Origin of the sequence: Agrobacterium sp. S7/73 (assembly GCF_019355535.1) — a bacterium.
GTDB classification, from domain to species: domain Bacteria; phylum Pseudomonadota; class Alphaproteobacteria; order Rhizobiales; family Rhizobiaceae; genus Agrobacterium; species Agrobacterium tumefaciens.
The window spans coordinates 1120001-1347151 of record NZ_CP072137.1; the positions used below are offsets into that span (position 1 = coordinate 1120001).

The following is a 227151-nucleotide window of genomic DNA, read 5'->3' on the forward strand; positions in this document are numbered from 1 at the left end:
CGCTTGTCCGAGGCATTTTTGTTGTTGGAGCTTTTGCTCCTCTGATGGGAATGCTGGATTGATGTTGCCTGACCGCGCATCACCGGATGATATCTCGAGAAGCTGGTCTTAATGATACGACCTCGAAGTGCACCGGCGTGCCTTCAAAGAGGATTGTATCGAACACGTCGATGTCATCAGGAGATAATCTGGTTGTAAAAGGTAACCGGATTGCCGTTCCTTTGGAACGGCTATGGATGAGCATAGACAATGAGAACGAAGAAGTGAATTAAGGGCATTTGGTGGATGCCTTGGCATGCACAGGCGAAGAAGGACGTGATACGCTGCGAAAAGCCGTGGGGAGCTGCGAATAAGCTTTGATCCATGGATCTCCGAATGGGGCAACCCACCTTAAATGCTTGGAAAATCCAGTCTGTTTTATGAACGGCCTGGGTTTCCAAGCATTGTGATAAGGTATCTTACTTTCGAATACATAGGGGTAAGAAGCGAACGCAGGGAACTGAAACATCTAAGTACCTGCAGGAAAGGACATCAACCGAGACTCCGTAAGTAGTGGCGAGCGAACGCGGACCAGGCCAGTGGCAATGATGAATAAAGCGGAACGATTTGGAAAAGTCGGCCATAGAGGGTGATAGCCCCTTACGCGTAGAACAGTCATTGTCCTTGAGTAGGGCGGGGCACGTGAAATCCTGTCTGAACATGGGGAGACCACTCTCCAAGCCTAAGTACTCGTGCATGACCGATAGCGAACAAGTACCGTGAGGGAAAGGTGAAAAGCACCCCGACGAGGGGAGTGAAATAGAACCTGAAACCGGATGCCTACAAACAGTCGGAGCCCGCAAGGGTGACGGCGTACCTTTTGTATAATGGGTCAACGACTTAGTGTAACTAGCAAGCTTAAGCCGGTAGGTGTAGGCGCAGCGAAAGCGAGTCTGAATAGGGCGATTGAGTTAGTTGCATTAGACCCGAAACCGAGTGATCTAGCCATGAGCAGGCTGAAGGTTGGGTAACACCAACTGGAGGGCCGAACCCGTATCTGTTGCAATAGATTGGGATGACTTGTGGCTAGGGGTGAAAGGCCAATCAAACTCGGAAATAGCTGGTTCTCCGCGAAATCTATTTAGGTAGAGCGTCGACCGAATACCCTCGGGGGTAGAGCACTGGATGGGCTATGGGGACTCACCGTCTTACTGATCCTAACCAAACTCCGAATACCGAGGAGTACTAGTCGGCAGACACACGGCGGGTGCTAACGTCCGTCGTGAAAAGGGCAACAACCCTGACCTCCAGCTAAGGTCCCCAAGTCATGGCTAAGTGGGAAAGGATGTGAGGATCCCAAAACAACCAGGATGTTGGCTTAGAAGCAGCCATCATTTAAAGAAAGCGTAACAGCTCACTGGTCTAAATAAGGGTCTTTGCGCCGAAAATGTAACGGGGCTAAAGCCATGCACCGAAGCTGAGGATGTGACAGTTGTAGTGACTGTTGCGTGGTAGCGGAGCGTTCCGTAAGTCTGTGAAGGCGGACCCGTGAGGGCTGCTGGAGATATCGGAAGTGCGAATGTTGACATGAGTAACGATAAAGGGAGTGAGAGACTCCCTCGCCGAAAGACCAAGGGTTCCTGCTTAAAGTTAATCTGAGCAGGGTTAGCCGGCCCCTAAGACGAGGCGGACACGCGTAGTCGATGGGAACCACGTTAATATTCGTGGGCCTGGTGGTAGTGACGGATCTCGTGTGTTGTACATTCTTACTGGATTGAATGTGCGGCGAAGAGGTTCCAGGAAATAGCTCCACCGTATAGACCGTACCCGAAACCGACACAGGTGGTCAGGTAGAGTATACCAAGGCGCTTGAGAGAACTATGTTGAAGGAACTCGGCAAATTGCACGCGTAACTTCGGAAGAAGCGTGACCCCATTTTACGCAAGTATGATGGGGTGGCACAGACCAGGGGGTAGCGACTGTTTATCAAAAACACAGGGCTCTGCGAAGTAGCAATACGACGTATAGGGTCTGACGCCTGCCCGGTGCTGGAAGGTTAAAGGGAGGGGTGCAAGCTCTGAACTGAAGCCCCAGTAAACGGCGGCCGTAACTATAACGGTCCTAAGGTAGCGAAATTCCTTGTCGGGTAAGTTCCGACCTGCACGAATGGCGTAACGACTTCCCCGCTGTCTCCAACATAGACTCAGTGAAATTGAATTCCCCGTGAAGATGCGGGGTTCCTGCGGTCAGACGGAAAGACCCCGTGCACCTTTACTATAGCTTTACACTGGCATTCGCCAAGGCATGTGTAGGATAGGTGGTAGGCTTTGAAGCAGGGACGCCAGTTCTTGTGGAGCCATCCTTGAAATACCACCCTTATCTTCGTGGATGTCTAACCGCGGTCCGTTATCCGGATCCGGGACAGTGTATGGTGGGTAGTTTGACTGGGGCGGTCGCCTCCGAAAGAGTAACGGAGGCGCGCGATGGTGGGCTCAGACCGGTCGGAAATCGGTCGTCGAGTGCAATGGCATAAGCCCGCCTGACTGCGAGACTGACAAGTCGAGCAGAGACGAAAGTCGGTCATAGTGATCCGGTGGTCCCGTGTGGAAGGGCCATCGCTCAACGGATAAAAGGTACGCCGGGGATAACAGGCTGATGACCCCCAAGAGTCCATATCGACGGGGTTGTTTGGCACCTCGATGTCGACTCATCGCATCCTGGGGCTGGAGCAGGTCCCAAGGGTATGGCTGTTCGCCATTTAAAGCGGTACGTGAGTTGGGTTCAGAACGTCGTGAGACAGTTCGGTCCCTATCTGCCGTGGGTGTAGGAATATTGACAGGATCTGTCCCTAGTACGAGAGGACCGGGATGGACGTATCTCTGGTGGATCTGTTGTCCTGCCAAGGGCATAGCAGAGTAGCTATATACGGAATGGATAACCGCTGAAGGCATCTAAGCGGGAAACCAACCTGAAAACGAGTGTTCCCTATCAGAGCCGTGGAAGACGACCACGTTGATAGGACGGGTGTGGAAGCATGGCAACATGTGAAGCTTACCGTTACTAATAGCTCGATCGACTTCTTCGTTCCCATTGTTCATGCTCATCAAAGATGAGCATCATCTGTTCTGTCCTGACGCGCATAGCGCTCCGGACGGGCCGCGCCACAGGGCGCGACGACCTCTGGTCTGTATGGCAAACATACGGGAAGGGTCGCAGAAAGACGTGTTAAATTAAATGAAGCGCAAGCTTCCCAGCTTCTCGAAACAACACTCATGTGAAAACATGAACTGTGTTGCGTTTTGCCGACCTGGTGGTTATCGCGGGGCGGCTGCACCCGTTCCCATTCCGAACACGGCCGTGAAACGCCCCAGCGCCAATGGTACTCCGTCTCAAGACGCGGGAGAGTAGGTCGCTGCCAGGTCTGCAAAACGCAACAAATATCTTCTCAAGCAAACTCTTCGGCCCAGCCGATACAAAGGGCCGCTCAAAGCGGCCTTTTTGCATTGCGTAACATGAAAACATAAGGAAAACGCAACGTGCGTCCCTTAAAGGAGACAAATCGCCTTCGGCAATTTGCTCCGGAACTATACATCACAGCGTCCCTGTGATGCAGTCGCGATAAATCCAATACGGATTTACGCTGGTCGCGATAAATCCCATAGGGATTTACGCTGGTAACGCGGGGTGGAGCAGCCCGGTAGCTCGTCAGGCTCATAACCTGAAGGCCGCAGGTTCAAATCCTGCCCCCGCAACCATCTTCAAGACTATCAACAACAAAGCCCTCCCATCCCGGAGGGCGCCTTGCGTTTAGGGCCTTGGATACCGCAAATGAATTGCTGGCGGTATAGCCACGTGGGGCTCTGATGGCGTGCAGCGGTCGATCCATTACGCACACTCGAGCTTCGCGAACTCAACGGGCTCACGGCCCCTATTCATTGAACACCTCCATCAAAAGTTCTTCTGACCCCATCAAACAGCCTATCGTGCTAGGTCTAAGGCAGCCGAAAGTGACCCCGATCGTGCGGGATTACCGGGTGGCTTTGGACAATGCCGAGTACGCTTATGGACCTGCCAAAGATAAAGACGCTGATTGATTTTGTCGGACGAACGAACGTCACCGAACTCATGGTGACAGAGAAAAGCGTAACTGTGCGGATATTCAAAACCGCACCTCGAACAGAGACTGGCAGCAATGTCCCGGTCAAAGCCGAGGATGACGCCCTGATCGATCGGTCGGAGTCGATCCTTCCTGCCGCCACATCGGCCACTTCCGTTCATGCCCCGATTTTTGGGGTTTTGCATCGCGCTTCCGCGCCGGGACAACCTTCATTTGTCGAGGCTGGAGATGTGGTCGAGGAGGGGCAGGCCCTCTTCATCATCGAAGCCATGAAAGTCTTCAATAAAATTGTTGCGCCACGCGCTGGCCGGATCACCTATCTGACGGAGGTTGATGGTGGCGAGGTTGAGGCCAATGATTTGCTGGCGGAGATCGCGTAGTGGCGGCAGGTCTCAACACCACATCGGATATACCGGGTTTCGACACGGTCCTGATTGCCAACCGGGGTGAAATTGCTGCACGCATTCAGCGCGCCTGCCGCGAATTGGGCTTGAAGACCGTGGCCATCTGCTCTGAGGCGGACAGGCAGGCTCCATATGGCCAAACGGCTGATACCTTCCTTTGTGTTGGCCCGGCGAATGCTGCCAAGAGCTACCTCAATCAGAATGCTATCTTAATCGCTGCCCGTCTGACGGGTGCGGGTGCGATCCATCCCGGTTATGGATTTCTGTCCGAAAATGCCGCCTTTTCTCAGGCTGTCGAAGATGCCGGTCTCGTATTCATCGGTCCGGACGCAAGGTCGATCTCCACGATGGGCGACAAGATCGCTGCCAAACGGGCAATGATTGCGGCCGGTGTGCCATGTGTACCGGGACCGGATACAGCGCTTCCCGAGGATGCTGAAACGGTTGAGCGTATCGCGAATGAGATCGGCTATCCAATCATCATCAAGGCTGCGGGCGGTGGTGGCGGGCGTGGCATGCGGGTGGTGCAGGAAGCTGCCTTGCTTCATGAAGCCATTACCTTGACGAGGGAGGAGGCGAGGCAGGCTTTTGGCTCTGCTGTCCTCTATATGGAGAAGTTTCTCCAGCATCCCCGTCATATCGAGATACAGGTCTTGTGCGACACGCACGGCAATGCCGTCTGGCTTGGTCACCGCGACTGTTCGATGCAACGTCGTCATCAAAAAGTGGTCGAAGAAGCGCCAGCGCCTGGAATTTCGGTCGATGTGATCCAGCCGGTTGGTATGGCTTGCGTCGAGGCTTGCCGACAGATTGGCTATCGCGGGGTGGGAACTTTCGAATTCCTGTTTGAAGACGGCAAGTTCTATTTCATCGAGATGAATACGCGCTTGCAGGTCGAACATCCCGTCACGGAAATGACGAGCGGCATCGACATCGTTCAGGCCCAGATCAAGGCGGCGCAGGGTAAGCCTCTGGACTTGCGGCAGGCAGATGTTATCTGCGACGGACATTCTTTCGAATGCCGGATCAATGCCGAAGATCCTGATAAGTTTCTCCCCTCGGCAGGCATCGTGACCAATCTTGTGCTGCCGGAAGGAGAGGGGATTCGCGTCGATACCCATATCCATGTCGGCTACCGGGTGTCACCCTATTATGATTCCTTGATCGCCAAGTTGATCGTACATGCGCCGACCCGTGCTGAAGCCATGGTTAGGATGCGCCAAGCGCTTGCGGGTACACGGGTGGAGGGTATTTCGACCAATCTTCCGCTCCTGCGCGCCCTGTTTGAGGACGAGGCTTTTGCGCAGGGCCAAACAGACATTCACTATCTTGAACAATGGCTAAAAGAACGGAACGCGGCATGAGCAGGCCCGACTTTAGCGACCCTGTCTTACTCACAGCTTTGACCGATATGCTGACGGATGCAGGCGTGGATGGCGTGGAAATCACGACGCCTGAGGGTCAGGTACGCATTATTGTTTCTGCTTCGGCAAGATCTGCAATTTCCGTCGCCGGCACTGTTTGCTCACCAAAGGGCGCTGTTTCGAAAGTGGTGGTAAAAGCGCCGATTGCCGGTCTCTTCTGCTCTTCTAAGCCTGCTCTGCCTGCAAAAATGCAAAATCTTCCGCGTTTGGTTGCTGCAGATGACGTGATTGGATTTATCCGGATCGACCACATTCTCATCCCCGTTGTCGCGGGTCGTAACGGTTCGCTCGTCAATCAGCTTGCCGTGCAGGATGCTCTGGTTGGTTTTGGTGATCCGCTGTTCGAAATCGAGCTTCAATCATGATTGCGACATCGAACACTCTAGCACCTCGTCACGAAATCCAGCCCGTCATCAAAGGCCAGGCGCGCGTTTCGTTCATAGGCTCCCGGTCATTCTTGCTCGAAGCATCCGGCGAATTTGATCTGCCAGCACAACGCTGGATCTGGGCGCTTTCGCAAACGGTAAAAGTCTGGGCAGGTGTTGCGGAAGTCATTCCCGGCATGACGAACCTTTTGGCGATTTTTAAGGAAACGCCTGAAGATCCAGAGTTCATCGTGTCCCAGTTGCTCGATGCCTGGGATAAAGCAGCCAGTCTGGATATTGTCGGGAAGACAGTTGAAATACCGGTACATTATGGGGGCGAATACGCTGCCGACCTTCCAGCCATCTGTGATTTTTCAGGGCTGAGCGACCGCGAAGTCGTGCGGATTCACCATGAGGCGACCTACCGCGTCTTCGCGCTTGGGAGCGCGCCGGGCTTTGGCTATCTGCATGGTCTTGATGCGCGCATCTATATGCCCCGAAAAACCGTGCCATCGATCAAGATGGAAAAGGGTTGCGTGACGATCGGTGGAATGCAGACGGGTGTGGCGATGTTGACCGGACCGAATGGGTGGAATTCCATCGGTTACGCCGATTTGCAGATGTTCGATCCCGCCTCTTCTGCGCCAGCTCTTTTGGCACCCGGAGATACGGTACGCTTCATACCTACAGGGATCGAGCTATGATCGAGATTATCGAAACCGGCCCCTTCAACACCGTGCAAGACCTCGGTCGCCCCGGTTACCGTGACATCGGAGTTTCTGCTGGCGGTGCCATGGATCCTCTGTCGCTTAAGATCGGCAATATTCTGACCGGTAATGCCGCAGATGCTGCCGTCATCGAGGTCCAGACTTTTCCATTCAGATTGCGTTTTACGAAAACAGCAACATTTGCCGTTACCGGGACGGATGGGCGCCCGTTGCTTGACGGGAAAGAGCTGCTTTCCTGGTGCGCTCATATCGGCAAGGAAGGTCAGATACTGGAACTGAGGCAGCCGCCGAAACTCGCCCGCGCCTATGTCGCAGTTACGGGCGGGTTGGACGTTCCGGTTTTGATGGGATCTCGAAGCACGGCACTGCGCGGCAGTTTCGGCGGTCACGATGGGCGACCGCTTGCAAAAGGTGACAGGCTCGAAATAGGGGCTTCCGCCGATCTGTTACCACTGCCATCAAACGGGCTTGGTGTAGTTGAGCCTTCCGTGGCTTTAAGCGATATTTTCCCGCCTGTAGTGGACGGCGTTTTGCCGATACGTGCTATTCCGGCCGGTGAACAAAAGCTGTTTGCCAATGATGGCGAGGAATTCTGGAGCCAGATCTGGCGCATATCCTCCCGCAGCGACCGGACCGGTTACCGGCTGTCGGGTGATCCTATAAAACCGACCGAAGCCATCGAAATGCGTTCCCACGGTGTGATGCCGGGCGTTGTACAGGTGCCGCCAGGTGGCGAGCCGATCATCCAGATGAGCGATGCAAATACGGCGGGCGGTTATCCAAAGATTGCCGGCGTGATCGAAGCCGACCTGTGGCGGTTAGGACAGGCACGCGCGGGTGGGAAGATCAAATTCGTGAGGTCCAATCACGAGGAAGCGCGTGTGGCCGAGCGGGCAGTTGCGAAATACGTCGATGATGTTCGCCAGACCTCACAAATGGTCAAGCGAGCGCTGAATGCGATGGGTTGACGGACAACCAGGGAGCAAAGGGAGGAAACGATGAAGATCGATCTGAACTCCGACATGGGCGAAGGCTTCGGTCCTTACCGGCTCTGTGACGACGAAGCGATGATGAAGATCGTATCGTCGGCTAATATTGCCTGTGGTTTTCATGGCGGCGAGCCAGATACGATGGCGCGAATGGTTCGCCTTGCCAAAGAAAATGGCGTCGGCATCGGCGCACATCCGGGATTGCCTGATAGGGCAGGCTTCGGCCGACGCGAAATGCCCTTCCAGCCGGATGAGTTGAGACAGCAGATGCTCTATCAGCTCGGGGCCTTGATCGCGATTGCCAAAAGCGAAGGCGTCGAAGTCGGGCACTTCAGTTTTCATGCGGCCATGGGCAATATGGTCAATCGCGACCCGGCGCTTGCTGATATGATGATGAATGCCATTTCTGCAGTTGATCCGAAGCTTGTGGTGTTCGTAACGCCGGACAGCGAAATCGAGAGAGCGGCAAAACGCGCTGGATTGAAGACCCTGGCATTGTTTTTGGCCGATCGCGCCTATGACGCCAGGGGAAGCCTTGTAGCGCGGGGTCTTCCCGGCGCGCTGGTCAAGGATGAACCATCGGTGCGCGCCCGTGTCCGCCGGTTCCTGACCGATGGCACGGTCGAAGCCATTGATGGCACGGTCATCACAATGCCGGCTCGCTCCATTCTCGTCCACAGTGATACGCCCGGTTCACTGGAGCTGGCGCGTATCGTGCGTAGTGAAATCAGCGCCTCCGGCGCAACGCTCGCGCCTGCCGCAGAACTCGCGTCTTAATGGGCCTCTGGTTGGCCCGTTCTCTAAATCTTACTGAAAGATCATGCAGATGCCCTCTACATCAGACCGCCTGAAAAACGTCTCCATCTCCGCTTCCGCCGCCATGACCCAACGCGCCAGAGAGCTGGCCGCGCAGGGTGTCAAGGTGGTCAGCCTCTCCTCAGGTGAACCGGACTTCCCGACGCCTGCTCACGCAATCGAGGCCGCGCACGAAGCAGCCCTTGGCGGGCAGACGAAATATCCACCGATGGATGGCACGCCTGCGCTGAAAGCCGCGATCGCCAGAAAGTTCAAGCGGGACAATAATCTGACCTACGATGCCAGCCAGATCATCGTTTCCGCAGGCGGCAAACAGGTAATTTTCAACGCCATGCTTGCAACCTGCAATCCGGGCGACGAGGTCGTTATTCCCACCCCGTCATGGGTCAGCTATGCGGATATCGTCAAATTCGCAGGGGGTGTTCCCGTCGCTGTGCCGTGCGTCGAACAAACCGGTTTCAAACTGCGTGCCGAAGATTTGGAAGCTGCGATTACGCCACGTACGAAGTGGCTCATTCTCAATTTTCCCAACAACCCCACCGGCGCCGCCTGTTCCCGCGCGGAGATGAAAGCAATCGCAGAGGTTATGCTGCGTCATCCCCATGTCTGGATCCTGACTGACGATATTTACGAGCATCTTGTCTATGATGGCTTCGAATTCGGCACAATTGCCGATGTGGAGCCGCGGCTTTATGACCGCGTTCTGACAATGAACGGCGTGTCGAAGGCTTACGCCATGACGGGATGGCGTCTGGGCTATTGCGCCAGCGGCTCGAAGGAACTTATCGCCGCAATAAGCAATGTAAACGGTCAGAACGGCGGCGGCATTGCCACTGTTTCGCAGGCGGCAGCGATTGCAGCGCTGGACGGTCCCCAGGATCTTCTTAAAGAACGCGCCGCTATCTATCGCGACCGTCGCGATTTTGTTCTGAGCAAACTCGGCGAGATTGACGGTTTGCGCTGCCATAAGCCGGAAGGCGCCTTTTACCTCTATCCCAATATGTCTGGGCTTATCGGCAAGACCACCAAGGGCGGACGCAAAATCGAAGGCGATGTGGATTTTGTGATGGCGCTGGTTGATGAGCATCACGTGGCAACGGTACAGGGCGCCGCCTATGGTATGAGCCCATACTTCCGGATCTCCTATGCAACGAGCATGGAGATGTTGAGCGAAGGTTGCGCCCGCATTGCGCAGTTCTGCCAGGATATGCGTTGATCCTGAAAACGATCCTTTGGCTCGGCTGCCGGGCCAAAGGATACTCTAAAGTTTCAATTTTTCCGTCAGTTCCACCAGAATATCCTTGACGGCAAAAGCCGGCTCAGACAGCGAATTCTGGTCGGACATGCAGAGCGACAGTGTTTCTTCTATCCGTGGCGACAGCAGCCGGCAAATAAGTGGTTCGCTCGTTTCCGAGACGATCCGGTTGGCAATGGCTTTTGGCATGATGGTTGCGCCGAGACCACTTGCAACGGCGCGGGCAAGCGTCCTGACGATTTCCACTTCCGCGACGACCTTCAGATTGATCCGGCTGCGGGTGAATGCCGTGTCTACAGCGCGCCGGACAAAATTATACGCGGGTGGCATCAGCATGGGCATGCCATCAAGCGCGGCGATCGGCACCGGTTTTGAATCCGCTTCGATTGCGAAATCGCGATGTGCGACAAGATAAAATTCTTCGCTGAGCATGGGCTCGAATTTTACGCCCTTGATTGGTCCGACGCCGTGGATCAATGCCAGTTCCAGACGTCCATTCATGATCATCTGGCTATAGGTTTGTCCCACACTTTCCGTCAGGTGGATCAATATCCCCGGATGTCGCTTGCGCGTTTCCGCCAACAGCTCCACGGAAAGCGTTGCAGCGCTGCTGAATGGGACCAGACCGACAGAGACGCGTCCCGCAATTGAGTTACCAGCCGCCGATACGTCAACCTGCGCCTGTTCCATCTGGCGCAATATGATCTGTGCATGGCGGTAAACGGCATGTCCCGCATCCGTCATCGTCACGCCCTGCTGGCTGCGGATGAGCAATTTCTGGCCGAAATGATCTTCAAGCGCGGCTAGTTGCTGGCTGAGTGCCGGTTGCGCCAGATGCAGAATATCTGCGGCGCGCGTGATGCTGCCACTGTCTACGATGACGATGAATGATTTGAGACGTCTTATATCCATGCTTGGCGCAGCTTACAGGCTCGCACGCGTTTTGCAATCTGGGCGCCAGAGCGGAAAGCTCCTGCCTGGAACAAGAACATCCCGGAATCCCGTCTCTAATTGCCTGTTTGCGGGTCTCCATAAAACTTACTTATTACTCCAAAAATAATCGGTCTTAGGCAAGCAGGGAAAGCTTCGCTAGTGTTGATGGTAACAAAAAAGGGGATCAGAATGCCATTCTCCGATTACAAGACCGCTTTGGTCACCGGTGCTTCATCCGGTATCGGTGCCGCTGTCGTAGAGCGGTTTTGCCGCGAAAACATTGAAGTCCACGCGGTTGCCCGCAGCGCCGGCGCCCTGAATGAACTCGCCGAACGCACCGGATGCATACCGCACGCGATCGACGTTACCGATCGCGCTGCAATTGCCGATCTTGCAAACAAGGTGCAGTTCGACATTCTCGTGAACAATGCCGGCGTCGACAGGCCGAAGAAGTTCCTTCAGGCTGATGCGGAGGATATCGACCTTTTGATCGATGTGAATCTCCGTGCCGTTCTCCACATCTGCCGGCTGATTGTTCCGGGCATGGTGGAGCGTGATCGCGGGCATGTCGTCAATATCTCGTCCATCGCCGGAAACTATAATTTCGGCGGCAACTCGACCTATCATGCCGTTAAAGCTGGTGTCGCCATGCTTTCGAACCAGTTGAGGCTGGATGCATTCGGCAGACGCGTCCGCGTAACGGAGATTTGCCCCGGCCGCGTGGCGACGGATATCTTCACTCACGTTCACGGCAACGATCCGAGCGTGCGCGAGCGCTTCATCGATGGTTTCGAGCTGCCGAAAGCGGAAGATATTGCCGACGCGATTGCCTTTGCCGTTGCCGCGCCAGTTTCAATGAATATCGGCCATATGGAAATTACCCCGACATTGCAGGTTATGGGCGGACTTCAGACGGCCAAACCGCAGACTGTGGCGCAAGCTGACGCAGCGAAGGAACAAAAGCCGTGAGCGGTTTCGACCTGTCGGCAATCCTGAGCGACCCGCAATATATTGCAATGCTCTGGCACGGATTGCAGATGACCTTCGTCATCTTTATCGGGTCCTGGTCTCTCGCCATGACGCTTGCGCTGGTCCTGTTATGCGTGCGATTTTCATCGTCGCGTTTTGCTGATCGCGCCGTGGCGGCCTATGTTTCCTACCACCGCAATGTGCCCACACTCGTGCAATTGATGCTGTGGTACTTCGGGATATTCACGCTCCTGCCTTCAGGTTTGACGGACTGGCTGATCGGTCACAATGCCGAAGCGATCTTTGCCGTGGTGGGTCTTGGTCTCTGTCAGGCAGCCTATTTCAGTGAGGATCTGCGTTCAGGCCTGCGCTCCGTCAGCCCGGGACAGATGGAGGCGGCCAAGGCATTGGGCCACGGTTATCTCTCCGCGATGCGCTTCATCATCATGCCGCAAGGCGTGCGCAATGCCCTGCCGCCGCTCATCAATCACAGTGTCTCCCTGTTCAAGAACAGCAGCCTCGCCCTCATTATCGGCGCTTCCGAATTGACCCATGCCATCAAGGAAATTGAAAATCTCAGCTTCCAGACCTTCGAGATCTATCTTGTCGGAACTGTTCTGTACCTCTTCTTCTCGCTGTTGATCATGGGTGCCGGTGCGTATCTTTCGATGCGCCTTGATCCGGCGTGGAGGGCACGCGGATGATCGGCGATATGATTACCATCGTTCATGACAACTGGTTGCTGCTGCTGATCGGGCAATATCCGAACGGCCCGCTTGGAGGGCTTGCGAACACGATCATCCTGTCTGCCCTTGCCATCGCACTGGCCTTTCCTGTCAGCATCCTTATGGCGATGGCGCGCCTGTCCAAGTGGCGGCTCCTGCGGTGGCCGGTAACGGGGCTGGTCTATGTCACGCGCGGCGTGCCTTTGCTCATGCTCATCCTTTGGAGTTATTTCCTCGTTCCGCTCTGGACCGGCGCAGACGTGCCGAGCTTCGTCATCATGTTGACGACGCTTGTCATCTATCAGGGCGCATTTCTCAGCGAAGTCGTAAGAGCGGGTATTGTCGCTCTTGGTGCCGGGCAGATGGATGCGGCGAGAGCGCTTGGCCACAGCTATCTCGGTGCAATGCGCTTCATCATCTTGCCGCAGGCGCTTTACAACATGATCCCCAGCATGATCTCGACATTCGTCGCCACGATCAAGGATACGACGCTCGGTTACGTCATCAACGTACCCGACCTCACCTTTGCGGCAAGTCAGGTCAATAATCAGCTTCTGACACAACCATTCCAGGTCTTCCTCATCCTCGCGGTTGTCTACTACGCCATTTGCTGGAGCTTGACGTATCTCGCAAATGCCGTCGAGCGGCGTATCGCCAAACGCCGTGCCGGTGTGGTCGGTCGCCGGCAACAGGCATTGCAGGCGCAGGCGAAAATCATAACGGAGCAGCCATGACAAACACGGCATCATCAACACAGCAGACCATCCGCATTTCCAATGTCTGCAAGAGTTATGGCGACTACGAAGTTTTGAAGAATGTCGACGCCGAAGTTGCGCGGGGCGAGGTTATCGTCATCTGCGGCCCTTCCGGCTCCGGCAAATCCACATTGATCCGTACCGTCAATCGTCTCGAAGAGATCAACAGCGGATCCATCACGCTCGATGGGCAGGATATTCACGCGGCAACCAAGACAAAGGAACTCAATCTTCTGCGCAGCAGAGTTGGTTTTGTGTTCCAGAATTTCAATCTCTTTCCGCACCTGTCTGTTGTCGAAAATGTCACGATTTCCCCGATCCGGGTGAAAGGCGTCGCACCTGATGTTGCCCGCCAGAAAGCTTTGAAGCTTCTGGATCGGGTAGGCCTCTCCGACAAGGCTGGCGCCTATCCGGGGCAATTGTCCGGCGGTCAGCAGCAGCGCGTGGCAATTGCGCGTGCGCTGGCCATGGAGCCGCCCGTCATGTTGTTCGATGAACCGACAAGCGCTCTCGACCCGGAAATGGTTGGAGAGGTGCTGGCCGTCATGAAGGGGCTCGCGGCAGAGGGCATGACCATGCTTTGCGTGACCCACGAAATGGGCTTTGCCCGTGAAGTTGCCGACCGCATCTGGTTCATCGACGCCGGCGAAATTCTCGAAAAAGCGACGCCGGAAGAGTTTTTCACAGCACCACGCCATCCGCGCGCGCAGCGGTTCCTTTCCGATCTGCGCCACTGATACCAATCAATCATAAGAGGAGAACTGACCATGAACTGGAAATGCCTGACACTTACCGTTGCACTGGCTGGAACCGCTCTCGCGTCACCAGCGGCGGCTGATCAACTCGATACGATCATGGCGAACAAGGTGCTTCGTTGCGCAACCTTTGCTGATGTCGTGCCATTCGCGGCACCCGATCCGAAGACCCGTGAAATGGCCGGTTTTGACGTTGATCTTTGCAACGCGATCGCCAAGGAACTGGGCGTTAAGGCCGAAGTCAAACCGGTGTCGGTGGAAGCCCGTGTGCCGGAAGTCAAGCTTGGCCGCGTCGATATCACCGTCGCCAATCTCGCCTACACACAAAGCCGCGCCGAGCAGATTCAGTTCAGCGATCCCTATTATCTCGCCAAGGAAATGCTGATCGTGCCGGTTGATGATGCCGGCAAGAAGAAGTCGGATTACGAAGGCCAGCGTGTCGCCTCCACCAAGGGCTCGACCTCTGAAATGTCTATCAAGCTCAACAAGTCCGAGCCGCTGACCTTCCAGGATACTGCCTCTGCCTATCTTGCCGTTCAGCAGGGCAAGGCGCGGGGTATGGTGGCCAACACCATGACCACCACCAAGTTCGTCAATGAATCGAAGACCAAGGGCAAACCGATGCGCATGATCGAGGAGCCGATGCTCTATCAGCCGATCGGTGTCGGCATGGCAAAGGACAATCCTGCCCTCACAGCGAAGATCAATGAAGTGCTGCGCACACTCGACGCCTCCGGCGAGATAAACAAAATCTGGGACAAGTGGCTTGGCCCGAATACCGAATACAAAATGACCCGTACGGACAAGGTCGTCCCGCTCTCCGAGCTGAAATTCGACCCGATCCCCTGATCCCGCCTGGCTTCAAGCCACGGCAACGATTGACACATGACAATTAAACTCAATGCGAGTGGCGGGACGTTCCCGCCGCCAGCCTTACCGTGGGAGGTTTTATGATCCACATTAAAGATATAGCAGAACGGCCAAGCAAGGCAGACATCGAAGCCCTTTCGAAGTTTTCGCCGGCAACCATCCACGAGGCACAGGGTCGCAGGGGCGCACTTTCCTCCCGCATCAAGCCTGTCGATTACCGCATGAAACTGTGTGGTCCCGCCTTTACCGTCAAATGCGCGCCGCGTGACAACATCATGTTGCAGCTGGCCATTAATTACGCCAAGCCCGGCGACATCATCGTGGTTTCAGCTGGTGAGTACGAAGAGGCTGGTTCCTTTGGCGACGTGCTGGCAAATGCCTGCCTTGCAAAGGGGATCGGTGGTCTGGTGACGGATACCGGTGTGCGTGACACCTTGCAGCTTCGAGACCTTGGCTTCCCTGTGTTCTCGTTCAGCGTCTGCATCAAGGGTACCGTCAAGGAAACGATTGCCGCAGTAAACGATACGATCATCATTGGCGATGAGATCGTCAATCCCGGCGACATCATTGTTGGCGATGCGGACGGTTTGGTGGTTGTGCGTCGTGCTGACGCTCAGGAATCGGCACGTCTTTCGCAAATTCGCGAAGATGCTGAAGCGGGCTTCATTGAAGCTTACAAGCAGGGCAAATCCGTTATCGAGGTTAGCAATCTGGAGCCCGTCCTGAAGGCAAAGGGGCTTGTTGTTGATATCTGATTTTTGCGTGGTGCAGCGAGGCGCGTTTGGCGTTTTTGGACTTTTAAAACCGTCGCAACCATAGCTACAATCAATGCAAACAAAAGCCCTCCCCCCGTGGAGGGCTTTTGGCTTCACGTCTGACGAGACCATCGAACTCCAGGAAGCCCCAAGGGCGGCCCTTCTTGCGCGCTGCGTGTCCAAGGATCCAGTACCGGCGGATCGCGGTTTTTTATGCGTTCCGAGCTATGAAGATACGTCCGATCGTGTTGAGCAGAATCTGCGCAGCCAGAATGGCGGTGGAGCCGGTGTGATCGTAATCAGGCGCGACCTCGACCAGATCAATGCCGACGATCTCGCCACGCTTTGCAAGACCTGCAATCAGTTCCAGTACCTCGTAATAGATGAAGCCGCCATGGCTCGGGGTCCCGGTTCCTGGCGCGATGGACGGGTCGAAGCCATCGATATCGATCGAAAGATAATAGCGCTTGCCCGCGGGGATGCGCTCCACTACGGCGTCCACGCCGAGTTTGCGGATCTGGCGCACGGAGAGAATATCCGAGCCCTGGGAGCGGGCATAGTCGTATCCTTCCTTTGCGGTGGAGGAGACGTTGCGGATACCGAGCTGGGTCATTCCGGTGACCCACGGTTTTTCCGAGGCGCGGCGCATGGGGCTGCCATGTCCGAAGCGGACGCCGTGACGCTCATCGACGAAATCCAGATGCGCGTCGATCTGCACCAGATGGATCGGCTCCTGATCGCTGAAGGCATTGATGCAGGGGATGTTGATGGAGTGGTCTCCGCCAAGCACCACAGGCAGTGCGCCGGCTTTAAGGATTTTGCGGACGCCGAACTCGATATTCGCGTGGCTGTTCACCGTATCGGTATGAACAATGTCGGCGTCGCCTATATCGACGATCTTCACGCCTTCCAGATATGTGACGTCGTCCTCGTGATCGTAGGCGCCCGCGTGGCCGAAGGAAAACAGGGTGGAGGCCTCACGGATGCTGCGCGGCCCGAAGCGGGCGCCGGGGCGCCATTGCGTCCCAAAATCGAACGGGGCACCGAGAACCGCCACATCCGCGTCGATCGCGTCCCAGTTTTCGACGTAGGGACTTTTGGCAAAGGTGGAAATACCGACGAATGGCAGGTTCAATCGTCCGCCGTCATAGCCGTGGGCAGTCATGGAGATGTCCTTTCAGATATCAAAGTGCGCGCTCGCGCCAGGTTTGCAGAAATTGTGAAAGGCGTTCGCTCTTCGGATTACTGAAAAGCGTCTGCGGCGCGCCTTCCTCAACGATCTTGCCGTCATCCATGAAGACAACACGGTTGGCCGCATGTGCGGCAAAACCCATTTCGTGCGTGACGATGACCATGGTCATTCCTTCCGCCGCGAGCGTCTTCATGACGGAAAGCACTTCACCGACAAGTTCGGGATCGAGTGCCGAGGTCGGCTCGTCGAACAGCATGGCGCGAGGGTTCACCGCCAGTGCGCGGGCGATGGCGACGCGTTGCTTCTGCCCACCGGACAGGCCGTCGGGTCGGCGGTCAGCGAAAGCGGCAAGCCCGACTTTATCCAGCATGGCGCGGCCGCGCTTTATCGCTTCGGCCTGGGGAAGACCATGGACGAGCCTGAGCGCCAATGTCACGTTTTTGATGACGCTCATATGCGGCCACAGATGAAAGTGCTGAAAGACCATTCCAAGCGGGCGGCGCGTCTCTGCCAGTTCTTTCGGACCGGCGCGTTCGCGGCCAAGCGGGGTTTCACGCCAGCCGATCAGGCGGCCGAAGACATCGACATCACCCGCGTCATAGGGATCGAGAAATGCAAGCGAGCGCAGAAGCGTGCTCTTGCCCGATCCCGAAGGTCCGATGATGCACAGGACATCACCCATATGAATGTCGAGATCGATGCCTTTCAGAACGGTCTTGTCACCGAACCGTTTCTCCAGGCCGCGCGCGGAAATAACAACTGTTCGTTCGCTCATGTCAGGAGCCTTCGGTGGAAAGGCGGCGTTCGAGATAGAGGCCGAGCCGCGACAGGATTTCGACGATTGCCCAGTAGAGCAGGGCAATGGTGAGATAAGGGGTTACGACCGCGAAGGTGATCGAGCTGATCGTACCGGCGACCTTGGTCAGCTCGCTGAGCGTGATGACGGACAGAACGGCGGATTCCTTGACGAGATTAATGGCCTGGCCGACGGAAGCCGGCAGCGTCAGTGCCAGCGCCTGCGGCATCTGGATGTGGAGAAAGGTGTCGCCGGAGGTAATGCCCAGCATTCCCGCCGCTTCGATCTCGCCTCTTGGAACGGCATTGAAACCGGCGCGGAAAATCTCCGCAAAGGGGCCAGCGCCATAGAGGCCGAGACCGACGATGCCGGCGGCATAGGGGCTGAGGATCAGCCCCAATTGCGGGCCGCCATAATAGAAAAGAAACAGGATCAGCGCGAGCGGCGCGCCGCGGGCAAACTCCACATAAAGCCTTACCGGCAGGGAGATGGCCATGTACCGCGACCGTAGCGCCGCAGCCAGCACGATACCAATGATGACGGCCAGTGCGATACCCGCAATGGAAACTGTCAGTGTTGTGAACAACCCGGCCGCATAGAGAGGAATATCGTTCAGGAAGCCGGAAATCATCGCGTCGCTCCCTTTGTGAGGTGCCGTTCGACAAGGAGGCCTATTCCCGCAAGCAGCGCTCCAACCGCGACATAAAGCAGGAGAGCCGAGAGATAGGCGTCGAGTGGCCGGAAGGTGGTGGCCGCATATTGCTGGGCACGGCGCGTCAAGTCGGTGACGGCGATGACCGAAACGAGTGAGGAGTTCTTCACGAGAGCCTGTATCTCGCCGACAAGTGCCGGCAACATGGTTCTGAAGGCCTGAGGCACTTCAATGTGCAGGAATGTACGACCTGCGGAAAGGCCGAGCATGGCGGCGGCTTCCCGCTCTCCCTTTGGAATGGATTGCAGGCCTGCCCTGTATATCTCCGACTGGAAGGCGGCTGTGTTTAGCGCCAGCGCCAAAGTTGCGGCAGCAACCGGCGTCAGATCCAGCCCCAGAAGTGGCAGGACGTAGAAGACGATGAGCAGCTGGACTAGAATGGGCGTGCCTCGCCAGAAGGAGATGTAGAGACCGGATGCCAGGCGGGGCAGGCGGCCGCTGCGACCGCAGGCCGCGAGGAGAAGGGCCAGCGGCGCTCCCAGAAGAAGCGCCGAAAGGCTGACGGTCAGCGTGGTGAAGAGGCCGTCCACAAGAACCGGCCAGATGGCAAAAGATATCTTGTCCATGACCGGTTCGACCTGCCGGTCACTCAGTCGCCGGCAGAGTGTCGGGCAGCTCCATCTGCGCGCCGAACCATTTCTTCTGGAATTCGGCCAGTTTGCCGGATGCATTGAGCTTTGCCAATTCACTGTCCATGAAGGCATTTAGCGTCGCACTGTCAGTATCGTTGCGGCCCGCCCATGAGAAATAGGTCTTCGGTCCGAAGGTCGGCAGAACGACTTCAAAAGCATCCGGCCGCTGGCGTGCAGCTTCCAGAAGGTTTGGAAGCGAGTTGACGACGGCGCGCAGGCGCCCGGCACCGAGGTCGGCATAAGCTTCCGAGAAATCCGTGTAGCTGGAGACCGTCGTGGCATCCTTGCCGGCGGCCTTCAGTTCGGCGGAAAACGTCTCAAGCGCCTTGAGCTGCGCGGAGCCCGCCTGCGAGCCGACGGGCTTACCCGCGATATCTTCCGGCTTGGAGATCTCGGCATCGCCCTTGCGTTTCAGGATTGCCATCGTCGCATCGGCGACGGGGGCTGAGAGCTTGTAGGCCTTCATGCGTTCCGGCGTCACGGTGACCGAGGTCACGACATAATCGAAGCGGCTGGCGGCAAGGCCTGGCAGGATGCCCTGCCAGGGCAGATCGAGACGCTTCAGCTCAACGCCCGGCAAGGCTTTCATGACTTCTTGCATGATGTCAGCGGAATAACCGACGATCTTGCCGTCTTCGACAAATTCGAACGGCGCAAACCGGGCCTCGGTTGCGACAGTGAAAACCTTATCGGCCTTGATCTTTTCCAGAAGATCGGCGGCATGGGCGGATGCGCCGAGGCTGACGGCGAAGGCTGCGCAGAGCGTGAGAGATTTCAGAGTGAGCAGGTTTTGCATGGTTTCGTTCCCTTATTGGTTTGTCATTGGGGAGGAGGAAACCATGGACATTATTCCAGAAAAATAGGAAACTGATGAAGTTTATATTTGTAAAATTGATGTAACGGTTCCCATGCAGCTCGCGCAATCCGACCTTCGTTCTCTCGCCGTCTTCCGCGCCGTCGTGGAGCACAAGAGTTTTCTCGGCGCGCAAATCACGCTCGGGCTGAGCCAGTCCGCTGTCAGTTTCCATATCAAGGCGCTGGAAGACAGGCTCGGTTTCAAGCTGTGTCGGCGAGGGCGATCCGGTTTTGAATTGACGGATCGCGGCGCGCTCGTGCATGAGCGTTCGAAAGTGCTGTTCCTGGCGCTGAACGCCTTCGAAAGCGATATCGGTACGCTCAAGAACCGTATTACCGGTACGTTGCGACTGGGACTTGTGGACAACACGATTACCGATCACGACCTGCCCATTCACCGCATCATCGCCCGCATCAGCGAAAAGGCGCCGGAAGCACGTATCGAGCTGGTGATCGACACGCCGGACGCCCTGTTGTCGGAAATTGCCAATGGCGGCCTGGACATCGCACTTTTACCGGAAACGCTGCCGTATCAGGGCCTGAAGCTTTCGCGCTTCAGGGAAGAGGCGCATTCACTGTATTGCGCGAAGGGACACCAGCTCTTTCATCTTCCCGATGCCGAACTTTCCGTCGAGCGCATCGAATCCTTCGATTTTGTCGTGCGGCCCTATGCCAATATGCGTGAGCTGCAATATTTTCCGCAGGCACGGGCGCGCGCTTCGGCCTCCAACATGGAGGCGCAGGCGATGTTCGTGATGTCCGGCCACTATGTTGGGTATCTGCCTGATCATTATGCAGATGATTGGGTCCAGAAAGGAATTTTCCGGCCGTTGATGGCAGCAAAGACCCGTATCCAGTCCACCTTCGTTATTGCCACGCGGTCCGCTGAAAAGCCTTCGACGGTGCTCGATTTCTTCATTCGCGAACTCGCCGGTTTCGCATCAGAGGCGTTTCACAAGAACGCGCGCAAGGCGTAGAGCATACGCCGCTCATAGCCCCGTCGCCGCGAACGCCTACGTATGTTCCAGAGGGGCAAGTGTGATCTCGGGAAGAAATTGCCTTGCCGATGGCATCGCCGTTCGCTATCCATACTTCAATAATTCAAGGATTATTGAAGTATGGATCAGCATCAGGCTCTTTCGGCATTTGCTGCCCTCTCTCAGGAGACGCGCCTCGCGATCGTTCGAGCACTTGTCGTTGCCGGTCCTGACGGACTGGCCGCCGGTGCAATCGCCGAGCGCATGGGCGTCTCGGCGACGAACGTGTCGTTTCATCTCAAGGAACTGGAGCGGTCTGGCCTGGTCTCGCAACGACGAATATCGAGGTCTATCCTTTACAGCGCCAGCTACGACACTTTGGCCGAGCTTGTGAAATTCCTGGTAGAAGACTGTTGTGCCGAACATCCGGCGATTCTGGAGAATGTCGAGCGAAGCGATGGATGCGCCAGTCCGGCCGGCACTTCCTCCGATGGGGGCAATGTCGTTGCATAATTCGAAAGTACCTGCTGGCATCGTCTCAGCGCTTGGCCTCACGCAGATCATCGGTTACGGCACTCTCTATTACAGTTTCAGTATTCTTGCCCCCGGCATGGCGGAAGACCTCGACCTGACATTGGCGGAGGTATTTGGCGTCTTCTCGGTGTCGCTTTTCATCGGAGGTCTGTCGGCAACCTATATCGGCAGGCAGATGGATAGGATCGGAGCCGCCACGGTGATGACGGTCGGCTCAGGCCTTGCGGCCTTGATGCTGTCGCTCTGTGCCTGGTCACCGTCAGTCGCAATCTTCGCCGTTGCCATCATCCTGCTCGAGGTATCGTCCGGAATGGTGCAGTATCAGGCCGCATTCGCGACGCTGGTCGAAAGCGATCCCAGAACCGCATCCAGGAGCATCACCTACCTCACGCTGATCGGTGGGTTCGCATCGACGATCTTCTGGCCGATCTCGGCCGCGCTTTCCGAATGGATGTCGTGGCGTGAGATCTATCTGGTCTTTGCAGCGCTGAATCTGTTCCTTTGCATGCCTCTACACGTCTGGATCATGCGCGTCGGCAAGACCGGACCGAATGCGGATGCGGCCGTCCCTCGCGAAGCCATAATCGGAGCAATCCCCCACGATGCGCGCCGCCGAAGCATGATCATGGTGTCGTTCGCCTTCGCGCTTCTCGGATTTTCGCTTGCCGCGATCCTCGCGCACATGGTGCCGATGCTCGGTTCCATCGGGCTAGGTGGCGCGGCAGTAGTTATAGGATCTCTGTTCGGTCCGGCACAGGTCGCAAGCCGCCTGATCAACATGGTCTTCGGAAAGAACCTGTCGCCGCCAGCGCTCGCCGTCCTGTCGGCGGTGCTGATCGTGTTCGGCATCCTGATCTTGCTGGCAACGCGAGACTGGCTACCGGGGGCAGTCGCGTTCGCAATCTGCCTCGGGCTTGGGTCAGGCATCAACAGCATCGCGCAGGGCAGCCTGCCACTCTATCTGTTCGGATCGGAAGGGTATGGCGCGATCACGGGCAAGATGGCGGCAGCTCGACTGGCGCTCGGAGCCGGGGCACCCTTCGCGTTCGCGGCGTCCATGGAAAACTTTGGCCTGAGCCTGTCACTCATTGGAAACGCATGTCTCGGCGCGGTCAGCATCACGGCATTCGTTGCGGTGGCAGCATCCTGTCGGCGGCCAGCCACCGCAACAACCTAGGTCGTCAGATCGATTTCAGGGAGACCCGCTTCTCCAACTCGACCGCTTCTTCCTTCCGCTCGCTGTAGCGGTCGGTCAAATAGGCCGAGGCATCGCGGGTCATGATGGTGAACTTCACCAGCTCCTCGCAGACATCTACCACCCGGTCGTAATAGGGAGACGGCTTCATCCGTCCGCTAGCATCGAACTCCTGATACGCCCTTGCGACCGACGATTGGTTGGGGATGGTGATCATCCGCATCCATCGCCCGAGGATACGCATCTGGTTCACGGCATTGAAGGACTGGCTGCCGCCGGAAACCTCCATGACGGCGAGCGTCTTGCCCTGTGTCGGGCGAACAGATCCGAGTGAGAGAGGAATCCAGTCGATCTGCGACTTCATGATGCCGGTCATCGCGCCGTGGCGCTCGGGGCTTACCCAAACCTGCCCTTCCGACCATTGCGAGAGCTCACGCAATTCCTGCACCTTCGGGTGGCTCACCGGTGCTTCGTCGGGCAAAGGCAGGCCCTTCGGATCGAATATCCGAACTTCGCATCCAAGCCGTTCGAGCAGCCGCCCTGCTTCGAAGGCAAGCAAACGACTGTAGGATACCTCGCGTAGCGAACCGTAGAGGATCAGAATGCGGGGCTTATGTGTCGAAAAGGCCGGACGCAGAGCATCGAGATCAATCGCGTGCAGGTGCTGGCCCTCAAGTGCGGGGAATGTGTCAGGCAATGCGCTTTCCTTCATCATCGAGGACCTGTTCGCCGTCTTCTTTGGTAAACGGCCCCTTGAATGCGTCTGCCGGAAGTATATCCAGAACCACTTCCGAGGGGCGCGACAACCGCGTACCCATCGGGGTGATGACGAATGGTCGGTTGATCAGGATTGGCGTCTCGAGCATGGCATCGATCAACTGGTCATCGGTCAGTTCAGGATATCCAAGCCCAAGCACCGTATAGGGCGTGCCCTTCTCGCGGATCGCCTCGCGGACGGTCAGCCCGGCGTCGGCGATCATCTTGACGAGTTGCTCGCGGCTCGGCGGGGTTTTCAGATACTCGATCACAGTGGGTTGAATACCGGCGTGCTCAATGAGTGCGAGGGTGTTGCGCGAAGTGCCGCAATCCGGGTTGTGATAGATGGTGACGTCCATGCTCATTGCCTTTCGGTAATTGTGTTTCGGGAAACGGCTGGGGCCGCCTCGTACCAATCCTTCGAGCGGTTCACGATCCAGACGACCGAGAGCATGACCGGAACCTCGATGAGGACACCGACAACGGTTGCCAGTGCTGCGCCTGATTGAAAACCGAACAGGCTGATAGCGGCCGCAACTGCGAGTTCGAAGAAATTGCTTGCACCGATCAGTGCCGACGGACCGGCAATGCAGTGCCGTTCGCCGCTCATCCGGTTCAGAAGATAGGCGAGCCCGGAGTTCAGATAGACCTGGATAAGGATGGGGATTGCAAGCAAGCCAATAACGGCCGGTTGGGCGATAATCTGCTCGCCCTGGAAGGCGAAGAGAAGAACCAGTGTTGCAAGCAGCGCTAGCAGCGAAATCGGCTGCAGCCTTGCGAGAATGCGATCGAGCATCCGTGACGTTCCGTCCGCCATGAGCCGGTGCCGGATGAACTGCGCGAGGAAGACGGGCACGACGATATAGAGGGCAACGGAGAGGACGAGCGTGTCCCATGGAACGGTGATTGCGGACAGGCCAAGCAAAAGGCCGACAATGGGAGCAAAGGCGATGACCATGATCGCATCGTTGAGTGCGACCTGCGAGAGCGTGAATAGTGGTTCGCCGCGTGTCAGGTTAGACCACACAAAGACCATGGCAGTGCAGGGCGCTGCGGCAAGAATGATCAGTCCCGCAATATAGGAGTCGATCTGGTCAGCGGGAAGATAGGGGCGGAACAGCCAGCCGATGAAGAGCCAGCCCAGCAACGCCATCGAGAACGGCTTGACGGCCCAGTTGATGAACAGCGTGACGCCGATACCCCGCCAGTAGGTGCCGACCTGCGTGAGAGAGCGGAAATCGATCTTCAGAAGCATCGGAATGATCATCAGCCAGATCAGGATTGCGACCGGGATATTCACCTTGGCAATCTCGGCCGCGCCAATGAGCTGGAAGACGCCGGGCAGCAAATGGCCGAGGGCGACACCGACGATGATGCACAGAAACACCCAGACGGTTAGGTAACGTTCAAATGTGGACATCAGGCGGACTTTCCCGCGTGTGGAGTGCAGCAGGGCGTCAACTCGGCGATCAGCGGAGCGCAAAGCTCTGCCGATCCACCACAACAATCTTTCAGGAGAAACAGCGTCATGTCGCGAAGCTGTTCTATCTGCGTGCGATACATGATGATTCTGCTCTGGCGTTGCGATGATACGAGGCCCGCGCGTGACAGAACATTCAGATGCGCGGACATGGTGTTTTGGGGCACCACCAGCGCGCGCGCGATGTCACCCGCCGGCAAGCCTTCCGGTGCGTGCCGCACAAGAAGCCGAAAAGTTTCGAGACGGGTTGGCTGCGCAAGCGCCGCCAAAGCGAGAATAGCCTGTTCTTGTTCCATATATCCAGATTAATGGAAATATAGGCATAGTCAATGTGTTTTTGCGGGTGTTACCAAACACCACAAACTCCAGGGAATCATTTTACGACTATCGACAGAAACCCATTTCGGGCCGGTTTTTAGTGCGGGAAAATCGTCGGCCCAGTCGCTTCGGCGACTTGGTATTATTGTACATGCGAGTCCGCCTGCATGAGTGGGACGCCACCCATGCAGGCTTGCTTCAAGGCATTGCGGACGAAACCGGCAAGCGTTCTGTTCGGCTCACGCGCCCGAACGGTCTCTCTGTTCGCGCCATACGGCGAAAGCCTTCTGGTGTTCGTCCTTCGTGCAGGGATAAAGACCGATGATGGTTGCGCCGCCCTTCACCTGTTCGACCACGAAATCCTCGTAAGCGGTCATTTCCACCGCTTCTGTCGCGATTTCGTCGGCAATTCCGGCGGGGATGACGATGACGCAATCCGCATCGCCGACAATGATATCCCCGGGGAAAATCGGGGCATCGCCGCAGCCAATCGGGCCGTTGATTTCAATTGCTTCGTGTTTCGTGAGGTTTGTAGGGCTGGATGGTCGGGTGTGGTAGGCTGGAATATCAAGCTCCGCAATCGTCGCAGCATCGCGGAAACCGCCATCCGTAACGACGCCGGCAGCACCGCGCACCATCAGGCGGGTGATAAGAATATCACCAGCAGATGCGGCGCTCGGGTCTTTGCGGCTGTCCATGACCAGTACGTGGCCGGGCGGGCAGGTCTCAATGGCGACGCGCTGGGGATGTGCTGGGTTGCGGAATTCCACCAGCTGGTTGCGGTCTTCGCGGGCGGGCATGTAACGCAGCGTGAATGCAGGCCCGACCATGTTCGCGCCCTTGTGGCCAAGCGGGTGGACGCCCTGAATGACCTGGTTGCGCAGGCCGCGCTTGTAGAGTGCGGTTGCGAGGGTGGCGACGGAAACCGTCATCAATTTTTCCCTGGTTTCTGTATTCATCTTATTCTCCTCGAATAGCGTGAGTGTCTGCACATCAGTTTTTGTGGATCGGTTCGTCTATGAAAACGCCGCCCTGGTATTTCGCGATTGCGGCATCCGGATCAGGGCGAGGGACATCCCGTTCGATATCGGCCCGGAAGCGTGCGGCATTATCCCGCCGCTGCCAGCCGAGAAAATCGACGTGGGAATTATCCCACCAGCTGTCGTCATTGGCAGAGACGCCCCAGATGACCAGGCAACCGAGTTTTGGCGCGTGAAATACGGCCTCTACCAGGGAGACCAGATCGTCATGGCTGAGCCAGGTGGATAACATGCGCCAGTTGGTGGGCTTCTCTTCGCAGGAGCCAATGCGGACGATGGCCGTTTCCTGTCCGAATTTGGAATGGTAGAGGCTCGCCATTGCCTCGCCGAAAATCTTCGAGACGCCGTAAAGGCCATCCGGCAAAAACGGCGTCTGCGGCGATAGCTGCTCACCCTGCGGATAATATCCGATGGTGTGGTTGCTGGAGGCAAACAGGATGCGTGGCATGCCAGCAAGCCTTGCTGCCTCGTAAAGATTATAGACACCGCGCAGATTGGCGGCCTCGATGGGATCGTAAGCCTTTTCGACGGAGATGCCGCCGAGATGGACGATGCCGTCGCAATCCTTCACCAGCGCATGGACGGCGCCACCGTCCTCCAGAGAGCAGCGGATGATCTCTTCATTCGCTGCCGCCGCACCCATATCAACCACATCCGAAAGGCGGATGATCTCCGCGAGGTGGCCGAGCCTGCCGCGCAACATGCTGCCCAGCTTGCCGCCGGCGCCCGTAATCAGCAAACGTTTCATCATTTTGCGCGCTCCCGTCTCAGAATATGTCGGGTTCGCCAGCGGTGCGGCCGAAATCCGTCTGCAGGAAATCGAAATCGCATCCGGCATCCGCCTGGGTAACGTGTTTCGAGAAGATGTAGCCATAACCACGCTCGTAACGCGGCGGCGGCGCCTGCCATGCGGCCCGACGCTGGGCGATCTCCTCTTCGCTGACCAGCATGTCGAGACGGCGCTGGGGCAGATCGAGCCGCACGATATCGCCGGTCTTCAGCAGGGCAAGCGGCCCGCCGACGAAGCTTTCCGGCGCGACATGAAGAACGCAGGCGCCATAGGAGGTGCCGGACATGCGGGCATCGGAGATGCGCACCATATCGCGGTGACCCTTCTTGATCAGCGCCTTGGGGATGGGCAACATGCCCCATTCGGGAAAGCCTGGGCCGCCAAGCGGGCCCGCATTACGCAGAACCAGAACGTGATCGGGCGTCACATCCAGATTTTCATCGTCGATTGCCGCCTTCATCTCGGGGTAGCTATCGAAGACCAGCGCCGGACCTTCATGGAAATGGAGTTTCGGATCGCAGGCGGCGGGCTTGATCACAGCACCATCCGGGCAGAGATTGCCGCGTAGAACGGCAAGCGATCCTTCAGCGTAAACAGGGTTATCCAGCGAGCGGATGACGTCGTCATTATAGACCCGCGCGCCTTCGAGGTTTTCGCCCATGCTGCGGCCGGTAACGGTGAGCACGGAACAGTCCAGACGGCTTTCGATCTGCTTCATCAGGGCTCGCAGACCGCCCGCATAATAAAAATCCTCCATCAGGTAATCTTTGCCGGAGGGGCGGACATTGGCGATAAGCGGCGTCACGCGGCCGAGTTCGTCCAGCTCGTCCAGCGTCATCGGTACACCGGCGCGGCGCGCCATGGCAATCAGATGCACGACGGCATTGGTGGAACAACCGGTCGCCATGGCAACGATGGCCGCATTCCGAAACGCGGCCGCAGTAAGAATACGATCCGGGGTCAGCTCCTCGGCCACCATTTCCACAATGCGACGGCCACAGCCTGCCGACATGCGCTGGTGTTCGGCGTCCACCGCCGGGATGGAGGAAGCGCCGGGCAAAGTGAGACCGAGCGCATCGGTGATTGCCGTCATGGTCGATGCCGTACCCATGGTCATGCAGACGCCGGCGGAGCGGGCAATGCCGCCCTGCACGCCGCGCCATTCTTCATCGGTCACGTTACCGGCCCGGCGCTCGTCCCAGTATTTCCAGGCATCGGAGCCGGAGCCCAGCACCTTGCCGGCATAGTTGCCGCGCAGCATCGGCCCGGCCGGAAGATAGATCATCGGCACGCCGGCCGAGATCGCTCCCATGACGAGGCCGGGGGTGGTCTTGTCGCAACCACCCATCAGCACCACGCCATCCAGCGGATGCGAACGGATCATTTCCTCCGTCTCCATGGCGAGCATGTTGCGATAGAGCATGGAGGTCGGCTTGGTGAAACTCTCATCGACCGAAAGCGAGGGCATCTCGACCGGGAAGCCACCTGCCTGTAGAACGCCGCGCTTCACATCCTTCACACGTTCGGGAAAATGCGAGTGACAGGTATTCAGCTCCGACCAGGTGTTGAGAATGCCGATGACGGGCTTGCCGGCAAAATCCTCCTCCGAATAGCCAAGCTGCATCATGCGTGAGCGGTGGCCGAAACTGCGCAGATCGTCAGGCGCGAACCAGCGGGAGGAACGGAGTTTTTTGTCGGTCATGTCAAAGGTCCTGCTTTACGGGGCGTGGCGACGGAGGCTTAGTCCTGCTTCAGCGTCAGCCCGCTTTTCGTATCGAAGAGGTGGATATGTTGGAGGGGCGCCGACATGCGGATGACTTCGCCAGCCGATGTCGATGTCTGCCCCGCAAGATGCAGGGTGACGTGGCTGCCGTCACCGAGGTTGCCATAGAGATAGGATTCCCCGCCGAGCTGCTCTGCCGTTCGCACGGACATGGTCACCGCACCGTCCGGTGTGGGCTGCACATGGTTGGGGCGAATGCCGAGCGTGACCTTCTGGCCGGATGCGTAGGAAAAGCCGCTCTGCGGCAACGGGATCAATTCGCCGGTCGCGATTTTAAGGGACGGCTGACCTTCTGCTACTACTTCGCCGGCGAAGAAGTTCATCTTCGGCGAACCGATGAAGCCTGCTACGAAAAGGTTTGCGGGGCGATTATAAAGATCGAGGGGAACGCCGAACTGCTCGAGCTTTCCGGCGCGCAGCACGGCAATCTTGTCGGCCATCGTCATGGCCTCCACCTGATCGTGGGTCACATAGATCATGGTATTGCCAAGACGCCGATGCAGGCTGGAAATCTCGCCGCGCATATCCACGCGCAGTTCCGCATCGAGGTTCGACAGCGGCTCGTCAAACAGGAAAACCCGCGGTTCGCGCACGACAGCGCGACCGATCGCGACGCGCTGTCGCTGGCCGCCCGACAGATCCTTCGGCCGCCGCTCAAGCAGCTGGTCGATCTGCAGCATCTTGGACACCTGTGAGACCTTCTCGACGATGTCTTTTTTCGGCGTGCCGATATTTTCCAGGCCGAAGGACAGGTTTTCCCGAACCGTCATATGCGGGTAGAGCGCATAGGACTGGAACACCATGGCAAGCCCGCGATCGGCAGCCGGAACCGCGTTCACCACGTCGCCGCCGATGACGATATCGCCGCCGCTCAGCTCTTCAAGACCGGAGATCATGCGCAGCAGCGTCGATTTTCCGCAACCGGACGGGCCGACGAAAACACAGAACTCGCCGTGCTTGATATCGAGATCGATACCCTTGATGACGTCGAGGGCGCCATATGTTTTTTTGACCTGACGAAGCTCTATACTTGCCATTGTGTCATTCCCTCCCTTGAGGATCATTTTCCGCCGGTCGATGCGATGCCGGTGGCGATATATTTTTGCAGGAACATGAAGACCAGCGCGATTGGCGCCAATGTCAGCACCGTCATGGCCAGCAGATTGCTCCACTCTGTCGTCATTTCTCCCTGGAAGGAGTTGAGCGCCAGTTGCAGGGTGAAATTGTCGTTGCGCGTCAGCACGATAAGCGGCCACAGGAAGTCGTTCCAACGCCACATGATGGCGAGGATGGCCAGCACCGCGAGCGCCGGTGCAGACAGCGGCAGGATGATGCGCCAGTAGATTTTCCATTCGCTGGCCTTGTCCATGCGTGCCGCATCTAGGATTTCATCCGGGATGGTCAGCATGTATTGGCGCAGCAAAAATACCCCTGTCGGTGTGGCCGCTCCTGGAATGATCACACCCCACAGGCTGTTGATCATGCCGAGCTGGCTGGTGATGAGAAAAAGCGGAACGAGCACGACGGTCTGCGGGATCATCAACGTTCCGACGACGAGTGCCAGAACCACGCCTCTGCCCTTGAAGCTGTATTTCGACAGTGCAAAGGCCGCCATGGAGTTCACGATCAGCATGATGACGGTCGACGTCACGGTGATGAAGGTCGAGTTCCAGAAATAAAGCGGAAAGTTGAAGCGCTGGAAAAGCTCGGTGTAGTTCTCCGTCGCCAGTGCAACCTTCTCGGCCGGGCGCAGCTCGTTGAACGGCATCTTCATGACTTCGCCGGGCTTTGCCGGATCCACCACCTGGGCGACGAGCCCGACGCGCCTGATCATGCCGAGCTTGCGGCCTTCCTTGTCGACAAAGGCCGGCAAAGGTGCGGCCTGACCGTCAACGACCACGGTTTCCTGCGCATAGGGAAGCAGGCGCGGCGGAAAACGCTGGAGGTCGGCTTCCGTCTTGAAGGAGGAGAGAACGAGCCAGAGAACGGGTCCGAACATCATCAGAACGGCAACGCCGAGATAGGCGTAGGACAGCCAGTCGGTCCAGTGCAATTTGCCGTTTCTGCCGCGTGTGCGGGTTAGAAATGCGCCAATCCTAGCCATCGACTTTGCTCCTGTTGGCCCGGAATTGCAGGGCAGTCAGCACCACGAGAACCACAGCAAGCAGCAGCGAAGCCGCCGCGGCCAGTCCGAAGTTGCGGGGTGTTCCGGCAAAACCAGTCTGATAGATGAATTGAATGATGAAGGTCGTCGCCGAACCCGGCCCACCGCCGGTAAATGCGAAGACTTCATCGAAGGTCTGTACGCCCTTGATGAGGGACAATACGAGAACCACCAGCATGGTCGGGGCGAGAAGCGGCATTGTGATCCGGCGGAAAATCCGCCACGGGCTTGCCTTGTCCAGCTGTGCCGCCTCATAGACGTCACGCGGAATGGCCTGAAGGCCGGCAAGCAGGATGAGCGTGTAGAAGCCCATATGCGCCCAGACGGACAGGAATACCGACCATCCAAAGGCAAGGTTGGCCTCCAGCAGCCAGTCCACCGAACCGATACCGAGGGAATCGAGCGCAGCGTTCAGGACGCCGAAACGCTGCAATATCCACTTCCATATCAGCGCCACGACCACCGGTGAAAGCAGCACGGGAAAGAAGAAGACGGCGCGGAAGAAACCGCGTGCCCTGATGTCACGGTTGAGCACGACCGCCGTAATCAGCGAGAAGCCCACCATGAACCCGACCTGCAGCACCACGAAGAAAAGCGTGTTCCAGACGGAGCGCCAGAAAAGATCGCGCTGACAGGAATTGGGATCGAAATAGTTCTGGCACGAGAGAAGGGCCGAGAAGTTTTCGCCGCCCACGGAGGGGCGTTCCGACAGCAGGATATGCTCGCTGCCGGTCACTGAATAAGCCATGTTGAGAACGATCGGCAAAAACGCGAAGACCGCAAACAACAGGAGATTGGGTGTCAGAAACACCCATGCGATGCGCCGATGCCCGAGCATTTTCTGCAAGAGGGCGAAAGGCAGCTCTATGATGCCCATGACGGGCGCAAGAAGTCTGTACATTGATGGTCCTCCTTCGATCCGGCGCGGCGCGGCAAGGCCGCGCCGGAAGGCGATGGATCACTTCGCCTGTTTCAACGCTTCCTCAAGATCGGCCTTCGCACGTGTCATGGCGTCGTCAACCGAGCTTTCGCCAACAATCGCCTGCGTGACGCGCTGGACGGAAATGTTGAACATCGCGCGGTTGTTCTTGTAGCCCTGATAGGCGTAGGCGACGGGGCTGATACCGGGGACCTGATCCAGCCACGCGTTCATGGCCTTCTGGGTCGCCGGGGTTGCGCCGGTGTAGTCGATAGGCTTTGCGCCGACGGCCTTGTGAGCCGGGACGTTGCGGGTACGGACGGTGAAATCGAGGTAATTTTCGTCCTGCGCGAGGAAGTTCAGAATATCCGCGACGATCTTGGGGTTCTTGGTCTGCTTGAAGCCCACGATACCCGTTCCGCCTGGCATGCCGGTGCATGCGGCCGGTCCGCATGGCTGCGACACGACTTCCCAGTCGAAAGCATCGCCGACCTGACTGTCGAAGCGCGCTGTCTGCCAGCTGCCGGAATAATAATAGACGAGCTGACCGTTGATGAATTCCTGCGCCGCATCGCGGTAGGTGTTGCCACCCTGACCGGCCCAGACGTCACGCGCCATGGTGCCGTCCTTGTTCCACTCGACGAATTTCTTCACGAAAGTGGTGAAGCCCTCGTCGACCAGGATCGGCTTGCCGTCGGCGTCGAAAAGTTTCGCACCGTAGGAAATAGCCGGACCTGCGATACGGTGACCGGAGCGGTCGATCGCCATGGGGTATGGCGAGCCGGTGGCCTTGGCCACTTCATTTGCGGCCTTCGCCCAGTCGTCAAAAGTCGCATCCTTGCCGGGAACGGCGACTTTCGCCTGATCGAACAAGGTGCGGTTGATGAAGGCGCCGGTAATGGTAAGCTGCGTCTGCATACCATAGATGCCCTTGTCGTCCGGGCCGCTACGATACCATTTCAGCACATCGCCGAAATTATCCTGCCAGTACTTCGCATCCACATAGGGCGTCAGGTCGAGATAATAGCGATTGAGGCCGCCAAGATCGGTGACGGTTGCGAAATCCGGGCCGCTGCCGCCGGCGAGCTGCACCGGCAGGCCTTCGAGAAGCGCCTTGTAGGGCACGATATCCGTAACGATCTTGACGTCAGGATGCTGTTTTTCGTAACGCGACAGGATGTCCTTCAGGACTTCGCAGCCGTTGCCGTCATAGGCGCAGGTGAAGCGAACTTCCTGTGCCTCAGCGGCACCGGCAAAAGATGCCGTCCCGAGGGCCAAGGCAAACGCCAGGCTGTATTTTCTGCTCATCTGGTTTCCTCCCTTTAGATGATTATGCCGTGGCGGACGCGCGCGGAGCCCAACCCTTGAGCCGCTCATTGTCAGCGGTCAGCGGCAGGCGAACGGCCGTGCCTTCCTGTACCGATGTGTAGATTGCGGTTACGAGTTCGATGGACTGCAAGCCGTCCGTAATCGTCACTTCCTTGCCCGCGCGACCCTCCATCGCATTGGCAATCGCCTCGACAAAACCGGTAAAGCCGTTTTCGCCATCTTCCACCGTTGCGAGGACGGCGTCGATCTGGTTCTGCGTGGTCGGCGCCCGCGCCGTAAAGTGCCATTTATCTTCCGCCGGACGATAGGGCAGCGTTCCGCTTTCGGCCGTGAAGCCTTCGAAGCAGAACCGCAGACGGGACGTGTCGTCGGCTGCACCAAGCGTGACCGAGCTGGTGGCGAGCGCGCCGCTCTTCATGCGGAAGCTGATGGCGGCGCAGTCTTCCGTCTCGATCCTGTTCACCCGGGTGTCGGCCATGGCGAAGACCTGTTCCACCGGACCTAGGACATGGCACAGAAGGTCGTGGGCATGGATGGCGTGACCGAGGATCGCGCCGCCGCATTCACCCTTCCAGGTGCCGCGCCAGGGAATGTCGTAGTAGCTCGCGCCACGGTTCCAGTGAACTTCCGAGCTTGCCACATAGGCTTTGCCAGCAAGTCCGGCGTCGATGAGGGCGCGCAGCTGCCGTAGGGCGGGACCAAAACGATACTGGAAAACCGGAAAGACGCGCCGTCCGGTCTTCTTGACAGATTCCATCAGCGCATTTGCTTCCTCCAGCGAACGCACCAGCGGCTTTTCGCAGACCACGTCCTTGCCGGCCGCGTGGGCCTTCAGCATTACGGGGAAATGCAGATGCGGCGGCAGGCAGACGTCTATGAGCGAAATGCTTTCATCGGCGAGGACTTCTTCGAGATCCGCCGTGATGCGGATGGAAGAATTTTCGCCAGCCACCGCCCGTGCCCGCTCCACATCAAGATCGCAGATCGCCTTGACGGTGAAACGTTCCGGCAGCGCCAGATAACCGGTGAGATGCTGTGCGCCAATACCGGCGCCGATAATGGCGACGCCGATCATGCTGCGGTTCCTTCAGCCTTGGCCTGCGCCTGAAGCGAGAGGTCACAAACCTTGAAGACGTGTTCCTGCGTCATGGCAGTTTCCGTGCGGTTGCGGATATCGTCGCATACACGGGCGAAGTAGGGCAGGCCCGCACCGGATGCGTCGATATATTCGCAACGGTCGCCATTGACGAGGATCAGACGGTCTGTGCCCTCGGTGTTGCCGACATCGACGTATTTGCGCAGTTCGATGTAACCTTCGGTACCGAGGATCGTCAGGCGGCCATCACCCCATGTCGGCAGTGCATCGGGTGTGTACCAGTCGACGCGGATATACCCATGGCCCTTGTCGCCGCGCAGCACGACTTCGCCGAAATCCTGCAGGCCCGGATCGCCCGGGTTGGCGTAATTGGCAACGGTGGCAGATACGATCTCAACCTCGGTCGAGCCGGTAAAGAACATGAACTGGTCGATCTGGTGGCTGGCAATATCGGTGAGAATGCCGCCATAGGCCTCGCGTTCGAAGAACCATGTCGGGCGAATTTGTCGGTTCAGGCGGTGCGGACCAAGGCCAACCGTCTGGATGACGCGGCCGATGGCACCCTGTGCAACCAGCTCGGCGGCTTTCGTGACGCTCGGGACTTCGAAGCGCTCGGAAAAATCGACGGTCCAGATTCTTTTGGTCTTGGCAACGGTCTGGCGCAGGCGCTCAAGCTGGTCGAAGGTGGTGCAGCCCGGCTTGTCGGACATGACGTCCTTGCCTGCTTCCATGGCAGCGATGGCAAGATCGGCACGCTTGGACGGAATGTCGGCAATGATGACGAGATCGATGGTTTGGTCAGCCAGCAAATCCTCCTTGGAGGCAGCACGCGGCACGTCCGGGAAGCGCTTTACGAAACCTTCGACCACGTCCGGCTCGCCTTGCGTCCACCAGCCCGCAAATTGCGCACCGGCATCCAGCATGTTCTGCGCCATGCCGAAAATGTGCCTGTGCTCTATGCCGAGAGCCACGAACTTGATTGGTTTACTCATCCTGCAGTTCCACTTCCTTGCCGGTTTCGGCTGAGTTGATGATCGCGTCGATCAGTCTGTGAGACAAAAGAGCTGCTTCACCGGTGACGACCGGCGGGCGCCCTGAAGAAATGGCGTCGACGAAATCGTCGAAAACGCCCTGATGCCATTCATGCGTGAAAGCCATGGGATCGGCGCCGCCGCCGGTGCCGGAAGCGGCACCACCGAAGGTTTCCTGGCGGCCGTCGCGCCAGTCGACATGCAGCAGGCCGGATGCGAGCCGCAGGCTTGCCTTGTCGAAATGGAGAAGAATGGATTCAGGCGCACCGGGAAAGCTTGCGGTGCTCGCGACGAGCGAGCCGACGGCGCCGTTTTTGAAACGAAGGCCGGCCGATACGTAATCCTCGGTTTCCATCTTGTGAAAACGCGTCGTTGCCGCCATGGCCTGCACGCGGGCCACAGGGCCTGCAAGGCTCAGGGCCAGATCGATCGTGTGGATTGCCTGCGATATCAGAACGCCGCCGCCGTCACGCGCAAGCGTGCCGCGTCCCGGCTCATCATAATAGGCCTGGGTACGCCACCACGGCACCGAAATCTCGCAAAGGCCTAGTTCGCCGAGCGTGCCGGATGCGACCAGTTCGCGTGCCTTTTGCGATGCGGCGCGCATGCGGTGCTGGAAAATGATACCGAGCGTTACACCCGCATCGCGGCAGAGCGCTACCAGATCGGCCGCTTCCCGCGTGTTGCGGGCGACAGGCTTTTCGAGAAGAATGTGTTTGCCGGCTTTTGCAAGCGGACCGACGATATCGGCGCGGGCATTGGGCGGCGTTGCGATGATGGCGAAATCGACATCCTCGTCACGCGCGGCTTCCTCGATTGACGCGTATACGGCAACGTGGTGACCGGTGTGTTTTGCCGCTTCGGCAGCCAGCGCTTTCGCGCGGCCGGAGCCACCGTCGACAATCGCTTTCAGGCGGATTTTTTCAGGGCTTGCCGCACAGGCAAGCACATGCGTCTTCGCTACCATTCCGGCACCAACGATGACGCAGGTCTTGATATTTTGCATTCGGGAGCCTCCTTCCCATGGCCATTCAATTGCATACCGGTATGCCGGTTGTCAACACACCAGTGTTCCGGTATACCGGTTACAGAGAAAGACATTTGGAGAGCGTATGCCAAAGATCCCGATGACAGGCGGCACGGTGCCGATGATGGAACGACTGGATTTCAACCGACCGGTTGTGGACCAGATCTATTCGGCGCTGAAATCTGCCATCCTTTCGCGGGAGCTGTTTCCGGGCCAGGCCGTGTCGGAAAACGAGATTGGCCAGTCCTTCAACTCCAGCCGCACCCCGGTGCGCGAGGCGTTGAGCCGGCTGCGAGATGACGGTTTGATCGTCACCCTGCCGAGCCGCGGGACCTATGTCTCCAGACTGTCGGACAAAAATATCCGCAGCGCGCAGTTCATTCGTGAGGCGCTGGAGGTTGCCGCTGCCCGCAGGCTCTGCCAGACCGGCATCCCGGCCGAAGCGGACCAGGAAATCCTGCATGCGCTGGAAGGCCAGCGTTTGGCGATGGAGCTTGGCGACAAAAAGGCCTTCCGTATCCATGACGACCAGTTCCACAGCGCCCTTGCCGCCGCAACCGGCCTCGAAAGGCTGGAGACCCTGTTGATCCGGGAAAAGGCTGGGCTAGACCGCCTGCGAGCGCTGGCGATTACCGACGAAGCACACATGGCCAGACTGCTGACGGAGCATGAGGCCGTCTACAATGCAATAAAGGCGCGTGAGGAGGAGAGCGCGGTGGATTATCTGCGCCAGCATCTCCGCCGCGTCCTCGGCATTCTGTCGCAGATCTTCGAAGCACATCAGGAATATTTCGAATAACGCCACGCTGCGCAATTCAACGGTTCAGATAGAAAATGACAACAGCAAATTTGGACAACGCGCCTGCGATCGATCAGGCAGGACTCCTGTGCGACGAAATCAGCATTCTTGCGGAAAGCCCGGTGTGGGACGAAAGACGTCAGGTCCTGTTCTGGTGCGACATTCTTGGCAAGAAGCTACGTTCAGCTGGGCTGGGCGGCGTCCAGTATCGTGAATGGACGTTCCCGGAAACCGTCTCCAGTCTTGGGCTCTGTCAGAGCGGTGATCTGATTGCCGCTTGCGGGATGGATATACTCATCCTCAATCCGGAAAGCGGCGCGCGGCGCACACTTCATTCCATTCCCGCACCTGAAGGCATCGCCTGCCGGCTGAATGACGGACGTGTCGGTCCGGATGGAGCTTTCTGGGTTGGTACCATGCACAATGTCCCGCTCTCGCAGATGCAGCCCTATGGAGAGCTCTGGCGTATTACGAATAATGGGGCCGAACGTATCCAGACCGGACTGACATGTCCCAACGGCCTCGCTTTTTCGCAGGACGGTTCCGTCATGTGGCAAAGCGATTCCGTGCAGAAATGGATACGCAGGCGGAATTTCGACAAAACCAACGGTGTATTTGATGAAGGTGTGCTAGTCGCACAAATGCAGGAAGAGACCGGAAGGCCCGATGGTGGATGTCTTGACATAAGCGGCCGATATTGGAGCGCGGGTGTCTCTGCCGGCGTTTTGAACATTTTCTCGGAAGACGGCAGTCAACAGATCGCGACGGTAAGGATGCCTGTTCCGCATCCAACGATGCCCTGCTTTGGCGGGCCGGATTTCGGCTCGCTTTTCGTGACATCGCACCGCCATAACATGACGCAAGACAGGCTGAGCGAGGTACCTCTTTCCGGTGGCGTTTGGGTCATTCCGTCCGACATCAAGGGCTTTCCCGCATTCCGTTTTGAGGATGGCAGGTGAAGCCCAAATCGTAAGTCTTTGATCTTTGTTGCCCAACGCAAGTGATGGGTTTCGGCCAGTCTACGTCAGGCAAATTCGTCCTGTTGATCCTGTAGTCTGGCCGTAATCAGCATCGCTTCCGCATTGGTAGATATTGCGGTCGAGATCAGCGTGTTCCGTGCTTTTCCTGCAAAAGCCGGATGGTGAGGTGCTGCAGCAGAATGATGGTCTTGGCGTCGCGAATATCGCCGCGGCCGATCATCTGCATAGCGTCTGGCAGAGCGATTTCCAGCACGTCTATGTCTTCTCCCTCGTCCGCGGAGCCGCCGCCTGTGCCCACTTTATGGTTCTCGGCATATTCGCCGTAGAAAAAGGCGAGGTATTCGGTGACCGATCCGGGGCTCATATAGATATCGAACAGATGGGTGAGTTCGGAAACCTCATAACCGGTCTCCTCCATCAGTTCCGCACGCATGCGCGCTGCCGGTTCAGCGCCTTCCAGCAGCCCCGCCGGAGTCTCGATCAGCGACTCGAGGCCGCCGTTCAAGAGAACCGGCAAACGGAACTGGCGGGTGAGCAAAACATGGTCGTTTGCGGGGTTGTACAACAGGCATGTCGCTCCGTTGCCGCGATCATACGCCTCCCGGGTCTGCCGTTGCCAGCTTCCGTCCCTTAGCTGAAGTTCATACTCATATTTGGTCAGCCGTCCCCAATCATCCGCCAATACGCGTTGCGAAATCGGGCGGTAAACGCTGCTATTCATCAAGTCACCTCGTCATTATCTGTCTTTTCAAAGGCCGTGCAGCCGGCCTTCGACTTGCGTGCGTGTCTCGCCGCCGACCCATATCTGGCCGGTATCATCGCGGGTCAGGTAAATGCGGCCTTGACGGCCAAGACGTGTGCCCTGGGCGGCGACATAGTCTTCCGCGACCACGCCTGTCGCAAACAGCCATTGCGCCAGCGAGGCGTTGAGGCTTCCGGTGACCGGATCCTCGGCGATGGCGCCCAGATGATCGCTGAAGAAGGCGCGAACCTCGAAGGCGGCTTCGCCGCCATTTGCGTGCGGACCAACGACGCCAATGTCAATGCGGCCGGGCCAGCTGCGGACCGGCTCAAGGGCAAGCACCTTCTCAGCCGATGCCAGCCTGATCCCCAACCAGCCGGGGCCATTGTCGATCCATGCGGCATCAACGATGTCGCGTGTCTCTATTCCCAGCAGCAGCCGGGCCTCTTCCAGCTCTGCGGGTGTCGGCGCGCCTGAACGGATAAGGGGCGGAGCGGCAAAGGAAAGTCGACCATGCGCGTGCCGGATCGTCACCAGACCGGCACCGCATTCCTGAACGATGCCCGTTTCGCTTTTGGGCAGGCCGTTTTCGGAAAGCCAGGCATGGCAAGTGCCGAGCGTAGGGTGTCCGGCAAAAGGCATCTCCCGGTCCAGTGAGAATATCCGGACACGGTAATCAGCCTGGGGGTGGGTGGGCGGCAGCAGAAACGTGGTTTCGGACAGATTGAACCACCGCGTCAATCGCTGCATGTCATCCGTGGTCAAGGTGTCTGCACCCGTGACGACCGCCAGCGGATTGCCAGAAAGCGGGCCGGAGCCGAATACATCGATCATATGGATAGTAAAGGTCATTGCATCGTTCTTTCAGTTCGGATCGATTGTCGGCGCGCACTGTCTACTGCGTAATCCGTTCCAGCACGCGGCTCAATGCCCGCTTCAATGCGCTCGAACCGCCATTGCCGTCAAAGTCCTGAAGAACCTGCTCGTTCAGGCCACCCTTGGTGGCGAATTCGCGGCTGAGATCGGTAAAGTCCGTGTCCTTGCCGGCAAGCAGCGCCACTTCGGAGAGGCCGGCGAAGAGGGGTGCAAGATAGGCGCGGCCCTTTTCTTCCGGCAGGCCGTTTTCCGCCAACCACTCCGTCGTCTGTTGCAGAATGCCGAAATAGGTTGCCATCAGGGCGCTTGCGGCGGCGAGAAGGTCGTATTCCGCCTTTGTTTCACATTCCACCGCATTTCCGAGCACGTTGAAGATCGCGGCGGTATCCGCATCGGAGGGGTAAACGGCCGTGACGCCTTTGCGGCGGGCGACAAAAGGCAGCGGGATCGCCTGGGTCAGGCGCACATCCGCGCCGATCCAGTCAAGCAGTGCATGTCGACCGGTTGCGGCAACGACGCTTATGACTTTCTGCCCCTCGCGAAACCGCAGCGGCCGGATGACGTCCTCGGCGATCTGCGGGCGGATGGCCAGAACGACGGTATCGCAGCCGTCGACAATCGCCTGATTGTCGCTGGAGACGATCACCTGCGGGAAATCGGCGGCAAGCCTGGCCGAGATATCCGCGCTGCGTTGGGACACCATGATATGCGGCACGGCGGCAGGCGTGCTGAGGAGCCCCCGCACCATCGCATCGGTGATAGCGCCGGTTCCGATAAAGCCGATTTTCTGGGGAAGGGACATGATGACTCCATTGCATTGATAGGAAGGAACGATACATCGGTACGGCTGACGCAGGAAGGCAATGAAACAATCTCTAGATTGCCGGGGGCTGGCATATCTGCCGAAGAAATGGCGTGGCAACCGGATCGGCCACCTCACATACCCGTTAAATCTCTCCGAACCAACGGGCTGCTGCCCTTGCGAATTTCTCCTTGTCCGGAGCAGACTCCGTGGCCCAGGCGACGATACCATCGGGGCGCACCAGGACTGTGCTCAAGCCCAATTGATCGATGGCATTGCCGGCGACATAGGAAATCCGGCCGTTCCAGCGGCCTGCCAGCGCTTCAAGCGATGCGTCCACGCTAAAATTCAAAAGCAGACCTTTGCCCTCTCTCAGAAGTTCGCCGGTGCTCCTCCCGTCCGCCAGTGCGAAGTCCGGAACGCTTCAGCCCACCAGCGGATCGTTGCCGCCTAGCTCGTAGCGGAGGGAAATGCCCCATACGCGCTCGGCGAAATATGTCGCGCCGTCGCGGGTCTCGATGAGATCGCGGATGATGGCTTCCAGCGCCCGTGTACTCCGGCTTGGGCGCATCAGTGCGACCTGGGCGCGCGACCAGTCAAGGACCTGTGCACCCACTGGGTGTCGCTCACAGTCACGGCCGATGCTCCCGGAAAGCGGCGGCCAGTGTGCGCAGCGCCTCACGGGATCTGCTGTCGGTAAGGGTCGAGAACATCACGATCTCGGTGGAAGGCAGCGGCGGGAGGCTGAAACGCTGGCTGACCTCGATTGTACCGGGTGGCGCCAGGCGGCAGGAGAATGCCGAAATGGCGAGACCTGCCGAAACGGCCGCGGTCACCATCGATGAGGTGCCGCCAAGAAAGACTTCCGTCCACGCGATGGCGGCGGAATCAAGAGCACGAGTGGCGATGTCACGTACACCGCAGGCGGGCGAAAGCGCTGCCAGTCGCAGCGGCTCGCCCTGACGATGCTCGAATTGCGGGGCTGCGAACCAGCCGAAATGCTCTTGCCCGAGCACTTCGCCATCACGCCTGTCATCCTCGCGCCGGATGATTGCAGCATCGATCTCGCCGCGGTCGAAGGCATCCAGCAACGTGCGGGAATTGTCCATCCGCACTTCTATCGTCAGTCCCGGATCGTGCGCGTTGAGCCGCGCCAGCAGCGTTGGCACTTCCGGCCCTGCAACATGGGCGGCTATGCCAAGGCCAAAGCGTCGGCGCGTGGAAAAAAGCCCTGCCATGGCGCGATCGTGCGCGGCAAGGAATTCGCGGGCTGGTGTTAGAAACACTGCGCCTTGCGCGGAAAGGCGCACCGAGCGCGGCGTCCGTTCAAGAAGCCGCTGGCCGAGCCGGTCTTCCAGCCGCTTGAGCTTGACGCTGATGGCACCCTGCGTGGTTCCGAGCGTTTCGGCAGCGCGGGTGAAGCTCTGCAGATCGGCAATGGTGACGAAAGCCTGAACGGCATCCACATCCAGAGTGGTCACTTTAATAATCCAAATTTGTTGTCTCTGAAATATCCAAGCATCCAATTCAGTTATGGTCAAGCTTTCACTAATTTGCCTTGGACTCTGCAAAACACGGATCGAAGCGTGCATGTCTTCTGATGCTTCAGTCCGAACCACGAAAGGCTGAAGAATGACCCTTGCCGTTACCGCCCCAACCCGGAGTAGAAGTGCCATTGCGCTCGCCGCCGTCTGTCTCTCCGCTCTGATGTTCGGGCTGGAAATCTCCAGCGTGCCGGCGATCCTGCCGACGCTCGAGCAGGTGCTGCACGCGGATTTCCGGCAGCTGCAGTGGATCATGAACGCCTATACGATCGGCGTGACGATGGTGCTGATGGCAACCGGCGCGTTGGCCGACCGCTTCGGTCGCAAACGCGTCTTCATCGCGACCATCGTCGCTTTCGCCATTTCCTCCCTCGCCTGCGGCATGACTGAAAGCGTGGCGGTGCTGATCGGCGCACGCTTCCTTCAGGGACTAAGCGGTGGAGCGATGCTGGTATGCCAGATCGCTATTCTGTCACATCAGTTCCGCACGGCCCGCGAGCGTGGAATGGCTTTCGGCTGGTGGGGTATTGTCTCCGGCGTCGGGCTGGGTTTCGGGCCGATCATCGGCGGAGCCATCGTTGCGCTGTGGAGCTGGGAGTGGGTATTCCTCGTTCACGTGGCGCTCGGCATCGTGACACTGTTCCTTGCCGCAAGCGGTGTGGAAGAATCGTGTGATCCGGATGCGACCCGTCTTGATCTTGCCGGTATCGCCACACTCTCGGTTGCCGTGTTCTGCCTTGCGTTTTTCATCACCCAGGGACCGGAACTCGGCTTTGCCAGTTCAAAGGGACTTCTGATCCTTGGTCTATCAGTCGCGAGTTTTATCGCCTTCGTGATCGTCGAAAAGCTCACGCCAAGGCCGATGTTTGATTTCTCCGTATTCCGCATCCGGCCATTTTCCGGCGCGATTATCGGCTCGGCGGCGATGAACATCAGCTTCTGGCCGTTCATGATCTATCTGCCGATCTGGTTTCAGGCGGGCCTTGGTTATGACAGCGTCACCGCCGGTCTCGGTCTGCTTGCCTATACGCTGCCAGCGCTGATCGTACCGCCGTTGGCCGAGCGTCTGTCGCTGCGTTATCAACCCCGTCTTGTCGTCCCGGCCGGGCTGTTCACCATCGGTCTCGGTTTCATGCTGATGAAACTTGGCAGCAGTGTCGCAGATGCGAGCTGGCTCACCATGCTGCCCGGCTGCATCCTGTCCGGTGTCGGGCTTGGCCTCACCAACACGCCGGTCACCAATACGACTACCGGTGCCGTTCCCGCTGCCCGTTCCGGCATGGCCTCCGGCATCGACATGAGCGCGCGAATGATCTCGCTTGCCATCAACATCCCGATCATGGGCTTCATTCTGGTTGAGGGCGTCTGGTCGTCGCTTAGGGTCAACCTGCCGTCCGGCGCGGATTTGCCCGCCCTGCGTTCGCTCGCGGAGAAGATCGCGGCGGGAACCGCGGGATCGTCGGTTGAGCGTGTTTCGGATGCACTCGTCCATCAGGCACTCGCAGACGGTTTCGGTCTGGTCATGCTTTATGCCGGCATCAGTGTCTGGTTGCTCGCCGCTCTGAGCTTTGTGGTTTTCGGCCCGGCGCGAAAGCTTGCCCACGGTTAGTGGTGCCCTGGCGCTGGGACGATAGTCAGGCGGATTTCAGGATTTGCAGTCCTGCCGAAGGTTGGGCGGCCGCAGTCTCCTCGCGGCTCCAGCGGCCAAAGGCGGAGCGGCCCAAAATCGCAATCGACGTATCCTCCTGCGGCGCATGGACGAGCACCGTCTGGATGTCGCGGAAATGTCGTTCGAGGCCCAGTTCGCTACCAAGACCTGGATTGCCGATGCCGCGCACTGCGATCTCGACGGCATCACGCAGCTGCCGGCCGGCAAGCAGCCTTGCCCTGATGAATCCTTCCGCATCGCCATTGTTGTTTTCGAGCGTGCCGAAAATGATCTGGCGGGCGCCTGAGACCAGAAGATCGATTTCGCCTGAAAGCGTTATGAAACGTTCCGTGCGGGCGATGGGATGGCCGAGATTGGCCGGCACACGCTCATGCGCGAAGCGGATGAACTTGGCCTGAGCGGCTTCTGCCACGCCGAGGTAAAGCGCTGTCAAAGCCAGCGTGAGTGCCGCATGCGCCCGGTTGTCCTGCTGGGCGACCGATGGATCGACGAGGTCGATGACGTTTTCTGCCGGGATTTCGACATTGGCATATTCGACATCGTGCGATCCCGTAGCGCGCATGCCGAGGCTCTGCCAGTTCTCGATGACCTTGATGCCCGGCAACCCATTCGGCACCACGAATGTTCCCACCCGCGCCGGCGTTTCGTCAGTATGCGCCCAGACAAGGAAATGCGTGAGACCATATGCGCCCGTCACGAAGCGTTTTCGGCCCGTGATAGACCAGCCATTGTTTGTCCGGCGGGCGAGCGTCGCGGGCAGGCCACCGCGCGCCGGCGACCCCAGCTCCGGCTCGACACGCGCGGCATTGAGCAGCAACGGCCGTTGTTTGGCGTCCGTCAGAAGCCGCCGGTAGAGATCTTCGGGCCAGTGGTTTTTCGCGGCCTGGGCGAGATGGGTAAAGATCGTCATGGCGCTGATCAGCGCCACGGAAGGATCGCCCCGGCCAAGTGCCGCCAGAATGTGGGCGGTATCGGCAAGCGTCGCCCCCTGGCCGCCATAACGTGTCGCAACCGTGCTTTCGAGGAGGCCGCTTTCATGAACGGCACGGATACCCGTCCAGGGAAACTGGCCAGTCTGGTCCGCATCCGGTGCGGCCTGTTCAAGGATGCGAGCGGTTGCGTCTAGGACAGTTGGGTCATGAGACATGCGTGGTCGAGGCTCTCTGGCTGTGGGGAATACCATTTCCCCATCAGGGGCGATTGGCTCCGTCTGCACTTCAAAAAAATGCCCGGTCAGGCGACCGGGCTGGATCGCGGCATTATGCAGCGGTCTTTTTCTTCGCATCTTCCCGTTCGCGAATGCCTTCGCGGACAAGAGGCAGGATGTAGCGGCCATAATCCACCGCGTCGTTGTAATTGTCGTAGCCGCGGATCGAGATCAGGTCAGCGCCAAGATCGATGTAGTCGAGGATGGAATCCGCAATGGTGCGTGGCGAACCGACCAGCGCAGTGGTGGCGCCGCTGGCATTGGTGGCGGTGACCGTCGGATACCAGAGGGCGCGATCATGCACATCGCCGCGTGCGGCGATTTCCAGAAGCCGTTGCGAACCGACATTGGCCGGGCGCGGCGCGTTGAGCGGTGCGCGTGTTACACCTTTCTGGCGGTTCTCGTTCAACCGATCCAGAGTTCTGTGAGCCTTTTCCCAGGCAAGCTCATCCGTCTCGGCGACGATTGGCCGGAATGTGACCCAGATCCGGGGGCGATCCGTGCGGCCCGCCTTTGCGGCTTCCGCATAGACCCGCTCGATCTGCTGCTTGGTTTCGGCAAGCGGCTCTCCCCACAGGCCGAAGATATCGCAGAGCGAACCGCCGATGCGATAGGCGGCGTCCGAGGAGCCACCGAGCGAAATCGGAATAAGCCCGTTTGTGGGCCGCACCGCGCTGCGGAATTGCTTGAACTGGTAATATTTTCCGTCGAAGTCGAAGGGCTCTTTCGAGGTCCAGGCCAGGCGCAGGATGCGGATATATTCCTCCTGGCGCTCATAGCGTTCTTCCTTGTTGAGGAAGTCGCCTTCACGCGCCTGTTCTTCATCGCTGCCGCCGGCAATGAAGTGCACCACGACACGTCCACCACTCAACTGATCGAGCGTCGCGAGCGACTTGGCCGCAACTGTGGGATAAACCGTGTTCGGCCGCAGGGCGACGATGATCTTGATGTTTTTCGTGTGCGCGAGCACCGTGGCGCCCAGCGTGAAAGGATCGAAAGACGATGAGGAGTAGGGGATCAGCGTATAGTTGAAACCGTAATCATCAAGGGCGCGGGCATAGCGCTCCAGAAAAACAGGATCCACAGGTGCGTCTGGAACGGGGTTTAGATCGTTCGATGCATTGGGAAAGCTTACGCTGATAAATTCCGCGGACATGGGCGCTCCTTCAGGTTCAATGCAAGCATGTTAGGGCGCGGCGCAGGAACGAGGAAGATAGGTCTTTCTTTTTCTATCGAATATGTAGAAAATATTCCCTGCGACGGCCTTCGATATAGGACCAGCAACCGCCGCCGCGTTTCCGTCTTCAAGTCGCTGCCACGAAGTGGCAATCGCTCGGTGCCCTAACGGTTACAAGGTGGGCGCCCAGCCCAGGCTCGGAGCCACCGTGTCCGCCAGATCGGTCAGCAGTTGTATGTTTTCGGCGAGACCGAAGGCAGGCGGCAAAAACAGCACGACCTCATCGGCTGCTGCAAGGCCAGGATCGTTGAATACCGATTCCAGCACCTGATCGGGCGTGCCCTGGAAAACGGGCGAAATTTGAAACCCCGCTGGCTGGGCTGCCTGTTCGAGAGCGCCTTTGGGGCGAGACGCGGCAATACCCTTGGTACGCCGCTCCAGATCATAGGCGGCGTATTTTTCGCGAAGCTCGGCCGTGGTGCCAACCAGGATGGAGGCGGCGACGGCGACCGGCGGCGGTTCCGTTGTCCATGTCTTGCGCCATGTGGAACGGAAGGCCTCGATGATGCGGGCCTGATATTCCCCGAAGCTCTCGCCTTCTGCCTGGTCGTGCTGGACGGTTCCCGAGATAAGGCCGATGCCGAGTTCCGCCGCCTGCACAGCCGAAGCAATGCTTGCTGCACCCTGCCGGATGCGCGAACGCAGTGTAGGGCTATGCGGCGTGACACGCAGTGCCGTGCCTTCCGGGTTGGATTGGCCGCCTTCGACACGGTGCAGGACATCGCCAGCGATTGCCGAGAGGAAGCGGGCCTGACGACGTCTGGCCTCTGTGCGGGCATCGGTGTCGACCGTGCCGAATACCGCGTCAAAGGCGGCGTTTGCGCCGGTCGAAATGGCAAGTTCCAGTCGCCCATCAATCAAAAGATCGGTCGTGCCGGCCGCCTCGGCAAGCAGAATCGGATCCTGATAGCGCATGGGGATGACCGCAGAACCGAGCGTAATATGCCGGGTATGCTGGCCGGCAGCGGCGAAGAACGGAAGTGGCGAGGACAGATAGTGATCGAAATGCCGCTGATAGGCCCAGCCGGACTGGTAGCCCAGTTGTTCGGCAGCCTTGAACAGCTCGATACCCTCACGCAGCCCCTGCGCCGGCCCGGCATCGTCGCTGAAAGATACGCGGGTATTGAAGCCGAGCCGCTGTTTGGGGCGGAAGGACGTGGACGCAGTATCGATGGGTGCAGCGATGGTCATGCGATCTTTTCCTTATCGTGAACCCGCCGGGGCAGCGGCTGTGGCGCACGGGCGATGGTTGCGGCACCGGATGGGATCGATTCCAGCAGCGACGCGGTATAGGGGTGCTGCGGATTGTCGAAGATATCGACGACCGTTCCATGTTCGACAATACGCCCGCGCTGCATCACCGAAACGGTGTGGGCGAGCTGGCGTACCAGTGCCAGATCATGGGAGACGAAAACATAGGTCAGGCCGAGCTTCGCCTGCAGCGAGAGCAGCACATCGACGATGTCTGCCTGGACGCTGACATCAAGTGCGGAGGTCGGCTCGTCGAGCACGATCACATCCGGTCGGAGAACCAGCGCCCTTGCAATGGCAACGCGCTGGCGCTGGCCACCCGAAAGGGCCGTCGGCTTGCGGTTGAGAAGGTGTTCGCTCAAGCCCACATTGGCCAAAGCCTCACGAACAGTTTCGAGCCGTTCCGCACGGGTTCCGATCTTGAAACGATCAAGCGGCTCGCGCACCAGCTGTTCGACACTCCAGGTGGGATCAAGCGAGGTAAACGGGTTCTGGTAAACGAACTGAAGATGGCGCCAGGTTGCACGCAGCGACGTGCGGGAGCGGCCGGTCAATTCTTCGCCGGCTACCGATATTGTGCCGGTGTCGGGTTCCTCCAGGCCAAGCAGCAGCCGAATGGTTGTCGTCTTGCCAGAGCCGGACTCGCCAACCAGCGCATGGGTGGTACCTGCAGGCACGTTGAAGGAGACGTTGTTGACCGCCGTCAACACCCTGTCGCCGACCCTGAAATTCTTGGTGACGGCATTGACCGCGATCTTTGGCGTCGCTGTGGACTCTGCCTTCAGCAGACGGAAACCCGGATCGCGCAGCCGGGCGTAGCGATCCGGATTGAGTGCCGGCACGTCCGCATGCAGCTTCCTTGCATAGGCAGAGGCCGGTGCGGAAAACACCGATGCGGTGCTTCCGGCTTCCTGAACCTTGCCACCCTTCAGGACTACCAGCGAATCCGCCCGTTCGGCGGCGATCGCCAGATCGTGTGTGATGAGGAGCAGGCTGATATCCAGCTCGTGCTGCAACCGCGAGAGCAGATCGAGGATCCGCTTCTGGATCGTCACATCGAGCGCAGACGTTGGCTCGTCTGCGACCAGAAGTGACGGGCGCGGCAGAACCGCAAGGCCTATGAGCACTCGCTGCAACATGCCGCCGGATAATTGGTGCGGGTAGGACTCGTAGACGACACCCGGGTTGTCCAATCCCACCTGCGCGAAGGTCTCGAGAATGAGGGCCTTGCGGATCGCCTTGTCAGGTTCGTCGAGAAGTGCGGCCGCCTCCATGGCCTGCGCGCCGATTGTCCGCACCGGATTGAGCGAATTTCCTGGATCCTGCGGGACAAAGCCGATGGCGCGTCCCCGCAGCGGTCGGAAGTTGCGCTCTGGCAGTCCCAATATCTCCTGATCACCAAAGGTGACGTGGCCGGTGGCATGTCCCCCGCTTGGCAAAAGCCGCAGGACCGCACGGGCGATCGTCGATTTGCCGGAGCCGGACTCGCCAATGAGGGCAAGGCTCTTGCCACGGCCGAGTTCGAAACCGACATTGCTGACGACCTCCTGGCCTCCATAGGCAACCGAAAGATCGTTGACCCGGAGAAGCGGGACAGGAGCCTGCTGCGGCTGCGGTCTGGCCGCAAAGGTAACGGGGCGGGCGATAGTGGTGGTCAGTCTGTCTTGCGTAGCCATCGGCTGATCCTGTTTACAGAGAGGACGGTCGCGATTGTGACGAAGGCGGGGGCGTATACGAGCCACGGCCATTTGAGGTAATCCTTGCCGATCGAGATCAGCAGGCCCCAGTCGGAGGCGGGCGGCGGGTCGCCGTATCCGAGAAAGGCAAGGCTTGCGATCACGAGGATCGACTCGCCGAACTGCAACACGGCAAGCGGCAGCACCGAGCGTGACGCGTTAGGCAGAACGTGGCGCAGAAGGATGAACCAGCGCGAGCCGCCGAGCAGGTACGAAGCCTCCACGAATGTCGCCTGTCTGGTCTTGATGACCTCCGCACGCGTGACGCGGGCAAAGACCGCTACGGCGGAGACGCCGGTGGCGATGGCGGCATTGATGGTCTCGAAACCTATGGCGGTGACCACGATCACCGCCAGCAAAAACTTTGGAATTGCCAAGAGCACATCGACCAGCCGGGCAAGTGTGATATCGACCCAGCCGCCGAGAAAGCCCGCAAGAAGCCCGATGAGACCGCCGGCGAAGACGCCGATCACGACCGCGACGAGTGCGCTGGAGACGGAAGAGGACGTGCCATAAACGACGCGTGCGTAGACATCGCGGCCAAGGTGGTCGGTGCCGAACCAATGCGCAAGACTTGGGCCGAGCAATTTGTTCGTCGGCACCCCGACGACCGGGCTGTGACTGGTAAACAGGCCGGGCGCCAGTGACCAGGCGACGACGAGCGCGATAATGGCGAAGGACAAGGCGACGGTCAGCGGTATCCGCAGGCCTGTCAGCCTGTTTGCAGGGGTCGCACCCGGCAGGGAAGCGTTCGAGGCGAAAGTCATGGTGTCACCGCCTTGGTGGTGGTGGAGGAATCCTCTGTAATGGCCAAGCGAGGCTTTCGCGCGCCGAGAATTTGCACGCGTGGATCGAGCAGGGGATAAAGAAGATCGGCAATCAGGTTGACGAGCACGAACACCACGGCTCCCAGCGAAACGATCGCTTGCAGGACAGGCAGGTCCTGCGTGCTCACGGAGCGCTGCACCAGGCTGCCGAGACCGGTTCGCCCAAAGACAGACTCGGTGATCAGTGAATTGCCAAGCAGTTCACCGACGGTGATGGCGATCACGGTGACGACGGGCAACGAGGCAGGCTTGAGCAGATGCAGTGCAAACAGCCGCGCCTGTCCGATGCCGCGGCTGCGGGCGACGGCCGCGTATTCCTGTTCTGCCTCCCTGTCGAGGTTCGCTATAAGCACCTCGGCGATTTGCGCAGAGAAAGGAATTCCGATTGTGATTGCGGCAAACACCGTTGCCCAGAAGCTATCTGGTTCGATAACGCGGAAGAGGCGCAGCTGAAAGCCGAAGAGATGGATCAGTATCAGGCCAATCACAAAATTCGGTGTCGAGAGAAACAGCGATGGGAAAGCTCTTAGCAATCCCTGGCCGTAGCGCTTTGGTACCACCTGGGTTCCGTAAGCAACGGCCATTGCCAGAATCAAGGCGACGGCGAGTCCCGTGGATGCAAGGATCAGTGTCGATGGCAGCACTTCAGCGATGAGGGTCGCCACCGGCCGGTTGGAGCGCATCGACATGCCTAGATCGCCGGTCAGAAACCCCGACAGGGATGACCACAGCTGCACGAGAACCGGTCTGTCGAGGCCCTGCGCGGCGATGATTTCCGCGATCTCCTGCTCGGTGAACCCGTTTTGCGGGTTCCGGAGCACGCTGGTGATCGGGTCGCCAGGCAGGATGCTGACGACCACGAAGGTGAAGACATAGGCCAGCAGTATGACGACGACCGCCTGGCCAAGCCGCTTTGCGGCGTAGGTTAGGTAGGCATTGCTCATGCCGGTGACCTCCTTCAACGTTGCCTTGTTGTGCGCGTCAGTCGCTGATGGAGGCGGTGTAGTAGCTGGCATAAGCCACGCCGTTATACACTTCGCCCTTCAGCTTCGGGGACTGCACGTAGATCCGCTGCACGATCTGCGTTCGCGGAATGAAATAGCCCTGCTCAAGGACATATTTCTGCAGCTCATCGAGAAGCGGGCTGCGCTCGTCGACAGAGCCGGCGCCGGCGATCTTGTCGCGCAATCCGTTGAGCGTCGCGTCGCGGTCGTCAAGGGCGAACCAGTTCTCGCCATTGTTGGCGTTGGTGAGAATGCTGGCGACGGTGCCTGCATCGATGAAGCTGCGCGTCACCTCATAGGTCGGGATGGCCGCACCGCCGAATTTGACCTTTTCACCAAAGGTCACGACGTCGTAAGCGCGAATAGCGACTTTCCAGCCGAGCTTGCCGAGTTGCTGGGCGATGAGTTCATCGACCGACTTGGATGTCGCGAGATAGGGATTGGAGTGGATCGTCAGCGACAGCGGTTTGCCGTCTTTGGTCCTGATACCATCGGCACCCTTGACCCAGCCCGCCTCGTCGAGCAGCTTTTCGGCCTTGGCGGGATCGTAAGCGAGAAGTGCGCTGTGGTCGGTCGCGCCCGGCACGTTGCTTTGGATGAAGGACGTGGCGAGCTTCCAGTCTGGCGTATAGACGGTGTCGATGATTTCCTGACGGTTCACGCCGGCCTGCAGCGCCTGGCGAACCTTCACATCATCATAGGGCGGAAGCTTGGTGTTGACCGCCCAGCCGTTGACGAAGCCGAGATAACGCGGCGTTGCGACGGTAAAGCCCTCTTCGTGCAGTGACTTCAGCTCCTGCGGCGAAGCATTATAGGCGACATCGGCCTGGCCGGACTGGACCGAGGCGACACGCAACGACGGTTCCGACACCAGCTTATAGGTGATGGAATCGAGGAAGGCCGGGCCGGTGTGGCCAACGGCGGCAGGACCCCAATTGTAATCCTTGCGCTTGACCAGCTTGACGTAATCTCCCTCCTTCCAGGATTCGACCACATAGGGGCCGCTGCCGGAAGTCTTGCTGAGATCGGCCTGCTGGGTGGCGGGCTGGGCGATGGTCTTCGGCGAGATCAGGATCGAGCCGTGGTAACCGAGCGTCGGAATAAAGCCGAGCGTCGGCTTCTTGAAGAAGACCTTCACCGTGGATGCGTCCACCGCTTCAGCATGGTCGTAGGTCTTGGGGAAAAGACCGATCGGGTTGATGCCTTCGCTCTTGCGTCCGGCATACCAGATGTCGAGATTGGCGACGACCGCCGCTGCATCCAGCGGTGTGCCATCGGAGAAGGTCACGCCGTTTTTGAGGTGAAGCGTGAATTCGGTGGCATTGTCGTTCTGCTCCCAGCGCTCGGCAAGCCAGGGGCTGACCTTACCGTCGGCATCGACATAAAGCAGCTTGTCGGCGACATGGCCCCAGATATGGCCCTGAAAGCTGGAAATGGCGCTGTTGTTCGGGATCCAGGTGTCGCCGAGAGAATCGATGAGGAAGGTAATGTCGCCGCCATTGCGTGGGGTATCGGCTGCCTCAACCGGAGCAGGCCCCATCGTCGTCAGAAGCGCGATTGCCCCTGCGAGAGTGGTGGTCAGCAGACCCCGACGGGAGAAGGAAAAAAGCGAAGAACGTATCGTCATTAAGAAATCCTGATTGGTCGCGTTGTTTCTTGTCTTTGTGATTTCAGGAACTATCGCCGCTCTGCGCCGGTCTTTTGCGGCCACACGAAAGGCTTCACACGACAGCGTTGCCGGTGGTTTCAATGTCCTGAAATCGGGAAAAATGTGCCTGCTTTACCTCTTGGAGGGTCCGACCGATGTTACGGCTTAGCCGTTACTTTCAGCCATTGACGGCTCGTTCGATCGCAGGCCGTGCTTGCTGATACATCGTGCGGTCATGACGCGGTCCCTTGTTTCGAAATTCGGTTCTTGATGTCTAACGTAGCAGGGTGGCCAGAAGGAGAAAGACCAGTTGTTCTTTTTCTATCGAATTAATGGATTATTTTGCCGCGGTTTCCGAAGGTGGTAGGATCAGCTTTTCCGACGCCCGAAATACGTTGGCGGTGCGATTTTTCAGGCAGTGCCGGAACACCCGTCCCCCACTTATTTTGCAAATGCCATCTTTTCGAAAATCCGCACCGGAGGCGCCTCACCGGCAAAACGTTCCACCTCCACTCTGGTAATCTGACCGGTCGATCCCTGCGCCAGTTTCGAGGTGCCGATGTCGCGCGTCAGGATGTTCGGATTGCCGTGAATGCACGTCGCTTGCTCTGCATGCCGGTCATGCGGTTCGAACCACGCACCCGTTGCCAGCTGCATCACGCCGTTGCGCACATCCGTGCTCAGGACGGCTGCGGCGAGGCAGCTGCCACGACTGTTGAACAGCCTGATGATATCGCCATCGGCAATGCCCCGGTGGGCTGCATCTTCGGGGTTGATGCGCACGGGTTCCCGGCCCTTAATCTTGGTGGAGCGGCTGAAAGCGCCATAGTCGAGCTGGCTGTGCAGACGCTGATGCGGCTGATTGCACACCAGATGCAGCGGATAGAGCGCTTCGTCTTCCGGTTTCGTCCTGCCGGGATACCATTGCGGATGGCCGCCGCAATCGTCATAGCCGAAACCCTCGATCGTCTCGGAGAAGATTTCGATTTTACCGGATGGTGTCTTCAGAGGGAAGGCTATGGGATCATCACGGAAGGCACGCGCAGGCCCTCCGTCATCCGGCTTGAGCGGCAGACCTATCTCTCCACGTTCCCAGAACGTTTCGAAATCGGGAGCCTCGTACCCACCGGCGGCAAGCGCCCCACGCGTTGTTTCATAGAGGAAGGCAAGCCATTCCCGGCTGCTGCGACCTTCGGTGAAGGTTTCGAATTTGCCGAGCCGGCGCGCGATCTCGGAGAAGATTTCGTAGTCGTCGCGCGCCTCACCAACCGGTTCGATCAGCTTTTTCATCGCGATCATCAGAGGATCGCGGTCGGCGGCGCCAATGTCGTCGCGCTCCAGAGTTGTCGTCGCCGGCAGCACGACATCGGCATGCCGCGCAGATGATGTCCATGCGGTTTCATGCACGATGATGGTCTCGGGCCGTCTGAACGCTGCCCGTAGCCGGTTGATATCCTGATGGTGGTGGAAAGGGTTACCACCCGCCCAGTAAACCAAGCGGATATCGGGATAGTGCATCCTCTGGCCGTTATAGTGAAATTCCCCACCCGGATTGAGCAGCATGTCGGCGATGCGCGCGACCGGAATGAAATCCGCGACCGGGTTTTTGAACTGGCTAAGTGTCGGCAGGGGAACGGCCAGCAGGTTCTTGCCGACATTGCCCAAAGCGCCGAGGGAATAGGAATATCCGCCGCCGTCGAGGCCAATCTGACCGAGCATGGCGGCAAGAACGATCCCCAGCCAGACGGGTTGCTCACCATAATCGGCGCGCTGAAGCGAATGGCTGACAGTGATCAATGTTCTCGCGCGCGCCATGGTGCGGGCGAGTTCCCTAATAGTTTCCGTGCCGATGCCGCAGAGCCCGGAAGCCCATTCGGGGCTTTTCGCCACACCATCGGTCCGGCCGAGCAGGTAGTCTTCGAAACGCTGATAGCCGACGGCATAGCGGTCAAGAAACGCACGATCGTGCAGGCCCTCGGTGACGAGAACATGCGCAAGTCCGAGCATCAGCGCGACATCGGTACCGGGTATGACCGGCAGCCACTCCGCATTGAGGTCTTTCGGAAAATCGTCTTTTAGCGGGCTGATCAGCACGAATCGCGCGCCGCGTGCACGTGCGCCATTCAGCTTCTGTGGCACGATATGCACGCTGTTGCCGCCGCCATGCACGTCCGTATTCTTGATCGCCATGCCGCCGAAGGCGACGATCAATTCGCTGCTGCGCTCGATTGCATCCCAGGTAACGCTCTTGCGGTCGAAATGATCGTAGGGTCCGAGCACATGCGGAATGATGACCATCGCCGCGCCGGAACTGTAGGTGTTGACGGAGCGCACATATCCGCCAAGCGTGTTCAGAAAACGGTGGACCTGGCTTTGCGCGTGATGGAAACGCCCGGCGCTCGACCAGCCGTAGGAGCCGCCGAACACGGCCTGTGGGCCGTAATCGCCGTAAACCCTTTGAAGCTCCTTCGCGACGAGGTCCGCCGCCTGCGGCCAATCGACCTCCACATAGTCGTCCGCCCCGCGTATCTGCGCGTTGCCCGGTTTCCCCTCCAGCCAGCCGCGCCTGACCGCCGGACGCCGGATGCGCGCGGCGCTATCGGCGATTGCCGGCAGATTGGCGAGCAAGGGCGAGGGGTGTGGATCGTCCGGATGTGGACGGATATCGAGCTTGCCATTCCGGTAGCTGCCGGAAAAGGCGCCCCAGTGGGAGCTGTGGGTCTTGTAATTATCCATCTGCGAAATCCCGCACGGTCAAAACGTTTCTCGGCGGCTGGGCAAGTCTTGGCTCGGCAGGATCTTGCCCGGATTCATGATGCCGGCCGGATCTATGGCGTTTTTGATGATCGCCATGAGGTCCACCGCGTCGCCGTGTTCCTGCCGCAGATAAGCGATCTTGCCGGTGCCAACCCCATGCTCGCCGGTGGAAGTGCCGCCAACCGAGATGGCGTGCTGCACCATCTTTTTGTTGATTGCCGCCACCTCGTCGAGTTCGGCTTGATTTGCAGGGTCTACGGCGAAGACCACATGATAGTTGCCATCGCCGACATGGCCGAGAATGGCGGCGGGCACGCTGCAGTCGCGTAGCAATTCCCGGGTCCTGACGATGCAGCCGCTCAACTCGGATACCGGCACGCAGACATCGGAAGACCAGCCCTTGGCGTTCGGGCGCTGCGAGACCACGGCGTAAAACGCGTTGTGGCGCGCCTTCCACAGGCGGTTGCGGTCCTCCGGCGCATTCGCCCATTCGAAATCCCTGCCGCCATTGTCTTCCACTATGGCAGCGACCATCTCGACCTGTTCCTTCACGCCAGCAGGCGAGCCGTGGAACTCGAAGGCGAGCGTGTCCTCGACCTTGAGGGAAAGACTGGAATAGGCGTTGACGGCCTCGATCAGGCCACGGTCCATTAATTCCATTCTCGCAACTGGAATGCCGAGCTGCACGACCGTAATGGCTGCCGCAACTGCCTGTTCGACGCTTTCGAAGGAGCAAAGTGCAGCCGAGATGGTTTCGGGAATTCCGTAGAGTCGCAATGTCACTTCCGTGATGATGCCGAGCGTCCCCTCGGAGCCGACGAACAGCCGCGTTAGGTCATAACCTGCTGATGATTTACGCGCCCGCCCGCCGGTGCGGATGACCTGGCCGTTCGGCAAGACGACTGTCAGCGACAGCACGTTTTCTCGCATTGTGCCGTAACGCACGGCGTTTGTGCCGGAAGCGCGGGTTGCCGCCATGCCGCCGATGGACGCATTGGCGCCAGGATCGATCGGAAAGAACAGGCCCATGTCGCGCAGATGTGTGTTCAGTTGCTCGCGCGTGACGCCGGCCTCCACCGTGCAATCGAGATCCTCGGCGCTGATGCGGACGATTTTCGACATGCGCGACAGATCGACGGAGACACCGCCACGCACTGCCGTCAGATGGCCTTCGAGCGAAGTGCCGGTGCCGAAGGCGATGACGGGAACACCTTCAGCGGCGCAAAGCCGCACGGCTTCCGCCACATCATCCGTGCTCTCGGCGAAAACGACGGCATCCGGGATCGCCGGCGTGTGGTGGGATTCGCCACGGCCGTGTTGTTCCCGCAATGCCTGCGCGGTGGAAAAACGCTCGCCGAAACGGTTGCGCAAAGAGTCCGAGAGAGCGGGAGGCAGTGCGCTCATCGCGATACTCCGCGCGAGGAGGGCGGGAAAAGAGACATGAGAAACTCCACGGGAATGGTCTGGAGAGAGCCATGGCCGGGTTGCGGCCACGGCGTGACAGTCACCCGGTTTTCGGCGGGGATCAGGCGGCCAGTTTTTCGCCCTTGAGATGACGTTCGAGGAAGGGCAAGCTGTCCTGTCCCCAATACAGTTCGTCCTCGTAGCGGAATGTCGGAAGCCCGAACACACCGGCTGCCTTTGCGGCCTCATAATTGGCTTTCCGGATGGCTTCCACGGCATCGCTTCCGCCGCGTTCGTCCAGCGCCGCACCGTCGAAACCGGCCTTGTCAGCGATTGCGCGGCGAACTTCGGCATTGCCGATATCTTCGCCGCCTTCCCAGAAAGCTTCCTGAAGCGCCTTGGTCAGCCTCAACCAGTCCTCGCCCGCATCGATCGCGGCAATGACCATGAAGCCGGCCGGCGTGGGATCGGAAAGGGCGGCGCGATTGTCGAAGTTAAGGGACTTGCCGCGCAACGCCGCCCATCGCTTCAAATCCTTCGTCCAATAGGCGCGGCGCGCTTCCGGACGGTTGCGTGAGTAGATGGCGCCATTATCCTCGATCAGCGGGATGACATAGGGCCGTATCGTGGCGTTGTGCTCGTTAGCGAGCGCGGCGAAAGGATCCAGGCCGAGAAAGGCCCAGGGGGAGCCGATGCCGAAGAAATAGTCGATGGTCTTGGTCATATCTTGTCTCCTGAGGATATCTTGCCGGTGGCGAGATCGAACACCGAGAGCGCACAGTCCCGGGCGATGAGTACGGCATGCGGATCGCGCCCGACCGCGACGGTGGCAAGTGCGCCTTCGTAAAGAAGCGAAAGGTGGGAGGCGGCCTGATCCAGTCGCACCCCCGCTTTCGACATGACGGTCTCGAAAATATCCCGCACCATTCTTTTGTGGGTTCGAGCCACGGTGACGACGCGTTCGGAATCGCCGTGTTCGGCAACCGCGAGTGCAAAGGCACAGCCCCTGAATTCAGGGCTGTCGGCCTTCTCGTAAAGCCGCTCGAAAATCACCTGCAGCTGGTCCCTTGGATCAATCGTCGCCGTCAGAACATCCTTCAGCGAGCGAATGACACGATCGTGGCGATCCTGAAGATAGGCCGCGACAAGATGATCCTTGGACGGAAAATGCCGATAGAGAGTAGCTTTTGCGACCTTCGCTTCTTCGATGATGCGGTCGATACCGACCGCCCGGATACCTTCGGTATAAAACAGCGCTCCGGCGGCGGTGAGAATCTGGTCTGGAATGGCTTCTCTCATTTTATCGCTTCAGCTTGGTGGTTTCATGGGAAGAACAGGTCGCACGCATCATTGCGCGGCGGCGAGACAGGTTTTGTCGCGCTCGTGGAGCTGCCCGACAAAAGAAAGGATCGCGTCAAGCGGCACCGCCCTCGAGAAGCCGCCCTGATGCGCCAGCCTGCCGCCAAGAGACTGGATAGCCTCGTTATACGGTGTCGCGACGTTATGCAGACGGCCGAGCAGCACAATCTCACCGTTGAGAAAATCGACCTCGCTGGAAGCGCCTCTGGCAAAGCTCTGCCAGGTCGATTGCTGGCCGGGCTGAATGCCGCTGTTTTGAGCGATGCTCCAGCCTGAAATATCGACAGCCCGTTCAGAGGGAGAGGCGAGATTGTAGCCTGCTACCTCAAGCGTCTGGCGGGCTTCATTGACCAGCGCTTCGGCGATCGATGCTCGCAGATCGTCTTCTCCGTCGAACAGATCCAGCGCATTGCGGACGTTATGAAGCAGTTTTGCCGATTTCCAGCGGCGGATATCGCTGCTGGTTTCCGCAAGATAATTGGCGCGTGTGAGGTCTGCGGCAATCTCCTTCGCCGTTTCGTCGGAACCGGCCGGGAAGCGCCCGATCGTGACCACGCCGACCTGCGGATTGCCGGCCGCCGCAACCGCGCCGGTTTGTGTAAACCGGGCAGGGGTCAGAATACTGGCGCCGTAGACATTGGCGAAGGTCCTGAGCGCCAGCGCTTCCGTCGCCAGACCGTTCTGAAAGGTAACCACCGGCAACTGCGTGGCTGTTAGACCTTCCACGCCGGATACCTGTCGCCATGACCAGTCTGCCAGAGTGGCTGCCGCATCCTGCGTTTTGACGGTCAGCAGCAGGATATCGTCGGGCGCCAGGTCCGGCGGAGCGGATACGTCGAAGGCGTTCAGCCTTATTTGCTGCGTGCCTGAGGGGCGTTGGTAGCTCAGCCCCTGTTCAATGATGGAGGCAATTTGTGCGCCGCGTCCGACCAGAGCATATTTGATGCCGGAAAGCTCGAACTGTGCGGCAAGGCTCGCGCCAACCGCGCCTGCGCCAATGATAACGTATCGTGTCACCTTTTCCTCCAATTCAACCGGGCCGATAATGCGCCAGTATCAATTGCAGCGGTGCAGTTTGCTGGATCGATACGGGATTTCGCTCAACATCGGTCCTCCCTGACGGCGACCAATGATGACAGCTAAACTAGGCATGAGGAGCGCCTCAAGAAAGACAGGTCGTTCTTTTTCTATCTATTTTATAGAAAATAATTCGGCGTAGGGAAAATTTGCGATCACCTTATTCCCGACAGCAGTCCTGGCGCGGTGAACCGTGGAATAAGCCCCAACGAAGCACACCGTCAGCGCGCATGGGAGAGCATCAACTCGCCGGGATTTTTCAGGAGGCCGCCTTGAAGAGAACCGTGACGACGGTTCCGCCGTCCTGTCGCGGATCTATCTGCAAATCGCTGTCATGCGCCCTTGCGATCGCTCGAGCAATCGACAGGCCGAGGCCGGTGCCACCGGTCTTACGTGCACGCGACGGCTCTGTGCGCCAGAAGAGTTCGATGCCGTGTGCCTCGATGCCGGGGGGAAAACCCGGCCCCTTGTCTTCGATTGTTATGAAGGGACGTCCTTCCCGGACTCCGGTCGAGCAGAAGAGGCTCTTCCCGCTCGCCGCATAGCGGCGTACATTATCCATCAGGATGAGCAGTAGCTGTTGAAGGCGTTGAGGGTCGCCGCTAATGGGAGCCGTCTGCAGCGACATATCGAGACGAATTCCTGCCTCTTCGAGAAGAGGCCGTGCCGCCTCCGCCACGGCCGCGCATTCGGTAGCGAGATCGAGTGGCCGCATCTCCGTAACGAGACTGTTGGTTTCTGCCAGCGAAAGCGTCCGCAGATCGTCGACGAGACGCGCAAGTCCTTCCACATGGCCGATGAGGTGGCGAATGGCCTGCTTGTCGAGCGGAAAGACGTCATCGGCAATGCCGTGTAAACGGCCTTGCAGGATGGTCAGCGGGGTGCGCAGCTCGTGGGCTACCGCCATGGTGTTGAACTTCAACCGGCGCTCCATCATCTGAAGCTCCTGCGTCAAAGTCTCGAAACTGTCGACCAGAAATCCGACTTCGGCGATGCGGCTCGCCTTGATCTTTGCGCCTCCGCTGAAGTCGCCGGTCGCCATGCGCCGCGCCGCGTCGGCAAGTTCGCCGAGAGGTGCTGCAATGCGGCGGGAGATGAAATAACCAAGCAAGCTGCACAGGAAGACACCGAGCAATCCAAAGAGGAACACCGATTTGAGAAGTTCGCTATCTGCCTGGTCCTCCAGGCCCGGTAAAACCTCGATAAGGGCCTGAAGCTGGCTCTGATCCGGCATCACGCCCCGGTCAATATCCGAGAAAGCCTTGGCGGCATCAGGCGACAGTTGGGCAAGGATGCGCTCCTCAATGGTGTCCGAATACCAGGAAACGCCGAAATAGACCAACGCAACCGCAAAGATGAGCATTGTGGTGATTGTGATCGCCGTCATCGTGCGCAGGCGGAGCCGCCGGAACCTCATGATGTCTGCTCCCTGGCAAGCCGGTAGCCGATGCTGCGCACCGACACCAGATAACCGCCAGCACCGTGATCCGTCAGTTTTTTACGCAGATTGGCGATGTGCGTATCGACCGTGCGTGCCAGCGCATCGCTTTCCGGCAGGCAGGCATCCAGAAGATCGGCCCGCTGAAAGGCATAGGTGGGGCGACGCGTCATATGGGCAAGAATTCTGAATTCGCTGAGCGTCAACGGCAGAACGGTTCGTCCCGCATCGCTGCAAACAGCCGCGATGTAAGCTTCGGTATCTATTTCGATGGCGCCGAAACGCAGGATCCCTCCGCCAGTTGGCTGACGCGAGCGTTTTAGAACGGCATTCACCCGGGCGACCATTTCCTGCGGGTTGAAAGGTTTGACGATGTAGTCGTCGGCACCCAGGCGCAGACCGGTCAGCTTGTCCATATCTTCGGCAAGGGCGGTGACCATGATGATCGGTGTATCACGCTCCCGCCGTATGCGTGTCAGCACATCGATGCCATCGAGCTTCGGTAGCCCGATGTCGAGAAGAATGAGATCCGGCCGCAGCATCGAGAAATGCGTCATGGCCGTCTCGCCATCCCCGGCTCTAACGGTTCTGTATCCGTCACGAATGAGATAGGCGTCCAGAATCTGCATGATGTCGGGGTCGTCTTCGACGATGAGAATGAGCCCTTTGTCCATGCTAACCTTACGAACTTACTGATATTACCGCTTTATTGCCGGGACGCTAAGCCGACGCAAAGCGCCGGGCAAGAGCCGTCTCACGAGATAGATGCGGCAGGCACGCTTTTCCTCTCAGTCTTGGGACTTCCTCCGCAGAACCTTGACATTTCTACGGAAGAAAGCTGGCCATGCACCAGTATCTCTCCCATAAGACCGAACAGAAATGGCCAGGCCGGCCCGAAAAACCGAAGTTCCGCTTTGCCGTCATCCCCACGGCGCGCCAGACTTTCGCATGGGTTTCCCGCAGCCCATCTCTGCTCGCGCTTTCGACCACGCTTGCAATGATGGTCTTCTTCACTGTCAGGCCGGATATCGATCTTGACGCCAGTCGCTGGTTCTGGACAGATGGTTTTCGTCTTGGCGAGGATCAATTCCTGATTTCCGTCCGCGATCTGAACCGCGCACTTCCCGCCATTTTATTGTCCACGCTTGTCTGCCTGCTCCTTGCAACGCCATTTGTCTCCGGCGTGCGGCGTGCCATCCGCCCTCACAAACTGCTACTTGTTCTCACCTTTTATGCGCTTGGGCCGGGTGCGACCGTGCATGTGCTGAAAAACCTGTTCGGACGTGCCAGACCGCGGCATATCAGTGAATTCGGGGCGGATTTGTTTTTTACGCCCGTTCTTTCCCTCGATGGCAGCTGTTCGCGCAACTGCTCCTTTCCATCCGGCGAAAGCGCGTCCGCAATCGCCCTGCTGGCGTTCATCATCTTCCTGCCGGAAAAATTTCGCCTGAGCGCCACGGCGATCTTGATGCCGTTCATCGTGCTTTGCTCCCTAAACAGAGCAGCTATGGGCGCACATTTTCTCTCCGATGTCCTGATTGCATGGCCACTGATGCTCGCCGTGTTCCTCTCACTGCATCGGCTGTTCACGAAGCATGGGGACACAATCGACACTGTGCTTCTGCGCTAATTCATGGGAATACGGCATAGCGCCAAACAAAGGTCATGCCCTGAGCAATAAATTTGTGTCCGGGGTTCGTCCGCCGCCTGCTCAAATCGCACATGCCCGTGCCTGTGGTCTGGTACGGGCATGTGCGGACGGTGACTGCCTTATTTCACCTGCGCGACGACCAGCTTGCCATCCGCACGTTCGGCGATGAACTCGATGTTCGCGCCTTCCTTGAGCTTGGCGAGCAGGGCATCGTCCTTGACGCGGAACACCATCGTCATGGCGGGCATATCGAGGTTTTTCAGTTCCTCATGAATGATGGTGACTTTCTTGGCGGTAGCGTCGACCTTCTTCACCGTACCCTTGGTGAATTCCTGTGCGAATGCGCCAAAGGGGGCTGTCAGCAACAAAGCGGCTGCAAGGGTAATTTTAACGATCGTCTTCATGGTCAGATTCCTTTCTTCGATTGGTTACTTGGCCGAAACTTTGAGATCGCCGCGCATGCCGGCCTCGTAATGTCCGGGCTTCAGGCAGGCGAATTCGAACATGCCGTCATTGGTGAATTTCCAGATGATTTCGCCGCTTTCGCCCGGCGCAAGGCTGATTGCGTTCGGATTGTCGTGTTCCATCTCCGGGGCCTTTGCCATGGCGGCCTTGTGCTCCAGATTTGCGCTCTGTTCGTCGAGAATGAATTCATGGTCCAGCTCGCCGACATTCTTCACGGCAAAGCGAACGGTCTTGCCCTTCTTGAATTCGAACTTGGCGGGCGTGAACAGCATCTTGCCATCAGGCGCTTCCTTCATGGTGACCTGTATGGTCTGGGTTACCTTGGATTTGTCGCCGGGTTCGCCGATCGCCATCGCTTCATGGCCGCCGCCGTGGGTGCCCGATGCGAAGGCGGGTGTGGCAAGAGCGGTGAGAAGCAGTGCAAGTTTCAGTCTGGTCATCGAATTTTTCCTTGGTTCTGGTGGGGATATGGTCTGCACGATCAGCCGTGTTTCATCGGTTTCGGCGTGATCTGTGTTTTCGGATCATTGGTCTTTTCGGTATCCGGCACGTCGCCGGTCCATTCCCAGGCCTGGGTACCGGGCGGGTTTTGGTACCAGCCGGGATCTGAGTAATCGCCCGCGGAGATGCCTTCGCGGACCTTCACCACGGAGAACATGCCGCCCATTTCGATGGGGCCGTGCGGACCCCAGCCGGTCATCATGGGAACGGTGTTCCCAGGGATTTCCATCTCCATCACGCCCATATCGGCCATGCCGGCTGTACCCATCGGCATGTATTCCGGCCGCACCTTTCGGATCTTTTCGGTGACGGTCTTCTTGTCGACGCCGATGAAGGTCGGGACATCGTGTCCCATCGCATTCATCGTGTGGTGCGACTTGTGGCAATGGATCGCCCAGTCGCCGACATATTTGGCGTCGAATTCATAGGCCCGCATGGCGCCGACGGGGATATCGATGCTGACCTCCGGCCACCGGGCCTCGGGCCGCACCCAGCCGCCATCCGTGCACGTCACCTCGAAATCATAACCGTGCATGTGGATCGGGTGGTTGGTCATGGTCAGGTTTCCGACCCTGACACGCACCCGGTCGTCCTTGGAGACCACCAGCGGATCGATGCCCGGAAATACCCGGCTGTTCCATGACCACAGATTGAAGTCCGTCATGGTCATGATTTTCGGAACGTAGGAGCCGGGATTGATGTCGAAGGCGTTGATCAGGAACACAAAGTCGCGATCAACAGGCATGAAGGTCGGATCCTTTGGATGGACCACGAAAAAGCCCATCATGCCCATCGCCATCTGCACCATCTCGTCTGAATGCGGGTGGTACATGAAGGTGCCGGACTTCACGAGATCGAACTCGTAGACGAAGGTCTTACCAACGGGGATATGCGGTTGCGACAGGCCGCCGACACCGTCCATGCCTGATGGCAGGATCATGCCGTGCCAGTGGACCGTCGTATGTTCCGGCAGCTTGTTGGTCACGAAAATCCGCACCCGGTCGCCTTCTACGGCCTCGATGGTCGGGCCGGGTGACTGGCCGTTATAGCCCCAGAGGCGGGCCGTCATGCCCTCCGCCATCTCGCGTTCCACTGGCTCGGCGACAAGGTGGAATTCCTTGACGCCATTGTTCATCCGGAAGGGCAGGGTCCAGCCGTTGAGGGTGACGACCGGATTGTAATCGGGACCGGTAGTGGGCTTGACGGGGGCTTGCGTTACTGCCGTTTCCATCACGGCTGCTTCCGGCAGGCTGCTATTCGATGTCTTTGCCCAGGCCGCCGTGGAGACCATTGCGGCGCCGACGCCCAGAAAGTTTCTTCTATTGAACATGGTCGTTTCCTTTCTCAGTGTCCGCCACCGCTGCCGCCACCAGTGGCGGCAACTTCGGTCTCCGCGCCTGCCGTACCCGCGCCACCGCCGTAGATGGCGGGCGCAAGGCTGGCTTCCGCGAGCCAGAAGTCACGTTTGGCATTGATGGCGAGCAGGTTCGAATTGACCTTTTCGCGGCTGTCGGCGAGCAGTTCGAAGGTGTTGGTGAGCATGCCGTTATAGGTCAGCAGCGACTCCTCCTCGATCTTGGTCCGCAGCGGCACCACGCTGTTGCGATAGTGCCGGGCGATGTCGTAGTTCGAGCGATAGGCCTGATAGGCGGAGCGGGCTTCGGAGCGGATATTGACCGCTTTTTCGGCCAGCAGGTTTGCTGCGCGCATATAGGCGAGTTCGGATTCCCGCATTCTTGCCCGACCGGAATCGAAGATCGGAATGACGAATTCCAGCTCGGCATTGCCGGTCGTCTGTTTGTGTTTTTCGCCGTCTTCAAGTTCGCGTTCGGTCTCGAAGCCGGAACGAAGTTCTAGATCGGTAACGTATCGGGTGGCTTCTGTGAGTTTGAACGACCGGGCGGTCGATTCCAGATCGAGCTTCGCCATCTGCAAATCCACCCGGCGCTGCAGCGCCTCAGCCTCGATCATCTCACGTTTGGCCAGATCCTTTGGAAGCTGGGGCAGGCGGTTGGGGATGGAGTAGTCTATGTCCGCGCCCCACAGGCCCATCAGCCTTGTCAGTTCCTCCTTCGCAAGCCGGGCTTCAAGCCGCGCCTTGGCGATCTGGCCGGTCAGTTCGGCATAGAAGACCTGCTCGCGAGCCTGGCCTTCCTTGTTCAGCGAGCCTGCTTCGCCAAGCCTCCTCGCAAGTTCCGAGGCGGCATCCGCGGCTGTCTGGGCCTGAGCCAGCTGGCCGACATTTTCCCAGGCAGCAACCGCCGTGATCCAGGCGCGGCGGGTATCTGCCGCCAATTGCAACGTCTTCAGCGCGGCTGCGAGCTGCGCCTTTCGGAAGCCGGTATCGGCAATCTCGACATTCTGTTTGAGCGTGGCCAGTGCCAGAATATTGGTGACGATCACACCCTCGATCGCCTTGTAGGCCCGGAGCCCCGGAGTGCCGATCCCCGTCAATCCGATGCCGACCCTCGGATTGACCAGCATGGTCGATTGCCAGGCGGTTGCGGCCGATTCACCCAGATCGGCATAGGCCGCCTGAAGGCCCTTGTTGTTGAGGAGCGCGACCTGAACTGCCGTCTCGACATCGATTGTTTTCGCTGACATCAGCGATTTGACGCGGGTTGCGGTTGCCTGCGCCTCGGCCCGGTTCTGTATCCAGACAGTCTGCTTTCCTGTCGCCTCGGTCGCCCTGGCCGAAACGGTGGTGAAGCCTGCGTTCTTCGAGGTGTAGTCGGCGGCCGTGACGCAGCCGCCAAGAACGAGCGGGACGGAAAGGACGGCCGTGAGTTTGATCACGCGTAGCGTCATGATGCGTCTCCTTTCGGAGCCTGCGCATCGTTCTGGTTTCGCCAGGGCTTCGGGTCCACCGGAGCACGGTGCGAGTAACCTGTGACCGGTGTCTGATAACGCAGAGGGGTGACGCCGAGCGACGGGTTTGTCGCGTCTTCATACGAGGCGGCCTCGTTCATCGAGGATGTGGCTGTGCAGCCGCCCAGCAAAAGGGGCGCTGCAACCACGATGTAGATAGGGTTCATGGTAATTTCCGAACAGGAGATGCAACGGCGCGACGGCGCTAAAGCCGTTCACGCACGATCATTGCCCGAGAGGCGGGCTTTGCCTGTTCAGATATTCGGTGGACGGTGAAGCAGCGGGATCTGGCCCACGGTCTTGCTGTCGTCAAGGAAGGAACGGATGGAATTGACGACTGGTCCGCCAAGGGCGTCATGCGCAATCAGCACCGCCATGCCGAGACAGAAATCGTTGCAGCATTCCTGCTTCACGGGCTTTTTGACGCCGCTGTCGTGGTCTGCCGTATCCATATTATGGTGGTCGCTGGACATCATGGCCGAACCGCCATGGTCCATCATCGCGCGGTGATCCATCATCATGGCGGATTGGGTGGTCTGCATTTCCGCGGTATCGGGACCATGCATTGCGGCATTGACGGTGAAAACGCTGTATCCCGCCAGTGACAATATCATCACCAGTCGAAACAGCAGTGCCGTCAATTTCGATGTTCGCAACATCCCACGCATGCCCTGTAGAAGAGCCGCAGTCCTGAAGTTTGTCAATGGATATCGCTCATAACCATCAATAAATAGCACGTCTGCCGGTTCTTAAACCTCACACTGTCTCCATAAAGGCATCGTCGAGAATGAGGAGTTTACGCGCCTGCATGCGGGCATATTCCTCGTAAAAGCCCTGGGAGATCCAGAGAGCGGAACGCCCCTTCCGTCCGCTCCAGCCGATGCCGCCGATCAGTTCGGCCGCGCCAAGCTTGCGCCTGACATGGATTCGGGAAAGGGAGAGCGATGCCGCCAGTTGCGATGCTGTTTTCACATCCGTCAGGTGTCTGCCCTGTTCTGTCGGCTTTTCCCAGTCGATCCCGGCGATCAGGCGGTCCATCAGCAGCCCGCCCGCGTCGAACCAGTTGAAGATGATGGACAGCGGGCCCGGGCAACGTACCTCCGGATTGGAAAGCAGCGCCTGCGCCACGCGGGGATGGATGTGTGCGAGCATGGTTTCGGACCGCTCGATGAACCGAGAGGCCCTGAACCCCTCATCGATGAGGTCCAGCGCCTGAAAATGCACGTCGTACCATTGGGCAAGCATCGCCAGGGTGGACGGTGAAGGCACCACGCCATCGGCCGGCTTTTCGCCGGCTTGGTGCGCCGGTCTCGTCAGGCCGCGTTTCAGCGCCTCTTTGAAGAAGGCATAGGCGACATCATGGCTTGCAAGGCCGTGTTGGAGCGCGAGTTGGCCGAAATCTTCCCGCGTCAGGGCGGGTTCGTCCGTTCTGGTCTTGCGCTTTTGAAAATAGAGCGCCAACAGCGCGTGGCAAAGAAGCCGGCTCTGGCGCGTGGCGAAAAGCGCGGTCATGTCGGGTGAACCTTCGTAGAGGGTGATGAAACTTCCCGCCAGCAGCCGTAGTGCTGCCGCGAAAGCACCCGTTTGAAGCAACCGGTCGATTTCGCTGGGTGGTAGCCTGCGGCCAACGGTAGAGGCGTCCGGCAACCCGGAGATCGCGAAATCGAAAAAATTGGTCATGGGCAGCGCTCCTCGAATTGCCGGCACCACCCTCCTTGCGGAGTGTAATGAGGATTGGATGATCCATCGGCCTTACAGGGGTCGGGATGAGGCGTCTTCTCATTGCGCGCAGAGGTGACACTTTTAGGCCGTCGGCATGCCCGTGGCGCGGGCTTCGCCGGGCGTCATGCCATAGGTGCCGCTGAACACCCGGTAAAAGGTTGGAAGACTGTCGAAGCCGCAGCCATACGCGACCTGCGTGATTGGCAAGGCGGGAGATTCCAGCAGCAGGCGTCGCGCTTCCTCGATCCGCATGGAGGCGAGCGTGCGGGAAAAAGACAGCTCCGCGCCTTCGAAAACGACGTGCAGTTGCCGAAGCGAAATGCCCAGTTCCTTTGCCACTGCGGCAGGCGTGAGGTTCTGCCAGGACTTTTTGCGCATCATGATGTCCTGGGCCGCATAACAAAGCCCGGTGCGGAGTGCGGCGCGCACTTCCGGCATTGCAGGCGAAAGCCGTCCACGCGCCGTCATGGCTAATCGGGCGATATGCGTCACATCGCGCACGGGATCGATGAGCCTGCCGCGTTCGGCGTTCAGCGCGTTGAAGAGCGCCCGGAACGGCCGGGAGAAGGCGGTATTGTCGGCGTAACGCGTGGCAAACAGGTCATCAGCCGGTCGGCCAAGCATGACTTCGTCGTCGACAGGGATCTTGAGCATCTTGTAGTGAAAATCCGCCTCACCGCCGGGTATCGCGTCATAGGGCAAGTCCGAATAGTTGATGGTGAAATCACCGCCGCTGACGGCATGGATCCTGTCTCGACCGGCATGCAGCAACCCCGAACCCTTCACCTGCAAGCCAATGCAGAGGCTGTCGCCGGCAATGCGGGCAATATCGGCTTCCGTGCGGTTGACCCGGTATGAGGAAGCGCGCATTTCGCTTACGACGGCGCCTGCGACAGAGCGCGCCTGAAAAGACCCGCTGAAGGCCCGGCGGCGATCCGGCGCAAGCTCGATCGTTACGCCAAACAGGCTTTTGCCGCGCACTTCGCGCCATTGGTCGAAGCGGTGCTCGGGCCGAAAATCCTCGGTTGCGAAACGGATGATGGTGTTCGTGGCTTGCTCCCCCCAGATGAGCCATGTCCCCGCGGCTTATTGTTCGGTTGCGCGAAACCCAAGATGGACGAGCGGATAGGGCCGTCCCTGCCCGTCGAGGTCGGAGCGTCCCGTCGGCTTGAACCCGAGCCGGCGATAAAAGCCCATGGCCTGCGTATTCTGTTCGTTGACATCGGTTGTCAGCGCGGGGTGTGCGGTAAGCGCTGCCTGCACGAGCGCCTTGCCGATGCCTCTGCCGTGATAATCCGGATCGATGAAAAGCGCTTCCATGTGCCCTTCATGCAGAAACATGAACCCGAGAGGCTTATCCGACGCATCGACGGCTAGCATCAAAGCGGCCTCGGGAAGAAAAGCCGTCACTTCTTCCTCGATTGCGGCGCGATCCGCTCTGTGAAGAAAATCATGGGTAGCGTCTACGGCCTTACGCCATATTTCAAGGATGCGGGCCGTGTCGCGAGCGTTGGCGGGACGAAATGTGATCATCCCTCACCTTTAGCAATTGCGGCGTTTTTGCGCCATGGGTCTTTTCGCAAGGCGTTTTCCCATTCGCTAAATCCCCGCAGCCAAACGCCGCAGTCTTATCCCGCATATTTCTTCGATCTCCGGTGCCTGACGTTTTTCTCGAAAAAAGTCCTTGCAAAAGGGTCCGATAAAAAAATAGATAAAAATAAGTTCTATCTATTTATTTGAAGGGAAAATCGCCGGATGAATCAGATTATCACAGAAATTGAACAAAATCAGGCGCAGATTCCCTCAATCAAAGCGGATTCTTCACTCGAAGAAGCAAAAATTATCTATAATTTACCATTTAATGACCTCCTGTTCCGGGCACAGCAGGTGCATCGTCGCCATTTCGATGCCAACGCCATCCTGATGAGCCGGCTTTTATCGATCAAGACCGGCGGCTGCCCGGAGGATTGTGGTTATTGCAGCCAGTCCGCCCGCAATCCAACAGGTCTGAAGGCTTCCAAACTCATGGAGGTGGAGCGAGTACTGGCAGAGGCGCGCAAGGCGAAAGAGGGCGGGGCGACGCGCTATTGCATGGGGGCGGCGTGGCGCAACCCTAAGGAGCGCGACATGGAGGCGGTGGTTGCCATGGTCGAAGGCGTCAAGGCGCTCGGCATGGAAACCTGCATGACGCTCGGCATGCTGACGCCGGAACAATCCGAACGTCTCGCTCACGCCGGGCTAGATTACTACAATCACAATGTCGATACGTCGGAGCGGTTCTATTCGGAGATCATAACCACCCGCACCTTCGAAGATCGGCTGGAAACGCTTGCCAATGTTCGTGATGCCGGCATGAAGGTCTGCGCCGGCGGCATTCTCGGCATGGGAGAAACGGTCGAGGACCGTATTTCCATGCTGGTAACCCTTGCCAATCTGCCGGTTCCGCCGGAAAGCGTGCCGATCAACATGCTGATCCCGATCCCCGGCTCGAAGCTTGCCAAGGCCGACCCGGTTGATCCGATCGACTTCGTCCGCACCATTGCGCTTGCGCGCATCCTCATGCCCCGTTCGCATGTGAGGCTTTCTGCCGGACGTACCGAAATGAGTGATGAGACGCAGGCGCTCTGTTTTCTGGCCGGGGCGAATTCCATCTTCGTCGGCGAGACGCTGCTGACGGCGGATAATCCGGGGGAAGATCACGATACGGCGCTGTTCCGGCGGCTGGGCCTGAAGCCGATGGCGTTGCAAACGGCGGAAGCGGGAGAGACCCGGTGAATTCGTCGGCGCTCTCCGCCTATGAGCTGAAGCTTGCCGGTCTGCACCGCAAGTCGCGCCTGCGCGCGCTAGCGCCCCGGCAGGGTATCGACTTCACCTCCAACGACTATCTCGGGCTTGCCGATGCACCCCGGCTGAAGGCGGCGATCACTGACGCAATCGAGAGGGGCGTACCTGTGGGTGCAGGTGGTTCGCGGCTGCTTCGTGGCAACCATCCCGAACATGAGGCGCTTGAAACGGAGGCGGCGGTATTTTTCGGCGCTGAGAGGGCGATCTATTTCGGTAGCGGATTTGCCGCCAATGTCGCACTTTTTTCCGCACTGCCGCTGCGGGACGACCTCGTTCTCTACGATGCGCTGATCCATGCCAGCGTGCATGACGGCATTGCCGCCGGCAAGGCGAAGGCGGTCGCTGTGCCGCATAATCAGGTTGAGGCATTCGAACGGGAAATAAACCGATGGCGGCAGGCGGGCGGCAAAGGTCGCCCGTGGATCGCGGTGGAGAGCCTCTATTCCATGGATGGTGACCGGGCGCCGGTTGTGGCCCTTGCCGACCTCGCCGGGCGACATGGCGGCTTTCTCGTCGTCGATGAGGCGCATGCCACCGGCGTTTTCGGGCCGGGCGGGCGCGGCCTGGCCGCTGAACTGGAAGGTCGGGGTAATGTCGTGGCGCTGCACACCTGCGGCAAGGCGCTTGGTCTTTCCGGCGCGCTTATCAGTCTGCCTGCGGTTCTTGCCGATTACCTCACCAACCGCGCCCGCGGTTTCATCTATTCGACCGCGCCGTCACCGCTGATGGCGGCGGCTGTGCGGGAGGCCTTGCGGATCGTCGCCGACGAGCCCTGGCGGCGCATCCGTCTGGAAGAACTGATAAATTTGGCCAGCGAACAATTACGATCCCGGCTGGGCGTGACGCCCGGCGGCTCGCAGATATTGCCGGTGATGATTGGTGACAATGCGCGTGCACTGAAGATCGCCACGCGTATGCGGGACGGCGGTTTCGACGTGCGCGCTATCCGCCCGCCAACGGTGCCGGAAGGCACGGCACGCCTGCGCATATCCATTACGCTCAATGTCGAGGAAAGCCAGATCGCCGATATGGTCGGGCTGCTCGCCCTCGCCATGGAGGAGGAACGATGAGCCTTCGTTTCATCGTCTCGGGCACCGATACGGGTATCGGTAAGACGGTTTTTTCTGCGGCGCTTACTCACGCATTGCAAGCCCATTACTGGAAGCCGGTGCAATCCGGGCTCGAGGAAGAGACCGACAGCGAGGTGGTGGAGCGGATGGGTGGCGTGCCGCGCGCGCGCATCCTGCCGGAGGCCTATCGCCTGAAAATGCCGGCCTCACCGCATCTTTCGGCCCGCTTCGACAATGTCACGATCGAGCCCGAGCTTTTGCTGCCGCCGGAAACGGATGGGCCGCTGGTGATCGAAGGGGCGGGCGGTCTGCTGGTGCCGCTGACCGACACATTGCTGTTTGTCGATATTTTCGCCCGCTGGCGAATTCCGCTGATCCTGTGCGCCAGAACCTCACTCGGCACCATCAACCACACGCTGCTGTCGCTCGAGGCGCTGCGGCTGAGAGCCATTCCGGTGCACGGCGTGGTCTTCATCGGTGATGAGAACCGGGAAAATCAGCGCATTATCGCCGATATCGGCCGAGTTCGCTCGCTTGGCCGCTTGCCTCGCATACCGGAGATGACTGCCGAGGCGCTGCACCATGCATTCGCTCAACAATTCGATCTCGCTGATTTCCTGGAGGTGCCGGCATGAGTCGTTCCCGCGTCTGGCATCCTTTTACCCAGCACGGGCTGGAACCGCCGATGAAACGCATCGTCTCGGCGGAGGGCGCCTATCTGGTCGATGAGGATGGCCAGCGGTTGTTCGATGCAATTTCATCCTGGTGGGTCATCACTCACGGCCACCGGCACTCGGCAATCATGTGCGCCATCCGCGCAGCGACCGAGACCTTCGACCAGATCATTTTCGCCGAGTTTTCGCACGAGCCGGCCGAAACGCTGGCCAAAGGGCTGATCGAACTCGCGCCTGCCGGCTTGGAACATGTGTTTTATTCCGATAGCGGTTCGACCTCGGTGGAAGTGGCGCTGAAAATGGCGCTCGGTTATTTTCACAATTGCGGTGAAAAGCGAGATCGCATCGTGGTCATGGAGCACGGCTACCACGGTGATACGATCGGCGCCATGTCGACGGGCGAACGCGGCGTGTTCAATGCTGCGTATGAACCACTGCTATTCGGCGTCGACCGGCTTGCTTTTCCGGAAGCGGATTGTGAGCAGGAGACGCTCGACATGTTCGAAAGCTTTTGTCGTTCGGGCCGAGTCGCCGCCTTGCTGATCGAGCCGCTTGTTCTAGGTGCCGGTGGCATGAAGATTTACCGTGCGGACGTTCTCGCCGGACTGAAACAAATTGCCGAACGCTACGGTTGCCTTGTAATCGCCGACGAGGTGATGACGGGCTGGGGCCGGACAGGAACCATGTTCGCCTGCGAGCAGGCGGGAGTTTCACCGGATATTCTGTGCACCTCCAAGGGGCTGACCGGTGGCTCCCTGCCGTTGGCAGCGACCTTGTGCAGTGGCGAAATCTTCGACGCGCACTTCTCGACCGATCGCCGCAAGACCTTTTTCCATTCGAGTTCCTACACCGCCAATCCGATTGCCTGCGCTGCCGCTGTCGCCAATCTGCAGGTTTGGCGCGATGAGCCAGTGGTACAGCGCATCGGCCAACTGCAAGAAGTGCTGCGCGACAATCTCGGGCGATTTGCGGATGACAGGCGCTTCACCAGCATACGCCAGATTGGAACCATCGCAGCGCTTGACCTCGTCGTGCCCTCCGGCGGTTATCTCGCGGAGGCGGGGCCACGCATGCGGCAATTGTTCCGCGAGCGCGGGCTCATCATCCGCCCGCTCGGCAATGTGCTCTATCTGATGCCGCCCTATTGTTCGACGGCGCAAGACCTCACCCGTGCCTTTGACGCCATGGACGAAGTGGCCTCGATCGTGACTGAAGCCGCTCCGGGAGAACCCGGCGCGGCCGCGATCAAAAACCGTCTCCGAAAGGCCTGACAATGCAGACCCGTTCTTCCCGCATGGCTGGCTTCGGGCATGCCGTGCCAGTGCGATGTGTCCGCAACGCGGAGATTGAGACGCGTCTTGGGCTGGAGGCTGGCTGGATAGAGCGTCGGACGGGGATCCGCACACGTTATTGGGCGCAAGAGGGCGAGACGCTAAGCGGCCTTGCCGAAAAAGCCGGCCGCATGGCACTGGAAAACGCGAAAATTGGCGCCGAGGATATCGCACTGACATTGCTTGCGACCTCCACACCAGACCATCTTTTACCGCCTTCGGCCCCGCTGCTTGCGCACCTGTTGGGCCTCACACAATCCGGGGCGATCGATCTTGCCGGGGCCTGTTCCGGTTTTCTCTATGCGCTCACTCTTGCGGATGGTTTTGTCCGCACCCACGGCCGCGCGGTGCTGGTTGTTGCCGCCAATATCTTAAGCCGTCGTATCAATCCGGCGGAAAGGGCAACTGCAGTTCTGTTCGCCGATGCTGCCGGCGCCGTCGTGCTTGTCCCCTGCCGGGATGCGCAGCGCGGCCTTTTGTCTGCCGATCTCGTTTCGGATGGGAGCGGTTACGACCTGATCCAGATCGCGGCGGGCGGCAGCAGCCAGCCTTTTTCCAATGATACAGAGGCTGAAGATACCCTGATGACGATGCGGGACGGCCGCGAAGTCTTTTCCCGTGCCGTCGCAACAATGACGCAGACCTCACAGCGCGCTCTGCAACGCGCAGAAATGACGGCCACCGATATCCATCGATTCGTGCCGCATCAGGCCAATGCCCGCATGTTCGATGCCGTCTGCGGCAATATCGGCATCGACCGGCAAAAGACGGTACGTACAGTCGAAACCTTCGGCAACTCTTCTGCCGCCACTATTCCGCTTTCGCTTTCCGTTTCCAATGCTGAGCGGCCCATCACGGAGGGTGAAACGCTGTTATTGACGGCGGCAGGGGCGGGGATGACTGGGGGGGCGGTGGTGTATCGAGGCTAGGCCAGCTGGATACGGAAATGTCTGATTCGGATCGAGCCGCGCGTACAACGTTGGCAGATATAGGCAGAGCGCGGTGATGCAGCTCAAGTGCTCGAAACAGTTTGATTTTGTTTGGAGAAATTTGGCTGGGGAACCTGGACTCGAACCAAGATTAACGGAGTCAGAGTCCGTCGTTCTACCATTGAACTATTCCCCAAAAGCCCGAAGCGGGTTACCGCGTTCGCTTTGGTGGGTCGTCATATAGATGATTTCTTGCGAGGCGCAAGTCGAAAAAATCGAAAAATGCGTTTTCGTCGCTCTTTTGCGTCTGTCTCCTGCGTCAGAGCCGCGCACGGGTGGAGCGTGGGGTGGAGAGCAGAAGGCTGGTCTCGCTGCCGGTAATGCCAGGGACAAGGCGGATACGGCGGAGCACCGCGTCGAAATCGCTGAGAGTGGCGGCGTTAAGTTCTACGATCAGGTCCCAGCGACCGTTCGTGCTGTGAATTTCGGATATTTCCGGGAAACCGCCGAGCGTGCGGATGACGCGGTCCGTCACATGGCCTTCAATCTCGATCATCATGATGCCGCGGATCGCCGCCTCCACCGCATCGGCACGCAGGATGACGGTGTAACCGATGATAGTGCCGTCATTTTCCATTTTTTCGATGCGTGAGCGTACCGTTGCGCGCGAGGTTTCCGTCTCGATCGCCAGATCGGAAATGCTGCGTCTGCCGTTATGCCTCAAAAGGGTCACGAGCCGTTCGTCGAGATCATCCATTGGTAGCCATTCTGATAAATAGATTTGACCAAATCGATAGCCTATTTCGATAATATTGCCAATATTTGATGTTCATTCCGCCATGTCTGTGTGGTTTAGTGAGGTTATCGGTTGATAAAAGCGAGGGCTCAAATGGATATCAGGCTGATCGGTGCGCCGTTGCAAATCGGAGCCGGGCAATTGGGGTGTGAGATGGGGCCGAGTGCGTATCGCATCGCCGGTCTCACGCGGGCGCTCGAAGATTTGGGCCATCGGGTGGTGGATACCGGCAATGTGACGCCGGCGCCGCTGAGGGAGTTTAGCCACCCCAATCCGGCGGTGCATCATCTCGCTGAGACGGTGGCCTGGACCGAGGCGCTGACGGAGGCCGCCTATCGCGAAAGTGCTGCCGCCGTTCCGATCTTTCTTGGCGGCGACCACGCAATTTCCGCGGGAACCGTCGCCGGCATGGCGCGGCGGGTGGCGCAGAGTGGCCGGCCGTTTTTCGTGCTCTGGCTCGATGCCCATACCGATTACCACACGCTTGAAACGACGCGCAGCGGCAACCTGCATGGCACGCCGGTCGCCTATTTCAGTGGTCGCGACGGATTTTCGGGTTACTTTCCGCCGCTCTCGCATGCGGTTCCTGAGGAAAATATCGGCATGATCGGCATCCGCAGCGTCGATCCAGCCGAGAGAGCCGCACTGGAAGACAGCGGCATCACCGTTCACGACATGCGCTCGATAGACGAGCATGGTGTCGCGGTTCTGCTGCGCGCGTTCCTTGCGCGGGTGCAGGCGGCAAACGGCCTGTTGCATGTCAGTCTCGATGTCGATTTCCTCGAACCGTCGATCGCGCCTGCGGTCGGCACCACGGTTCCGGGTGGGGCGACGTTCCGTGAGGCGCATCTGGTGATGGAGATGCTGCATGATAGCGGGCTTGTGTGCAGTCTTGATCTCGTGGAGCTTAACCCGTTTCTCGATGAGCGCGGCAGGACGGCGACGCTGATGGTCGATCTGGCTGCCAGCCTGATGGGCAAGCGGGTTATGGACCGCCCGACACGGGCCGGCTGAGGGGGATGATGCAATGACGATTATACCGAACCTTAATATCGTACCTTTCGTCAGCGTCGATCATATGATGAAACTCGTTCTGCGCGTGGGGATCGATACGTTTCTGCGCGAGCTTGCCGACGTGGTTGAAGAGGATTTCCGTCGCTGGGAAAGTTTCGACAAGACGCCGCGCATCGCATCGCATTCCCAAGAGGGCGTCATCGAGCTGATGCCGACCAGTGATGGAACGTTGTATGGCTTCAAATATGTGAACGGCCATCCGAAAAACATGAAGGAGGGCCGCCAGACGGTGACCGCCTTTGGGGTGCTTTCCGATGTCGGCAACGGCTATCCGCTGCTATTGACCGAAATGACCATTCTGACGGCGCTGCGCACCGCTGCTACTTCGGCTGTCGCTGCAAAACACCTTGCCCGCAAAAATGCCCGCTCGATGGCCATCATCGGCAATGGCGCACAGAGCGAGTTCCAGGCGCGGGCCTTCAAGGCCATTCTCGGCATCGACACGGTGCGGCTTTTCGATATCGACCGGACCGCCAGTGAAAAATGCGCCCGCAATCTTGCCGGGCAGGGCTTTACCATCGAAATTTGCGATAGTGCGCAGAGCGCAGTGGAGGGTGCAGATATCATCACCACCGTCACGGCTGACAAGCAATATGCGACAATCCTGACCGACAACATGGTTGGTCCCGGCATTCACATCAATGCCGTCGGCGGCGATTGTCCCGGCAAGACGGAACTGCACCGGGACATTCTGCTGCGGTCGGACATTTTTGTCGAATACCCGCCGCAGACCCGCATCGAAGGTGAAATCCAGCAATTGCCAGCGGACTACCCTGTCACAGAACTATGGCAGGTCATTGCCGGTCAAAAGCAGGGACGGGTAAACGACAGGCAGATCACGCTGTTCGACAGCGTCGGTTTCGCGACCGAGGATTTTTCGGCGCTGCGTTATGTGCGCTCGAAACTGGCCGCCACCGGGCTTTACACGGAGCTGGATTTGCTGGCCGATCCGGATGAGCCGCGCGACCTGTTTGGAATGCTGCTGCGTTGCGAGGCGGCTCTCGCCTGAGAGGACGTTCAACGGGAATGACGTCAGTCAGCCCGCCTGCGTTCCCTTCGGGCAACGGCATGTTCCCGCCAGATGGTGAAGAGACCGGCGGCGATCACGATTGCAGCACCCAGAACCATGTTGGATGTAACGACCTCGCCATAGATGGTGACGCCGATGATGGAGACGAGCACGAGCTGGTAATAGGAAAACGGCTGCACCGAGGCCGCATCCGCCAGCTCGAATGCCTTGATCAGGCAATAATGGCCGCTCATGCCGGTAATGCACAGCGCCAGCATCCAGCCCCAATCCTGGGGTGCGAGGCTAACCCAATAAAACGGACCCACTAGCGTCAGCGCTGCCGCACCGGCCACGCCGGTATAAAAGAAGCTCGTCATCGCTGAATCGCTCTTGCTGCCAAGGCGGGTCAGGACGCTGTAGAGCGCAAGCATGAAGGCGGCGATGAAAGTGATCAGCAGGCGGTTGTCGAACCCTTCGCCATCAGGTTTCAGAATGACGAGAACGCCGACGAAGCCGACAAAAATGGCGCACCAGCGCCGCCAGCCCACATGTTCGCCAAGCAACGGCACGGACAGTGCGGCGACGATCAGCGGCGCCGAAGCGAGGATGGAGTGGCTGTGCGCCAGCCCGACAACGGCGAAGGAGAAAATGGAAAAAACAATCTGCACGGCAAGAAGGACGCCGCGGCTGATCTGCAGCCACGGACGGTTTGCCATGACAGCGCCCCGAATGCCGCCAGAGGACCTTGCAGCCATCAACAAAACGAAGACGGCGAAGGCCCAGTATCGAAGCATTGCGACGAAGACGGGCGGATAAGAACTGCCAAGATGTTTGGATATGCCATCCTGCGCTGCAAAGATCGTGAATGCTATGAGCGCATAAAGATAACCGGTCTTGGGTGATGGCATAAATAAACCACTGTCCGGCTGTTGCCGGCAAAAAGAGGATTCGGCGTGAATAAGGTGAACAGCAGCCATATGGTCTGGCCGTATCTTGTCAGACAACCTTATTTTCCGAATAGCTGCCATGCAAGTCCGAAGACTGCCTCTGCCCGGTCAAGTTCACGGGTGGCGCCGATGCTGGCGAAAGCTCTGCGAATAGCTGTTTTCCTGTCCGCCATGCGTTAACGCACCGCGGACAGGATGTCGGTTACGGAGTGATTTCTGCGTCGATCAGCCGATCGTCACGGCCGCCTTAGAGGTGACGGATTTCAGCGCAGCGTCGGCCAGTTTCAATGCGATCAGCCCATCCTTGATGGAGGGTGACGGAGCTACATTGTTTTCGATGCAATCGATGAAAGCGGTAATTTCCGCCGCGTAGGCCGCCGTATAACGCGTCATGAAGAAATCATGCAGCGGCGGGCGGGTGTAGCCCTCAGCATTGGCGATCTCGATGGAGACCGGCCGCTGGTTCTCGGCCGCAGCCGAACCGAGCGAACCATGCACTTCGATACGCTGGTCGTACCCATAGGTCGCGCGTCGCGAATTCGAAATGCTGGCTTGCCTGCCGCTTTTCGTTGTCAGAATGATGCTGGCGCTATCGAAATCGCCGAGTGCACCGATCTCCGGATTGACGAGAACGGAACCGGTGGCGAATACGCTTTCCACTTCCTCGCCGAGCAGGAACCGCGCCATGTCGAAATCATGAATAGTCATGTCACGGAAAATGCCGCCGGAAACCTTGATATATTCGGCTGGCGGCGGGCCGGGATCGCGGCTGGTGATGGTCACCATTTCGACCTTGCCGATGCGGCCATCCTCGATTGCCTTGTGCACGGCCTGAAAATGCGGATCGAAACGCCGGTTGAAACCGAGCATCACCTTTGCACCGGTTTCCTCAACCACCTTGGCGCAGGCATCCGCACGGGCCACATCCAGATCGACGGGTTTTTCGCAGAAGATGGCCTTGCCGGCACGGGCGAAACGCTCGATCAGATCGGCATGGGTGTTGGTCGGCGTGCAGATGATGACGGCGTCGATCGTCTTGTCAGCCAGAACCTCGTCGATTGTGCTGACCTTGCACTGCGCTTCGCGGGCGATTGCTTCCGCAGCACCGGCAACGGCGTCCACAACGGCCACCAGCTTCGCACGGCTGTCGGTGGTGATCGCCTTGGCGTGGACCTTGCCGATCCGTCCAGCGCCGAGCAGTGCCAATTTCGTAACCATCTTTCCTCCGGTTCCTCACACCCGTCTCCCACTCCCGGAAAGACAGAATATGAACGCAAACAATGTTTCGATATGGAATATATGTTCTATTTTGCTAGATTGACATCGGAGGCGTGTCAAGCGTTTTGACGACGGGCAGGGCAGCCGAAATCATCTCTTCCGGAGGTTGCGCAGCACGGGTGAGCGCTGCGTTGAGAAAGCGTTGAAACGGGAACAAAGTCCTGACCGGCAGTCAGTCGACAGAGGGTGCGACGACCTCTTGTTGGGGAAGCGCATAAACCTCGACCGGGGTTTCAAGGCCGCGCAGGAGCCATGGGCCAAGGTTGTCCAGCTTGTCCTCATGTCCGGCCATACGGACGAATTCTTCGGAAAACAGGACGTTGCGGCCGGTTTCCTTGGTCAGGGTTTCAAGCCGTGATGCGATGTTTACGGCCGGACCGATGACGGTAAAATCGAGGCGGGTTTTCGAGCCGATATTGCCATACATGACATCGCCGACATGGACGCCGATGCCGTAACCCAGAGGGTCATGGCCTTTCTGGCAATTGATGTCGTTGAGGGCAACGAGACTTTTCTGTGCGCTGGCAATGGCTTTCAGCAGGTTTTCACAAGCCTGCGGATCGCTGAGCGGGAAAATCGCCAGCAGCCCATCGCCCATGAATTTCAGGATTTCACCACCGAATTCCTCGATCGGATCGCACATCGCGTCGAAATAACCGTTCAGCAATTCGATCACATCATCGCGCGGCCAGAGGTCGGAAATATGGGTGAAGTTGCGCAGGTCGCAGATCAGGATCGCCGCGCCGACCGTTATGCCGCTGCCGCGCGTCGTTGCACCATTGAGGATTTTTTCGCCCGCATGCGGCCCGACATAGGTCTCCAGCAGGGTGCGCGTCATGCGGTTTTTCAGGCGAATTTCGCTGACCAGCGCGAGCGCCGGTAGCAGGTTTTTCAACGCAAGGACTTCCGCTTCCAAAAAGCCACCGGGCCGATCGCTGGAAAAAGTGGCGACATGGCGCTTGCCGAACGTATGTTCGATCGGCCAGGCGAAGTAATCCGTCAGCCCGTCGGCGCGCAATTCCTCATAGATCGGATAAGCGGATGGCTCGATTTCGTCGCCGGTCAGGCGGTGGCGGATTTCGGTTGCGCCCTGATGGATGTCGTTGATGGGACTGTTCAGATATTCGGGCGAGCTCTCCGCCCCATAGCCATAGGTGGTGATCTCGGCCGACGATATGCCGGCCTTCCACAGGATGCGCGCGCCAAGCCATTGCGGGTGACGAATGCGGAAGGCAAGTGCGCCCCGCGCTATGGAAATTCCACTCTCGCGCAACCTGCTACACAGCTCGAAGAATATCTCATCGATAAAGCGCTCGTCCTTCGTGCCGGTGACGAGCCAGTCGAGAATTTCCGTTTTCTCCGTTGGCCACAATTCATCCAATGCTGAAGAAACCCGTTCTTCGGTGTTAAGGCTGAGTGTCATGGCAGGATTCCGGAAATTATTGGTGCTCTCGCGCAGGCGGGCCACATGGCGAACATGTCCCGTGCGGACATCATGTGGTGCCGGATAACGGAAATGTTAAGAGAGCGGAGCGGAAAATGTTCCGGAGAGACTTGTAGCGTTCAAACCGTTACGCGCGCCGCCCGGATGTTGCGTGAACATCGTCCCCGGCGGCGCTGAGATTTGGTTCGGATCGTTGTGAACGATCAGATAACGGTTTCGACTGGAATATGCAGGGCGGCGGCAACGCGCCTGATGCGCAGAGGATCGCTGTCTGAGCCGTCTTCCAGGGCGCGGATTTCATTGGCTGTCAGGCCGCAGGTGATGGCAAGCTGATCGACCGTATATCCGGCGAGATTGCGCGCCATCAGGACTTTTCGGGCGAAAGGAGCATCTGTTTCCTGATCGGAATCGAGTTGTGAGACTGAAATTGTCATTTTTTGCATCTCCCTCATGGTGGACACTTTAATGCGGATGGCAAAGAAAGGTTGCCGGAGCCGAATGCGACCGCGTTACCGGAGAAAAATCGTGTTGCAACGCAGCGAGAACATAGCCGCTTCATCCACCTACGCAATAGTTAAATTTTGTTAAGATTCGTGATCGCAGGATTCCTGCGGGATTCATCGCACGAACAAGGGGTTGAGAAAAATACTATTTTTCCAGGGTTTAGGCGGATGAAGACTGGCGGCTTGTGCTACAGCATGCCCCAGGCACGGAAGCGGCCGCGGCCCGTAACCTCCCTCAACTCCAGTTGATTGGCGAGCCCTATCGCGCCCTGCGGCGTGGTGCCGAGTTCCCTGACGATCATGGCCGCCGAAACCACCGGCCGGGAGACGACAAGCTCCACCAGGTCTGGAAGACGCGAAGACGAGCGTCGGCCGGCCAGCTTGCGCATCATGCGTTCTCTGGCGTGGGTCAGCCTGTCATGTTCCTTCATGCTGGCCAGTCCCGCCTCGTAAAAGCTGTCGAGAAGGGCGACTAGGCGTTGCGTCTGGTTTCTGGCGTGCCGGCGCTCGCGCGGGACGGCACGAAGACCAGCGCTGAGCGCCGGCAGGTGGTCGGGAGAGACAGCCCCGTCGCGCAGAAAAGCGGCGGCCATGAGCCTGCCGAGCCAGGGGCTGCGTTGCAGAACCTCGATCATATTCCAGGCATCCAGCAGGATCGCGGTGCGCAGGATTGGGGGCAGCTCCTCCGTCTGGCCAAGGACCTGCCGCCATTCCTTCAGCCTTTCCTCCTCGTCCCAATCGGGATCGTTGATCATCGGATGGGCCTCCTCCCGATGTGTCACCGGCGCAAGGGTGGTGCCGGCGGTGATCGCGTCCAAGGTCGCGGCGCTTCGCGCCAGAAGTGCGTCCAGCTCTGAAAAGGCCCCATCCAGCGGTGTCTCGCCGTCTGCATCAGACTCTTCGTTGCCGGAATGATCCACCGTTTCCGGGGTAAATGCCGTCGCGTCGGCGGCAATTCCCATTCTTCCGCGCAGACGGGAAAGGCCTGGTGCAGTGAAGGCCCAGCCTGGCGCGTTTGAAAAAATCAGCCGCCTTGAGCGGACGATCCGGTGCGCCGCCGTCATTTCATGGGTTGGCGCCCGCACATCCATATGGGCGTCATGCAGGACCAGATCTTCCATATGGACAAGTTCGCCATCCACCCACATGGAGGAAATCGCGTCGGTAAAGTCCTGCCTTTCGATGAAGCCGTGTTTCATCGGCGACCGGCTTATCCTCTCGTCCAGTCGTGCCAGCGCTTCACCCGCGCGCGCGGCGGGGATGAGAAGCTTTTCGATATAGATGTCCGATGTATCGTAAATCATTGATATTTTTTAGTTTGAGCACGGCCGGGTGACAAGGCGTATTAGAATGGTCCGGCGCGGAAGATGGCGAGTAGACGCTGCCATTGCCATGCTGCGATGCGGCGTAAACTTGCGCATTGCAATATGGCGGGTATATACCCCCTCCGAGAGCGACAAATTATCACACCTTCCGTTCGCCCTTCCACCTCCAGGCGAGATGAATTGGAGTTTACCGTGAATATTATGGCAAATGGTCCCGCTACGGCACCGGATCAGAAAACCCGTTTGAAATCCATTATCGGCGGATCGGCGGGCAACCTCGTCGAATGGTACGACTGGTACGTTTATTCGGCCTTCACCCTTTATTTCGCGCCGGTGTTTTTCCCTTCCGGAAACCAGACCGCTGAATTGCTGAGCGCGGCCGCCGTTTTTGCCGTCGGATTTCTGATGCGGCCCATCGGTGCGTGGTTCATGGGAACCTATGCCGACCGCAAGGGCCGCAAGGCCGGCCTGACCTTGTCCGTTACCTTGATGTGCCTCGGCTCGCTGTTGATCGCAATTACACCCGGCCACGAGACGATCGGCATTGCAGCGCCTGCCATTCTGGTGTTTGCCCGCCTGCTGCAGGGCATCAGTGTCGGCGGTGAATATGGCGCCAGCGCGACCTATCTCAGCGAAATGGCCGGCAAGAATCGTCGCGGCTTTTTCTCCAGTTTCCAGTATGTGACGCTGATTTCCGGCCAGCTTCTGGCGCTGGCGGTGTTGCTGGTTCTGCAACGGGTTCTGACACCCGAGCAGCTCGGCGCCTGGGGCTGGCGCATTCCCTTCTTCATCGGTGGCGTTCTTGCAATTGCGGTGTTTTACATCCGTCGCGGCCTTGCCGAGACGCAGTCCTTTGAAAATGCCAAGGCGGGCAACGCGGACAAGCCGAAATCGAGCGGATGGGCGCTTTTCAAGCACTACCCGCGGGAAGCGATGATGGTCATGGCGCTGACATCAGGCGGCACGCTCGCCTTTTACGCCTACACGACCTATCTGCAGAAATTCCTCGTCAATACCTCCGGCTTCAGCAAGGAAAGCGCGACCGAAATCACCACGGCAGCCCTCTTCGTCTTCATGCTGTGCCAGCCGATTGCCGGTGCACTGTCGGACAAGGTGGGTCGCAAGCCGCTGATGGTCGGCTTCGGCATTCTTGGAACGCTGTTCACCTATCTCATCTTCACGACGCTGGCGACGACAACCGACCCGATCATGGCTTTTGCTCTCGTTCTGGTCGGCCTGTTGATCGTCACCGGCTACACTTCCATCAATGCGGTGGTGAAGGCGGAAATGTTCCCCGCCCACATCCGGGCGCTCGGTGTGGCTCTGCCCTACGCGCTGGCGAACACGATTTTCGGGGGAACGGCAGAATTCGTAGCCTTGAAGTTCAAGCAGATCGGCCACGAAAACTGGTTCTTCTGGTACGTTACGATCATGATTGCGCTGTCGCTGGTGGTTTATGTGAAGATGCGCGATACGCGCGACCATAGCCATATTCACGAGGATTGAGCGGCCAAAATTATACCAGCGAAAGCCCCGCCCCCTGGCGGGGCTTTTTGTTTTCAGCGGATTCAGGCGTCTTCGACCGGAAGCACGATGCGGGCCTCAAAACCGTCCTGTCTGCCGGGTGCAGGGGAGGATAGCACGAGTTCGCCGCCAATCTGTTCCATCAGGCTTCTGACGATAGCGAGGCCAAGCCCGGTGCCATCAGCCTTGGACGGGCCTCGGACAAAGCGCGTCGTCAGTTTGGGAAGAAGCGCTTTGTCGATCGCCGCGCCGGAATTGACGACGCGGATCGTGCCGTTCTCTTCGGCCAGTATGTGCACCGGGCTTTCCGGCGGACTGTGGATCAGGGCGTTTTCGAGAAGGTTGCGGATGATGATGCCGAAGGCATCCGTGCCCAGCTTGCAGTTCAGGCCGCCTTCGCAGCGATTGGTGAAGCGGATGCGGGACGTGCCGATCGCCGTTCTGCTCATATCGTCGATGATGAGCTCGAGAATGGGGATGAGGTCGGTCGCCGTGTCTGTTACCCCGATCCTTGCTTCCGCGCGCGACATCTGCAGCAGTTTTTCGGCGAGATGGCCGAGATGCATCAGGGCTTTCTCGATATTTTCCACGCGCGGTGCAAGTTCAGGCGGAATATCGGCGTGCAGTCGCTGCGCCTGCGCCAGCGCGCCGGCAATCGGCGTGCGCAATTCATGGGCGCTGTTGGCGGTAAACTCCCTTTCCGCTTCGATTGTCGATCGCAGCCGCCTCAGCAGCAGATTGACCGAGCGGGCAATCGGGTGAAGTTCAGCCGGAAACGGCAGGGTTTCCAGCGGCGCGAGATTGCCGCCGTCTTTTTTCCCGATCTCGTCGCGCAAGGTCTGTATCGGTTGCAGGGTTTTGCGCACCACGAAGATAACGGCAAAGATGCTGGCGGGGATAAGAATGAGAACGGGCAGCAAAATTGCTGTGCCGGCTTCCTCGATTGCCTCACGCCGGTTGGCGAAGGCATCTGCGACCTGAAGGAAGTAATTCCCGTCCGGTGTCGCCACCGTGTAGATGCGCTGGGTCGCCGTTTCAGAAAAACCGGGGTCGAGAGAGACTTCGAAAGGTTCGGTCGAACTGTCATGCGAATGCAGGACGACCTGTCCTTCCCGGTCGCGAACCTGATAGGTCAGATATTCCGCCGCATGTGCAGACTGGTTGAGTTTTTGCGAGGCGGGGCCCGTGTTGTTTTCCCTGAGATCGTCCACCAGCAGTGGCAGCAGTCTTTCGGCTGTTTCCTCAACGCCAGCGTCGAAAATTTCAGCGAACTCGTCCTGCATCACCATGACGCCCAACCCGCAGGCGATAAACCAGGATATGGCGACAACGCTCGTCAGCGCCGTGACGAGCTTGCGGGTCATGCTGGTTGGTCTGGCCATTTCTGTCTACCTGATGGTGTAGCCGACGCCGCGCACGGTCTCGACGCGGTCATGGCCGATCTTCTTGCGCAGCCGGCTGATATAGACCTCGACCGTATTGCTTTCTATTTCCGCGCCGAATTCGTAGAGCGTGTCGTGCAGTTGAGATTTCGAGACGACCGCACCGGGATGCTCGACCAGCTTTTCCAGCACGGCCCATTCTCTGGCGCTGAGCGTTTGCGCTGTTCCGTCAACGACGATATTGCGCGCCACCTGGTTGATTTCGATGCCGGGCAGGCGAATGACGGGGGCGGAGCGCCCCTCGTACCGCCGCGAGACCGCCAGCATGCGTGCCGAAAGCTCGTTGAGATCGAAGGGCTTGACCAGATAGTCGTCCGCTCCGGCATTCAGTCCGGCAATCCGGTCGGACACCTGGTCGTGCGCCGTCAGAATGATCACCGGCGTCGAGTCATCGCGATTGCGCAGTGATTGCAAAAGGGTGATGCCATCGCCGTCCGGCAGCCGCATGTCGAGCAGGATGAGCCCGTAAGCCATGGTCAGCGTCGCCGCCGTGGCGTCGTCGAGCAACTTAAACCAGTCAACGGCGTGGCCTGCCGCGGCGACATGGTCTCGCAGCGCCTCTCCCAGCACATGATCGTCTTCAACAAGCAGAACCCGCAAGACAGCTCCTTTATCGCGTCGTCTTGCGTATCGCTTTCACGGGATAAGCGTCAAGCACTGTATGTTCAGCTATTCTGGCGCTGGGTGCAGCCGCCGAACACGTCCTGCGCGGAATCGTAGACGGAGGTGGAGACGTTCATCATTCCAAGGATACTGTGGAAATAATTGTCGTGCGAGCGCCCGCCCTTTGCTGCGCCTTTTGCAAGGCATGCGCGATCCAGCCCCATTGATTTGGCGAAATCATCATCGAACCAGACGAGAAACGGCACATGGGTCTGCTGGTCGGGTGCCAGCAGATAGGGTGCGCCGTGCAGATAGACGCCGTTCTCGCCAAGCGATTCACCATGGTCCGAGGCGTAGATCATCCCCGTTGCCAGCGTGTTGGAACGTGCCTTCAGCTTGTCGATCACGGTCGACAGGAAATGATCGGTGTAGAGAAGCGTGTTGTCATAGGAATTCACGATTTGCGCGTCCGTGCAATTGCCAAGCTCAGCGGTTCGACAGTCCGGGGTGAACTTCCGGAATTCGTCGGTGTAACGCAGATAGTAGGTCGGCCCATGGCTGCCCATCTGGTGCAACACGATGACACTGTCCTTCTTGACGTTATCGAGCCATGCGTCGAGCTTGTCGAAGAAGATATCGTCGCGGCATTCTCCGCCAGTGCAGAAGCGGGTGTCGTTGGTGGAAGGCAGGTCGAAAAAGGGAATGCGGTCGGCCACGTTCTTGCTGCCGGTGTTGTTGTCCAGCCAGGTTGCACCGACACCGGCATGGACAAGAACATCCATGACGTTCTCGTTGGCTAGCGCCTTGTTGTGGCTATACTCAGAACGCGGGAATTTCGAGAACATGCAGGGAATGGAAATCGCCGTCGCAGTGCCGCAGCTGGTTGTATTAGGGAAATAGATCACGTCGCGCTTTGCCAGTTCCGGGTTGGTGTCGCGCCCATAGCCGTTCAGGGAAAAGTTCGCAGCGCGCGCGGTCTCACCAGCCACGATGACGGTGATGCGTGGCTTGTGGATGCCACCCAGCGCCGGCAGGATTTTCGCATCCTTGCCGATCGGGCTCACCTGTATGTCAGCTTCCTTTTCCGCCTGCGTCAGATAGTGAATGGTGGATATGATCGGCGACAAGGGATTGACGCTTTTGACGATATCCTTGTGCTGGCGCACGGCGGTGGTGAATGTTTTGGAATTCGCAAAGCTGATGATGCCGGCAACGGTGAGGCAGATCAGGATGCTGACGGTGTTCCACAGCAACTTGTCGATGATCGGCCGATGCCGAACCCGGACGGCGGCGATGACGAGCGACGGCACCAGCCCATAGATCGTCAGATGCCAGAAAAGGCCAGGTGTCATCAGATTGCCCGCTTCCGCGCGCGTGGTCTCCACGGCGTTGCGGATCATGTCGCTGTCGATGATGATGCCGTAGCGGTCCATGAACCATGAAGCCGCCGCGGCCGCGAATATCAGCAAGATAAGAAACGGCTTGATGAGATATTTGGCGGAAAGAATGGTGATGAGCGCACCGAAAAGCGCCGCTATGGCGACATAAAGCGCGACGATGGCAACCGGATAGGCGGAAAGATAGGTGTGAACCTTCGACCAGAATGTCCGGTTCGTGAAAAACAGCAGATAGGCCGCCGTCAGCAGGCTGAGCGGCACGCTGCCGATCTCCGGACGATACGTTATTGTTCCCGTCGCTTTCGCGGTAAAAAGAGCCACTGCCAGATCCACCAGATTTCCGATAGGCCGGCGGCAACGAAAAAGGGGCGGGAACGCCGCTGTCCAAGCTGCCGCATGGGCCGATCAATGGCGGATGCTTCATTTTGCTGACATCAACCTGAAAGCTTGTCATGAAAGTGTCACACTCCTTGGTGGGCTTCTGGCGAGGGCTGCGTTTCAGATCGAGGAGATCAGCCGGCGATGGAGCGCTCAATTGAGCCCCAGAATGCCTGTGGCGGTGGTGCGGGTTGCAAATATGCGGGTGGCCCTGACCGGCAGCAGGCTGCCTGCGGGCAGGTTCTGGAAGGTCACCGTCGCGCCGGAAAGCAGGGTCAGGCAGAGATGACCACCATTGCCCACATAGATGGCGCGCGTGGGGGAAGGAAGCGGGTTCGTATCATCAGGAACAACCTCGAAAGCATGGGATGCCGGGGATTCGAGGCCTGCGGCGTGGTGTTCGTAAGTCTCAGCCATTGCTGTCTCCCGTAAATCGAAATCTGCCGCGATTATACGGTGCGCCGCGGCTGCGGGGAAAAGCGGGAACAGAAAATATCCGGACGGGATTTAGGCCTTGCTTCCGGTTTGCCGAAAAGAGCGCCATTCTTTCCGTAATCTCATGTGGTTGCGTCGCTTGGCCTGTTGCCACCGATGCCGCGGAAACGGACGATGACGGGTTTTTCGTCCACGGGATCGGCAGCCGGGTCGTGGATATTCAGCGCATGGGCGGGTGCGGTCGCGTCAATTGCGGGTATGGAGAATGAAGGCCCTGACGGCGGGAGAGGCTTCCGTTTTCCGGTGGGCGATGGCGAGGTCGGAAGTCGTGGCGCTTGCTGCAAGCGGCACGTAGCGCACGCCGGGCAACCGCAGACAATCGAGCGAGCGCGGCACCAGCGCCACACCGAGGCCGATCGCCACCATGCTGGTAATGGTGGTGTAATCCCGGCCTTCCGGGCTTATCGTTGGCTGGAACCCGGCCTCGTTGCAGGCTTCTATCGTATTGTAATGAAAGCCGACATCCGGCGGCTGCCGCGGTGTGATGAAGGTCTCGTCGGCAAGGTTCTTGAGGTCGACCTGCAGCGCAAAGGCCAGGGGATGGTTTTCAGGAAGTGCGGCCACCAGCGGTTCGCGCAGAACCACATGGGTTGTGACACCTTCCGGAACGGGCGCAGGCGGGCGGATGAAGGCAAAATCCAGATTTCCGTCGGCGATCTTGGCGAGTTGCAGCCGCATCTCCATCTCGATCAGTTGCAGTTCCACATCGGGATGAGAGGCGCGGAAACTGGCGATGGACTGGATCATCAGGCCGGAATAGGCGGCCGAAGCGACATAACCGATGGAGATGCGGCCCGTCTCGCCGCGATCGACGCGTTTAAGCGCCGCAAGTGTCGCCTCGGCATTGGCGAGAATTTTGCGGGCATCCTCATAAAGAAGCTGGCCAGGCGTGGTGAGCTTCACCGATCGCCGTGTCCGGTCAAGCAACGGCATGCCGACGATCTGCTCGAGCGCCATGATCTGCTGGCTCAAACCCGGCTGGGCAATGCCGAGGCGGGCGGCGGCGCGCTCGAAATTGCGCTCATCCACCAGCGTGGTGAAATAGCGCAGGTGCCGCAGCTCGAACGCGTCCGCCCGGTTTGCCGGTTTCCTGCCCATCATCACTGCCTTTCCTGACGGATTTGAATAATTCCAAGCTATTATCCGTAAGAATTTTCATAATCAGTAGTTCTGAAAAAATCCAGTTTCACTTATTGGATCACAATCCGCTCCTTGCGTAATAAGATGACTTAAATTCTCCAGAAAAATAACCGTCTCATGGCGGCGCGGTTGATGAAGGGTCTTGGCGTGCAGGGAAAATCTAAACACATTTCCATTCTGGCGGGCGGTTGCGCTGCCATCGCCTATGTGGCGTTCGTGACCTCCGGCGTTGCCCTTGCGCAGGAAGCCGGAACGACGGTGCTGCAGACCATCACCGTGGACGGCGCGAAAAATCAGGACTCCAAGGCGCCGGTGAAGGGCTATGTGGCAAAAACCAGCGCCAGCGCCACCAAGACGGGGCGATCCCTGATCGAGACGCCGCAATCGGTTTCCGTCATCACCAGGGATCAAATGGATGCGCAGAATGTCCGTAATCTCAGCGAGGTGCTGAATTATGTGCCTGGCGTCGTCGCGCAGCCGTTTGGGGCGGATCCACGTTTCGATGCGCCGCGCATTCGCGGCTTTCAGGGTAACCAGCTGCAGTTCCTCAACAGTCTGCGGCTGATGCGCACGGCCGGTGCGCCGTCTTATGAGGTCTACGGTCTGGAGCGGGTGGAAGTCATTCGCGGGCCGGCCTCGGTGCTTTACGGTCAGGGTAATCCCGGTGGCCTCATCAATCTCATCAGCAAGCGGCCGACTTTCGAGCGTTTCGGCGAAGTCGGAGCGCAGATCGGCAGCTTCGATTATTACCAATCGATGTTCGATATTGGTGGGCCGGTCGCGGATAGCGACAGTTTTGCCTATCGCCTGACCGGCCTTGCCCGCAACGCCCATCTTCAGACGGACAATCTGCAGAACGATCGTTATTTCATCGCCCCGGCGCTGACATGGCAGCCCGACGAGGATACGAAACTGACGGTTCTCGCCTCCTATCAGCACGACAATCCGAGTTCGCCGTCTGGCCTGCCGCCGGCGCTGACCTATCTGAGACCAGGCAATATGCTGGACCGCAGCTTTTATGTCGGCGATCCCTCTTTCGATACCTCAAGCCGCAAGTTCACTAATATCGGCTATGAGTTCGAGCACCGTTTCGACGAGACCTTCACCTTCCGGCAGAATGCGCGTTATTCCAATTTCGACTGGTCCTACCGCGCGCTCGGCATGTCTTCGACCAGCGGCGGCATGATCGGCAATCTCATCCGCCGCAATGCGACGTTCCAGGATGAATTGCTGAACACCTTCAACATCGACAACAGCCTGCAGGCGGAGTTCTCCACGGGACCAGTCGACCACACCCTGCTTGTCGGGCTGGATTACCGCTATTTCGACAATAACGTCAAAACCGAATTCTGGGCCGCAACGCCCCTCAATCCCGTCAATCCTGTTTATGGCGGGCCAATTAGTCTCACCTCGCGCACGCTTTATGCCGATGTGAAGACGGATATTTCCCAGATCGGTCTTTATGCGCAGGACGAGATGGCCTTTGAGAACTGGCGGGTCACCGCCGGTCTGCGGCAGGATTGGGCAAGCACCGGCGGCACGACGTTCAACGGAACGACCTACCGCACTCTCGACAAGGACGACCATAAGCTGACGGGCCGTGTCGGGGTCAGCTATCTCTTCGATGGCGGCATCGCGCCGTATGTCAGCTACGCGACCTCCTTCGAGCCCGTGCCGCAGCCGGCTGTCGGTGATGCGCCGAAACCGACCACGGGCGAACAATGGGAAGCGGGCATCAAATATCAGCCCGAGGGCTTTGACGGTTTCTTTTCCGCGGCGATCTACGATCTGAAACAGAAGAACGTCACGACGACGGTGGGCGGGGTGACGCAGCAGATGGACGAGGCGCATGTGAGAGGCCTCGAACTGGAAGGCGTCGCAAGCCTTGCAGACGGGCTCGACCTGCGGGCGGCCTATACCTACATGGACAGCGAGGTCTCCGGCCGTGTGAACAACGGCAAGGAGCTGGATAGTACGCCCCGGCACGCCGCCAGCCTCTGGCTCGACTACACCTTCCCGGAAGATACGGCGCTTGAAGGTTTCGGCATCGGCGGCGGTGTCCGTTATGTCGGAAAACGTTATGGCGATGCGGCCAATGCCTTCGAAATGAAGGGCCTCGCCCTGCTCGATCTCGGCGTGCATTACGAGAAGAACGGCTACCGCGCCTCGCTTCTGGTGCAAAACTTGACTGATAAAGAATATATTTCTAGTTGCTCCACTTTCGGATGCTATTACGGTGACGGCAAAACCGTTATGGGCAAGCTGACCTACCGTTGGTAACGCCATATTAAAGTGAAGCAGCAGGGGCATGACGCGTAAGGATCGATGGATTTCCCCCCTCTGGGGGCGGCGGGAATTTTTAAGCCTGCTCGCCGCCTCGGCTCTTGCGGGCAAGGCGCGGGCAGCAGTGACGCCGCGCATCGCCGCCATCGACTGGGCCATGCTGGAAACATCTGTGGCGCTCGGCGTCATGCCGGTGGCGGCGACCGAACTCATCCAGTTCCGGTCCGGCGCGGTCGAGCCTGATATCCCTGAAACCGTCGCCGATCTCGGCCTGCGCGGCGCTCCGAATTTCGAGCTTCTGCAGCTCACCCGGTCGGAGCTCATTCTGATTTCGCCTTTCTACACACGTTATACCGGCAGGCTGGAAGCGATCGCCCCCGTCTTTTCACTGCCCTTTTACGTGAAGGGTGAGCCGCCTTTCGAAAAGGCGCTGGCGGCGGTCACCGCGCTTGGTGAAAAGCTCGGGCGGGCCGAAGAGGCGCGCAAGGTTCTGGGTGAAACGGAAGCGGCACTGCACGCCATGCGGGCCCGTCTTGCCGGGTTTTCCGCACGGCCGACCTATGTCATCAACATAGGCGACGCCCGGCATTTTCGTGCCTTTGGTGCGGATAGCATGTTCGGGGATGTTCTTGGCCGTCTGGGGCTGACCAATGCCTGGGTGGATCGGTCGCAATTCACCTTCGCGGCCCCGGTGCCGCTTGAAAACCTCGCCGCCTCATCCGATGCGCGCATCGTCATCGTCTCCGATATTCCGGTGGAGGCGCGGGAAACTCTGCGCAACAGTGCCATCTGGCGTGCGCTTCCGGCCGTGCGGGAAAACCGGGTGGTCACCCTCGGTAATGTCAGCCCCTATGGCGGTATCACCGCAGCCATGCGATTTGCGCGGCTTTTGACCGAGGCTCTGGCAACCCACGGAGAGGCATTGTGACGGCACGGCCTCTCCAGCTTTTCTTCGGCCTCGTCTTTCTTCTGGCCTGCGGGCTTTCCCTGCATGCCGGATTGCTGCGGTTACCCCTCGGCGCTTGGCCCGGCCTGCCGTTCGATGCCGCGTCCATGTCGATGGATCAGGTCATTTTCGCCTTCAGCCTGATGCCGCGTGTGGCGGTTGCCATTCTGGCGGGGGCGATGCTGGGATTGTCGGGTGCGCTTTTCCAGCAATTGCTGCGCAATCCGATTGCCGACCCCTCCACCCTTGGCATCTCTGCCGGCGCCCAGCTGGCAATCGTCATCGCGACCCTGTTCTTCCCCTCGGTGCTGGATGGCAACCGCGCATGGGTGGCGCTCGCCGGCGGTACCGCTGCGGCCTCCGTGGTGTTTCTTCTCGGCTGGCGGCGGTCCTTCGAGCCCGTCACCATGGTGGTGTCGGGACTGCTGGTCGGCATCACCGCCGCTTCCGTTGCCGCCGCGCTGACGCTTGCACGAGGCGAATATCTAATGTCGCTTGTGGTCTGGAATGGCGGTTCCCTCAGCCAGCAGGACTGGTCGAATGCGTTTCTGCTTGCCGCCCAACTTCTCGCTGGTCTGGTTCTCACCGGGCTACTGATAAGGCCATTGACGGTTCTGGGTCTCAGCGATTCCAGTGCGCGATCGCTCGGCGTATCGCTCTTTTCGATCAGGCTGGCGGTGGCTGCCGTCGCCGTGATGCTGTCGGCATTCGTCGCCGCCGCCGTCGGTCTCGTCAGTTTTATCGGACTTGCAGCACCTGCGCTTACCCGTGCGCTGGGTGTGCGACGTGCATCTTCCGTGCTGTTCGTTTCGCCGCTTCTGGGCGGTCTGCTGCTCTGGTTCTGCGACGGTCTCGTGCAGCTTCTGGCGAGTACGACAGCGGAAGTGTTTCCGACGGGTGCGGTCACGGCTCTCATCGGCGGGCCTTTGCTGCTTTGGCTGCTGCCGAAAATCGCGCCTACGAATATCCATCGCAATGAGGGCGGCGATCTCGCGATCAGACGCAGGCTTGCCTCCCTGCTGCCGGTGCTTGTCATCATGGCCGGGCTGGTTTTTGCAGCCCTCGCCATCGGCAAGGGGCCGGAGGGCTGGACGGTGCTGAAAGCTGGCGACCTGCAAAGCCTTCTGCCCTTTCGTTGGCCGCGGTTGATGGCGGCTTGTGCCGCCGGTGGTTTATTGGCGATGGCGGGCGCGCTTCTGCAGCGGCTGACCGGAAATCCCATGGCAAGCCCGGAGGTGATCGGCGTCAGCGGTGGCGCGGGTCTTGGTTTTGCCGCCGCCATCACGCTTTTTCCGGCCGCCGGGTTGTTCGAACTATTTTGCGGCGCCGGCCTCGGCTCGGCAGCCGTCATGATGCTCGTTCTGTTCTTTTCGGTGCGCCGGCATCTGGCGCCTGAAAAAATACTGCTCGCCGGCATTGCCATCAGTTCGCTCTGCTCGGCGGTACTTTCGGCACTGCTTGCCATTGGTGATCAGCGGGCCTGGCAAATTCTCTCCTGGCTCAGCGGCTCGGGTTCGACGGCGACATCAGCTTCGGCGATCTTTCTTGCGGTGCTTTCCGTCGTGCTCCTGGCCGCTGCCCTGTCGGTGACGCGCTGGCTGGTGATCCTGCCGCTTGGCCGGGATGTGCCGCTCTCACTAGGTCTGCCGCTCGCTACGGCGCGTATTGCAGTCATCGCCGTGGCCGGCATTGCCACCGGTGCGGCCTCACTGCTGGTCGGTCCGCTGAGCTTCGTCGGGTTGATGGCACCGCACATTGCGCTTCGGGCCGGTTTCACCACACCGCGCGACCACCTGTTTGCATCGTTCCTGTTCGGTGCGGTGCTGATGGCGCTTTCCGATCTCGGGGCACGAACCGTGACCTTTCCTTACGAGTTGCCGCTTGGGCTTTTTGCGGCTCTGGCCGGTGCGCCCTATCTGATCTGGCTTTCAGGCAGGCGATGATGATTTTTCTGAACGATTTACGGAGATGAGAACAATGGGTCAGGCCGCACCTGCCGTGGATTACGACGATATCCCGCTTTTCTCTCTGGAAGCGGTAACGATGGAGGTTCCGGGCAGGACATTGCTGCATCCGCTGACGGCAAGCTTTGCGACCGGCAAGACCATCGGTCTTATCGGCCATAACGGTTCGGGAAAATCGACGCTGCTCAAGATACTCGCGCGCATGCAGGAGCCGACGGCGGGCAAGGTGTCGTTCGAGGGGCAGCCGCTGGGGAGTTGGGGCAACCGCGAATTTGCGCGAAAGCTCGCCTATCTTCCTCAATATACGCCGGCTGCGTCCGGCATGCTGGCCAAGGAACTGGTGGCGCTTGGCCGTTACCCCTGGCACGGCGCGCTCGGCCAATTCACCAAGGCGGATCAGGAGAGGGTGGACGAGGCTATCGAGCTGACCGACACCGTGGCCTTCAGGGACCGGCTGGTGGACACGCTTTCGGGTGGGGAGCGCCAGCGCGTGTGGCTGGCCATGCTGGTTGCCCAGAACGCCGAAAGCCTGCTTCTCGACGAACCCATATCGGCGCTCGACATGGCACACCAGCTCGAGGTTCTCTCGCTGGTGCAAAGATTGTCGCGGGAAAAGGGTCTCGGCGTCATCGTGGTGCTGCACGATGTCAACATGGCGGCGCGGTTCTGCGATGAGATCGTCGCACTGCATTCCGGTAGGCTTATCGCAAGGGGAACGCCGAAAGAAATCATGACGCCGGAAACGCTGGAGCGTATCTATGGCGTCCGTATGGATGTCATGACCCATGCTGCGACCGGCTTTCCCGTAGCACTGCCGCTTTGACATCGTTGCAGCAAAACAACGCCCTGACGTACTCGCCTTTAACAGGAATTCCGCAGGCGTTTCCCGCCCTAACAATGTCTTAATGGCATCCTACCGCCAGTAGACATTGTTAACCGTTTTGCTTTCCTTGCACCCAATTCAGTTGTTTTGGATCGATTTCGGGGAACAAACGTTAACAGTGCGGAATTCAATATCCGGAGAGGGCAAGAAGGGCTGCTGCGGGTAGGAATAAAACAGGAGAAAATCAGATGAAAAAGGCTGTTGCCGTAACTTTTGCCGCATTGACGATGGGTCTCGGTGGAACCGTGTCCGCACTCGCTGCCGACCTTGCAAGATATGAGCCGGCTCCGCAGGAGCAGGACGAACGCAATGGCGTCAAGATCGGTTACCTCACCTGCGATATCGGCGGTGGCGTCGGTTACGTAATCGGCTCGGCCAAGGAACTGGATTGCACCTTCCAGTCCACCATGGGCGCGCGTCGCACCGATCATTACACCGGCGCCATCCGCAAGATGGGCGTTGACCTTGGCTTCACCACGCAGGGCCGTCTGGTCTGGGCCGTTTTCGCCCCGACAGCGGGTTACCACCGTGGTTCGCTCGGCGGCCTTTATCAGGGCGCCACGGCTGAAGTGACCGTTGGTCTCGGCGTTGGCACCAACATCCTCGTTGGCGGCACTTCGGGCTCCATCCAGCTTCAGACGGTCAGCGTAACGGGTCAGGTTGGCCTCAACCTCGCCGCAACCGGTACGTCCGTGACGCTCACGGCGATGAACTGATCATCGGCGTACTGCCCGGCGTATAAAGCCGGGCATTCTGTCGCGTGTCAAAAAACGCCCTCTTCGTTGTCAGACGGAGAGGGCGTTGTATTATGTGGGGCATGATGATCTCGGCATTCAGAACGCTTCCGGCTACAATGGCTTTTTTCCTCTGTATTGCTGCGCCGGCATTGGCCGAAGGCGATGCGGTGCACGGGGAAAAAGTTTTCAGCCGCTGTTCCACCTGCCACAGTATCGATGCGCCGCGCACCCGCATGGGACCGCATCTGATGGGCGTGGTGGGCAGGCCGATAGCCTCCGTGGCTGATTACGGCCATTATTCGCAGGCGCTGAAGGATGCCGGTGCCGCGGGTCGGGTGTGGACGGAGGAGGAGCTGCAAAGTTTTATCTCGAGCCCAAAAAAGGCGATCCCTGGAACCTCGATGCGCTTTTTCGGGCTGTGGAGCGAAACGGATATTGCGGATTTGATCGCCTATCTGAAAACGCATCCGATGCCGCAATAACCCTTAAAGCGGTGCTTCCGAAACGATCTCTTCTGCCTCTTCCACCGTCATCGCCATCACCTTCGCGCCGATTTCGAAGCCGAAGCCGTTGCGGGCGAATGCGGAAAATTCCTTCGACTTGCGTTTTTCATCAAGCTCGACACGGCGAAAGGGGCCGAAGGCGCGCTTGCGCGCAAAGATGACGGCCGCCACCAGATCGTTGGTTTCCTGCAGTGCGACTGCGGCCGTTTCCCGATCAATGCCCTTGATCTGAAGTTTTTGCGCAAGCCCGCGCTTCGACTTGCCGCTGCGCTGGCCACTTCGCACTGCAATTTCTGCATAAGCCGTATCGTCGAGCGCCTTGATGCCATAGGCGAAGGTCACGGCGAATTCGCCAAGGGCCTTTATCTGAGCGGGGCTGATATCCTCGAATTTTTCCCGCGCCTTGCGGGTGATCGCATCGCGCAACTGCTTTTCCGTCATCATGCGCTGTTCCAGCCGGTAGAGAGCGGAATTGCGCGCCCATGACAGCATGCGGCTGGTGGGTTCGATGGCCTGCGTTTCGCCATCCAGTGCCATGTCGTCGGTCAGGAAGGGGCTGGAATCATCGTTCATCCCGCTTTTATAGCGCAGCGAAGCCGTCTTGCCAGTTCCCGTCTGCTACACGCCCTCTGGTTTTTCAGCGTCTCACGGCGTCTGCGCGCCGGTTGCGGCGACGTAGACCGAATAGAGCGATTTCGTTGCGGTGATGAACAGGCGGTTTTTCTTCGGGCCGCCGAAGGTAAGGTTTGCGACCGTCTGCGGCACCTTGATCTTGCCAAGCAGCGTACCGTCAGGCGAGAAGCAGTGGACGCCATCGCCGGCACTGGTCCAGAGATTGCCCGCTGTATCCAGACGGAATCCATCAGGCAAGCCATTGTCGAGATTGCAGAATTCCCGGCCGTTTGTGAGCTTCACGCCGTCCACGACATCGAAGACGCGGATATGGCGTGGGCGGGATACATCATGGCTGTAGGAACTGTCTGCGACATAGAGCTTGGTTTCATCAGGCGAGAAAGCCAGACCGTTTGGCTGCACGAAGTCATCGATGGCGATCTTGATTTCACCGGTTGCGGGGTCGAGCCGGTAAACATTGCGCGTCTTCTGTTCGGGTTCCGCCTTGTAGCCCTCATAATCGGAAAGAATGCCATAAGTGGGGTCGGTGAACCAGACGCTGCCATCGGATTTCACCACCACGTCATTAGGCGAGTTCAGCCGCTTGCCGCCGTAGCTGTCGGCAAGAACGGTGATCGAGCCGTCGACTTCGGTGCGGGTGACGCGACGGCCGCCATGTTCGCAGGAAACCAGCCGTCCCTGCCGGTCGCGCGTATTGCCATTGGTGAAGTTGGAGGGGTGGCGGAATACCGAAATCCCGCCATCCGGCACCCAGCGCAACATGCGCTCATTGGGAATGTCGCTGAACAGCAGGCAGTTCAAATCGGAAAACCACACCGGGCCTTCCGCCCAGCGGCAGCCGGAATAAAGCTCTTCCAGTTCCGCATTGCCGACGATCAGAAGGCGGAAGCGTTCATCGTGGATTTCGTAAGGGGAGGCGTTGTCTGTGGTCATGAGCGTGGTCCGCTTGAGGGCTTTTCGTTCGGGGTTCAGCGTGTGGCCTTGGGGCCGCTTGCCAGAAGAATGACGGAAATGATGATGAGGCCGGTGAGGATGAGGCGGATGCCCGCGCCGAAACCATAGGTGTTCAGCATCGAGACCACCAGGAACATGAACAGCGAAGCGCCCCAGATACCGGGTACGTTGGAATCGCCGCCCGCAACCGCCGTGCCGCCGATCACCACCACGGCGATTGACATCAGCAGATATTCCGATCCCATGTTGAGTGCTGCGCCGCCGGAGAAGCTGGCGAGCAGATAACCCGCGATCGCCGCCAGTACCGCGCAGAGCACATAGGTGACGAAGCGTGCTCCATCCACCGGAATGCCGGTCATGCGGGCGGCGAAAGTGCTCTGGCCGATGGCGGAAATCCAGCGTCCGTAAAAGGTGCGGTCGAGTAGCAGCCAGGCGATGACCGAGAGGACAAGGGCGACGAGGGCAACATTCGGAATGCCGAGAGAGCTCGACGTGGCAAAGGTGGCCAGTGTTTCCGGCGGCTTGATCCGCAGGCCGCGGTTGGACCAGATGGCGATGGACTGCACGATGAAGCTCATCGAAAGCGTCGCGATGATCGGTGGGATGCGAAGAAGCTTGATCAACGTATAGTTGCCGATGCCGATGGCAATGCCGATCAGGATGGCGATCAGCAATCCCGGCAGGATGAGACCATCGGACACATCCATGAATTTGAGCGCCAGCGTGCCTGATAGCGTCATCGTGGCGGGAACGCAGAGGTCGATATTACCCGGCCCGAGCGTGATGACGAACATCTGGCCTATGCCGACGATCATGGAAAAGGCCGCGAAGGTCAGGGCTGCGTGCGACAGGCCGAAGGAGCTGGCGCCGCCGGTGAACATGACGGTAACGATCCAGACCGCAGCCGTTGCGGCGAACGACCATATCCATGGTTTTTTCGAGAGAGACGAAAGCCCGTTCATTGGTTTTTCTCCCGCTTTTCGAGACGGTTGAGCAGGATGCGGAGCGCCAGCACGATGATGAGGATCGCCCCTTGCGCGCCGATCTGCCAGTCCGGCGAAATGCGCATGAAGGACAGGAACGAGCCGGCGAGGGTGAGCGTCAGCGCGCCGATGACAGCACCGATGGGCGAGACCCGACCGCCGACGAATTCGCCGCCGCCCAGAATAACGCCGGCAATCGACAACAGCGTGTAGCGAAGCGCGATATTGGCATCTGCCGATGTCGTCAGCCCGACGAGCGCTATGCCCGACAACACCGCGAAGAAACCGGCCAGCGCGAAGGTGGCAGCACGTATGCCGATGACCGACCAGCCGGAGCGCTCGACGGAGCGGAAGTTACCGCCGACGCCGCGCATCAGCACGCCGAAGGAGGAGCGCATGACGATGTAGTGGGCAACGACCGCAATCACGATGCTGGCAACGATGGCAATTGGCACGAGCGGCGGTTTTGCCGTCATCAGCGCCCGGATGAAGGCTGGCGCCTGGCCGCCGGGTGAGGGGAGGATGAGGACGGCAAGGCCGCCCCAGACAAAGCTCATGCCAAGCGTGACGACGATTGAGGGCAGGGCGCGGATGTGGATGATGGCGCCCAGCATCGCATAAACCGCAATCGCACCGGCGAAGATCGCGATACCGAGCAGTGGCGTCGTTTGCAGGAAGGTGGCGGTGACGCAGGCGCAGAAACTGACGAAGGTACCCATCGACAGATCGAGATCGTTGACGGACATGATCAGCATCTGCGCAATGGTGGCAAGTGCAATCGGCACCGCCAGATTGAACAGCAAGTTGAGTCCGTTATAGCTCATGGCGCGCGGCTGCATGTAAAAGACGGCGGCGAGCAGGAAGGCGAGCGAGGCGGCGGGAATGATGAGACGAAGGGCACTGGCGGAGAGTTTCATGCGTGGTCCTCTCCGGAAAAGGAAGCGGCCAGCACATTCTGTTCGGTGATGTCCTCTCCCACCAGTTCCGCCTGAATGGCGCCGTCGCGGAAAACATAAACCCGGTCGCAAAGGCGGATTTCATCCATCTCGGTGGAGTACCAGATGAAGGTGCGGCCGTGAGAGGCTTCGGTTCTCAAGATATCGTAGACCTCCTGTTTGGTGCCGATATCGACGCCGCGCATCGGGTCGTCCATCAGCACGGTGCTGGCCGTGGTGGCGAGCGCACGGGCGAAAAGCACCTTCTGCTGGTTGCCGCCGGAGAGCGAAAGGATTTTGTTGCCCATGTCGGGCGTGCGAATTTCGATGCGCTTTTTCCACTGGGCGCCAAGCTCGGTTTCCTTGCCCCTGTCCACCATGCCGGCGGATGAAATATCCCGCAGCGAGGCGATGGAAAGGTTTTTGAGGATGCTCCACAGCGGGAAGGTGCCGTTCAGACTGCGATCACCCGCCACGAAGGCGATGTCGGTCTTGCGCGCGGGCAGCCAGCTGCTGTTGCGGGCAAGGTAGAGATCGAGTAGCGCTTCGGTCTGCCCGTGGCCGCCGAGACCGGCAAGGCCGATGATTTCACCGCGGAAAGCCTCGAAGGCGAGGCCTTCGCCCCGGCGCGCCGGCATCGAAAGCACCTTCTCTCCCGCCTTGCGGTTTTCGCCCTTTTGCCTGTCCTGTTCCTTGACGACGCTGCCCATGGCTTCCACCAGCGTGCGCGTCGTGAACTCGCCCGCTGCCCGATCAGCGACCACTCGGCCGTCCTTCATCACCACGATGCGGGTTGCTGTCGACAGAATCTCGCCGAGAATATGCGAGATCAGCAGCACGGAGCCGCCGGTGCGCACGAAACTGCGAACATAATCCATCAATTGTTCCGCAAGACCGGCATCGAGCGAGGAAGTCGGTTCATCGAGGATCACCAGTCTCGGCGCATCCGGGGTTCGACAGAAATTGATGGCGATTTCGACCATCTGCCGCTCGGCGATGGAGAGTTCTGCGATCGTCAATTCGCAATCGATACCGTGGCCGGGAAAAATCTCGTCCAGCGTATGCCGGATCATGGTGAGGGCACGTCCGCGCCAGTTCCGCCCGTTCATCGCGGCATGCATGATGCGGACGTTTTCGCTGATCGTCAGGTTCGGGCAGAGCGACAATTCCTGAAACACGCAGCGAACGCCGCTGGCCCGTGCTGCCGCGATTCCTTGACGGCCTTGTTCGCCGCGATAGGAAATGGACCCCTCATGCGGCGTCAGCCCGCCATTGATGACGTTGACGATGGTGGATTTTCCCGCACCGTTATGGCCGACGAGCCCCAGGCATTCGCCCGAACGGATGACGAGATCGGCCCCATCAAGCGCTCTTACCGCGCCGAACACGACCTTCACGCCGCGCGCGGCAACGACTTCTTCCGCCTCGATGATGTCATTCATGAGCATTCACGCCAGTGATCTGAAACTTGGATGATATTGGTAGCAGTTGCGGCGCCCGTTCAGGGAGCGCCGCAATCGCTTGTGTCCGGAAATCATCCGGCCTATTTGGCGGAGGCGATGGCCTTCTGGGCGTCTTCCTGTGAATATTCCACATTCGCGACGCCGCCCTTCTGGGTGTTCTTGAGGTTTTCCTCAAGATTGCCCTGATCGATGCGCAGGAAAGGTACGGTCAAATCCTTTTTGACATCCTTGCCGTCGAGGATTTGCTGCGCCACCCAGAAAGCGAGCGTGGAAACGCCGGGGGCGATGGAGACCGACATGGTCTCGTAGCCGCTGGCATCCTTCTGCTGCTTCCACCATTGCAACTCGTCTTCGCGGTTGCCCATGACGATGGTGGGTGTCGGGCGCTTGGCGGCGGCGAAAGCCTGTGCCGCGCCGTAACCGTCGCCGCCCTGCGTCACGACTGCCGCAACTTCGGGAAGGCTCGGCAGAATGCCGGCGACAGCGCGCTGTGCGACGTCCTGCGCCCAGTCGCCATTGACCGAACCGACAATCTTGAACTGCGGGTTCTTGGCGACGGCGTCGACGATGCCGGCATGGATTTCATCGTCCACCGAAACGCCCGCGAGGCCGCGGATTTCGAGCAGGTTGCCACCCTTCGGCATCGCCTTGGCGAGATAGTCGATCTGGCTTGCGCCCATGGCCTTGAAGTCTACGGCGATGCGCCAGGCGCAAGGCTCGGTGACGATGCCATCGAACGAGACGACGGTAATGCCGGCGTCGCAGGCTTCCTTCACGGCACCGTTAAGAGCGGTGGGCGAGGCGGCGTTGATGACGATGGCGTCGTAACCCTGAAGAATGAGGTTCTGGATCTGCGCCGCCTGTTCGGTCGCCTGATTTTCGGCTGTCGTGAAGGCGTCAGCGGCAGCGACCTGCTTGTCTGCAACCGCCTGCTTGGTGATCTTGTCCCAGCTCGTCAGCATTGCCTGACGCCAGGAATTGCCCGCGTAATTGTTCGAAAGCGCGATTTTTTTAGCCGAGGTGTCGGCGTGAGCGGTGATCGGCAAAGCTGCGCATGCGACAGCGGCCGATGCCAGAAGCATCTTTCTGAAAGCCATTGATTTCCCTCCCTGGTGGCTTGCCCTTTTTGAGCTCGGAACCCGCTTTCCCGCAAATCTCCTCGGCGGCAGGCGGAATTCCTTTGCACTGGAGCTCCTTTCCCCAGTAAAAGCGAGAATGACCAAGAAGGTTTGGCTTGTACAGGCGGATAACGGCAATCTTCCTGCGGGTTTCCGCAGAAAGGATGCGGGAACCCGCAGGACGAAACGCCACCGCCGGGCGCAGAATAGCCGATACGGGGCAGGTCGCGCCGCCACAAGTTGACAAGGCAGGCGCTTGGGAGGGTGTCCGCACATGCTGGATACGCCGAAAAGCGCTCTTTTCCATCACTACATGGGCATTTCGCGGCTGCTCGCCGGGCAGCTCGAATTCAACGCCATCATTCAGGCGGTCGCTACCGAAATCACCCATATCATTCCTCACGTCCACATGGATGTCTGCATCAAGCAGCTGGATGACAAATTTCACATCGCCTATGAAAGCGGTTTGGCAAGCGCCTGGAGCCGCCAGCCGCCCGCCCTTCTGTCCGGCAGTCCCATCCGTTCCGTGCTCTCGGGCGAGGTGGAATATCTTTTGAGCGGCGATGCCTGCGTCGATCCGCGCTTCCATTTCGAAGGTGCATTTTCCAGCCCGATCATCGAGCTTGATCTGCATAGCCGCCTGCACGTGCCGATGAAGGTGCATGGCGACATTATCGGCGCGCTCAGTTGCTCCTCGCACCAGTCGGATGCCTATACGATGGAGGATGTCGCCAATGCCCGCGCGGTTGCGGATTTGCTGGCGCCCTATTTTTACGCCATCCGCGCCGCCGAACAGGCCAAACGGTCTGCGATCGAGGAGGCGCGCGCCAATGCCCGCGAGGAGGGGTTGCGGCTGGGTGCCCTGCAATTGACCGAAGCGCTGGAGGCGGAGCGACAGCGGATCGGCATGGATTTGCACGACCAGACGCTGGCTGACCTGACGCGGCTTGCACGGCGCATCGAGCGGATGAGCCACGCACCGGACGTGTCGGGCGAGATGCTGGAACCGGTGGTGCGCAGCCTGCAGCACTGCATGCAGGATCTGCGCGAGATCATTGAGGAGGCGAAACCCTCCATCCTGCAATTGTTCGGCGTCGTGCAGGCCATCGAGACCTATGTGGATCGCTCCGTGCGCGACAGCGGCTCTTCTATCGACTGGTCGGTTACAGACGAGACGGACGGTCTTGTTGAGACACTCGACAAGACCGTTGCCATCTCGCTGTTCCGCATCGTGCAGGAGGCGGTCAACAACGCCATCCGTCACGCGCAGCCGGAAACGATTGCGGTGACACTGTCGTTAACGGATGGCGGGTTGCGGGTGACCGTGAGCGATGACGGTAGCGGCCGTGGCGAGGGGGCTGTCTCTGGTGGACTAGGCATCGGCAACATGAAGACGCGGGCACGGCTGATTTCAGCCAGATTCGATATTGGTGGCAATGGCAAAGACGCTGGAACCCGCATTACCGTGACGTTGCCGGAAGGCGCTTTCGACCGGCGGGAGGAAATATGACATGGATGTGCTGATCGTTGAGGACGATGCGCTACACCGCGCCTATCTGAACGAGGCGGTGAGAGCCGCCCTGCCGGAATGCGACAAGGTGCTGGAGGCGGCAAACGGCAGAACCGGCGAAAAGCTGGCGCGGGAAAACCGCGCCGCCCATATCGTCATGGATTTGCAGATGAACGAACGCAACGGCATCGAGGCGGCGCGCACCATCTGGAAGGAGCGGCCGGACACCCGCATCCTGTTCTGGTCCAACTATTCCGACGAGGCCTATGTGCGCGGTGTTTCCCGCATCGTGCCCGAAGGTGCTGCCTATGGCTACGTGCTGAAATCAGCATCTGACGACCGGTTGCGGCTGGCGTTGCGCAGCATCTTCATCGAGGCGCAATGCGTGATCGACAGGGAAGTGCGCGGCCTACAGGAAAAAAGCCTTGGCAAGGCGCATGGCTTCACCGATTCCGAATATGAAATCCTTGTTGATGTTGCGCTGGGCCTGACGGACAAGGCGATTGCGCGCCGCCGTAACCTTTCGTTGCGCAGCGTGCAGAACCGGCTGCAAAGCCTCTACGAAAAGCTGAACGTCCATCAGGCGGCCGGTGATGACGAGGCGGAAGGCCGTTATAATCTTCGAACCCGCGCCGTCACCGTCGCTTTCCTGCGCAAGCTGTTGAATTACAGCGCGCTCGAAAGGGCCGAGCGGGAATTGGGCGAATGGGCGACTGGCCGCTGATTATCACGGCAGGAAGGCAAGCAGACGTCTTTCATCGGCCCTGAGGCCCGAGACCGGCTTTGCGCCCACCTTCAGAATACGGCCAAGCTTCTTCTGCGCCTTCTCCTCCGTCGCTATATCGAGAACGGTAGGATGTACGTAGCTCTTGCGGCAAATGGCGGGTGTGTTGGACAGTTCCGTCGCCGCTGCCTGACACATACCCTTGATGCTGGGTTTTTCACCCGCAGCCACATGTTCCATCGCATGACAGAAGGCCGCAAGCGTTCCGCCCCAGGTACGGAAAGTCTTGGCAGAAATGCCTTGTCCGCCGACGCGGGAAAGATAGGCGTTGAGATCGCTTGAATCGACGGAGTGAACCCGGTTTTCACTGTCCTGCCAGACAAACAGCTCCTTGCCGGGCAGATCGGCGATTTCCTCGAGGATTTTTTGAAGGCGCGGGTGGCGCAATTGCCGTTTCACCTTCTGCCCGCCCTTGGCTGCAAAGCGCAATTCGATTGTCTCGCCGAAGGACACGTGGCGCTTGAGCAATGTGGTTGCGCCATAGGTACCGTTGGTTTCAAGATAAGAACGGTTGCCGACGCGCAGATAGGCGGCATCGAGAAGCAGCGTCAGGGCCGCCAGTGTCATGTCCTGACCGTGATCCTGTTTTGCAATGTCAGCCATGGCGCGTCGCCGGATGGCAGGCAGCGCCTTGCCGAAGCTTTTCAGCTGAAAGAACTTCGTCTCACCGCGCAATGCGTGCCAGTCGGGATGGTAACGATATTGCTTTCGCCCGCGCGCATCAAAGCCCGTTGCCTGCAAATGCCCGGATGGGTCGATGCATATCCAGACATCTTTGTAGGCAGGCGGGACGCCGAGCGATTTGATGCGCTTCAACTCCACGTTATCGGACAGAAGTTCGCCGCCCGGCAACCGGTAACAGAAACCGCGCCCGCGCCTTTCTCGGGCTATGCCCGGCTCCTGATCGTTGACATAGGCAAGTCCGATTTTGGCAAGAAGGCGGGTGGGCGGTTGTGGCATCGTTTTTTCCGGCAGGTTTAAGGTTGCAGGAAACGAGAAACAGGCCGCCTTCGTTCCGGCGGCCTGCTGTTCCGGTCATGACTTTCTCAGCCGGCCTTGGCGATCCGCAAAATTTGCGAGTTGCCGCCGCCGCGCTCTTCGGTCACGGCATAGACGGCGCCATCCGGACCCACTTTCACATCACGAATGCGCGCTTCCAGCGGCAATCGGCTTTCCGTCGCAACCTTGTCGCCGTCAATGTGCAGGATGACGAGGCCCTGGCTCACCAGACCGCCTACGATGAAGGCTCCCTTCCACTCGGAAATCTGGTCGGCGTCGTAAAAGGCCATGCCGGACGGGCCGATGACGGGGTCCCAATAATAAACCGGCTGTTCCATGCCTTCCTTGGCGGTGGCACCTTCGCCAACGGACCGACCGCTATATTCGACACCGTAGGTGATGACCGGCCAGCCATAATTGAGGCCCGCCTTCGGCAGGTTCATCTCGTCGCCGCCTTTCGGGCCATGTTCCACTGTCCAGAGCCTGCCCTGTCCATCCAGTGCTGCCGACTGGAGGTTACGGTGGCCATAGCTCCATATCTCGGGGAGGGCGTTCTGCTGGCCGGCGAAGGGGTTGCCCTCGAAGGCCTTGCCTTCGGCATCAATGCGGAAGACCTTGCCAAGCCCGCTCGACAGGTCCTGCGCCTGCACACGCGGCGTTGCGTCTGAACGTTCACCGACGGTGACGTAGAGCTCGTTGTTCTGGCCGAAGACCAGGCGGGAGCCGAAATGCTTATCGCCATCATAGGTCGGCATCTGGCGGAAGATCACCGAGACGTCTTCCAGTTTTGCTGCTCCACCCTCTTCGGTCAACTTGGCCGATGCGACGGAGGTGCCGTTGCCGCCATCCCGTGGCTCGGAAAAAGAGAAGAAGATTTTACGGGAGGTTTCGAAATCGGGAGCCAGCGCGATGTCGAGCAGACCGCCCTGTCCGTCGGACGCTACCTCCGGCACGCCTTCGATCGCTGGGCCAGCTTTGCCGTCTGCGACGATGTGCATTGCGCCTTCCTTGGCCGCCACGATCATGCGGCCATCGGGCAGGAATTCCATCGACCAGATATGCGGTAGGCCCTCGGCAATGACGGTTTTTTCGACATCCGGCTGAGTGGCGGCTTGCGGCGCACGGGTCTGACCCTCGAAAGCCGGTTTCTGATCCGGCGCATTGGGCCGTTTCGTCTCGACTGCCGGGGCGGTCTGTGCGTGGGCGCCGCCGGCAAGTGGTACGGCCAGCAGCGCGAATAGCATCGTCGAACTCAGAAATCGGTTGTTGCGGAACATGGGTCTCCCTTCCTTTGTCTGCATCGGGCAGAGAACCATTTGGGGAGGAATTCGTTTCTTGCGATAGTTTCAAGAAAACTTGATGAGGCCGTGTACGGGCGGCATCCTCTTTTTTCATCCATGTAACCTTACAGGGAACCGCAAGCCCACGCCTACGTTTTCCCCCTGGTTACACGGAGGGCGCCGCCATGCAGATCATCGACAACAAGAACATAGACGGGAACAGAGCCAAGCCAATTCTCAATGTTGCGGAGTTTTGCCGCCGTTACCGGCTGGACAAGGCCGAGGAGACACGGTTGAGAAGGCTGTTCGGAGAATTCGCATCCCGGCACGAGCTTTTAATGAACGCTCAGCGCAAGCCGAACTTCCGCTGATCAGTCCTCCGGATCGAGAGATTTTCCGAAAATCATGAAAACATCATATCGGGTGTTCTTTCCCGTTATCTGGTGCGAAGGCTTGCGAATGCCGGGCATAGGTTCGGCGCGCAGAGGCCATTTTAGAACCACCCGCTTCGTCGCATGTTCAAGCGCAGCCTCCATAAGCTCTACCTGATCGGGATCGGATCCCACCAGTTCCCGCAGCACCCGCATCTCCTTTTTCACCAGCGCCGTGTTGTGGCGCGGCGGATGCATTGGGTCAACGATCACCACCTCCGGTGAAAGTTCTTTCAGCAGAAGCCGGGAATCGCCCTGCAGCAGCGTCATGCGGGAGGCAGCCTCGGCATAGGCTCCACCCGCCTCCAATGCGCGGCGAATGCCGTCAGCAAGGTGGGCGTGCATACCGGGTGAACGCTCTATCAGCGTAACTTCGGCTCCGAGTGACGCCAACAGAAAGGCATCGCGCCCGAGCCCTGCCGTAGCATCGACGATTTTTGGCGTGCGGCCTTTGGTGAAGCCCGCGGCCTTCGGCAGAGCCTGTCCGCGCCCCTCGCCGGAGCGGAAACGGTGACCGACCGCACCGCCAACAAAATCCACCACGAAGCTTTCGTCTTGTTCTTTCATCGCAGGCCTCAGAAGGGGCAGGGCACGGTATAGGTGACGTCGCGGCCATCCGGGTGACGAAAGCCCACCGCCTCGGCATGCAGCATAAGACGCGGCGCGGCGGCGAGCGCTTCACCTTCTGCATAAAATTCATCGCCAAGGATAGGGTGGCCGAGAGCCTTCATATGCACCCGCAATTGATGGGTGCGGCCGGTGAGAGGGGCAAGTGCGAGCCTCGTGGCGGGAAGCGGCAATCTTTCCAGCACGCGCCAAAGGCTTTGCGCCGGCTTGCCATGGTCGTGGTCCACCCGGTGGCGGGGCTTGTTCTCGGGGTCGATCGCAAGTGGCAGGTCCACCTTGCCCTCTTCACCCTCGACTTCACCCCAGACGACGGCAACATAGGATTTGCGGGTCTGGCGGTTCTCGAACTGGGCGGCGACGGTCGCGTGCGCCTTGCGGTTCAGGGACATCAACACGATGCCTGATGTATCCTTGTCCAGCCGGTTGATCATCAGTGCTTTTGGAAACTGTTTCTGCACGCGCGTCAAAAGACTGTCGGAGAGCGCGGGATCGCGTCCCGGCACCGAAAGAAGTCCGCTCGGCTTGTCCAGCACCAGTAGATCGTCATCCCGGTGCACGATAGTGAGCCACGGTTCGAGCGGCGGATTATAGACGGGGTTGGAAAGCTCAGATGACATTGCGCTTCCTTAGCACAAATCGGGCATGGGGCCAGATGCCCACCGCGCAATATGATTAGTCCGGAATATGAAGATTGACGCGGCCACTGGTCAGATCGCTGATGAGCCGTGTCAGACGCTCGGCTTCCTCTACGGGAACCGAAAGCTGCATATCCGCGCCGGTGCCGGTGAAGTCCTCCTTTTCCACTCGCAGGTTTTGCGTGGCGGCGAGGCGCGATTTTACCAGGGCCAGATCGGAGAACGGGCAGCTCAAGGTCGCGCTGACATAGGCGATGACCGGTGACGTCTCGCCAAGCCGAAGGCAGGCCGCCGCCGTGCCGCCATAGGCGCGCATGAGGCCGCCGCTGCCGAGCAGAATGCCGCCGAACCAGCGGATGACGAGGACCGCGACATTGTCCAGGGCCTGACCGTCGATAGCCTGAAGGATTGGCTTTCCCGCCGTGCCGGAAGGCTCGCCGTCGTCACTGAAACGATAGGTCTGGCCGGTTCGCCATGCCCAGCAATTGTGGTTTGCGTCGAAGTCAGAATGCGCCGCAAGGAAGCTTTTCGCATCCTCCTCGCCAGTGACAGGTGCTGCAAAGGCAATGAAGCGGCTTTTCTTGATATCCTGCGAAAAGGTGACGGGTCGGTCGAGCGTGAACATGCGCGCTTCAATATCGCATATATTCGCGCGCGGAAATCGGTATAAGGCCACAATGGCGAAGATGCGATGGAGCGGGTTTTGAAGAAGGCAAGGCAGGTCGCGATTGTCGGCGGCGGGCCAGCGGGCCTGATGGCGGCCGAAGTGCTGTCTGCGGCTGGCCATGCCGTAACGGTGTTCGAGGCCATGCCGACCGTCGCGCGCAAATTGCTGATGGCCGGAAAATCCGGTCTCAACATCACCCATGCCGAAGACTACGACATTTTCCTCCACCGTTTTGGCGACGCGGAGCAAAAGCTGCGCGCCGCCCTCGATGATTTCACGCCCGGCGCGCTGCGTCACTGGGCGCAAGGTCTGGGGCAGGAGACCTTCGTCGGCACGTCAGGTCGGGTGTTTCCGACGGTCATGAAGGCCTCGCCGCTGTTGCGGGCATGGCTTGCCCGGCTGGAGGCACACGGCGTTATCATCAAGACGCGGCATCGCTGGATGGGTTTTTCCGCAGACGGGCTGGTTTTCGCGACACCGGAGGGCGATGTCTTCATGAAGGCCGATGCCGTTCTTCTGGCGCTCGGCGGCGCAAGCTGGCCGCGTCTGGGTTCGGATGCGGCATGGGTGCCGGCACTCGCGGCTGAAGGCGTGGAGCTTAACCCTTTCCGCCCCGCCAATTGTGGCTTTGATGTCGATTGGAGCGATGTCTTCCGGCAGCGTTTTGCCGGTGAGGCGTTGAAATCCGTCACCACCATTTCCCCGGCCGGAGCGTTTCAGGGTGAGTTCGTGGTGACGCAGCACGGCATTGAGGGCAGCGTCATCTATGCCCATTCCGCCGCACTTCGCGACCAGCTGGAACACACGGGAAAGGCGACACTCGCTGTCGATCTGGCGCCGGGACGTACCGTGGAGCGCCTTGGCCGGGATCTGGCAAAGCTTGGCCGCAAGGAGAGTTTTGCAAACCGGTTGCGGAAGGCCGTGGGCCTCTCCGCCGTCAAGGTCGGACTTCTGCGGGAAATCTTTCACGATATCTCGGCGATGCCGGATGATCTGGTCGCCGCAAGAATCAAACATGCGGAGATACCGCTTGCACGGACGAGACCGATTGCCGAGGCGATTTCATCGGCTGGGGGCGTTGACTGGCAAGGTATCGATGAGAACTACATGCTGAAAAAACTCCCCGGCATTTTTGCTGCCGGGGAAATGCTGGACTGGGAGGCGCCGACCGGCGGTTATCTGCTGACCGCCTGTTTTGCCACTGGCAAGGCCGCCGCCAAGGGCATGACCAAATGGCTCGACGGCTTGGCCTAACCGGCCTCGGCCAGTTTTTTTTCCGCGCTTGGCGTGGTCCTGACGAGGCAGCGCATGATGGCATCCGTGGTGACGGAGCCGAGTGACTTGCCGTTTTCGCCGATGATGACGGCACTGCCGACATCCTCCCTGACGAGCGCGCGCAAGCCTTCCTCGACGGTCATGTCCGCATCGAGCTGAAGACGCGACTGGCCGGTAAACTCCGGCTGGACGATGGCGCCGAGACGAATGACCCGGCCACGATTGACCTCTTCCACGAAGGCTTCGATATAGCTGTCTGCCGGACTCATGACAATTTCGGCGGCCGTACCCTGCTGGATGATCTCGCCGTCGCGCAGAATGGCGATCTTGTCTCCCAGCCGAAGGGCCTCATCCAGATCGTGGGTGATGAAGACGACGGTCTTCTTCAGCTCTTTCTGCAATTCCAGCAGCACTGTCTGCATGTCGACGCGGATGAGTGGATCAAGTGCCGAATAGGCCTCGTCCATCAGCAGGATTTCGGCGTTGTTGGTCAGCGCGCGGGCGAGACCCACGCGCTGCTGCATGCCGCCTGAAAGCTGGTTCGGATAATGGCTCGAAAAGCCTTCCAGCCCCACCCGCTTGATCCAGACGTCGGCTTTTTCTTCCCGCTCGCCCTTGTCGACGCCCTGCACCTCAAGGCCATAGACGACGTTTTGCAGCACGTTGCGGTGCGGCAGCAGGCCGAATTTCTGGAATACCATCGCCGTCTTGTGGCGGCGGAATTCCAGAAGTTCCGCTTCGTTGAGGCGACAGACATCCGTTCCGCCATAAAGGATTTCTCCCGCTGTGGGGTCGATCAGGCGGTTGACGTGGCGGATCAGCGTCGATTTTCCCGAGCCGGAAAGGCCCATGATCACGGTGATCTGCCCGCCCGGCATGGTGATGTTGATGTCGCTGAGGCCGAGCACATGGCCGTGCTTGGCGTTCAGTTCCGCCTTGGACATGCCGCCCTTCACGGCGTCGATGTAGTTCTCCGCCTTGGAGCCGAAAATCTTGTAAAGGCTGCGGATTTCGATCGATTGACTAGCCATGCGCCACTTCCCGGTGTTTTTGCAGGCGAAGGCCGTAGGCCTGGCTGATGCGGTCGAAGATGATGGCGATGCCGACGATTGCCAGGCCGTTGAACACACCGAGCGTGAAATACTGGTTGGCGATGGCCTTCAGAACCGGCTGGCCAAGGCCCTGAACACCGATCATGGAGGCGATGACGACCATGGCGAGCGCCATCATGATTGTCTGGTTGATGCCTGCCATGATGGTGGGGAGTGCAAGCGGTAGCTGCACCTTGAAAAGCTTCTGGCGCTTCGAGGAACCGTAAGCGTCTGCCGCTTCCAGCACGTCCCGGTCAACCATGCGGATGCCGAGATTGGTAAGCCGGATCATCGGAGGAATGGCGTAGATCACCACGGCGATGACGCCCGGGACCCGGCCGATGCCGAGCAGCATGACGACGGGAATGAGATAGACGAAACTCGGCATCGTCTGCATGACGTCGAGAACGGGGTTCACGATACTCTGCAGGCGGTTGGACCGCGCCATGGCGATGCCAATCGGCAAACCGATCACGATCGAGAGCACGGCGCAGACGAAGATCATCGAGATCGTCTTCATCGTGTCTTCCCACATGCCGAACCAGCCGATGGCAAAGAGAATACCGCAACATAGTCCAACAATGGTGGCGCTGCGGCTGGCAAACCAGGCGAGTACGCCGACAATAAGAATAACGACCGGCCAGGGGGTGCCGATCAAAAGCCTTTCCGCCCAGATGAGGAAGCTCTGGAGCGGTGTGAACAGCCCCTCTATCGTGCCGCCATAGGCTCTGGTGAAACCCCGAAACCCCTCGTCGATCACTTTCTTCAGCGCACGCAGGGCATCGTCATTCATGGTCGGAAATTTGAAAAGCCAATCCATATCCTGTTCTCCACGACGAACCGGGGCCGGCGGGCAATATCCGCCGCGCTCCGGAACTTAAAAACGGCCGGGCGCCGCCATTGGCGGGCCAAGCTGTCGACCACATATGTCGTGCCGCCCTTTTAGAGGGCAGCCTTGACCTTTTGCGCGACGTCGGGGGAAACCCAGCCCGTCCACAGAGCCTCGTTTTCCTTCAGGAAGTGTTTCGCACCATCTTCGCCGGTTGCCTGATTGTCGGTCATCCAGGCGATCAGCTTGTTGACGGTGTCGTTGGTCCAGGCGCGTTTGTTCAGATAGTCCATGGCCGGGCCGGCGCGGTCGGCAAAGGTCTTGCTGACCAGCGTCTGCACGTCGTCAACCTGCCATGCATTGGGCTTCGGGTCCGCGCAATCGGCAACCGAGGTGCAGCGCTTCCATTCGGCAGAGTCATATTCCGTGCCGAAGCCGAGCTTCACCATCTCATATTTGCCGAGCAGCGAGGTCGGAGCCCAGTAATAGCCTACCCACGGCTGTTTCGCTTCGTAAGCCTTGGCGACCGAGCCGTCGAGACCTGCGGCGGAACCGGTGTCCACCAGGGTGAAGCCGGCCTTTTCACCACCAAAAGCCTTGAAAAGCTGGGCGGTGACGACGGTGCCGCCCCAGCCCTGCGGGCCGTTGAAGACGGCGCCCTTTGCCTTGTCTTCAGGCGAGGGGAAGAGCTCGGGATGCTTGAAGAGATCAGGAATGGTCTTGAGATCGGGGTTGGCATCGGCGACATATTTCGGGATCCACCATCCCTGCACAGCGCCGTCCGACAGGATCTTGGCGGCCGCCACGACCTTGCCGCCCTCAAGTCCCTGTTTGACGATTTCCGGCTGCAGGCTGACCCAGGCCTCCGGCGCGATATCAGGCTGGCCCTTTTCGGCCATGGAGGTCAATGTCGGTACGGTGTCGCCTGTGACGATTTCAGCGCTGCAACCGTAACCCTTTTCCAGAATGATCTTGTCGAGATTGGCGGCGACTTCAGCGGATTGCCAGTTCATGCTGGCGATCGTGACGTTTCCACAGTCCGCAGCAAAGGCTGCACCGCCTGTAAGGGCGAAGCCGGCGGAAAGAATTGTGGCACCCAAAAGTATTTTCATTTTTGTTCCCTCTGGTCGCGGTGTGCGAAGACCCGGGCGCTGACGGCACCGCGACCGCCAGCACCCGCATTGAGCGTTAATAATTACTTTGTTGCCGTTCCGTTTGCGGCAGTTTTTGGCGTATTGAGGATGGCAATCGTCAATCAATCATCACGCTTGTGGGGTGCTTCTGCGAAATTTGCGGCGTGCGAATTCCCCAGTCTTGCCGGTCGCGCTTCTGAAAAGCCGTGAACAACAAGCAGAAGTTTCTGTTTTCTTGGACATTTATTCCGTTCTGTACTACGGAAAATTTCGTCTCTTTTTTGTGGTGATATTGAATGACCAATCTTCGTGCTGCCCCGGTATGGCCGATCGGCGGCGGTGAAACGGGTGAGCTTGTGCGTGGCTTCGACTGGTCGAAGACATCGCTCGGTCCGATTAGCGACTGGCCGCAGAATTTGAGGCAGAAGGCCAATTCCGTCGTCAACTCTCCCATTCCGCAGGTGCTGATGTGGGGTGCGGATCATGTGATGATCTACAATGACGGCTATGCGGAAATTGCCGGCAATTATCACCCGCGGGCGCTGGGCGGAACGGTGCCAGGTATCTGGCCCGAGATCTGGGACTGGAACAGCCGCATTCTGGAGGCCGGCTTTCGTGGCGAGGTCATGGCTTATCGCGACCAGCCGATGACGCTGATGCGGCACGGTCAGCCGGAAGAGGTGATCTTCGATCTGTTCTATACGCCGATCTACAATGATTGCGGCGCGGTGGACGGCGTCCTGTGCACGGTGCTTGAAAACACCGAAAAGGTGAAGGCCGTGGAAGCGCTGGAGCAGAGCCGCAAGGAGCTGAGCCGGCTTACCAATGCCCTGCCGATCCTGGTGGGATATGTCGATCGCGACTATGTCTATAAATTCGCCAATGACGGTTATCTGGAGTGGTTCGGCCGCAGCGCCGAGGAGGTGATCGGCCGCAGCGTTCCGGAAATTGTTGGAGACGCGTTCTTCAGTTCGCGCAGGGCCTATCTCGATCGTGCGCTCGGCGGCGAAAAGATCGTTTCGGATACGGTGATCAGCAGACCGGATGGCAGCAAGCGAGCCGCCGAAATCCGTTATGTTCCCCGCTATATCGCCGATGGCTCGGTTGACGGCATTTATGTGCTGATCATCGATATCGAGGACCGGAAACGTTCCGAGCACGAAATCGTGCTTAGCAATAACCGTTTCCGCGCCGCTGTTGATGCGGTCCACGGCGTGCTTTGGACCAACACCGCCGACGGCATGATGCTGGGTGAGCAGCCTGCGTGGGGTGCACTTACCGGGCAGAGCTTCGACGAGTATCAGGGGTTCGGCTGGGTCGAAGCGGTTCATCCCGAAGACAGGGACCATTCGCTGGAAAGCTGGACAAAAGCCGTTTCCGCGCGGGCGACCTATATTTGGGAGCATCGCGTTCGCCGCCATGACGGCGTCTACCGCACATTTGCGATCCGTGGCGTTCCGATTTTCGACAATTCCGGTGATATTGCGGAATGGGTCGGTGTCCACACGGATATCACCGAACAGCGGCTGGCCGAGAACACGCTTAAAGAACATGCCAGCAATCTGGAACGCGAGATTCGCCACCGCATAAGAGCGGAAGAGCAGCTTCGCCAATTGAATGAAGGGCTGGAAGCGCGGGTCGAGACGGAAATCGCCGAGCGCCGCCAGACCGAAAGAGCGTTGCAGCAGGCGCAGAAAATGGAATCCATCGGCCAGTTGACCGGTGGCGTCGCGCATGATTTCAACAATCTTCTTCAGGTAATCGCGGGCAATCTGCAATTGCTGTCAAAGGACGTGATTGGCAACGAGCGTGCCGAACGGCGGCTGGAAAATGCGCTGGCCGGCGTTCATCGCGGTGCCAAGCTTGCAAGCCAGCTTCTGGCCTTTGGCCGCCGTCAGGCGCTGGAACCGCGCGTTATCAACATCTCCCGGTTCGTTACCGGCATGGACGATCTCCTGCGCCGTTCGCTTGGTGAGGCGATCGAGGTTGAGGTCATCACCTCCGGCGGCCTGTGGAACACCTATGCCGACCCAAACCAGGTGGAAAACGCTCTCCTTAATCTGGCGATCAATGCGCGTGATGCCATGGAAGGGCACGGCAAGCTGACAATCGAGGTCGGCAATGCGGTTCTCGATCGCGATTACGCGCGCAAGCATTCGGAAGTTTCGCCGGGGCAATATGTCATGCTGGCTGTTACCGATACCGGATCGGGCATGTCGCCGGACATTCTGGAAAAGGTGTTCGAGCCGTTCTTTTCGACGAAACCGGAAGGCAAGGGCACCGGTCTCGGCCTTTCGATGGTTTACGGTTTTGCAAAACAGTCCAGTGGCCATGTCAACATCTATAGCGAGGTGGGGCAGGGCACGACGGTGAAGATGTATCTACCGCGATCCGCCGCCGACGAGGACAGGGAAGTGGTGATACCGACCGGCCCCGTCGAGGGTGGCACGGAAACGATCCTTGTGGTGGAGGATGACGAGGAGGTGCGCAGCACCGTCGTCGAGACACTGAGCGATCTCGGTTACCGCGTGCTCACTGCCCGCGATGCGCAGGCTGGTTTGACGGTGGTCGAGAGCGGTATTCCGATTGACGTCATCTTCACCGATGTGGTGATGCCGGGACCTTTGAAAAGCCGGGAAATGGCGCGCCGTGCGCAGGAAAGGTTGCCTAATCTCGCCGTTCTCTTCACATCCGGTTATACGGAAAACTCCATCGTGCATGGCGGCAAGCTGGATTCCGGGGTGGAACTGCTCTCCAAGCCTTACACGCGCGAAGCGCTGGCGCGGCGCATCCGCCATGTCATCGCCAATCGCAAGCAGGTTTCTCTCGCCAAGACGAGGCCGGTATCATCACCGCGTCATTCCAAAACCCCCGAACCCGCGCAGGTCGTCGGAGACGAGACCAGATCGGTTTGCGTGCTTCTGGTTGAGGATGACGAGTTGATCCGGATGAATTCGACCGAGATGCTGGCCGATAACGGCTTTGCCGTCGTCGAGGCCGGAAATGCTGTGCAGGCGCTAAAGGCGATCGAGACGGAAGAGATCGATGTTCTCGTTACCGACATAGGCCTGCCGGACATGAAGGGCGGCGAGCTGGCGGTTGAGGCATTGCGCCGGAAACCGGGACTAGCCATCGTGTTTGCCACGGGAGACAACCAACTGCCGAACGGGGCGCCGGAAACGGCAGTGCTTTTGACCAAGCCCTATGACGAACAGCAGATCGTCTCAGCTGTCGAACTGGCCCATACGGCAAACAGGATAGCGGGCGAATAAACCGCCCGCCATCGTGTCTCAATAACCGCGCGTCATATCGACCGTTTCCGGCAGCGTACCTGTTTCACGCCATGTCTTGACATTGCCTGCCACTATTTTCGCTGAACTTTCACGGCTTGTCGGCGCGGAAATATGTGGCAGGACGGTCACTTTCGGGTGCTGCCAGAATGCGGAGGCGGGAGGTAGCGGCTCCTGTTCGAAGACATCGAGAACCGCATGCGAAAGCTGGCCGGAATCAAGCGCCGCGATCAGGTCATCGGCGACGACGACGGCTCCGCGGGCGAAATTGATGAGTGCGGCTCCCTTTTTCATGGCGCCGAGACGGTCGGCATTCAGAAGGCCGCGCGTCGCATCGGTCAGCGGCACCAGACAGACGAGAATGTCGCTTTTTTCCAGCAAGTCCCCCAGCCCGTCATCGCCCGTCAGCGTTGCCACTCCCTCGATTGCCTTGGCCGAGCGGCTCCAGCCGGAAACGTTGAAGCCTGCATGAAGCAGGCGTTGCGCCGCAGCCGTTCCGAGCGCGCCGAGGCCGAGGAGGCCGACGGTCATCTCGCCCGGATGCCGATAATCGAGTTCCTGCCAGAGGGCTTTTTGCTGGTTTACGCGATAGGCCGGCATGTCGCGTTGCAGGTAATATGTCCATGCCAGCACGGCTTCCGCCATCACGCGTGAAAGCTCCGGGTCTTTCAGCCGCACGATCGGCGGCGCCTTGTCTCCCAGTTCCAGAACGAGCCGTTCGACACCCGCCCACAGGCTGTGAATCCACGAAAGACCCGGCAAGGCTGCAATATCGGCTGGATCGGGATTGGCGACGATGGCGAAGTCCACCGCGCGTTTCTGCTCCCCGCTTAATTCGGAAAAGGAGAGGATTTCCTCTTCCGGCATGGCGTCGCGAAGCGCTTGCTTCCAGATGGCTTCCGCTTGCGCATTCATCCGCGAAACAAGGGCGATGGGTGATGGCATGAAACTGGTCCTGCTTGCTGGCGATTGGTTGGTCGCCATCAATGCGTAATTTTGCGGGCAACGCCATAGGCTGGATAGCAAAATTTGAGCTGCAAAAAAAAAGCGGCCCGGTTTGCACCGGGCCGCTACACCATTCAGGCGTTTTCCTTCACCGGCGGTTTGGCGTCGCCGTAATAGGCCGCGAATGTCTCGTGATAGTGCTCAGAACCACCGGGGCCTGCATAACGCTGCAATTCCGTCATATCGGTCTTGTTGAGCACGATCCCCAACGTCTTGTTGGCAATCTGCGGTTCGTTGGCCATCAGGTTCTGCACCATCTGGATCGGCGTCTTGCCCCATTCCGTAACGAAGACGAAACCATCGACCTGCGGTGCGAAGGCTTTAGCGTCGATGACGGGAACGACGGGTGCAAGGTCGACAATGATGTAGTCGCAGGCCTCACGCGCCGATTCGATGAATTTGCGCATGCCGGAGGAGGCAAGAAGCTCGCTTGAATGGGCAAACTGGTTGCTGGTGGAAACCGGCAGGATGCCCATTTTCGTGCGGGTATCGACCTTCACTGCCTGCGTCCACGGTATCTCGTCAAGCACGACCTCCACCAGACCGGCGGATTGCCGCGTTGTCAGCATGCGGCTGAGGCCGGGGTTGCGGATGTCGGCATCCACCACAAGCGTGCGCTTGCCGGTGGAGGCGATCAGACCGGCGAGATTGAGCGCCACGACCGATTTACCCTCGTTCGGCAGGCATGAGATGACGCCGATTACCCGGCACTGGCGTTCCTGGATAACGACATCAGCCGTCAGCTTCACGTTGCGCAGCGTCTCGGCAAAGCTTGAGCGCGGGCTGTCGACGGCAAGGCGCAGCATTTTCTGGAACGAGACCTGACCGTTTTCGTCGATGGTCGTGCTCTCGCTGCCGGGGGTGGCGGCAGGGGTACCCGACTTTGCGGTTTCTGCACCCCGTTCCCCGATAAAGGGCAGGTAGCCCAGAAAACGCATGCGCAGATTGTCGCGCACATCGTTGCCGGTGTGGAAAAAGCGATCCCGGAACTCAAGAAGCGCTGCGATGCCGCCGCCCAGCATAAGGCCGAGAATGACGGAAAGCGCCATGGTCATCGTCTTTTTCGGGCTGGACGGAGCTGTCGGCAGACCCGCTTCGGAGATGATGCGGGCCTTGGCGATCGGCAGCGACTGCTTCTGGGATGCTTCTTCGAAGCGGCCGAGGTAGGACTGGTAGAGTGTGCGCAGAGCGGTTGCCCGCTGCTCCAGCTCACGCAATTGCACCATAGTGATATTGGCTTGCGAATTGCGGCCCGCCACGCGGTCGATATTGTCGCGAAGCGATTGCACACGGGAATTGGAGACGTCGTATTCGTTCTTCAGGCTGCCCGTAACCTGCTGCAGTTCCTGGAATATCTGCCTTGCAATTTCTTTCTTCTCACTCTCCAGCGCTACCGCCTGAGGGTGGTCGGCGCCGAATTGCTGGACGACGCCCTGCAATCGGTCAGAGATCGTGATGTAGCGCTTGCGAAGGTCCTGAATGACCGAGTTATCGGCATCCCGTGCGGAAACGACTGCATTGTCAACCGCTGCATCCGGTCCCCGGTCGATGATGGATTTGTACTGGCCATAACGTGCAGCAGCCGTCGCGACATCCGCCTGCGCGGCAATCAGCTGGCCGTTGAGATCGGCCAACTGGCCTTCCGACATGAGCTCGCCGCGCGAAGAAACGATATTATTGTCCGTCTTGAATTTTTCGACGGCAAGCTGGGCGGCCTGCGCACGCTGGTTCAGGTCGCTCATGCGCTCCTGAAGCCACACAGAAGCGCGCTCGCTGGCGTCGAAATTGGCGTTCAGCTGTTCGGTCAGATAGGCCTGCGCATAGGTCTTGGCGATGAGCGCGGCAAGCTGCCGATCCGTCGAACGGGTGGAAATGGCGATGACCGAACTGCGGCCGACACGCTCTACGATCAGCGATTGTTGCAGCACGGCGGCTGCCTTTTCGCGGCGTCCGGCGCGGATTGCCGCTTCGGAGAACGGCGGATCTCCGGGCAGGATGAGATCGACGATACCGCGCACGGAAGATTTCACGAGATCGACCGGCGACAGCGACGGATTGACGATGGTGTCGTTCTCGTCGAGCTTGGCCTTGTCGACCACGGTCAGCGCCATTTCCTTGGATTTCAGAATTTCCACAGCACTGGCGATACGGTTGTCGACGATCTGGGCGGCAGGTACCGGCGATTCCTCTTCCGCGTAACGGGAAAGGCTTTCATCCAGAAGCACCTGAGTCATCGCGGTGTAAACGGGGGTTGCAAGCACCAGATAAAGGCCGGCCAGAACCACAGCGGCGATGACCGAGGCGGCAATGACATTGGCGCGGCGCACCACGGCTGCCCAGAGGCGATCGAGGTCAATAAATGTGTCGGCATCCTTGCCGGGATCCGGAAAACCGATGCTGGATTTAAAGGTCTTGTGGTGCATGGACCTACCTTGTGAATTAAAAATGGTACGCGGGAAGCCGAGCAACGCTCGGCTTCCCGCCCCCCGTTATTGATGTGCCGACCGCCTCCCCGGCAGCACGATTAAAGTCAGGCCGCCTGAACGCGGCTTTCATGGTTTGCGACGAGTTCCTTGACGGAAGCGAGAACCTGCGCCTCCATGTCGGCACGCATCAGCGAGAAAGCGACATTGGCGGCGATGAAGCCCTGCTTGCTGCCGCAGTCGAATGTGCGACCGCTATACTTCTGCGCATGGAAGGCCTGCTTTTCAGCGAGCCGCTTCATGCCATCAGTCAGCTGGATTTCGTTGCCCGCGCCACGCTCCTGTTTGGCGAGAATGTCGAAGATTTCCGGCTGCAGAATATAACGGCCGTTCAGGTAATAATTCGAAGGCGCCCTGGATGGTTCCGGCTTCTCGACCATTTCGGTGACTGCAAAGCCGTGATTGACCTTCTGGCCGACACCAACGACGCCGTAGGATGACACCTCTTCCGGCAGGCATTCCTCAACACCGAGGATATTGCCGCCGACTTCGTCGTAGAGTTCCATCAACCCGGCAATGCAGCCGCGTGCGCCATAGGAAACCATATCAGGCAAAAGCAGCGCAAAAGGCTCCTTGCCCACCAGTTCGCGCGCGCACCAAACCGCGTGGCCGAGGCCGAGCGGCACCTGCTGGCGCGTGTAACTGACTGTGCCTGCGACTGGCAACATTTTTTCAAGCTGCAGCACCTGCACCGTCTTGCCGGAGCGGGTGAGTGTGTTGATAAGCTCGGGCGCGCTGTCGAAATAGTCTTCGATGGCGGTCTTGTTGCGGCTGGTTACGAAAATAATGTGCTCGATGCCGGCCTGCATGGCCTCATCGACGGCATATTGCACGACCGGCCGGTCGACGATCGTGAGCATTTCCTTCGGCATCGCCTTGGTGGCGGGCAAAAACCGCGTGCCGTTGCCGGCTACGGGAATGACGGCTTTTCTGACAGTTTTGTTCAGGTCCATCGCGTTCTCCTTCATCAAGGTTTGATCTGTCCCCAGTCCGCTTGCAGATTTTTCGCGCACAGATTTGTCCGCTCACAAATTTTACGAAATCTGCCTTTTCACCCCAGTATTTGCCGCGGGCGCAAACATCGCGTTCCGCAACCTCTTCAGCCGCACGGCAATGGGCATTCTCAAATGGCCCAGCACGGCGGGATCTCTGATCGTTGTCTTCAGCGCGCCGATAATCGAGCGCCGCTTGATGTCTTCCACCAATGTCAGGAAGTTACGGGCCAGTTGCAGGCTACGGCTTCTGGCCTGCTGCGCATCCATGGCGGCGGGCAACAGCGCGTAGTGGCTCAGAAACTCCTGGTCCGCCCGCATCATTCCTTCGACGTGGTGGATTTCAAGGACGCGCGAGATCGAACCTTCGCGAATATTATAGATGTAGCCCGGTTTCGGCTCGATGACGCAAAGGCCGCCGGCGGCAAGCGCCGAGGCAAGCAGGATGTAATCTTCGCCGATGCGGATGTCCTCGCGAAAACGCAATCCCTCGCTATTTAGGAAATCGCGCCGGAACATCGGCTTCATGTAGCCGAAGTTGAAGGTGGAGCGGAAAAGGATGTTGGAGGAAATGAAGTCCTCAAGGGTAAGGACGGGTCTTTCCTCCAGAAACTCCTCTGCGAACATCGTTTCCATTGGCCTGCCGTCCGTATAGGCGACATCGAGATTATCGACAGCGATCACCGCATTGGCCGCATCTGCCCGGCACATCATGCAGGCGGAACGGTCGGGGCGGATGACGTCGTCCGAATCGAGAACGGCGATAAAGCGTCCGGTTGCTGCGGCGATACCGGCATTGCGCGCGCCTCCCGGTCCGAGGTTCTGTTCAAGCGCAAGCAGCCGGACACGCGGATCGTTGGCCGCAATGGCCTCGACGAGCGAGATCGTCTCGTCGGCGGAGCGGTCATCCACGACGATCACCTCCAGCGTCACGCCCTGCTGGTCAAGCGCACTTTGAATGGCGGCTTCGATCGTCTCGGCGGCATTATAGGCGGCAATGACGAAGCTGATATCGGGCTGAGGGTTAAGGTTCTCCATCAGGTTGCCTCCACCGCGCCGTATTGGCGGATTTCGCGCACTCCGAAGGCGCCGCTTACCGAGCCGAGATGCAAGGCGCCGCGCAGGGCATAGCGGTTGCGGCGCACGGCGTTGAAACCGTTCAGGGCGGCAAAGACGGCGCAATAGAGAACTTTCGATCCTGCCTTCAGCACCTGCATCACGCGTCTTGCGCCGGGTTTCTTTTCGGCAAGCACACGGCCATGGGTCTGGCCGGAGCGGAAGCGACGTTTGGCAAGCCACATGAAACGGGCGCGGTTTTCCGGCACCGGCTCGGAGAGCACGGCCTTTTGCGCAAAGACGATGCGACCGCCCGAAGCATGGAGATGCGAGAAGAAATGCGTGTCCTCACCGCCGCTCTGGCCGAGCGCCAGCGCAAAACGCCGGTCCTTTACCGATGGGGCGTCCATCTTGAGAAGCGTGTTGCAGGTGTAGCCGGTGATGATCTCGCCATTCACCCAGACGGGCACGGTCGAGTGAAAATCGCCACGTTTCATCCAGCCCGGCGCATTCTCACGGTAAACCGCCGTCACTGGGCCAAGAACGACATCCGCGCCGGTTTCGCCTGCCTTTTCCAGAAGTGCGGCCAGCCAGTGCGGCGGGGCGGTCTCATCATCGTCGATAAAGGCCAGATAGTCCGCCCGGCATTCAGAGAGGCAGGCGTTGCGGGCAATCGAGATATTCGATTTCGGGCAATGGACATAGGCGATCTCGAAAGGCGAAGTTTCACGCAGCCGATCCACACTTGCCTTGGCACTCGGTTCCTCATCATTGTCGGCAACGATCAGGCGAACTGTCACGCCTTCGGGCACTTCCAGTTCGAAGAGTGACAGAAGTGTGGCGACCAGCGCCGGACGTCTGTAGGTACAGATGCCGATATCGACGGTCTTTGAATTGTGTGGTTCGGTGACGATGAGGTCGGTCATGAGACAGCCTTTTTTCCCCGGAATTTCAGGAGTTCCAGCCAGAAGCCGGTGGACCACGCCAGATGCATCACCATTGCGGAAAAGGCGGCGAGCGGGCCGTATGGGTTTTTCTGACCTATTGCCATCCACAAGCCATAACCCACACATGCGGCGATCCAGAGGCCGAGCGGAATAAGTGCTGCCCAATGCACAAGCGACAGCAGGGCAAGCACGAAGACCGGCAGGACAGCCAGCGGAATCATCTGGCGGATCTTCGGGATCGAGCGATGTTTCAGCAGGTTCTTTGCCCGGCCACGGCCATAGGCGAGATATTGCTTGAACAGAGGCATGACGCTGGCGCGCGGATAATAGGTCATGCGGGTCTTGTCGGTCATCCATATACGGAAACCGGATTTGCGCAGCCGGAAATCCAGTTCGGCATCCTCGTTGTGGCTGAAGCTTTCATCGTAACCACCGACCGCGTCGAAGGCGGCGATCCGCATCAACGCGTGGTGGCCATGGTCGATCCAGTGTCCCTTGGCGCCTTCGCGGTGCTTTGAGCCGCCATTGCCGAGTTTGGAATTCTGCGCAATCGCCGTCGCCTTCTGGAACAGGCCGTGCCCGACCGTATCCATGGCGACCACGACGGAATCCGCGCCGGTGCGATCCGCGTCTTCAATCAGCCGCTGGCAATAATCATCCGGATAATCGCCATGGGCGTCGATGCGGATGAGGTAGTCGAAATCCTCGCCGAAAGTGGATACGGCCAGGTTTATGCCGGCGCTCTGGATGCGCTTGGGATTGGGAAGGAGCGTAACGCGGTCATCCGTTACGGCGAAGGCGGAAACGATGTCGCGCGTGCCGTCCGTGCTGCCGCCATCGGCAACAACGATGCGGAAAATACGCCCATCCATCGCGCCGGTGAATTTTCGCAGCAACGCCTCGATCGTCTTTGCCTCGTTGAGGCAGGGAATGACGATCAGAGTTCTGATGCCGGAACGACCAAGACCTTCCATGATTTGCCCCCTACGCACTACACGGGTGAAAACGCAGCTTCACGGGCATGGCCGGAAGCGGATTTTGTAAGAGAGGACAATTGCTGGACCAGCTGACGGCAATCGTCGCGGTCGGTCAGCCATTGTTTCTTATCGAGTGCCGAGAGGGCGTCGAAGGCGTCCGTATACGTTTGTGGAGTCATAGTGTTGAAAAGAGCGGCCAGATCATCTGCACCGGCATTTTGCAGAACAAAACCGATATTGCGCTTTTCGATGAAACGAGCCGTTTCCGTGCCTGCAAGTGCAATCGGCAGGGTGCCGTAAAGGCATCCCTCATAGAGCCGATTGGGCAGCAGCCAGCTTGAATTCTGGCCTTCCTCGAAGAAGTCGATCGCCCAGGTGAACTGCACTTCATTATAGATGGTGGCCAGATCTTCAGGGTTTTTGTAGGCCCCGTGGAAATGCACATGCGGCGCGGCAGCCACGAAACCATCGAAATCCGCAAATTCCGAATAGGCCGGCCGGCCGCGCAGGATGATTTCGACCTTGCCATCCATGCGCCTTGCAAAATCGGCGAGGATTTCGAGCGATTTGCGGCAGCGAAGCGCCCCAAACCAGCCGATTTTCCACGGTTCGCCGGGGGCAGGTGGGCGCGGTTGTGGGGTGGCTGCTACAGCGGCATCAAGCGCCAGCACCCTGTTTTCCTGCAACAGCACGGGAAGGTTCAGGCCGGAAACGGGTTTGAAATAATGCTCGACGAAAGCTGGAGAACTCGTCACCAGCAGCTTGGCATCCCGGGCGAAATAGCGCTGGGCCGCATTGAGAAGCTGCCCCGGCTTGCCCTCATTGAGAAGCAGGCGGTGAATGTCGAGACATTCGTAAACCAGTGCCGGCTGGCGGTCGTAAAGCGACATGGCCCGTTTTGCGAGAGCCAGCATTTCCAGGTTTCTGGCAAGAATGACGTCGGGCATGGGGATGCCGCGTAATGTTTTGCCGAGCGAGAGGCTGGCTTTGGCGACGGCTGCCATGCGCTGAAGAAACCGCCCATCGGCGGTTTCTCCGAGAATGACCGGCACCACGCCCTCGATCTCTGCAAGCCGGTTCTGTCCGCGCCGGAAGCCCGCCAGCGTGACCCGCGCGCCGCCCGCAAGCAAGGTCAACACCCGCCGGCGAATGGCGGGGTCCGACAGATCATGCGCGAGATAAAGAACATGGATCATGCATGGGTTCCGGTTGGTTTCATACGTCAAGGACGCCGAGGCTCAGGTTTAAAAAAGCAATCAGTTAAGGGCGCAGGCGATGGATTCGGGAAACTGGCATTTGTCGCCGAGCGCCGTGAAGGCGAAGCGGTCAACAATCATCTGTGTTGCGCCGGAATAGGAAAAGGCACCCATCCAGTCCTTCAACGTGTCGGTTCCCCACAGGCTGAAGAAAATCTTCTGGGCATTCTGCGGAATCTTGGTCTCATCCGTGACTTCGTGAACGAGCTTGCCGTTGACGTAGTAACGCAGGCGCTGAGGCTCCCACACGAAGGCGTAATCGTTGAAGCCAGCATCAGCTCCGCCTTCTACCGGCACCAGTTTCTCATTGCCGCCCTTGGCGGAAATATACTGGTTCAGCTGTACCTTGCCCGTATTCTTGCCCAAAACCTCGAAGTCGATTTCATCATGGGGCTTTTTGTCGGTCGGGCCGATATAGGTGAAGAAGGCGGAGTTCAGCCCGGAGCCGGTAGCGGCTTTCATCCGTGCTTCATAGGTGCCGTAGCGATAACGCCCCTTGGTCTGGATTTCACCGCAGGCGAAGTTGCGGTCGCCGGACTTTGCTTCCTCAAAACCAAGCGTCAGCTGGCCGTTTTCCACCGTGGCCAGTTTCTTCGACCAGGTGCAGTTCTGATGCGCACCGTTGTTCCAGCCGTCGGAGACGTACCAGAACGACCGGTCCATCTGATCGAAATTCTCGATGAAGGATGCACCGTTGCCTTCTTGTGCCTGGCTCGGTGTCGTGAAGGGTGTCGCCAGCAGGGCGGCGGCGAGAAGAATGCGTGTCTGAACGCGGGTGACAAATGTTGTCATTGGTTCACCTCTGTCGTTGCGAATAAAGTGTTTCGGATGTGGGCGGGCCGATCATGGAGGCCCGTTTTGCAGCGAATTCGGACGTTGTCTTGCGTTTGCCGTTCCGGCTTCCGGTCAGCACGGCATAGACGGCCGGCAGGTATTTGCGGGTTTGTGCATTGCTCACCACCAGAATGACAAAGGCGGACAGCGTGGCGATGACATAGAAGGCGGGGTAGAAATCGGGTCCGCCCTTGTTCCAGACCATCCACATGATGACGAGCAACGGATAGTGAGCGCAGAATATCCAGAAGCTGAGGCTTCCGGTTTCGGAAAGCCGCTTGCCGAGCCTGCTGCGGATCAAAAGCGCCGACGACGCCCAGAAACCGAGCGCGCCGAAAACAGCGAGCAAATTGCGAGACATGTTCAGCCAGAAGGTAAACTCCGGGCCGGTGAAATAGAGGCCTGTTGCCAGCATGGCCGCAGCGACAAAGGTCAGCGCCATGATCGGGAAGGCGTAGGGATCGAGTGCCTTGACATCGACGCGGTGCAGCGCAAGTGCGATGCCCAGTGAGAAGCTGAACAGGATCGATTTCTTCTGGACTATGAAGATCGTCAGATCAGGCATGGCGGTTATGAAGAGCAGGATAGCGAGCGTTGGCAGCGCAAAGCGGCGCATGAGAAATGCGAGCACCGGCGACAGCAGGATGCAGACGAACAGGTCGCGCAGGAAATAAAGCGGCACGTTTACCGGCAGTTCTTCGAGCGCCGTGCCATGGCTGATGATTTCACGCGGGCTGGCGTTCCAGAGGTCCGGGAAATAACCCACACCAACGTCAAACAGCTGGATAAGCAAAATTGCGGCAAACAACGCGCCATTCCACAGCAGGAAGGGCAGCAGCACCGTTTTCGACTTCGAACGGATCGTCGCCGGATAATCGAACCCGCTCATGCCGCGACGAAACAGCAGATAGCCGGATATCGCGCTGAGACAGGGCACACCGATGCGAAACAGGGCGTCGCCCAGAAAAACACGCAGCCAGTCGAAGAAGCCGTAAAGGCCAAGAAAAGGGCTGGTTTCGGCATCGTGCGGCACATGGACGAACACGATTCCAGAGATCAGCAATATACGCATCAAATTGATACGGGAGGATAGGTTCTGATCGACAGTCACATCAGTCACCCCTATTGGGCGGCGTCCACCCACGCCGCGTTGCAACCAGAGCGAACTTAAGCCCGCACTCGTAAGTCTGGTTTCGACTTTAGGGTAAAATGTGGCGACGCGGGAAAAACGCAAGCTTAGATATTGCGGGTGATTGTCTGGCGTTCCGGCATTCCGTGCGACTTTAAAAAATTAAGCAACTGAAAATATTTAATTTTTTCTAGATTTAAGTCGTCACTAAAAATCGCCAAAGGAAGCGATATTATCATTGTACGCGATATTGCACCGCAAAAAAATGGCTTTGCCATGCCGTCACGAAACACATATCCGTGACGGGTGAGACCTGTTAACGGCCGAAATGAGGCGCTTTCGGTTACGAGACACTAACCTTGGGTTGCGTTTTCACGCATTCGCCGCGATTTGACCATCCCGAGGATTTTTCCAAGCAGGGCGCGTTCGGTCAGCAAAATCAGCGCCGCATAGATGACGCCGCCGACTGCGGCGCCAACGAGCACCTGAAGCGTTGCGCTGGGGATGCGTTCGGCAATGATGTGAAGCAGGTAACGCACCGAAACGGCCATGACCAGCGCTGCAATCATCGGTCTGCTGCTGACATAGAGGCCGCTGAGAAAGGGTGTATCGCTTGCCTTGAACACCGCCCATGAGTAGGCAACCAGCGTCACCGCATTGACGATGCAGAGCCAAATCATCGCGTCGATCAGGCTGCCGTAGACGGCTGCAGCCCAGACGGCAACTGTGGTGACGATGGCGCGGATCGTGGCCGACCAGAACAGAACACGCCCATAGCCGGCACCCTTGAGATAGGGGATAAAGGTGCTGCATGGGGTCAGAATGGCTTTCGAGAGGGCAAGGAGACCGAGAACCGGCCAGGCATAAGCCCAGTTCTGCCCGAAAATCACCAGCATGGCCGGTTCGGCCACCGCCCAGAGGCCGAACATCATCGGCGCAAGCAGGACGGTCAGAACCTGCGTGCTGAACATCAGGGCATCACGCCGGCGCTGCGGATCGTCCATCATACGGCTGAAGGCGGGAAACAGCACGCCCATGACGGCCGACAGCACGACCTGATTGGGAATGCTGGCAAAACGGTTGGAGGCGGAATAGGCGCCCGCATCGGCAAGGCCGAGATGCCGGGCGATCACCACCATCGGCGACTGGAAGGTGACGAAATTGGCGATTTCCGATCCCATCAGGCCGGAGCTGAAACCGAGAAGCGGCACCAGACGGCGCGGTTTCATGACGAAACGCGGGCAATAGCGGGAAACGGCATATAGCCCGACAAGCCTGATGAGTGCGGCGGCGAAAAGCTGGATGATGAGCGCCCAGACGCCGAAGCCGAGAAGCGCCATAGCCACGGCGACAACCGCCGCGATGCTTTCAGACGCCATGCTCCACAGCGCATCCTGGCTGAAGTTCATGCGCCGGGCAAGCAGTGAATAGGCGACATCACCCGCAAGTTGCAACGGAATGAGAAAGGCCATGATACGCAGCAGATAGGCACTTTCCACCGCACCCAGAAGCCCACCGAAGAACTCCGCGAAAATGTAGAGCGCAGCGGCCATGGTGCAGGAAATCGCCAGATTTGCCCAGAAAACGGTATGGATTGTATCCATATCCTCTTCTTTCTCGACGATCAGCGCCGAGGTCAGCCCCGCTCCGGCTATCATGGTCAGGAATTGTACAACCGTTAAGCCGACTGCAACCACACCAAATTCTTCCGGTGTCAGCAGTCGTGCAAGAATGGGAACGGTGACAAATTTAAGCCCGAATGTCCCTGTCTTAGACAAGACGCTCCAGCCGACATTCGTGGTGATGGTCTTTACATTTGGAGCTGGGGGCATACAAGCATCCTGTTTCTGGAGGCCGGCGGGGAGGAACGCCGGTGGGGAGTTGCCGATACCATCGGGGCCGCTTTTAGGATCGGGCCCGACACTTCTTGATCAACGCAAGGGGCGAAACAATGGCAAGATTTACTGTCGTCATTCCCTATTACCAAAAGCAGCACGGAATTCTTGGACGTGCGCTCGCATCGGTTTTTGCGCAGAGTTACCAGGATTTCGATCTTGTCATCGTCGATGACGAATCGCCATATCCGATAGACAATGAGCTTGCAGAACTTTCGCAAGCGCAGAAAGAGCGGATTCTCGTCATTAAGCAGGCCAATGGCGGGCCGGGTGGTGCGCGCAATACCGGTCTCGACCACGTTCCTGCTGGCAGCGATTACGTCGCATTTCTTGACTCGGACGACATCTGGACGCCCGATCATCTCCAGAATGCGGCCTTCGCGCTGAAGACATTTGGCGGCGAGTGCTATTGGGCATCCATGCAGGCAAGTGACGAATTTTATTATCATTTCGCCATTTCCGAGCTGGAAAAGAACGAGGGCGCCGCAAGGCTTTCCGAGCGGCCTCTGGTGATCGAGCTGCCGGATCTGGCGAGCGTGATGCTGCGCAACTGGAGCTTCCTGCATCTCTCCTGCATGGTGATCGGCCGCCCGCTTTTTGAAAAGATACGCTTCGATCCGGCGCTCCGGCTTGCGGCGGAAGATGTGCTGTTTTTCTGCGATTCCATCCTCGCATCCAAGCGCACGCTTCTGTGTGACGATGCCGGTGCCATGCGCGGAATGGGCGTCAATATCTTCCACAGCATCGACAATACCTCGCCGGAATTCCTGCGCCAGCAGTTCAATACCTGGGTTGCGCTCGATACGCTGGAGGGGCGATTTTCGCGGCGGCCGGACGATGTGGCCTCGATCGTTTCCTATAAAAATACGGCGCGCAAACAGGCGCTCTGGAGCCAGGCAGGCAATCTGAAACGGCGCAAGGTGCCCGAATTCGGACTGCTGCTGAAGTGGGCGATGCGCGATCCGGCACTCCTGCGAGCGGCTTTTGAGCTCGGCGCAGGCAAAATAGTGCGGACAAGATGATCGAATTCTTGCCTGCAAGAATTTATATGTTTTTCACCCAGGAGTGACTTCATGAAACCTTACCACTGGGAATCGCATCACGGAAATTTTGGCGACGATCTCAATCTGTGGCTGTGGGACTTTCTGCTGCCCGGGCTGCGGGACGTGCATGACGACGTGATGCTCGTCGGTGTCGGCACGGTTCTCAATGATACATTGTTGCCCGCAAAGCAGCGCAAGCTTGTGATCGGCAGCGGTTATGGCTACGGCGCGGTGCCGGATACAAGCACCGGATTTTGGGACATTCGCTGCGTGCGCGGCGAAAAAACCGCAGCCAAATTGGGACTTTCTCCCGAAAAGGGCATTGTCGATCCCGCCGTGATGGTGACCGAGATGCCGGAGTTCAAAGGCCTGCAGAAACTCTACAAGAAAACCTTCGTTCCCCATTGGGAATCGGCGGAATTCGGGATGTGGGAAACGGTTTGCGAACCGGCGGGACTGACCTATCTCGACCCGCGCGGCGAGGCGATGTCGGTCATCCGCGCCATCGCCCAATCTGAATTTATCGTGGCCGAATCCATGCATGGCGCCATTCTTGCCGATGCGTTCCGCGTGCCATGGGTGGCGGTGAGCACATCTCCCTCGATCAACAGTTTCAAGTGGAGCGATTGGGCAGGCACGGTCGGTGTGGAGTATCAGCCGCGTTACGTGCCAGTCTCCACCCGCGCCGAGGCGGCAAAAAAGGGGTCGCGTTTCTGGGGTATGAGCTTCCCGCCGCCGCCAGCCCCCGTCATTGCCGAGGCTGGATCCGGTCCGGCGCATGAGGGCGATGTGCTGGTGCGGCCGCAGGCAAGCCAATCCCTGTCGCTGCGCAAACTGGCCAAGCAAGTGCTGGCAGCACCTTCCACGCTGGCGCTCTGGCAGGCAAGCCGTGCCGAACCCCGTCTCAGCCCGGATGGCAGGCTGGAGGAACGCAAGGAGCGTTTTTCCGCTGTTCTGGAAACGGTCAAACGCGATTATCTCTGAAGGCGGGTTGCCTCAGCAATTCCGCACACAGTCACCCCGGACTAGATCCGGGGTCCAGCGCGCTCAAGTCCTTGATCGCAAAAGACTCTCTTCATGGCGCAGACGCGCCATGACTGGATGCCGGATCTAGTCCGGCATGACGAATGAGAGAATATCGAACTTGCCATCATTCTCGCCGCTGGAGGTTTTCCCTCAGGAAACCGGCGTGCCGTCCAGCAGATAACGAATATCCCGAACCGGCGCCGGTTTGCGAAAACGGGCGGTCTTGTCGGTCCAGATGCCGCGCGTGATGGCCGGCAGGGCAGGCAGACGCGCAAGAGCGTGGCTCAAAGCGCCGCCCATCCCTTTCTGCTTTTTCGCATCGAGAAAATGGCGAAGCTCGAATTTCGCGCGGATGTGTTTTTCGTGCTCGAGCAGGATCGCCGTCTCGCTGGCCGACAGCTTGCAGCTGGTGAGAATGTCCTTGTCCGCTTCATATAAACGGCGAAGATCTTCCGTGCTGTGACGGCCGCTCAACGAATTGCCGCGGACAATCGCCCCGTAACCGCAATGACGGATGACCTTGTAACGGGCACCGGCGGCAAGCGCGCGGGTATAAAGTTCGTAGTCTTCGCCGAGACGCAGACGCTCGTCGTACCGCAACGCATGTTTGTCCAGAAAGGCGCGGCGGATCACCGGTTTCAGAAAGCCGGTTTCCCCGCGTTCCACGCCGGGTCTGGAAATATTGCCTTCCACGAACTCCGTCAGCGACAGAAACCGGGCCTGTGGTTCGAAGCGGGCCGGCTGCATGGACGACGCGCCCGGAACCGATTGCTGGATGAAGGCGATATTGTCGGCCACCAGATCCCAGTCGTCATTTTCCAGCATGGCGGCAAAACGGCCTTTGAAAAAAAAGTCGTCCGCGTCGAGAATGCTGATGAGCGGTGCGGATGAAATCGAGATCGCATGGTTGCGGGCGGCCGAAGGGCCACGATTGACGTCGAATCGCACGACCCGCAAACGGCCGGTACCGTCATCCGCCGCATGTGCGACATCGCTGGTCGTATCGGTGGAGCCATCGTCGATCACCATGACTTCGGCGACCTCCGGCTCCACAAGGGCGGAGCGGATGGCGATATCTATCGTATCGGATGCATTTTTCGCAGCGATGATGACGCAAATGGGCTGTGAACCGCTCACCATGTGTTGTCCTTCTGCTGTGACGAACCGTCAGGATTTGGTCAGCAGAAAGTGTCAGGGGTGTGGATGCAAGTGATTTTTTTGCGGCGCAATAAAAGAATGTGCGCGAGAGGTCACATATCGGTCAGTTTCGCGCCATGTGGCGGGGCGCTGCTTACCGTGTCCGGCGTCATGATCTCGGCGCTGCGATCAAGCGCGAAGGTTTCGCGCATCCGGCGTTTCTCCCGGGCGACCAGAACCAGAAGTGCAATAAAATAACCGGTTTGCAGAATGACGGCGCAGATGAGGGTCTGGATGAACGCCGTATAGAACGACCCGTGGATGAAATATGTAGCGACCGCAAAGGCAAGCAATGCACCAATCATGCTGAAAAATACACGAGGTGCATACATGGTGCTCTCCTCCCGAGAACGATTTCTCCGTTTTTGGCTGCGCTGCGGCATTTTTTTTCTTTGCAAGAATATACGATGAGACCGGTGTTGTTTCAACACACATATACTTCTTCTATCTCCTACGGCATGAAATTTCGGTAATCTTGATTGGTAAATTCCTTGGTAATCGGCGATTTGCCCGAATCGGTGTCCTCCGGCAGCGCAGATTCTTGCGTCTGACAGGCTGCAGAACCCGTCCCTGCAAGGCGTTAGCGGCCTTCTCTCCTGCGTAGCAGACTTCGTTAACCATCCAGCCTTTAAAAAGTCGGTATTGATTCCTCGAAGAGCAAGGTGCCCGCGTGACGACGAATTCGGAAGTAATCGCCTTTCCGGCAAAGAACCGTATTGCCAACGTAAAACGGTGCGCAACCATGCTCGACCGGCTGCATGGTGTGGAGGCGAATGATTTCTGGCGCAGGGAGTGCCGTGAACTGGCCGCCTATCTGACGGGCCTCGGCTATGAGGACGCCGCCATGCGGCGCGAGGTCATGGAGTTTCAAAATGCGGTGCAGGCGGAGTTGTGGGCGGGGGATGCCACGCCCGAGGCGCGCCGCGACAGCCATTGAGGCTTTAAAAGTTTCCCATAAAAAAGCCGGCAGGTGTCGCACCGCCGGCTTTTCTGTTCGTATCTGTTTTTGATCAGGATGCGCCGGCACCGCGCGTGCGGGCAATGCCGTCGAGCGCGGGCTTATATTTCGGATCAAGCCGTGCCGCATGTGAATAGGACTTTGCGGCTTTCGCCATCTCGCCGCGGCGCTCATAGACCAGTGCCTGGTTGGCCCATGATTCTGCGACGTTGCCATCAAGCGAAATGGCGTGGTTGAAATCGGCGAAAGCGTTTTCGTCGTCGTTCAGCGCGACATAGGAAAGGCCACGGCCGTTATAGGGTTCCGGCGAGGTTGAGGACAGCGAGATGGCCTTGGAGAAGTCCTCGATGGCCTGGGCATGCTGGTTGCGCAGCTGGTAGATCAGGCCACGATTGTGCCACGCGCGGCCATCGGTGGTTTCGAGTTCGATGGCGCGGGAGAAGTCGTTGAAAGCTTCGTTGACGCGGCCGGACTGGCGGTAAAGATTGCCACGGCCGATCAGGGCTACGTCATAGCTCGCATTGATCTGTAAAGCGGCGTTGTAATCCTGCAAGGCCTGCTGCTGCTGGCCGGAATTGCGATACACGAGCGCGCGGTTGGCATAGGCCTGATAAAAGCGCGGGTTCAGTTGCAGCGCCTTGTTGAAATCCTCGATAGCGCGGCGCGAATCGCCGGCGCGGCCGTAAGCGGAGCCACGGACGTTATAGCCTTCCGGATCCTGAGGATTGGCGTTGATGACCGAGGTGAGCGAGGCAATGTTTTCCTGCGAGCCCTGGGCACGGTCGATCCTGAAGACATCGTCAGTCTGGTTGGACGTAGCGCAGCCGGAAAGACCGGCAAGGACGGTACAGACGACAAGGGAAACACGGAATCTCTTGTTGTTTTTCAGGAGCACCCGGCGCGTGGAGGCATCGGAGTTTTTCACAACACAGGCATCAACAGCGGTCATTCGGTGGGGGTTCCCTCGCAGGCCGGTCTCAAGATCATTCTCCGGCCACAAACACAAAGAGCGGCGGCGAATTGATCGCCCCCGCCCAACAAGCATTCAAAAACGTCCAAAAGACGGCCTATTAACGGCCTGCGCGCGGAGCTGCAACCAGACCTTCGCGCTGTGCGCGCTTGCGTGCCAGCTTGCGAACGCGACGAACAGCTTCAGCCTTTTCGCGGGCGCGCTTCTGGGAAGGCTTTTCGTAATAATCGCGCATTTTCATTTCACGGAAAATGCCTTCGCGCTGCATCTTTTTCTTGAGAGCGCGAAGCGCCTGATCAACGTTATTGTCGCGGACTAGTACCTGCACGTGAAACCCGTTCCTTTTGTTTGGTTGTCTTGCTGTGAGAATAAAGGCATTCGCACGCAAATAAAATCGTTCGTTCGGCCGTCGAGCCTAGCGATTGGTGACGTGCAATATCAGAACATTTGCAGCAAGTCCATACGGTACCGCATATTCAACAGCCAAAATCCAGCTATCCCGGCATTCTGCCTGCAATGTCGAAACAAAAGCATTGCGGCGTCGCAAAATGGATATTGCCTCCGATGCCGATTTGCCATGTGTATAATATGTGCCGGAGCTATGCTTTCGGCTTCTGGCCGGTTCTTGAGGAGCAGACTGCGAATGCGCAAATATTCCGTTTTTGCCGTGGCGCGCGAGGCGTTGCGGGGTCATAAGGGGTGGGATGCGCAATGGGCGTCGCCCGAGCCGCGCAAGGAATATGACGTCATCATCATCGGTGGCGGCGGCCACGGTCTTGGGGCCGCCTATTATCTTGCCAAGGAACACGGCATTACCAATATAGCGGTGCTGGAAAAGGGCTGGCTAGGCGGTGGCAATACCGGCCGCAACACCACCATCATCCGCTCCAATTATCTCTATGAAGAGAGCATGGATATCTACGAGCATTCCCTGAAATTATGGGAAGGCCTGAGCCAGGATCTCAATTACAACGTCATGTATTCGGCGCGCGGCGTTATGATGCTGTCGCACAATATTCACGACCAGCAGTCCTTCAAGCGCCATATCAATGCCAACCGTCTCTATGGAATAGACAATGAATGGCTGACGCCGGAACAGGCCAAGGCCTATTGCCCGCCGCTCGAGATTTCCGGCAATGCGCGTTATCCGATCAACGGTGCTGCCCTCCAGCGGCGCGGCGGCACGGCGCGTCACGATGCGGTGGCCTGGGGATATGCGCGTGCGGCTTCCGATCGCGGCGTGCACATCATCCAGAATTGCGAAGTCACGGCCATCAGGCGCGGACCTGATGGCGCGGTCACGGGCGTCGAGACCAATCGCGGTTTCATTGGCGCAAAGAAAATCGGCGTTTCCGCCGCCGGCCACTCCTCCGTTCTGATGAAAATGGCGGATGTGCGTGTGCCTCTGCATTCCAACCCGTTGCAGGCGCTGGTATCAGAGCCGCTGAAGCCGATCTTCCCCTGTGTCGTCATGTCCAATACGGTACATGCCTATATCTCCCAGTCGGACAAGGGCGAGCTGGTCATCGGTGCTGGCACCGACCAGTATAATTCCTACTCCCAGACTGGCGGCCTGCAGATCATCACGCATACGCTTGACGCCATCTGCGAGCTGTTCCCGATTTTCCGCCGCGTCAAGATGATGCGCCAATGGGGCGGCATTACCGACAATACACCCGATCGCTCCGCCATTCAGAGTGTGACGCCGGTGCCAAATCTCTTTGTCAATTGCGGTTGGGGCACGGGCGGTTTCAAGGCGACACCGGGCTCGGCCAATCTGTTTGCGCATCTCATCGCGCGCGGCGAACCGCACCGTCTGGCGGCGGGGCTGACGCTCGATCGTTTCCGCACCGGACGCCTCATCGACGAGGCCGCTGCCGCCGCCGTGGCGCACTGATGCTGGCGGCGGTTATGCTTTCGGCAAACATGGGTGTTGCGGCGGCGGTCGTGCCGGCGGGCAATCTCATCCCCGAGATGGGGGATTTTCGTAGCCAGAAAATCCAGAGAATGCAGGGTGAACGCGACTGGCCTTTCGTGGCGGAAAAAGGCCTTTTGCTCTGCGCCCCGAGTCTCGCGGACAAGCTGGTCTATTTCGTCGGCGAGAAGGAAAATGGTGCGCAGGACCAGCCCTTCGCGATCGACACCGACATGATGGCGGTTGCCATCATCAATATGGGTCGGGCCTCGGCGCTGAAACCATTCGATAATTTCGAGCAGCTCTTGAAGCGGCTTTCCCCCTTCGTTGCGATGGGAAAGCGGCTGTGTGACCAACCCGCCGGAAGCATGCTTCCGGAAAGTTCTCTTTGAAGGTGGAGCCACGATGCTTCTGATCCATTGCCCTTATTGCCGGGAAGACCGTTCCGAACTCGAATTTCGCTGGGCGGGCGAAGCCCATATCGCCCGGCCGGAAAACATTGCCGATATTTCGGACGAGGCCTTTGCCGAATATTTCTTCATTCGCGACAATGACAAAGGTCTCGTTTTCGAGCGCTGGCGCCACATTCACGGTTGCGGCCGCTTTTTCAACGCCGCCCGCGATTCCGTCAGCGATAAATTCCTGATGACCTACAAGGCAGGCGAGCCGAAACCGGATGCCGACGCGGTTCTTTCCGCCCAAAAGGGAGCTGCGCAATGAGCGGCGATTATCGTATCAAGGGCGCCGGTCGCCTGACACCTGCCAGAACGGCACGCTTCACCTTCGACGGCAAGATCTATCAGGCGCTGGAAGGCGACACGGTTGCATCCGCACTTCTGGCGAATGGCGTGCATCTGATTGGCCGTTCGTTCAAATATCACCGCCCGCGCGGTTTCCTTTCCGCCGGTCCGGAGGAGCCGAATGCGCTGATCGACGTATCGCGTGACAGCCTGCGCAAACAGCCGAATGTGCGCGCCACGGTGCAGGATGTCTTCGATGGCGCCATCATCGCCTCGCAGAACCGCTTTCCGTCGCTGTCCTTCGATATCAGTGCGATCAACGATTTCCTGTCGCCGATGTTTGCGGCTGGTTTCTACTATAAGACCTTCATGTGGCCGAAGGCGGCGTGGCACAAGATTTATGAACCGATCATTCGCCGGGCAGCCGGTCTCGGCAAGGCGCCGACCGAGCCGGATGCGGATCATTATTCCGGCCGCTATGCCCATTGCGACGTGCTGGTGGCCGGTGGCGGTGTGGCCGGGCTGACAGCGGCGCTCGCCGCTGCAAAAACCGGCGCCAGCGTCATTCTGGTTGATGAGAATGCCGAAGTTGGCGGCGCGCTGCGTTTTGATACCGGTGCGGTCATCGACGGCCTGTCCGGATATGACTGGGCGCAAAAAGTTTTCACTGAACTGAAATCGCTGCCCAATGTGCGTGTTCTGACCCGCACGACAGCGTTCGGTTATTACAACCACAATTTCGTGGCGCTGGCCGAGCGTGTGACCGATCACCTCGCCACGCCGGCCAAACACCAGCCACGTGAAAGACTGTGGCAGGTCCGCGCCAAGAAGGTCGTTCTGGCGGCAGGCGCGATCGAGCGGCACATGGTCTTTGCCAATAATGATCGTCCCGGCATCATGCTGGCTTCTGCTGCGCGCATCTATCTCAACCATTACGGCGTGACCGTCGGCAATAATGTCGGTGTCTACACAGCCCATGATTCTGCCTATGAGACGGCATTCGATCTCAAGAAAGCGGGTGTGAAGATCGCCGCTATCGTGGATTGCCGCGAGAACCCCGATCGGCGGCTGCTGGACGAGGCGCGGGCGCTGGGCATCGAGGTACTGGCGGGTCACAGTGTTTACGATACGTCAGGGCGGCTGCGCGTTTCTTCCATGAGCGTTGGCCGCAATGGCGGCTCTAACAAGCGCAAGATCGCCATCGACGCGCTCGTCGTTTCGGCGGGCTGGACGCCTTCGGTGCATCTCTTCTCGCAATCGCGCGGCAAGCTGAAGTTTGACGCGGCAAACCAGCGGTTCCTGCCTGACATCCATGTGCAGAATTGTGTGTCAGTCGGCGCCTGCAACGGCACGGACGATCTCGCCGCATTGATCGCCGAGGCTGCTGCCGCAGGTGGCGGTGCAGCGGAATTCTCCGGTGAGAATGCGCGCGCCTGGACCGGCGGCATGATCGGCGCTGCGGAAGGGGCAGGCGAAGGCACCGGCGTCAAGGCCTTCATCGATTTCCAGCACGATGTCTGCGCCAAGGATATTCGCCTGGCCGTGCGTGAAGGCATGCATTCGGTCGAGCATATCAAGCGCTTCACCACCAATGGCATGGCGTCCGATCAGGGCAAGATGTCCAACATGCATGGCCTTGCCATTGCCTCGGAAGCGCTTGGGCGGGATCTGCCGAAGGTCGGTCTCACCACTTTCCGCCAACCCTATACGCCGGTCACCTTCGGCACGCTCATCAACCATTCGCGCGGTGCGCTGTTCGACCCGACCCGAAAGACGCCGATGCATGACGAAGAGGCTGCGGCAGGCGCCCTTTTCGAGGATGTCGGCAACTGGAAGCGCGCATGGTTCTTCCCGCGCGGCGGTGAGGATATGCACGAGGCGCTCAACCGCGAATGCAAGACGGTGCGGACAAGCGTCGGCGTGTTCGATGCCTCCACGCTCGGCAAGATCGAGGTGGTCGGCCCCGATGCGGCTAAGTTCCTGAACCTCATCTACACAAATGCCTGGGACACACTGAAACCCGGCCGTTGCCGCTATGGCATCATGACGCGCGAGGACGGTTTCGTTTACGATGACGGTGTTGTCGGTCGTCTTTCCGAGGACCGTTTCCATGTGACGACGACGACGGGCGGCGCACCGCGCGTTCTCCAGCACATGGAGGATTATCTCCAGACCGAATTCCCCGAGCTGAATGTCTGGCTGACATCGGCGACCGAACAATGGGCGGTGATTGCGGTGCAGGGACCGAAAGCGCGCGAGGTGATCGCGCCTTTCGTCGAGGGTATCGATATTTCGCCCGAAGCCTTCCCGCATATGGCGGTCGCGGAAGGCACCTTCTGCGGTGTGCCCACGCGTCTCTTCCGTGTATCATTCACGGGTGAGCTTGGTTTCGAAATCAACGTTCCGGCCGATTACGGCGCTGCCGTCTGGACCGCGATCCGTGAACGGGCCGAAGCGGTGGGCGGATGCCTTTATGGCACCGAGACCATGCACATCCTGCGTGCCGAAAAGGGTTACATCATCGTCGGACAGGATACCGACGGCACCGTGACGCCTGACGATGCCGGGCTTGCCTGGGCCGTTTCCAAGAAGAAGACGGATTTCGTCGGTATTCGCGGTCTGAAACGCCCGGATCTCATGCGCTCCGGTCGAAAGCAGCTTGTGGGCCTCAAGACGAAGGACCGGCTGACTGTTCCCGAAGAGGGTGGCCAGATCGTTGCTGATCCAAACCAGCCGAAACCCATGACCATGCTCGGCCATGTCACTTCCGCCTACTGGTCGGAAAATCTCGGCCACTCCATCGCCTTTGCGCTGGTGGCGGATGGCAGGGCGCGCATAGGCGAAACGCTCTACATCCCGCTTGCCGATAAAACAATTGCCGTCGAAGTGACCGACATGGTCTTCCTCGACAAGGAAGGAGCCCGTCTCAATGGCTGACACACTTCACGCAAAACGCAAATCCGTACTCGAGGATTTCCACGGTGGTTCGCCCTTCGTCTCGCTGAAGCCCGCCGCCTCGGCGTCGCGGCTGTCGCTGCGCGCAAGGGAAAGCGCACTGCCGGCCCTCTCGGATGCACTCGGCCTGTTATTGCCCAACAGCCCGAAAAGCTCTGTCACATCGGGTTTGCGCTCCGCTCTCTGGCTTGGTCCGGACGAATGGCTGGTGATCGATCAGGGCGAAAGCGACCTGATGGCGGCGCTCGCCACCGTTCCCGGCCTGTTTTCGGCGACCGACGTTTCCCACCGCAACACGGCTGTCATCGTTTCCGGCCCCGGCGCGGAGGTAGCCCTGAACGCCGGTTGCCCGCAGGATCTGTCTATCGCACAGTTCCCGATCGGCGCCTGCTCGCGAACGGTTTTCGGCAAGGCGGAAGTGGTGCTGCTGCGCGTGGCTGACGATACGTTCCGGGTAGAGTGCTGGCGCTCCTTCGCCGAATATGTCGGCGGCCTGTTGCAGGAAGCGGCGCAGGATGTGGCGGTCTAGCTTTTCCACCCCTGCCATTCCACCCATCGCCCATGGAAATCGGCGCGGCCGATTTCCTGTTTCTTACCGGTCGGCCAGATTTGCAGGGTGATTGCGGCGCTTCCCGGCGTCGTATCTGCCTCCATTTGCAGGCGGGCAAGCGGAGCCTCAGGGGTGGCACGGCTTCCAGCCTCGGCGATCAGCGTTTCGCCGGCCTCTTTCAGCGCATCGGGAAGATATTGCCAGGCGACAGAATGGTAGACCACATGGGCAGCGCCCGAATGTTGCGCGGCAAGGCGGCGTTGCAGCCAGTCAATTGCGTCAGCCTTTTCAACGTGCAAGCCGTTCTCCACCGCAATACGCAGGGCGGCCGCCGTGCGCTCCAGCCTGTCGGTCTGATCGGCCCAGACATATGACATCAGCCGCAACCGGTCCTCGGCAGACGACGGATCGAGTGGGTTAAGATCGCAGCCGGCGCGCTCGATGACCTCTATCCGCTTGTCGGGCGGGGTGTCTCCGCGCCATTCCGGCGACATGGACACTTCGGATTGCCTGCCCCAGGCAAGATCGCCAAGACGATACTGGTAGCGGTCAAATTGCAGGTTCAGACCGGCGCTGGCGCCGACCTCTGAAAGGACCATCGGCTTGCCAAAAAGCTCCGCAATGGAAAGAAAACCCGGCAGCAGCACAGCGGAACGGCGGACTTCGTTGGTCTGCGGCGGCGATTTCAGTCTTTCGAGGATGAAGCCCGAATGGAAGCGCAAGGCACTTGCGCAAGCCTGCCAGAGCGCATTCTCGTCTTCGGGTGCTATATCGACAAGAGGAGTGATCTTGTCCTCGATGACAAGCGCATGCAGGGCACCGGCAAGCCGCAGTGGGACGGAATCGCCGGACGGGCCGACATCGCCAGGCCAGGACAAAATCATCTCGCCAACGTCCGTCTGGCGATCCAGCCGCGCCGCCACCGCGCGGCAAAGCCGTGCGGTAAAGGGCGAACCGAGGCTGTCGCAGGCTCTTGCCTGTGCGAGAAACGCGTCTCTTACGGCTTCATCATGCATTGGGCCGTCTCCTTTGCGCAGTCTGGCGTTACTTTGCCAGACTGGCCTCGCGGTTGACGAGGGCTTGATCATCAAAACCAAAATTGCGCATCAGCACACGGTGCTCGTCTGATCCGATATAACAAAGGAGCGCCGCATCGACCGCGCTCTGGAGTTCCCGGTCGGATTGGCGGAAAGCAAATGCGCCTGAGGCTGCTGGTCTCTCTTTCGGTAAAACGGAGACAACTTCCAAATCGAGCTCTGGATTTTGCTGCATAAAACCGAGATGGGCCATGGCCACGCTGGCATAGGCGTCGGCACGCCCATCCAATACGGCCTGAGCGGCCTCGTCGTAGGTCTCGCAAATGAGAATGCGGTCATCGGGCACGCCCGCTTCCATAATTGCGCGATGTTGGATCTGATCACGGATCGCGACCAGCGTACATTCCGGATTTTTTGCTGCCGATGCGTATCCGTCCAGATCTCTGAGGTTGCCCTTCCTCACCAACAGTCCATCAGGCAACGCCCAGATGGGATGGCTGAACGTCACGATCTTTCTGCGTTCAGCGGTATCGAAGAGGCCAGTAGTCATATCCCAAAGGTTTTCGTTCAGCCCAGGCAACAATTGCGAGAATTCGGCTTCGATGAATTCAATGTCATGAATACCGATCATGGCTAGAATGACTCGCGCCAACTCCACATCGCACCCGGTCACATCGCCGCATTCGTTCCTGTAGTTGAACGGAGGTTCTATCAAATATGCGAATCTCACAGACACTCCGATCTCAAATTGGGATTTACTTCGCCATCAGGCGTCTTGCGGCCTGTCCTCGGGGTTGAACTGGGTGATGGTTGTCCAGCGGGCAGTGAGCGCCGGTTTTTTCTCGTTTTCTATCTCCACCGTAACATCATAGGTCGTCACCAGCATGGCGGCGCCGCGAAACCGCGCCTCAGCCAAAGTGAAACGGCCACGCACCCGTGCTCCGCTTTTGACCGGCGTGACGAAGCGGACGGCGTCAAAGCCGTAGTTGATGCCCATGGTCGTTTCGCGAATGCGGGGCAGGGCATCGTAATTCAGAGCCGAAAGCAGCGAGAGCGTCAGGAACCCATGCGCGATGGTGCCGCCAAAGGGGCTTTCCGCCTTGGCGCGTTCCGGGTCGGTGTGGATGAACTGTTCGTCCAGCGTCGCTTTTGCGAAGGCGTCGATCATTGTCTGGTCGACGGTGATCCAGTCGGAAACGCCCAGCTCCGTGCCGACGAAATTTTTCATTTCCGCCAGCGCTATTTCCTTTGCCATGTTACCTCTTCTCGATTGCCTTTCGGAACTTATAAAGGTGCCGGGGCCAAGCGATCAACCGCGCAGATAAAACACCACCGAGCGGGCAGGCAGGAAGGCCGGATTGCCGAAATCCGTGCCCATCGCTTGCCAGTCGTCGCCCGGCAGGGTGAAGGGCACGATCTCATGGCTGCGGTTGATGAGCACGGCAAGCTCCGCGTCGTTTTCGGTCTCGTGGTCCGGCGTGGCAAGCACCATGGCGAAAGCCGGCATGTCCGGCCTTTCCCATTCCGCGACCGTCATCGGTTCTCCGCCGGGGGCAAGCCATGCCACATCGCCGTTGCCGGAGAAAAACTCGGTTTGCGAAAACACGCCGAAGCGTTTGCGAAGTGCGGCAAGAAATGCCGTGTGGTCAGTCAGCTCCTGGGAGAGCGACGACCAGTCGACCCACGTTATCTCGTTGTCCTGGCAATAGGCATTGTTATTGCCATACTGGCTGCGGCCACCCTCATCGCCGGCGGTCAGCATCAACGTGCCGCGACTGACAAAGAGCGTGGAAAGCAGCGCTTTCACATCCGCGTGGCGGGCGGCCACGACGGCAGGATCGTCCGTCAATCCCTCCAAACCATTGTTCCAGGAATGATTTTCATTATGCCCGTCGCGATTGTTCTCGCCGTTTTTCTCATTGTGCTTGTGTTCGTGGCTGACGAGATCGAACAGGGTGAAACCGTCATGGGCGGCAAGGAAATTGACGCTGCGGCTTTTCGAACGTCCATGGCGGGAAAAGATCGGCGAAGAGCCGGAAAGCGCATTGGCCAGCGCCCCGGTCGTTCCCGCATCGCCGCGCCAGAACCGGCGCATGTCGTCGCGGGCGCGGTCGTTCCATTCCAGAAAGCTCTCCGGAAAATTGCCGAGCTGATAGCCGCCGGGGCCGATATCCCATGGTTCGGCGATCAGCACGCGGTCGTATAGTACCGGGTCAGAGTGCATGGCGGCAAGCGTTTCGCTGGCCATGTCGAAGCCACTAGCCGTTCGTCCCAATATGGGCGCGAGATCGAAACGGAAGCCATCGATACCGGCATTGAGAACGAAATGCCTCAGGGAATCGATAATGAGCTGGCGCACATAGGGATGATCGCAGGCCACCGTGTTGCCGGTGCCGGTGTCATTGACCAGCACGCCCGGCTTTCCTTCCGGGTGACGGAAAGCGGTGAGATTGTCCAGTCCGCGCAAAGACAGGATGGAGCCTTCGCTGTCGCTTTCACCCGTATGGTTGAAGACCAGATCGAGAATGACGCCAATGCCTTGCGCGTGCAGGGCTGCAACCGTGTCGCGCAGCTCCCGCACTCCGCCGGGGCAGAGGCGCGGATCGAGCGCCATGAAGCCGACGGGATTGTATCCCCATGCATTCGAAAGGCCAAGCGGCGGCAGGTGGCGCTCGTCGATCCAGGCGGTGATCGGCATCAGCTCCACCGCATCGACACCGATTTTTTTCAAATGCGCGATAATGGCAGGATGAGCCAGCGCTGCCACCGTGCCTCTCAGCTCTTCCGGCACGGCAGGATGCAATTTGGTGAAGGATTTAACCGCGAGTTCGTAAATCAGCCCGCCTTCGGCAAAGCGTGGCGGCTGGCGCCTGACCTGCTCATATTGCGACAGGATCGCCTTTGGCATGATCGCGCCCGTGTCTTCGCCATAGGCCAAAAGCGTGGCATCATGCCGGAATGGCCGGTCTATCTCCGTGGCATAGGGGTCGAGCAGCAGTTTTGCGGGGTCGAACCACAAGCCATGTTCGGGGGCATAAATGCCGTCGGCGCGGTAGCCATATCGCGCACCGGGGCCGGTCTCGGCAACTGTCAGCCGGTGAATGTCATTCTCATCGCGCCTCATTGGCAAACGCGCCGTCTCTTTTTCGCCCGTCGCATCAAAAAGGCAAAGGTCGATTTGTGAGGCGTGCCGGGAATAGACCGCAAATTCCGTTCCGTTTTCCGTCTGGGTTACGCCTTTGGGGAAAACGGCTGGTTTCTGCATGGTCTCTCTCTCCGGAAGATGATGATATCGAGTCTGGCGGGGAGGTTAGTCAGTAACCTCAGGCGGCCTCATGGCCGCCTGCCAAGTTTTTCGCTATGCCCGTTGCCGGAAACGGTGCGTGCAATGCAAAACCTTACGTGATGACGGTCGGTTCGTTGCGGCCGGTATGGGCCTTGATGCCGGCGATCGTATCGGCAACGGAAATAAGGTCGGCAAGCGCCGCCTGCGTTTCGATGCCGTGACGGGCCGCATCCGGCTCATAGCGCTCGACGTAAAGTCTGAGCGTTGCGCCCGCAGTGCCCGTGCCGGAAAGGCGCAGCACGATGCGCGAACCACCTTCGAACAGGATGCGGATACCCTGGTTCTTGCTGACGGACTGGTCGACCGGGTCGAGATAGGCGAAATCATCAGCAGCTGCGACCTTAAGATTGCCGTAGCTGGTGCCGGGAAGTGTTGCGAGTTTTTCGCGCAGGATGGCCACCAGAGTGTTTGCTGCGTCCGAATCCACTTCCTCATAATCGTGGCGGGAATAATAGTTGCGCCCATATTCGGCCCAGTGCTTGGTAACGATGTCCTTCACGCTTTCCTTGCGGGCGGCGACAATGTTCAGCCAGTAGAGCACGGCCCACAGGCCATCCTTTTCGCGCACGTGGTTGGAGCCGGTGCCGAAGCTTTCCTCACCGCAGATTGTAACCTTGCCGGCATCCATGAGGTTGCCGAAAAATTTCCAGCCGGTTGGCGTCTCGTACATGCCAAGCCCAAGCTTTTCGGCGACGCGGTCGGCTGCGGCACTTGTCGGCATGGAACGGGCGATGCCGGAAATGCCGGCGGCATAACCGGGCGCGAGCCGCGCATTGGCGGCGATGATCGCCAGGCTGTCGGACGGGGTGACAAACATGCCCTTGCCGACCACCATGTTGCGGTCGCCGTCGCCATCCGACGCCGCGCCGAAATCGGGACCTTCCGGGCTCATGACATCGTCATAAAGCTCCTTGGCGTGCACCAGGTTGGGGTCGGGATGGTGGCCGCCGAAATCGGGCAGAGGCGTTGCGTTGCGGACGGAGCCCTTCGGCGCGCCGAGACGCTTTTCGATGATTTCCACGGCATAGGGGCCGGTGACGGCACTCATGGAATCGACGACAACCTTGAAGCCGCCGGCAATCAGGGCGCGAATGGCGGCAAAATCGAACAGTTCTTCCATCAAAGCGGCATAATCGGCGACCGGATCGATGACGTCGACCGTCAGTTCATCCACCTTGAAGCTGCCCACCTTGTCGAGATCGACGTCGGCAGCGTCGGAAATCTTGTAGCTGTCGATGACCTTCGAGCGGGCATAGATCGCGTCGGTGATCTTCTCCGGCGCTGGGCCGCCATTGCCGATATTGTATTTGATGCCGAAATCTTCGGTCGGGCCACCAGGATTATGGCTGGCGGAAAGCACGATGCCGCCGAAGGCTTTGTATTTGCGGATGATATTGGAGGCGGCGGGGGTGGAGAGAATGCCGCCCTGACCGACCAGCACCTTGCCGAAACCGGCGGCGGCCGCCATCTTGATCGCCTTCTGGATGACTTCGCGGTTGTAATAACGGCCATCGCCGCCGATCACCAGCGTCTGGCCCTGAAAGCCCTCAAGCGAGTCGAAGATCGACTGGATGAAGTTTTCGGCATAATTTTCCTGGGCGAAGACGGGCACCTTCTTGCGCAGGCCGGATGTGCCCGGCTTCTGATCCTGAAAGGGTGTCGTCTGAACGGTCTTGATCATTGTTTCAATGGCCTCTCGAAATAAGCTGGCTGTAAAGCGCGGCGTAGAGCGCAGCGCTTTTTTCCCAGGAAACATCGGATTTCATTCCGAGTTTCTGCATTTGTGTCCATAGTTTCGGGTCGTTGTAATAACGGATGGTTCGGCGGATCGCCTGTTTCAGACCGTCGAGCGTGACGGGTGAGAATTGTACACCGGTCGCCGATTTATTGGCGATGGCGGCATGGTTGGCGTCGATCACCGTATCGGCAAGGCCGCCGGTTCGGGCAACCACGGGAACGCAGCCATAACGCAGCGCGTAAAGCTGGGTAAGGCCGCAGGGCTCGAAGCGCGAGGGGATGATGATCGCATCGCAACCCGCCTGCATCAGATGCGACAGCGGCTCATTATAACCGATGGCGACACCGACGCGGCCATGGTGGCGGGATGCCGCAGCCAGAAGCGCGCCTTCCAGCGCCACATCGCCGGCTCCCAGCACGACCAGACGGCCGCCGAGCGAAACGATTTCGTCCACGGCTTCCGCCATGAGATCAATGCCCTTCTGCCAGGTCAGCCGGGAGATGACGCAGAAAAGCGGGCTGTCATCCTGGTCGATGCGGAAATGTTCTGCGACGGCCTTCTTGTTCAGCGCACGGTTCTTGAGATTGGTGGCGGAATAGTTGTCGTGGATCAGATGGTCGGTGGCCGGATTCCAGACATCGGCGTCAATGCCGTTGACGATACCGTGCAGCACATGGGCGCGGCTGCCGATCACCCCTTGCAGCCCCATGCCGAATTCCGCGGTCAGGATTTCTTCCGCATAGGATGGGCTGACCGTGCTGAGCGCGGTTGCCGTCTGCAAGCCGCCCTTGAGGAAGCTGACATCGTTATAATATTCGATGCCTTCCATGCCTAAGGCGTGGGCGGGCAATTCGAGCTTGCTGAAGATGTTGGCCCCGAACTGACCCTGAAAAGCAATGTTGTGGATGGTGAGAAGGCTCGGAATCTCCGGCGTTTCGGCATAACGCATATAGACCGGGGTCATCGCTGCCTGCCAGTCATGGGCGTGCACAATATCCGGCCGCCAGCCGGGAAGCACACCGGCGCCGATCCGTGCCGCTGCCAGCGAGAGCGCCGCAAAGCGCTTCCAGTTATCAGGATAATCCTTGCCGGTCTGGCCGAGATAGGGGCCGCCGGAACGCTCGTAATAGGCGGGCGCGTCAAGGATCAGAAGGTCTAGCCCCTCATGTTGTACTTCGAGCAGATCGGCCTTTTCGCCAAGCAGATCGGTGAACTCAAAACATTTGACGGGATCCGTCACGGCGGCTTTCACCGCCGGATATCCGGGTATCAATGTGCGCGTTCTCACACCATAGGCTTCGAGCGCGATGGGGAGGGCGCCGGTAACGTCGGCGAGCCCTCCGGTCTTGATCAGGGGATAAATTTCGGATGAAACCGAAAGGACATTCATGGGCTCTACAGGTCCAGCTTGTCGATCATCGATTGGGTGATAAGGCAAATGCCGTTTTCCGTGCGGCGGAAACGTTTGGCATCCAGTTCGGGGTCTTCTCCTACAATCAGTCCTTCCGGAATGACCACTCCATGGTCGATGACGACGTTGCTGAGCTGGGCGTGGCGCCCGATCTTCACACTCGGCAGTACTACGGCATTCTCAAGGCGGGAGTATGAATTGGCGCGCACGCCTGTGAACAGAAGGCTACGGTTGAGGGCGGCGCCGGAAATGATGCAATCGCCTGACACAACCGACGACACGGCAGAACCGCGGCGGTCCTCATCGTCATGCACGAATTTCGCCGGCGGAGTGATTTCCGCATAGGTCCAGATCGGCCAGGACTTGTCATAGATATCGAGGTCAGGCACCACATCCGTCAGGTCGATATTGGCCTGCCAATAGGCATCGATGGTTCCGACATCGCGCCAGTATGGTCCGTGCTCGAAATCCGAACGCACGCAGGAGTCCGCAAAACGGTGGGCGACGGCTTTGCCGTGCTGGACAATGTAGGGAATGATGTCCTTGCCGAAGTCGCGGCTGGAGGTGGGGTCGGCGGCATCGCGACGCAGCGCTTCCATCAGGAATTTCGTATGGAAGACGTAGATCCCCATCGAGGCAAGCGCGAAATTCTCATTGCCAGGAATGCCGGGCGGATCGGCCGGCTTTTCGATGAAGTCGATGATCTCGTCTTTTTCGTTCACATGCATCACGCCGAAGCCCGACGCTTCCTTGCGTGGCACTTCAAGGCAACCGATCGTTACATCCGCGCCGGAATCGACATGCTGTTGCAGCATGTATTCGTAGTCCATCTTGTAAATATGGTCGCCGGCCAGAATGACCATATATTCAGGCGCATAGGGCTCGATGATGTCGATGTTCTGGTAAACGGCGTCGGCGGTGCCTTCGTACCATTGCGTTTCGGACACGCGCTGCGAGGCCGGCAGAATGTCAAAGCTTTCGTTACGCTCTGGACGGAAGAAGTCCCAGCCGCGTTGCAGGTGGCGGATGAGGGAGTGAGCCTTGTATTGCGTGGCGACGCCGATGCGGCGAATGCCGGAATTCAGCGCGTTCGAAAGTGCAAAATCGATAATGCGGGCCTTACCGCCAAAATAAACCGCTGGTTTTGCCCGGCGGTCTGTCAATTCCTTCAAACGGCTTCCTCTACCGCCCGCGAGAACATAGGCCATTGCATCACGCGCCAGGGGCTGAACTCTTTTTTCCGACATGGTTGTCCTCCCGTTCTGTCTGTCAGTTTTCCGGTTCGAGCATGATCGTTGCCAAGGGCGGCAGGACGAGCATCGCCCCTATCTCCCCACCGGCATTGACCGCCTGAACGCGTCCGCCATTTCCCTTGCCGCTGCCGCCATAAATTTCGGCATCGGTGTTGAGAATCTCCCGCCACCGCCCCGCAACAGGAAGCGGCACATAATAGTTTTCCCGGTAGACCGGGGTCAGATTGCAGATAACCGCAACCGGTTTTTCGCCGGGCGCCGAGCGCAGCCAGGCGAAGACCGAGTTTTCGTGATCATCGACCACCAGCCACTGGAAACCTTCGGGTTCGCAGTCACGGGCGTGCAGAGCGGCTTTCGAACGGTAGGTGAGGTTGAGATCGCGCACGAGGCGGCGCATACCCTCATGCATCGGATATTGGCGAAGGTTCCAGTCGAGCGATCCCTTTTCGCTCCATTCGCTCCACTGGGCGAACTCCTGCCCCATGAACAGCAGCTTCTTGCCGGGATAACCCCACATGAAGCCGTAATAGGACCGGAGATTGGCAAATTTCTGCCAGTCGTCGCCGGACATCTTGGCGATCAACGATCCCTTGCCGTGCACCACTTCGTCATGGGAAAGCGGCAGCACGAAATTTTCGGTGAAGGCATAAAGCAGCCCGAAGGTCAGTTCCTGATGGTGGAACTTGCGGTGCACCGGCTCACGCGAGAAATAGCTCAGCGTGTCGTGCATGAAACCCATATTCCATTTGAAGCCGAAACCGAGGCCGCCCTCGTGAACCGGCTGCGACACTTTCGGCCAGGAGGTGGATTCTTCAGCAATGGTCATGACGCCCGGATGGGTGCCGTAGACGAGCGAGTTCATCTTCTGCAGGAAGCGGACGGATTCCAGGTTCTCGCGCCCGCCATATTCGTTGGGGATCCATTCGCCTTCCTTGCGGGAATAATCGAGATAGAGCATCGAGGCGACGGCATCGACGCGCAATCCATCGAGATGGAATTTTTCGGCCCAATAAAGCGCGTTGTTGACGAGGTAGGACAATACCTCAATGCGGCCGAAATTGTAGATGGCCGTGTTCCAGTCGGGGTGAAAACCCTGACGCGGGTCGGCATGTTCGTAAAGCGCTGTCCCGTCAAACAGGCCCAGGCCGTGCTCGTCGGTTGGAAAATGCGCGGGAACCCAGTCGAGGATCACGCCGATGCCGACCTTGTGGGCGCCGTTGACGAAGCGGGCGAAACCTTCCGGATCGCCGAAACGGGCGGTCGGGGCATAAAGCCCGGTCGTCTGGTAACCCCAGGACGGATCGTAGGGATGTTCGGTGATCGGCAGAAACTCGATATGGGTGAAGCCCATATCCGTGCAATAGGGAATGAGCTGGGTGGCCATTTCGTCCCAGCTGAGGAAGGTGCCGTCCTCGCGACGTCGCCAGGAACCGGCGTGCACCTCGTAAATGCTGATCGGCTGCCGGCGCTGGTCCACTTGCGCCCAATGTTCCCGGTGGGCCTGATCTTCCCATTTCTGCGCCAGTTCCGGTGCGGTAACGGAGGCGTTCTTCGGCCGCAGTTCACCACGCCGTGCATAGGGGTCGGCCTTCAGCGGTAGAAGCTCGCCGTTTGCGCCGAGAATCTCGAATTTATAGGCGCAACCGGCATAGACGTCAGGTGCGAAAATTTCCCAGATGCCGGTATCCTTGCGGAAGCGCATCACATGTCGTCGGCCATCCCAATTGTTGAAATCGCCGACGACGGAGACGCGCCGCGCATTGGGAGCCCAGACGGCGAAGTGGAAACCTTCGACCCCTTCAAGCTTGAGCGGATGAGCGCCCATCTTGTCGAACAGTCGCAGATGCGATCCCTCGCGGACGAAATAATCGTCCATCGGTCCAAGAACCGGACCAAAGCTGTAGGGGTCGGTCACTGCCCATTCCGCATCGTCGCGACAGGCGCGATAACGCACCGGCTGACGCGAGGTGAGATCGACCGGGCCTTCGAAGAAACCCTCCGGATCGAGCTGCTTCAGTTCGCCGACGAAAGATCCGTCCAGTGTGAGGACAGATACTTCTTCAGCCCCCGGAATGAAACACCGTGCAGAAAAACCTCCCGGCGTTTCGTGAACGCCGAGAAGTGCAAAGGGGTTGGAATGCAAACCGCTCTTGATCGCCTCGATTTCAGCCTTCGTGATTTCGCCAGTCTTTTTCTCTTCGGCCGAATTGAGCGGTTTTTTCATCAGGCTCTCCAGATATCGGCGGCGTATTGCCGGATCGTCCTGTCGGACGAGAACCAGCCCATACGCGCCGTGTTACGGACTGTTTTCGCATACCAGCTTTCCGGATCGCTCCAGATCGCATCCACCTTGCGCTGCGCTTCGGCGTAGGCGTCGAAGTCGGCCGCGACCATGAACCAGTCGCTGTTGTAAATGCCGTCGATCAGCCCGGCAAAGCGGGAGCGGTCGTCGGGTGAGAATACGCCAGAGGCGATGGATGACAGCGCCTGCGACAGTTCCACCGACTGTTCAATAATCGCGCGGGGGTTGTGGCCCTCGGCGCGCGCTTTCGACACCTCCTCCGCCGTCATGCCGAAGATGACGATGTTGTCCTCGCCGACATGTTCGAGCATTTCGACGTTCGCACCATCCAGCGTGCCGATGGTGAGCGCGCCATTCAGCGCGAACTTCATGTTGCCGGTGCCCGAGGCTTCCATGCCAGCCGTCGAGATCTGTTCGGACAGATCGGCGGCCGGAACCATGATTTCCGCAAGCGAGACGTTGTAGTTCGGAATAAATACCACTTTCAGAAGCCCGCGCACGGCCGGATCGTTGTTGATGACCCGGGCAATATCGTTGGCAAGTTTTATGATCAGCTTCGCGTTGTGATAACTCGGCGCTGCCTTGCCTGCGAAGAACTTAACGCGCGGTACCCAATCCAGTTCCGGGTGAGAACGGATCTGGTCGTAAAGCGCCACCGTTTCGATAAGGTTCAGAAGCTGGCGCTTATATTCATGGATGCGCTTGATCTGGATGTCGAACATGGCCGAGGGATCGACACGGATGCCCATGCGTTGCGCCACCGTATTGGCAAGCCGCACCTTGTTCAGACGCTTCACTTCGGCAAATTTTTCGCGGAAACCGGCATCGTCGGCGAAGCGGTCGAGCGCTGTCAGCTTTTCCGCATCGTCGAGGAAATCGTCGCCGATCGCTTCCCGGATCAATCCGGTCAGGCCGGGGTTGCACTGCATCAGCCAGCGGCGCGGGGTGATGCCGTTGGTCTTGTTGTTGATGCGCTCGGGATAAAGGCTGTGCAGGTCGGCAAAGACCGTTTCCTTCATCAGTTCGGTATGAAGTGCCGAGACACCGTTGATGGAATGCGAGCCGATGAAGGCGAGATTGCCCATGCGCACGCGCCGCTCACCGTTTTCGTCGATCAGCGAGATGGACCGGATCTGCTGATCCGGCATCTTCTTTTCCTTGCGGGCGTATACCAGCGTATTGGCATTGATCGCATAGACGATCTGCATGTGCCTCGGCAAAAGCCGCTCGAGCAGCGGGACGGGCCAGCTTTCCAGCGCTTCGGGCAAAAGCGTGTGGTTGGTGTAGGAGAAGGTGCCCTGCGTGATCTTCCAGGCTTCGTCGAATTCAAGGCCGTGGACATCGCATAGCAGGCGCATCATTTCGCAGATGGAAATGGCCGGATGCGTGTCGTTGAGCTGGATCGAAACCTTGTCGGGCAGCGAGGTGAAATCCGGATATTGCTGCAGGTGACGGCGCAGAATGTCCTGCAGGGAGGCGGAGGAGAAGAAAAACTCCTGCCGCAGACGCAATTCCTGGCCGGCCGGGGTCGCATCGGCGGGGTAGAGAACGCGCGTCAGGCTTTCGGCCTTGTTGCTTTCCCGCAGCGCGCCGATGTGGTCGCCGGCATTGAAGGCGGCAAGCAGAATGGGGTCGATAGGCTGCGCCGACCATAGGCGCAAGGTGTTGACGCGGGTGCCGCGCCAGCCGACGACAGGCGTGTCGTAAGCCATGGCAATGACGCGTTCGGCCGGTTTCCAGACGAAGCGCTGCGGCTCCTCATATCCACCGATGGTTTCCACCGATCCGCCAAAGCCGATTTCATACGAGCTTTCGCGACGTTCGAATTCCCAGGGATTGCCGTGCGCCAGCCACGTCTCCGGCAATTCCACCTGCCATCCGTCCGCCATCTGCTGGCGGAAAAGGCCGTGCACATAACGGATGCCGTAGCCATAGGCGGGAATATCGACGGTTGCCATCGATTCCATGAAACAGGCAGCGAGACGGCCAAGGCCGCCATTGCCAAGTGCCGCATCCGGTTCCAGTCCGGCAATGACATCGAGATCGACGCCGAGCGAAGAAAGCGCGTCCCTGATTTCGTGCATCAGCCCGATATTGGAGATCGCATCGCGCATCAGGCGACCGATCAGAAACTCGAGCGACAGGTAATAAACGCGCTTGGAATTGTTGGCATAGGCCTTGCGGGTGGAGGCCATCCACTTGTCGATGATGCGGTCACGGACGACGAGAATGGTCGCGGTCAGCCAGTCATGCGGCTTGGCAACTTTTACGTCCTTGCCGATACGGTAGGTGAGGCGCTCGATGATTTCCGCTGCCATGATTTCCGGGTTGGAACTGCGCGGGGCGGGACGGGGAAGATCGGCGGCGTTTAGATTATTGATCATTGGTCGGTCAGCACCTTGGTGGGAGGAGAGGGTCTGATGAGGTCGATCCGGTTTGCCTTTACTGATGCCAGTTTATGCATCGATATGGAGGCGTGGCAACAGCATTTTTTGTGGAAATTTGAACAGCTTAGGGTAATGAAAAATAACACTTTTTCTTCAGCGTCCCGAGGATCGCCAAAGGCATTGCCTGCCCATTGTCCGTCATTCATGAACGGGTTTGCATGGTCGTTGCGATGCAGGGCATCGTTCAAGAAAGGGAGAGGGGCTGCAACACTTCTGAAATGGTTCACCGGTCCTGAAATCTGTTTCGGTCTATCGGATCACACACTAGCCTTCGCGGCGGAGATAATTCAATGAAAATAAACACGACGCTGCCGCAGCCGCGCCCACCGGTGGCGGCCAAACTGAAAAAAATGGCCTCGGTCGTCATGAAATGCGACGTTTACGGCAGGGAAAAAGGTTCAGTGGTCATACCGCCGGCGCGGATCGTCACCCGGGTATTTGGCGGCACCGCACACCACGGGGTGCAATCGAAGGAAAAGGGTTCCGAGCTTAGCGCGATGCCCTCTTCAAGCCCGCGCCAGTAAAGCGTTGGCGGCTTGTCGTCGCTTGACCAGCGGAAGGCGTGCAGGCAATCGCCATCCATCAACACGGCGCTGAACCGCAACGCGGAAGAAACACCCGCCGCGATCATCTTTTCCAGGCAGAGGCGCAGCGCGGTGGAAATGGCCCGAACCGGGTCCGCATCAAGGCCGTGGCCGGCGGCAATCAGGAAGATGGCTTCGCTGTCGCCGGTGCCGCGCCGGGCGGAATAAATATCATCGGGTATGAGGGAATCAATGTCGCGCCTGATCTGCTCGTAGCCGCCGATCTGGCCGTTATGCATGAACAGATATTGACCATGCGCAAAGGGGTGGCAATTGGCACGGGATACTTCGCCTGATGTGGCGGAGCGGACGTGGGCCATGAACATGCCCGAGCGGAGCTGGTGGCAAAGGGCGGCCAGATTGGCGTCGGACCAGGCGGGTCTGGTGTCGCGAAAAACGCCGGGCGTTCCGCGCTCGCCATACCAGCCAAGACCGCAACCGTCGCCATTGACGACGGTTTTAGCTTCCCTTGCGGCCATGGACTGGCTGACCAGCGACGCTTCCGGCTCGATCAGAAGACTGTCGAGCCAGACCGGTTTACCGGAATAGGCAAAAAGGCGGCACATTCATGCAGCTCTGTTCAGGGCCTTGTTTTCGAGCGCGAAGCCGACAGCGGCCTGGGCGTGAATGGCGGTCGAATCGTAGCCCGGCAAAGGCAGGGCATCGGGATCGATCAGCAGGGAAATTTCGGTGCAGCCGAGAATGACGGAATCGACGCCGAGCGCACGGGCTTTCTCGATGACCGACATGTAGCGCTCGCGCGAGCACGACTTGATCTCGCCCTGGCACAATTCGCCAAAAATGATGTCGTGGATGGCGGCCCTGTCTTCCTCATCCGGCACGACCACATCGACGCCGTGGCGGCGCATGCGGTCGGTGTAGAAGCCATGTTCCATCGTGTAGCGTGTGGCGAGCAGAAGCGGCTTGCGGCGTCCATCCGCCTTCAATGCGGTGGCAGTTTCGTCAATGATGTCGATGAGAGTGACGCCCGACATTTTTTCAACGGTTTCCGCAACGAGGTGCATGGTGTTGGTGCAGATCAGCACACAATCGGCACCCGCATTGGCAAGACGCGCACCCGCAGCGCCCAAAAGCGCGCCGGCCTCATCCCAGCGGTTAGCCTTCTGAAGGGCGACAACCTCGGAAAAATCGAGCGAATGCATGACGATATCGGCGGATACGAGCCCACCGCGGCTGTCACGAACGGCCTCGTTGATCATGCGATAATAGGTTGCGGTGGATTCCCAGCTCATGCCGCCGATCAGACCGATCCGTTTCATAGGCGTTCCCTTATAAAAGTTTGATTGATGACAAGAATGCCATTGCCGCGATGAAAACGGCATGCGTTTTTTCAGGGATTTAGAAGGCAGATTGCAAATTCTGGGCGTGCATTATGCTCAGCTCGCAAATTTCTTGCGCCACTACGTTAACTGATGCATTCTTGAGCAATGATTGACGACCGTGACCGCCGAATCCTTGCGATTCTCCAGGAGAATGCAGAAACACCTCTCGCCGATATCGCGGATGAGGTGTCATTATCGCTTTCCGCCTGTTCCCGCCGTATCACGCGTCTGCGTGCGGAAGGATATGTGACCGGTACGATGGCGCTGCTCGACCGGCGGAAAATCAACCTGCCGACCACGGTTTTCCTGCTCGTGAGAACCGGCCTGCATGCGGAGGACTGGCTGGACCGGTTCCATGCCGCCGTCAGCACCATACCGGAGATCGTCGAGGTGCACCGGCTGACCGGCAATTTCGATTATATTCTGAAACTCGTGCTTCCAAATGTCGAATATTACGACACCATCTACAAACAGATCCTCCGGCGGGTCGAGCTTTACGACATGTCCGCCTATATCTCCATGGAGACGGTGAAGCTGTCGTCTTCACTCCCGACAACGCATATCTGATCGCAATATTTGGTCTTTTTTCAGCGCCCGGCTTCAAAACGGAAACCGAAGCGGAAACTTCGGGTCTCACCCGGTTGAAGGGTAATGTCCGCTTCGAGTTGCGGCTGGTTGAAGGCGTTTGTCGGTGTTTCCACAGGTTCGAGCGCGATGGATTTTCGCCTGTCGCGGGCAAGCGTATCGCCGGTAAAGACATGCATGTGGCCGCGCTCCTGCCAAACGGTCAGGCTCGAACCATCGTTCCGGTTTTCGATCCTAGTCTCGTAAAGCCCGTTTGCGGATGGGATCAGATCGGTAAAGCAGACATCCAGCACATGGCCTGCGAGCGGCGCGGCAGAAAGAAACGCTGCATCGTCCCGTTTGAGAATGCCCGTCTCACTGTCGGTGAGTGGTATCAAATTCTCGTCCGTTTCGATCGCTGTTTGCGACGGTAGGGTGAGAAGGAGATCGTCGATGGAGGATATGCCGGGCAGGCGGAAATAGGGATGCCAGCCGGCCGCGAAGGGCAAAGGCCGGTCGTCCCCATTGATGCCGCGTATATCGATGGTAACCCCATGGCCGGCAAACCGGTATTCCACCTCGATGGCGAGATGGTAGGGATAGCCCTTGAATTCGGCCGGCAATATCTCGGCACGAAAGACGATAATGTGCGCGTCGTTTTCTTCGAAAGACCGGTCGAGGGCGAAGGGCAGGGCACGGGCAAATCCGTGGAAGACGAGGTCCTCGTGGGCAAGCACCGGCTCGATACGGTGCATCTCCCCGCCAAATTTAAATTGGCCCTGAGGAATGCGATTGGTGAAGGGGGCGAGAATGCCGTTTCTCACGCCGTTCTGCGACTGCAATTCCTGAAGCGACGAATAGCCGTCGACAAGGTTTTTTTCATTGCCATCGGCAAGTCGTGGCCGCCAGCTCAGAAGGGTAGCGCCCTCATAAGCGATCTCGGCGCTGAAGCCGTTTCCGGAAACGGTCAGGCTGGCAATCCCCGTGCCTGTTGCGGAAGTGGTCATCGGGAAATTGTCCTTCATGCAAGCGTCTGCGGCCGTCGGGCCGATTGCGCCGCCGATTCGCCCGATCATCTTCGCTGCGGAGACATTTCGCAATGGCCATGACGGTGGCACACCTTAATGACCTCGCGTCAGCCCGGCCAATAAGGTGTTATTGCCCTGGCCATGGCGCAAATCATTCCGTGAAGGTGTGTTTCGCGCCGGTGAAAAATTCCATTAGGGCGGCCTGATCCTCGCCGCCAAGTCCCGCCGCTGTCAGCATGCGGTGCACCTCGGCGCAAACCGCCGTCAGCGGCATGGCCGTGTTGGTGCGTCGGGCCAGATCCTGCGCGCCGTTCAGGTCCTTGACCATGTTGTCGATGCGGCCAGTGCGGCGGTAATCCTTCGCCACGTAACGTGGCATATATTCCTGAAGGATTGCGCTGTCGGCGCGGCCGCCTTTCAGCGCCTGCGGAATTTTGGCGGCATCGACGCCGGCATCCAGCGCAAGCTGCGTTGCTTCCGCTACGGCAAGGAAGTTCAGCCCGCAAAGAACCTGATTGATGAGCTTCGTCGTCTGGCCGGCGCCGCTTGGACCCATATGGGTGTAGTTGCTGGCCACGTGCCGCAGCACGCGATGGGCATCGGCCACATCCTTTTCGGTGCCGCCGGCCATCAGGGTCAGTTGCCCGACGAGTGCCTTCGGCGCGCCGCCGGAAAGCGGGCTGTCCACCCAGCGCAGCCCTTTTTCAGCCGCATCCGCCGCCAGTTCTTTTGTCGCTTCCGGATCGATGGAGGACATGTCGATGATCAGCGTGCCGGGCCTGGCCCCCGCCGCCACGCCGTCTTTGCCGAAAACGGCGGCGCGGACGATTTTCGGCGAATTGAGGCTTAGGATCACGACATCGGAGAGCGAAGCCGCTTGCGCCGCCGTCTCGGCGCTATGCGCACCAAGGCTGGTCAAAGCCGCCACCTTTTCCGCGTCCAGATCGAAAACCGTCAAGTGATTGCCGGTCTCGATCAGCCGCGCACCGATCGCGCCGCCCATCGCGCCAGCGCCGATGAGGGCGATTTTGTTCTTCTCGGTCATGGTGCTCACGGTCTCCTCCCAAAGCGTCGTGGTTACGGCTTCTTCAAAGCGAGGCGGTAATGCCGCCGTCGACGTAAAGAATATGTCCGTTCACGAAAGACGAGGCATCGGACGACAGGAAAATGCAGGCGCCGACAAGCTCTTCGACCTTGCCCCAGCGGCCGGCCGGCGTGCGTTTTTCAAGCCATGCTGAAAACGTCTCGTCTGCCACCAGGGCCGCGTTGAGCGGCGTGTCGAAATAGCCCGGCGCAATGGCGTTGCACTGCAGGCCATATTTCGCCCAGTCCGTCGCCATGCCCTTCGTCAGATTGCCGACGGCGCCCTTGGTGGCGGTGTACGGCGCGATACCGGGGCGGGCAAGAGCGGTCTGGACGCTGGCGATGTTGATGATCTTGCCACGTCCACGGCTGATCATATGACGCGCGACGGCTTGCCCTGCATGGAACACCGAGGCGATGTTTGTCTGTAACAGGCGCTCGAAGGCGTCGGCCGGAAAATCCTCCAGCGGTGTGCGGTGCTGCATGCCGGCATTGTTGACCAGAATATCGATGGGGCCGACTTCCGCCTCGAAACCGTCGATGGCCTTGCGCACCGCGTCATGATCGGTGGCATCGAAGGCGAGTGTCTTGGCACCCTTGATGCCTGCGGCGGCTGCTTTCAGCTTTGCCTCGTCGCGGCCGTTCAGCACCACTTCGGCTCCCGCCTCCACCAGGCCCTGCGCCAGCGCAAAGCCGATGCCCTGCGACGAGCCGGTGATCAGGGCGCGGCGGCCGGAAAGATCGAACAAATTAAGGCCCACTGTTTCCTCCAGTCTCTCGACATTGCTTTCATGCCGGTTTATGTTATCGATAACATTCATCCCTTTCAGACGTGGATGTCAAGGCTTAAACGCCTGTTTCCGGTACGCAACATGCGCGCGGGGAGGCTGCAGGGCGGCGGAGACGCGGCCGGCGGCAATGATTGGGATAGGGATTATTTTGTTGCGCCGTTTAAGGCGCGATATCGAACGGGAGATATTTATGAGAGCGATTGTCGCCCACGGGGCAAAGGATGTGCGCATCGAGGAGCGGCCGGAGGAGGCGCCGGGGGCAGGAGAAGTGCGTCTTCGTCTGGCTCGGGGCGGGATTTGCGGCAGCGATCTTCACTATTACAATCACGGCGGTTTCGGCGCGGTACGGCTTCGCGAACCAATGGTGCTGGGACATGAGGTCTCCGCCATTGTTGAGGAGCTGGGCGAGGGCGTCGAGGGGCTGAAGGTTGGCGGTCTGGTCGCGGTTTCGCCGTCCCGTCCGTGCAGGACCTGCCGCTTTTGCCAGGAAGGCCTGCACAATCAGTGCCTCAACATGCGCTTTTATGGCAGCGCCATGCCGTTTCCGCATATTCAGGGCGCTTTCCGCGAGGTTCTCATCGCGGATGCCCTGCAATGCGTTCCGGCCGACGGTTTGAGTGCCGGTGAGGCAGCTATGGCGGAACCGCTGGCGGTAACGCTGCATGCCACCCGCCGCGCCGGCGATTTGCTCGGAAAACGCGTGCTCGTCACCGGCTGCGGCCCCATCGGCATTCTCTCCATCCTGTCTGCCCGCCGTGCCGGTGCCGCTGAAATCGTCGCGACCGATCTTTCGGACTTCACGCTTGCCAAGGCGCGGGAAGCGGGCGCGGACCGCGTCATAAACAGCAAGGATGAGCCTGATGCGCTGGCGGCGTACGGCGCGAACAAGGGAACCTTCGACGTTCTCTATGAATGCTCCGGTGCCGCCGTTGCACTTGCGGGCGGGATTACGGCGTTGCGTCCGCGCGGCATCATTGTCCAGCTTGGCCTTGGTGGCGATATGAGCCTACCGATGATGGCGATTACTGCCAAGGAACTCGATCTGCGCGGCTCTTTCCGGTTCCATGAGGAATTCGCGACGGGCGTCGAACTGATGCGCAAAGGCCTGATCGACGTCAAGCCGTTCATCACCCAGACGGTGGACCTCGATGACGCCATCTCGGCCTTCGAATTTGCCTCCGACCGCAGCCGCGCCATGAAGGTGCAGATCGCTTTTTCGTAAGCGCCTGTTGCGCACGCCGGTTTGTCGACGTCTTGATCGGCGGTGGATTAATCCCCGCCGATTTTTCATGCGCGCGCTTCCATCTACAACATGACGTCTTTGATGTTATCGATATCATTTCGTGCATCGCGGGCCGGGAAAGTGTGCCAGAGGGCGCAGCCCTGATCCCCGGCAGACGCTGCCTCTTCTGATTTGCACATTTTGACGCAGGTCAAAAAGGTGATTTGCCGATTGCCATTTTTTGCTTTATCGAAATTTCAGAAATTACTGAAACTACAGAAAGCAAAGAAATGCCGACTAGTCTTTCTCCACTCGTTCAGTCCTTCGTGCTGCATTTTGGCGAGATGGGCAGCCGCTGGGGCATCAACCGCACGGTCGGCCAAGTCTATGCATTGCTTTACATTTCACCGCAGCCGCTCTGCGCCGACGACATTGTCGAGGCGCTTGGCATTTCCCGTTCCAATGTGTCGATGAGCCTGAAGGAGCTTCAGGCGTGGAACCTTGCAATTCTCAAGCATTTCCCCGGCGACCGGCGCGATTTTTTCACGACGCCGGAGGATGTGTGGCAAATTCTGCGCACCCTTGCCGAAGAGCGCAAGAAGCGCGAGATCGACCCGACACTCAGCGTGCTTCGTGAAATCCTGATGGAGAAGCCGGAAAACGAAGAGGAGCGGCATGCGCAGAAGCGCATCGATGAGATGAAAACGCTGATCGAGCAGCTCACCGGCTGGTATGACGATGTGAAGAAGCTGGAGACGGAGCGGTTGGCTTCGCTTCTGGCACTCGGCTCGAAGGTCACGAAGCTTCTGGAGGCCAAGGACAAGATCGTCTCTCTTGCCAGACCCCGTGCCAAGAAGGACAGGTGAGGAGATCGTCCGTGAGCATGTCCGCAGAAATCCGGCAATCCGCCAATGGCGATGATGCAGACTGTCCAGTTCCAGCGGCGGTCTCTCCAGATAAGGCACGGCGGCGCTTCTTCGGTAAATCCACCAATGACAAGGGTGTCGGTACGGCGGAACTCGCGAAGGCACCCGCGGTAGGAAGATCGGTCGCCCTGCTGCATGTCCTGCCGGCTCTGCTCTGGTTGCCCCAGGCGGGTTTGCTTGCATTTTCGGTCGGAAACATTGCCGACGGTGCGCCGATGACGGCGATCCTGCCGGCGGCCGTGGCTGTTCTCGTTCTCGGTCTCATCAAGGCATGGCTGGAAAAAGTTGCCGCGAGACTGTCGTTTCGCGCCGCGCGTGCCGCCCTTTCGCGGCGGCGGCTGCAAGCGCTTCATGCCATTGCGGAGGTGTCGCCGCTTGATCTGGCGCGTACGGCCTCCGGCGAGGCGGCAAGCGTCATCGCGGAGGCAGCCGAAGCGCTGGTACCTTATCTTTCCAGGTTCCAGCCTGCGCGGATGAAAGCTACCATTGTCCCCTTGGTTTTCGTGCTGGCAATCCTGCCATTTACCTGGATTGCGGCGCTTGTTCTGTTGCTTTCCATGCCCACTATACCGCTGTTCATGGCGCTGATCGGCTGGCAGGCGAAGACTGCCAGTGAAAAGCAGCTGGCCGAGACCGGCAACATGAATGCTTTCCTGCTCGATCGCCTGCGTGGCCTGGAAACGATCCGCGCACTGGAAGCCGTTGATCTGACCGCTGGACGCCTGCGCACGGACGCAGAGAACCTCAAGAAGCGGACGATGGCTGTCCTGCGGATCGCCTTTCTGTCCTCGGCGGTGCTGGAGCTTTTCGCTGCCCTCGGCGTTGCCATGACAGCCGTTTATATCGGTTTCCATCTGCTCGGTTTTCTCGATTTCGGCGCGTGGGGCGAGAAGCTGACACTTTCCGAGGGGCTGTTCATCCTGCTTCTGGCGCCTGCCTTTTTCGAACCGCTGCGGGAGTTGTCCGCCGTCTGGCACGACCGCGCAGCCGGCGAGGCGGCGCTGGGCGCGCTCGACACATTGACGCGGGCTGGCAAAGCCATCGTGGGTGGGGGTAAGGAGGTCGCAATGGCCCCTTTTCCGACGCCCGGTCTGGTGGAGTTGGCTAATCTCTCCTTCGCCTATCCGAATGCTCCGCCTGTCATTCGGAATCTAAATCTTACGGTCCAGTCAGGCGAGACAGTTGCGATTCTTGGGCCTTCCGGTTGTGGTAAATCCACTGTACTCTCCTTGATTGCCGGCTTGGCCGAGGCTGACGGCGGTACAATAGGGATCGGGGGCGTAACGCTTGGTCATGCGACGGCCGATGGACTGCGCAAGACAATCGGCTGGGTCAGCCAGAAGCCGTTCTTTTTTGCCGGTTCCCTGAAGGCGAATATTCGCTTTGGCCGCGCCGGTGTCAGCGAAGGCATGGTCGATGAGACGCTGCGCTGCACCGGGCTGGATGCATTGTCGAAAGCACGCCGGCATCTGCCTATAGGAGACGGCGGCTACGGTATTTCGGGCGGGGAGGCGGTGCGCCTCGCCATTGCGCGTGCTTTCGCCGATCCGGCGACGCAGCTTGTGCTGGTCGATGAACCGACAGCGCATCTTGACCGGGAGACGGCTGCGCTTGTCACCGAAAACCTGCTGCAACTCGCAAAAGGCAGGACATTGATCGTCGCAACCCATGATCCTGTGCTCGCCGCGCGCATGGACAGGGTCGTGAATATGACGACGATCCATTCGAGGGGGCAGTCATGATCGCGCGTTTTGCCATATTGAAACCTGTCATTTCCCTGTTCTGGTCGGCACGTCGCGGCATGCTGCTCGTTGGCGCGGTTCTGGCAGCAACCACGGTGCTGGCGGGTATAGGCCTTCTCGGCGTTTCCGGCTGGTTCATTACTGCGACCGCGATTGCCGGTCTGGTCCCTGCGACGGCCTATGCTTTCGACGTCTTTGCGCCATCGGCGGCCATCCGTCTGCTGGCGTTGTCACGCACCGCTGCCCGTTATGGCGAACGCATGACCACCCATGAGGCGACGCTGTCCGTGCTTGCAGCGCTTCGCGAAAAGCTGTTTCGTGGCTTTGCCGCACCGCAGGCGGCGAAACATCTGGAGGCGAGGCCCGCCCGCCTGCTGAACCGGCTGACTGCGGATATCGACGCGCTGGATTCGCTTTATCTGCGCGTGCTGGTACCCGCCGCCGTCGCAATCCTCGCCGCAATCGCAACAGGCATCGGTCTTGCCCTCCTCAATCCGCTTGCGGGCGTTCTGGCGGCCCTCTTCCTCATTGCGGCGGGTCTTGGCATTTCAGTGCGCTCGGCGTTGACGGCGGAAAAATTTGCGCGTCGCCGGGCAATCGGGCTTGAAGCGCTTCGTGCCCGCACGGCGGACTTGGTCAACGGGCAGGTGGAATTGCTCACGACTGCCCGTCTCTCCGCGCAGGTTGCGGCGATTGAACGGGCCGACAATTATCTGCTCGCCTGCGATGACCGCTTGAACCGGATCGAAACCAATGCCGGTTTTTCATTCGGCATCTCAGCGGCGGTTCTTTTGAGTGCGGCTCTCCTCGGCATGGCCTGGCTTGCGGAGCAGGACGTTGTGACCGCGCCGACTGCCGCCCTCGGCCTGCTTGTCGGTTTCGCCGCGCTGGAGCCCTTCACGGCGCTGCGCCGTGGTGCAATGGAACTCGGGCGCACGCTTTTTTCGGCAAGACGCATTGCGCCGCGTCTTTCCGCTGAAGCAGCCGCCAACTGTCCACGCGTGCCTGCCATGGGCCTGGTGGCTGAGCTTGATGGTGTGCGGCTGGAGCGGGATGGGAACGAAAATCCTGTCCTGACGAATATCAACCTTGCAATCGCCGCCGGAGAGACGATTGCGATTATCGGGCCGAGCGGTGCAGGCAAGACCAGCCTCATCCAGCTTCTGGCTGGTGAAGTGCAACCGGCGGCGGGCAGGGTCAGCGCTTTGCCTTGCTCGCTCATGACGCAGAGAAGTCAGCTTTTTCGAGACAGCATCGCTGATAATCTGAGGCTGGCAAAACCTGCCGCGACCGAACGTGAACTGTGGGATGCCCTTCAATCGGCAGGCCTTGGCGAGCATGTCAAAACCCTCGCCGCAGGGCTGGATACGAGACTTGGCGAGGCGGGGCAGGGTCTATCCGGCGGTCAGTCACGACGGCTCGCCCTTGCCCGTTTCCTTCTACGCGACAAACCACTCTGGCTTCTCGACGAGGTGACGGAAGGGCTGGACGGGGAAACCGCCCGTGACGTGCTCGGCCGGCTGTTTGCCAGGGCGGAAGGCAAGACTGTCGTGATGATAACCCACAATCGCCGTGAGGCGGAATTTGCCGATCGCATCATCGTGCTGAGAGAGGGGCGCCAACTTGATCAATGTCAAAGCGGCACCCCGGAATACGACGTAATGCTGCAAACATTGCGTCCGGACTGAGTGATTTTTTCAGGGCCGGCGCCGTTTCGTAACAGAAGGCCGGCCTTTCCTGAAAGGTGGGGTAAAAACATGGAACTCGACATCGTGGCGCTATCGCGCCTGCAATTCGCTGTTACCGCTTTATATCACTTTCTATTCGTTCCCCTGACGATCGGACTGTCCGTGGTGATCGCCATCATGGAAACGGTCTATGTCATGACCGGCCGCACCATCTGGCGGCAGATGACGAAATTCTGGGGTACATTGTTCGGCATCAACTTCGTGCTTGGTGTTTCCACCGGCATCGTCATGGAATTCCAGTTCGGCATGAACTGGAGTTATTACAGCCACTATGTCGGCGATATCTTCGGTGCGCCGCTAGCGATCGAAGGGATGATGGCTTTCTTTCTGGAAGCCACCTTCGTCGGTCTGTTCTTTTTCGGCTGGGACAAGCTGTCCAAGCTCGGCCATCTCATTGCAACATGGTGCGTGGCGATCGGCTCGAACTTCTCGGCGTTGTGGATATTGATCGCCAATGGCTGGATGCAGAACCCGACGGGATCGGCTTTCAACCCCCAGACAATGCGCATGGAGGTGACGGATTTCTTCGCGGTGCTGATGAACCCTGTCGCCCAGGCGAAGTTCGTGCACACGGTTTCTGCGGGTTATGTCACTGCCTCCATCTTCGTGCTCGGCGTTTCCGCCTGGTACGTGCTGAAAGGCCGCCATGTCGATCTCGCCAAACGGTCTATGACGGTTGCCGCTTCTTTCGGCCTGGCTGCTGCACTGTCGGTCGTCGTGCTGGGTGATGAAAGCGGTTATCTTTCGACCGAACACCAGAAGATGAAGCTCGCCTCGATCGAAGCCATGTGGGAAACGGAACCGGCACCCGCCCCCTTTACCGCCATCGGGTTTCCTGATCAGGAAGCCCGCGAGACGCATTTCGCCGTGAAAATTCCGTGGGTGATGGGCCTTATCGGCACGCGCTCGCTGGACACCGAAATCCCCGGTATCAACGATCTGGTGGAACTCGCAAAGACCCGCATCCGCGATGGCATCAAGGCCTATGATGCGCTGATGCAGATACGTGCCACCGGCAAGGGCGCGGAACTGCCCGAAGAGGTGCGTGGCACCTTTGCGGAACTCGGCCACGAGCTTGGTTACGCCCTGTTGCTGAAGCGTTATGTCGACGATCCGCGCCAGGCGACGGAGGAGCAGATTGCCAAGGCCGCCGCCGATACCATCCCGCATGTGCCGACGCTGTTCTGGGCGTTCCGCATCATGGTCGGTCTTGGCATGTTCTTCATCCTGTTGACGGCGACCTTCTTTTATCTCTCGGCACGGCGCCGGCTGGATCACTATCCGTTCTTGCTGAAGGTGGCCGTCTTCGCCATTCCGCTGCCGTGGATTGCTGCGGAAATGGGCTGGGTGGTCGCGGAATTCGGCCGTCAGCCATGGATCATCGAAGGCGTGCTGCCGACGGCCGCCGCCGTCTCCAGCCTCAGCGCTTCAACGGTTCTGATTACGCTTCTCTGCTTCATCGCCATCTATACGGTGCTGTTCATCGTCGAAATGGGGCTGATGCTGAAGGCGATCCGCAAGGGGCCGGATCCGGATCACGAGCCGGAAGCGCCGCTCGTTCCTGAAAAACTCGTCGCTGCGGAGTAAACGATCATGATATTGCATCAACTCATCGACTACGAAGTCCTCCGCGTCATCTGGTGGCTGCTGCTTGGCGTGGTGCTGATCGGTTTTGCCGTGACCGGCGGTTTCGATCTTGGCACGGGCGCGCTGCTGCCTTTCGTTGCGAAAACGGATCTCGAGCGGCGTGTCGTCATCAATTCCATCGGCCCGGTATGGGAAGGCAATCAGGTCTGGCTCATCCTTGGCGGCGGCGCCATCTTCGCCGCGTGGCCGCCGCTTTATGCGGTGTCTTTTTCAGGTTTTTACCTGGCGATGTTCGCCACCCTCTTTGCACTGATCCTGCGGCCGGTGGGGTTCAAATACCGCTCCAAGCGCGAGAGTACGACATGGCGCAGTACCTGGGATTGGGCGCTGTTTGTCGGTGGCTTTGTTCCCGCCCTGATTTTCGGTGTGGCGATCGGCAATGTGCTGCAGGGCGTACCCTTCCGCTTCAACGATGACCTCAGGATTTTTTACGACGGCACGACTTTGTTCGAGCTTCTCAACCCTTACGCAATCCTTTGCGGCCTCGTTTCCGTTTGCATGCTGGTGATGCATGGTGCGGCCTGGCTGGTGCTGAAGACCGAAGGGCCGGTCGCTGCGCGTGCCCGCAGTTTCGGCAGTGTTGCAGCACTTGCCACCACAGGTCTCTTTGCGCTTGGTGGCGTATTGTTGTGGCTCGGTATCGACGGGTATCGCTTCACCTCGGAAGTTGTGACCGACGGTCCGTCCAATCCGTTGTCAAAGACGGTCGAGGTCGCAAGCGGCGTCTGGTTTGCGAATTACGCGGCCCATCCATGGATGATGCTGGCACCGGCGCTCGGTCTTGCCTTCCCGCTCGTCGCCTTCCTGTTGTTAAGGGGCGGGCGTGAGGTGCTGGCGCTGCTTTCCAGTTCGCTTGCGATATTCGGCATCATCTCGACGGTCGGTCTGACGATGTTTCCCTTCCTCCTGCCCTCTTCGATCGATCCGAAATCGAGCCTGACGGTCTGGGACGCATCGTCGAGCCATATGACGCTATTCATCATGCTGGTCGTCGCCCTCATCTTCATCCCTATCATCGTCGCTTACACCTCATGGGTCTATCGCGTGCTGTGGGGCAAGGTGGATGAAAAGGCGATCCGTGAAGACAGCGGCCACGCTTATTAATATCGAACAAATACAAGGAGATCGAACATGTGGTATTTCGCCTGGCTGCTCGGCCTGCCTCTCGCCGCCATTTTCGCCGTCATGAACGCCATGTGGTATGAGCTGATGGAAGAAAACGCCAGAAAGGCCGAGGCCAAGCCGGAAAAATAACGCTTCGGGGCACGGGGCAAAAAAAGGGCGGCGTCCAATCTGGATGCCGCCCTTCTTGTAGAAATCGCCGCGATTGACACGCGCGGTTTCAGTGGATCGCGATGCCGCGCTTGTCCGCTTCTTCCTTGATGATGTCTTCGACCAGCGCTCTCTTGAGATTTGGGTTTCCCAGAAGATAGTCGTCGGCAATCTCGAAAATCGATTTCGGATTCTCGGTCCTGTGCAGGGTGTCGAGGTCCTGGCCGATCTGCTCTCGCAAGTCTGAATAGTCGTCCATCGCGGTTCTCCCGGTCACTGGTTCAATGCAGAAGTTCTGCCGGAACCTTGCCGCCGTTTTCAGACAGCTTCTTGATGACAGCCTTGTGCAGCCAGATGTTCATTGTGGCTGAGTCCGAGGTATCACCGGTATAGCCGAGTTCGCTTGCCAGTTCCTTGCGAGCGGTTAGGCTGCTGTCCAGATCGAGCGCTTTCAGAAGATCGACGATCGAATGTTTCCAGTCGAGTTTCTGCCCGTTCTGCTTGACCGCCGCGTCCAGAATGGATGCGACATCGACGCTGCCGGTGGATGCCGGAGCAGCGGCTGTCGGTGCGGGTGCTGCTGGCTGAGCCGGAGCGGCCGGACTTGCGCCTGTCGTAGGCGCGCCAGCTGGCGCCGAAGTCTGCGGTGCAGCCTCTGCCTTGCCAAAAATCGCGTTCTTGATCTTGTCGAAAAAGCTCATTGTGTCCTCCCTCTATCGGCGAAATGCGCGCCCGATGGCAATGAGAATGCATGCGCCGATGAAACCGGCGATAAGGTATCCAATCCAGCCTCCGAGCGAAATGCCCACAAGCCCAAGCAGGAAATTGGCGACGATGGCGCCAACGATGCCGAGAATTATGTTCATGAAAAGACCCATGTTGCTTTTCATGAACTGTTCGGCAAGCCAACCGGCTACGCCGCCGATGATGATTGCTGCAATCCAGCCGATTTGTGCGTCTTCCATAACAGGCCTTTCCTTTGTGAGAGAGGTCCGCAGGCATATGGACAGGCTTTTGCGCGCACTGATCCCCCCGCCTCTTGACCCCAGGCAGGGAATTAACGGCCAATCGAGGATTTTGTTCCGGTCTCCTTGCTTTCGTCAGCTTTGGCTTTGAAAGTCCAGCCCGATATCCAGAACCGGCGCGCTGTGGGTCAGCCAGCCGACGGAGATGAGATCGATGCCGGTTGCTGCAATGGCTGCTGCGGTTTGAGGCGTGATGCGTCCGGAGGCCTCGGTGATGGCGCGTCCGGCGACGATCTGCACCGCGTCGCGCAGCTGTTCCGGCGGCATGTTGTCGAGTAGAACCGCATCGACCCCTTCCTCCATCGCTTCGCGCAATTGCAAGAGCGTATCCACCTCGACCTCGATCTTGACCAGATGTCCGACACCCGCCTTGGCGCTGCGGATAGCGTCACGCACGCCGCCGGCTACGGCGATGTGGTTGTCCTTGATGAGTACAGCATCATAAAGGGCAAAACGGTGGTTCATGCCGCCACCGGCGCGCACGGCATATTTTTCCAGCGCCCTGAGGCCCGGCGTCGTTTTGCGGGTGCAGGCAACCGAGGCTCTGGTGCCGGAGATGGCGGCAGCAATTGTGGCGGTGACGGACGCGATGCCTGAGAGATGGCCGAGAAAATTAAGGGCGGTGCGCTCCGCCGTCAAAAGACCGCGCGAGGGACCCTCGATCGTCGCGATAATATCGCCCGGAGCGACCGCCGCGCCATCCTGCACCTGCCGCCTCATCATGATTGTCGGGTCCACCAACTGGAAAGCCAGTTCTGCGGCATCAAGACCTGCGATGACACCCGGTTCACGCGCCGCCATGACGACGACTGAGCGATGATCAGCGGGGATGACTGCGGCGGACGTGATGTCGCCCGCCAGACCCAGGTCTTCCAGCAGGGCGTTGCGGACAAGCGGCTCCACGATAATGCGTGGCAGAGGGGTGAGGGTCATGTCAGGCGCTCCGCGCAATGCTGGAAGAAAAAAGATTGGACGATAAGAGGTCATGGGCAATGGCGATGACATCGGACAGGCAAAGCCTGCGCCTTGTGGCGGTCGCGTCCTTTTCCGGGAAGTCGTTACGGAAATGGGCCCCGCGCGATTCTCTTCGCAAGGCGGCGAAGACGGCGATTGCGAGCCCGACGATGGCGGGATCGGATGCCGGGCCGTTCTGTTCGGCCAGTGGGAGAAGTTCGCTGATCGCGCTGATCAACCCCGCTTCATGTCTGGCGATGCCGAGATGGCGGGAGACGATGGGCCGGACGACTGACGGGTCTGCTGCCGAAAGAACAGGCGTTGCGAATGGCGTGACAGCTGTCACCCGTTTTGACGCCGGTCGGGCGGCAATATCTTTTGCCGCACGCATGCCCATGGCAGCCGCCTCCAGCAGGGAGTTGCTGGCCAGCCGGTTAGCCCCGTGAAGACCGGTGCAGGCGGTTTCGCCCGCAACCCATAGGCCCGGCACGGAACTACGGCCATTACCATCCGTGGCGACGCCGCCCATGTGGTAGTGAACGGCGGGACGGACGGGCACGAGTTCGCGGGCGGGGTCTATACCAGCCTCGCGGCATAGCAGGTCGATTGACGGGAAACGCGCCGAAAAACCGCTGCCGATCGCCTTGCGGGCATCGAGAAAGACTTTGCCGCCGCGCAGGATTTCCCGGTCGATGGCGCGGGCGACAATATCGCGGGAGGCAAGTTCTGCACCCGGAACGGTCGCCATGAAACGTTCGCCGCTTTCATTGAGAAGAACGGCACCTTCGCCCCGCACTGCCTCGCTGACCAGAGCCAGCGGCCGCCGGGGAGAGGAAAGCGCCGTTGGGTGGAACTGGACGAATTCCATATCAGTGAGGATGGCTCCGGCGCGCGCGGCGAGCATGATCCCCTGTCCGAAATTGCCGGTGGGATTGGTGGTGGCCTCATACAGCCCGCCGAGGCCACCGGTCGCAAGAATGACGTTTGTGGCCGGCAGAACAAAGCTGCCCTTTTGCCCGGCGCAGATGAGACCGGCTATGGCCCCGCCTTCTGTCAGCAGCCGGCGCACCTCCGCACCTTCCAGGACTGCGATGGACGGCGTGTTGAGAACGGCGGCTGCAAGAGCCCTCACAATGGCCGCGCCCGAGCCATCACCTTCGGCATGCAGGATGCGCCGGCGGCCATGGGCGGCTTCCAGCCCGAAAACGAGCCTGCCTTGTGCATCGCGGTCGAAACGAACTCCGGCTAGTTCCAGGGCATCGATGACTGCGGGGGCGGTGGAGACGATATCTGCTGCCATAGCCGCGTCACAGAGGCCGTCGCCTGCGGCGAGCGTATCGGCAAGATGCAGTGCAGTGCTGTCGTCAGCGCCAAGGCTTGCAGCAATGCCGCCCTGCGCCCAGGCGCTGGACGTTTCGCCACCGAGCGCGCCGCGGGTCAGAAGCAGGACCGGTTGCGGTGCGAGCGTCAATGCTGCCATCAGGCCGGCAATACCGCTGCCGACGATGACCGTCCTGCCTGCATATTGCGACAGAGCCTCACTCATACCGCCAGCATCCTTTCCACCGCGCGGCGGGCGGCGACCGCAACAGCCGGATCGATTGTCACCTCGTGGCGGTTTTCTTCAAGCGCTGTGCGGATATTGCCGAGCGTGATGCGCTTCATGTGCGGGCAGAGGTTGCAGGGGCGGATGAATTCAACATCGGGATGATGCACGGCGACATTGTCGCTCATCGAGCATTCCGTCAAAAGCACCACGCGGGCCGGTCTTTCCCGGCCGACGTAGTCCGACATGACAGCGGTCGAGCCGGAAAAATCTGCGGCCTCAACGACATCGGGCGGACATTCGGGATGCGCGAGAACGGTGATGCCGGGATGGCTTTCGCGCAATTCCCTGATGTCGTCGACGGTGAAAAGCTCATGCACCTCGCAATGGCCGCGCCATGCGATGAGTTCGACATTGGTCTCCCGCGCTACATTCTTCGCCAGATATTCGTCCGGCAGCATCAGCACGCGCGGCACGCCGAGCGATTCCACCACCTGGCGGGCATTGCCGGAGGTGCAGCATATGTCGGAAGCCGCCTTCACCGCCGCCGACGTGTTCACGTAAGTGACGACAGGAACGCCGGGATAGGCCTTGCGCAGAAGTGCGATGTCTTCGGGCGTGATGGAATCGGCGAGCGAGCAGCCGGCGGCCATATCCGGAATAAGCACGGTTTTTCCCGGATTTAGCAGCTTTGCCGTCTCGGCCATGAAATGCACGCCGGCGAGAACGATCACATCCGCTTCTACTTCCATTGCCTTGCGCGCAAGGGCGAGGCTGTCGCCAACGATATCGGCAACGCCGTGGAAGATTTCCGGCGTCTGGTAATTATGGGCGAGGATGACGGCGTTGCGCCTGCGCTTCAGATCGAGGATCGCCTCCACATCATCCTGAAAACCCATCCATTCCGCCTTGGGAATGACGCGGCTGACGCGGTCGTAAAGGCTTGCGGCAGATATCTGTTCGTTCACGGCACTCTCCCATTTATACTCTATTTGAGTATATCTACGGCAAACAGATATTCTCATTGTGAGCATATGTCAATTGCGGGAGAGTGGCAGTTTGGTTCCGGAAAGGGCGCGTTCATCCACAACGGTCTGGCGGAATCGGAAGAGCTTTGCAGGGCGTCCGCCGGTTTCGGTCGCCATGTCGCCAGTTTCTTCCACCAGCTGTTGCTGTTCTATCAGCCGGCGGAAGTTCTGCTTGTGCAGCGTCAGACCGGCGAGCGCCTCCACCGCGCGCTGCAATTGCAGCAGGGTGAAAGCGTCGGCCATCAGTTCGAAAACTACAGGCCGGTATTTAATCTTAGCCCGGAGGCGCGCGATGCCGGTGGCAAGAATGCGACGGTGATCGGCAAACATCGGTCTGCCGAAATTGATCCGAGGCTCACTCTGGGCTTCTTCGACCAGTCCGGCCTCATAGAGCAATTCGTAGCGCTGAAGTGTCAGTTCCTCGTTCCAGCCGCCGCCATCAAGGCCGAAGGTGAAGTCGGCCCGTAAATGGCGCTGGCCTTTGCAGGCAGGGTCGGAATCCGCCCAGCAGCGCAGCTTTTCGATGATTGTGTCCAGAACCGCCGGCCGGCCCTGCCGATGGTCTTCCCAGGGAAAATACTCGTACCAGCCATGCCAGAGAGGGCGGCCATTGCCAGGCGGCTCCTGTTCGCGAACCAGCCCGAGATAACCGATCGATATGGTTCTTCCGCCAAGAATGTCATTGTTGCGGTCCCGGTCGGCGAAGGTGTAGAGCTGTTCGAGATAGCCGACGGGATGATGTGTCTGTTCGTGTATCCACTCTCTCAACCCGCTCTGAAGCGTCCTGTGTCCGAATTCAAACGGCCCTGATGGAAGTGCCGCGCCCGCCCGCACGGTCATTACCCGCGGCTCGTCCGTGGTGATGGCGGTGACGACGGCGATGAGTTCGGCGTGGGCAAGCCCTATGGTCACGGCGGGTCCTCTGGTAGATGGCGTCGGTATCGACCTTCTTTGGCACAGGAATGCCTGTTCGCCAACAAGCGGGCGGGGAAACGCGGATGCCGACGCGCATGTAAAACTTTACGTAGCGATCAGACAAAAGAATAAGTGCTTGTGGTTAGTCGCGTATCGTCCTTTATGTTAAGACCCGCGTCAAAAGCATCCATAATGTAGAAGGCCGATGTTAGAGGATATATATCTCGAAGAAACACTTGTGGGTTATTACACCTGGAACGTGGGGCAGAATCTGGTTTATCTGGATGCTGTGGCGGCTCGCCTGCGCGAATTTTCCGAAGAGAAAGCCGCCCGCGGCATTCCCGTGGAGGATTTCATAGATCAGATCGAAAGCGGCTCGCGCGCGCGTGTGGCCAAGGCGGTTTACAACTCGCTGACGAACGGCGTGTTCTATGATCAGCAATACCGCATCGAACTCAAATCCGGCGATTTTCGCTGGCTGCGGACAACGGGCAGGGTTATCCTTGATGGTGACCGCATTCCAATCATGGCGATGGGCACGGTGCGAGACATCACCTCGCGCAAGATTTTATTGATGTAATATTTATCGCGTTCGGTCTGTCTTGAAAAACGTCGATCTATTTCTTGTCGATTTTTTTGATGTTGCGGTGACATGGTTCGGCAGGTTTTCATTTTGCTGTTTCAGATCGTGCTGGTCGCGGGGCTTGGTATAGCCGGCATCCGCATTGCCTCGCTCATGAATGGCGAGGCGGCATATCCAGCGACTGGCCTCTCCGCAAACACGGAAACGCTGTGGACGACCTCTCCGGTCCGGGTCGATCCCCGCCATCAGAATTATGAGCGTATTCCGACCCCGCCCGATCCATACCCCCTGAAAATATACGCGGATCAGCGCCTGCGCGTTGCGTCCAACAATCGCTTCACCTTCAAAGGACAGGAGTTCCGCCTCGCCGGCGTGGAAGACATCGACCGCAACCGGGTTTGCGCCGGACCTGACGGCCGCCGTTATGCCTGCGGCCTGAACGCCTTCAAGGCGCTAGAGAACCGCCTGCGCGGCAAATATCTGCAATGCCGGGTGCTGGAAGAAGGCGGCGGCGTTCCGTCGGTGGAATGCCGGATCAACGGGCAGGATGTGCGGGCGCTCTTGCAATAGTCAACGCGAAGAACAGACAATGCCGCACGAAAGCCCGTGCTGGACAATGGAAATTTGTATTTTAGAAGGTTTGGTGGAGCTAAGCGGGATCGAACCGCTGACCTCTTGCATGCCATGCAAGCGCTCTCCCAGCTGAGCTATAGCCCCATAAGGGTTCCGGCATTTCGTCCGGTTCCGGGAACCGAAGCGGCTGTTGTTCCGTTCGGTGGCGGCTTACTACTTCGGCTAATCGAAGAGTGCAAGCACAAAAAACAGCCCGGCTTCATTTTTTTGTCGCCGGGCTGGTTTATCCAATAAGATCAAGCTTCTTCGTCGTCGCCCGGTACGCCGATGATGCCGGACATGTCGTCGTCATCGTCGTCTTCGTCGGCTTCGAGGAAGGTGTCGTCGTCGTCGCCGATTTCCACGTCGTCGTCATCGTCGCCCAGGTCCGGGATATCGTCGCCGCTGTTGTCGCCGTCGGCGTCTTCCAGCGATACGAGTTCGACTTCCGTGTTTTCGGCATCGACTTCCGCGACTTCTTCTTCTTCAGCCTGCTCGAGCTTTGCCTGAGCGGTGCTTTCTTCAAAGAAGGAGAGCGGCCAGGACTTGCCGCTATAGGGAGAAACGACCGGGTCGCGGTTCAGATCGTAGAACTTCTTGCCGGTATCGGGGTCTGTGCGCTTGGTACCAAGGTCCGCTTTTGCCACTGTCTAAGCCTCAAATTGTCGAATGAGTTTCGGTGTGTACGCCGTAAAACCGGCATAGACGGTAAAATTTCTAGCCGGTCCCCTTAATCGTTGCGGTCTTTCGTGTCAAAGACAAACTTTGGAGGCCGCCCTCCCATGATGCGACTTGTATGTCAGGCTGCTCATAAAGATTGGAGGCCGACGCACTCTACTGTATTAATGATGGACGCACAGGCAGAAAGCTTCATGACCTTTACGATTGCCATAGATGGGCCAGCTGCGGCGGGCAAAGGGACCTTGTCACGCAAGATTGCGGAGACCTATGGTTTCCATCATCTCGACACCGGGCTGACCTACAGAGCCACGGCCAAGGCACTTCTTGACGCCGGCCTGCCGCTCGATGACGAGAAGGTCGCTGAAAAGGTGGCGCTGCAGCTCGACCTTGCCGGCCTCGATCGCGCGGTGCTTTCAAGGCACGATATCGGCGAGGCGGCGTCCAGGATTGCGGTGATGACCCCGGTGAGGCGCGCGCTCGTGACAGCGCAGCAGCGATTTGCGGCAAAGGAACCGGGCACGGTTCTGGATGGCCGCGACATCGGCACAGTGGTGTGCCCGGAGGCGCCGGTGAAGCTCTACGTCACCGCTTCGCCGGACGTGCGGGCACGCAGGCGTTATGATGAAATCGTCGCCAACGGCAGCGTTGCCGATTACGACGCCATTTTCGCCGAGGTGAAGAAACGCGACGAGCGCGACATGGGCCGAGCCGACAGCCCGTTGAAACCGGCTGAAGACGCGCACTTGCTAGATACGTCGGAAATGAGTATAGAGGCGGCGTTTCAGGCCGCGCGGATGATTATCGACGCCGCCCTGAAGAAACAGGTTTTTCGCGGAACCGCTTGAATCGGTCCGCGTTTAGTCCGGAATTGCCTGAAGACATGTCCTTGCGCCGGGAAGCCTTTTAAAAAGGCGGGCATGGGTTCGGGTATCAACAACGCTAGCCCACCGGCGCTTTTGTATTCGCTCTCGCGCGGATGCAATCAGGAGATTTCATGTCAGTATCTACCCCCACGCGCGAAGATTTCGCAGCGCTTCTCGAAGAATCCTTTGCCTCTAACGATCTTGCCGAAGGCTATGTTGCCAAGGGTATCGTAACGGCAATCGAGAAGGACGTTGCCATCGTCGACGTTGGCCTCAAGGTTGAAGGCCGCGTACCGTTGAAGGAATTCGGCGCGAAGTCCAAGGACGGCACGCTGAAGGTCGGCGACGAAGTCGAAGTTTACGTCGAGCGCATCGAAAACGCACTCGGCGAAGCCGTTCTGTCGCGCGAGAAGGCTCGCCGCGAAGAAAGCTGGGTCAAGCTCGAAGCCAAGTTCGAAGCTGGCGAGCGCGTCGAAGGCGTTATCTTCAACCAGGTCAAGGGTGGTTTCACCGTCGATCTGGACGGCGCCGTTGCCTTCCTTCCGCGTTCGCAGGTCGACATTCGTCCGATCCGCGACGTTACCCCGCTGATGCACAACCCGCAGCCCTTCGAAATCCTCAAGATGGACAAGCGTCGCGGCAACATCGTTGTCTCGCGCCGCACGGTTCTCGAAGAGTCCCGCGCCGAGCAGCGTTCTGAAATCGTTCAGAACCTCGAAGAAGGCCAGGTTGTTGACGGCGTCGTCAAGAACATCACCGATTACGGTGCGTTCGTTGACCTCGGCGGCATCGACGGCCTGCTGCACGTTACCGACATGGCATGGCGCCGCGTCAACCATCCTTCGGAAATCCTCAACATTGGCCAGCAGGTCAAGGTTCAGATCATCCGCATCAACCAGGAAACCCACCGTATCTCGCTCGGCATGAAGCAGCTCGAGTCCGATCCGTGGGATGGCATCTCCGCCAAGTACCCGGTTGGCAAGAAGATCTCCGGTACGGTCACGAACATCACCGACTACGGTGCATTCGTCGAGCTGGAGCCGGGCATCGAAGGCCTGATCCACATTTCCGAAATGTCCTGGACCAAGAAGAACGTACATCCCGGCAAGATCCTGTCCACGAGCCAGGAAGTTGACGTTGTCGTTCTCGAAGTCGATCCGTCCAAGCGCCGTATCTCGCTCGGCCTCAAGCAGACGCTGGAAAACCCGTGGCAGGCATTTGCCTTCAGCCATCCGGCCGGCACTGAAGTCGAAGGCGAAGTCAAGAACAAGACCGAATTCGGCCTGTTCATCGGCCTCGAAGGCGATGTCGACGGCATGGTTCACCTGTCGGATCTCGACTGGAACCGTCCGGGCGAACAGGTCATCGAAGAGTTCAACAAGGGTGACGTGGTCAAGGCCGTCGTTCTCGATGTTGACGTCGAGAAGGAACGCATCTCGCTCGGCATCAAGCAGCTCGGCAAGGATGCTGTCGGTGAAGCCGCAACGTCCGGCGACCTGCGCAAGAACGCAGTCGTTTCGTGCGAAGTCATCGCCGTTAACGACGGTGGCGTGGAAGTGAAGCTCGTCAACCACGAGGACATCACCTCCTTCATCCGCCGCAACGACCTCGCACGCGATCGTGACGATCAGCGTCCGGAGCGTTTCGCAGTTGGCCAGGTTTTCGACGCTCGCGTCGTCAACTTCTCGAAGAAGGACCGCAAGGTCATGCTTTCGATCAAGGCTCTGGAAATCGCTGAAGAGAAGGAAGCCGTCGCACAGTTCGGTTCGTCCGACTCTGGCGCTTCGCTCGGCGACATCCTCGGTGCGGCTCTGAAGAACCGCAGCGAATAATCGCTAGAGATCGTTTGATATAAAGAACCCGCCGGAATTTTCCGGCGGGTTTTTTGTTGGCTGCAGTATTCGTGGCATAGGCCAATGGGCGGCGCGGAATTCAGTGCATGCCACTCATCTTGAGGTAATAATTTTCCGCACTGTCGTCGAAAGCCGCTGTCCGCGGATTTTCCCCATCGCCAATCTCGTCATTGGCGGCCACCCGCTCTTCCATCTCGTCCTGACCGTCGGGATTTTCGCCCTCCGCCTCGCCATTCGCTTCATCCTCGGAAAATGGACCACGCCCGCGATGCGGCGTTTCCGATTCGTGGTCCTCTTCCGCCGGTGGGTATGCGACGAGCGGTAACGGCGTGCCGTCTTTTGCCAGAGCCGCAGCGATCAGCGATTGCGAAGCCGTTTGTTCCAGCATCGCCATTCTTGCTTCCGGGTCGAGAGCGGCGCGCGGCATGGGCTGGGCTTCTGGCCGGTTGGTAATCGTCTCCGTTTCCTCCCCGGTCGGGTGGATGGGCGTTGCGAGGGCAGTTTTTTCGGCAGGCTGCTCTTCGAGTGGTTGCGGTATGGCGCCCGGTGGCGTGGCGGAAAGCTGGGCAGCGGTGGTGGCCTTGACGGGAAGTTTGCCGGCCACTGCAGCAAGGAGCAGGTTTTCCATATCCTTGGCGCCAGCCGTGGACTGGCCGGATGGCGGGTTCAAGGTAGTGCGGGTTTCCCGCGGCTCCAGCTTCATCGTGTCCCGATGCTGAAGTGCAGGGCGCATCTCGGCGTTCTCAGCCCGTGGCGGATTCGCCGGGCGGGCATCTGTCGAAGCTTCTTTTGTTGTGCTGCCCGTTTGCGGCTGAGGCGAGCGTACGGTGCTTTCGGCGGCTTTCCCTTCCGGTTTTGCCGCATCGTGCGGAGAGTCGGACATGTCGGCAGGTGGGGCGGGAAGATTGGCCTGCGGGCCTTGCGGCGCTGCCTGCGCCGCAACCATGGCTTTTATTGCGGCGGCGCTTTGGGCAAGCGGGCCGATGAGCATAGGCAACAGCCGGCCGGGCGCGGCGGCGGTTGCCGGTTGTGCTGTTGTTGTGGTGGTCGTTGCCGGGTTTGGGCGGCCGTCAGCACTCTGGCTCGGGCCGTTCTGCTGTCTCGCTTGCACTGGCTGCGCGGTCACCGGATTGGCCGAATTGTTCTGCTGATAAGAGGACACCACCGCCTTCGCCGCAAGATCCGTTCCCTTGTAGCGGGAAAGTTCGATCAGCAGCGCAAGCCTTGCGGCATCCGGCCCGGTTGGCTGTTTCAGGATTTCTGCGAGCATCGAAAGGCTCAACCCCTGCAGGACTTTGCTGACCTGTTGTTCCAGCGCCAGGCGCTGCGGTGCGGGCAGGGCGCGCAGCGCATCCGTCAGACGCATCACATAGGTTTGAATGGCTTCGCCGTCGCGCCTTGGGAGGTTCATCAGCTTGCCAAGCGCCTCCGCCAGAACGGCGGTGCTGCGGGAAAGCTGATATTCGCTGGCGAGAGAGGTGACTGCGGCTTTGGCGAAAAGACTGCTGCCATTGTCGCGAGCAAGATTGCTTGCCTGCGGCTGCACGGCCTCCTTCGGCTCCCCGCGCTGCGTCTGCGAGGCTGCGGCTCCATAGGCGGCATCGGCTGCCGGAATTTTCGGTACAGGCGGTAACATGCTGCGCTCCGTTCCTATCGATTACCGCCGCTGGCTGCGAAAGGGCCAGTCCCTGGCTCTCTGATCCGCATTTGGCCTATGTTGAAAGATTGCCGCGCCGGTGATGTACAGGTGTCATCTCGCCCGCTCATGCGGGAGCGCCGTGTGCGTCGCTGGCAGGAATGCCAGCTCTTCGCGATGCACACAGAATCATCAACCCTGAGTCTGGGCCGTAGATATTAAGAATTCGCTAACCATAAAAATCGTGTCGATATGGCAATCAGGGAGAGACGCTGATGAACATGCGGTAAAGCCCGTTATCGTCGGAATTGACCGATGAAATATGGTCTGGTTCGCTGTCTGCTGCCTCAAAGGCTTCCGGCGGCATCGCGTCGAGCCAGCTTGCCTTGGGAAAACCTCTCTCGGGGCGATTTTCAACGGGGGCGATGAGGTTGTCTTCCTCGCTTGCGGCAACGAAATTGTCGTCATTCGGCGCCAGCGGCGGAGCGGCGATCGAGAGCAGCGCTTGCGCCGCATTTGGTTCGGCATCGAGGCCGGCGCTGCCGGATATGCCGGAAATTTGAGACATGTTTGAACTCACATCTTGTTTCGCTCAAGTGACTATCGGTAGCGGCGAGATCATGCCGCCTTCTTCTTCAGCAGTGCATAAATTCCATTGTCGTCTATCGAGATCGGCAAAATGGCGCTGCGGGCGTTATCGACGACTGCCTGAGCATCAAGCAGTTTTTCGGCGTCGTCTTTCTGATCGGTTTCCGTCTTGGTTGCGGCGTCTGTCTCTGCGGGTTCGTTGTCATTTTCAGCCGGGGCCGTTTCGCTTGATGGCGTTGCCGCGAGCACGGAGATAAGGGCGATTTCCGAAGAAATATCTACCGGGCCTTGCCCGTCAGTGCCTTGCGCTTTTTCTTCGGCGGCAGCGTCTATGTGTTCCTTCACAACGTCCTGAAGTTTTTGCACATCCTCCAGCTTGCCCTGCGCGTCTCGGGTCTGGATATCCTCTTCCCGCTCGGCCGCAACTTCGGCATCATTGATTTCGCCCATGCGGTTTTTGCCGCGTTCGGCCTGCAATTCTTCCTTGGTTTTCGGATCGGCAACGTCTTCCAGGCGCTGGATGACCTTCATGGTTTCCCGTGTCATGAATTGGGTGCCCTGCGCCTGATCGTTCAGCGCATTCTTCACGGCGCGTGCCGCATCGCCAAATGGGTTTGCGATTGCGGCGATCATCTGCTGCGCGGAAATACCAAGTTCCTTGAGGCCAGTCGATTCTTCGAGATCATTGACATTTTTGGGTGCGGTGGCGCGCACTGCCATGATTGCTTTCGACATCTGCACGCCGAAATCTTCTTCCTTGCCGCTCAGGCCGGCATTTTGGGCAATGCGTGCGGCAAGTGCTGCCATGGGCGCGGTCTTGGCAGTTACGCCGTTATTCAGGACTTCCACGACCTGCGCTTCCGAAACGCCGAAGGATTTCAGCGAAATCGTCGTGGCTTTTCCTGCCGCATCGGTTTTTTCAAAGCCGTCGGTCAGGGTCAGCGCGTCCTGAAGCCTTTGCGCGAAAGCCGCGTTCGATTCATTGTTTTCCTGGGTGATGCCAAGCGCAGACGAGAAACGGGAGACAAGCGAGGCGAAGGCATCGCCATCAGGCTTCATGGCGCCGAACAGATAGGCGCTTATCTTTTCATTGGCAACGCGATGGCTTTGGTCCGGCTGCGGCTGGGTCTTTATCGTCTCGTCTTTTTTGGTACCGTTCGCTTTTTCTTGCTCTTCGCGATGGCGTTCCTCAATGGTTTTCACCATCGACCGCATGAGGTCGCTGACTGCAATGCTTGCCGTCTGCTGCAACGGTGTAATCATCTGGAAGTCCCCGGCCACCCAAAGTTGCGGCCGAGAATAGGCAGTTTCGGTAAATCAGTCCTTAAACGAAGCGTGAAACCGCTCAGCTATGGGCGAAGATATCCGTTTCGTCCCAGCCCAGAAGATCGAGCTTGGCACGGGTCGGCAGAAACGCGAAACAGGCATCGGCATGATCGAGGCGACCATCACGCACGAGGCGGTGTGTCAGCTTGTCGCGCAGCGCATGCAAATGCAGCACATCGGATGCAGCATATTCGAGCTGTGCGGGTGACAGTTTTTCTGCTGCCCAGTCGGACGATTGCTGCGCCTTGGAGATGTCGACCTCAAGCATTTCCTTCAGATTGTCCTTCAGCCCGTGCCGGTCGGTATAGGTGCGGGTCAGGCGGGAGGCGATCTTGGTGCAGAAAACCGGCGTCGTCGTCACACCGAACGTGTGGAACAGAACGGCGATATCGAAACGGCCATAGTGAAAAATCTTCTGCCGGGCAGGGTCTGCAAGCATATGGGTGAGGTTTGGAGCCTCCTTCTGGCCGGCGGCGATGCGGATGACATCCGCCGTACCGTCTCCAGGAGAAAGCTGAACGACACAGAGACGGTCGCGGCGTGGCACCAGCCCCAGTGTTTCCGTATCGATTGCGATGGCGCCAAGGTAGCGTGCGGCATCTGCGGCGGAAATATCGCCTTCGTGATAACGGATGGTTGCTGCCATTGTCTTGCTCCGGGAATGTCCAGTTCGTTGCTCCGGCTATAACGGAAAGACAGGTTTGACGATACCGTTTTGTAGGTCGCTCCGACGCGCCTTGGCGCATGTCCCCTTGGTACTTGCGTTTGCGAAAGTCTCCGGGTTAGGTTTGCGGAAATCCTGTTTCTCCAAATTGTATGAAATTTCCTATGACAAAGAAAATCTATCTCGCCGGGCCGGAGGTCTTCCTCCCGAATGCCCGTGAAATGCTCGACCTCAAGGCCTCGCTTGCACGCGAGGCCGGGTTTACGCCGCTTTCGCCGGGCGATTTGGAAATTCCGCCCGCGGACACGAAAATCGGCCACGGCTGCAACATCAATGCCATAGACGAGCGGATGATGCTGGAAGCGGATGCGGTCATCGCCAATCTCACGCCGTTTCGCGGCATCGCCGCCGATACGGGAACGAGCTACGAACTGGGGTTCATGTGCGCGCTGGGCAAGCCGGTTTTCGCCTACACCAATGTCGCGGCCAATCACTTCACCCGCATCAAGGCGCAATATAACGGTGTTGCCGCAATCGATGAAACAGGGCGCTATCGCGGCCCGGACGGTTTGTCGATCGAGAATTTCGACATGGTCGACAATCTCATGCTGCACGGCGGAATTTTGCGGCGTGGCGGCGTCGTCATCGTTGGCAACGCGACGGCAGAGGCCCTTTATACGGATCTCGAGGCGTATAAGCGCTGTCTGGCGGCCGCCGCTGAAAAATTACTGACACAGACTGATCCCGACAGAACGAATTTACTGGAGACATCATCATGAGCGGTACCATCCTCATCACCGGCGCCACGTCCGGCTTCGGACAGGCCACGGCGCGGCGCTTCGTCAAGGAAGGCTGGAAGGTCATTGGCACAGGTCGGCGGGCGGAACGGCTGGAGGCCCTGGCGCAAGAACTCGGCTCCGCCTTTCACGGCGCTGCCTTCGATGTTACCGACGAAGATGCCACTAAAAAGGCACTTGCGGCTTTGCCGGAAGGTTTCCGGGACATCGATATTCTCGTCAACAATGCGGGGCTTGCGCTCGGCACCGCACCTGCACCGCAGGTGCCGCTGAAAGACTGGCAGACCATGGTGAACACCAACATCACCGGTCTTTTGAACATCACCCACCATCTTTTGCCCACGTTGATCGACCGCAAGGGCATTGTCATCAACCTTTCCTCGGTAGCTGCGCACTGGCCCTATGCGGGCGGCAATGTCTATGCCGGAACGAAAGCCTTCCTGCGGCAATTCTCGCTAGGTCTGCGCTCCGACCTGCATGGCAAGGGCGTGCGCGTCACCTCGATCGAACCGGGCATGTGCGAAACGGAATTCACGCTTGTTCGCACCGGCGGCAATCAGGATGCCTCGGACAATCTTTACAAGGGCGTCAATCCGATCACGGCCGAGGATATCGCCAATACGATCCATTGGGTCGCCTCGCAGCCCAAACATATCAACATCAACAGCCTCGAACTCATGCCGGTCAACCAGTCCTTTGCCGGTTTTCAAGTGCATCGGGAAAGTTGATTTCCAACGTCTTCTGCGGGAGTGCTAAAAAACAAAGCAGGAATTTTCGAGCTATGCAAAAATGCAATGCTGCATTGCGAGACTTGCTCTGTTAAAAATCGCGGATACCGCTATATTCAAAACATCGAAGCGACGCACTCCTCCTCCCAGTGTCGCTCGATGCGGATCGGTGGTACTCCTCCTCCCAATCACCGATCAAGTTTGAAGCCTGCCGCACCTCCTCCCGCGGCAGGCTTTTTCCTTTTCTGGGCTTCTTTTTCCAATGCATCTTGCGGTGAGGTTTCTGCGCGCCGTCTGCGCCCGGATGACCGATACCCCGCTTTTCCCCTTAAGTTTTCGGGGGATTTCTGATTTTCCCGTCAAGGCGATGATTGTCGAAATCGGGCGCGTGTCGATCACGATTTCGTTATGTCTAGATGAATATGCACAGTTTTGTGGCGGTGCATCGTCCTGGCCCATTGCTTAGGCCCCGGCCTGTGTTTAAGCATTGGCAAAAGAACGCTTGGGAGTTGCCGACACGCTTGTGTCTGTGCGCCTGAAAGCGGCGGGGAGAGAATGGCAGACTTTCAAGAGGCGCTGAAGCGGTTTCAGCCGATCGCGGTTTCATCGATCGCTGAAGACGAGCTCGGGTTGCGGTTGCGCGGCCTGCAAGCGCAGCTAATCCAGCAAAATATCAAGGCGGTCTGGCTCGATGCATCATCGTCGCTGACCTATTATACTGGCCTGTCGCTTGGTCTTTCGGAGCGCATTCACGGCGCCCTGGTGCCGGCAGAAGGCAAGCCGGTCTATGTCAGTCCGGCATTTGAGGAGCCGAAACTACGGACGATGATCCGTATCGAGGGCGAAGTTGCCGTCTGGGAAGAGGATGAAAGTCCTTTTGACCTGATGGCAAAGCGCATCGAAGCGCTCGGCTGTCCCGGCCACCTTGTCGCGATCGATCCTGCCACTCCTTTCGTTTTCGCATCGGCCCTGATGCAGCGTCTGGAAGGCCGCATCATTTCCGCCCAGCCGATGATTGTCGCACAGCGGCAGGTCAAATCCGCAGCCGAGATTGCCATCATCCAGGCGGCGATGGATGCGAGCTACGGCGTGCAGAAGGCCGTGTTCGAGGGGCTGCGTCCCGGCATATCCACCACGGAAGTGGCTGACTTCGTTAACGCCGCACATGTTGCGCTTGGCATGAAGCCGCTTTTCGTGGCGGTTCAGTTCGGCGAGGCGACGGCTTATCCGCATGGCGTGCCCTATGCGCAGACGCTTGTTGACGGCGACATGGTGCTGGTCGATCTCGGCGGCATCCTTCATGGCTATCGTTCGGATATCACCCGCACCTATGTGTTCGGCCAGCCGACGGAACGGCAGCGTTTTCTCTGGAACGCCGAGCGGGACGCGCAGGCTGCTGCCTTTGACGCGGCCCGGGTCGGTGCTGCCTGCTCGGACGTGGACAAGGCCGCGCGCGACAGCCTGAAGGCGGCCGGTTTTGGGCCGGATTATCAGGTTCCGGGTCTACCGCATCGCACCGGCCATGGGCTTGGGCTGGATATTCACGAAGAACCCTATATCGTTGCAGGAAATGCCACGGCACTTCAGCCGGGAATGTGCTTTTCCATCGAGCCGATGCTGTGCGTTTATGGGGAATGCGGCGTCCGTCTCGAGGATATAGCTTATATGACGGAGGCGGGACCACGCTGGTTCTGCCCGCCGGAAAAGAACCTCGACCGGCTGTTCCAGCCGGTCGCCGGGTAATTGGTCGGGAGGCACAGGACCGAACGGCGACACGGGGCTCCGCGTCGTCGCTGACCAGGACAGGTAGGCCCCTTAAAACGGGGTCGCATAAACTCAGAAAAAGAGGGAAAGGACCACCAGATGAAAACGCTGACCCGCAGTTTGCTTATAGCCTCTGCGCTTGCGATGGCTTCCGCCGTGCCCGCCATGGCGAAGACCTTCGTTTATTGCTCCGAGGCATCTCCGGAAGGCTTCGATCCTTCGCCTTACACCGCCGGCGGCACCTTCGATGCCTCCGCGCATCCGGTCTACAACCGTCTGACCGAGTTCAAGAAGGGCACGACCGAAGTTGAGCCAGGCCTTGCCGAAAAGTGGGAAGTTTCGAGCGATGGCCTCGAATACACGTTCCACCTGCGCAAGGGCGTAAAGTGGCACTCCAACGAGAAGTTCACGCCAAGCCGCGATTTCAACGCCGATGATGTGATCTTCAGCTACAACCGCCAGGGTGACACAAAGAACCCGTGGAACCAGTATATCGCAGGCATCACCTACGAATATTACAACTCCATGGAAATGCCGTCGCTGATCAAGGAAATCGTCAAGGTTGACGATTACACCGTGAAGTTCGTGCTGACCCGTCCTGAAGCTCCGTTCCTTGCCAATATCGCGATGCCTTTCGCTTCGATCGTTTCGAAGGAATATGCTGATACGCTTGATAAGGCCGGCACCAAGGAAGACTTCAACAACCTGCCGATCGGCACCGGCCCGTTCAAGTTCGTCGCCTATCAGAAGGACGCGGTCATCCGCTACCAGAAGAACGCCGACTACTGGGGCGAAGCTCCGAAGATCGACGATCTGATCTTCGCGATCACGCCGGACGCTGCCGTTCGTCTGCAGAAGCTGAAGGCTGGCGAATGCCACCTTATGCCTTATCCGGCCCCGGCCGACCTCGCCACCATTCGTGCCGATTCCAACCTCAAGCTCGATGAACAGCCGGGCCTGAACGTTGCCTACTTCGCCTACAACACCACTGTTGCACCTTTCGACAAGCCGGAAGTCCGCAAGGCGCTGAACATGGCGATGAACAAGCAGGCCATCATCGACGCCGTATTCCAGGGTGCCGGCACGGTTGCCAAGAACCCGATCCCGCCGACGATGTGGTCCTACAACGACAGCATCAAGGACGATCCTTACGATCCGGAAGCTGCCAAGAAGGCTCTCGAAGCCGCTGGCGTCAAGGATCTGACGATGAAGATCTGGGCGATGCCGGTTCAGCGTCCATACATGCCGAATGCCCGCCGCACCGCCGAGCTGATCCAGTCGGATTTCGCGAAGGTTGGCGTCAAGGCCGAGATCGTCTCCTTCGAATGGGGTGAATACCTCAAGAAGTCGACTGAAGTGAACCGCGACGGTGCCGTCATCCTCGGCTGGACCGGCGACAACGGTGACCCTGATAACTTCATGGGCGTTCTGCTTTCCTGCGCTGCAACCGGCGAAGGCGGTGCAAACCGTGCTCAGTGGTGCAATAAGGAGTTCTCCGAACTGCTTTCCAAGGCAAAGCAGACCACTGACGTTGCCGAGCGCACAAAGCTTTATGAGCAGGCGCAGGTGATCTTCAAGGAACAGGCTCCGTGGGCGACGCTTGCGCACTCCACGCAGTTCGTTCCGATGTCCGCCAAGGTTTCCGGCTTCACCATGAGCCCGCTTGGCGACTTCACCTTCGAATCCGTCGATATCGCTGAGTAATCCCAAACAACAGGACGCGCGGAAGAACTCAGGTTCTTTCGCGCGTCTTTTCAGGAAAAAACCATGATCCGGTTCATTTTCGGCAAACTTCTCTATCTCGTTCCGACATTTCTCGGGATTACCATCGTTGCCTTTGCCTTCGTTCGCGTCCTGCCGGGCGATCCCGTGCTGTTGATGGCGGGTGAGCGCGGCATTTCGCCCGAGCGGCATGCACAACTTGCCGAACAGCTCGGCTTCAGCCAGCCTATCTGGCAGCAATATCTCCATTTTCTGGGGCGGCTGCTTCAGGGTGATCTCGGCAATTCGCTGGTCACCAAGAAACCCGTTCTGACCGAGTTCCTGGCGCTCTTTCCCGCGACAGTCGAGCTTGGCCTCGTCGCCATCATCCTCGCCACACTGATCGGTGTGCCGGTCGGCGTCATCGCCGCCATCCGCCGTGGCTCGTGGTTCGACCAGATCTCCATGACGACGGCGCTGGTTGGCTTCTCCATGCCTATCTTCTGGTGGGGCCTGCTGCTCATCATCATGTTCTCCGGCATCCTGCAATGGACACCGGTGTCGGGCCGTATCTCGTTGATGTATTTCTTCCCTTCCGTCACCGGTTTCATGCTGATCGACAGCCTGATTTCAGGGCAGAAGGGTGCTTTCGCTTCGGCTCTGTCACATCTCATCCTGCCTTCGGTGGTGCTTGCCACCATCCCGCTTGCAGTTATTGCCCGCCAGACACGGTCGGCAATGCTCGAAGTCCTCGGTGAGGATTATGTGCGGACAGCGCGTGCAAAGGGCATGTCGCCGTCCCGTGTCGTCGGCGTTCACGCATTGCGCAACGCCATGATCCCGGTCATCACCACCATCGGCCTGCAGATCGGTGTGCTGATGGCGGGTGCAATCCTGACCGAAACCATCTTCTCCTGGCCGGGCATCGGCAAGTGGATGATCGATTCCATCTCGCGCCGCGACTATCCGGTCGTGCAGAGCGGCCTGCTTCTGATCGCGGGTCTGGTGATGATCGTCAACCTGCTTGTCGATCTCACCTATGGCCTCATCAATCCAAGGATCCGTCACAAATGAGCGATGTGACCACAGCTCCCGGCGTCAGGCTTTCCGACGCCGCCATCCGCCGCCGGATGATCGCCGATTTCTGGTTCTACTTCCGCCAGAACCGTGGCGCCGTCGTCGGCCTTGCCGTCTTCCTTCTTCTGGTTCTGATCGCGGTTTTCGCAGCCGTGATTGCCCCGCATGACCCGACCCAGCAATATAGAGACGCGTTGCTCGTCCCGCCGGTCTGGCAGGATGGAGGCCGTACCGCATTCCTGCTCGGCACCGACGCTGTCGGCCGCGACATGCTGTCCCGACTGATCTATGGCGCGCAATATTCGCTGTTCATCGGCGTCGTCGTTGTTTCCATCGCCCTTGTCGGCGGCATTGTCATCGGTCTCGTCGCCGGCTTCTTCGGCGGCTGGGTGGACACTGTCATCATGCGCGTGATGGACGTCATCCTGGCGTTTCCATCGCTGCTTCTGGCACTGGTGCTGGTTGCGATCCTGGGTCCGGGGTTGACCAACGCCATGATCGCGATTGCCATCGTCTATCAGCCGCATTTCGCGCGTCTGACGCGTGCAGCTGTCATGAGCGAGCTTCGGCGTGAATATGTCACCGCCGCGCGTGTGGCGGGTGCCGGCAATTTCCGGCTGATGTTCAAGACGATTTTGCCGAACTGCCTTGCACCTTTGATCGTGCAGGCGACGCTCTCCTTCTCATCTGCCGTTCTCGATGCGGCGGCTCTCGGCTTCCTCGGCATGGGCGCGCAGCCGCCCGCATCCGAATGGGGCACGATGCTGGCCGAAGCCCGCGAGTTCATCCTGCGCGCCTGGTGGGTCGTTACCCTTCCCGGCCTGACGATTCTCGTATCGGTGCTCGCCATCAACCTGATGGGTGACGGGCTGCGCGATGCGCTCGATCCCAAACTGAAGCGGAGCTAAGCGATGAGCCTGCTGAAAATCAAGAACCTCACCGTCAAGTTCGCCACCGCCACCGGCGCGTTCACGGCCGTCAACGGCATCGACGTCTCCGTGGACAAGCATGAGGTGCTGGCCATCGTCGGCGAGTCCGGTTCCGGCAAGTCGGTATCCATGCTCGCCGTCATGGGGCTTTTGCCCGATACGGCGACGATCACCGCCGACGAGATGATCTTCGATGGTATAAACCTGCTGGCCATGTCGCCGCAGGAGCGCCGCAAGCTGATCGGCCGTGAGATCACCATGATCTTCCAGGAGCCAGTTGCGTCGCTCAACCCGTCCTTTACGGTCGGTTTCCAGATCGAGGAGGTGCTGCGCCTCAATCTCGGCATGGGCCGGTCTGCGGCGCGTGCACGCGCACTGGAGCTGTTCCGGTCCGTCGGTATTCCCGATCCGGAAACCAAGCTCAATGCCTATCCGCACCAGATGTCCGGCGGTCAATGCCAGCGTGTGATGATCGCCATCGCCATCGCTTCCAAACCGCGTCTCTTGATCGCCGACGAGCCGACCACCGCGCTCGACGTGACGATCCAGAAACAGATCCTCGATCTGTTGATGGATCTGCAGGAAGAATACGGCATGGCGCTGATCCTCATCACCCATGACATGGGTGTCGTGGCCGAAACAGCAGACCGCGTGGTCGTGCAATATAAGGGCCGCAAGATGGAGGAAGCGGATGTGCTGAGCCTGTTTGAGGCCCCGCAACATCCCTATACCAAGGCATTGCTTTCCGCGCTGCCGGAACATGCGACCGGCGACCGCCTGCCCACGGTTTCCGACTTCTTCGGCAAGGAGGGCGTTCAATGAGCATCGTTGTCGAAGGCAAGGGCATTACCCGCCATTATCACGTTCCGGGCGGCCTGTTCGGCGGAGCAAAGACCGTGCAGGCGCTGAAAGGCATCGATTTTGCCGTCGAGCGCGGCAAGACGCTCGCCATCGTCGGCGAGTCCGGTTCCGGCAAATCGACGCTTGCGCGCATCATCGCGCTGATCGACCCGGCATCCGGTGGCGAGCTGAAGATCGACGGCCAGCCGGTCGATATCGCAAAGCGCCGTCCCGGCACGGACATGCGCTCCAAGGTGCAGATGGTGTTCCAGAACCCCTATGGTAGCCTCAATCCGCGCCAGAAGGTTGGCGACGTGTTGATGGAGCCGCTTGTCATCAACACCAAAATGCCGGCGTCCGAGCGTCGTGAGCGGGCTGAAGCCATGCTCGTGAAGGTTGGACTGGGTCCCGAACACTTCAACCGATATCCGCACATGTTTTCTGGCGGCCAACGGCAGCGCATCGCGATTGCGCGGGCGCTGATGCTCAACCCCGCACTTCTGGTGCTGGACGAGCCTGTCTCGGCACTCGATCTTTCAGTGCAGGCGCAGGTGCTAAACCTGCTGAGAGATCTCCAGGAAGAGTTCGAGCTGACCTACGTCTTCGTCAGCCACGACCTTTCCGTCGTTCGCTATATCGCCGATGACGTCATGGTTATCTCGAAGGGTGTAGCCGTGGAGCAGGGCACGCGCGAGGAACTATTTGCCGATCCGAAGCACGCCTATACGCGCCAGCTTTTTGCCGCCACTCCGGTAACGGATGTAGACGCCATCCGCGCCCGCGTAGAGCGCCGCAAGGCGGCACGGCAGGCTGCGACGGCTTGAGATCGACGATTGACCGATGAATAAGTGGAACAGGCCGGATTTCCGGCCTGTTGTTTTTTCAGGACTTCAAAAGATTGCGGGGGGTACGCTCAGGCGCCGGCCTCTCTCAGCAGACGCACCTGCCGCAGCGTATTCTGCCGGCTACGCTCCAGATGGCGCCATAGGGCGTCGATAATCTGGGCCTTGCTGCGGGCGGCTATGGCGTCGGCAATATTCTGGTGTTCCTCGACAGAGCGGGCGTAGTCGCCAAGGATCGATACGAAAACCGTGTGGGTCTGGTCGAGAATGCGCCCATGCGTGCCGGAAATGACCGGAATGCGCGCGGCCGAAACAAGGGCCGTGTGGAAGCTGCGATCGTGAAACAGCGCCTTGGAGAGATCGTCCAGCGTCGCGCTCTTGGCAAATTCGCGGTGTTTCGCAAGGCTTTCCAGAAGCTGCGCATGCAAGGCTTCGTCCAGCTGCCCGGCATCGAAGGCCACTTCCACAGCGCCTTTTTCCAGCAGCATTCTGGCGGCGTAGAGTTCTTCCACATCCTCCACGGTAAAATCGCGTACTACCATGCCGCGCCTTGAGGAATTGACCACCAGCCCGTCTGCCTCGAGTTTCAGGCATGCTTCCTTGACCGGCGTGGGGCTGATGCCGAGATCGGCGGCAAGTTCGTTGGGCAACAGCCGTTCGCCGCCGCGCAATCTGCCGCTGACGATGCGCGCCCGCAGTTCCTGATGCGCTTGGTCGGCGAGCGTGACTTTGATCAGTGTGTTCATGGCAACACCATCACCTAACCGCGAGTGACAGGCAATGACAAAATATAAAAAATAAAAAATTTTTTATTTTAAAATGGTCGATTTTGCTTTAGCTGTATCCGTCATCGGAAGCTGGCTGCTGGAGGAGGGTGGCCGGGCAATCCCCTGAGGCTTCATCTCCTGCGGTCATTGATCGCGGGGCAGTGGCGACATTCCACTGGTTGATCGGTGGAGCTTCGATCAGAACGGAACTTCCGTTTATTCCTCCCCAAAGGCTGCTCAAGCGTCGAGGAATTGACCGATCATGAAAATAACCGCTGTCGAACCTTTCATCCTGCATCTGCCGCTGACATCGGAATCCATTTCCGATTCCACCCACAGCATCACCCATTGGGGCGTCGTCGGCGCAAAAATTACGACGAGTGACGGCCTTGAGGGCTACGGCTTCACCGGCACCCATGCGCATCTGCCGTCCGACCGGTTGATCACATCCTGCATCAGCGATTGCTATGCGCCTCTGCTGATCGGCGAGGATGCATCCGAACATTCGCGGCTGTGGACAAAACTTGCCCGTTATCCGTCCCTGCAATGGGTCGGCCGCGCGGGCATCACCCATCTGGCGCTGGCTGCGGTCGATGTGGCGCTCTGGGATCTGAAGGCGAAGAAGGCGGGCGTTCCACTCTGGCAATACCTCGGCGGCGCGCACACCACAGGGGTCGAAGCTTACAATACCGATATAGGCTGGCTTTCTTTCAATCTCGAAAATCTGCTGGCGGGCAGCGCCAGGGCAGTTGAAGAGGAAGGTTTTACCCGCCTGAAAATCAAGGTCGGGCACGATGATCCGAATATTGATATCGGACGCCTCGCGGCGGTGCGCAAGCGTCTCGGCTCCGCGATACGCATCGCTATCGATGGCAACGGCAAGTGGGATCTGCCGACATGCCAGCGCTTCTGCGCGGCGGCAAAGGATCTGGATATCTATTGGTTCGAAGAACCGCTCTGGTACGACGATGTGACCAGCCACGCGCGGCTGGCACGCAACACATCCATTCCCATCGCTCTCGGAGAGCAGCTTTATACGGTGGATGCGTTCCGGTCATTCATCGACGCGGGCGCTGTTGCCTATGTCCAGCCGGATGTAACCCGGCTTGGCGGCATCACCGAATATATCCAGGTCGCTGACCTCGCGCTCGCCAATCGCCTGCCTGTCGTTCCGCATGCCGGTGAGATGAGTCAGGTGCATGTGCATCTGAGTTACTGGCATCCGGCATCGACCATCCTCGAATATATTCCGTGGATCAAGGACCATTTCGAAGAGCCGATCCATGTTCGCGATGGTGTTTACAAGCGCCCGGAGCATCCCGGCGCCAGCACCACGCCTTTGGCCGAAAGCATCGCCCGCTACGGCAAAGCGGTGAAATGAAACAGAGGCGTTCAGCCCGGATTGCATCCGGCCACGGGGCTTCGGCGTCGTCAAAGGAATCGTGCGCTATCGAAGACTTGATCGCACCGTCACCCAGAATCTAATCCGGGGTGACGGTGTGGGCTTGATGCAGGTTTTGCCAGACTTAGCGCCAGCCGAGTGCAGGAGCCACCTGTTTGAGGATCGTCTCGATAACATGGGCGTTGTAGTCGACGCCCAGCTGGTTCGGCACGGTCAGCAACAGTGTGTCGGCCTCGGCGATAGCTTCGTCGGCTTTTAGCTGCTCGATCAATGCTTCCGGTTCGGCGGCGTAGCTGCGCCCGAAGATCGCGCGCGTCTTGTCGTCGATGTAACCGATCTTGTCGTCACCCTCGCTGCCGTAACCGAAATAGGATCGGTCGCGATCGCTGACGAGAGCGAAGATGCTGCGGCTGACAGACACGCGAGGCTCGCGGGCGTGTCCAGCCTCTTTCCATGCGGCGCGGTAAGCACGGATCTGTTCGGCCTGCTGCACATGGAAGGGTTCGCCGGTCTCATCCGTTTTCAGGGTGGAGCTTTGAAGGTTCATGCCAAGCTTTGCCGCCCAAACCGCCGTCGCATTGGAGCTAGAACCCCACCAGATGCGCTCGCGCAACCCTTCGGAGTGCGGCTCCAGCCGCAGCAGGCCGGGCGGGTTGGGAAACATCGGCCGAGGGTTCGGCTCGGCGAAACCTTCGCCCTTCAGAAGCTCGAGGAAGACTTCGGTGTGCTGGCGCGCCATGTCCTCCTCGGTCTGGCCCTCGGCAGGGCGGTAGCCGAAATAGCGCCAGCCGTCGATCACCTGTTCGGGAGAACCGCGACTGATGCCGAGTTGCAGGCGTCCGCCGGCGATGAGATCGGCTGAACTCGCATCCTCCACCATGTAAAAGGGGTTCTCATAACGCATGTCGATGACGCCGGTGCCGATCTCGATACTTTTCGTTCTTGCGCCAACGGCGGCAAGCAGCGGAAAAGGTGATCCCAACTGGCGGGCGAAGTGGTGGACACGGAAATAAGCGCCGTCGGCGCCGAGTTCTTCCGCAGCAACGGCCAGGTCTATCGATTGCAGCAGGGTGTCTGCAGCAGAGCGGGTCTGCGACTGGGGCGAGGGCGTCCAGTGTCCGAAGGATAGAAATCCGATCTTTTTCATGATGACCTTCCAAATGTTTAGGATGCAGCTGACTTGAGCCGGCATCGTTGTTGTCAGTCATATAGGCTGCAGTGCGGATTCTCCAATCCGCCACGCGTAGACACGGTGTCGCCGAAATGTGAACGACGGTTGTTTCAGGCGATCGTCTTGCGGTCGAGGATGAAGAGATTTTGGTGGGCGCGCGCCGTCGTGAGAATGAAATCCATCAGCGAGCGCACGCGCGGCACATTGGCAAGGTCCTGATGGCTCGTCAGCCAGTAACCCCGCCGCAGTTCCACTTCACCTGCCAGCACCATCTGCAGGTCCGGAAAGCGTGCGGCGATGAAGTTGGGCAATATGCAAAGGCCACGTCCGCTCAGCGTTGCAGTCAACTGCGCAAAAATGCTCGATGACTGGAAGTTGGGTCGGAGGCCGGGCATCACGTCGCGCATGTAATCGAGGCCCGGCGAGAAGATCAGATCCTGCACGTAACCGATAAAGAAATGATCGGGCAAATCTTCGCGGCGGGTGATTTTCGGGTGGCTGGCAAGATAGGAACGCGATGCGTAGATATGCAGCGTGTAATCGACGATCTGTTCGTTGATGTAGGGGCCTGCTTTCGGCGGATCGAGTGTGACCGCCACATCCGCTTCTTTCTTCGACAATGCCATGATCTGCTGGATCGTAACCATCTCCACCATGATGTGCGGATGGGTGACGGCGAAGTCTTTCAGCCTTTCCACGAAGAAAAAGTTGGAAAAACCTTCAGGCGCACTGAGCCTGACCACGCCGCGCAGCAGGCTGCCGCTTTCGGAAATATCCGATTGCAATCTTTCCGCTTCCGCCTCGATGCGCTCGACGGTATCGACCAGGCGCCGCCCGACCGTCGTCAGTTCGTAACCACGTGGATTTCGCTCGAACAGTTTGGTTTTAAGCGAGAATTCCAGCCGGTCGATGTGGCGGGAGACGGTGGCGTGGCTGGTGCGCAGGCTACGCGCTGCCGATGAAAGTTGTCCGGTGCGGGCCACCGCCAGAAAATATTGCAGGTCGTCCCAGGTAAAAGGCGTGGCCAATTCGGTCTCCATTGCCAGGTCTGTTCAAAAATGAACAGTTCCTGTTCGCAATTTGATGATGCCCCGCTCTTGTGTCAACGGCCGAATTCGAGAAGTCTACATAGGGAGGCGCTGCTTTGAGGAGGGTGGCGCGACCGTTGTGATGCAACACCGTGGGACGATCGCCATGCGCCTTCGTTCACCGTTGCACAGACCTATCTGAGGCTCGCAATCATCTCTGGGAGGAGAAGTCATGCGCAAGAGTATCGTTTTATCCACGGCCATGGCACTGGCGGCAGGCACCGCCGCTTACGCTGCCGAGATTTCGGACGGCAAGGTCAAGATCGGCATCTTGAACGACCAGTCGGGCGTCTACGCCAATTTTGGCGGCAAATACTCTTATGAGGCCGCGAAGATGGCGGTCGAGGATTTTGGCGGCAAGGTGCTGGGTGCGCCGGTGGAAGTGGTAACGGCTGACCACCAGAACAAGGCGGATGTCGCCTCCAACATCGCCCGGCAGTGGTACGACACCGAACAGGTGGATTCGATCATGGAACTGACCTCTTCCTCGGTCGGCCTTGCCGTGCAGGCTCTCTCGAAGGACAAAAAGAAGATCACCATCAACACGGGCGCTGCGACCACGGAACTGACGGGCAAGCAGTGCAGCCCCTATGGTTTCCACTGGGCCTACGACACCTATTCGCTGGCAGTCGGCACAGGCGGTGCGCTGGTGAAACAGGGTGGCGACAGCTGGTTCTTTCTGACTGCGGATTACGCCTTCGGTTATTCGCTGGAAGAAAACACGTCCAACTTCGTCAAGGCCAATGGCGGCAAGGTGCTGGGTTCCGTGCGCCATCCGCTGGCCTCTACGGATTATTCCTCCTTCCTGTTGCAGGCGCAGTCATCAGGCGCGAAGGTCATCGGCCTTGCCAATGCCGGTCTCGACACCTCCAACGCCATCAAGCAGGCCGCTGAATTCGGTATCGTTGCGGGCGGGCAGCGGCTGGCGGCCCTTCTCTTTACGCTTGCCGAAGTGCACGGCCTCGGTCTCGAAGCGGCTCAGGGCCTGACGCTGACGGAAGGGTTCTATTGGGACCGCGATGATGAATCGCGCAAATTCGGCGAACGGTTCAAGGAACGTACCGGCGCCATGCCGAACATGGTCCACGCTGGCACCTATTCCGCCGTGCTGCATTACCTGAAGGCCATCGATAAGGCCGGCACCGACGATGCTGACGCCGTGGCAAAGGCCATGAAGGAAATGCCTGTCAACGACGTCTTCTCGAAGGATGGCCATGTGGCCGCCAATGGCCGCATGATCCACGACATGTATCTGATGGAAGTAAAGAAGCCGGATGAGAGCAAGCAGCCGTGGGACTACTACAAGGTGCTTGCCACGATCCCCGGCAAGGAAGCCTTCATGGACCCCGCAAAAAGCGGTTGCCCGCTGGTAACGCAGTAAAAAGGGGGAACTTCATGATGATCGCTCCCGCCCCTGCCGGTCAGGCGGAACCCCGCGTCGTGCTTTCGGCGCGCGGTCTCTCCAAGACCTTCGGCGCATTCGCGGCCGTGAAAAACGTCGATCTCGACGTCCATCATGCCCGCGTGCATGCACTTATTGGTCCGAACGGCGCCGGCAAAACCACGGTCTTCAACCTGTTGACCAAGTTTCTCCAGCCGACAGGCGGGGCGATCACCTTCATGGGAACGGATATAACAAAGACGCCGCCGGACAAGGTGGCGCGGCTCGGTCTCGTCAGGTCTTTCCAGATATCGGCGGTGTTTCCGCATCTGACGGTTCTTGAGAACGTTCGGGTGGCGTTGCAGCGGCCGAATAACCTTTCAACGCAATTCTGGCTGCCGCTTTCTTCACTCGACAGGCTCAATGCACGTGCCGAGGAGTTGATCGCAACGGTTGGCCTGACACGGGAAAAAAATGCACTTGCGGCCGATCTTTCCTACGGTCGCAAGCGCGTTCTTGAAATCGCCACCACGCTTGCGCTCGACCCGAAGGTATTGCTTCTCGATGAGCCGATGGCGGGCATGGGGGGCGAGGATGTCGCGCATGTCGCCGATCTCATCCGCGAAGTGGCCAAAACGCGCGCGGTGCTGATGGTCGAACACAATCTGAAGGTCGTGGCGGATATCTGCCATCAGGTCACGGTGCTGCAGCGGGGCGAAATTCTGGCGGAAGGCGATTACGCCACCGTATCCGCCGATCCGCGCGTGCGTACGGCCTATATGGGCACGGAGGAGGCGTGATATGGCGGCAATGCTCGAAGTCTCCAACCTGAAATCCTGGTACGGCGAAAGCCAGGCGCTGCACGGTGTCGATCTGACCGTCGGCGAAGGCGAAACCATCACCATTCTCGGGCGCAATGGGGTTGGCAAGACCACGACGCTGCGCACCATCATGGGCATCATCCGCAACCGCAAGGGCGTGATCAAGCTCGGCGGCAAGGATCTGATGCCGGTGCCGTTGCATCGCACGGCGAAATACGGCCTCGGTTTCGTGCCGGAAGAGCGCGGCATCTTCGCGACACTGAGCGTCGAGGAAAATCTGAAACTTCCGCCCGTCGTCGCATCCGGCGGCATGACGCTCGATGAAATCTACGAGCTGTTTCCAAATCTTTATGAACGTCGGGCGAGCCCCGGCACCAAGCTTTCCGGCGGCGAACAGCAGATGCTGGCCATGGCGCGCATCCTGCGCACAGGTGTCAAGGTTCTCCTGCTCGACGAGCCGACCGAAGGGCTTGCGCCTGTAATCGTGCAGCGCATCGGCGAGGTGCTGAAGACCTTGAAAAGTCGTGGCATGACCGTGGTTCTGGTCGAGCAGAATTTCCGCTTCGCCAGCCGCATCGCGGATCGTTTCTACCTGATGGATCATGGCCAGATGGTCAGCAATTTTCCGGTGGGCGAGCTTTCCGGCCGCATGGGCGAACTCAATAAAGTGCTGGGGGTTTAACGATGACGATGCTCTTCGGCGTTCCGGTTCAGGCCCTGCTCGGGCAATTGCTGATCGGCCTCATCAACGGGTCGTTTTATGCGCTCCTGTCGCTCGGCCTTGCCGTCATTTTCGGCCTGCTGCGCGTCATCAATTTCGCCCATGGTGCCCAATATATGCTTGGCGCTTTCGTCGCCTTTCTCGGCCTGCAATATTTCGGCATCAGCTTCTGGTGGGCACTGTTGGTGACGCCGCTTGTCGTTGCACTTTTCGGCGCGATCATCGAGCGCCTGCTACTGTCGCGGCTTTACGATCTCGATCCTCTGTATGGGCTGCTCTTCACCTTCGGCCTGGCGCTGGTGGTGGAAGGCACGTTCCGCTGGCTGTATGGTGCGGCGGGTCAACCTTATTCGGTTCCGCGCGAGCTTGCCGGCGGCACCAATCTCGGCTTCATGTTCCTGCCGAACTACCGCGCTTTCGTCGTCGTCATCTCGCTTGTCGCCTGCATCGCCACCTGGGCGTTGATCGAAAAGACGCGGCTCGGCTCCTATCTGCGGGCGGCGACGGAAAATCCGACACTGGTGCAGGCCTTCGGTATCAACGTGCCTGTGCTCCTGACGCTGACCTACGCGCTGGGTGCGGGCCTTGCCGGCTTCACCGGCGTGCTGGCCGCGCCGATCTATCAGGTCTCACCGCTGATGGGCACCAACCTCATCATCGTCGTCTTCGCCGTCGTCGTGGTCGGCGGCATGGGGTCGATCATGGGCGCCATCGTCACCGGCTACATGCTGGGTATCGCTGAAGGCCTGACCAAGGTGTTCTACCCGGAAGCGTCCAACATCGTCATCTTCGTCATCATGGCCTTTGTGCTGCTCATCCGCCCCGCCGGACTTTTCGGAAAGGACGCCTGATATGTCCAAAGCCACTCACAACCCGACAGCCGGCGCGATGCCGCAGGCCGAGGTTTCCGCAACCGCTGGAACCATCAAGACCGTGCTGATACTGGCAGGACTGGCCGTGCTGATCGCTGCACCGATGTTCGTTTATCCGATCTTTCTGATGAAGCTGCTTTGCTTCGCGCTGTTTGCCTGCGCCTTCAATCTGCTGATCGGTTACACCGGGCTGCTTTCCTTCGGCCATGCGGCATTTTTCGGCGGCGCTGCCTATTTCACCGCCTATTCGGTGAAGGAATGGGGCGTCACGCCCGAGATCGGCCTCCTCATCGGCATGGCGGGTGCCGCCCTTCTTGGCCTCGTCATCGGCTTTTTCGCCATTCGCCGGCAGGGCATCTATTTCGCCATGATCACGCTTGCCTTGTCGCAGATGTTTTATTTCTTCTGCCTTCAAGCACCCTTCACCCATGGTGAGGACGGGTTGCAGGGCGTGCCCCGTGGACACCTCTTCGGCCTTCTCGATCTCAACGCGCCGCTGAACATTTACTACACGGTGCTTGCCGCCTTCGTGCTGGCACTTCTCGTCATCTGGCGTTTCGTCAACTCGCCGTTCGGCATGATCCTGAAATCCATCCGCGAAAACGAGCAGCGCGCCATTTCTCTTGGATACAGCGTGCAGCGTTACAAGCTTGGTGCTTTCGTCATGTCGGCGGCGCTTGCCGGTCTTGCGGGCGGCCTGAAGGCGCTGGTGTTCCAGTTCGCAACCTTGACCGATGTGGCCTGGCAGATGTCGGGCGAGGTTATCCTGATGACCCTGCTCGGCGGTATTGGCACCATGATCGGCCCGATCTTCGGTGCGGGGCTTGTCGTCGCACTGCAGAACTATCTCGCGACATCCGATTTCCCGGTCACCATCATCACCGGCCTCGTTTTCATGGCCTGCGTTCTGGTGTTCCGGCGCGGCCTGATCGGTGAATTTTACGCTTCGCGGCTCGGGCGAAGACTGGGTTTTCAGCACCGAGGATAAGAATTTTTTGAAACAGGGGGAAGGCTCCTCCGCGTCCGGGGCGACGCGGCAAGGGCGCCCCATGGAGAATAGCATGGCGGAATTTGACTATATCGTCATCGGAGCGGGAAGTGCGGGATGCGTTCTCGCCAACCGCCTCTCGAAAGACCCGAACAATCGCGTCCTGCTGCTGGAAGCGGGTGGCAACGATAATTATCACTGGATCCATATTCCGGTCGGTTACCTCTATTGCATCAACAATCCGCGCACCGACTGGTGTTTCAAGACGGCGGAAGAACCTGGGCTTAACGGAAGGTCGTTGATCTATCCTCGCGGCAAGGTTCTCGGCGGCTGCTCCTCCATCAACGGCATGATCTATATGCGTGGTCAGGCCCGCGACTACGATGTCTGGCGTCAACTCGGCTGCGAGGGCTGGGGATGGGATGATATCCTGCCCTATTTCATGAAGTCGGAGGATTTTTATCGCGGCAAGGGCGACATGCATTCCACCGGCGGCGAATGGCGGGTGGAGAAGGCGCGCGTGCGCTGGGATGTGCTTGATGCCTTTCAGCAGGCGGCGGGTGAGGCCGGCATTCCTGCGACCGAAGATTTCAACCGGGGCGACAATGAAGGGGCCGGTTATTTCGATGTGAACCAGCGGTCGGGCTGGCGCTGGAACACGGCCAAGGCCTTTTTGAAACCGGCGCTTGGCCGCCGGAATTTGACAGTCATGACCAAGGCCCATGTCAAGCGTCTCATTGTCGAAGAGGGCCTGGTCACAGGCGTCGAGTTTCACCACGACGGCGTCTTGAAAAAGATGCGTGCACGGCGCGAAACGGTGCTTTCGGCAGGTGCAGTCGGTTCACCACACATTCTGGAGCTTTCCGGCGTCGGCCGCGGCGACGTGTTGCAGGCCGCCGGTATCGACACAGTGACGGAAGTTCAAGGTGTGGGCGAGAACCTGCAGGATCATCTGCAATTACGCATGGTCTATAAGGTTTCAGGCGTCCTGACGCTGAATGAGAGGGCCTCCACCCTGTTCGGAAAGGCAAGGATCGGCCTCGAATATGCTTTGACCCGCTCCGGGCCGATGTCGATGGCGCCGAGCCAGCTTGGTGTCTTCACCCGTTCCTCTCCGGAAAAGGAGACGGCGGATCTGGAATATCATGTCCAGCCGGTGTCACTCGACAAGTTTGGTGATCCGGTTCACACTTTTCCGGCCATTACGGCAAGTGTCTGCAATCTTCGGCCCGAAAGCCGAGGCTCAGTGCATGTAAAAGGACCGGATTTCGCCATGCAGCCGGAAATCCGACCGAATTATCTGTCGACGGAAGGCGACCGCCGGGTAGCCATCGATTCCATGCGGCTGACGCGCCGCATCGTCAACCAGCCCGCCTTTTCGCGGTTCAAACCGCAGGAATACCGGCCCGGCCCCACTTTTGAGAATGACGACGATCTGGCCCGCGCTGCGGGCGATATCGGCACGACCATATTCCACCCCGTCGGCACCCTGCGCATGGGCTCCGATGCCGAAAGTGTTGTCGATACGCGGCTGAAATTCCGCAAGCTTGCAGGGCTGCGTGTGGCGGACGCCTCCATCATGCCGAGGATCACGTCCGGAAATACCAATTCGCCAACGATCATGATTGCCGAAAAGGCTGCCGACATGATCCTTGCGGATAATCGCTAAGAGGAGCGTTCCCATGAAGACCGTCGCTTTTATCGGACTTGGCCATATGGGCCTGCCGATGGCCGCCAATCTCGTCAAGGCCGGTTATGCCGTCAGGGGTTTCGACCTTTCCGAGGCATGCCGCGCGGCGGCGAGGGAGGCCGGAATTCCCGTCGCTTTGGATTCTGCCGAAGCCATTGATGCGGCAGAAGTGATCGTAACCATGCTGCCGAAGGGGGAACATGTTGTTTCGGTATATGGCGATCTGGTGCAGAAAATAGCTGCCGGAACGCTTCTCATCGATTGCTCGACGGTGGATATGGACAGCGCCCTGAAGGCACACGAGCTTGCCGCTTCAGCCGGTTGCCCCTCCGTCGACGCGCCTGTATCTGGCGGTACGGGCGGTGCCAGTGCCGGCACCTTGACCTTCATGTGTGGCGGCGAGGCCGAGGCTTTCTCGGCGGCCAAGCCGGTGCTGGAAGCCATGGGCAAGAAGATCGTCCATTGCGGCAAGGGCGGCAACGGCCAGGCGGCCAAGATCTGTAACAACATGATCCTCGGCATTTCCATGATTGCGGTTTCCGAGGCCTTCGTGCTGGGCGAAAAACTCGGCCTTTCGCATCAGGCGCTGTTCGATGTCGCCTCCACCTCATCGGGTCAATGCTGGTCGCTCACCACCTATTGCCCGGTGCCGGGACCAGTGCCGACATCACCGGCGAACAATGATTATCAACCGGGTTTCGCCGCGGCGCTGATGCTGAAGGATTTGCTACTCTCGCAGGCGGCCGCGAATGGAGCCGGCGTTGACACTCCACTCGGCGCCGCAGCATCGACGCTTTATGAGAACTTCGTGGGTGAGGGCGGTGGGGCGCGTGATTTCTCCGCAATCGTCGAAATGCTACGCGGAGGCGAGGCATGATGGACGCCACGCCGTCGGATATTCTGTGGGTACCGCCAATGGAAAGGCTGGAGCACTCGGCGCTTTTTGCCTTTGCCACAAGGACCGCATCGCTGCATGGGCTTTCGGCTGATGATTATTCCGGCCTGCTGCGCTGGTCCATTGAGGCACCGGATGCCTTTTACAATGCCCTTTGGGACGAGCTGGGGATCATCGGCACGCGCGGCGAAAGTGCCTTCAAGCCTGGCGCGACCATGCGGGAAGCCGAGTTTTATCCCGGCGCGAGGCTCAATTATGCCGAAAACCTGCTGCGCGATGCCGATGAACGGTTGGCGATCATCGCCCATCGCGATGATGGCACGCGGCGTGAAATCAGCCGCAGGCAGCTTTATGCGGATGTCTCCCGCATGGTGCAGGCGCTTGTCCACGCAGGCGTGCAGGAAGGCGATCGTATCGGCGCTATCGTCACCCACGATATCGAGGCGATCGTCGGTTATCTGGCAACGAGCGCCATCGGAGCCATCTGGTCGTCCTGTTCACCGGATTTCGGCCCGGCGGGAGCGTCCGACCGGCTCTCGCAGATCGATCCGAAAATCCTCATCGCCGTGCCGGAATACGGTTATGCCGGCAAGCGGATCGATGTCGCTCCGACCATCCGCGCGGTGGTGGAAAGCGCTGCCCCTCAAAAGATCGTGCTGATTGGTGACGTTGTTCCCGCCAGCCTTTCCGATCTCGGCTGCGTGACGTTGAATGATTTCGTTTCGCCCTTTGAGCCGGGTGAAATCGCGTTTAACCGGCTGCCGGTCAAGGCGCCGCTGGCGATCCTTTATTCCTCCGGCACCACCGGCAAGCCGAAATGCATCACCCATTCCGGCGGTGGCCTGCTTCTTCAGCATATGAAGGAGCAGAAGCTGCAATGTGATATCAGGCAAGGCGAACGTTTCTTCTATTTCACTACCTGCGGCTGGATGATGTGGAACTGGCAGGTGTCCGGCCTGGCGCTTGGCGCCACCCTCGTCACCTATGACGGCAACCCGGGTTATCCGTCGCCCGCGCGGCTGATCGATCTCATTGACGCCGAACGGATCGCGACCTTCGGAACATCGGCCAAATTTATCGACGCATGCCTGAAGGCAGGGTTGAAACCGCGCGAAACCCATGACCTTTCATCCCTTCGGACAATCCTTTCCACCGGCTCGCCGCTCATCCCGCAATCCTTCGATTATATCTATCGCGACTGGAAGGCCGATCTGCATCTCGCCTCCATTTCCGGCGGCACGGATATATGCGCCTGTTTCCTTGGCGGCAATCCGCTGCAACCTGTTCACCGTGGGGAGCTGCAGGGCGCGATGCTCGGTATGGATGTCGATACCCTGGACGATGAAGGCCATCCCGTTCGCGGCGTGGCTGGTGAGCTCGTCTGCCGCAATGCCCATCTTTCCATGCCGGTCAAATTCTGGGGCGATGAGGACGGTTCTCGTTATCAGGCTGCCTATTTCGATCGCTTCCCGGGCATCTGGGCGCATGGCGATTTTGCCGAAATGCGTGCCACCGGCGGATATGTCATCCACGGGCGCTCGGATACGACGCTCAATCCCGGTGGGGTTCGCATCGGTACGGCGGAAATATACCGTCAGGTGGAAGCAGTGCCGGAGGTCGAGGAAGCGATTGCCGTGGGTCAGGACATTGACGGTGACCAGCGGGTTATCCTGTTCGTGCGCCTTAAAGAGGGTGCAGCGCTGACGGAGGAACTCGAAAAGACCATCCGTACGCGCATCCGCTCGGGTGCTACGCCACGGCATGTTCCGGCAAGGATCATTGCCGTCACGGCCATTCCCCGTACCCGCTCGGGCAAGATTTCCGAAATCGCAGTTCGCGACACCATTCATGGCAGGCCGGTGAAAAACACCGACGCGCTCGCCAATCCCGAAGCGCTCGAGCTTTTCCGCAACCTGCCGCAACTGAAGGATTAGGATGATGGAGGATCAACCGAAAACCGTTCTGGTCACCGGCTCCACCAGCGGCATTGGCCTTGCCATCGCCAAACGTTTTGCCGAGGCGGGATTTCTCGTCGCCGTCCACGGCATAGAAACCGTGGAGGCGGCGACGCAGGCACTGGAGGCGGTTACGAAGGTAGCGCGGCACCGGCCGGTCTATTTTTCTGCCAACCTCGCCAATTATGACGAGAGTGCACATCTGCCGGAAACCGTCATTGCCGAATTCGGTCACATCGACGTGCTCGTCAACAATGCGGGTATCCAGAAGGTCGCGCCGATCGACGAATTCGATTTCGCCGATTTCTCCCATATTGTCGCGATCTCCCTCGACAGTGCTTTTCATACGATCCGTGCAGCCCTGCCGGGCATGAAGGAAAGGGGTTGGGGGCGCATCGTCAATATTGCTTCCGCGCATGGATTGCGCGCCTCACCCTTCAAGGGTCCCTATGTGGCGACGAAACATGCCGTGGTGGGCCTGACGAAAAGCGTGGCGCTGGAAGTGGCCGAACTTGGCATTACCTGCAACGCCATCTGCCCCGGTTACGTCTGGACGCCGCTCGTCGCGGCGCAGGTTGCCGATCAGGCGCGCCTGCATGGCATGGGCGAGGATGAGGTGGTGAAGAAGGTGATGCTTGCGCCGCAGCCGACTCGACGTTTCGTGCAGCCGGAGGAAGTGGCGGAGATGGCGCTTTACCTCACCGGCGATATGGCGCGCTCCATCACCGGCACCACCATTTCCATCGATGGCGGCTGGACCGCTAAATAATTTTCGCGCATCCGGCTCAAGCGAACGATCTGCCATCCTTCAGGTATTGTGAGGCGATTTCAATACTGTATATTTTTGCGTGCGGCGGGGTCAGCGCCGTGTTCACGGAACAGCGGTATTATGAACACAGGGTTTTCGGAAGCTCCGCTAGCGCGCTCGCGTTTCGATACACGCCATGTGCCGAAGCGCGACGCCATGGCGCTGTGGCGGGATTCGATCAACGTGCTTTTTGATGCCCGCCTGCGCAGATCGCAGGATGACGGGTTTTTTGCCAGTGTCGATGCAGCCTTCATCGGCAATGTCGCGCTTGGCCGCACCCAGTCCTCGGCGCAGGATTTCGACCGCTCGCGCCACAAGATTGCCCGGGACGGGATGGACGGCTTTCTCCTGCAATTTTACGCCAGCGGCCAAAGCATGTCGCGGCGCGGAGCGGGCGAGACTGCCGGCCCGGGCGATCTCTACATCATTGACATGGCGCAGCCGCTGGCCACAGCCACAACCGATCACGATCATCTGAGCCTTGTCGTACCGCGCCGGCTGCTGGAAGGCAGGCTCATCGGTTCCGGCAATAATCACGAGCGCGTGCTGCCGGCCGGTTTGCCCCTGGTATCTCTGCTGCGGGAAACGATGACCAGCGTTTACCGCCACTTTGACGTCATGAACGCGAATGACGGCGCGGCCACGGTCTCGCCACTGCTGGAGCTTGCCGCGGCTGCCATCAATAATCATGTCCGGGAAGACAATGCGCAGGGTGTTCAGCGGGCGCTGCGAGCATCCATCAGGCGCTATATCGACAATCACCTGCTCGATCCGGCCTTGTCGGTGGAAAAGGTCATGGGCGAGTTCGGCGTATCGCGACGCACCGTCTACCGGCTTTTCGAACCGCTGGGCGGGTTTTCGGCCTGCATCACCCATAGGCGCCTCGAACGGGCAATGGATTTCCTACGGGCGCCGCAGTCGGCCCATATGACGATAGCTGAGGTGGCGGCGTCCTATGGCTTCACCAACCCGGAAAATTTCAGCCGCGTTTTCAAGAAGACCTTCGGCCTGTCGCCGCGTCAGATGCGGCATTTCGCATCCGAAAACCGCGATACCATACCGGATATTATCAAACCGGATAGCGCAGAGTGGACACGCTGGATCGTGCAGCTCGGTCGCTGACGCGATTGTTTCGAAGCCGATCTGACACTGTATGACGGAATGTTGGCACAATCCGACCATTCGTTCCGCTTGTACCTTTGCAGGGATGCGCTTGCGCGGCGGGCGTGCCACAGTGCGGACGTTGTTTTTAATAGATATTTCGCCTGACAATCATGATGATACGAATTCTCAATTTTCTGGAGATGCTGCCCGTATGGCGGGTGCGTCGCCGCGACACGACGAGATACCTCGAAGCCGCCGGCGACCAATGCGACTTTGAAACGGCGGGACCACCGCTGTGGCTGTCGATTTCTGAAAACCCGCCGGACATCCAGTGTGAAACCGAAGACGTCAATTGCCGGCCACCATTCTCGTGGCTGGGGATTGGGCAAAGTTTCAGTGCGGTCGATGAGTTCGACGGTGCCGGTTGCGATAGACTTGCGATCGCAGAGTACGGCTAAGCTGATTTTGCTGTCTGGAACAAACTGTGTCCCTGTGAATTAAATCACCAGGGTTACAGGGAGTGAGAGACATGGCCAGAGAAAATACCAGCTATCTTGGCGGTCGGCATGATCCGAAAAATGAAACGGCAACGCGGGCGCGGCAAGGGGTAAAAGGACGTCCGGTTCTTGTCATTCTGGTTGTCAGTCTGCTTCTCGCGCTGGTGGTCTGGACGGTCGTCGAATACGCGGTTTTCGAACCCGACGAGAACCGGCCGCAAAACGCTCAGACGGAGACGGCCCCGGCGCCACAAAACCCATAACCATCATGCCGTGAAATTTTTCACGGTGAATGTTGAGTTTGTATGGAACCAGATTGCCCCCAATTCCATTTCACGCAAAGTGACAGGAATCGGGGGTTTCATTCATGGCAGTCACCGTTACTGCGGTTATTCTATCGCTGATCGGCCTTGCGCTGTTCGGTTTCGGCTCTCAGCTCGTCATGTTGGGCGGGAGCTTCTATTACGTCCTTTCCGGTATGGCCTTCCTGTTGACAGCCATTCTGCTGTTCAAGCGTAACCGGGCAGCTCTCCACGTCTATGCCGTCTTCATTGTCGCGACACTCGCCTGGGCACTCTGGGAAGTTGGTTTCGACTGGTGGCAGCTTGGGCCGCGGGGTGGCATCGTCATTCTTATCGGCCTGTGGTTGCTGGTGCCTTGGGTCAGGAAGCCTCTCGGTTTTTCAAGCCCGACAGGGCTGAATTACGGCCCGAATGCCTGGCCACTCGCGCTCTCGGTTCTCGCCTCCATTGTGGTGGCGGGATATTCGATGGCGCAGGATCCGCATGACCAGGCAGGGTCCTTGCCAGAGGAGAAGGTGGCGTCCGCTCCGATCTATGGCGGCGACGTGCCGGATGGCGATTGGCATCAATACGGCCGCACGCCTTATGGCCAGCGCTATTCGCCGCTGACGCAGGTCAATGTCGATAATGTTTCGCAGCTGAAGGAAGCGTGGCGGTACCAGACCGGCGACGTGAAGCTACCGGATGATGTGGGTGAAACCACCTATCAGGTAACGCCGCTCAAGATCGGCAATACGCTTTATATCTGCACGCCGCACAATTGGGCGATCGCCATTGATGCCGCCACCGGCAAGGAAAAATGGAAATACGACCCCAATGTCGGTCTTAACCCGGACCGCCAGCACCAGACGTGCCGCGGTGTTTCCTATTATGCCGAACCCAATGCCGCACAGGGCACCGCCTGCGCCCAGCGCGTTTACCTGCCGACCTCGGATGCGCGGCTGATTGCGCTTGATGCAGCGACCGGTCAGATTTGCACATCCTTTGCGGATCAGGGCGTGCTGCATCTGGAACAGGGAATGAAATACAATCCTGCCGGTTATTATTATTCGACCTCGCCGCCCGTGATCGCGGCGGGCAAGATCATCATCGGCGGTGCGGTGAACGATAACTACTCCACGCAGGAACAGTCCGGCGTCATCCGTGCGTTCGATGTGAACAGCGGCGCACTCATCTGGAACTGGGATTCGGGCAATCCGGAAAAGACCGAGCCGATTGCCGCAGGCGAAACCTACACTACCAACTCGCCGAACAGCTGGTCCGTGTTGAGCTACGACGAGGGGCTTGGCCTCGTTTACGTACCCCTCGGCAATCAGGTGCCGGACCAGCTTGGTATGGGTCGCAGCGAGAATGTGGAGAAATATTCCTCCTCCATCGTGGCGCTCGATATCAATACCGGCAAGGATCGCTGGGTGCGCCAGACGGTTCATCACGACCTCTGGGATATGGATGTGCCGGCCCAGCCGGTGCTGCTCGACATCACCAAGAACGGTCAAAGCGTTCCCGCACTCGTCGGCCCTACAAAGCAGGGCGATATCTACGTTCTGGACCGGCGCACGGGTGAGCCGCTTCTGCCGATTACGGAAGAACCGGCACCGGGCGGTACAATCCCTGAGGACTTCAGCTCCCCGACTCAGCCAACCACCGCGCTGTCGTTCAAGCCGGAGCCGCTGAAGGAAAAGGACATGTGGGGCGTCTCCATGTTCGATCAGCTCGCCTGCCGCATCCGCTTCCATCAGCTGAACTATCAGGGCCGCTATACGCCGCCCTCGCTGAACGGCTCCATCATCTATCCCGGCAATTTTGGCACGTTCAACTGGGGCAGCGTCGCGGTCGATCCCGAACGTCAGGTCATGTTCGGCATGCCGACATACCTTGCCTTTACCTCGCAGCTCGTGCCGCGCGCCGACATCCCGCCGAAGGGCCAGGACGAGAAGGGCAGTGAGCAGGGGCTGAACCGCAATGACGGTGCGCCCTATGGCGTCTTCATGGGACCGTTCCTCGGTCCGCTAAAAGTCCCCTGCCAGGCACCGCCGTGGGGTTATGTCGCGGGTGCCGACCTGCGCACCGGCGATATCGCCTACAAGCACAAGAACGGCACGGTCCATGACATGACGCCGCTGCCGTTGCCCTTCAAGGTGGGCGTACCGGGCATTGGCGGGCCGATGATTACCAAGGGTGGCGTGGCCTTCCTCGGTGCTGCCGTCGACAACTATCTGCGCGCCTACAACCTCACCACCGGCAAACAGCTCTGGGAAGCACGTCTGCCGGCTGGCGGGCAGGCAACGCCCATGACCTATGCGCTGGATGGCGGCAAGCAATATGTTGTGATGGTTGCGGGTGGTCACGGCTCGGTTGGAACCAAGCCGGGCGACTATGTGATCGCCTATACCCTGCCGTAAAACGAGGCGGATTCAATCAAACAAAAAAAACCGGAATGGGTGACCATTCCGGTTTTTGCTTGTGCAGTTGGAAAAGGCGATCAGGCCGCCTTTTTCTGTGCTGCGGCATTGATCGATGTCTTGGCAAGCGCGCTCAGCGCATCGTCCGTCTTGGACTCTTCCTTCAGCGTCGCATCCAGCAGGGTAACGGCATTGGCATGACCAAGCTTTTCGGCCCATGCCTTCAGGGTGCCATAACGGGCGATTTCGTAATGTTCGACCGCCTGGGCTGAGGAAATGAGACCGGCATCGAGAGCTGCGGTGCCCTTGAAATCGTCCATAATCTCTTCGCCCTCGGCAATGATGCCCTGGATGGCCTCGCAGGTCTTACCCTGCGCCCGCTTGCCGATGATCTCGAACACTTCCTGCAGGCGTTCGATCTGGCCCTGCGTTTCTTCTTTGTGCTTTTCGAAGGCCTGTTTCAGCTTCGGGTCTGTCGCTGCCCGCGCCATTTTCGGCAGAGCTTTCAGGATCTGCCTTTCGGCGTAATAGATATCCTTCAGCGTATCGTAAAACAGGTCGTCGAGTTTTTTCTCGGCCATTGGTTCTTCTCCCATGGTGTGAAAGTGCGTGATGTACGCCATTGCGCACGGGAGACAAACCTTTCGGAGCCCCTATGGTTCCGGCTCTGTTGCGCGCAACGTTTTATATTCCAGCAGACGCTCCGCCGCATATAGGATGACAAGCGGCATCAGTCGAAACGGAAGAGATCGGCGTCGGGGTCCTTGCCACCATTAACGGCAGCGGCGACTATCTCGGCGGCGATCTGGCTGAAGGTGATGCCGTTGCCGCCAAAGCCCATGACGGCATAAACGTTCTTCATGCCGGGAACCGCGCCGATCAGCGGCAGGCCCGTGGTGGTCGTGCCGAAGCCGGCCGCCCAGCGATATTCGGGTTCGCCGATGTCGACGCCAAGAAGCTTTTCGATCTTGCGTTTGATTGCATCCGCCTTGGAGGCAAGCTTGCTCTCAGACAGGTAGGATGTGGAGTTCTCTTCATCCTCACCACCGGCAATAAGGCGCCCGTCCCGGTCGGTGCGCAGGTAGAGATAGGGATCTGAAGCCTCCCAGAGGATGTGGCTATTCAGCCAGTCCGGCAGATCGATACCCTTCGCACTCGCCAGCGCCCAGGTGGAGATGATCTGGTGTTTCGGGCTTTCGAGCGATTTCAGGAATTCGTATCCGGTGCAGAAAACGATATTGCGCGCGGAAATGATTTTGCCCTGTGCTGTGGCGACGACCACCTCGTCACCGAGATTTCGAAGATCGGTGATTTCAAGTTGTGAAACGATCTCAGCGCCGGCGCCCGCTGTGTGGCGCAACAGGCCTGCCGTCAGCTGCGCCGGATTGGCGGAAGCGGAGATATCGCTGAGGATCGCCCCTGTCCGCTCAATCGCATAGTCGTTTTTAAGTTCTGCGGTGTCGAGAAAGCGGGCCTCGATCCCGGCCTCTTCGCGCGCTGCCGCTTCGGCCTTCAATGCACGCAAACCCATCTCGTCTCCGGCAAGATAAAGCGCCTGTTTGCGCGCCATGCTGCAGGAAATGCCAAGCGAAGAAACGATTTCCTCCAGCCGCAGCACGGCGCGCGCGGAGCGCTGCCACGCCCGATCAGCAGCATCCTTGCCGATCATCTTTCTGAGCTCAATAAGGGGTGTGTCGATCTCGTGCTGTATCATCGCAGTGCTGGCGACACTGCTGCCCATCACCGGATCACGCCGGTCGACGATCAGCATGGATTGCCCCGGTCTCTGCAACGCATGGGCGGCAAGCGCGCCGCTGATGCCGGCGCCGACGACGATCGTATCGTAATGGTCGGAACTCGGGGTGTTTCTGGTGCGGAGGCCTATGCGTGGCGTGTCGGCCCAAAGGGGTTTCGATTCCCTGAGGTCGCGTTCCTTCGTCAGTTCCGATGTGGGCATGGAGTTTTCCTGAAAGGTGCAGGGCATTTACGGTGGAAACGCCTGGCGGGTTACGTCTGGAAAATGCGAACAAACAAAGACAGAGAGCGCATCTGGCCATTTTGGATAGGCCGGATGCGCTCTGGTTTTTTTCCGCTTTACGGCCCTTAGGCAGCGCGGCGCTCGTGGTTGCCTTCTTCGACCTCCTCGATGATTTTGGCGACGAAGGCGTCCAGATCATCGGGGCTGCGAGACGTGATGATGCCCTTATCGGTCACAACCTTTTCGTCCTTCCAGTTGGCGCCGGCATTTTTCAGGTCGGTTTTGATCGACCAATAGGAGGTCGCGTCACGACCGCGCAGGGCATCTGCTTCAACCAGAAGCCAAGGGGCATGGCAGATGGCAGCCACGACCTTGCCGGATTTGACGAAATCTCGCACCACGCGCATTGCATCCTCGTCATGACGCAATACGTCCGGATTGATCTGGCCGCCGGGCAGGACGAGTGCATCGAAATCATTGGCGCTGACGTTCTTCGCGGACATATCGACGGCGATGCTGTCGCCCCAGTTCTTTTCGTCCCAGCTCTTGATCTCACCATCCTTGATCGAGGCGATCTTGACGTCCGCGCCCTTGGCCTTCAGCTGATCATATGGCACGCGCAGTTCCGAACGCTCATAGCCGTCCGTTGCGAGAATGACGATTTTCGCAGTGTTGATGGCAGTCATGTCTGTTTCCTTCCTGTTTATCTGTTTTCGTCTTTGTCCGAATTCACGGAGGGCAGAAAAAACTCCACATCCTCACGGCGCTCCGGATCGAGCTTTTCGATATTCGTTTGCCAGAAGGTCTCGGCTTCTGCCGGTTCGTCTTCCCATTGGCGCACGAAGGTCTTGTTGTCGTCGATCATGACCTGACGGGTGCCGCCGAGCCGCAGATATTCTTCTGCAAGTTTACGCGTTTCGGTCTTTTCCATGTCGCGGTTCCTTGTGCGTGGAAAGCGGGGACGGAGGGCGCCGGATGGGTAAGAAGCTCGGCTGCCATTTCGTTGGCCACCGGGAGAAAACGGAAAAATCCCGATGTTCTTCAGCGCCATCGTGTCCGTTTGACACGGCGGCCCTCCTGCCAGAACAACGTGAGCTTTCCGGTATGGTTCCGCATTTTTTCAGGCGGATTCTTGCCGAGGACAAATGTATCGCGCGCAATTTTTATCGGAACAAACCGGCGAGTCGTGCTGTTTTACCCCAGATGCAGGGGAGGCAGCATGACAGCCAGACACAGTGACGGCGAGTGCCGCGGCAACGACGAATACAAGGGTTTCTGGTCGATCGACTTCGGCAATTCACCGATCATCGGCACGGCCATTCATGATGGTCATCTCATTCGCCCGGACATAGCCTCGCTGATGGCTATTTCCGCCGACCAGCGGCTGAGAGAGGAAGACCCTTTTACCGGCGAGATGATCGCGGGGATGACAAACCGCATTGTCGTTCACCATTCGCGTTTCGAAATCGATCTCAACCGGTCCGCCGATCAGGCAGTTTATCTGAAGCCGGAACAATCCTGGGGGCTGGCGGTCTGGAAACAGGAGCCGCCGGAAGAGGCCACCCGGCAATCGCTCGATTTTCATGCCGACTATTACGCAATGCTCGAAGCAGTTCTTTCAACCGTCGAGCGGCGGCATGGTGCTTTTGTCGTGCTGGACATACACAGCTACAATCATCGCCGGCAGGGCGCTACAGCGCCGCAAACGCCCCAGGCGGAAGCGCCTGATATCAATATCGGCACATTTTCCATGGATCGCAGCCGCTGGAGTGACGTCGTGAGTGCGGTGGGCCATCATTTTGCGACAGCCACCATCGGCGGACGCCGCCTTGATGTACGCGAGAACGTCGCCTTTCAGGGCAAGGGTGAGCAGACCCGGTTTATTCACGAGCGTTTTGCGCAGAACGGCTGCGCCATCGCAGTGGAGTTCAAGAAATTCTTCATGGACGAGTGGACCGGTAAGCCGGATAAGCGCGTCGTTTCCGATATTCGCGACGCTATCACGGCACTTCAGCCGGTACTCGAAGAGTGCCTGAGGGCGCGGCGATGAACGTCTCCTCGGCGCGTAGTGAACCGTTACCGGTTATCGAGCTGGTAGACGATGTCGTCGCCTGCCTTGAGGCCGGCAAAGCCGTCCGTCGTGATGTCGGAAAGAACGGCCGGCTGCATATCGACCGGCCGCTGCCGTTTCTTTGCCTGCATCTGACTGGTGGCACGAAGGACCTTGCGGCCCGCGATATCGCCTCTGCGCATGCATCTTATCTGATCGCATCGAGCATTCAGGAGGCTGCACCCCTAATTGCAGCCGTCGGCACGGCCATGCGCGAACGTTTCGGCGCCTTCATGGTTCTCGATATCGGCGAACTGGAACACGACATTCTGCTCGCTGACGATTCACCTTTCCTGCCGCATTATGAGGTTTCCGTCTCTGCAACATCTGAGCCGGAAACGCAAAGTGCCCGCCGTGTTTTCATTAAGGCGGTTTGTGATGCCGAAGTGCGTTTCCGCACGCCCCGCATAACCCGGCCCGAACCGGATGCCGATCCGATCCTCAGATTTCAAAATGCCGGGCTTGATTTTCCCTGCATCAGCGTGCGTTTCGCGCCGATCTACCGACAGCCTGAATCCGGCGCCGATTATCCCGGCCTGCGCGAGACGATGATTGCGGATATTTTCGATGCCGGCCTTCAGGCCTTCTCGTCATTCGCTGCCGGTAAAGATGCACTCAAGGTTACCAGCCATCGCGCGCTCGGCCGCAAGGCCTTCGTTGATGCCGTCAGACGTGCCGATCGTTCAATAGACGACATCGTCTCGTCCTTTGATTTTCTTCTGTCCGTGACGCCGATCAATGCCCGCCGGGCCTTCGAGGAATTTCGCGATGGCAGCTTCCAATATGCGCCGCGCCTGCTTTACCGGCCGCTCGGCGTTGACGTCGAGGAGCAGAAACGCAAGCTCTATTCCGTCGTTTTCGATCATCTGGAAGACCCGGTGCTTTATCATCTCTACCGGGAGAAACAGCAGGAGATCGATCTGCAACTGACCATGCTCGCCAATCTGCATCGCCGTACTTTCACCGATTTCTCCCGCGCCCTTTACGGTGCCGTCGAACCCGCGCTTCTGACGCTGGCGCTCAAGGTGCTTGCCGATTGCCCACGCAAGGATGAGAGCGGCGAAATCGCCATGGTCGATTGTTATGCGGTCGCCAAAAAATCGCGCGAGATGATCGAGACCTATCTGGCGGAGGAGCCGGAATTCAAGGCGCGTGTCGAGATCAGGGATGACCTGCCGCCTGGCCTGATGGTGACGGGCGAGAAGCTCCTGATTTCTCGCCACACCGTCATGGAACAGCGCCGGGTCGAGGCGCTGCTGTCGCATGAGATCGGCGTGCATCTCCTCACCTATTTCAACGGTTCGTTTCAGGGCCTCCGGCTCTTCCGCACCGGCCTTTCCGGTTACGAGGGCGTGCAGGAAGGGCTGGCAGTGCTGGCGGAACATCTGGCCGGCGGCATGACGCGCGAGCGCCTGCGGCTGATCGCCGGCCGTGTCGTCGGCTGCGCCGCCATGCTGGACGGCGCGACTTTTGTTGAGACGTTCCGGACTATGACCCGCGATCATGGTTTCGACGAGGCTGGCGCCTTCAACATGGTTTTGCGCATCTATCGTGGCGGCGGTCTTTCCAAGGACGCGATCTATCTGCGTGGGCTTGCGGAGGTGCTGGAGCATCTGCGCAAGGGTGGCGCGCTCGATCCGTTCTGGATGGGCAAGATTGCCGCTGCCCATTTCCCGGTGATGCAGGAGCTTGCCTTGCGCGGCCTCTTGCGTCCGCCGGGCGTACGTCCCGCTTTTCTGCTGCCGGCCAAGGCCAATGAGCGGCTGGAAAAGATACGGGCCGGATTATCCATCGCCGAACTGGCGACATTGTAATATTACAGGAGGGGCTTATGCGTATCGCATTTTTCGTCAATTCCATCGAAACTGAGGGGCCTACTTTCGCAACCGGCCTGCTGGCCATGGCGGCGCTCAATCGCGGTCACGAGGTGGTGTATCTGACGCCTGGCGATTTTACCTTGCGCTCGGATGATAGCCTGACCGTACACGCCACCGTTCTACCGAAGGCCAAATACAAGAAAGCCGATGCTTTTCACGCGGCACTTCAGGACAAAGCACTGGAACGGCGTACCATGGATGTAGAGGAAATCGACGCGCTGATGCTGCGCAACGATCCCTCGCTGGATCAGACGACGCGGCCATGGGCGGTGCATGCCGGCATTCTGTTCGGGCGGCTGGCAGAACAGCGCGGCGTTGTGGTTTTGAACGACCCGGAAGGATTGGCGCTGGCGCAGAACAAGCTCTATTTCCAGAGCTTTCCGGAAATCGTACGCCCGACCACGATCATCTCGCGCAATGTCGATGAAATACGCGCATTTGCGGATACCCACCCTAAGGGTGTCATCGTCAAGCCGCTGCAGGGTTCAGGCGGCAAGAACGTCTTCAAGATCGGCTCCAGCAAGGAGGCCAATCTCAACCAGATTTTCGAGGCGGTCAGTCTCGAAGGTTACTTGATTGCACAGGCCTATCTGCCGGCCGCCAAGGATGGCGATATTCGGTTCTTCATGATGAATGGCAAGCCTCTGATGCGCGACGGACAATATGCGGCTTTGCGCCGCGTTCCGGCAAAAGGCGATCTGCGCTCCAACATTCACGCCAAGGGCACTGCCGAGGCCGTGAAGGTGACGGACGAGATTGTGGCGCTTGCCGAAATGATGCGGCCGAAGCTGGTGGAAGACGGTATGTTCCTGGTCGGGCTTGATATTGTCGGCGACAAGATACTGGAGGTAAACGTGTTTTCGCCCGGCGGTCTCTCCAACATTCGCGACCTCACCGATGTCGATTTCAGCGATACGATCATCGAAGCCGTGGAAACCAAGATCGCCATGCAGAGCGCCTCCGGCGGTATGCTTTCAAATCGTCTTCTAGCGACGCTTTGATTTATTCGCGCAGCTCTGTCGACTGCATGTCACGATACCAGGCGACGAGGGCCTTGATGCCCTCCTCGACCGGGGTTTGCGGCACATAGCCCGTCAAGGCCCTCAGAAGATCGGGTGAAGCGAAGGTGCGGGGGACGTCGCCCTGCTGCATCGGCAACATGTTGCGGATTGCCGGCCTGCCGACCGTCTTTTCGACCGTTTCGACAAAGTGCATCAGCTCTACCGGCTGGCCGCCGCCAATATTGACGATGCGGAAGGGTGCGTGGTGCGACAGCGTGTCGGTGACGCCTTCCTCAGTTACCCGGTTTTCCTCGGACGGAATGACCTGGCTCAGCCGGACGATACCTTCAACGAGGTCATCGATATAGGTGAAGTCGCGGCTCATATTGCCTTGGCCGTAAATATCGATCGGCTCGCCGTTCGAGATGGCGTCGACGAATTTGATTGGCGCCATGTCCGGCCGTCCCCACGGTCCGTAAACCGTGAAGAAACGGAAGGCTGTGGTGGGCAATTTGTGAAGATGGGCGTAGCTGTGCGCCATCAATTCCATCGATTTTTTGGTGGCCGCATAAAGCGTCATCGGCTCGTCGGCCTTGTCGCTTTCCGCAAAGGGAATTTTTTCATTGGCGCCGTAGATGGAGGAAGTTGAAGCCAGCATCAGGTGTTTGACACGCAGGTTCTTGGCAAGCTCCAGCAGGTTCCACGATCCGATGAGATTGGAATCGATATAGGCGCGTGGATTTTCGAGGCTGTAGCGAACACCCGCCTGCGCGGCGAGGTGAATTATGATTTCCGGTTCGGCAGCCTCTGCCGCGCGCTTCAGCGCATCCGTGTCTTCCAGCATGCCGATTTCCGCCCTGAAACCGTTGGAGCGGGAAAGGATCGCATGGCGTTTTTCTTTCAGGCTGACATCGTAATATTTCGTCATGCCGTCGAAACCGGTTACGAAATGGCCGGCATCGAGCAGCCGTTTGGCAACGTAAAAACCGATGAAGCCCGCGGTGCCGGTAACCAGATAACGCATGATGACTATATCCCAAATCCGTTGGTGCGTTTGCGGCCGAACCGAAGCGCAAAAACCGTTTTAATGAAACTTCGAAGGCGAAACCGCTATTGGCCCTTGTCGGAACTGCTGTCGTGTGGGCGGCCAATGCCGGCATAAACGAAGCCGTGCCCGGTGACCTCGTCCGTGCGGTAGATATTGCGTAGATCCACCAGAACGGGGTTTTTCATGATGGCCTTCAGGCGCGGCAGATCGAGTGCGCGGAACTGGTTCCATTCCGTCACGATCACGACGGCATCGGCGCCTTCGGCAGCCTCGTAGGGGCCGCTTGCATAGTCGATATCCTCGATGACATGGCGGGCATTCACCATTCCCTCCGGATCGTAGCCGACCACCTTGGCGCCGCCGTCCTGGAGGGTCTGGATGATGGCAATCGCCGGGCTGTCGCGCATATCGTCGGTATTGGGCTTGAAGGTCAGGCCAAGGACCGCGATCTTCTTGCCGCGCACGTCGCCGCCCACCGCGTTGATGACCTTGCGGCCCATGGCGCGCTTGCGGTTGTCGTTGATGGCAATGGTGGTCTCGATCAGCCGCACAGGGGCGTCATAGTCCTGTGCGGTCTTGGCAAGCGCCAGCGTATCCTTGGGGAAACAGGAGCCGCCATAACCCGGACCGGCATGCAGGAACTTCGCGCCGATGCGGCCATCGAGGCCGATGCCGCGCGAAATATCCTGAACATTGGCGCCGACCTTTTCGCACAGATCCGCCATTTCGTTGATGAAGGTGATCTTCATCGCCAGAAAGGCGTTGGCGGCATATTTGATCAGTTCCGAAGTGCGCCTGGTGGTGAAGAGCAAAGGCGACTGGTTGAGATAGAGCGGACGGTAAACCTCCGTCATCACCGGGCGGGCGCGCTCGTCGGAAAGACCGACGACGATGCGGTCCGGTCGCTTGAAATCCTCGATGGCCGCGCCTTCCCGCAGAAATTCCGGGTTGGAAACCACGGCAAAATCGGCCGAAGGGTTTTCTTCGCGGATGATGCGTTCCACCTCGTCCCCCGTGCCGACGGGAACGGTGGACTTGGTGACGATGACGGTGAAGCCGTCAAGCGAATGGGCGATTTCTTTCGCCGCCGCATAGACATAACCGAGATCGGCGTGGCCGTCGCCGCGCCGCGAGGGCGTGCCGACCGCGATGAAGACGACGTCGGCATTGGCAACCGCGGAGGAGAGGTCGGTGGTGAAGCTCAATCGGCCCGCCTTGGCGTTGTTGGCAACGATGACCTCCAGACCCGGTTCGAAGATCGGGATATGGCCGCTTTTCAGCGCTTCGATCTTCTCCGGCATCTTGTCCACGCAGATCACGTCATGGCCGAAATCGGCAAAACACGCACCGGAAACAAGGCCGACATAACCGGCACCGATCATCACTATCCGCATTCTTCTTCCTTTCGGTTCGTGAGGCGATGTTCGCGCAGCAAGCTTCAGGCGAAATCAGCGGGTGCAATCACACCACATTGTTTAGCCGCCTTCACGCTTGCCGCCAAGCGCCACGATCAACACGGGCTAACCTCTTTCCGTGACGGTGATATGATGGCGTCGACGGGACAAATTTGCCGCACCTTGCGGCCATCTGCATCGATGCGGTCGGATCGGGTGTTTTTGCGGCTTTTGCGGCTTGCACTCATAGGTAGCCGGGTCTAGCCATAGGGTGAGGATCAAATCTGCCAGACTGTCTGTCCCTTAAGGGGCGTCCGGGTTGCTTTAAGCGGCCGGGGTGCGCTTTGCGTTGCGGTCGCTGTTCGGGGAAGTTCAAATGCAAAAGGGTTTTCTGCTCGGTCTGTTCGCTTATGCGACCTTTTCCCTGGGCGATGCCACGATCAAGTCGCTTGGATCACAGATCAGCGTTTTCGAGATCGGCTTTTTCAGCATCCTGTTTTCCGGCATCTTCATCTTCTTCAGCAAGCCGCGTGAGGAAAGGTGGCGTGAATTCTGGCGCATGAGCCGTCCGTTTGCGGTGCACGGGCGGGCGATTTCCGGCCTGTTCGCCGGTATTCTCGGTATCTATGCCTTCACCACCATTCCGCTGGCCGAAGCCTATGCGCTGATCTTTCTCTCACCGTTGTTTGTGACAGTGCTGTCGGCTGTCGTATTGAAGGAAGATATAGGGCCATGGCGCTGGGCGGCCGTTCTGGCCGGCATCGTCGGTGTTCTGCTCGTCGTGCGGCCCGGCTTCAAGGCGCTGGAACTCGGGCACGTCGCAGCCATCGGTGTCGCATTCCTGGCGGCGATGACCATCGTGCTGCTCCGCTCGCTTGCGGGCAAGGAGAAGCGCACCTCGATAATGGGCGTGCTTTTGGTCTACGGCCTCACCTTCAACGGCATTGCCTCGATTCCCGAGTTCGTCATGCCCAATCTGCACCAGTTCGCCGCCTTTGCCTTCATCGGCCTCTGCACGGCGACGGGACAGATAACGCTGCTCGTCGCAACACGTATCGCGCCGGCCAGCCAGATTGCACCCTCGCATTATTCTCAGATCCTCTGGGCCGTGGCGATCGGCATGACTTTCTTCCACGAATATCCGGATGCGATCGCGGTGCTTGGGCTGGGTGTCATCGCCGCATCGGGACTTCTGACGATGATCCGCGAAAGGGTCAGGCTCGGCACAGTTCGCTGGAATCCGTTTTTCCGCAATCGGCTTTGAAGTCATCCATCGATCGGAAACAGTGCGTCAACCGAAGCGCGGCTTGTGGGGTGGGTGCAGACGGCCCCATAAGCTTTTCATCGATAGATGAATGGAGAGCCCAAAATGCTCGTGGATGGAAAGTGGACCGCCGAATGGCACCCGGTGCAGGCGACCGACAAGAAGGGTGGTTTCGTTCGCCAGACATCCGGCTTCCGCAACTGGGTAACGTCTGATGGTTCAGCAGGCCCGACGGGAGAGGGCGGTTTCAAGGCCGAGGCTGGGCGCTATCATCTCTATGTCGCGCTGATTTGTCCATGGGCCTCACGCACGCTGATCGGCCGCAAGCTCAAGAAGCTCGAGGATGTCATTTCGGTCTCAATTGTGGAGCCGGCGCTCTCCGACGAGGGTTGGAAATTCGGCGATTATCCAGGTTCGGATCGCGACGGGCTGAACGGCTTCGCTTATATGCACGAAGCCTATACCAGCGCCGATCCGCATTATACCGGCCGTGCCACCGTTCCGGTTCTTTGGGACAAGAAGACGAAAACCATCGTCAACAACGAATCCGCCGACATTCTCCGCATGCTGAATTCCGGTTTCGGCGATCTGGCCGATAACGGCATCGATCTTTATCCGGAAGATCTGCGGGACGCGATTGATGCGCTCAACGACCATATCTATCCCCGCCTCAACAACGGTGTCTACAGAACCGGTTTTGCCACCACCCAGCTTGCCTATGAGGAAGCCTTTGCCGACGTCTTCGCGACACTTCAGGAACTTGAAACTCGCCTGGCATCAGGCGGTCCCTTCCTCTTCGGCGATCGCCTGACGGAAACGGATGTCAGGCTTTTCGTGACGCTGGTGCGTTTCGATGCCGCCTATTACGCCCTCTTCAAGTGCAACCTTCGCCGCATTGCCGACTATCGGGCCCTGCAGGCCTATATGATGCGGGTGCTAAACATTCCGGGCGTGCGTGACACGGTCAATATCGACCACATCAAGCGCGGTTATTATTCGATCAAGGCGCTCAATCCGACCCGGATCGTGCCGGTCGGCCCCGATCTGCCGGGGCTTGACGAGGTTTCCATCGGCGGCACTGTGTGAATATCTAGGCCGGCTTGCCGACCTGATCGAGAAGCCATGCCTGGAAGGCGCGGGCAAGGACATTGTCCTGCCGCCCTTCCGGCAGGGCAACATAATAGCTCTTGTCGGTTTGCAGTGGAATGTCGAAGACGATTTCGAGACGGCCGGAGACGAGTTCCGCCTCGATCAGATATTTCGGCAGAAGGGCAAAGCCAATGCCGCTTATGGCTGCTTCAATGATCATCGAAAACTGGTCGAAACGGCTGCCTCTATAGGCATTCTCCGCCGTTACCCCATTCATCTCCAGCCACTCAGTCCATAGTTTCGGCCGTGTGGTCACGTGCAGCAACGGTTGTCGGTTAAAATCCTCCGGCTCTCTCATTCCCGCGCGCTGAAGCAGAGCGGGGCTGGCGACCGGCACGATCACTTCGTTGCATAAAAAGGTGCAGGTGCCGTGCGCCCAGACCGGCTGGCCGTAATGGATGGCGAGGTCGAAACCTTCCTCATCGAAATCGAAAGGGTGCGAGCGCGAGCCGATGGTGATGGTCATTTCCGGGTTGGCGTCGATGAAGCGGTGCAGACGCGGCATCAGCCAGCGGCTGCCGAAGGTTGGCAGGGTGGCGACGGAAAGTGATGCATGAGATGTTCCGGCCGAGACCGCGCGCACCATCAGCTGTTCGGATTGCTGCAACAGGCGCCGCACGTCTGGCAGGAATTTGCGACCCGCTTCCGACAGGACGACGCGCCGGCGGATGCGTTCGAAAAGCTGCATTCCGGTCTGCGCCTCGAGTTCGCCGATCTGCCGGCTGACCGCACTTTGCGTGAGGTTGAGTTCTTCCGCCGCACGGGTAAAATTCCCATGCCTTGCGGCACACTCGAATGCTTGCAGGGTTACGATATCAGGGACCAGTCTTCTGCGCGGATCCATACCATTCTCGCATCAACCTACCCGCTTTCCTCATTGGAAAAGGGTCATTATGGCCATATATGATTACGGGAAAGAATGGAATGGTGTTTTGCCGGCTTCGACGGAGGCGCCGTTTCACAAAATGATAAATTCGGGGAAAGAACAGCGACGGGAGTTGAAAGCGCCGTATCAAAAACGGCCTTTCCTCCCCTTTGAGCCAAAAAGGATAATTTGACATGGATGCGACCACGAAGCTTGACGTGAAACAGGAAGCCGCGGCCCTGCTCGACAGAATGGGCGTCGCCCGCGATCTTTATACCGGCGGCGATATGGCGTCGTTCAGCCCGGTAACGGGTGAACAGATCGCAAGCCTCAAGACCATTTCGGTCGAGGGTGTCGCAGCCGTGGTCGACAAGGCCGATGCCGCCTTCAAGATTTGGCGCAACGTGCCTGCTCCGCGCCGTGGCGAACTGATCCGGCTTCTGGGCGAAGAACTGCGCTCCTTCAAGGCAGATCTCGGTCGGCTCGTCTCGCTGGAAGCGGGCAAGGTCCCGTCCGAAGGTCTCGGCGAAGTGCAGGAGATGATCGATATCTGCGATTTCGCGGTCGGCTTGTCCCGCCAGCTTTACGGCCTCACCATCGCCACCGAACGCCCCGGCCACCGTATGATGGAAACCTGGCATCCGCTCGGCGTTGTCGGCGTTATCTCCGCTTTCAATTTTCCGGTCGCGGTCTGGTCGTGGAACGCGGCACTCGCGCTAGTCTGCGGCAATTCGGTGGTCTGGAAGCCATCTGAAAAGACCCCGCTGACGGCACTTGCGGTTCAGGGCATCTTCGAACGTGCCGTAGCCCGTTTTGGCGATGCGCCGGAAGGGCTGTCGCAGCTTCTGATCGGCGACCGCGCCGTTGGTGAAGCATTGGTGGACAACCCCAAGGTTCCCCTGGTTTCTGCAACCGGTTCCACCCGCATGGGCCGCGATGTCGGCCCGCGTCTGGCGAAGCGCTTCGCCCGCGCCATTCTGGAACTGGGCGGCAACAATGCCGGCATCGTCTGCCCGTCTGCCGATCTCGACATGGCGCTGCGCGCCATTGCCTTCGGCGCCATGGGCACGGCCGGCCAGCGCTGCACCACGCTTCGCCGTCTCTTCGTGCATGACAGTGTTTACGACCAGCTCGTGCCGCGTCTGAAAAAGGCCTACGCCTCCGTATCCGTCGGCAATCCGCTCGAAACATCGGCGCTTGTCGGACCGCTGGTGGACAAGGCGGCTTTCGACGGCATGCAGAAGGCGCTCGAAGCGGCCAAGGCGCATGACGGCGTGGTGAATGGCGGCGGGCGAGTGGATACGGGTGCGCCGGATGCCTATTATGTAAAGCCGGCACTTGTCGAAATGCCTGAACAGGCGGGGCCGGTGTTGGAAGAGACCTTCGCGCCGATCCTTTATGTGATGAAGTACAGCGATCTCGATCAGGCGATTGACGCGCATAACGCCGTTGCCGCTGGTCTGTCGTCGTCGATCTTCACCCGCGACATTCAGGAATCGGAACGTTTCCTGTCTTCGGAAGGCTCGGATTGCGGCATCGCCAACGTCAATATCGGAACCTCGGGCGCGGAAATCGGCGGCGCATTCGGTGGTGAAAAGGAAACCGGCGGTGGCCGCGAATCCGGTTCGGATGCATGGAAGGCCTATATGCGCCGCGCCACCAACACCATCAACTACTCCAAGGCGCTGCCTTTGGCGCAGGGCGTTTCCTTCGATATCGAGTAAATCGCTTCGCAAGTTTGCGCGTTCGATAGCGATATTGATCCATCATGCCGGTGCGGCCAGTCCGCACCGGCATTCGTCTGTTAAGCAGGCTTGGTAATGCTTCCTGCGACGATTTGCGGGAAAGAGGCGTCTCTGCGGAATTTTATTCCCGCAATATCGCTCATATTGAATTATCCTCTCTCTATCGTTTTCATCGAAAACCCTAGCATTGCTCCATATCGCAAACCGGCCCCAGGGGGTCGGCGACAAGGAGCTAAGATGCCAGCCATTACCCGTCGTGCCCTCTCCGCCAGTTTTCTTGTTGCCGCTGCATTATCCGTGCTGCCCTTGCAGGCGCAGGCGGCGGAAGAGCTGAAGATCGGTTATCAGAAAACCGGCCTGCCGGTGATCGCGAGGCAACAGGGCGTTATCGAAAAGGCGCTTGAGGCCAAGGGCGTCAAGGTTTCGTGGGTCGAATTCACCGCAGGCCCGCCGCTGGTGGAGGCCTTGAATGTTGGCTCCATCAATGTCGGCTGGACGGGCGATGCGCCGCCAATCTTCGGTCAGGCGGCCGGTTCGGCCATCGTTTACGTTGCGGCTCTTCCCTCAAACGGTAAGGGTGAGGCGATCTTCACCAAGCCCGAGAGCGGTATAAAGTCGGTTGCCGATCTGAAGGGCAAGAAGGTCGGCGTCGGCAAGGGCACAAGCGCCCACAATCTGCTGGTGGCGGCAATTGAGAAGAACGGCCTGAAATTTAGCGATATCGACGTGGTCTATCTCAGCCCGGCTGACGCGGCGGCAGCCTTTGCCAGCGACAAGATCGACGCCTGGGCCGTCTGGGATCCGTTCTATGCAATTGCCGAGACGCGCTATAAGCCCGTCACTCTGGCCCGCACCAGCGAGGTTCTCAATGTGAGTACCTATTTCCTCGCCAACCGCGACTATGCCAAATCCCATGCCGACACCATCAATATAACGCTTGATGCCCTGGGCGAGGCGGCCAAATGGTCCGCCGCCAACCGCGACAAGGTTGCGGCAGCCCTGCATGAGGTGACAGGTGTACCGCTGGAAGCGCAGACGCTGGCTGCGAACCGTTCGGAATTCGGTATTTCGAAAATCGATGACAAGATCATTGCCAGCCAGCAGGAAACTGCCGACCGCTTTTATCGCCTGGGCCTGATCCCTAAGCAGATCAGCATCAAGGATGCCGTCTGGTCAGGCGCCACCAACTGATCCCGGATACGGAGGGCTTCGCGATGAGCATCAGAAGGCGTATCGAGGCTGGAAGCATCACGGGCTGGTTGCTTCCTGCCATCATTCTTGCCGGCTGGGAGCTTGCTGCCCGCGTC

General features: G+C 59.0%; 212 protein-coding genes, 3 tRNA genes, 2 rRNA genes and 1 pseudogene (1 of these 218 running past the window's edge). 93 read left to right on the top strand and 125 right to left on the bottom strand.

Going from position 1 to position 227151, the window contains the following annotated elements; genetic code table 11:
* Positions 1-257: 257 nt before the first annotated feature.
* The 10 genes from J5276_RS20125 to J5276_RS20170 all read left to right on the top strand — a co-directional run bounded on the left by J5276_RS20125 (position 258) and on the right by J5276_RS20170 (position 10038).
* Positions 258-3064: ribosomal RNA gene (locus J5276_RS20125) — 23S ribosomal RNA — on the top strand.
* 221 nt (positions 3065-3285) lie between these two features.
* A 5S ribosomal RNA gene (gene rrf, locus J5276_RS20130) occupies positions 3286-3400 on the top strand.
* 257 nt (positions 3401-3657) lie between these two features.
* A tRNA-Met gene (locus J5276_RS20135) sits at positions 3658-3734 on the top strand.
* Between the two features lie 307 nt (positions 3735-4041).
* The gene (locus tag J5276_RS20140; protein WP_060642168.1) at positions 4042-4476 is read left to right on the top strand and encodes an acetyl-CoA carboxylase biotin carboxyl carrier protein subunit; all 435 of its coding nucleotides are present in this window, start codon (positions 4042-4044) and stop codon (positions 4474-4476) included.
* Positions 4476-5864, top strand: coding sequence for an acetyl-CoA carboxylase biotin carboxylase subunit (gene accC, locus J5276_RS20145; protein WP_209159634.1), 1389 nt, complete (start codon positions 4476-4478; stop codon positions 5862-5864). The genes J5276_RS20140 and accC overlap by 1 nt, the downstream gene beginning before the upstream one ends.
* Positions 5861-6289, top strand: coding sequence for a hypothetical protein (locus J5276_RS20150; protein ID WP_025595283.1), 429 nt, complete (start codon positions 5861-5863; stop codon positions 6287-6289). Before accC ends, J5276_RS20150 begins: the two co-directional genes overlap by 4 nt.
* Entirely contained in the window at positions 6286-6993 is a 708-nt protein-coding gene (gene pxpB, locus J5276_RS20155) for a 5-oxoprolinase subunit PxpB (protein ID WP_111788736.1), read from the top strand. The genes J5276_RS20150 and pxpB overlap by 4 nt, the downstream gene beginning before the upstream one ends.
* Positions 6990-7985, top strand: a complete 996-nt coding sequence (locus J5276_RS20160) for a biotin-dependent carboxyltransferase family protein (protein WP_209159635.1) — start codon at positions 6990-6992, stop codon at positions 7983-7985. The genes pxpB and J5276_RS20160 overlap by 4 nt, the downstream gene beginning before the upstream one ends.
* 30 nt (positions 7986-8015) lie before the next feature.
* Positions 8016-8783, top strand: a complete 768-nt coding sequence (locus J5276_RS20165; RefSeq protein WP_127966414.1) for a 5-oxoprolinase subunit PxpA — start codon at positions 8016-8018, stop codon at positions 8781-8783.
* Between the two features lie 49 nt (positions 8784-8832).
* The gene (locus J5276_RS20170) at positions 8833-10038 is read left to right on the top strand and encodes a pyridoxal phosphate-dependent aminotransferase (protein WP_065703391.1); all 1206 of its coding nucleotides are present in this window, start codon (positions 8833-8835) and stop codon (positions 10036-10038) included.
* Positions 10039-10083: 45 nt separating this feature from the next.
* On the opposite strand, the gene nac is transcribed toward J5276_RS20170, so the two are convergent.
* Positions 10084-10989, bottom strand: a complete 906-nt coding sequence (nac, locus tag J5276_RS20175; protein ID WP_003518016.1) for a nitrogen assimilation transcriptional regulator NAC — start codon at positions 10987-10989, stop codon at positions 10084-10086.
* 210 nt (positions 10990-11199) lie between these two features.
* Between nac and J5276_RS20180 the strand changes: the two genes are divergently transcribed.
* From J5276_RS20180 to J5276_RS20205, 6 genes are all read left to right on the top strand, one after another.
* On the top strand, positions 11200-11979 hold the full coding sequence (locus J5276_RS20180; protein ID WP_003518017.1) for an SDR family oxidoreductase: 780 nt from the start codon (positions 11200-11202) through the stop codon (positions 11977-11979).
* Positions 11976-12683, top strand: coding sequence for an amino acid ABC transporter permease (locus tag J5276_RS20185; protein WP_003518018.1), 708 nt, complete (start codon positions 11976-11978; stop codon positions 12681-12683). Before J5276_RS20180 ends, J5276_RS20185 begins: the two co-directional genes overlap by 4 nt.
* On the top strand, positions 12680-13438 hold the full coding sequence (locus J5276_RS20190; protein ID WP_003518019.1) for an amino acid ABC transporter permease: 759 nt from the start codon (positions 12680-12682) through the stop codon (positions 13436-13438). The genes J5276_RS20185 and J5276_RS20190 overlap by 4 nt, the downstream gene beginning before the upstream one ends.
* On the top strand, positions 13435-14196 hold the full coding sequence (locus J5276_RS20195; protein WP_003518020.1) for an amino acid ABC transporter ATP-binding protein: 762 nt from the start codon (positions 13435-13437) through the stop codon (positions 14194-14196). Before J5276_RS20190 ends, J5276_RS20195 begins: the two co-directional genes overlap by 4 nt.
* A 30-nt stretch (positions 14197-14226) precedes the next feature.
* A complete protein-coding gene (locus J5276_RS20200; RefSeq protein ID WP_019566615.1) occupies positions 14227-15063 on the top strand; it encodes an ABC transporter substrate-binding protein in 837 nt (278 codons plus the stop codon).
* A 101-nt stretch (positions 15064-15164) separates the two neighbouring features.
* Positions 15165-15839 carry a 4-carboxy-4-hydroxy-2-oxoadipate aldolase/oxaloacetate decarboxylase gene (locus tag J5276_RS20205; RefSeq protein WP_003518022.1) on the top strand — a complete coding sequence of 225 codons (675 nt, stop codon included), beginning with the start codon at positions 15165-15167 and terminating at the stop codon, positions 15837-15839.
* Between the two features lie 211 nt (positions 15840-16050).
* On the opposite strand, the gene speB is transcribed toward J5276_RS20205, so the two are convergent.
* From speB to J5276_RS20230, 5 genes are read right to left on the bottom strand one after another with little or no spacing between them, the layout of a single operon-like run.
* Positions 16051-17004 (bottom strand): agmatinase, encoded by a 954-nt coding sequence (gene speB / locus J5276_RS20210; RefSeq protein ID WP_013761977.1) that lies wholly within the window; start codon positions 17002-17004, stop codon positions 16051-16053.
* A 19-nt stretch (positions 17005-17023) separates the two neighbouring features.
* A complete protein-coding gene (locus tag J5276_RS20215) occupies positions 17024-17806 on the bottom strand; it encodes an amino acid ABC transporter ATP-binding protein (RefSeq protein WP_003518027.1) in 783 nt (260 codons plus the stop codon).
* A gap of 1 nt (position 17807) precedes the next feature.
* Positions 17808-18458: an amino acid ABC transporter permease gene (locus J5276_RS20220; RefSeq protein ID WP_003518030.1), complete on the bottom strand. Its 651-nt coding sequence runs from the start codon at positions 18456-18458 to the stop codon at positions 17808-17810.
* Positions 18455-19105, bottom strand: a complete 651-nt coding sequence (locus J5276_RS20225) for an amino acid ABC transporter permease (RefSeq protein ID WP_035199833.1) — start codon at positions 19103-19105, stop codon at positions 18455-18457. Before J5276_RS20225 ends, J5276_RS20220 begins: the two co-directional genes overlap by 4 nt.
* Positions 19106-19124: 19 nt before the next feature.
* Positions 19125-19967: a transporter substrate-binding domain-containing protein gene (locus tag J5276_RS20230; protein WP_174012176.1), complete on the bottom strand. Its 843-nt coding sequence runs from the start codon at positions 19965-19967 to the stop codon at positions 19125-19127.
* Between the two features lie 112 nt (positions 19968-20079).
* Here J5276_RS20230 and J5276_RS20235 point away from each other — a divergent pair, with 112 nt between their 5' ends.
* The 3 genes from J5276_RS20235 (at position 20080) to arsK (ending at position 22714) form a co-directional block, all read left to right on the top strand.
* Complete coding sequence (locus J5276_RS20235) at positions 20080-21003, top strand: LysR family transcriptional regulator (RefSeq protein ID WP_003518035.1); 924 nt, start codon at positions 20080-20082, stop codon at positions 21001-21003.
* Positions 21004-21144: 141 nt separating this feature from the next.
* Complete coding sequence (locus J5276_RS20240) at positions 21145-21516, top strand: helix-turn-helix transcriptional regulator (RefSeq protein ID WP_013761980.1); 372 nt, start codon at positions 21145-21147, stop codon at positions 21514-21516.
* Complete coding sequence (gene arsK, locus J5276_RS20245; RefSeq protein ID WP_111802064.1) at positions 21503-22714, top strand: arsenite efflux MFS transporter ArsK; 1212 nt, start codon at positions 21503-21505, stop codon at positions 22712-22714. The genes J5276_RS20240 and arsK overlap by 14 nt, the downstream gene beginning before the upstream one ends.
* 4 nt (positions 22715-22718) lie before the next feature.
* On the opposite strand, the gene arsH is transcribed toward arsK, so the two are convergent.
* The 14 genes from arsH to J5276_RS20315 all read right to left on the bottom strand — a co-directional run bounded on the left by arsH (position 22719) and on the right by J5276_RS20315 (position 36444).
* On the bottom strand, positions 22719-23447 hold the full coding sequence (gene arsH / locus J5276_RS20250) for an arsenical resistance protein ArsH (RefSeq protein WP_035199836.1): 729 nt from the start codon (positions 23445-23447) through the stop codon (positions 22719-22721).
* Complete coding sequence (gene arsC / locus J5276_RS20255; protein WP_003518039.1) at positions 23422-23847, bottom strand: arsenate reductase (glutaredoxin); 426 nt, start codon at positions 23845-23847, stop codon at positions 23422-23424. The genes arsH and arsC overlap by 26 nt, the downstream gene beginning before the upstream one ends.
* Before the next feature lie 2 nt (positions 23848-23849).
* On the bottom strand, positions 23850-24908 hold the full coding sequence (gene arsB / locus J5276_RS20260) for an ACR3 family arsenite efflux transporter (RefSeq protein ID WP_111788747.1): 1059 nt from the start codon (positions 24906-24908) through the stop codon (positions 23850-23852).
* Positions 24908-25264, bottom strand: a complete 357-nt coding sequence (locus J5276_RS20265; protein ID WP_209159637.1) for a helix-turn-helix transcriptional regulator — start codon at positions 25262-25264, stop codon at positions 24908-24910. The genes arsB and J5276_RS20265 overlap by 1 nt, the downstream gene beginning before the upstream one ends.
* Positions 25265-25525: 261 nt before the next feature.
* On the bottom strand, positions 25526-26245 hold the full coding sequence (locus J5276_RS20270) for a ribonuclease activity regulator RraA (protein WP_003518042.1): 720 nt from the start codon (positions 26243-26245) through the stop codon (positions 25526-25528).
* 34 nt (positions 26246-26279) lie between these two features.
* Complete coding sequence (locus J5276_RS20275; RefSeq protein ID WP_025595272.1) at positions 26280-27077, bottom strand: NAD(P)-dependent oxidoreductase; 798 nt, start codon at positions 27075-27077, stop codon at positions 26280-26282.
* A 16-nt stretch (positions 27078-27093) separates the two neighbouring features.
* Positions 27094-28818, bottom strand: coding sequence for an L-arabinonate dehydratase (gene araD, locus J5276_RS20280; RefSeq protein WP_019566605.1), 1725 nt, complete (start codon positions 28816-28818; stop codon positions 27094-27096).
* Between the two features lie 38 nt (positions 28819-28856).
* Positions 28857-29936: an ABC transporter ATP-binding protein gene (locus J5276_RS20285; RefSeq protein WP_113048407.1), complete on the bottom strand. Its 1080-nt coding sequence runs from the start codon at positions 29934-29936 to the stop codon at positions 28857-28859.
* 23 nt (positions 29937-29959) lie between these two features.
* Entirely contained in the window at positions 29960-31003 is a 1044-nt protein-coding gene (locus J5276_RS20290) for a carbohydrate ABC transporter permease (RefSeq protein ID WP_145166846.1), read from the bottom strand.
* On the bottom strand, positions 30996-31964 hold the full coding sequence (locus J5276_RS20295; RefSeq protein WP_174012177.1) for a carbohydrate ABC transporter permease: 969 nt from the start codon (positions 31962-31964) through the stop codon (positions 30996-30998). Before J5276_RS20295 ends, J5276_RS20290 begins: the two co-directional genes overlap by 8 nt.
* Positions 31965-32021: 57 nt before the next feature.
* Entirely contained in the window at positions 32022-33290 is a 1269-nt protein-coding gene (locus J5276_RS20300; RefSeq protein WP_065663186.1) for an ABC transporter substrate-binding protein, read from the bottom strand.
* 22 nt (positions 33291-33312) lie between these two features.
* Complete coding sequence (locus J5276_RS20305) at positions 33313-34386, bottom strand: Gfo/Idh/MocA family protein (RefSeq protein ID WP_174012178.1); 1074 nt, start codon at positions 34384-34386, stop codon at positions 33313-33315.
* Positions 34383-35399: a Gfo/Idh/MocA family protein gene (locus J5276_RS20310; RefSeq protein WP_019566602.1), complete on the bottom strand. Its 1017-nt coding sequence runs from the start codon at positions 35397-35399 to the stop codon at positions 34383-34385. The genes J5276_RS20305 and J5276_RS20310 overlap by 4 nt, the downstream gene beginning before the upstream one ends.
* Positions 35392-36444 carry a Gfo/Idh/MocA family protein gene (locus J5276_RS20315; RefSeq protein WP_112178655.1) on the bottom strand — a complete coding sequence of 351 codons (1053 nt, stop codon included), beginning with the start codon at positions 36442-36444 and terminating at the stop codon, positions 35392-35394. Before J5276_RS20315 ends, J5276_RS20310 begins: the two co-directional genes overlap by 8 nt.
* Before the next feature lie 106 nt (positions 36445-36550).
* Between J5276_RS20315 and J5276_RS20320 the strand changes: the two genes are divergently transcribed.
* Complete coding sequence (locus J5276_RS20320) at positions 36551-37264, top strand: GntR family transcriptional regulator (protein WP_019566601.1); 714 nt, start codon at positions 36551-36553, stop codon at positions 37262-37264.
* 35 nt (positions 37265-37299) lie between these two features.
* Entirely contained in the window at positions 37300-38223 is a 924-nt protein-coding gene (locus J5276_RS20325; RefSeq protein WP_174012179.1) for an SMP-30/gluconolactonase/LRE family protein, read from the top strand.
* 145 nt (positions 38224-38368) lie between these two features.
* On the opposite strand, the gene J5276_RS20330 is transcribed toward J5276_RS20325, so the two are convergent.
* From J5276_RS20330 to J5276_RS20350, 5 genes and pseudogenes are all read right to left on the bottom strand, one after another.
* A complete protein-coding gene (locus tag J5276_RS20330) occupies positions 38369-38965 on the bottom strand; it encodes an NUDIX domain-containing protein (RefSeq protein WP_174012181.1) in 597 nt (198 codons plus the stop codon).
* Between the two features lie 27 nt (positions 38966-38992).
* Positions 38993-39838, bottom strand: a complete 846-nt coding sequence (locus tag J5276_RS20335; RefSeq protein ID WP_025595265.1) for a PhzF family phenazine biosynthesis protein — start codon at positions 39836-39838, stop codon at positions 38993-38995.
* A 43-nt stretch (positions 39839-39881) separates the two neighbouring features.
* Positions 39882-40664, bottom strand: coding sequence for a pyrroline-5-carboxylate reductase (locus J5276_RS20340; protein ID WP_060642179.1), 783 nt, complete (start codon positions 40662-40664; stop codon positions 39882-39884).
* Positions 40665-40809: 145 nt separating this feature from the next.
* Positions 40810-41295, bottom strand: a pseudogene (locus J5276_RS20345) (FAD-dependent oxidoreductase); the annotation flags it as partial.
* 1 nt (position 41296) lies between these two features.
* Complete coding sequence (locus tag J5276_RS20350) at positions 41297-42145, bottom strand: LysR family transcriptional regulator (protein WP_019566595.1); 849 nt, start codon at positions 42143-42145, stop codon at positions 41297-41299.
* A 151-nt stretch (positions 42146-42296) separates the two neighbouring features.
* Between J5276_RS20350 and J5276_RS20355 the strand changes: the two genes are divergently transcribed.
* Positions 42297-43817: an MFS transporter gene (locus tag J5276_RS20355; RefSeq protein WP_035199854.1), complete on the top strand. Its 1521-nt coding sequence runs from the start codon at positions 42297-42299 to the stop codon at positions 43815-43817.
* Positions 43818-43842: 25 nt separating this feature from the next.
* On the opposite strand, the gene J5276_RS20360 is transcribed toward J5276_RS20355, so the two are convergent.
* From J5276_RS20360 to J5276_RS20425, 14 genes are all read right to left on the bottom strand, one after another.
* Complete coding sequence (locus tag J5276_RS20360) at positions 43843-45024, bottom strand: acyl-CoA dehydrogenase family protein (protein WP_003518063.1); 1182 nt, start codon at positions 45022-45024, stop codon at positions 43843-43845.
* Positions 45025-45136: 112 nt separating this feature from the next.
* A complete protein-coding gene (locus J5276_RS20365; RefSeq protein WP_003518064.1) occupies positions 45137-46240 on the bottom strand; it encodes an LLM class flavin-dependent oxidoreductase in 1104 nt (367 codons plus the stop codon).
* 192 nt (positions 46241-46432) lie between these two features.
* Complete coding sequence (locus tag J5276_RS20370; RefSeq protein WP_065658754.1) at positions 46433-47512, bottom strand: LLM class flavin-dependent oxidoreductase; 1080 nt, start codon at positions 47510-47512, stop codon at positions 46433-46435.
* Positions 47509-49248 carry an ABC transporter ATP-binding protein gene (locus tag J5276_RS20375; protein ID WP_112153198.1) on the bottom strand — a complete coding sequence of 580 codons (1740 nt, stop codon included), beginning with the start codon at positions 49246-49248 and terminating at the stop codon, positions 47509-47511. The genes J5276_RS20370 and J5276_RS20375 overlap by 4 nt, the downstream gene beginning before the upstream one ends.
* The gene (locus tag J5276_RS20380) at positions 49227-50075 is read right to left on the bottom strand and encodes an ABC transporter permease (RefSeq protein ID WP_013762004.1); all 849 of its coding nucleotides are present in this window, start codon (positions 50073-50075) and stop codon (positions 49227-49229) included. The genes J5276_RS20375 and J5276_RS20380 overlap by 22 nt, the downstream gene beginning before the upstream one ends.
* Positions 50072-51079 carry an ABC transporter permease gene (locus tag J5276_RS20385; protein WP_111802054.1) on the bottom strand — a complete coding sequence of 336 codons (1008 nt, stop codon included), beginning with the start codon at positions 51077-51079 and terminating at the stop codon, positions 50072-50074. Before J5276_RS20385 ends, J5276_RS20380 begins: the two co-directional genes overlap by 4 nt.
* Positions 51080-51116: 37 nt before the next feature.
* On the bottom strand, positions 51117-52766 hold the full coding sequence (locus tag J5276_RS20390) for an ABC transporter substrate-binding protein (RefSeq protein ID WP_003518073.1): 1650 nt from the start codon (positions 52764-52766) through the stop codon (positions 51117-51119).
* A 462-nt stretch (positions 52767-53228) separates the two neighbouring features.
* Positions 53229-55523 carry a molybdopterin guanine dinucleotide-containing S/N-oxide reductase gene (locus J5276_RS20395; RefSeq protein WP_035199861.1) on the bottom strand — a complete coding sequence of 765 codons (2295 nt, stop codon included), beginning with the start codon at positions 55521-55523 and terminating at the stop codon, positions 53229-53231.
* Positions 55524-55541: 18 nt separating this feature from the next.
* Positions 55542-56948, bottom strand: a complete 1407-nt coding sequence (locus J5276_RS20400) for an FAD-binding oxidoreductase (RefSeq protein WP_174012183.1) — start codon at positions 56946-56948, stop codon at positions 55542-55544.
* 121 nt (positions 56949-57069) lie between these two features.
* Positions 57070-57672, bottom strand: a complete 603-nt coding sequence (locus J5276_RS20405; RefSeq protein ID WP_019566585.1) for a 2-hydroxychromene-2-carboxylate isomerase — start codon at positions 57670-57672, stop codon at positions 57070-57072.
* The gene (locus J5276_RS20410; RefSeq protein ID WP_004431568.1) at positions 57669-58247 is read right to left on the bottom strand and encodes a TetR/AcrR family transcriptional regulator; all 579 of its coding nucleotides are present in this window, start codon (positions 58245-58247) and stop codon (positions 57669-57671) included. The genes J5276_RS20405 and J5276_RS20410 overlap by 4 nt, the downstream gene beginning before the upstream one ends.
* Before the next feature lie 48 nt (positions 58248-58295).
* Positions 58296-59324 carry a ketopantoate reductase family protein gene (locus tag J5276_RS20415; RefSeq protein ID WP_174012185.1) on the bottom strand — a complete coding sequence of 343 codons (1029 nt, stop codon included), beginning with the start codon at positions 59322-59324 and terminating at the stop codon, positions 58296-58298.
* Positions 59325-59643: 319 nt separating this feature from the next.
* Positions 59644-60801 carry an ATP-binding protein gene (locus J5276_RS20420; protein WP_035199868.1) on the bottom strand — a complete coding sequence of 386 codons (1158 nt, stop codon included), beginning with the start codon at positions 60799-60801 and terminating at the stop codon, positions 59644-59646.
* The gene (locus J5276_RS20425) at positions 60798-61496 is read right to left on the bottom strand and encodes a response regulator (RefSeq protein WP_004431575.1); all 699 of its coding nucleotides are present in this window, start codon (positions 61494-61496) and stop codon (positions 60798-60800) included. Before J5276_RS20425 ends, J5276_RS20420 begins: the two co-directional genes overlap by 4 nt.
* 170 nt (positions 61497-61666) lie before the next feature.
* Here J5276_RS20425 and J5276_RS20430 point away from each other — a divergent pair, with 170 nt between their 5' ends.
* Complete coding sequence (locus J5276_RS20430; protein WP_112496781.1) at positions 61667-62452, top strand: phosphatase PAP2 family protein; 786 nt, start codon at positions 61667-61669, stop codon at positions 62450-62452.
* Positions 62453-62592: 140 nt separating this feature from the next.
* On the opposite strand, the gene J5276_RS20435 is transcribed toward J5276_RS20430, so the two are convergent.
* From J5276_RS20435 to J5276_RS20475, 9 genes are all read right to left on the bottom strand, one after another.
* Positions 62593-62877 carry a copper-binding protein gene (locus J5276_RS20435; protein WP_004431579.1) on the bottom strand — a complete coding sequence of 95 codons (285 nt, stop codon included), beginning with the start codon at positions 62875-62877 and terminating at the stop codon, positions 62593-62595.
* 24 nt (positions 62878-62901) lie between these two features.
* Entirely contained in the window at positions 62902-63378 is a 477-nt protein-coding gene (locus J5276_RS20440; protein WP_174012187.1) for a plastocyanin/azurin family copper-binding protein, read from the bottom strand.
* Positions 63379-63419: 41 nt separating this feature from the next.
* On the bottom strand, positions 63420-64769 hold the full coding sequence (locus J5276_RS20445; protein ID WP_174012189.1) for a multicopper oxidase family protein: 1350 nt from the start codon (positions 64767-64769) through the stop codon (positions 63420-63422).
* A gap of 14 nt (positions 64770-64783) precedes the next feature.
* Positions 64784-66247, bottom strand: a complete 1464-nt coding sequence (locus J5276_RS20450; RefSeq protein WP_065703365.1) for a TolC family protein — start codon at positions 66245-66247, stop codon at positions 64784-64786.
* Positions 66244-66474, bottom strand: coding sequence for a hypothetical protein (locus tag J5276_RS20455; protein WP_112959637.1), 231 nt, complete (start codon positions 66472-66474; stop codon positions 66244-66246). The genes J5276_RS20450 and J5276_RS20455 overlap by 4 nt, the downstream gene beginning before the upstream one ends.
* An 87-nt stretch (positions 66475-66561) precedes the next feature.
* Positions 66562-66975: a hypothetical protein gene (locus J5276_RS20460; RefSeq protein WP_174012246.1), complete on the bottom strand. Its 414-nt coding sequence runs from the start codon at positions 66973-66975 to the stop codon at positions 66562-66564.
* An 88-nt stretch (positions 66976-67063) separates the two neighbouring features.
* A complete protein-coding gene (locus J5276_RS20465; protein ID WP_174012191.1) occupies positions 67064-67987 on the bottom strand; it encodes a hypothetical protein in 924 nt (307 codons plus the stop codon).
* 123 nt (positions 67988-68110) lie between these two features.
* On the bottom strand, positions 68111-69010 hold the full coding sequence (locus J5276_RS20470) for an AraC family transcriptional regulator (protein ID WP_004431594.1): 900 nt from the start codon (positions 69008-69010) through the stop codon (positions 68111-68113).
* A 105-nt stretch (positions 69011-69115) separates the two neighbouring features.
* A complete protein-coding gene (locus J5276_RS20475; RefSeq protein WP_004431596.1) occupies positions 69116-69562 on the bottom strand; it encodes an acetyltransferase in 447 nt (148 codons plus the stop codon).
* Between the two features lie 222 nt (positions 69563-69784).
* On the opposite strand from J5276_RS20475, the gene bioB reads away from it, so the two are divergent.
* Genes bioB through J5276_RS20500 form a run of 5 tightly spaced genes read left to right on the top strand, consistent with a single transcriptional unit; the run spans position 69785 to position 74877 of the window.
* Positions 69785-70804 carry a biotin synthase BioB gene (gene bioB / locus J5276_RS20480; RefSeq protein ID WP_174012194.1) on the top strand — a complete coding sequence of 340 codons (1020 nt, stop codon included), beginning with the start codon at positions 69785-69787 and terminating at the stop codon, positions 70802-70804.
* Entirely contained in the window at positions 70801-71943 is a 1143-nt protein-coding gene (locus J5276_RS20485) for an 8-amino-7-oxononanoate synthase (protein ID WP_111804743.1), read from the top strand. The genes bioB and J5276_RS20485 overlap by 4 nt, the downstream gene beginning before the upstream one ends.
* Positions 71940-72578, top strand: a complete 639-nt coding sequence (bioD, locus tag J5276_RS20490; RefSeq protein WP_013762020.1) for a dethiobiotin synthase — start codon at positions 71940-71942, stop codon at positions 72576-72578. Before J5276_RS20485 ends, bioD begins: the two co-directional genes overlap by 4 nt.
* Entirely contained in the window at positions 72575-73888 is a 1314-nt protein-coding gene (locus tag J5276_RS20495; RefSeq protein WP_174012196.1) for an adenosylmethionine--8-amino-7-oxononanoate transaminase, read from the top strand. The genes bioD and J5276_RS20495 overlap by 4 nt, the downstream gene beginning before the upstream one ends.
* Positions 73889-73890: 2 nt before the next feature.
* On the top strand, positions 73891-74877 hold the full coding sequence (locus J5276_RS20500; RefSeq protein ID WP_174012198.1) for a beta-ketoacyl-ACP synthase III: 987 nt from the start codon (positions 73891-73893) through the stop codon (positions 74875-74877).
* Positions 74878-74999: 122 nt separating this feature from the next.
* On the opposite strand, the gene J5276_RS20505 is transcribed toward J5276_RS20500, so the two are convergent.
* Positions 75000-75073 (bottom strand) — tRNA-Gln (locus J5276_RS20505).
* 123 nt (positions 75074-75196) lie between these two features.
* A complete protein-coding gene (locus J5276_RS20510; RefSeq protein WP_004431612.1) occupies positions 75197-75634 on the bottom strand; it encodes an Lrp/AsnC family transcriptional regulator in 438 nt (145 codons plus the stop codon).
* Between the two features lie 132 nt (positions 75635-75766).
* Between J5276_RS20510 and rocF the strand changes: the two genes are divergently transcribed.
* Together rocF and J5276_RS20520 are read left to right on the top strand one after the other, a co-directional pair.
* A complete protein-coding gene (rocF, locus tag J5276_RS20515) occupies positions 75767-76687 on the top strand; it encodes an arginase (protein WP_004431622.1) in 921 nt (306 codons plus the stop codon).
* 13 nt (positions 76688-76700) lie between these two features.
* A complete protein-coding gene (locus J5276_RS20520) occupies positions 76701-77756 on the top strand; it encodes an ornithine cyclodeaminase (protein ID WP_174012200.1) in 1056 nt (351 codons plus the stop codon).
* A gap of 23 nt (positions 77757-77779) precedes the next feature.
* Here the strand turns inward: J5276_RS20520 and J5276_RS20525 are convergent, their stop codons facing one another.
* The 5 genes from J5276_RS20525 to J5276_RS20545 form a co-directional block, all read right to left on the bottom strand.
* Positions 77780-78664 (bottom strand): DMT family transporter, encoded by an 885-nt coding sequence (locus J5276_RS20525; protein ID WP_097170804.1) that lies wholly within the window; start codon positions 78662-78664, stop codon positions 77780-77782.
* A 264-nt stretch (positions 78665-78928) separates the two neighbouring features.
* On the bottom strand, positions 78929-79921 hold the full coding sequence (iolG, locus tag J5276_RS20530) for an inositol 2-dehydrogenase (RefSeq protein ID WP_112199397.1): 993 nt from the start codon (positions 79919-79921) through the stop codon (positions 78929-78931).
* A 232-nt stretch (positions 79922-80153) separates the two neighbouring features.
* Positions 80154-81404: an adenylate/guanylate cyclase domain-containing protein gene (locus J5276_RS20535; RefSeq protein ID WP_174012203.1), complete on the bottom strand. Its 1251-nt coding sequence runs from the start codon at positions 81402-81404 to the stop codon at positions 80154-80156.
* 224 nt (positions 81405-81628) lie between these two features.
* A complete protein-coding gene (locus J5276_RS20540) occupies positions 81629-81859 on the bottom strand; it encodes a helix-turn-helix domain-containing protein (protein ID WP_004431634.1) in 231 nt (76 codons plus the stop codon).
* Positions 81860-82116: 257 nt separating this feature from the next.
* The gene (locus J5276_RS20545) at positions 82117-83232 is read right to left on the bottom strand and encodes an RHE_PE00001 family protein (RefSeq protein ID WP_004431636.1); all 1116 of its coding nucleotides are present in this window, start codon (positions 83230-83232) and stop codon (positions 82117-82119) included.
* 222 nt (positions 83233-83454) lie between these two features.
* On the opposite strand from J5276_RS20545, the gene J5276_RS20550 reads away from it, so the two are divergent.
* Positions 83455-84759 (top strand): MFS transporter, encoded by a 1305-nt coding sequence (locus J5276_RS20550; protein WP_004431639.1) that lies wholly within the window; start codon positions 83455-83457, stop codon positions 84757-84759.
* Positions 84760-84821: 62 nt separating this feature from the next.
* Here the strand turns inward: J5276_RS20550 and J5276_RS20555 are convergent, their stop codons facing one another.
* From J5276_RS20555 to J5276_RS20575, 5 genes are all read right to left on the bottom strand, one after another.
* On the bottom strand, positions 84822-86159 hold the full coding sequence (locus J5276_RS20555) for a HAMP domain-containing sensor histidine kinase (protein WP_035252629.1): 1338 nt from the start codon (positions 86157-86159) through the stop codon (positions 84822-84824).
* 6 nt (positions 86160-86165) lie between these two features.
* Entirely contained in the window at positions 86166-86819 is a 654-nt protein-coding gene (locus tag J5276_RS20560) for a response regulator transcription factor (RefSeq protein ID WP_004431644.1), read from the bottom strand.
* Positions 86820-86884: 65 nt separating this feature from the next.
* Positions 86885-88552 carry a phosphoethanolamine transferase gene (locus J5276_RS20565; protein WP_004431646.1) on the bottom strand — a complete coding sequence of 556 codons (1668 nt, stop codon included), beginning with the start codon at positions 88550-88552 and terminating at the stop codon, positions 86885-86887.
* Positions 88553-88750: 198 nt separating this feature from the next.
* Positions 88751-89014, bottom strand: coding sequence for a hypothetical protein (locus J5276_RS20570; protein ID WP_003508451.1), 264 nt, complete (start codon positions 89012-89014; stop codon positions 88751-88753).
* A gap of 264 nt (positions 89015-89278) precedes the next feature.
* Entirely contained in the window at positions 89279-90193 is a 915-nt protein-coding gene (locus tag J5276_RS20575; RefSeq protein WP_004431656.1) for a LysR family transcriptional regulator, read from the bottom strand.
* A gap of 156 nt (positions 90194-90349) precedes the next feature.
* Between J5276_RS20575 and J5276_RS20580 the strand changes: the two genes are divergently transcribed.
* The 6 genes from J5276_RS20580 (at position 90350) to J5276_RS20605 (ending at position 97527) form a co-directional block, all read left to right on the top strand.
* The gene (locus J5276_RS20580) at positions 90350-92512 is read left to right on the top strand and encodes a TonB-dependent siderophore receptor (RefSeq protein WP_174012205.1); all 2163 of its coding nucleotides are present in this window, start codon (positions 90350-90352) and stop codon (positions 92510-92512) included.
* A 28-nt stretch (positions 92513-92540) separates the two neighbouring features.
* Positions 92541-93443 carry an iron-siderophore ABC transporter substrate-binding protein gene (locus J5276_RS20585; RefSeq protein WP_004431662.1) on the top strand — a complete coding sequence of 301 codons (903 nt, stop codon included), beginning with the start codon at positions 92541-92543 and terminating at the stop codon, positions 93441-93443.
* Positions 93440-95404, top strand: coding sequence for a Fe(3+)-hydroxamate ABC transporter permease FhuB (gene fhuB / locus J5276_RS20590; protein WP_209159639.1), 1965 nt, complete (start codon positions 93440-93442; stop codon positions 95402-95404). The genes J5276_RS20585 and fhuB overlap by 4 nt, the downstream gene beginning before the upstream one ends.
* Positions 95405-95438: 34 nt before the next feature.
* Positions 95439-96248 (top strand): ATP-binding cassette domain-containing protein, encoded by an 810-nt coding sequence (locus J5276_RS20595; protein WP_019566560.1) that lies wholly within the window; start codon positions 95439-95441, stop codon positions 96246-96248.
* A gap of 248 nt (positions 96249-96496) precedes the next feature.
* Positions 96497-97024 carry a DUF992 domain-containing protein gene (locus tag J5276_RS20600; RefSeq protein WP_004431668.1) on the top strand — a complete coding sequence of 176 codons (528 nt, stop codon included), beginning with the start codon at positions 96497-96499 and terminating at the stop codon, positions 97022-97024.
* Positions 97025-97116: 92 nt separating this feature from the next.
* On the top strand, positions 97117-97527 hold the full coding sequence (locus J5276_RS20605) for a cytochrome c family protein (RefSeq protein ID WP_111788775.1): 411 nt from the start codon (positions 97117-97119) through the stop codon (positions 97525-97527).
* Positions 97528-97530: 3 nt separating this feature from the next.
* On the opposite strand, the gene recX is transcribed toward J5276_RS20605, so the two are convergent.
* From recX to J5276_RS20635, 6 genes are all read right to left on the bottom strand, one after another.
* Positions 97531-98121, bottom strand: coding sequence for a recombination regulator RecX (recX, locus tag J5276_RS20610; RefSeq protein ID WP_013762039.1), 591 nt, complete (start codon positions 98119-98121; stop codon positions 97531-97533).
* Between the two features lie 72 nt (positions 98122-98193).
* Positions 98194-99114, bottom strand: coding sequence for an SMP-30/gluconolactonase/LRE family protein (locus J5276_RS20615; protein WP_111788777.1), 921 nt, complete (start codon positions 99112-99114; stop codon positions 98194-98196).
* 35 nt (positions 99115-99149) lie between these two features.
* Positions 99150-100097: an ABC transporter permease gene (locus J5276_RS20620; RefSeq protein ID WP_209159641.1), complete on the bottom strand. Its 948-nt coding sequence runs from the start codon at positions 100095-100097 to the stop codon at positions 99150-99152.
* The gene (locus J5276_RS20625) at positions 100094-101035 is read right to left on the bottom strand and encodes an ABC transporter permease (RefSeq protein WP_004431684.1); all 942 of its coding nucleotides are present in this window, start codon (positions 101033-101035) and stop codon (positions 100094-100096) included. Before J5276_RS20625 ends, J5276_RS20620 begins: the two co-directional genes overlap by 4 nt.
* The gene (locus tag J5276_RS20630; protein WP_013762043.1) at positions 101032-102495 is read right to left on the bottom strand and encodes an ATP-binding cassette domain-containing protein; all 1464 of its coding nucleotides are present in this window, start codon (positions 102493-102495) and stop codon (positions 101032-101034) included. Before J5276_RS20630 ends, J5276_RS20625 begins: the two co-directional genes overlap by 4 nt.
* A gap of 101 nt (positions 102496-102596) precedes the next feature.
* Positions 102597-103613, bottom strand: a complete 1017-nt coding sequence (locus tag J5276_RS20635; RefSeq protein ID WP_004431691.1) for an ABC transporter substrate-binding protein — start codon at positions 103611-103613, stop codon at positions 102597-102599.
* Between the two features lie 295 nt (positions 103614-103908).
* On the opposite strand from J5276_RS20635, the gene J5276_RS20640 reads away from it, so the two are divergent.
* Together J5276_RS20640 and J5276_RS20645 are read left to right on the top strand one after the other, a co-directional pair.
* The gene (locus tag J5276_RS20640) at positions 103909-105144 is read left to right on the top strand and encodes a sensor histidine kinase (protein ID WP_080849858.1); all 1236 of its coding nucleotides are present in this window, start codon (positions 103909-103911) and stop codon (positions 105142-105144) included.
* 1 nt (position 105145) lies between these two features.
* Positions 105146-105868, top strand: a complete 723-nt coding sequence (locus J5276_RS20645) for a response regulator transcription factor (protein WP_004431697.1) — start codon at positions 105146-105148, stop codon at positions 105866-105868.
* Positions 105869-105871: 3 nt separating this feature from the next.
* On the opposite strand, the gene J5276_RS20650 is transcribed toward J5276_RS20645, so the two are convergent.
* Positions 105872-106888, bottom strand: a complete 1017-nt coding sequence (locus tag J5276_RS20650) for a DNA topoisomerase IB (protein WP_019566557.1) — start codon at positions 106886-106888, stop codon at positions 105872-105874.
* An 86-nt stretch (positions 106889-106974) separates the two neighbouring features.
* On the bottom strand, positions 106975-108204 hold the full coding sequence (locus tag J5276_RS20655) for a PQQ-dependent sugar dehydrogenase (protein ID WP_004431704.1): 1230 nt from the start codon (positions 108202-108204) through the stop codon (positions 106975-106977).
* A 188-nt stretch (positions 108205-108392) separates the two neighbouring features.
* Between J5276_RS20655 and J5276_RS20660 the strand changes: the two genes are divergently transcribed.
* Complete coding sequence (locus J5276_RS20660) at positions 108393-108578, top strand: hypothetical protein (protein ID WP_004431706.1); 186 nt, start codon at positions 108393-108395, stop codon at positions 108576-108578.
* Here the strand turns inward: J5276_RS20660 and J5276_RS20665 are convergent, their stop codons facing one another.
* Genes J5276_RS20665 through J5276_RS20675 form a run of 3 tightly spaced genes read right to left on the bottom strand, consistent with a single transcriptional unit; the run spans position 108579 to position 110525 of the window.
* The gene (locus J5276_RS20665) at positions 108579-109205 is read right to left on the bottom strand and encodes a class I SAM-dependent methyltransferase (RefSeq protein ID WP_004431708.1); all 627 of its coding nucleotides are present in this window, start codon (positions 109203-109205) and stop codon (positions 108579-108581) included.
* A gap of 8 nt (positions 109206-109213) precedes the next feature.
* Positions 109214-109882, bottom strand: coding sequence for a pseudouridine synthase (locus tag J5276_RS20670; RefSeq protein WP_004431711.1), 669 nt, complete (start codon positions 109880-109882; stop codon positions 109214-109216).
* 55 nt (positions 109883-109937) lie between these two features.
* Complete coding sequence (locus J5276_RS20675) at positions 109938-110525, bottom strand: YigZ family protein (RefSeq protein ID WP_019566553.1); 588 nt, start codon at positions 110523-110525, stop codon at positions 109938-109940.
* A gap of 66 nt (positions 110526-110591) precedes the next feature.
* Between J5276_RS20675 and J5276_RS20680 the strand changes: the two genes are divergently transcribed.
* Positions 110592-111821 (top strand): TIGR03862 family flavoprotein, encoded by a 1230-nt coding sequence (locus J5276_RS20680; RefSeq protein ID WP_013762049.1) that lies wholly within the window; start codon positions 110592-110594, stop codon positions 111819-111821.
* Here J5276_RS20680 and J5276_RS20685 read toward each other — a convergent pair.
* The 3 genes from J5276_RS20685 to J5276_RS20695 form a co-directional block, all read right to left on the bottom strand.
* Positions 111818-112873: a glycine betaine/L-proline ABC transporter ATP-binding protein gene (locus J5276_RS20685; RefSeq protein ID WP_025595241.1), complete on the bottom strand. Its 1056-nt coding sequence runs from the start codon at positions 112871-112873 to the stop codon at positions 111818-111820. The two genes, J5276_RS20680 and J5276_RS20685, sit on opposite strands and share 4 nt — an antisense overlap.
* Positions 112866-113753, bottom strand: a complete 888-nt coding sequence (locus J5276_RS20690; protein WP_004431720.1) for a proline/glycine betaine ABC transporter permease — start codon at positions 113751-113753, stop codon at positions 112866-112868. Before J5276_RS20690 ends, J5276_RS20685 begins: the two co-directional genes overlap by 8 nt.
* 122 nt (positions 113754-113875) lie before the next feature.
* A complete protein-coding gene (locus tag J5276_RS20695; RefSeq protein ID WP_004431723.1) occupies positions 113876-114874 on the bottom strand; it encodes an ABC transporter substrate-binding protein in 999 nt (332 codons plus the stop codon).
* 317 nt (positions 114875-115191) lie between these two features.
* Between J5276_RS20695 and J5276_RS20700 the strand changes: the two genes are divergently transcribed.
* On the top strand, positions 115192-118167 hold the full coding sequence (locus J5276_RS20700; RefSeq protein WP_174012213.1) for a PAS domain-containing protein: 2976 nt from the start codon (positions 115192-115194) through the stop codon (positions 118165-118167).
* A gap of 18 nt (positions 118168-118185) precedes the next feature.
* On the opposite strand, the gene J5276_RS20705 is transcribed toward J5276_RS20700, so the two are convergent.
* From J5276_RS20705 to J5276_RS20750, 10 genes are all read right to left on the bottom strand, one after another.
* Complete coding sequence (locus J5276_RS20705; protein ID WP_174012215.1) at positions 118186-119130, bottom strand: glyoxylate/hydroxypyruvate reductase A; 945 nt, start codon at positions 119128-119130, stop codon at positions 118186-118188.
* A gap of 134 nt (positions 119131-119264) precedes the next feature.
* The gene (locus tag J5276_RS20710; protein WP_209159643.1) at positions 119265-121613 is read right to left on the bottom strand and encodes a polysaccharide biosynthesis tyrosine autokinase; all 2349 of its coding nucleotides are present in this window, start codon (positions 121611-121613) and stop codon (positions 119265-119267) included.
* Positions 121614-121720: 107 nt separating this feature from the next.
* Positions 121721-122626, bottom strand: coding sequence for a UTP--glucose-1-phosphate uridylyltransferase (locus J5276_RS20715; protein WP_004431732.1), 906 nt, complete (start codon positions 122624-122626; stop codon positions 121721-121723).
* Positions 122627-122707: 81 nt separating this feature from the next.
* Positions 122708-123703 carry a glycosyltransferase family 2 protein gene (locus tag J5276_RS20720; RefSeq protein ID WP_174012217.1) on the bottom strand — a complete coding sequence of 332 codons (996 nt, stop codon included), beginning with the start codon at positions 123701-123703 and terminating at the stop codon, positions 122708-122710.
* Positions 123703-124647: a glycosyltransferase family 2 protein gene (locus J5276_RS20725; RefSeq protein WP_013762054.1), complete on the bottom strand. Its 945-nt coding sequence runs from the start codon at positions 124645-124647 to the stop codon at positions 123703-123705. Before J5276_RS20725 ends, J5276_RS20720 begins: the two co-directional genes overlap by 1 nt.
* On the bottom strand, positions 124644-125642 hold the full coding sequence (locus J5276_RS20730) for a glycosyltransferase family 2 protein (RefSeq protein ID WP_174012219.1): 999 nt from the start codon (positions 125640-125642) through the stop codon (positions 124644-124646). The genes J5276_RS20725 and J5276_RS20730 overlap by 4 nt, the downstream gene beginning before the upstream one ends.
* Positions 125643-125659: 17 nt before the next feature.
* Positions 125660-126841: a hypothetical protein gene (locus tag J5276_RS20735; protein WP_004431744.1), complete on the bottom strand. Its 1182-nt coding sequence runs from the start codon at positions 126839-126841 to the stop codon at positions 125660-125662.
* A 60-nt stretch (positions 126842-126901) separates the two neighbouring features.
* Positions 126902-127693 (bottom strand): glycoside hydrolase family 16 protein, encoded by a 792-nt coding sequence (locus tag J5276_RS20740; RefSeq protein ID WP_004431747.1) that lies wholly within the window; start codon positions 127691-127693, stop codon positions 126902-126904.
* A 4-nt stretch (positions 127694-127697) separates the two neighbouring features.
* Positions 127698-128846 carry an acyltransferase gene (locus J5276_RS20745; protein WP_004431750.1) on the bottom strand — a complete coding sequence of 383 codons (1149 nt, stop codon included), beginning with the start codon at positions 128844-128846 and terminating at the stop codon, positions 127698-127700.
* Positions 128847-129217: 371 nt separating this feature from the next.
* Positions 129218-130696 carry a lipopolysaccharide biosynthesis protein gene (locus J5276_RS20750; protein ID WP_025595239.1) on the bottom strand — a complete coding sequence of 493 codons (1479 nt, stop codon included), beginning with the start codon at positions 130694-130696 and terminating at the stop codon, positions 129218-129220.
* Between the two features lie 119 nt (positions 130697-130815).
* Between J5276_RS20750 and J5276_RS20755 the strand changes: the two genes are divergently transcribed.
* Complete coding sequence (locus J5276_RS20755; protein WP_174012221.1) at positions 130816-131781, top strand: glycosyltransferase family 2 protein; 966 nt, start codon at positions 130816-130818, stop codon at positions 131779-131781.
* Between the two features lie 51 nt (positions 131782-131832).
* Positions 131833-132786 (top strand): polysaccharide pyruvyl transferase family protein, encoded by a 954-nt coding sequence (locus tag J5276_RS20760; RefSeq protein ID WP_004431759.1) that lies wholly within the window; start codon positions 131833-131835, stop codon positions 132784-132786.
* Between the two features lie 192 nt (positions 132787-132978).
* Here the strand turns inward: J5276_RS20760 and J5276_RS20765 are convergent, their stop codons facing one another.
* Positions 132979-133968 carry a glycosyltransferase family 2 protein gene (locus tag J5276_RS20765; protein ID WP_065663237.1) on the bottom strand — a complete coding sequence of 330 codons (990 nt, stop codon included), beginning with the start codon at positions 133966-133968 and terminating at the stop codon, positions 132979-132981.
* 110 nt (positions 133969-134078) lie between these two features.
* Positions 134079-134357 (bottom strand): exopolysaccharide production repressor protein, encoded by a 279-nt coding sequence (locus J5276_RS20770; protein WP_019566541.1) that lies wholly within the window; start codon positions 134355-134357, stop codon positions 134079-134081.
* A gap of 338 nt (positions 134358-134695) precedes the next feature.
* Here J5276_RS20770 and J5276_RS20775 point away from each other — a divergent pair, with 338 nt between their 5' ends.
* On the top strand, positions 134696-134962 hold the full coding sequence (locus J5276_RS20775; protein WP_004431768.1) for a DUF6074 family protein: 267 nt from the start codon (positions 134696-134698) through the stop codon (positions 134960-134962).
* A gap of 73 nt (positions 134963-135035) precedes the next feature.
* Here J5276_RS20775 and J5276_RS20780 read toward each other — a convergent pair whose 3' ends face one another.
* Positions 135036-135932, bottom strand: a complete 897-nt coding sequence (locus J5276_RS20780) for a tetratricopeptide repeat protein (protein WP_004431770.1) — start codon at positions 135930-135932, stop codon at positions 135036-135038.
* Positions 135933-136053: 121 nt separating this feature from the next.
* Positions 136054-136281: a 30S ribosomal protein S21 gene (gene rpsU / locus J5276_RS20785; protein ID WP_003498359.1), complete on the bottom strand. Its 228-nt coding sequence runs from the start codon at positions 136279-136281 to the stop codon at positions 136054-136056.
* Positions 136282-136596: 315 nt separating this feature from the next.
* Between rpsU and J5276_RS20790 the strand changes: the two genes are divergently transcribed.
* The 5 genes from J5276_RS20790 to J5276_RS20810 are packed head-to-tail and all read left to right on the top strand — an operon-like array spanning position 136597 to position 142092.
* Positions 136597-137850, top strand: a complete 1254-nt coding sequence (locus J5276_RS20790; RefSeq protein WP_004431781.1) for a sarcosine oxidase subunit beta family protein — start codon at positions 136597-136599, stop codon at positions 137848-137850.
* A complete protein-coding gene (locus tag J5276_RS20795; protein WP_013762065.1) occupies positions 137850-138260 on the top strand; it encodes a hypothetical protein in 411 nt (136 codons plus the stop codon). Before J5276_RS20790 ends, J5276_RS20795 begins: the two co-directional genes overlap by 1 nt.
* 13 nt (positions 138261-138273) lie before the next feature.
* Positions 138274-138588, top strand: coding sequence for a sarcosine oxidase subunit delta (locus J5276_RS20800; protein WP_004431787.1), 315 nt, complete (start codon positions 138274-138276; stop codon positions 138586-138588).
* Entirely contained in the window at positions 138585-141545 is a 2961-nt protein-coding gene (locus J5276_RS20805) for a sarcosine oxidase subunit alpha (protein ID WP_080849848.1), read from the top strand. The genes J5276_RS20800 and J5276_RS20805 overlap by 4 nt, the downstream gene beginning before the upstream one ends.
* Complete coding sequence (locus J5276_RS20810) at positions 141538-142092, top strand: sarcosine oxidase subunit gamma (protein ID WP_004431791.1); 555 nt, start codon at positions 141538-141540, stop codon at positions 142090-142092. Before J5276_RS20805 ends, J5276_RS20810 begins: the two co-directional genes overlap by 8 nt.
* Here the strand turns inward: J5276_RS20810 and J5276_RS20815 are convergent.
* The 11 genes from J5276_RS20815 to J5276_RS20865 form a co-directional block, all read right to left on the bottom strand.
* Positions 142089-143129: a DUF2332 domain-containing protein gene (locus J5276_RS20815; protein ID WP_035199923.1), complete on the bottom strand. Its 1041-nt coding sequence runs from the start codon at positions 143127-143129 to the stop codon at positions 142089-142091. The genes J5276_RS20810 and J5276_RS20815 overlap by 4 nt on opposite strands.
* Positions 143130-143157: 28 nt before the next feature.
* Entirely contained in the window at positions 143158-143886 is a 729-nt protein-coding gene (locus J5276_RS20820) for a transporter substrate-binding domain-containing protein (RefSeq protein WP_309509976.1), read from the bottom strand.
* A gap of 30 nt (positions 143887-143916) precedes the next feature.
* Positions 143917-144405: a MaoC family dehydratase gene (locus J5276_RS20825; protein WP_004431798.1), complete on the bottom strand. Its 489-nt coding sequence runs from the start codon at positions 144403-144405 to the stop codon at positions 143917-143919.
* Between the two features lie 54 nt (positions 144406-144459).
* Positions 144460-146415 carry a glycogen debranching protein GlgX gene (gene glgX / locus J5276_RS20830; RefSeq protein WP_174012223.1) on the bottom strand — a complete coding sequence of 652 codons (1956 nt, stop codon included), beginning with the start codon at positions 146413-146415 and terminating at the stop codon, positions 144460-144462.
* Between the two features lie 133 nt (positions 146416-146548).
* Positions 146549-148177: an alpha-D-glucose phosphate-specific phosphoglucomutase gene (locus tag J5276_RS20835; RefSeq protein WP_004431805.1), complete on the bottom strand. Its 1629-nt coding sequence runs from the start codon at positions 148175-148177 to the stop codon at positions 146549-146551.
* A 4-nt stretch (positions 148178-148181) separates the two neighbouring features.
* The gene (gene glgA, locus J5276_RS20840; protein WP_174006103.1) at positions 148182-149624 is read right to left on the bottom strand and encodes a glycogen synthase GlgA; all 1443 of its coding nucleotides are present in this window, start codon (positions 149622-149624) and stop codon (positions 148182-148184) included.
* Between the two features lie 5 nt (positions 149625-149629).
* Positions 149630-150892: a glucose-1-phosphate adenylyltransferase gene (glgC, locus tag J5276_RS20845; protein WP_004431809.1), complete on the bottom strand. Its 1263-nt coding sequence runs from the start codon at positions 150890-150892 to the stop codon at positions 149630-149632.
* 22 nt (positions 150893-150914) lie between these two features.
* Positions 150915-153122: a 1,4-alpha-glucan branching protein GlgB gene (gene glgB / locus J5276_RS20850; RefSeq protein ID WP_019566535.1), complete on the bottom strand. Its 2208-nt coding sequence runs from the start codon at positions 153120-153122 to the stop codon at positions 150915-150917.
* Positions 153122-155584 (bottom strand): glycogen/starch/alpha-glucan phosphorylase, encoded by a 2463-nt coding sequence (locus tag J5276_RS20855; protein WP_004431815.1) that lies wholly within the window; start codon positions 155582-155584, stop codon positions 153122-153124. Before J5276_RS20855 ends, glgB begins: the two co-directional genes overlap by 1 nt.
* A 442-nt stretch (positions 155585-156026) precedes the next feature.
* Positions 156027-156797 carry a class II glutamine amidotransferase gene (locus J5276_RS20860; RefSeq protein ID WP_004431819.1) on the bottom strand — a complete coding sequence of 257 codons (771 nt, stop codon included), beginning with the start codon at positions 156795-156797 and terminating at the stop codon, positions 156027-156029.
* Positions 156798-157511, bottom strand: coding sequence for an aspartate/glutamate racemase family protein (locus J5276_RS20865; RefSeq protein WP_004431822.1), 714 nt, complete (start codon positions 157509-157511; stop codon positions 156798-156800).
* Positions 157512-157679: 168 nt separating this feature from the next.
* Here J5276_RS20865 and J5276_RS20870 point away from each other — a divergent pair, with 168 nt between their 5' ends.
* Positions 157680-158141: an Lrp/AsnC family transcriptional regulator gene (locus tag J5276_RS20870; protein WP_003498392.1), complete on the top strand. Its 462-nt coding sequence runs from the start codon at positions 157680-157682 to the stop codon at positions 158139-158141.
* A 20-nt stretch (positions 158142-158161) separates the two neighbouring features.
* Here J5276_RS20870 and J5276_RS20875 read toward each other — a convergent pair whose 3' ends face one another.
* The 3 genes from J5276_RS20875 to J5276_RS20885 form a co-directional block, all read right to left on the bottom strand.
* The gene (locus J5276_RS20875; RefSeq protein ID WP_112154398.1) at positions 158162-159145 is read right to left on the bottom strand and encodes an aldose 1-epimerase; all 984 of its coding nucleotides are present in this window, start codon (positions 159143-159145) and stop codon (positions 158162-158164) included.
* Between the two features lie 172 nt (positions 159146-159317).
* Entirely contained in the window at positions 159318-160211 is an 894-nt protein-coding gene (locus tag J5276_RS20880) for an NAD(P)-dependent oxidoreductase (protein ID WP_111804727.1), read from the bottom strand.
* 43 nt (positions 160212-160254) lie between these two features.
* Positions 160255-161010: an SDR family oxidoreductase gene (locus tag J5276_RS20885; RefSeq protein WP_025595224.1), complete on the bottom strand. Its 756-nt coding sequence runs from the start codon at positions 161008-161010 to the stop codon at positions 160255-160257.
* Between the two features lie 220 nt (positions 161011-161230).
* On the opposite strand from J5276_RS20885, the gene J5276_RS20890 reads away from it, so the two are divergent.
* The 7 genes from J5276_RS20890 to cydX all read left to right on the top strand — a co-directional run bounded on the left by J5276_RS20890 (position 161231) and on the right by cydX (position 169579).
* The gene (locus tag J5276_RS20890) at positions 161231-162262 is read left to right on the top strand and encodes an L-idonate 5-dehydrogenase (protein ID WP_004431840.1); all 1032 of its coding nucleotides are present in this window, start codon (positions 161231-161233) and stop codon (positions 162260-162262) included.
* Positions 162263-162552: 290 nt separating this feature from the next.
* A complete protein-coding gene (locus J5276_RS20895) occupies positions 162553-163128 on the top strand; it encodes a GbsR/MarR family transcriptional regulator (protein WP_111804767.1) in 576 nt (191 codons plus the stop codon).
* Between the two features lie 17 nt (positions 163129-163145).
* Positions 163146-164930, top strand: a complete 1785-nt coding sequence (cydD, locus tag J5276_RS20900; protein WP_174006145.1) for a thiol reductant ABC exporter subunit CydD — start codon at positions 163146-163148, stop codon at positions 164928-164930.
* The gene (gene cydC, locus J5276_RS20905; protein WP_174006107.1) at positions 164927-166618 is read left to right on the top strand and encodes a thiol reductant ABC exporter subunit CydC; all 1692 of its coding nucleotides are present in this window, start codon (positions 164927-164929) and stop codon (positions 166616-166618) included. Before cydD ends, cydC begins: the two co-directional genes overlap by 4 nt.
* Before the next feature lie 69 nt (positions 166619-166687).
* The gene (locus tag J5276_RS20910; RefSeq protein WP_013762083.1) at positions 166688-168265 is read left to right on the top strand and encodes a cytochrome ubiquinol oxidase subunit I; all 1578 of its coding nucleotides are present in this window, start codon (positions 166688-166690) and stop codon (positions 168263-168265) included.
* A 6-nt stretch (positions 168266-168271) separates the two neighbouring features.
* On the top strand, positions 168272-169429 hold the full coding sequence (gene cydB, locus J5276_RS20915; protein ID WP_174006109.1) for a cytochrome d ubiquinol oxidase subunit II: 1158 nt from the start codon (positions 168272-168274) through the stop codon (positions 169427-169429).
* A 27-nt stretch (positions 169430-169456) separates the two neighbouring features.
* Entirely contained in the window at positions 169457-169579 is a 123-nt protein-coding gene (gene cydX / locus J5276_RS20920; protein ID WP_003498405.1) for a cytochrome bd-I oxidase subunit CydX, read from the top strand.
* Positions 169580-169667: 88 nt separating this feature from the next.
* Here the strand turns inward: cydX and J5276_RS20925 are convergent, their stop codons facing one another.
* The 7 genes from J5276_RS20925 to J5276_RS20955 all read right to left on the bottom strand — a co-directional run bounded on the left by J5276_RS20925 (position 169668) and on the right by J5276_RS20955 (position 175062).
* Positions 169668-169856 carry a hypothetical protein gene (locus tag J5276_RS20925; protein WP_038494645.1) on the bottom strand — a complete coding sequence of 63 codons (189 nt, stop codon included), beginning with the start codon at positions 169854-169856 and terminating at the stop codon, positions 169668-169670.
* Between the two features lie 22 nt (positions 169857-169878).
* The gene (locus J5276_RS20930) at positions 169879-170298 is read right to left on the bottom strand and encodes a DUF3597 domain-containing protein (protein WP_004431862.1); all 420 of its coding nucleotides are present in this window, start codon (positions 170296-170298) and stop codon (positions 169879-169881) included.
* 12 nt (positions 170299-170310) lie between these two features.
* A complete protein-coding gene (locus J5276_RS20935) occupies positions 170311-170562 on the bottom strand; it encodes a GlsB/YeaQ/YmgE family stress response membrane protein (RefSeq protein WP_004431872.1) in 252 nt (83 codons plus the stop codon).
* Between the two features lie 135 nt (positions 170563-170697).
* The gene (gene nadC / locus J5276_RS20940; protein ID WP_174006111.1) at positions 170698-171555 is read right to left on the bottom strand and encodes a carboxylating nicotinate-nucleotide diphosphorylase; all 858 of its coding nucleotides are present in this window, start codon (positions 171553-171555) and stop codon (positions 170698-170700) included.
* 1 nt (position 171556) lies between these two features.
* Positions 171557-173122 carry an L-aspartate oxidase gene (locus tag J5276_RS20945; protein WP_174006113.1) on the bottom strand — a complete coding sequence of 522 codons (1566 nt, stop codon included), beginning with the start codon at positions 173120-173122 and terminating at the stop codon, positions 171557-171559.
* On the bottom strand, positions 173119-174090 hold the full coding sequence (gene nadA, locus J5276_RS20950) for a quinolinate synthase NadA (protein ID WP_004431880.1): 972 nt from the start codon (positions 174088-174090) through the stop codon (positions 173119-173121). The genes J5276_RS20945 and nadA overlap by 4 nt, the downstream gene beginning before the upstream one ends.
* 69 nt (positions 174091-174159) lie before the next feature.
* Positions 174160-175062: a membrane protein gene (locus tag J5276_RS20955; protein ID WP_013762088.1), complete on the bottom strand. Its 903-nt coding sequence runs from the start codon at positions 175060-175062 to the stop codon at positions 174160-174162.
* A 208-nt stretch (positions 175063-175270) separates the two neighbouring features.
* On the opposite strand from J5276_RS20955, the gene J5276_RS20960 reads away from it, so the two are divergent.
* A complete protein-coding gene (locus tag J5276_RS20960; protein WP_004431894.1) occupies positions 175271-175645 on the top strand; it encodes a PAS domain-containing protein in 375 nt (124 codons plus the stop codon).
* A gap of 72 nt (positions 175646-175717) precedes the next feature.
* Positions 175718-176218 (top strand): thermonuclease family protein, encoded by a 501-nt coding sequence (locus tag J5276_RS20965; RefSeq protein ID WP_174006115.1) that lies wholly within the window; start codon positions 175718-175720, stop codon positions 176216-176218.
* Between the two features lie 71 nt (positions 176219-176289).
* Here the strand turns inward: J5276_RS20965 and J5276_RS20970 are convergent.
* Together J5276_RS20970 and J5276_RS20975 are read right to left on the bottom strand one after the other, a co-directional pair.
* Positions 176290-176365, bottom strand: a tRNA-Ala gene (locus tag J5276_RS20970).
* Positions 176366-176517: 152 nt separating this feature from the next.
* Positions 176518-176907, bottom strand: coding sequence for a TIGR02300 family protein (locus J5276_RS20975; protein ID WP_004431900.1), 390 nt, complete (start codon positions 176905-176907; stop codon positions 176518-176520).
* Positions 176908-177105: 198 nt separating this feature from the next.
* Between J5276_RS20975 and cmk the strand changes: the two genes are divergently transcribed.
* Both cmk and rpsA read left to right on the top strand, forming a co-directional pair.
* Positions 177106-177786, top strand: coding sequence for a (d)CMP kinase (cmk, locus tag J5276_RS20980; protein ID WP_162632871.1), 681 nt, complete (start codon positions 177106-177108; stop codon positions 177784-177786).
* Positions 177787-177935: 149 nt separating this feature from the next.
* Positions 177936-179636, top strand: a complete 1701-nt coding sequence (gene rpsA / locus J5276_RS20985) for a 30S ribosomal protein S1 (RefSeq protein ID WP_004431908.1) — start codon at positions 177936-177938, stop codon at positions 179634-179636.
* Between the two features lie 100 nt (positions 179637-179736).
* Here the strand turns inward: rpsA and J5276_RS20990 are convergent, their stop codons facing one another.
* From J5276_RS20990 to J5276_RS21005, 4 genes are all read right to left on the bottom strand, one after another.
* A complete protein-coding gene (locus J5276_RS20990) occupies positions 179737-181293 on the bottom strand; it encodes a hypothetical protein (protein WP_174012229.1) in 1557 nt (518 codons plus the stop codon).
* Positions 181294-181552: 259 nt separating this feature from the next.
* Positions 181553-181861, bottom strand: a complete 309-nt coding sequence (locus J5276_RS20995; RefSeq protein WP_004431913.1) for a hypothetical protein — start codon at positions 181859-181861, stop codon at positions 181553-181555.
* A gap of 50 nt (positions 181862-181911) precedes the next feature.
* Positions 181912-183144, bottom strand: coding sequence for a hypothetical protein (locus tag J5276_RS21000; protein ID WP_174012231.1), 1233 nt, complete (start codon positions 183142-183144; stop codon positions 181912-181914).
* Positions 183145-183226: 82 nt separating this feature from the next.
* Entirely contained in the window at positions 183227-183853 is a 627-nt protein-coding gene (locus J5276_RS21005) for a ribonuclease D (RefSeq protein ID WP_004431923.1), read from the bottom strand.
* Between the two features lie 182 nt (positions 183854-184035).
* Here J5276_RS21005 and J5276_RS21010 point away from each other — a divergent pair, with 182 nt between their 5' ends.
* From J5276_RS21010 to J5276_RS21045, 8 genes are all read left to right on the top strand, one after another.
* Positions 184036-184650, top strand: coding sequence for a nucleoside 2-deoxyribosyltransferase (locus J5276_RS21010; protein ID WP_025595211.1), 615 nt, complete (start codon positions 184036-184038; stop codon positions 184648-184650).
* Positions 184647-185396: an SDR family oxidoreductase gene (locus J5276_RS21015; protein ID WP_004431929.1), complete on the top strand. Its 750-nt coding sequence runs from the start codon at positions 184647-184649 to the stop codon at positions 185394-185396. The genes J5276_RS21010 and J5276_RS21015 overlap by 4 nt, the downstream gene beginning before the upstream one ends.
* Positions 185397-185951: 555 nt before the next feature.
* Entirely contained in the window at positions 185952-187139 is a 1188-nt protein-coding gene (locus J5276_RS21020; protein ID WP_038494675.1) for a Xaa-Pro peptidase family protein, read from the top strand.
* 120 nt (positions 187140-187259) lie between these two features.
* A complete protein-coding gene (locus tag J5276_RS21025; protein ID WP_004431933.1) occupies positions 187260-188864 on the top strand; it encodes an ABC transporter substrate-binding protein in 1605 nt (534 codons plus the stop codon).
* A gap of 63 nt (positions 188865-188927) precedes the next feature.
* Positions 188928-189935, top strand: coding sequence for an ABC transporter permease subunit (locus J5276_RS21030; RefSeq protein ID WP_004431937.1), 1008 nt, complete (start codon positions 188928-188930; stop codon positions 189933-189935).
* Positions 189932-190846 carry an ABC transporter permease subunit gene (locus J5276_RS21035; protein WP_004431940.1) on the top strand — a complete coding sequence of 305 codons (915 nt, stop codon included), beginning with the start codon at positions 189932-189934 and terminating at the stop codon, positions 190844-190846. Before J5276_RS21030 ends, J5276_RS21035 begins: the two co-directional genes overlap by 4 nt.
* Before the next feature lie 3 nt (positions 190847-190849).
* Positions 190850-191689: an ABC transporter ATP-binding protein gene (locus J5276_RS21040; protein WP_004431942.1), complete on the top strand. Its 840-nt coding sequence runs from the start codon at positions 190850-190852 to the stop codon at positions 191687-191689.
* Positions 191686-192531 carry an ATP-binding cassette domain-containing protein gene (locus J5276_RS21045; RefSeq protein ID WP_004431943.1) on the top strand — a complete coding sequence of 282 codons (846 nt, stop codon included), beginning with the start codon at positions 191686-191688 and terminating at the stop codon, positions 192529-192531. Before J5276_RS21040 ends, J5276_RS21045 begins: the two co-directional genes overlap by 4 nt.
* A gap of 89 nt (positions 192532-192620) precedes the next feature.
* Here the strand turns inward: J5276_RS21045 and J5276_RS21050 are convergent, their stop codons facing one another.
* Entirely contained in the window at positions 192621-193295 is a 675-nt protein-coding gene (locus J5276_RS21050) for a GntR family transcriptional regulator (RefSeq protein WP_025595209.1), read from the bottom strand.
* Between the two features lie 283 nt (positions 193296-193578).
* Here J5276_RS21050 and J5276_RS21055 point away from each other — a divergent pair, with 283 nt between their 5' ends.
* A complete protein-coding gene (locus tag J5276_RS21055) occupies positions 193579-194697 on the top strand; it encodes a mandelate racemase/muconate lactonizing enzyme family protein (protein WP_004431946.1) in 1119 nt (372 codons plus the stop codon).
* A gap of 145 nt (positions 194698-194842) precedes the next feature.
* On the opposite strand, the gene J5276_RS21060 is transcribed toward J5276_RS21055, so the two are convergent.
* Both J5276_RS21060 and J5276_RS21065 read right to left on the bottom strand, forming a co-directional pair.
* A complete protein-coding gene (locus tag J5276_RS21060; RefSeq protein ID WP_004431948.1) occupies positions 194843-195865 on the bottom strand; it encodes an LLM class flavin-dependent oxidoreductase in 1023 nt (340 codons plus the stop codon).
* 134 nt (positions 195866-195999) lie between these two features.
* Positions 196000-196917 (bottom strand): LysR family transcriptional regulator, encoded by a 918-nt coding sequence (locus J5276_RS21065; RefSeq protein WP_025595208.1) that lies wholly within the window; start codon positions 196915-196917, stop codon positions 196000-196002.
* A gap of 232 nt (positions 196918-197149) precedes the next feature.
* Between J5276_RS21065 and J5276_RS21070 the strand changes: the two genes are divergently transcribed.
* The 13 genes from J5276_RS21070 to J5276_RS21130 all read left to right on the top strand — a co-directional run bounded on the left by J5276_RS21070 (position 197150) and on the right by J5276_RS21130 (position 211413).
* Positions 197150-198358, top strand: a complete 1209-nt coding sequence (locus tag J5276_RS21070; protein WP_013762102.1) for an ABC transporter substrate-binding protein — start codon at positions 197150-197152, stop codon at positions 198356-198358.
* 14 nt (positions 198359-198372) lie between these two features.
* Entirely contained in the window at positions 198373-199158 is a 786-nt protein-coding gene (locus J5276_RS21075; protein ID WP_025595206.1) for an ABC transporter ATP-binding protein, read from the top strand.
* 1 nt (position 199159) lies between these two features.
* Positions 199160-199861, top strand: a complete 702-nt coding sequence (locus J5276_RS21080) for an ABC transporter ATP-binding protein (protein ID WP_004431956.1) — start codon at positions 199160-199162, stop codon at positions 199859-199861.
* A 2-nt stretch (positions 199862-199863) separates the two neighbouring features.
* Positions 199864-200751 (top strand): branched-chain amino acid ABC transporter permease, encoded by an 888-nt coding sequence (locus tag J5276_RS21085; RefSeq protein WP_013762104.1) that lies wholly within the window; start codon positions 199864-199866, stop codon positions 200749-200751.
* A 1-nt stretch (position 200752) separates the two neighbouring features.
* Positions 200753-201760 (top strand): branched-chain amino acid ABC transporter permease, encoded by a 1008-nt coding sequence (locus tag J5276_RS21090; RefSeq protein WP_065658701.1) that lies wholly within the window; start codon positions 200753-200755, stop codon positions 201758-201760.
* A gap of 73 nt (positions 201761-201833) precedes the next feature.
* Positions 201834-203429, top strand: coding sequence for a GMC family oxidoreductase (locus J5276_RS21095; protein WP_065658700.1), 1596 nt, complete (start codon positions 201834-201836; stop codon positions 203427-203429).
* 13 nt (positions 203430-203442) lie between these two features.
* Positions 203443-204327, top strand: a complete 885-nt coding sequence (gene mmsB / locus J5276_RS21100) for a 3-hydroxyisobutyrate dehydrogenase (protein WP_174012233.1) — start codon at positions 203443-203445, stop codon at positions 204325-204327.
* Complete coding sequence (locus J5276_RS21105; RefSeq protein ID WP_174012235.1) at positions 204324-206279, top strand: acetoacetate--CoA ligase; 1956 nt, start codon at positions 204324-204326, stop codon at positions 206277-206279. The genes mmsB and J5276_RS21105 overlap by 4 nt, the downstream gene beginning before the upstream one ends.
* A gap of 4 nt (positions 206280-206283) precedes the next feature.
* The gene (locus tag J5276_RS21110; protein WP_111802071.1) at positions 206284-207069 is read left to right on the top strand and encodes a 3-hydroxybutyrate dehydrogenase; all 786 of its coding nucleotides are present in this window, start codon (positions 206284-206286) and stop codon (positions 207067-207069) included.
* Positions 207070-207186: 117 nt separating this feature from the next.
* The gene (locus J5276_RS21115) at positions 207187-208230 is read left to right on the top strand and encodes a helix-turn-helix domain-containing protein (RefSeq protein WP_050923926.1); all 1044 of its coding nucleotides are present in this window, start codon (positions 207187-207189) and stop codon (positions 208228-208230) included.
* 155 nt (positions 208231-208385) lie between these two features.
* A complete protein-coding gene (locus J5276_RS21120; RefSeq protein ID WP_113048410.1) occupies positions 208386-208670 on the top strand; it encodes a hypothetical protein in 285 nt (94 codons plus the stop codon).
* A gap of 71 nt (positions 208671-208741) precedes the next feature.
* A complete protein-coding gene (locus tag J5276_RS21125) occupies positions 208742-208972 on the top strand; it encodes a hypothetical protein (RefSeq protein WP_004431981.1) in 231 nt (76 codons plus the stop codon).
* 104 nt (positions 208973-209076) lie between these two features.
* Complete coding sequence (locus tag J5276_RS21130) at positions 209077-211413, top strand: glucose/quinate/shikimate family membrane-bound PQQ-dependent dehydrogenase (RefSeq protein WP_174012237.1); 2337 nt, start codon at positions 209077-209079, stop codon at positions 211411-211413.
* A gap of 80 nt (positions 211414-211493) precedes the next feature.
* Here J5276_RS21130 and J5276_RS21135 read toward each other — a convergent pair whose 3' ends face one another.
* From J5276_RS21135 to J5276_RS21150, 4 genes are all read right to left on the bottom strand, one after another.
* On the bottom strand, positions 211494-211994 hold the full coding sequence (locus tag J5276_RS21135; protein WP_004431986.1) for a ferritin-like domain-containing protein: 501 nt from the start codon (positions 211992-211994) through the stop codon (positions 211494-211496).
* A gap of 149 nt (positions 211995-212143) precedes the next feature.
* Entirely contained in the window at positions 212144-213370 is a 1227-nt protein-coding gene (locus tag J5276_RS21140) for an FAD-binding oxidoreductase (RefSeq protein WP_113473297.1), read from the bottom strand.
* Between the two features lie 146 nt (positions 213371-213516).
* Positions 213517-214077, bottom strand: a complete 561-nt coding sequence (locus J5276_RS21145; protein WP_013762115.1) for a type 1 glutamine amidotransferase domain-containing protein — start codon at positions 214075-214077, stop codon at positions 213517-213519.
* Positions 214078-214094: 17 nt separating this feature from the next.
* The gene (locus J5276_RS21150; RefSeq protein WP_004431991.1) at positions 214095-214322 is read right to left on the bottom strand and encodes a hypothetical protein; all 228 of its coding nucleotides are present in this window, start codon (positions 214320-214322) and stop codon (positions 214095-214097) included.
* A 44-nt stretch (positions 214323-214366) separates the two neighbouring features.
* On the opposite strand from J5276_RS21150, the gene J5276_RS21155 reads away from it, so the two are divergent.
* From J5276_RS21155 to J5276_RS21170, 4 genes are read left to right on the top strand one after another with little or no spacing between them, the layout of a single operon-like run.
* On the top strand, positions 214367-214630 hold the full coding sequence (locus tag J5276_RS21155; protein ID WP_076844517.1) for a hypothetical protein: 264 nt from the start codon (positions 214367-214369) through the stop codon (positions 214628-214630).
* Positions 214611-215441: an N-formylglutamate amidohydrolase gene (locus J5276_RS21160; RefSeq protein ID WP_174012239.1), complete on the top strand. Its 831-nt coding sequence runs from the start codon at positions 214611-214613 to the stop codon at positions 215439-215441. Before J5276_RS21155 ends, J5276_RS21160 begins: the two co-directional genes overlap by 20 nt.
* Positions 215438-217315, top strand: coding sequence for a flavohemoglobin expression-modulating QEGLA motif protein (locus J5276_RS21165; RefSeq protein WP_111799415.1), 1878 nt, complete (start codon positions 215438-215440; stop codon positions 217313-217315). Before J5276_RS21160 ends, J5276_RS21165 begins: the two co-directional genes overlap by 4 nt.
* A gap of 17 nt (positions 217316-217332) precedes the next feature.
* A complete protein-coding gene (locus J5276_RS21170; RefSeq protein ID WP_004432010.1) occupies positions 217333-218379 on the top strand; it encodes a glutathione synthase in 1047 nt (348 codons plus the stop codon).
* A gap of 1 nt (position 218380) precedes the next feature.
* On the opposite strand, the gene J5276_RS21175 is transcribed toward J5276_RS21170, so the two are convergent.
* Together J5276_RS21175 and J5276_RS21180 are read right to left on the bottom strand one after the other, a co-directional pair.
* Positions 218381-219403, bottom strand: coding sequence for an NAD-dependent epimerase (locus J5276_RS21175; protein ID WP_174012241.1), 1023 nt, complete (start codon positions 219401-219403; stop codon positions 218381-218383).
* Positions 219404-219489: 86 nt separating this feature from the next.
* The gene (locus J5276_RS21180; protein WP_035252640.1) at positions 219490-220821 is read right to left on the bottom strand and encodes a UDP-glucose/GDP-mannose dehydrogenase family protein; all 1332 of its coding nucleotides are present in this window, start codon (positions 220819-220821) and stop codon (positions 219490-219492) included.
* Between the two features lie 376 nt (positions 220822-221197).
* On the opposite strand from J5276_RS21180, the gene J5276_RS21185 reads away from it, so the two are divergent.
* Positions 221198-222085 carry a DMT family transporter gene (locus tag J5276_RS21185; RefSeq protein WP_004432025.1) on the top strand — a complete coding sequence of 296 codons (888 nt, stop codon included), beginning with the start codon at positions 221198-221200 and terminating at the stop codon, positions 222083-222085.
* 105 nt (positions 222086-222190) lie between these two features.
* Positions 222191-223171 carry a glutathione S-transferase family protein gene (locus J5276_RS21190; protein ID WP_174012243.1) on the top strand — a complete coding sequence of 327 codons (981 nt, stop codon included), beginning with the start codon at positions 222191-222193 and terminating at the stop codon, positions 223169-223171.
* Between the two features lie 4 nt (positions 223172-223175).
* Here the strand turns inward: J5276_RS21190 and J5276_RS21195 are convergent, their stop codons facing one another.
* Positions 223176-224078, bottom strand: coding sequence for a LysR family transcriptional regulator (locus J5276_RS21195; protein ID WP_004432029.1), 903 nt, complete (start codon positions 224076-224078; stop codon positions 223176-223178).
* 215 nt (positions 224079-224293) lie between these two features.
* Here J5276_RS21195 and J5276_RS21200 point away from each other — a divergent pair, with 215 nt between their 5' ends.
* The 3 genes from J5276_RS21200 to J5276_RS21210 all read left to right on the top strand — a co-directional run.
* Positions 224294-225823 (top strand): aldehyde dehydrogenase family protein, encoded by a 1530-nt coding sequence (locus J5276_RS21200; RefSeq protein WP_013762124.1) that lies wholly within the window; start codon positions 224294-224296, stop codon positions 225821-225823.
* A 258-nt stretch (positions 225824-226081) separates the two neighbouring features.
* On the top strand, positions 226082-227035 hold the full coding sequence (locus J5276_RS21205; protein ID WP_004432036.1) for an aliphatic sulfonate ABC transporter substrate-binding protein: 954 nt from the start codon (positions 226082-226084) through the stop codon (positions 227033-227035).
* 23 nt (positions 227036-227058) lie between these two features.
* Positions 227059-227151, top strand: the 5' end (the start) of a protein-coding gene (locus tag J5276_RS21210) for an ABC transporter permease subunit (protein WP_004432039.1). It continues 687 nt past the right edge of the window; only the first 93 of its 780 coding nucleotides appear in the window; it begins with the start codon at positions 227059-227061; its stop codon lies beyond the right edge, outside the window.

What these genes read in the sequence shown, in the direction of transcription:
- J5276_RS20600 (WP_004431668.1), top strand. Translation starts at nt 96,497, where the DNA reads ATGAAAAAGGCTGTTGCCGTAACTTTTGCCGCATTGACGATGGGTCTC.
- J5276_RS21165 (WP_111799415.1), top strand. Translation starts at nt 215,438, where the DNA reads ATGAACGTCTCCTCGGCGCGTAGTGAACCGTTACCGGTTATCGAGCTG.
- J5276_RS20440 (WP_174012187.1), bottom strand. Translation starts at nt 63,378, where the DNA reads ATGACCAGACTGAAACTTGCACTGCTTCTCACCGCTCTTGCCACACCC.
- J5276_RS21050 (WP_025595209.1), bottom strand. Translation starts at nt 193,295, where the DNA reads ATGAACACACTGATCAAAGTCACGCTCGCCGACCAAGCGCATCAGGAA.
- J5276_RS21110 (WP_111802071.1), top strand. Translation starts at nt 206,284, where the DNA reads ATGGAGGATCAACCGAAAACCGTTCTGGTCACCGGCTCCACCAGCGGC.
- J5276_RS21170 (WP_004432010.1), top strand. Translation starts at nt 217,333, where the DNA reads ATGCGTATCGCATTTTTCGTCAATTCCATCGAAACTGAGGGGCCTACT.
- J5276_RS21070 (WP_013762102.1), top strand. Translation starts at nt 197,150, where the DNA reads ATGCGCAAGAGTATCGTTTTATCCACGGCCATGGCACTGGCGGCAGGC.
- J5276_RS21180 (WP_035252640.1), bottom strand. Translation starts at nt 220,821, where the DNA reads ATGCGGATAGTGATGATCGGTGCCGGTTATGTCGGCCTTGTTTCCGGT.
- J5276_RS20400 (WP_174012183.1), bottom strand. Translation starts at nt 56,948, where the DNA reads ATGAGCGCACTGCCTCCCGCTCTCTCGGACTCTTTGCGCAACCGTTTC.
- J5276_RS20670 (WP_004431711.1), bottom strand. Translation starts at nt 109,882, where the DNA reads ATGTCATCTGAGCTTTCCAACCCCGTCTATAATCCGCCGCTCGAACCG.
- J5276_RS20570 (WP_003508451.1), bottom strand. Translation starts at nt 89,014, where the DNA reads ATGGCTGAGACTTACGAACACCACGCCGCAGGCCTCGAATCCCCGGCA.
- J5276_RS21130 (WP_174012237.1), top strand. Translation starts at nt 209,077, where the DNA reads ATGGCAGTCACCGTTACTGCGGTTATTCTATCGCTGATCGGCCTTGCG.
- J5276_RS20990 (WP_174012229.1), bottom strand. Translation starts at nt 181,293, where the DNA reads ATGTTACCGCCTGTACCGAAAATTCCGGCAGCCGATGCCGCCTATGGA.
- J5276_RS20730 (WP_174012219.1), bottom strand. Translation starts at nt 125,642, where the DNA reads ATGGAAGGTCTTGGTCGTTCCGGCATCAGAACTCTGATCGTCATTCCC.
- J5276_RS20295 (WP_174012177.1), bottom strand. Translation starts at nt 31,964, where the DNA reads ATGTACAGACTTCTTGCGCCCGTCATGGGCATCATAGAGCTGCCTTTC.
- J5276_RS20180 (WP_003518017.1), top strand. Translation starts at nt 11,200, where the DNA reads ATGCCATTCTCCGATTACAAGACCGCTTTGGTCACCGGTGCTTCATCC.
- J5276_RS20385 (WP_111802054.1), bottom strand. Translation starts at nt 51,079, where the DNA reads ATGAGCAATGCCTACCTAACCTACGCCGCAAAGCGGCTTGGCCAGGCG.
- J5276_RS20550 (WP_004431639.1), top strand. Translation starts at nt 83,455, where the DNA reads ATGGCAAATGGTCCCGCTACGGCACCGGATCAGAAAACCCGTTTGAAA.
- J5276_RS20765 (WP_065663237.1), bottom strand. Translation starts at nt 133,968, where the DNA reads ATGGTGAGCGGTTCACAGCCCATTTGCGTCATCATCGCTGCGAAAAAT.
- J5276_RS20335 (WP_025595265.1), bottom strand. Translation starts at nt 39,838, where the DNA reads ATGACCTTTACTATCCATATGATCGATGTATTCGGCTCCGGCCCGCTT.
- J5276_RS20525 (WP_097170804.1), bottom strand. Translation starts at nt 78,664, where the DNA reads ATGCCATCACCCAAGACCGGTTATCTTTATGCGCTCATAGCATTCACG.
- J5276_RS20810 (WP_004431791.1), top strand. Translation starts at nt 141,538, where the DNA reads ATGGCTGACACACTTCACGCAAAACGCAAATCCGTACTCGAGGATTTC.
- J5276_RS20770 (WP_019566541.1), bottom strand. Translation starts at nt 134,357, where the DNA reads ATGTATGCACCTCGTGTATTTTTCAGCATGATTGGTGCATTGCTTGCC.
- J5276_RS20645 (WP_004431697.1), top strand. Translation starts at nt 105,146, where the DNA reads ATGGATGTGCTGATCGTTGAGGACGATGCGCTACACCGCGCCTATCTG.
- rocF (WP_004431622.1), top strand. Translation starts at nt 75,767, where the DNA reads ATGGATATCAGGCTGATCGGTGCGCCGTTGCAAATCGGAGCCGGGCAA.
- J5276_RS20150 (WP_025595283.1), top strand. Translation starts at nt 5,861, where the DNA reads ATGAGCAGGCCCGACTTTAGCGACCCTGTCTTACTCACAGCTTTGACC.
- J5276_RS20390 (WP_003518073.1), bottom strand. Translation starts at nt 52,766, where the DNA reads ATGACGATACGTTCTTCGCTTTTTTCCTTCTCCCGTCGGGGTCTGCTG.
- J5276_RS20735 (WP_004431744.1), bottom strand. Translation starts at nt 126,841, where the DNA reads ATGATCCATGTTCTTTATCTCGCGCATGATCTGTCGGACCCCGCCATT.
- J5276_RS20790 (WP_004431781.1), top strand. Translation starts at nt 136,597, where the DNA reads ATGCGCAAATATTCCGTTTTTGCCGTGGCGCGCGAGGCGTTGCGGGGT.
- J5276_RS20475 (WP_004431596.1), bottom strand. Translation starts at nt 69,562, where the DNA reads ATGATCACATTTCGTCCCGCCAACGCTCGCGACACGGCCCGCATCCTT.
- J5276_RS20235 (WP_003518035.1), top strand. Translation starts at nt 20,080, where the DNA reads ATGCAGCTCGCGCAATCCGACCTTCGTTCTCTCGCCGTCTTCCGCGCC.
- J5276_RS20170 (WP_065703391.1), top strand. Translation starts at nt 8,833, where the DNA reads ATGCCCTCTACATCAGACCGCCTGAAAAACGTCTCCATCTCCGCTTCC.
- J5276_RS20710 (WP_209159643.1), bottom strand. Translation starts at nt 121,613, where the DNA reads ATGCACCACAAGACCTTTAAATCCAGCATCGGTTTTCCGGATCCCGGC.
- J5276_RS20190 (WP_003518019.1), top strand. Translation starts at nt 12,680, where the DNA reads ATGATCGGCGATATGATTACCATCGTTCATGACAACTGGTTGCTGCTG.
- J5276_RS21125 (WP_004431981.1), top strand. Translation starts at nt 208,742, where the DNA reads ATGGCCAGAGAAAATACCAGCTATCTTGGCGGTCGGCATGATCCGAAA.
- J5276_RS20655 (WP_004431704.1), bottom strand. Translation starts at nt 108,204, where the DNA reads ATGTTCCGCAACAACCGATTTCTGAGTTCGACGATGCTATTCGCGCTG.
- J5276_RS20140 (WP_060642168.1), top strand. Translation starts at nt 4,042, where the DNA reads ATGGACCTGCCAAAGATAAAGACGCTGATTGATTTTGTCGGACGAACG.
- J5276_RS20555 (WP_035252629.1), bottom strand. Translation starts at nt 86,159, where the DNA reads ATGGCCAGACCAACCAGCATGACCCGCAAGCTCGTCACGGCGCTGACG.
- J5276_RS20535 (WP_174012203.1), bottom strand. Translation starts at nt 81,404, where the DNA reads ATGACACTCAGCCTTAACACCGAAGAACGGGTTTCTTCAGCATTGGAT.
- recX (WP_013762039.1), bottom strand. Translation starts at nt 98,121, where the DNA reads ATGAACGATGATTCCAGCCCCTTCCTGACCGACGACATGGCACTGGAT.
- J5276_RS20620 (WP_209159641.1), bottom strand. Translation starts at nt 100,097, where the DNA reads ATGAACGGGCTTTCGTCTCTCTCGAAAAAACCATGGATATGGTCGTTC.
- J5276_RS20815 (WP_035199923.1), bottom strand. Translation starts at nt 143,129, where the DNA reads ATGCATGATGAAGCCGTAAGAGACGCGTTTCTCGCACAGGCAAGAGCC.
- J5276_RS20200 (WP_019566615.1), top strand. Translation starts at nt 14,227, where the DNA reads ATGAACTGGAAATGCCTGACACTTACCGTTGCACTGGCTGGAACCGCT.
- J5276_RS21080 (WP_004431956.1), top strand. Translation starts at nt 199,160, where the DNA reads ATGGCGGCAATGCTCGAAGTCTCCAACCTGAAATCCTGGTACGGCGAA.
- J5276_RS20625 (WP_004431684.1), bottom strand. Translation starts at nt 101,035, where the DNA reads ATGAAACTCTCCGCCAGTGCCCTTCGTCTCATCATTCCCGCCGCCTCG.
- J5276_RS20700 (WP_174012213.1), top strand. Translation starts at nt 115,192, where the DNA reads ATGACCAATCTTCGTGCTGCCCCGGTATGGCCGATCGGCGGCGGTGAA.
- J5276_RS20370 (WP_065658754.1), bottom strand. Translation starts at nt 47,512, where the DNA reads ATGACCATCGCTGCACCCATCGATACTGCGTCCACGTCCTTCCGCCCC.
- J5276_RS21140 (WP_113473297.1), bottom strand. Translation starts at nt 213,370, where the DNA reads ATGCCCACATCGGAACTGACGAAGGAACGCGACCTCAGGGAATCGAAA.
- J5276_RS21185 (WP_004432025.1), top strand. Translation starts at nt 221,198, where the DNA reads ATGCAAAAGGGTTTTCTGCTCGGTCTGTTCGCTTATGCGACCTTTTCC.
- J5276_RS20860 (WP_004431819.1), bottom strand. Translation starts at nt 156,797, where the DNA reads ATGTGCCGCCTTTTTGCCTATTCCGGTAAACCGGTCTGGCTCGACAGT.
- cydC (WP_174006107.1), top strand. Translation starts at nt 164,927, where the DNA reads ATGATCGCGCGTTTTGCCATATTGAAACCTGTCATTTCCCTGTTCTGG.
- iolG (WP_112199397.1), bottom strand. Translation starts at nt 79,921, where the DNA reads ATGGTTACGAAATTGGCACTGCTCGGCGCTGGACGGATCGGCAAGGTC.
- J5276_RS20575 (WP_004431656.1), bottom strand. Translation starts at nt 90,193, where the DNA reads ATGATGGGCAGGAAACCGGCAAACCGGGCGGACGCGTTCGAGCTGCGG.
- cydB (WP_174006109.1), top strand. Translation starts at nt 168,272, where the DNA reads ATGATATTGCATCAACTCATCGACTACGAAGTCCTCCGCGTCATCTGG.
- arsC (WP_003518039.1), bottom strand. Translation starts at nt 23,847, where the DNA reads ATGGACGTCACCATCTATCACAACCCGGATTGCGGCACTTCGCGCAAC.
- J5276_RS21075 (WP_025595206.1), top strand. Translation starts at nt 198,373, where the DNA reads ATGATGATCGCTCCCGCCCCTGCCGGTCAGGCGGAACCCCGCGTCGTG.
- arsH (WP_035199836.1), bottom strand. Translation starts at nt 23,447, where the DNA reads ATGATGAAGGAAAGCGCATTGCCTGACACATTCCCCGCACTTGAGGGC.
- arsK (WP_111802064.1), top strand. Translation starts at nt 21,503, where the DNA reads ATGTCGTTGCATAATTCGAAAGTACCTGCTGGCATCGTCTCAGCGCTT.
- J5276_RS20495 (WP_174012196.1), top strand. Translation starts at nt 72,575, where the DNA reads ATGAGTCGTTCCCGCGTCTGGCATCCTTTTACCCAGCACGGGCTGGAA.
- J5276_RS20520 (WP_174012200.1), top strand. Translation starts at nt 76,701, where the DNA reads ATGACGATTATACCGAACCTTAATATCGTACCTTTCGTCAGCGTCGAT.
- J5276_RS21145 (WP_013762115.1), bottom strand. Translation starts at nt 214,077, where the DNA reads ATGACTGCCATCAACACTGCGAAAATCGTCATTCTCGCAACGGACGGC.
- J5276_RS20160 (WP_209159635.1), top strand. Translation starts at nt 6,990, where the DNA reads ATGATCGAGATTATCGAAACCGGCCCCTTCAACACCGTGCAAGACCTC.
- J5276_RS20945 (WP_174006113.1), bottom strand. Translation starts at nt 173,122, where the DNA reads ATGAGTGAGGCTCTGTCGCAATATGCAGGCAGGACGGTCATCGTCGGC.
- J5276_RS20890 (WP_004431840.1), top strand. Translation starts at nt 161,231, where the DNA reads ATGAGAGCGATTGTCGCCCACGGGGCAAAGGATGTGCGCATCGAGGAG.
- J5276_RS20220 (WP_003518030.1), bottom strand. Translation starts at nt 18,458, where the DNA reads ATGATTTCCGGCTTCCTGAACGATATTCCTCTCTATGCGGCCGGGTTG.
- J5276_RS20725 (WP_013762054.1), bottom strand. Translation starts at nt 124,647, where the DNA reads ATGACCGACCTCATCGTCACCGAACCACACAATTCAAAGACCGTCGAT.
- nadC (WP_174006111.1), bottom strand. Translation starts at nt 171,555, where the DNA reads ATGACCCTCACCCCTCTGCCACGCATTATCGTGGAGCCGCTTGTCCGC.
- J5276_RS20360 (WP_003518063.1), bottom strand. Translation starts at nt 45,024, where the DNA reads ATGTCTCATGACCCAACTGTCCTAGACGCAACCGCTCGCATCCTTGAA.
- J5276_RS20310 (WP_019566602.1), bottom strand. Translation starts at nt 35,399, where the DNA reads ATGAGTAAACCAATCAAGTTCGTGGCTCTCGGCATAGAGCACAGGCAC.
- J5276_RS20995 (WP_004431913.1), bottom strand. Translation starts at nt 181,861, where the DNA reads ATGTCTCAAATTTCCGGCATATCCGGCAGCGCCGGCCTCGATGCCGAA.
- speB (WP_013761977.1), bottom strand. Translation starts at nt 17,004, where the DNA reads ATGACTGCCCACGGCTATGACGGCGGACGATTGAACCTGCCATTCGTC.
- J5276_RS20305 (WP_174012178.1), bottom strand. Translation starts at nt 34,386, where the DNA reads ATGATCGGCGTCGCCATTATCGGCGCCGGTATTGGCGCACAGCATCTC.
- J5276_RS20430 (WP_112496781.1), top strand. Translation starts at nt 61,667, where the DNA reads ATGCACCAGTATCTCTCCCATAAGACCGAACAGAAATGGCCAGGCCGG.
- J5276_RS20800 (WP_004431787.1), top strand. Translation starts at nt 138,274, where the DNA reads ATGCTTCTGATCCATTGCCCTTATTGCCGGGAAGACCGTTCCGAACTC.
- J5276_RS20825 (WP_004431798.1), bottom strand. Translation starts at nt 144,405, where the DNA reads ATGGCAAAGGAAATAGCGCTGGCGGAAATGAAAAATTTCGTCGGCACG.
- J5276_RS20880 (WP_111804727.1), bottom strand. Translation starts at nt 160,211, where the DNA reads ATGACCGAGAAGAACAAAATCGCCCTCATCGGCGCTGGCGCGATGGGC.
- J5276_RS21085 (WP_013762104.1), top strand. Translation starts at nt 199,864, where the DNA reads ATGACGATGCTCTTCGGCGTTCCGGTTCAGGCCCTGCTCGGGCAATTG.
- J5276_RS20870 (WP_003498392.1), top strand. Translation starts at nt 157,680, where the DNA reads ATGATTGACGACCGTGACCGCCGAATCCTTGCGATTCTCCAGGAGAAT.
- J5276_RS21160 (WP_174012239.1), top strand. Translation starts at nt 214,611, where the DNA reads ATGACAGCCAGACACAGTGACGGCGAGTGCCGCGGCAACGACGAATAC.
- J5276_RS20325 (WP_174012179.1), top strand. Translation starts at nt 37,300, where the DNA reads ATGACAACAGCAAATTTGGACAACGCGCCTGCGATCGATCAGGCAGGA.
- J5276_RS21040 (WP_004431942.1), top strand. Translation starts at nt 190,850, where the DNA reads ATGAGCCTGCTGAAAATCAAGAACCTCACCGTCAAGTTCGCCACCGCC.
- J5276_RS20265 (WP_209159637.1), bottom strand. Translation starts at nt 25,264, where the DNA reads ATGGAACAAGAACAGGCTATTCTCGCTTTGGCGGCGCTTGCGCAGCCA.
- J5276_RS21095 (WP_065658700.1), top strand. Translation starts at nt 201,834, where the DNA reads ATGGCGGAATTTGACTATATCGTCATCGGAGCGGGAAGTGCGGGATGC.
- J5276_RS20675 (WP_019566553.1), bottom strand. Translation starts at nt 110,525, where the DNA reads ATGTTCACGCTCGACCGACCCGTCACCTTTTCGCAGGATATCAAGAAA.
- J5276_RS21090 (WP_065658701.1), top strand. Translation starts at nt 200,753, where the DNA reads ATGTCCAAAGCCACTCACAACCCGACAGCCGGCGCGATGCCGCAGGCC.
- J5276_RS20420 (WP_035199868.1), bottom strand. Translation starts at nt 60,801, where the DNA reads ATGAGGTTCCGGCGGCTCCGCCTGCGCACGATGACGGCGATCACAATC.
- J5276_RS20695 (WP_004431723.1), bottom strand. Translation starts at nt 114,874, where the DNA reads ATGAAAATACTTTTGGGTGCCACAATTCTTTCCGCCGGCTTCGCCCTT.
- J5276_RS20315 (WP_112178655.1), bottom strand. Translation starts at nt 36,444, where the DNA reads ATGCAAAATATCAAGACCTGCGTCATCGTTGGTGCCGGAATGGTAGCG.
- J5276_RS20545 (WP_004431636.1), bottom strand. Translation starts at nt 83,232, where the DNA reads ATGATTTACGATACATCGGACATCTATATCGAAAAGCTTCTCATCCCC.
- araD (WP_019566605.1), bottom strand. Translation starts at nt 28,818, where the DNA reads ATGACCGACAAAAAACTCCGTTCCTCCCGCTGGTTCGCGCCTGACGAT.
- J5276_RS20630 (WP_013762043.1), bottom strand. Translation starts at nt 102,495, where the DNA reads ATGAATGACATCATCGAGGCGGAAGAAGTCGTTGCCGCGCGCGGCGTG.
- J5276_RS20720 (WP_174012217.1), bottom strand. Translation starts at nt 123,703, where the DNA reads ATGGAGAACCTTAACCCTCAGCCCGATATCAGCTTCGTCATTGCCGCC.
- J5276_RS21020 (WP_038494675.1), top strand. Translation starts at nt 185,952, where the DNA reads ATGGCAGACTTTCAAGAGGCGCTGAAGCGGTTTCAGCCGATCGCGGTT.
- nac (WP_003518016.1), bottom strand. Translation starts at nt 10,989, where the DNA reads ATGGATATAAGACGTCTCAAATCATTCATCGTCATCGTAGACAGTGGC.
- J5276_RS20660 (WP_004431706.1), top strand. Translation starts at nt 108,393, where the DNA reads ATGCAGATCATCGACAACAAGAACATAGACGGGAACAGAGCCAAGCCA.
- J5276_RS21200 (WP_013762124.1), top strand. Translation starts at nt 224,294, where the DNA reads ATGGATGCGACCACGAAGCTTGACGTGAAACAGGAAGCCGCGGCCCTG.
- J5276_RS20215 (WP_003518027.1), bottom strand. Translation starts at nt 17,806, where the DNA reads ATGAGCGAACGAACAGTTGTTATTTCCGCGCGCGGCCTGGAGAAACGG.
- pxpB (WP_111788736.1), top strand. Translation starts at nt 6,286, where the DNA reads ATGATTGCGACATCGAACACTCTAGCACCTCGTCACGAAATCCAGCCC.
- J5276_RS20500 (WP_174012198.1), top strand. Translation starts at nt 73,891, where the DNA reads ATGCAGACCCGTTCTTCCCGCATGGCTGGCTTCGGGCATGCCGTGCCA.
- J5276_RS20445 (WP_174012189.1), bottom strand. Translation starts at nt 64,769, where the DNA reads ATGTTCAATAGAAGAAACTTTCTGGGCGTCGGCGCCGCAATGGTCTCC.
- J5276_RS21175 (WP_174012241.1), bottom strand. Translation starts at nt 219,403, where the DNA reads ATGCGTTATCTGGTTACCGGCACCGCGGGCTTCATCGGTTTTTACGTT.
- J5276_RS20895 (WP_111804767.1), top strand. Translation starts at nt 162,553, where the DNA reads ATGCCGACTAGTCTTTCTCCACTCGTTCAGTCCTTCGTGCTGCATTTT.
- J5276_RS20460 (WP_174012246.1), bottom strand. Translation starts at nt 66,975, where the DNA reads ATGCGTGGGATGTTGCGAACATCGAAATTGACGGCACTGCTGTTTCGA.
- J5276_RS20835 (WP_004431805.1), bottom strand. Translation starts at nt 148,177, where the DNA reads ATGATCAAGACCGTTCAGACGACACCCTTTCAGGATCAGAAGCCGGGC.
- J5276_RS21155 (WP_076844517.1), top strand. Translation starts at nt 214,367, where the DNA reads ATGGGTAAGAAGCTCGGCTGCCATTTCGTTGGCCACCGGGAGAAAACG.
- J5276_RS21195 (WP_004432029.1), bottom strand. Translation starts at nt 224,078, where the DNA reads ATGGATCCGCGCAGAAGACTGGTCCCTGATATCGTAACCCTGCAAGCA.
- J5276_RS21025 (WP_004431933.1), top strand. Translation starts at nt 187,260, where the DNA reads ATGAAAACGCTGACCCGCAGTTTGCTTATAGCCTCTGCGCTTGCGATG.
- J5276_RS20705 (WP_174012215.1), bottom strand. Translation starts at nt 119,130, where the DNA reads ATGCCATCACCCATCGCCCTTGTTTCGCGGATGAATGCGCAAGCGGAA.
- J5276_RS20435 (WP_004431579.1), bottom strand. Translation starts at nt 62,877, where the DNA reads ATGAAGACGATCGTTAAAATTACCCTTGCAGCCGCTTTGTTGCTGACA.
- J5276_RS20685 (WP_025595241.1), bottom strand. Translation starts at nt 112,873, where the DNA reads ATGGCTAGTCAATCGATCGAAATCCGCAGCCTTTACAAGATTTTCGGC.
- J5276_RS21035 (WP_004431940.1), top strand. Translation starts at nt 189,932, where the DNA reads ATGAGCGATGTGACCACAGCTCCCGGCGTCAGGCTTTCCGACGCCGCC.
- J5276_RS21030 (WP_004431937.1), top strand. Translation starts at nt 188,928, where the DNA reads ATGATCCGGTTCATTTTCGGCAAACTTCTCTATCTCGTTCCGACATTT.
- J5276_RS20285 (WP_113048407.1), bottom strand. Translation starts at nt 29,936, where the DNA reads ATGGCAAGTATAGAGCTTCGTCAGGTCAAAAAAACATATGGCGCCCTC.
- J5276_RS20450 (WP_065703365.1), bottom strand. Translation starts at nt 66,247, where the DNA reads ATGACGCTACGCGTGATCAAACTCACGGCCGTCCTTTCCGTCCCGCTC.
- J5276_RS20865 (WP_004431822.1), bottom strand. Translation starts at nt 157,511, where the DNA reads ATGAAACGGATCGGTCTGATCGGCGGCATGAGCTGGGAATCCACCGCA.
- J5276_RS20780 (WP_004431770.1), bottom strand. Translation starts at nt 135,932, where the DNA reads ATGACCGCTGTTGATGCCTGTGTTGTGAAAAACTCCGATGCCTCCACG.
- J5276_RS20455 (WP_112959637.1), bottom strand. Translation starts at nt 66,474, where the DNA reads ATGAACCCTATCTACATCGTGGTTGCAGCGCCCCTTTTGCTGGGCGGC.
- J5276_RS20750 (WP_025595239.1), bottom strand. Translation starts at nt 130,696, where the DNA reads ATGCCCCCAGCTCCAAATGTAAAGACCATCACCACGAATGTCGGCTGG.
- J5276_RS20365 (WP_003518064.1), bottom strand. Translation starts at nt 46,240, where the DNA reads ATGTCCGCGGAATTTATCAGCGTAAGCTTTCCCAATGCATCGAACGAT.
- J5276_RS20240 (WP_013761980.1), top strand. Translation starts at nt 21,145, where the DNA reads ATGGATCAGCATCAGGCTCTTTCGGCATTTGCTGCCCTCTCTCAGGAG.
- J5276_RS20340 (WP_060642179.1), bottom strand. Translation starts at nt 40,664, where the DNA reads ATGTCCCTTCCCCAGAAAATCGGCTTTATCGGAACCGGCGCTATCACC.
- glgC (WP_004431809.1), bottom strand. Translation starts at nt 150,892, where the DNA reads ATGTCGGAAAAAAGAGTTCAGCCCCTGGCGCGTGATGCAATGGCCTAT.
- J5276_RS21190 (WP_174012243.1), top strand. Translation starts at nt 222,191, where the DNA reads ATGCTCGTGGATGGAAAGTGGACCGCCGAATGGCACCCGGTGCAGGCG.
- glgX (WP_174012223.1), bottom strand. Translation starts at nt 146,415, where the DNA reads ATGCAGAAACCAGCCGTTTTCCCCAAAGGCGTAACCCAGACGGAAAAC.
- J5276_RS20230 (WP_174012176.1), bottom strand. Translation starts at nt 19,967, where the DNA reads ATGCAAAACCTGCTCACTCTGAAATCTCTCACGCTCTGCGCAGCCTTC.
- J5276_RS20715 (WP_004431732.1), bottom strand. Translation starts at nt 122,626, where the DNA reads ATGGACCTGAACAAAACTGTCAGAAAAGCCGTCATTCCCGTAGCCGGC.
- J5276_RS20755 (WP_174012221.1), top strand. Translation starts at nt 130,816, where the DNA reads ATGGCAAGATTTACTGTCGTCATTCCCTATTACCAAAAGCAGCACGGA.
- J5276_RS20330 (WP_174012181.1), bottom strand. Translation starts at nt 38,965, where the DNA reads ATGAATAGCAGCGTTTACCGCCCGATTTCGCAACGCGTATTGGCGGAT.
- J5276_RS20740 (WP_004431747.1), bottom strand. Translation starts at nt 127,693, where the DNA reads ATGACAACATTTGTCACCCGCGTTCAGACACGCATTCTTCTCGCCGCC.
- J5276_RS20395 (WP_035199861.1), bottom strand. Translation starts at nt 55,523, where the DNA reads ATGGATAATTACAAGACCCACAGCTCCCACTGGGGCGCCTTTTCCGGC.
- J5276_RS21150 (WP_004431991.1), bottom strand. Translation starts at nt 214,322, where the DNA reads ATGGAAAAGACCGAAACGCGTAAACTTGCAGAAGAATATCTGCGGCTC.
- J5276_RS20665 (WP_004431708.1), bottom strand. Translation starts at nt 109,205, where the DNA reads ATGAAAGAACAAGACGAAAGCTTCGTGGTGGATTTTGTTGGCGGTGCG.
- J5276_RS20165 (WP_127966414.1), top strand. Translation starts at nt 8,016, where the DNA reads ATGAAGATCGATCTGAACTCCGACATGGGCGAAGGCTTCGGTCCTTAC.
- J5276_RS20910 (WP_013762083.1), top strand. Translation starts at nt 166,688, where the DNA reads ATGGAACTCGACATCGTGGCGCTATCGCGCCTGCAATTCGCTGTTACC.
- J5276_RS20640 (WP_080849858.1), top strand. Translation starts at nt 103,909, where the DNA reads ATGCTGGATACGCCGAAAAGCGCTCTTTTCCATCACTACATGGGCATT.
- J5276_RS20760 (WP_004431759.1), top strand. Translation starts at nt 131,833, where the DNA reads ATGAAACCTTACCACTGGGAATCGCATCACGGAAATTTTGGCGACGAT.
- J5276_RS21205 (WP_004432036.1), top strand. Translation starts at nt 226,082, where the DNA reads ATGCCAGCCATTACCCGTCGTGCCCTCTCCGCCAGTTTTCTTGTTGCC.
- J5276_RS20410 (WP_004431568.1), bottom strand. Translation starts at nt 58,247, where the DNA reads ATGAGAGAAGCCATTCCAGACCAGATTCTCACCGCCGCCGGAGCGCTG.
- J5276_RS20650 (WP_019566557.1), bottom strand. Translation starts at nt 106,888, where the DNA reads ATGCCACAACCGCCCACCCGCCTTCTTGCCAAAATCGGACTTGCCTAT.
- J5276_RS20580 (WP_174012205.1), top strand. Translation starts at nt 90,350, where the DNA reads ATGGCGGCGCGGTTGATGAAGGGTCTTGGCGTGCAGGGAAAATCTAAA.
- J5276_RS20935 (WP_004431872.1), bottom strand. Translation starts at nt 170,562, where the DNA reads ATGGAAGACGCACAAATCGGCTGGATTGCAGCAATCATCATCGGCGGC.
- J5276_RS21135 (WP_004431986.1), bottom strand. Translation starts at nt 211,994, where the DNA reads ATGGCCGAGAAAAAACTCGACGACCTGTTTTACGATACGCTGAAGGAT.
- arsB (WP_111788747.1), bottom strand. Translation starts at nt 24,908, where the DNA reads ATGTCCACATTTGAACGTTACCTAACCGTCTGGGTGTTTCTGTGCATC.
- J5276_RS21010 (WP_025595211.1), top strand. Translation starts at nt 184,036, where the DNA reads ATGACAAAGAAAATCTATCTCGCCGGGCCGGAGGTCTTCCTCCCGAAT.
- J5276_RS20680 (WP_013762049.1), top strand. Translation starts at nt 110,592, where the DNA reads ATGGAGCGGGTTTTGAAGAAGGCAAGGCAGGTCGCGATTGTCGGCGGC.
- J5276_RS20270 (WP_003518042.1), bottom strand. Translation starts at nt 26,245, where the DNA reads ATGAATACAGAAACCAGGGAAAAATTGATGACGGTTTCCGTCGCCACC.
- J5276_RS20615 (WP_111788777.1), bottom strand. Translation starts at nt 99,114, where the DNA reads ATGACCACAGACAACGCCTCCCCTTACGAAATCCACGATGAACGCTTC.
- J5276_RS20595 (WP_019566560.1), top strand. Translation starts at nt 95,439, where the DNA reads ATGGGTCAGGCCGCACCTGCCGTGGATTACGACGATATCCCGCTTTTC.
- glgA (WP_174006103.1), bottom strand. Translation starts at nt 149,624, where the DNA reads ATGAATGTCCTTTCGGTTTCATCCGAAATTTATCCCCTGATCAAGACC.
- bioD (WP_013762020.1), top strand. Translation starts at nt 71,940, where the DNA reads ATGAGCCTTCGTTTCATCGTCTCGGGCACCGATACGGGTATCGGTAAG.
- J5276_RS20375 (WP_112153198.1), bottom strand. Translation starts at nt 49,248, where the DNA reads ATGGCTACGCAAGACAGACTGACCACCACTATCGCCCGCCCCGTTACC.
- J5276_RS20380 (WP_013762004.1), bottom strand. Translation starts at nt 50,075, where the DNA reads ATGACTTTCGCCTCGAACGCTTCCCTGCCGGGTGCGACCCCTGCAAAC.
- rpsA (WP_004431908.1), top strand. Translation starts at nt 177,936, where the DNA reads ATGTCAGTATCTACCCCCACGCGCGAAGATTTCGCAGCGCTTCTCGAA.
- bioB (WP_174012194.1), top strand. Translation starts at nt 69,785, where the DNA reads ATGAATCAGATTATCACAGAAATTGAACAAAATCAGGCGCAGATTCCC.
- J5276_RS20690 (WP_004431720.1), bottom strand. Translation starts at nt 113,753, where the DNA reads ATGGATTGGCTTTTCAAATTTCCGACCATGAATGACGATGCCCTGCGT.
- J5276_RS20635 (WP_004431691.1), bottom strand. Translation starts at nt 103,613, where the DNA reads ATGGCTTTCAGAAAGATGCTTCTGGCATCGGCCGCTGTCGCATGCGCA.
- J5276_RS20465 (WP_174012191.1), bottom strand. Translation starts at nt 67,987, where the DNA reads ATGACCAATTTTTTCGATTTCGCGATCTCCGGGTTGCCGGACGCCTCT.
- cydD (WP_174006145.1), top strand. Translation starts at nt 163,146, where the DNA reads ATGTCCGCAGAAATCCGGCAATCCGCCAATGGCGATGATGCAGACTGT.
- J5276_RS20540 (WP_004431634.1), bottom strand. Translation starts at nt 81,859, where the DNA reads ATGACAATTTCAGTCTCACAACTCGATTCCGATCAGGAAACAGATGCT.
- J5276_RS20300 (WP_065663186.1), bottom strand. Translation starts at nt 33,290, where the DNA reads ATGAGCAGAAAATACAGCCTGGCGTTTGCCTTGGCCCTCGGGACGGCA.
- J5276_RS21005 (WP_004431923.1), bottom strand. Translation starts at nt 183,853, where the DNA reads ATGGCAGCAACCATCCGTTATCACGAAGGCGATATTTCCGCCGCAGAT.
- J5276_RS20605 (WP_111788775.1), top strand. Translation starts at nt 97,117, where the DNA reads ATGTGGGGCATGATGATCTCGGCATTCAGAACGCTTCCGGCTACAATG.
- mmsB (WP_174012233.1), top strand. Translation starts at nt 203,443, where the DNA reads ATGAAGACCGTCGCTTTTATCGGACTTGGCCATATGGGCCTGCCGATG.
- J5276_RS20795 (WP_013762065.1), top strand. Translation starts at nt 137,850, where the DNA reads ATGCTGGCGGCGGTTATGCTTTCGGCAAACATGGGTGTTGCGGCGGCG.
- J5276_RS20855 (WP_004431815.1), bottom strand. Translation starts at nt 155,584, where the DNA reads ATGATCAATAATCTAAACGCCGCCGATCTTCCCCGTCCCGCCCCGCGC.
- J5276_RS21120 (WP_113048410.1), top strand. Translation starts at nt 208,386, where the DNA reads ATGATACGAATTCTCAATTTTCTGGAGATGCTGCCCGTATGGCGGGTG.
- J5276_RS20205 (WP_003518022.1), top strand. Translation starts at nt 15,165, where the DNA reads ATGATCCACATTAAAGATATAGCAGAACGGCCAAGCAAGGCAGACATC.
- J5276_RS20510 (WP_004431612.1), bottom strand. Translation starts at nt 75,634, where the DNA reads ATGGATGATCTCGACGAACGGCTCGTGACCCTTTTGAGGCATAACGGC.
- J5276_RS20320 (WP_019566601.1), top strand. Translation starts at nt 36,551, where the DNA reads ATGCCAAAGATCCCGATGACAGGCGGCACGGTGCCGATGATGGAACGA.
- J5276_RS20290 (WP_145166846.1), bottom strand. Translation starts at nt 31,003, where the DNA reads ATGGCTAGGATTGGCGCATTTCTAACCCGCACACGCGGCAGAAACGGC.
- cydX (WP_003498405.1), top strand. Translation starts at nt 169,457, where the DNA reads ATGTGGTATTTCGCCTGGCTGCTCGGCCTGCCTCTCGCCGCCATTTTC.
- J5276_RS21055 (WP_004431946.1), top strand. Translation starts at nt 193,579, where the DNA reads ATGAAAATAACCGCTGTCGAACCTTTCATCCTGCATCTGCCGCTGACA.
- J5276_RS21060 (WP_004431948.1), bottom strand. Translation starts at nt 195,865, where the DNA reads ATGAAAAAGATCGGATTTCTATCCTTCGGACACTGGACGCCCTCGCCC.
- J5276_RS20275 (WP_025595272.1), bottom strand. Translation starts at nt 27,077, where the DNA reads ATGATGAAACGTTTGCTGATTACGGGCGCCGGCGGCAAGCTGGGCAGC.
- J5276_RS20965 (WP_174006115.1), top strand. Translation starts at nt 175,718, where the DNA reads ATGGTTCGGCAGGTTTTCATTTTGCTGTTTCAGATCGTGCTGGTCGCG.
- J5276_RS21105 (WP_174012235.1), top strand. Translation starts at nt 204,324, where the DNA reads ATGATGGACGCCACGCCGTCGGATATTCTGTGGGTACCGCCAATGGAA.
- J5276_RS21000 (WP_174012231.1), bottom strand. Translation starts at nt 183,144, where the DNA reads ATGATTACACCGTTGCAGCAGACGGCAAGCATTGCAGTCAGCGACCTC.
- J5276_RS20960 (WP_004431894.1), top strand. Translation starts at nt 175,271, where the DNA reads ATGTTAGAGGATATATATCTCGAAGAAACACTTGTGGGTTATTACACC.
- J5276_RS21015 (WP_004431929.1), top strand. Translation starts at nt 184,647, where the DNA reads ATGAGCGGTACCATCCTCATCACCGGCGCCACGTCCGGCTTCGGACAG.
- J5276_RS20805 (WP_080849848.1), top strand. Translation starts at nt 138,585, where the DNA reads ATGAGCGGCGATTATCGTATCAAGGGCGCCGGTCGCCTGACACCTGCC.
- J5276_RS20875 (WP_112154398.1), bottom strand. Translation starts at nt 159,145, where the DNA reads ATGACCACTTCCGCAACAGGCACGGGGATTGCCAGCCTGACCGTTTCC.
- cmk (WP_162632871.1), top strand. Translation starts at nt 177,106, where the DNA reads ATGATGGACGCACAGGCAGAAAGCTTCATGACCTTTACGATTGCCATA.
- J5276_RS20405 (WP_019566585.1), bottom strand. Translation starts at nt 57,672, where the DNA reads ATGACCAAGACCATCGACTATTTCTTCGGCATCGGCTCCCCCTGGGCC.
- J5276_RS21045 (WP_004431943.1), top strand. Translation starts at nt 191,686, where the DNA reads ATGAGCATCGTTGTCGAAGGCAAGGGCATTACCCGCCATTATCACGTT.
- J5276_RS20195 (WP_003518020.1), top strand. Translation starts at nt 13,435, where the DNA reads ATGACAAACACGGCATCATCAACACAGCAGACCATCCGCATTTCCAAT.
- J5276_RS20425 (WP_004431575.1), bottom strand. Translation starts at nt 61,496, where the DNA reads ATGGACAAAGGGCTCATTCTCATCGTCGAAGACGACCCCGACATCATG.
- J5276_RS20925 (WP_038494645.1), bottom strand. Translation starts at nt 169,856, where the DNA reads ATGGACGACTATTCAGACTTGCGAGAGCAGATCGGCCAGGACCTCGAC.
- J5276_RS20355 (WP_035199854.1), top strand. Translation starts at nt 42,297, where the DNA reads ATGACCCTTGCCGTTACCGCCCCAACCCGGAGTAGAAGTGCCATTGCG.
- J5276_RS20585 (WP_004431662.1), top strand. Translation starts at nt 92,541, where the DNA reads ATGACGCGTAAGGATCGATGGATTTCCCCCCTCTGGGGGCGGCGGGAA.
- glgB (WP_019566535.1), bottom strand. Translation starts at nt 153,122, where the DNA reads ATGAAAAAACCGCTCAATTCGGCCGAAGAGAAAAAGACTGGCGAAATC.
- J5276_RS20930 (WP_004431862.1), bottom strand. Translation starts at nt 170,298, where the DNA reads ATGAGCTTTTTCGACAAGATCAAGAACGCGATTTTTGGCAAGGCAGAG.
- J5276_RS20225 (WP_035199833.1), bottom strand. Translation starts at nt 19,105, where the DNA reads ATGGACAAGATATCTTTTGCCATCTGGCCGGTTCTTGTGGACGGCCTC.